We start from the raw sequence: 230,686 nt of genomic DNA, 5'->3' as shown, positions 1-230,686 counted from the left end.
CAACCCGAGCGGCCTCAACGCCCACTACACCCTGGACACGCTGGCTGCCGAATTCCGAACGCTGCGGGTGGAATCGGAGCGTGCGGTCGCGGCCGAGTAGCGTTCCCGTCCGCGGCGCTCAACCACCGGCGACCGACGGAATGATCATGACCTCGGTGCCGGCGCCGAGCGGTGTGTCCAAGCCTCGCAGTGTCCGGCATTCGTCGCCGTCGACATAGAAGTTCACGTAGCGGCGTAGTTCGCCGCTCTCGTCACGGAGCCGGCGCTCCAGCGCGGGCGACCGCTCACGCAGCGTGTCCAGCACGGTGCGCAGCGTCGCGCCGTCGACGGTGAGCTCCTTGTCGCCGCCGACGTAGGTCCGCAGTGCGGACGGCAGCCGCACCTGTGCCACCGCGTTATCCAACCACTCGGGCGCGTACGCACAGGACATCGGGCAGTTTGTCGGCCACCAGCTGCCAGTGCTCGCCCTCGTCGGGACTGCAGTAGACCTCGCCGTTGCGGGTGCCGAAATAGATTCCGGCCGGATCGGCGTCGTCGGCGCACATGGCATCGCGCATGACCGCGGCCCAGAACGGCTCCCGCGGGAGCCCGGTGGTCTGCGCCGACCAGGTCTCGCCGCCGTCGGCGCTGCGGTACACGGCGCATTCGGCGTTCGGCGGGAAACGGAACCGCTCCATATCGGCGACCAGGGGGAAGGTGTAGATCACCCCCGGTCGCCGCGGGTGCGCGACGATCGGGAAGCCGAAGTTCGAGGCCGGTAGGCCGCCGTCGATCGGCTGCCAGCTCGTGCCGTCATCGGTGGTGCGGAAGACCCCGCCGTGGTTCTGCAGATACATCGTGCTCGGTGTGCCGGCGTCCATGGCGACCTTGTGCACGCACTGCCCCCACTCCGGCAGCTCTCCGGGCATGAAATCGGCCGTGACCCCCTTGTTGGTGGGCTTCCAGGACCTACCGCCGTCGGCTGTCTGGTAGACTCCGCCGGTCGACATGGCGACCGTGACGCGCTCCGCGTCCACCGGATGTGGAATGATCGTGTGTAATGCCAGCCCGCCGCCACCCGGCATCCACTCGGAGCGGTGCGGATGTTCCCACAGGCCGCGGATCAGTTCGAACGTCCGACCGGCGTCGGACGAGCGGAACAGCGCCGACGGTTCGGCGCCGGCGTACACCACCTCCGGTTCGGCAGCGGTCGCGGGCGCGATCTGCCATACGCCCCGCAATGCCGCCCCGGTATCCGGCGGGAACGCCAACGGCGCGTCGTCCGGCTCGCTCCACGTCCGGCCGAGATCGTCGCTGGTCACCATGGTCGGCCCGAAATGGCTGTCCAGTACTCCGGCGAGCACTCGCGGCGTCGTTCGCCGGGTATCGATCGCCAGCGCTTTCACATCCGCCACTGGGAAACGGGGCGGGCTCACCTCCCAACTCGATCGGCCGTCGGTACTGCGCGCCAGGAACAAACCCTTGCGCGTCCCGATTCCGAGCAGAACTTCCATGGCCGACCTCCAGGTGTCACCGCCACGCCGACGCGTGCGAGCGTACCCCGCCGCTGTGACAGGACTCACCGGAATGCGGCAGGGCGAGTCGCGCGGATCCCGGCCGTTCAGTTCTGTTCCGGGCGCCGGTCGGCCGTTCGCAACGTAGCCGCCGGGGGCGGGAAGGGGTCCGCATTCGCCGAGGTGGGCAAGACGGAATCGGCGGCCAAGCCCTTCTCCGCGGCGGTCGTGCGGACCGCGTCGACGACGAGTAGCAGTGCGGCACGCCGGGCGGTGTTGGTGCGATAGGCCAGCGATACGGTCCGGGTGAGCACATCGCCCAGGGCGACGATGTCCACCCCCGGCGGGCGCAGAGCCAGGCCCAGATCCGACACGAGCGTCACACCCAGCCCGGCCGCCACCATCGCCATGGCCGTCGCCTGCTCCTCGACCTCGTGATCGATCCGTGGTTGGAGCCCAACGGATTGGAACGCCAGCCGGGCCGCATGCCCGAAATGCGACCGGGCGGGCGCGAGGATCCACGGATGGTCGACGAGCTCGGCCAGGGTCACACTGGCCGACGGCACGGCCCCGGGCGGAACGGCGGCGTAGATTCGCTCGACCGCGATAACGGCGCGTTCCAGACCGCTGTCCCAGGTCATCGGGTAATTGGAGTATTCGAGCACGAACGACAGGTCCAATGCCCCGTCGCGCACGGCGGCGGCGGTGGCCTCCGGAACGAGTTCGCGCGTCCGGACCGAGATACCGGGGTGGGTGCGCGCGAGTTCGGTCAGCGCGTCGGGCAGCAGGCCGGAGGCCACCGACGCCCACACCCCGGCGGTGAGTTTCGCCGTCACCGTCTCGCCCGCGTCCTCGAGCGCCTGGGTCGCCCGTTCGACCGACGCGAGGATCTCCTCGGCGTGCTCGGCCAGCAGCACCCCGAGATCGGTGAGTTGTAGCCGGCGCCCTCGCCGCTCGAACAGCCGGGTGCCGACATCGCGCTCCAACTGTGCGAGCTGCTGGGATACCGCCGACGCGGTGTAGTGCAGTGCGGTCGCGGCCGCCGTCACCGTGCCGCGTCGATGCAATTCACGCAACATTCGCAGACGGGCCAGCGACAGGTCCATGGTTTCGAGCCTAAACGTTGTGCAGCAACGCTGAACACCGCCGTGAACGAACCGTAAATAGACGAACGCGCAGCGGCGAATGCAGGCTGGTGACACCGGAATCGAGCCATCGGCCGGGGACGACGTGGTCCGGACAGGGGATTACGCACCCGGCGCTTCTCCGTGGGTGATGGTGTATCCGGCACGAACACGAAGAGGAGGTGGTTCGTCGTGACGACGATGCAGGACCCGGCGGGGGGCGCCGCGCAGATTACCGCGCAGACAGTTCCGGCCGTCTCGGCGGCAGTGGCCCTCACCCCCGCGGTCCGTCGTTCCGAGCCGTATATGCGCTTGCACTGGACGGATTCGCAGACGGGCGCGGTCGGTTACCTCGTGGTGCACACCCTGCGTGGTGGCCTGGCTACCGGCGGCACCCGGATGCGGGCCGGTTGTACGGTGAGCGAGGTCGAGGATCTGGCCCGCGGTATGGCCAACAAGACCGCGACATTCGATCTGCCCATCGGCGGGGCCAAGGGCGGGATCGATTTCGACCCCAAGGATCCGCGTGCCGTCGAAGTACTGGAACGGTTCTGCGAGGCCATGCGCCCGTGGATCGATGCGCACTGGGTGACCGCCGAGGATCTGGGCGTCCCGCAGCATCTGATCGACGAGGTCTTCGAAAGGCTCGGCCTGGGCCAGAGTTACCATGCCGCGATCCGTCGGGCCCCCGATCCCGCCGCGACCCTGGAACGGGTCCGCCGCGGCCTGAACGCGGCAGTCGAGGGCGGGTTCATGCTGGGCGATGTGATCGGTGGCTACGGTGTAGCGCACGCCTGCCTCGCCGCCGCGGTCTGGTGGGGTCAGGTGCCCGCCGAGACCACGGTCGCGATCCAGGGCGTGGGCACCATGGGCGGGGCAGCGGCCTACTACCTGTACGAGGCCGGGATGAAGGTCACCACCGTGGCCGATGCCGCCGGAACGCTGCACTGCGCCGACGGGTTGGACATCCCCGCGCTGCTGGCCCTGCGCAACGCGTACGGCGAGATCGACCGCTCCCGGTTGCCAGCGGGCGTCGAACAGCAGCCGCGGACCACGATCCTGGCCGCCGATGTCGACATCCTGGTGCCGGCGGCGATCTCCTACGCGATCACACCGGACAATTCCTTCGATGTCCGGGCCCGGATCGTCATCGAGGCCGCGAACGCGGCCACCACGCCGGAGGCGGAGACGATGCTCGCCGCCCGCGGTGTCCCGGTGCTGCCGGACTTCGTCGCGAATGCCGGAGCCGTGGCCTGGGCGTGGTGGCTGCTGCTCGGTCAGGTCGACGATACGCCGGAGAATTCGTTCGACCGGCTCCGCACGATCATGCACAGCAAGGTCGCCCTGCTGCTGGCGGCGTGGGCGGAGCAGAACGTGACCCCGCGCGAGACCGGTCACCGCTGGGCCGACGACCCGCCGCCACTGACCGAACCGGTTGTCGTCCCCTGAACCCGGAGCACGAATTCGCCGGCCGCCGCATCGTCGGCGGCCGGCGCCTACCGGGCGCCTGATCTCCACCGCGCGCCGGGCCGGCCAAGGGAAGTCGTCCCACAGCTCCGGTGCGTTGCGATCCGCACGGTACTTCTCCACGAGGGGTTGCAGCACATTCCAGCACGTCCGCAGGGATCACCCCAGCAGCCGGCCACGACATCGAGCGGTATGAACCCGCTCCGGCGCATGATGCCCACGCAGTCGTAGCTGTGGCACGCGCTTTCGGCGCCGGCCCGCGGTGCTCCGGTGCCGGGTCGTAGATCGTCCAACTACCCTCCGGCACAGTTGCTCTCGATCCCAGGTGATGTCGCCCGCTGCCCGGCACGGTATCGGGAGCGCACACGGTGGCGGCGCGGCGAACGGACCCGGTGCTCAGGTGTCGGTGTCGCGGTAGACGACGATCGGACGGTCGGCGCGGTGCAGCAGATTCTGGCTGGTGGAACCCATCAGGGCGCGGCGGAATCGCCCCCAGCCCTTACTGCCCACGATCGCCATTTGCGCCTCGTCGAGCGCGTGCAGCAGTTCGCGCGCTGCCGATCCGCGTCGGGACCGCTCCTCCACTTCCACATCGGGGAAGTCCTTCCGGTACGGCGCGATGATGGTCGACAGTGTCTCCGCCTCGGAACGCGCGATCTGGTCCCAGTCGATCACCATCGCCGTCGGGCCCAGAAGCTGCATCGCCGTGGGAACGGAGTCACCGACCGCAGTGCTGTCGGACCACACCCGTACCGCGGTGACCGGGACCGAGAACAGCCGCGCCCATTCGAAGGCCAGCCGGGTCGCCCCGGCCGACGGTGGGCTCCCGTCGGCGCCCACCACGATCGGGCGCTCGTCGGGGCCGATATGCGCGCTGTCGCCGCGCCATACGGCGACCGGGCAGCGCGCGCTGCCGACCACGCGCAGCGCCGTCGATCCCAGCAGCCAGCGCTCCACCATGCCGGCCCCGGTGGCGCCGAGCACGATCAACGCGGCGTCATCGGCGGCCCTGAGCAGGCCCGCGGCAGGGGGCTCGGTATCCGCGATCGAGGCCAGCTCGACACCGGGTGCCCACTCCCGCAGCGCGGATTCGGCCGTGGCCAGGAGTTCGGCGCGGTAGATCCGGTGGCGCTCGGCCAGTTCGACGGGGTCGAGCGCGACCTCCGGCATCGGGCCGGGGTCGGGGGACGAGTGCACCAGCCGCAGGGGCACGGTGAGCTTTTCGGCGAATCTCGTGGCCCATTTGGCGGCCGCCAGCGCGGTGTCGGATCCGTCGATACCCACCACGATGTAGCTCGCCGCGGACTTCGCGTGCATCGCATTCCGCCTTTCGTCCCGAGGTTGCCGATCTCCCGCCCGGCACTGCGCCCGCGACGTGCCCGATCCTCGTGGGCGCCGCGTCGAGCCCAGGATAGGAGTTCGCACCGGGGCCGCAGTGGGCCGACACGCGGCCCTGCGGTCGTCCGCCCGGGGCGGCGCATCGGCCGCTATCGCCGGGGTACCGTGGTGCTACCGCTATCGAGAGCCGTCGTGGCCTTCGCCGAGCCCCGCCCGACGGAATGCTCGCCGACTGTGCGCGAGCAGTTCACGGACCGCGGGGCGGCCGGTGTTCTTCCAGATCAGGGCGAGGAGCGCGGGTGTCTCGACGCCTTCGAGGGGGAGGGTGACCAGCCGGTCGCGATAGGCCGCGGCCATGGACTCGCCGAGGACGGCGACCGCGAGTCCGCGCGCGGCGAGATCGGCGATGGCATCGGCGGCGCCGGCCTGGAGCGCGACCACCGGGCGGAGGCTCCGGCTCGCGCAGGCGCGGTCGAACACGGCGCGTACACCGGTGCCCGGGGGCATGCACACGAGAGGGTGGGCGCACAGCTCGGCGAGGGTGACCCGCCGCCGCGCCGCCAGCGGATGTCCGGTGGGGACCGCCGCGACGAGCTGTTCCCGGATGAGGGCGAACGCTTCCAGCCCGTCGGGTTCGGGGGTCGCCGTACCGATGAGAGCCATATCCAGCGCACCGGCACGTACGGCCTCGGTGAGCCGGTCCGAGTTGTCCTCGAGCAGGGAGATCTCGACACCCGGGTGGGCGCGGTGGAAATCGGCGAGTGCGTCGAACAGCGGTGTGACGGTGCAGCCGACGACCATCCCCACGGTGAGTGTGCCCCGGATCAGATCGGTGACCTGACCGACCGACTGGGTGACGGCCTCGGCGGCGTCGAGGGCGGTGCGGGCGTGTTCGAGGGCGGCCTTTCCCGCGACGGTCAGGGTGGCGGCGCGTGCCGAGCGGTCGAACAGTTCGGCGCCGAGCTCTTTCTCTAGTGCACGGATCTGGGCGCTGACACCGGACTGGCTGATGTGCACCCGCTGCGCCGCCCGGGTGAAGTTCTGCTCCTCCGCGACCGCGACGAAGTACTCCAGCTGCCTCAGTTCCATAACTTCTGATTCTAGCTTTCAGAAGAACCATCTGTTGGACTTCTGAATAGCCTCCGGTCAGGCTGGAACACGTCGAATTCGGAAACCACAGGAGGAAATCGATGCCCGAGTACGAGAAGGCGATGCGGCCCGAAGACATCACACGTCTGTTCGTCGAACGCTCCAATGCCGGTGACGCGGCGGGAGTCGCCGAACTCTACGAAGAGGACGCCGTCCTGGCCTACCCGCCCGGTAGCCGGACCGCCGGACGGGCAGCGATCCGCGCGCTGTGGGAGAAGGTGCTGGCCGCCGGACCCCGCTTCGAGCCGGAAGAACCGCTGCCGACCCTGATCAGCGGCGACCTCGCCCTCACCTCGACGCCGCCGAAGGACGGCACCGGTGCCCGCGCGCAGGTCGTCCGGCGCCAGCCCGACGGCAGCTGGCTGCGCGTCCTCGACCAACCCGAGTTCATCGCCCCGACCGCCTGAGCCCGGACGCGTGTTCCCGCCTCGTCGCCGTCGTAGACCCGGATCACCGACGGCGACACAGGGATCGCCCGGCGCGGTCTGCTGCCGGGCGATCCCCTGTGCTCGCGAGCGCGAACTACCGCCGCCACCGCTCCATCAGCGGCTTCGCGGCAAGATCACCGAGATCACCGGGGAGCGGCGATGAGGTGGCCCGCGGGGCACCGGACCGGGGGAGTGGCGGGGACCGCCGGGACCGGGCCGACGCTACGTCCTGTCCCGGACAGGGGCCGACGCTAGGACGTCTCGATCACCTGGGTCCCGTCCGCCACCCGGTCATGCCAGCCCTGTTTGGTCGAGCTGGAACCGACCGTGACGGCGATACCGAGCGCGGCGAAGAACCAGAGCACGCCGCCGATGCAGGGCACCAGGTTGAGCAGCATATAGGAGTTACGCAGGGCGGATTCCTTGATACTGGGCTTCTCCGCGCCGCCGGAACCGTTGACGTGCAGGCCGAGCAGCTTCTTACCGGGGGTGGAACCGGAGGTCACCTCGAACCCGAGGAAGTACAGGAAGGCGAAGCCGGCGCCGGGCAGGATCGACACCCAGCCGGGCGTATGGGCGACTTTGTTCAGCAACCAGAAGAAGATGCCGCCGACGATCGCCGCGACGATCCAGTCGATGAATCGGGCCGCGGCGCGTTTGCCCAGGCCGCCCGGGGTGATCCCCGCGGCCGTGGCGAATCGGGGGTCGTATGCTCCGGTGGTCATCGTGTTCCTCCTCGATAGCGACCGCCCCCGGCGGTGTGGGAGCGGTGCCCACCCGGGGACGGGTTCCACGATCTCATATCCGGTCGTGGCGTTCGATACGGTCCGCCGCGGTGTGGTTGGGGCCGTGGGGATTCCGGGTTCCACCGCGCCGTTCGCCTCCCGTGTCGGCGGCGGCCGCGTGCGATCCGGGTGCGCGTTCCGTGTGCCGTGGCGGTGCGGTCAGTGGCGTTTCCGTGGCCGGCCGGGGCAACAGACGTTGCAGGACATCGGTGATGGTGATCAGGCCGACCGGGACCGCACCGTCGGCAGCGGTGACGACGGCCAGGTGACTGCGGGTTTCCCGCATGGTGTGCAGCGCCTCGTACACCTTCGTCGTCGTGGTCAGGGTCAGGGCCGGACGCATCAGCCGCCGCGCGGTGGTGCCCGGATCGGCCTGCAGGCTGTCGCGAACGTGCAGGACACCGTCGATCCGGGGGCCCTCGCGGACCAGCAGGCGCAGATGTCCCGACTCGCGCGAGATCGCCTGGATGGTCTCCGGTCCGGCGTCCGGGCCGACCGCACTGGGGTGCGCGTCGGGCCGGACGATATCGGCGACCGTGAGCTGTTCCAGCTCCAGCGCACTGATGAGATTGCCGTGGTAGCGCTCGTCGAGAGTGCCCACGGTCGCGGAATGTTCCACGAGGTGGCGCAGCGCGGCGGGATCCTGTCCGGCCTCGATTTCGTCCACCGGTGTCACCCCGGCGGCGCGCAAGCACCGGTTGGCGGTGCTGTTGAGCGCGGTGAGCAGCGGGCGGGTGAACCACATGAAGACGCGCATCGGGATGGCCAGGATCGTGGCCGATTTCTCCGGATGCGCGATCGCCCAGGATTTCGGCGCCATCTCACCGACCACCAGATGCAGGAATGTCACCACGATGAGCGCGAGGACGAAGCCGACGACATCGGCGACCCAGAGCGGCGCGCCGAGGTCTTCGAACAGCGGGGTCAGCCAATGGTGTACCGCGGGTTTGGTGATCGCGCCCAGCGCCAGGGTACATACGGTGATGCCGAGCTGCGACCCGGCCAGCAGCACCGACAGCTCCGCGGAACTGCGCAGCGCCGCCCGCGCGGCCGTGCTGCTCGCCGCGGCGTCCTCGAGGCGGTGCCGCCGGGCGGCGATGAGCGCGAACTCGACCGCGACGAAGAACGCGCTCGCCGCGATCAACCCCACCGTCACTGCCGCGACGATCCAGGGGTTACTCATCTGCGGTGTCCTCCGACTCGGGCCGCACGGTGACGAACACCGAGGCGGGCACATGCTTGTCGACGCGGCGCACCTCGGCGACCAGGATGCGGGCCGGACGTGGCGGGTCGCTGAGGTAGTCGGCCGGCTCAGCCGGCAAGGGGACGCGGACCCGATCCCCGACTTCGGGTAGGCCACCGAAGACGCTGATCAGCAGTCCGGCGAGGGTTTCGTGATCACCCTCGGGCAGGGTGGATTCGAGAAGACGTTCGACCTCGTCGAGGTGGATGTCACCGCGCAGGAGCCAGCCCTCGCCTTCGGCGACGATATCGGCGGCGGTGCCGGGGTCGTGTTCGTCGGCGATTTCGCCGACGAGTTCTTCGGCGATGTCCTCCACGGTGACGATGCCGGCGAAACCACCGTATTCGTCGACGACGAGCGCCATCTCCTCGCGCGCGGCACCGAGGCGGTCCACCAGTTCGGGCAGCGGCAGCGATGCCGGGACCAGGAGCGCGGGGCGCAACCGGGTCTGCGCCGTACCGCCGGGCGCGCTGTCGAGGAGGTCGTGCAGATGGATCACCCCGCGCAGGTCGTCGCTGGAGTCACCGACGACCGGGTAGCGCGTATGGCCCGTGCGCATCCGGGTGAGGACCTCGCGCACCGGGTCATCGATATGCACCGTGTCGACCCGCGCGCGGGGGATCATGGCGTGTTCGGCGGTGCTGGTCGGAAAATCGAGGATACGGTCGAGCAGCGTCGACAATTCGGCGGGCAGTTCTCCGGAATCGCGGGATGCCGCGACGATGTGCTCCAGGTCGCGCGGGGTGGCCGAATGCTCCACATCGTGCACCGGCTCGATGCGCAGCGCGCGCAACAGCAGGTTCGACGACTGGTCGAAAAGCCGGATCAACCATCCGAACACCTTCAGGTACAGCGTCGTCGAGGCCGCGAGCCGGCGGGCGACCGGCTCCGGCCGGGCGATGGCGAGGTTCTTCGGTACCAGCTCCCCGAACAGCATCTGCACCACGGTGGAGAACGCGATGGCCAGCACTGCCCCGATGCCGATCCCGACGGCGGCCGGTATCCCGGCACCGCCCAACAGCTCGCCGAGTCCCCGGCCGATCAGCGGTTCGGCGACGTAGCCGACCAGCAGCCCCGTCACCGTGATCCCGAGCTGGGCGCCCGAGAGCATGAACGATGTGCGCCGGGTGACCCGCAGCGCCCGGCCGGCGGCCCGGTCACCGGCCGCGGCGCCGGCTTTCAACCGGGACCGGTCCACGGCCATGAACGCGAATTCCTGGGCGACGAAATAGCCCGTCGCCGCCGTGATGAGCAGTACGACGACGATACCGAGGGCGATGTTCAGCGCGGTCGGCATTGTCGCGTCCCGGTTCGGTATCGGGGAGGCTCCTCGCCCCGGCGCGCGCCGGGGCGCCGATTCTTGCGCGATGCGCGTTTCATGAACTCTCTTTGCTCAGTGAACGGTTACGGGTGAACCGTGGAATCGGGGCCGGTGGAGGTCAGACGTTGACGCCGTAGTCGCGGGCGATCCCGGCGAGTCCGGAGGCGTAACCCTGTCCGATGGCGCGGAACTTCCACTCCGTGCCGTGGCGGTACAGCTCGCCGAACACCATCGCGGTTTCGGTGGAGGCGTCCTCGGACAGGTCGTAGCGCGCCAGCTCCGCCCCGTTGGCCCGGTCCACCACCCGGATGAACGCATTGCGCACCTGGCCGAACGACTGCTGCCGGGCGTCGGCGTCGTGGATGGACACGGGGAAGAAGATACTGGTGATCGTCGGCGGGGTGGCCGCCAGATCGACATTGATCACCTCGTCGTCGCCTTCACCCTCACCGGTGAGGTTGTCGCCGGTGTGCTCGATGGAGCCTTCGGGGGAACGCAGGTTGTTGTAGAACACGAAGTGCTGGTCGGACACTACTTTCTGCTCCGGGCCCGTCGCGATGGCACTGGCGTCCAGGTCGAAATCGGCGCCGGTGGTCGACCGCACATCCCAGCCGAGACCGACCGCCACCGCGGTCAGGTTCGGCGCCTGCTTCGACAGCGAGACATTTCCGCCCTTGGCGAGACTGACACTCATTCCGCTTCTCCTGATTCTCGAGATGTCATCGATTGTCCGGCGCCGCGGCCGTCGGGGCGGTCGTGGCGAGGCGTTGCGTATTGCCCGGTGTTCGCGGTTCGCGCGACCGGTCGCGCGGATACATGCGCGAAGGACGTCCGGCGTGGACAGCGCTCGCGCCTCAGCACGCGCGGGGTATCCGGCCCACCGGCCGTTCGGTGCCGGTGACGCTGCGTATTTGCCGAGCCCCTCGTGCGGACATATATCCGACACTAGCACGCACCACTGTATGGTTGTCCGTGGCAGAAGGAGGTGCCCGTGCCCGAGTCGCTGCTCAGAATCGGTGAGTTCGCTGCCCGCGCCGAGGTCAGCGCGCGCACCATCGACTACTACACCGGCCTGGGCCTACTGGCGCCGGCCGAACGCACGACCGGTAACTACCGGCTCTACGATGCCGCCGATATCGCCCGGGTCCACCTCATCCGCCGGCTCGAGGCGCAGGGGTTGCCCTTGGAGGAGATCGCCACCGCACTCGCCGCCGGCCCCGGCGATATCGGACATGTGCTGGACCGTATCGACGACGACCTGAAACTCCTGCACGCCGCCGCCGAAAGCGCTCCGGCCGAGATCCACGGCCTGCTGACGGTGATCAGTGCCCGCGTGCACTCCCTGATCACGGTGGCGCTGCAACTGCCGCCCGATATCCCGGTCCTGTGAACCGCATCCGAAAGGGTGCTGCGCCGGTGGGTCAGGCCCCGAGCCGCTCGAGCATGACACTGATCTCGATCGCCTGGCCCGAATCGAAGCTCGGGGTGAGTGTGCTGAACGCTTCCCAACCCTCGCCCCCGAGTTCGTTGAGGTCCTGCTCGATCCGGGCATAGTCGAAGCCCTTCATCCGGAGTTTGTGGGTAAGCACCTTGTACTCCCACTGCGCGGCCATGAACTGTCTCCATCCGCTCGTCTCGTCGCCGGCGCCCGGGCCGGCCTGCACGGGTCATTCGAAACCCTGCCGCTACGGCACGGTCAACCCGTCGGCGCCCGGGCCGGCTCGGCCGGATTCCTCCCTCAGGACCCGTTTCGCGGCCCGCGTGATGTACGCGTTCACGGCCACACTGTGCCTGGCCGCGACGTTCGCTCCGGGGCGCCGGTGGTACCGCCCCGGCCGGGCGCAGGTGCCCGGCCGCCTACCGGAGACCGGTTTCGTCCAGACGGGCCACCAGCGTCTTCGGGGCGACGGTGCGGTAGGCCTCGGTCACGATCTCGCCGATCTCCGCCCAGTCGAGGGGGACATCCAGGTAAACCCCGAGCCAGCCGCGGTGCCCTACATAGGGAGGCCGAAAGAATCGTTCGGGTTCGGCGCTCACCATGGCCTCCTGCGCGCCGGGCGGCGCGGCGCACCAGAAACCCGGCCGATCGCTGTGATGGTGATCGGCGTAGGTGACGAAGGTCTTCCTTCCCCGGATGAACCAGGTGGGTTCGCCATGACTGACCCGCTCGGAGGTCTCGGGGAGCGCAGTGCACAGTCCGCGCAACCTGGTCAGTGGCGTGTGGGCCATGGCGTCACCCTAGCAACGTGCACTGACGACTTCCGGAGAACGACGGCCCGGACGCAGACGGGCCTTCACCGAGCTCACCATCACGGCGCAGCGGGGTGGGCGCGGTGCGCCGGATCCGCGACCGCGACACCGCACCCGTGGGCTCAGACCTCCGGCACCGACGGGGCGCCGATCTCTACGGGATTGGACGGGTCCGCGCTCCACTGCGACCAGGAACCGGGAAACAGGCTCGCGTCCCGACCCGCCGCGGTGAGCGCCGCGACGGCGATCGCGGCCGTCACGCCCGAACCGCAGTAGACGGCCGGCGGCCGCGCCGGATCGACGGCCTGATACCGGGCGAGGATCTCCTCGTCCGGAAGAAACCGGCCGGATTCGTCGAGCAGGCCCGTCGCGGGAACATTGCGTGCGCCCGGGATATGGCCGGCCACGGGATCAACCGGTTCGTGCTCGCCCCGGTACCGCTCCGGGGCCCGGACATCGACGAGCGATCCCTGGGCGGCGAAATCGGCCAGTTCCGCCGCGGTCACGACGGCGCGCGTACCGGTGTAGAGATCCGGCCGGGTCACGGTGACGTCACCGGGTGCCGGGATCACCTGGCCGCTCTCGAGGGCGCCGCCGAACTCCCGCCATGCCGTCAGGCCGCCGTCGAGGATGCGGACATCGGTCAGCCCGGCGGCGGTGAGCACCCACCAGGCCCGCGCCGAACCGGCACGATTCCAGTCGTCGTAGACCACGACCGGGACCCCGTCGCGGACGCCCCGGGCCCGCAGACTCTGTTGCAGTGCCGCACCGTCGGGCAGTGGATGGCGACCGCGGCCGGTCACCGTGTGATCGGACAGTTCGTTGTCCAGGTCGACGTAGACGGCGCCGGGGACGTGCCCGGCCCGATAATCGGCGTGCCCGTCGGGCCGGTCCAGGCGCCACCGCACATCCAGCAGCGTCACCTCGGTTCCGGACGCGAGCGTCGCTGCCAGCTCGGCGGCGGTAGTGAACACCTCGGCACGCATAGTCATCGAAAAGTCTCCACCTCTGCCGTTGCCCTCACGGGCCGTCCCGTCGCGGGCGACCGTATCGGTCGGCGACGGCACAGCGGATGCTAGCAGCGGTCCGCGCGGGTCCCGGGCTGCCGCAATACCGGCGTCGTGGAGACCGCCCTGTCACGATTGGAATCCGCGCGAGGCGAAAGCGGCTACGCACCCCGCCACCGCCGATACCCAGCCGAACCGGACCACACACCGCATCCGACGGTCGGGTTCCGGATTGATAACAGCCGGGCCAAGTGATCAGGAATCGAGAAGCGCTGGTCACAGCGCTGTCATTAACGTCTTCCGCATCGAAATTCGTACGGCAGAGCGCCGGGCACGCGAGGAGGATGTTATGAACTGGACCGGACCGATCCGGCGGACGCACCGCGTCCTGGTACCCATTTTCACGGCGACCCTGGTGATCGCCGTGGTCGTCCTGGCATTGCAGGGTCCGGAGTGGGTGTCTTATCTACCGCTTCCCGCACTGGCCTTCCTGTTCTTCTCCGGCCTGTATCTGTTCGTGCGACCTCTCGTCGCAGCCCGGCGCGGTGGCGCGGCCGCGGACACCGCGCGGCGGGCGGACACGGGGGCACCGGGCCGGCCGGCCGCGTACCGCGTCCGGCGACTGCACCGGTGGTCCGCCGTCGTTTTCACTCTGACGGTGCTGGCGACCGTCGTCGCGCTATCGCTGCCGGAGCCTGTGGTCTGGGTCTCCTACCTGCCGCTGATCCCGCTCGCCCTGCTCTTCTTCTCCGGGCTCTACCAGTTCGCGCTGCCATACCTCGGCGCGCACCGGGGCGCTGCCGAGATGTCCGACCGCCGGACCACCGCGGCCTGACGCGCCGCGGCAGCGTGCCGGGAGCATGTAGTCGACGCCGGTTCGCTCGCCGCCGAAATCCGCCTGTCCGAGCCTTCGCGCGACGCCGCACGGACACCGGGCGATATCGGCGTCCGGCTCAGCGGTAGAGACCCACCAGCGCGCGTGCGGCCGCATCGACGATTTCGTCCGCGGATGCCTGCAGGGTGCCGTCGAGCCAGGCCGTAACGAGTTCGGCCATACCGCCGACGAAGAGCAGGCCGGCGGTTTCGTCGGCGTTCTCGCTGCGGTCGCGGGGGCCGAAGAATTCCCGCGCCTCCAGCGCCGACTGGTGGGCGAGGTGGCGCAGGAGTTCGGTGCGGCGGCGGCGTAGTTTCGGCACCGCGACCGACTCCACGATGGCGACCCGGCCTTTGCGCGGATCGTCGAGCAACTGCTGGACGAAGGCGCGGATCGAGGCCCGGGCGCGTGCGGCCGGGTCCGGACCGGCATGCTCGGCGGCTCGCCGGCTGGTCTCCTCGATCTCCGCCGCGATCCCGTCCATCACCGCTTCGAGTAGGGCGTCGAGCCCGGAGAAGCTCTCGTAGAAGTAGCGTTCGCTCAATCCCGCCGCGATGCAGACGGCGGTCATCGTCGTTCGAGTGTCCGGGTCCGCCCATACGGTCAGGCCCGCTTCGAGCAGCCGGGCGCGGCGTTCTGCGGCGCGCTCGGCCGCGCTGACGCCCCGGTAGATCCCCGATTGCACGGCCACATCCTCAGCATGCCACAGGAATCGCCGCACCAAGGTTGACAGGACGTCCTTCCTGAATCACGCTTGACGTGACCACCGCCACACCAGCATGAGGTGAGCAGATGAAGGCCGAAGCCTTGGAGCCACGCGAGGAAACCGCTACGACGGGGCCGGCGCTCACGCGGCCGATCCCGGTCCAGCACCGCGACGACCGCGGATTACCCCTGCTCGGGCAGGTGCTGGAGTACGCCAAGGATCCGGTCGCGCTGTGCCGCGGCCGCTGGGAGCGCTACGGCCCGGTCGCGCCGTTTCGCGCGCTCGGCAAGAACGCGGTGATGCTGCTCGGGCCCGACGCGTGCGGCGCGGCACTTCAGAACAAGGACAAAGCGTTCGCCAACGAACCGGCCTGGTCCGAACTCGTCGGCCCGTTCTTCCACCGCGGCCTCATGCTCATCGATTTCGAGGAGCACCTGGCGCACCGGCGGATCATGCAGGAGGCATTCACGAGATCCCGCCTCGAGGCGTACACCCAGCGCCTGCACCCGGCCATCGAACAGGGCGTGGCGGCCTGGGAAGCGGGCACCGAGTTCCCGTCGTACTGGAAACTCAAGCAGCTCACCCTCGATATCGCCGCGGATCTGTTCATGGGCGGTGTGCAGGACACCGGACAGGCCGAGATGGACCGGATCAACAAAGCGTTCATCGCCTGTGTGCAGGCCGCGGCCGGGATCGTCCGGCTCAACGCGCCCTTCACCCGGTGGGGCCGGGCCTATCGCGGCCGCAAGGTGCTCGAGGATTTCCTCCGCCACTACCTGCCCGCCAAACGCGCCCGGCAGACCGACGACATCTTCTCAGTGCTCTGTCATGTCGAGAACGAGGACGGTGAGCGGTTCAGCGACGACGACGTGGTCAACCACATGATCTTCCTGATGATGGCGGCTCATGACACCTCCACCATCACCACCTCCACCATCCTGCAGTACCTCGGACAGTATCCGGACTGGCAGCAGCGTTGCCGGGCCGAAGCCCTCGCCCTCGGGCCGGCGCCCTCGATGGCCGAACTGGACGGGCTGGTCTCGATCGATCTGGTGATGCGCGAGGCACTGCGCCTGCGGGCTCCGGTACCGGTGCTGGTCCGGTACGCGGTCAAGGACACCGTGGTCGAGGGAGTTCGTATCCCCGCCGGCACCGACGTCATCGTGGGTATCCAATTCACCCACCTCATGGAGGACTACTGGACCGATCCGCTGTCCTTCGACCCCGATCGGTTCGGCCCCGAACGCCGCGAGGACAAATCGCACCGCTTCGCGTGGGAACCGTTCGGCGGCGGTGTACACAAATGCATCGGAATGTATTTCGGGGGTCTGGAGGTGAAGGCGATAATGCACAGGCTGCTGCGCGAATACCACTGGACCGTCGATCCCGGCTATATGCCACCGATGGACTACCACTCGCTGCCGTTCCCCAAGGACGGTCTGCCGATCACCTTGATACGTCACTGAAACGCCGGATTCCGGCCGTCCGGCCTCGCTTCTGGCGGACGGCGCACCGCGACTCGCGCGCGGGGACGCGACCCCGCGCTTTCCGCGAATCCGGGTTTCCCGCGTGGCGCGCGGTGGTTCGGACGGGGGCGGTCGTGCGCGACCACTCGAGCGTGCGCCGGCGAAAGGGTCGCTATGCGGTCTCGCCGGTCGGCCGCTGTGTTCGTTTCTTGCCTTCTAAGCCTATCGACCATGCGGGTAACCAGGAATACGCTGGGTATCGTCCACCGTAATGTGGTCTGTCCCATTTCTGGGGTCTCTGGTCTCGGCCGCTCGCGTCGTGAGGTGTAGCGGTACCCGAGACGGCGAGGAGTGAGCATGAAAGGCGGAGCAAGAATCGCGTTGGGGGTGGGAATCGGATATTTCCTGGGTCGTACGCGCAAAATGCGCTGGGCGATGGGATTGGCGGGCGCGGCGATGTCCAAACGATCCACGGGGCTCGCCGGCGAGCTGCTCGAACGCGGCACATCGACGCTGGGTGGCTCCCAGGAACTGACCAAGATCACCGATACCGTGCGGGGTGAACTGCTGGGGGCGGTGCGGTCGGCGGCCGTGACCGCGGCGAGCAACCGCCTCGACGCGCTGAACGAGCGGCTGCTGCCACCCGTGCCGGCCGAGGCCGAGGACGGCGGTGGCCGTCGGCAGGCCGCCGCGACGGATGAGGACGCCGAACCGGAGCCGAGCGAGGCGGACGAGACGGCCGACGAAGAGCCCGACGAATCCCGGGATGAAGAAGAAGCCGAAGGACCCGCGCCCCGGCCGCGTGCCCGCCGGACGAGCGCGACCAAGACCTCCCGGTCCGGTACTCGCACGTCGACCCGGTCGTCCGGCTCCGGTGAGAGCGGGACGACGGAGCCCCGTCGACGGCGCGCCGGAGCCGATACCGACAAGGCGCCTGTGCGGCGGACGAGGCGGTGATCAGGTATGGCAAAAGTACTGCGTGATACCGTCTCGGGCGTCGGCAAGGCGGCCACCGGCACCGCCGGCCAGGCGACCGGGGCCGCGAAATCGGTCGGCTCGACGGCCAAGAAGACCGCGGAGCAGGGGAGCCCCGGCGATCTGCTCCGTCAGTCGGTGCAGAATCTCGCCGGAACCCTCGCCCAGCGTGCCGTATCCGGTCTGTCCGGCGGGGTGTCGAATGCGGCCGGTCGGCTGAACGAATATGCCGAAGGCCAGGGTGGCGGCAACCTGCTCGCGGCACTGACGGGAGTCGAGAAGCTCTCCGAGGGCGCTTCCCCGATGCGAGCGGCCATGAGCGCGGGAATGAGCAAAGTCGGGAAGTCGGTCAAAGATAAGGTGTCCTCGGCCAAGGACGCGCTCACCGGCGGGGGCGGTAAAGGCGGCAAGGGGAAGAAACTCAAACTGGCCAATATCGTCGAGCACATCGATATCGGTGCCGAGGTCGAGCTCGTCTACGACCAGTGGACACAGTTCGCGGAATTCCCCAAGTTCATGAAGAAATTGGAACAGGTCGAACAGGTCGCCGATGAGAAACTCTCCTGGACCGGGCGCGTATTCTGGTCGCGGCGGATCTGGGAGTCCACAATCCTCGAACAGGTGCCGTTCGAGCGGATCATCTGGCGGTCCAAAGGGGCCAAGGGCTATATCGACGGCGCGGTCACCTTCCACGAATTGGGCCCGCGCTTCACCCGGGTGCTGGTGGTTCTGGAATATCACCCGCAGGGCTTTTTCGAGAAGACCGCCAATATCTGGCGTGCGGCCGGGCGTCGATGCCGCCTGGAACTCAAGCATTTCGAGCGTTACGTCATGACCGAGGCGGTACTGAGCCCCGACGACATCGTGGGCTGGCACGGAGAGATCCGCGACGGCGAGGTCGTCGAGGACGACGAGAGCGCGCGACGCCGGGAGCAGGAGGAGGCCGAAGGCGAGGAGACGGAGGGAGAAGGCGAGGGCGCGGAGAACGAGGGCGCCGAAGATGAAGGCGCCGAGGGCGAGGAACCCACGGACGAGGACGAAGAGGAAGACGAAGAAGAAGCCGACGAAGACGAGGACGAGGACGAAGAGCGCGGAGACGAGGAAGGCGGCCCCGACGACGAGGAGGCCGAGGACAGCACGGAAGACGAGGACCGCGAGGCCCGGCCGTCGCGCCGCCCGCGTACCGCCCGCCGTGCCGCCGCCCCGCGCCGTTCCCGCGCACAGCGAGGAGCGAGATGACCATAGAACCCGCGGGTGGCGGCGGTAGTGGCGCAGTGGCCCGTCCCAATTCATCCGGCCTGGCCGAGGTCGTCGACACCATCCTCGACAAAGGATTGGTCGTCGACGCGTTCGTCCGGGTCTCCCTGGTCGGCATCGAACTGGTGACCATCGACGCCCGCGTGGTGGTCGCCAGCGTCGACACGTATCTGCGTTTCGCCGAGGCCGTCAACCGTCTGGAGATATCCAGTAACGAGCCCAAGGGGCTCACCGACCTCGTGGGCGATGTCACCGAGGGCGCGGCCGAACACAAGACGAAAGGTGCCATCGAAGCCGCGGGGAAAAAGGTGCAGGACTTTCTCGGGGACGTGCAGGACCAGCGCCAGACCTCCCGGGCCTCCAAACGAGGGGAGTGATGATGTCCACCGCGAGTACCGCAACCGAGAGCGATCGCGACCAGCGCACCGGGGTGTATGTCTACGGCATCGTGACCGCCGATGTGGAATCGGAACCGCACGCCCAGGGTATCGGTGACCCACCCGCCGACGTCACCGTCGTACGGCATGGCGATATCGCCGCCCTGGTCAGCGAGGTCACGCTCGACCGTCCCCTGGGCATGCCCGACGATCTCACCGCGCACGCGCGCCTGCTGGACGGCACGGCCGCGGTCGCTCCGGTGCTGCCGCTGCAATTCGGCGGTGTCGTGACCGATACCGAAGCGGTGGAGAAGGAGCTGCTCGCCCCCAACCACGACCAGTTCCGCAGCGCGCTCGATGACCTCGAAGGCCGCGCCCAGTACGTGATCCGGGGACGCTACACCGAGAACACGGTGCTCCAGGAGATCCTGGAGGAGAACACCGACGCCGCCCGACTGCGCACGGAGATCCGCGACAAACCCGAAGATGCCACCCGGAACGAGCGAATCCGGCTGGGTGAGATCGTGAACCGGGAGATCGAGGCCAAACGCGCCGCGGACACCCGCCGGGTGGCCGCCGCCCTGAGCGATCTCGATCCGACCGTGCGGGAGCGTCAGCCCACGCACGAAGAGGAGGCGGTCCATCTCGCCCTGCTGCTGGACCTGTCCCGAGAGGATGAACTGCTACAAGTGCTGAATGAACTCGGCGAGGAATGGGACGGACGGATCCGGCTGAACCTGCTCGGCCCGATGGCGCCCTACGATTTCGTCACCGCCGGCGAAGCCGCGGGGTGAGGATATGGGACTGCTGTCGTCGATCGTCCTGTTGCCGCTGGCCCCGGTCCGCGGGGTGATCTGGCTGGGTGAAGTGATCCAGGAGCAGGTCGATCAGCAGTGGCGCAGTCCGGCCGCTGTCCGGCGCGATATCGAGGAGATCGAGGAAGCCGCCGCGGCCGGCGAGATCTCCGAGGACGAGCGGGACCGGGCATTGCGGGAGGTCCTGTCCCGGATCAGGCGTCCTTCCGGAGGATTGCCGCCGTCGGATGAGAGGGGAGAGTCGCGATGAGCCGCAGGTCGACCACCGAGAACGCCGCGGAGGTGGATCCGGAGCCCGAGCTCCCGCTCACTGCCCGGGAGGCCGCGGCGGCGGCGATCGAACACCTGAGGGAACTGACGTCGAAATCGGTGGAAGGGGTGACCTCGATGGAGCCGCTCGACGACGGCCGGCTGGTGGAGATCGAGGTGCTCGAGGACCACCGCATCCCTTCGTCGGCGGATATGCTCGCGCTCTACGAAGTGGAGATCGATTTCGACGGAAATCTGCTGGCCTACCGTAGAACCGCGCGCTATGCGCGGGGTAGTACCGAGATCGGCGGAAGGGGCCGGCGATGACGGTGGTCGGCGGTGGTGGGTCCTACGAGCCGCAGCCTTACGGCGGCGGGCACCAATCGACCAACCTCGCCGATATTCTCGAACGGGTCCTGGACAAGGGGCTGGTCATCGCGGGCGATATTCAGGTGAACCTGCTCGATATCGAATTGCTGACCATCAAACTGCGACTGGTGGTCGCGTCTCTGGAAACCGCCAAGGCCGTGGGCATCGACTGGTGGGAGACCGACCCGTGGCTCAACAGCAAGGCCCGCACGCTCGAACGCCAGGATCGTGACCTCGAACTCGAGAACCGCGAACTACGCGACCGGATAGCGCGACTGGAGGCTGGACGGGATCGGCGCGAAGCCGTCGAAGAGCGGCGCGAATCGCGGGAGAGAGATCGGCCGTGACGGGTGGGAGCGGTGTCTGGCTGTACGCGGTGACGGCGGCCGCCGACGCTACCGCGGGATTCGACGGGCTCACCGGGGTGGCCGGCGAACCGGTCCGTGTCGTGCTGTCCGAGCCGCTCGCCGCGCTGGTCGGTTCGGTACCCCTCGACGTGTTCGGGGAGCAACCGCTGAGCCGGAATCTGGAGGATCTGGACTGGTTGGCCGCCACCGCCCGGGCACACGATGCGGTGGTGTCCGCGGCGGTGCGCCGGGCCCCGTCGGCACCGTTGCGGCTGGCCACCGTTTTCCGTGACGACGAGCGGGTGCGGGAACTGCTGCGGGACCGGCAGGCGGATCTGGAGGCGGCGCTGGTTCTGGTCAGCGGTCGCACCGAATGGGGCGTGAAAGTCTACGGGGATCGTGCCGCGCTCACCGCGGCCGTGGCCGAGGCCCGCGCCGAAGACACCGGGAGAGGCGCGGGCGCGGCCTATCTGGCGCGTCGCCGCGCGCAGCTGTCCGCTCAGGAGACCGTGGAACACGATGCGGCACAGCGTGCGGAGGTCATCCATACCCGGTTGAGCCGTCGCGCCGCGGCCGGTCGCCGGCAGCCGACCACCGATCCCGCGCTGAGTGGCCGCAGTGATTGGATGGTGCTCAACGGGACCTATCTGGTCGACGACGAACGCGCCGAGGATTTCGCCGCGGCCGTCGATGCGCTCGCCGCCGAATTCCCCGGTATCCGGCTCGAACTCACCGGCCCGTGGCCGCCGTACTCGTTCGCGGGCGTGGAACGCGAGCCGCAGTGAACAGCGTCGACAGCGAGCGCCGCATCGCACTGGTCGATCTGCTGGACCGGGTGCTGGCGGGTGGGGTCGTCGTCACCGGCGATATCAAGCTCGCCATCGCCGATGTCGATCTGGTCCAGATCTCGCTGCGGGCGCTGATCTCTTCTGTCAGCACCTTGTACGGCCCCGGACAGGAGGCACCCGGATGACCGAATTCGACGGTCTTTCACCGCGTATCGACTCCGATCCGGAGACGGTGGAACGTGGTCTGGTCACGCTGGTCCTCACCCTGGTGGAACTGTTGCGTCAGCTCATGGAACGGCAGGCCCTGCGGCGCGTCGACGCCGGCGATCTGCGCGAGGACCAGGTCGAGCGCATCGGCACCACCTTGATGCTGCTCGAGCAGCGGATGGACGAGCTGCGTGAGCATTTCGGTCTCACCCCCGAAGACCTCAATATCGATCTGGGCCCACTCGGCCCACTACTCCCGGAGAACCCTTCCGGCAGGTGACCGGAACGGCTCTCCCGGTGTCATCGCGCCCATCGCCGGCCGATTCCGGGCCACCGCACCCGCCGCTCGGACATAAAATTCGCACATGGTCCCCACTGCCAATCTGTTCGCCTTCGTGGCCGCCGCCACCCTCATCGTCGTGGTCCCCGGGCCCGGCGTGCTGTTCACCATCGGGCGCGCACTCACCCTCGGGCGGCGCGCGGCGTTGATCTCGGTTCTGGGGCATGCGCTGGGTGTACAGATCGCCCTGCTGTTCGTCGCGGTGGGCTTGGGCGCGGTGCTGGCGGCCTCGGCCACCGCCATGGCGATCGTCAAGGTGGCGGGTGCGCTCTACCTGATCCACCTCGGTGTCCAGGCGATTCGGGAGCGGAAGGCGCTGCGCGAGGTGCTGGGTGCGCCCGTGGCATCGGCGAGTGGGCGCCGGGTGCTGCGGCAGAGCGTGGTCGTCGGTGTCACCAATCCGAAGGCGATCGTGTTCTTCGCCGCGGTGCTACCCCATTTCGCCGATCAGGCCGCGGGGTCGCTGCCGCTCCAGCTGCTGGTGCTGGGCTCGGTATTCCTGGTGATCGCGCTGATCTGCGACAGCGCCTGGGCCCTGCTCGCCTCCGCGGCGCGCAACTGGTTCGCCCGGTCGCCGAAGCGGCTGGAGGCGGTCGGGGGTGCCGGCGGGGCGCTGATCGTCGGGCTCGGCGCCTCGGTCGCGGTGGAGCAGGGCGTTTCCGGTCGCTGAAACACCGCGTGGTCAGGGGCGGTGGGGCAGAGCGGCATTCATGACCCGGCTCGCGGTGACCTTCACCGAATCGGGCAGGACGTGCGCGACCGTGGCCATCGCACGGGTGCGCAGGGACCCACCCACGACCTTCTGTTTGTCCTGGAGTAGCGCGTCCACACCTTGTCGCGCCACCCGCGCCGGATCCTCCTTGGGCCCGCGACCCATCGGTGTCTCGAGCAGGCCGGCGCGGCGGAAGAAGTCCGTATCGGTCGGCCCCGGCATCAGTGCGGTCACGGTCACCCCGGTATCGTGCACTTCCTCGCGCAACGCCTCGGCGAACGACTGGATGAACGATTTCGACGCGTGGTACACCGCCTGACCGGCGCCGGGCATCATCGCCGCGACGGAGGAGGTGAACAGTAGTCCACCGGTGTCGCGTCGCACCATATCGCCCAATGTGAGCTTGGCCAGGTGCACGGTCGAGCGCACATTGAGTGCGATGAGATCGAGTTCGTCGTCGAGGTCTGTCTCGGCGAAGTTGCCGCTGCGACCGACCCCGGCGTTGAGCGCGACCGCGTCGAGCGGCCGTTCGTCCTGGGTCGCCGCCGAGTACACCTGTTCCACGCCCTCCGGCGTCCGCAGATCGGCCTGGACCGCCCACACTTCGATCCCGGGGCGACGGACGGTCTCGGCCGCGACCTCGATCTCCACGTCCTCTGCGGCCATGACCACGTCATAGCCGCGTTCGGCGAACACGGTGGCGAGTTCCAGACCGATACCGCTCGAGGCGCCGGTCACCAGAGCGAGGGGATGCGTCGTGGTCATCTGCGGCGGCTACCCAGGTTCCCGCGGATCATGCCGCCCAGCCCGCCGGCGCCCGTCAGCTGTCGCGGTTGTACCCGAGTTCTTCGGTGATCGGGTTCGGGGAAACCTCTATCTCCTGCTCCGCCAGGCCCGGATGGTGGTGGGTGCGCCGTTGGGCGGCCCGGTCCGCCGGCGACCGCCGCGGCTCGAGGTTCACCGACTGCAGGACCTCCTGCAGGTTGCCGTAGGTCTCCGGTGGAATCGCTTTGAGCGCGCGCACGGTGTCGGGGTCGGCGTGCGCTCGGGTCGCGCAGTGCACCAGTTCCGGTTTCTCGGCCGGAAAATCAGCGGCGGACAGTGCCGCCCGGACTCGATCCGCGTCGGTTGCGACCATCGTCGTCCTCCTTGTTTCGCCTCGACGGTCTGTGCTTGCGGTGGCGCGATACCCACCCGGTCCGCCACCAACCCGAACCCGAGTACGTCAGCAGGTGACGTGGATATCGGCCGTCGAGTCGAACGAGACGTGAACGTGGTCGTAGTGATTGGCGGTGGGGTCGCCGCGATCCTCCATGTACGACCAGCCGCTGCCGTCGTTGTATCGCTGCTGCCAGATCACATAGGTCACGCCGAAGCGCTCCTTGTTGGCCAGCACGAAGTCGGCGATCGCGGCGCCGCGGGCCGGATCGGGGGTCATGAAGTCGAGTGCCAGGCCCGCGCCGTGATCGCCGTCGTAGCGGCCGTTGGCGCCGCCGATATCGCCGACGCCGAATGTCTTGTCGATCAGGTTGCCCACCTGCGCAACCTTCGGTCGCGCACCGGCGAGTTCGGTCGAGCACGCGATGACAGGGGGCGGGGGCGGCGCATGCCGTTTCGCGTACCGGGCCGGCTCCGGGGGAGGCTCGACGGTGGCCGCGGGGCCCGGCGTATGGGGCGTGTTCGTCGGTATCTCCGGGACCCGGCCGATGCCGGCTACGGGTATCGGCGCGTCCGGTGCGTGTGTCGTCGGCGCCGCAGCTTTGTCGAGGCCGGCGGCGGGGACGGCGGCCGCGTCGACCGTGGCCGCGGCGGGTTGCGCCTCCGGGCCGGGGCGTGCCGTTACGGACAGTGCGATCACCGCCGTTGCCGCGATCGCGCTTCCGGCCAGCGGAGCGATCTTCCTGACTCGGGCCGGTTTGCGGTGTTGACCAGGCATAATGGTGACTACTCGTAACGCTCGACGACAAGATCACTGTTAGATTACGAAATGGTCGCGGAAATGTCACGGTCGCTGACGCACATGGGTCACAGCTCCGTCCCGTTCGTGCACGTCCGAACAACTCTGCCGGGTGGACGGCCGTTCCCGCGGAGCGATTCCGGTACGGACCTGGCGCCCACTGCCCGCCGCTCAACTGTTATGGTCGGATTCGTTCTGACACGGGGTGCTCCGCGCTTGCGGGGCTGAGAACATACCCGAGAACCTGTCCAGGTAATGCTGACGAAGGAATGTCTTGGCTTCACGCGCGTACACCACCGAATCCGGCAGATTCACCGAACACCTCTGGGATCGGACGAAAGATCTGCGCGGTGCCATCGACGATCTCGAATTCCTGCGCCGGCTCGGGGACGGCACCCTCCCGGTCGACGTGTTCCGTACCTACGTGGAGCAGGATTCGCTGTATCTCGCCGGTTATTCGAAGGTGCTGGCCTTGCTCTCGGCCAAATCTCCCGACGCGCAGGCCGCGCGCTTCTGGGCGGGTTCGGCGGCCACGGCGGTCGCCGTCGAGGCGGAACTGCACCACGACCTGCTCGGCGACAGCCGCCTCCCCGCGCGGGAGGGCGAGCCGGAACCGTCGACGGCCTGCCTGGGATACGTCTCCTACCTCATCGCCGCCGCCGCGACCGAGTCGTACGCGGTGGGCGCGGCGGCCGCGCTGCCGTGTTTCTGGATCTACGCCGAGGTCGGTCGTGACCTGGCCGTGAGTGCGGCCGCGGTCCTGGCAGCCGACCCCGGCCACCCGTACGCCCAATGGGTTTCCACCTACGGCGCCGCGGAGTTCCAGGAGTCCGCGGCCGCGGCCCGGGCATTCGTCGACGCGGCAGCCGAGGCGGCGAGCGAGCGGGAGCGCGCGGCGATGGTGACAGCGTTCACCGTGGCCACCCGGTACGAGCTGATGTTCTGGGATACCGCCCTGCATCCGCAGCCCTGGCCCGCCGCATGAGTGAGTCAGGCCCGGAGGCGGCAGCGCAGCGTGACCACGGAGGGCCCTCGCTCATGCTCGATCGACACCGCATGAGCGGCCGCCTGCGCCGCGTCCTCGCGCTCGTGGTCGCGACCGTGGCGGCGCTGTCCGCGCTCACCGCCTGCACCGCGGGGCCCGGCGACGGTGAAACCATCCGTTTCGCCCTGGACTGGACGCCGAACACCAACCACACGGGGCTGTTCGTCGCCCAACAGCGCGGCTACTTCGCCGACGCCGGTCTGGATGTGCAGATCCTGCCGTACAACAACACCTCGGTCGATACGGTCATCGATGCCGGCAATGCCGAATTCGGTATCAGCACCCATAATTCGTCGACCTTCGCACGGGCGTCGGGAGCGCATACGTTGTCCGTGCTCGCACCGCTGCAACACTGGGCGACCGGGATCGGAGTGAAGGCCGACCGCGCCGACATCACGCGGCCGAAAGATCTGGACGGCAAAACCTATGCCGGTTTCGGCGACCCCGGTGAGGTCGAAGCCCTCCAGCAGGTGATCCGCAACGACGGTGGCCGTGGGGAATTCACCACCGTCACCCTGGGCACTTCGGCCTATGAGGCCGTCTACTCGGGCCGAGCCGACTTCACCGTCTCCTACCTCGCCTGGGAGGGAATCGAGGCCGAGCACCACGGCACGCCGATGCGGTACTTCCGCTACACCGACTTCGGTTTCCCGGACGCATACGCCATAGTGATCGACGCCAACCAGGATTGGCTGGCCGCCGACCCCGACCGCGCGCGGAAGTTCGTGCAGGCCCTGCAGCGCGGTTACCAGTTCGCCGCGGACGACCCGGACGCCGCCGCGGCGGACCTGCTCGCCGCCAACCCCGGCGCCTTCAACGACGAGGGCCTGGTGGTCGAGAGTCAGCGGATGCTGGCCGAGCAGTTCATGAAGGGCCCCGACGGCCGGGTGGGCGGCCAGACCCGCGAGCGGTGGGCCGCGAATTCCGGTTTCCTGTACGAGAAGGGCTTGCTGACCGGTCCCGACGGCGCCCCGCTGACGAAGGAACCGGACTGGTCGGGCTACTTCACCAATGACTACCTCGCCGCTGCCTGACAACTCCGCACGAGAGGCCCCGCCGGATCCGGCCGCCCGGACCGCGCCGGGGCGATCGACCGGGTTCCGCTGGGCACTCCCGTCCATCGTGACGGTGGCGCTACTCGTCGTGCTCTGGCAGGTCTATGTCGAGGCCAGCGGTATCCGCCCGCAACTGTTGCCGTCGCCGGCGCGGGTTGTGACGCAGGGGTGGGCGCACCGCGACGAGATCGGGGTCCACGCCGCCGCCACCCTCCAGGTGACACTGGTCGGGTTCGCGGTATCGCTGAGCCTGGCCTGGCTGCTGGCCGTCGTGGTCGACTTCTCACCCTGGCTGCGGCGCGCGTTCGTGCCGCTTTTCGTCGCCTCTCAGACGCTGCCGATCATCGCGATAGCGCCGTTGATGATCATCTGGTTCGGTTTCGGGCTGCTCCCGAAAGTGCTCGTCGTCGCACTCGTCACCTTCTTCCCGATGGCGATCGGGCTGATCGAGGGATTCGCCGCGGCCGACCGCGAGGCAGGTGCACTGCTGCGCAGTATGGGGGCGTCCCGGGTCCAAGTGTTCCGTTATGTGCGGTTGCCGTCCGCGGTGCCGCGATTCTTCACCGCATTGCGGATCGGGATCACCTATGCGGTCGTGGGCGCGGTCTTCGCCGAATACGTGGGCGCCAGCGAGGGCCTGGGCATCTATATGAACCTGCAGAAGAACTCTTTCCGCACCGATCTGGTGCTGGCGGCGGTATTCGTGACCGCGTTGCTCAGTATCGCGCTGTATCTGCTGACCTTCGCGATCGAACGGCTCGTCGCACCGTGGTCCCGCGCGGAGAACAGGAGTCGGCATGACTGAGGCGCGCGGGCACCGGATCGTCGTCGATGGGCTCACCAAATCGTTTCCGCGGCCCGGCGCACGCCGCCCCGACCGGCAGGTCCTCGGCGGTGTGTCGTTCACCGCGCAGCCGGGCGAGTTCGTCTCCGTCATCGGCCCGAGCGGCTGCGGCAAGAGCACCGTCTTCACTATGCTGGCCGGTCTGGAGACCCCCGATTCGGGCAGTATCCGTTTCGGCACGAGCGACGGTGAGCCGACGGCACTGCATTGCGCCTATATGCCGCAGAAGGATCTGCTGTTCCCGTGGCGCACCGTCCTGGACAACACCGTCCTGGGATTACAGGTGCACGGCGTCCCGAAGCGGGAGGCCCGGCGCCGGGCCCGCGAACTGTTCCCGGTCTTCGGGTTGTCCGGATTCGAGGACGCCCGCCCGTCCCAGCTCTCCGGTGGTATGCGGCAGCGGGCGGCATTGTTGCGGACCGTGGTCCAGGAACGCGAGCTGCTGCTGCTGGATGAGCCCTTCGGCGCACTGGATTCGCTGACCCGCACCGAGATGCAGTCGTGGCTCCAGGAGGTCTGGCAGCGGTACCGGTGGATGGTGCTGATGATCACCCACGACATCCGGGAAGCAGTGTACCTGTCGGACCGGGTGATCGTGCTGTCGGCGCGCCCGGCCACCGTGCGCCGCGAGGTGCGTGTCGATCTGCCGCGGCCCCGGGAGCTGTCGATGATCACGACGCCCGAGTTCGTGGCCCTGGAACAGGAACTGCTCGACGTACTCCATGAGGAAGCACGTCACGCACTCGCGCAGCGCGACGGCTGATCCCCCTCGGGGGCGATCGCCACCATGCAGATGGACCGCCGTAAGAATTCCGGCCCGCTACGGCCGGTTCGGCGAGACAATCGTCGGACCGCCGGAAGGGCCGCAGAATCGCCTCCCGGCGCACGCAGGATCCGTAGGAGGACCATGTTCGTCCCGCTCAGTGTCTCCGATTTCCTCGATCGCGCCGAAACCGTGTACGGCGACCGGATCGGTATCGTCGACGAACCCGCCCAGCCCGCGCCCGGCCAGGGCTCGATGACCTATTCCCGGGTCGCCGACCTTGCCCGCAGACAGGCCGCCCGCCTCGACGAACTGGGTATCGAGGCCGGGGAGCGGGTCGCGCTGGTCGGCCATAATTCGAGTCGGCTGCTGACCTCTTTCTTCGGGGTGAGTGGCTGGGGGCGGGTGCTGGTCCCGATCAACTTCCGCCTGCGCCCGGACGAGGTGCGTTACATCGTCGAGAATTCCGGGGCTCGCGCCCTGTACGTGGACCCGGAACTCGCGGACTCGCTCGGCGAGGTCGACTGCGAGCACAAGTTCGTGCTGGGCACCGACACCGACCTCTACGCCGCCCCGGGGGCGGTACCGCGGGCGTGGCAACCCGACGAATCCGCCACCGCCACCATCAACTACACCTCCGGGACCACCGCCCGCCCCAAGGGAGTGCAGATCACCCATCGCAGTATCTGGGTCAATGCCGTCACCTTCGGCCTGCACGCCACGATCAGCGACCGTGACGTATATCTGCACACTCTGCCGATGTTCCACGCGAACGGCTGGGGCATGCCGTTCGCCATGACCGGCGTCGGTGCCCGCCACATCGTCCTGCGCAAGATAGACGGCGCCGAGATTCTGCGCCGCGTGCGCGATCACGGCGTCACTGTGCTGTGCGCGGCGCCCGCGGTCGCCGCCGCGGTGCTCGACGCCGCGCAGAGCTGGGAGGGCGAGATCCCCGGCCGCGACCGGGTACGGATCATCATGGCCGGCGCGCCGCCGCCGACGAAAACCGTCGCCCGCGTCGAAGCGGAACTCGGCTGGGAGTTCATCCAGATCTACGGCCTGACCGAGACCTCACCGCTGCTGACCGTCAACCGCTCCCGGGCCGAATGGGACGACCTCGATCCCGAGACCAGGGCCGCGAAGCTGACCCGCGCCGGAGTCCCAGCCCTGGGCGTCCGGTTGCGGTCCGAGGAACCCGAGGAGGGCTCGGGCGAAGTGCTGGCCCGGTCCAATGTGGTGATGGAGGGCTATTGGGACCGCCCCGAGGAGAGCGCGGCCGCGCTGGCGGGCGGATGGTTCCACACCGGCGACGGCGGCGTCCTCGGCGACGACGGCTACCTGACCATCGCCGACCGCAAAAAAGACGTGATCATCACCGGGGGCGAGAACGTGTCCTCGATCGAAGTGGAGGACTGCCTGTTCTCTCATCCCGCCGTCGCCGAGGTGGCGGTGATCGCGGTACCGAGCGAGAAGTGGGGCGAGACGATCAAAGCCCTGGTCGTGCTGACCCCCGACGCCGAAGCGAGCAATGCGACCGAAGCCGAACTGGTCGCCTGGTGCAAACAGCGCCTGGCCGGCTACAAGGCGCCGACCTCGGTCGAGTTCCGCAACGAGTTGGCCCGGACCGCGACCGGCAAACTACAGAAGTTCAAACTACGCGCACCGTACTGGAGCGGCCGCGGCCGTCAGGTCAGCTGATATCCGCCGCTGGGTGATCCGGAACCGTAGTCGCCCGCTACCTCGATACCGGGCGACTACGCGGGCCCGGCACCCACCCGGTCGGCCGAGTCGAGCGGTATCGGCTCGAACATCGGGGGCTCGTCCGCGGGGAACAGTGCCGTCGGACCGTAGATCCAGTCGGTGAACGAGTAGTCGCCGACCGCGCGCTCCCGCAGCAGCACATTGCGTTGCGCGCGCCGGATCCCGTCGAGATGCCAGAGTTCACCCCAGGCCCGGGCTGTCAGCACCACGCGCCGACAATGTTCCGGCCGGACGGCCTCGTACGCCGCGAGCGCCCCCGCCCAGTCGACGACCCCGTCGGCGTCCCGCAGACGCCGCACGTGTTCGGCGAGCACCCACCCGTCCTCGATCGCCATGATCGCGCCCTGCGCCATGTACTGCAGCGGCGGGTGGGCAGCGTCGCCGAGTAGCGCGATCCGTCCGTCGACCCAGGTGCCGATCGGGTCGCGGTCGTACATCCGCCACCATTTGTCCCGCCACATATGTGGCAGCCGGTCCTGGACGAAATCACAGGTCGTGGCGAAGGCGGTGTCGAGTTCGTCGGGAGTGCCCCAGTCGTCGAGACCGGCCACGGCCTTCGGGGATTCGAACACCGCCACCTGGTTGAGCAGATCGCCGCCGCGTAACCCGTAGTGGACGAAATGACAGTGCGGACCGACATAGACGACCACTTCGGAGAGGTCCACCGGCCGGTCCACCTCCGCGATCGGTACGGTACCGCGGTAGGCGACATAGGCGGAGGACACCGGCCGGTCGTCGGTGAACAGGGTGCGCGCGACGGAATGCAATCCGTCGGCCGCGATCACGATATTCGCCTCGTGGACCGCACCGGCCCGCGTTGTCGCACCGGCTTTCCCATCGCCCTGCGTATAGGAGACGACGCGCTGTTCGGTGCGCAGTTCGACACCCGCGTCCCGGCAGGCCGCCAGGAATAGCGCGTGCAGATCGCTGCGGTGGATGACCAGGTACGGGAAGCCGTACTCGCGCTCCAGATCGCGCAGGTCGAGTGAGGTCAGTTCGCTTCCGTCGACCGCGTCCCGCATCACCATCCGGTCGGGCACGACTCCGCGGGCCTTCACCTCGTCCAGCAGACCGTAGTCGTCGAGGATGCGCGTGCAGTTGGGCGCGAGCTGAATACCCGCGCCGACCTCACCGAACTGTTTCGCCTGCTCCAGGACCCGCACCCGCAGGCCGAGCCGGGACAGTGCGAAAGCGGTACTCAGCCCGCCGATACCGCCGCCGACGATGACGACGTCAGGGGTGCTCATGAGGAGCCTCCTCTACAACCAGGGGCCGAGGTCGGGGACGCCGGCGAGGGAATGGGAACGACCGGCGAGGTAGGCGGTGACCTCGGGGAGCGGGCCGTCGGGGATCTCGTCGAGTCCGCGCTTGCCCCGGATATCGGTGACGAGCGCGGACAGGAACGCGTCGGGCAGGTCGGCGAAGGTGGTGCCCGTGCCGAGATCGACGGCGTGGATACACACCTCGCGCGCCCGCAGCCACGGGATCTCCGTGGCCGGGACGGCCCGCCCTTGCGCGGTGACGACCTCGTTGTGCCAATCGTCCCCGGGCAGCGCCTCCATCGCGACGGATAGTTTGCGCACCGCCTCGTTCAACCAGGTGATCAGCTCGTCCGCGGCCAGCGCGGCGCCCGACTCGATATCGGCATTGCGCTGGTCGGGCGAGGAATACATCGGCGTGCGGTCGCCGGTGCGGGCCCAGTACACCAGATTCCCGAGCGCCTCGGCATTGGCCGCGACATGCGCCACCAGATGTTTACGCGTCCACCCGGGCAGGCTGCTCGGCGCCGACATCGACTCGTCGTCGAGCAGGGCGGCCTGCGTGACGAACAGGCCGGTCCCATGCTCGGCCCACTTCAGCGAGTCGGCGTGTGTCCGCCCGGTCACGAGGCCTTCACGACCTTGTTCGTGCAGGCCCCCAGCCCGGCGATCCGGGTCACCACGGTTTCCCCGCCGGCCAGGTAGACCTTCGGGTCCCGGGCGTGGCCGACCCCGGCCGGGGTGCCGGTGGCGATCAGATCGCCGGGGTTCAGCCGGATCACCGTCGATACGTACTGCACCAGGCGCACCGGGTCGAACAGCAACGTCCCGGTGTCGTCGTGCTGCATGACCTGCCCGTCGACCAGCGTCTCCACCTCGAGCGCCGGCCGCACCCCGCCGACCTCGTCCGGGGTGACGACATAGGGTCCGACCGGGGTGGAGGAATCCCAGATCTTGCCCTGCGTCCATTCGATCGTGCGGAACTGCCAGTCCCGCACCGACACGTCGTTCATCACGGTGAACCCCGCGATGGCGTCCGCGGCTTCGGCCTCGGTGGCCCGCCGCACCGGCTTGCCCACGACCACCACCAGCTCGACCTCCCAGTCCAGCGCGTCGGTCTCGGCCGGTTTCACGATCGGATCGTGGGGCCCGATGAGGCTGTCGGCGAACTTCGGGAAAAGCGTGGGGTAGCTGGGAAGTTCGCGCCCCATCTCCTTGATGTGGTTGGTGTAGTTGTGCCCGACGCAGATCACCTTCGACGGGTTCGGCACCACCGCCGCGAAATCCGCGCCGGCCACCGGCCAGGTCCGCCCGGTGGCCTCGGCCGCGATCGTGGCCCAGTCGTCCCGGGCGAACAGCGCGCCGAGGTCGTCGTAGCCCAGGTCGACGAGCGTGTCACCGTCGAGGCGCACCGCGCGGGTGCCGCCGTCGACGCGCAGGGTGGCGAGTTTCATCGGGTGATCTCCTGACGGTCGAGCCGGAGCGCCTCGAAAACGGGCGCGTCCGAGAAACGGAAAAGGTCCAGGGCGCCGGAATCGGAGTCGGTGCCACCGGCTTCCGATCTGGCGGAGAAGGGTTCCCACGAAGGGACGACGAACAGGTCACCGCGGGTAACCGACCAGCTCTTGTCTCCGACGGTCACCGTGCCGGACCCGTCGAACACTTGATAGACCGACGACCCTGTCTCCCGGACCGGCGCAGTCTCCGCGCCCCGGGTGATCCGGTGGAATTCCGCCCGTATGGTCGGCAGCACATCGGTGCCGTCGTGCGGATTCGAGAACCGCACGGCCGCGTGTCCGGGTTCGATGGTGCCGCCGTACCCTTCCTTTTCCAGCAGCAGCTGATCATGCAACGCGGCATCCGTGTGCTCCCACTTGTAGGCCAGCAGTGGCGATCCCGGCGCCACCGCACCCACCGACAGCGGCCGCAGCCCCGGATGCCCCCACAGCCGCTCCGACCGCGACCGCTCCGGCGTAATCCGCTCCGCGTCGCCGATCTCCGCGCGCCCGAATTCGAAGAATTGCGATTCCACGACGTACTGGAACGGAATGTCCAGTCCGTCGATCCAGGCCATCGGCTCCGAGGTCGCGTTGTGGTGCGCATGCCAGTTCCACCCGGCCTGGGGCAGGAAATCCCCGCGTCGCATCGGCACCGCGTCACCGTCGGCGGTGTTCCCGGTGCCACCCACCACGGTCCACACTCCCGACCCCTCCACCACGAACCGGAAGGCATTCTGGGTGTGCCGGTGCTCCGGGGCATCCTCGCCGGGCATCAGATACTGGATCGCGGCCCACAAGGTCGGCGTCGCGAACGGCCGCCCACCGAGCGCCGGATTCGCCAGTGCGATCGCCCGCCGCTCACCCCCGCGACCGACCGGCACGATATCGCCCGCCCGCGCCGCCAGCCGCAGCAGATTCTCCCACCGCCACAGATGCGGCACCGCCCGCGACCGCGGATGCGCCGGCATCAGATCGCCGATCTCGGTCCACAGCGGAACCAGCAGCTCCTGTTCGAAGCCGCGGTACAGCTCCTCGAGGGCGGGGGTGACGTCCGGCTGGTCCGGCGCCGCGACCGCCCGCAGCCGGACGGGGGTGTCAGTCGTGCTCATATCGCCTACAGTGGCCCGTGTCGATTCAGCAGAACAGATAATTCTGTAGAGCAGAACGGACAGATGGGCAACACGGAACCGAAGACACCACCGGCATACGTTGTGACCAGCGCGGAGCACGCGCTGCGGGCAGCGGTCATGCTGCAGCTGGAGGGCGGGTTGACCGTCAGCCAGGTCGCCGAACGGCTCGGGGTGGCGCGGTCTACCGCGCATCGGTTGCTGCAGACGTTGGTGTACCGGGATTTCGCGGTACAGGACGAGCAGCGGGTCTACCACCCGGGCCCGGTCCTCGAGCTGGCCACGCACTCGCAGTCCCGGACATCGCGGCTCCGGGCGGCTGCGCTATCTCATCTGCAACGACTGGTCGATCTGGTGGGGGAGTCGGCGAACCTGACGATCCGGGCCGGGGATACGGCGCGGTTCATAGCCAGTGTCGAGTGCCGGCAGGCGCTGCGGGTGGGGATGGTGTTCCCCACCCATCGCACGACCGCCGGTCTGGTACTGCTGGCGGAGCTCGGCGCAGCCGAATTGGACGAACTCTACGACGAGGCGCGCTAGCGGAACGTCCTGATGAACGGCCGAATCTGCCGAGTCTGCGCACCCAGCTCTCCACAGTGCGCCGGGCGGGGTTCGCGCTGAACGACGGGCTGTCGGAACGCGGAGTGGTCGCGGTCGGGGTTCCGGTGCGGGACGCGGACGGGACCGCGCTGGCGGGGCTGTCGGTGTCCATGCTTTCGCTCCGCTATCGCCCGAATCGGTTACCGACTCTGGTGGCCACCCTGCACCGCGCCGCCGGAGGAATCGAAGCGAGCCGCGGCGACTCATGAGAGCATCCCGAATTCGGAGGCAACGTGACACACGGGCATGTATTGCCCGGTGGTCGCCGCACAACGCGGATGGCCGGGTCGTCAACCGGGCGCGGACAGCGCGGTGCCCGAGTATCGGACAGGCGATGCGAACGGACCGTCAGCACCTGTCGATTCGGTCGCTGGAGTGGTCCGGCAGGAGTTGAGCCGCGAGTGATCGTGCCGTGGCCGTGAGTGTGGCCCTGTCCAGTCCGGTCCTGCCCATGAACACGATTCCCTGTTGCGCGGCCAGGAGGGCTCGCGCCAGGGCGATCGGATCCGCTCCGGCCGGCAGGTCCCCCTCGCGTTGGGCGCGGGCGACGCAGTCACCGATCAGCGCGGTGGAGGTCTCGTAGGTGCGGTGGGCGTGGACGAGGACCTCCGGATCGGCGTTGCCGAGTTCGCAGGTGCTGTTGGCCATCAGGCAGCCACGCCGCGTATCGGTGCCGGTCGGGTCGTCGATCGGTGCTTCGAGGAGCAGGCGTAGCGCCTCCACGGCCCGTGGGGCCTCGGCGAGGGCTTTCCGAAGGTGGCCATGGTTGTCGTCGGTGTAGCTCTGCAATGCCCGGAGGAAGAGCTGACGCTTGTCGCCGAATGCCGCATAGAGGCTGCCCTTGCCCAGTCCGCTGACCCGCATCAGGTCTTCCAGCGAGGTCGCGGCGTAACCGGCGTCCCAGAACTGCTCCCGGACGGCCTTCAGCACCTGCTTCTCGTCGAACGCTCGCGGACGTGCCATGCGAACCAGGATACGGGTTCTTGACTGCCTGGTCCATAAAGGGCATATTGTGGACCGTACAGTCAAGAACTTCGTCGCACGGCGCGCTCGAGGAAGTGGGAGCACATGAGAAAGCTGGACAACAAAGTGGCGATCGTGACCGGCGGATCGCGGGGAATGGGGGCGGCGTCGGCGCTGGCGCTGGCCGACGAAGGAGCCGATATCGCGATCAGCTACTCGTCCTCGGCGGATCAGGCCGAGGCCGTTGTCGCCGAGCTGGAGGCGAAGGGCGTCCGCGCGGAGGCTTTCCGTGCCGACCAGTCGGACGCGGCACAGGCGGCGGGCCTGATCCACAGTGTGGTTCAGCGGTTCGGGAAGCTGGACATTCTGGTCAACAACGCGGGCGTCACCGTCGGCGGCCCGATTGATGGCGAGTATGTCGACGAGTCCGCCTTGGATCGCCAACTCGCCATCAATTACACCAGTGTGGTGGCCGCGATCCGGGCGGCGTTCCCGCTGCTGCCCGAGGGCGGGCGGATCGTGAGTATCAGCTCGGGGGTGGGAACGCGGGTGGGCTTTCCCGGGATGACCGACTACGCGGGTACCAAGTCGGCCCTGGAGGGCTACAGCCGCGGCGCGGCCCGCGATCTGGCCCACCGGGGCATCACGGTCAACGTCATCCAGCCGGGGTTCATCGACACCGAGATGAACCCCGCCGACGGCCCGGCCGCACCCATGTTTCTTCCGACAACGGCGATGGGGCGGTACGGCAGGCCGGAGGAGATCGCCGCAGGCGTGGTCTTCCTCGCCAGCCCGCAGGCCTCCTATGTCACCGGTGCTGTGCTGAGGATCGACGGCGGATACGGCGCGTAGCGCGACCCCGCAGCCGGATCCGGATCGGTGCGGCTCCCTCGAGTGACACGGTTGTTCACGCAGCCCCCGGCAGCGCACTCGAGGACGAGACGGTTGCCGCGGGGCGCAGCCGGGCGAGGATGCCGTCGAGGTCGATGGTGAACATCTCCGGCCGGAAGACGTGACCGCCGGACGCCTCGTACCATTCGTGCGGGATCCCGGCGTCGCGCAGGCGGGCGCGGAACTCCCGCTGGCCGGCCAGTACCTGGGTCTCGTTGACGCTGTCGAACCAGTCGATCGGGTCCGGGCTGGTGCCGGCGACGAGGAAGATCCGCTTGTTCCGGTAGCTGTCGATCCGCTCGATGGGGTTGTCGGCGCTGACCCTGGCCTGGTTCCAGAACGGCGCGCCGTAGACCGTGCCGCCGCCCAGTTCCACAGCGGCCGAGGACAGGTTCGCCCAGTGGACGACCAGGCCGAAATCGCGACGCAGACTGGCCGGGCCGGAATGGCTGCTGACCGAGGCGAAGTGGCCGTAGTACTTGGCCGTGTATTTCAGCGCACCGAAGCCGCCCATCGAGAACCCGGCGACCGCGCGGCCGTCGTATTCGGCATAGGTCCGGAAATTCGCGTCGATCCAGGGGAGCAGTTGGGCGATGTGGAAGGTCTCCCAGTTGCGTGGGCCGACGAACGAGCCGACCGGGTTGGAGTACCAGCCCGCGCGCCCGCCGTCGGGCATCACGACGATGATCGGCTTACCGGCGGTCAGGTCGCGAATACCCAGGAAGTCGAACTGGCGGAAGTCCTCGCCGCCGCCATGGAAGAGGTAGAGAACAGGGTAGGTGCGTCCACTGGTCAGGTAGTCGTCGGGGAGCAGGACGTTGACCCCTGGGTTCCAGCCGATCGCACTGGTCTGGAACCGGTAGTACCACATACGAGGGTCGCTCTCGTTGCGGTCCACGATCGTGAGTCCGAATCCGTCGCTGCGCCCGGCGAATATCACCAGTACTTCTCCGGCGCCGATGGCGTCGGGGTCGGCGAGGTCGTTGACGGCGGTGATCAACGGGGCGAAGGAGGGGTCGCCGTAGAAGCGCAACGCCAAGTCCGGCACCGTGTCCCCCGCGCGAACCTTGTATCTCGTGATCTCGGGAATGATCAGTTCTTGCCCGACGTCGAGGGTGTCGGGGTCGGTGATCGCGCCGGCGGTGGTGATCAGTCGGTGTAGTCCCGCATCGCCGTAGAACCGGAATGCCAGGTCCGGCAATGTATCTCCGGCGACGGCCTCGTACCTGGTGAAAGCGGGGATGATCAACTGTTGCCCGATATCGAGGGTGTCGGGGTCGGTGATCGCGCCGGCGGTGGCGATCAGTGGGTGTAGACCCGCGTCACCATAGAAGCGCAATGCCAAGTCCGGCAACGTTTCCCCCGCGACGACCATATGTGTTCTTACCATCCGAATCACCCCTTCGATAGCATATTGCTCTAGTGTCCAACGCTGCGAATTCGTTGTCCAGTACTTCAGATAACTCTCTGTACAGCGGAAATGGTTGTCCGATGGCATGGTTCGGCGGCAAGCCGGGCGGCGATCCGATTGCCATCGAAGGTGACTGCAAGCGCTCCTGGAATCGGGATCGCGCACGTTGTCCTCACGACTCCGAAGGAAGGCCGTCATGGCAGCGATGCCGCCTCGGCGCTGTGACAGGTTTTGGCACCTGAACGGAGCCGGGCGTTCGTCTACGCGATGCCCCGCCGGTCTCGCGGGTTCTGCCACCGGCCGGGGGAACCCGCGGGGGGCTCCTACTTCCTCTGGGCGCCGATTGCACGCCGCGATGCGGAAGGCGTGTAGACCGTCCCGGAGTGGGTAGTTCTGCATGCGCAATACGTCCTACCAGCGTAAACAGCGCAATATGCGGTAACCGCGGAATCGCGGATCCGGCTACCGATATATCGAGGAGGACTCGTTGATGTACACGATCGGTCACCACAGCGGCGGGGTACGTCGTTTGTGGGCAGGCTCAGCCCTCGCGGCGATCATCGTCTGGGGTGGTTCCGCCGCGGCAACCGCGCAGCCGGCGCCCGAAGACCAGCAGTCGCTGGAAGCGGCACGGCAGGCACTGATGGGGGCGACGGTCGAGTCCGTCGAGGTCGACCTGTCCGGCGGTGCCCCCGAGTTGGAGGTCGACCTCCGGACCCGTGACGGCGCCGGCTACGAGGTGACGGTCGATATGAGCACGGCCACGGTGCTGTCGGTCGAACCGGACGACTGAGCCGGGGCCCGGCGTGGGGTGGTCGGCGGATGACTCCGGCGGTGCCGCCGAAACGCCGCGCCGGGCCGAACGGAAGGCGGAATCGACAACCGGGAAACGGGTCCGGTGCGAGTGCCCGGGCGATGCCGATGCGCATCGGTCGGGCGCCGAGCCGATCAGAAGGCCGGGGAAGTCGTCGGTCACCGAGTGCCCGCAACGCGGGCGACCTCAGGTGGAGAGGGCCTCCGGATCTTGGACATGATGCGGGCGACGAGTTCTTCGAGACGGTCCTGGTGAGTGCCCGCCCAGTACACACGTGCGCAGCCGGTGCATCGGCGGAAGGTGTCGTGCCCGCGGCGGGTGAGAGGAGGAAGCAGGTCGATCACGTCGGCCTTCGCCACGTCCGCCAGGTGTGCGCCGCAGCGTAGGCAGCGGGTGAGCGGGTCCAGCCGGTTGGACAGGTCGAGGCGGTCGATCACCTCCACTACCTGGTCGATCGGAAGGTCGGCACGCACGAAGAGGCCGTGGGTCACGATGCGGCGGGCGAGCAGGCCGCGGTCCCTGGTGAGCAGGATGCGACGGTCGTCCAGGGCGATCTCGGCGAGTTGCGCGTCCTGGGCGTCGAAGTCGCAGCGGACATCGAGGCCCATCAGTCGTAGCAGCCGAGCGGCGCCCCCGAGATTGACATCGACGAGCAGGCGCGGTTCACGCAGCGGGCGCGGGCGCACCCGGGTCAGCGCGCCGATGTCGAGGCTCTCGAACACCGGGTAGACGGCGAGCCGGTCGCCCGGGCCGGGGTGGTGTCCGAAATCGACGGATTCCCCGTTCACCAGCAGCAGGTCGATTTCGGTGTGTGGGATACCGGCCGCCTCGACGATGTCCTTCACGGTTTGATGGGGCCGTACGGGCCGCTGCAACACCGAGAACCGGGAACGCGGGGGTAGGAAATCGTTCAGCTCGGCGTAGACGCGGAGTTCGATATCGGCCGATTCGCCCGCGGTGTCGGCGGCATGGATGTGCATGATCGAACTCCATGGTCGTACCTACTGCACCAGACCCCTGCGTGACTCCGCAGTTTACCCGCGGCAACCATTGCGGATCCGTGCTGCACCCGCACCGTAACGGCCGCGTAGGCACTCGACGCGCCAGAGCGGGGAGCGGAATCCGTACCTGCTTTCGTCGGGCCGCCGGATGTCCTGGAGTTCGATGTCGGCAGCACCGGGAGAACGTAACCGGTTCAGTGGCCGAGTGGCTGCGCCGCCCGGTCCGGTCCGGGTGCGAAGTCGGCCCCCGGCCCGGACCCGCGGCCGTCCGCAGTGAAGATACGACCGGTTCCGGACGTCTGGTCGGCTACCGTCAATGGGCCCCGAGTACATCCAGGATCATCGGGCGGGCGGTGGCGAGTGCCCGGCCCCAGTAGGGCCAGGTGTGGGTGCCGTCGACGATGTCGATACGGGCCGGGATGCCCAGCGCCGCGACCCTGTCGCGGAAGATCTGCGTGCCCACCGCGGCTATCGCCTCCAGTCCCATGGCGTTCACCGTGTTGCCGACGCCGTACGGCACATCGGGAGCCCCGGGGCCGCCGTTGCCGGCCGAGACGTACATCGGCAGGCCGCGCAGGAGTTCGGCCTGCACGGTGGGATCGTTGCGGCTCCAGGCGGGGTCGCCGACCGGGCCCCACATATCGTCCACATTGAATCGGCCCTCGTCCCACATCGCGGCGCGGACCGCTTCGTTCCACATGGGGAAGGTCGGATTCAGGAATCCGGAGAACGATCCGGCGAACCGGAACTGGTCGCGGTGGTACGCGGCCAATGTCAGAGCGGCCCCGCCGCCCATGGAGGCGCCGACGATGGCCTTGTTCGTCCGCGACACCCCGTATCCGGCCAGGAAGTCGGGCAATTCACGGGTGAGGAAGGTTTCCCACTTGTAGGTTTCCGTCTGGCCGTTGGTCCCGCTGGGCCGGTACCAGTCGGTGTAGAAACTGGAACGGCCGCCGACCGGGAACACCACGGTGACATTGTCGCCCGCGAACTGCCGCAGGGCGTCGGTATCACTGGTCCACTGACTGTGATCGGCCGGCGCGCGGAGGCCGTCGAGCACGTAGAGCGCCGCACTACCACCGCGCGCCGCCCATTGCACCTGGACCTTGATCGGTCCCATACCGGACGGCACGAGAAGTTCTTGATAGCCGCCCGCCGGGGCCCGCAGCACCGGGGTGCCGATCGGGGCCGCGCTGACCACTGCCCCGCCCACGCAGGTGGTCAGGACCATCGACGCAACGACCGCAGCGACTCTGCGCAGCCGCTTCCGCACCACCCACCGACTCTGCGTTCGCACCCGCTACTCCTCATTGGTCTCGGATACCGGTCGGGTGAGGACGCTACCGAAGCGATCCGGATTCGCTCGCGCGCCGCACAGAGCATCTCCTAAATTTTTCCGTTCTCGCGAGAACAACGACCTTCCGGAGCCTTCGCTTCGCGGCGCCGCAGGTCACGGCATCCGGGCAGTGCCCCCCAACCCCACGTCGAGTACCGTTCCGGTCACATAGCGCCCGCTCTCGCCGACAAGATGGCCGACCGCGGCGGCGATCGCTTCCGGCGGGCACCACGGGATCCGCATGGGGCTCATCCGCGCGTAGCGCTCTTCGACGTCGTCGCGGGAGGGGTGGTCGAGATCGGGGGCGAACAGCGAGTACAGGGCCAGATTGTGGAGCATCGGGGTGTCCACATTGGTGGGGCATACGATATTCGCGGTGATCCCACGTTCCGCGTATTCGAGGGCGACAGATTTGACGAGCCCGATCACCCCCCATTTCGACGCCGAGTAGTGGGCGAGGTTCGGGGTGCCCTGCCGGCCGCTCATCGAGGAGATGGCGACGATCCGGCCCCAGCCGGTGGTCATATGGGGGAGTACCGCCCGGAGACAGTGGAAGGTGCCGGTCAGGTTGGTGGCGAGCATATCGGCCCACATGGTGTCGGAGAGTTCGGTGACCGGCGCGAAGCCGACGATGCCCGCGGAGGTGACGAGTATGTCGATACTGCCGGTCTGTGCGGCAACGGTCCGGGCGAACGCTGTGACGGCGGCGGAATCGCGGACGTCGAGCAGGCCGGTGTGGCAGACGCCGCCGTCCGCGTCGATCAGCCGCGCCGTTTCGGTCAGATCGTGCTCGGTGGCCAGCGGGTAGGGGGCGGTATCGCTCGGCGCGCAGAGGTCCGCGAGCCATACGGTGGCACCCCGCCGGGCCAGTGCCCGCGCGATCGCGCGGCCTTGTCCTCGCGCGGCGCCGGTGACGATCGCAGTGCGTCTGCCGAGATCACCGGCGGTTGGGTCGTCCGTCATAGTCGTCATCTCCTCCATTCGTCCCGACCAACTGCTCGACCTGTGCTTTGGCGATCTTGCCGCCGGGCGCCAACGGCATGCTCTCCAGCACGCGCAGCCGTTCCGGCAGGTACTCCCGAGTGATGCCCTGGGCGCGCAGCCAGGTGTTGAGGTCCGCGAGCGACAGCCGATCGGTCCCCGGAGTCAGTGTCACCGCCGCGCACAGCCGCTCCCCGAACAGCGGATCGGGGACGCCGACCGCGGCGACCATTTCCACCGCGGGATGTTCACGGATGAAATCCTCCACTTCCAGCGCGGAGATGTTCTTGCCGCCGCGGATGATCAGGTCCGCCAGCCGGCCCACCACGCGCAGCCGGTCGGAGTCGTCGACTTCGACGATATCGCCGAGCCGGATCCAGCCGTCGTCGGTGAAGAGTTCGGCGTTGGCGGCGTCGTCGTTCCAGTAACCGGGGGACATGAGGGGCCCGCGGACCGCCGGTTGCCCGCGCCGGACGCCCGGACCCGTGGTGCCGTCGTCGAGGATGCGGACGTTCATCGCCTCGATGAGCCGGCCACCGGTGCCGAGCCGGGTCTCGTCGTCGTCCTGGACGGTGGTCGCGCTCGCCGCGCCGGTTTCGTTGGAGCCGTAGAACTGGAGGACCAGCGCGCCGGTGGCTTCCTCGAAACGCCGGGCCTCGGCGTGGGGCACGGCCTCACCGCCGGTGAACATGACTCGCAGCGTCTCGGCCCGGGCCACCGCTCGGTCCGGGGTCTGCAGCATCATCCGGAACTGGGTGCTCACACAGGCCAGAATCGTGGCACGATACTCGGCCATCAGATCGATGGCGACCGCCGGGTCGAAGCGGTGCATCACCAACGCCGGGCGGCCCAGGAGAGCGGGCAGGAAATGTGAGGTCCACAGCCCGAAACCGAACGGCGCGGGTACGAACGCGGCTACGACCTCCCGGGCGTCCATCTCCGCGTTCCGGCAGGCGATCGCGGCGAACGCACTCCATCGTCGCTGGGTCTGCATGACGAGTTTCGGCCGGCCCGTGGTGCCGGACGTGCTGTTGAGCAGGCATACATCGTCCACCGAGAACTCCCGGACCGGTGCCGGGTGGCCCGCGCGCCCCACGGCGCTGTCGGTGATGACTCGCGGCCCGTCGACGATCACCAGGTGCGCCGGGGCCGCGTTGCGCGACCGCAGTTCTGCCACCAGGTCCGATACCGGGACACCCCGGTTCTCGCGGACGGTGACCAGCACGGTCGACCCCGAAGCCGACATCAGATGCGCGACTTCCGCCGGGCCGGACCGGGCGCCGACGGCGACCGCGCGAACACCCGCGCGGTAGGCGCCGACGAGCGTGCCGTGGAACTCCACGGTGTCGGGCAGATACACCGCGACCGCAGGAATCTCGCCGAGCGAGAGCAGCGCCGCGCAGACCCGATCGGCGAGGCGGTCGTAATCGGCCCAGGTGGTGGTTCCGGCAGGGCTGATGTAGGCGGGTTCATCCGCGCGGGTGCGGGCCCAATGGCGGACCAGGTCGCTCACCGAGTGGTCGGTGTATGCCTCCGGATCCGCTGTGAATCCGGGGAGATCGGCCAAGGACACGTGTTCCATCACAGAGCTTCCTCGAGCATTCCCAGGGCGGCTCGGTAGGCGGTGTCGAGTTCGTCGGTGTCGTCCTGTGGTGCGGAAAGGGAGCCCCGGATCATGACGTACCCGCGGTCGACGATCCCGGCCACCCGGTACAGCGCCGGTTCGGCCACGAGCACGGTGATTCCCGAATCCGCGAGGCCACGTACGTGTTCGAGCAGTTCTCCGGCGAGCTTGGGGGAGAGCCCGGTGGTCATCTCGTCGAGCAGCAGCGCGCGCGGCCGCACCAGCAGGGCCCGGGCGAGCAGCAGCATCTGTTGCTCCCCGCCGGAGAGGACACCGGCGAGCTGTTTCGACCGCGTCCGCAGAATCGGGAACCGTTCGAATGCCGTATCGAGTACGTCGTTGCGGGCGCCCAGCAGCCGCGCCCCGATCTCCAGGTTCTCCCGAACCGTCAGACGCGGGAACAGCTGCCGCCCCTGCGGGACGAACGCGATCCCGGCGCGCAGCCTCTTCTGAGCGGACGCGCCACTGAGGTCGTTGTCGTCGACTAGGACGGTTCCGGTCGCCGGTGTACTGCCGAACAGCGCGGACAGCAGGCTCGACTTACCGGCGCCGTTCGGCCCGACGACCGCCGTGACCTCCCCGGACCGCGCCTCGAGTGCCGTCTCCCGGACCGCGACGGCCTTTCCGTAGCGGACACCGACTCCGCGGGTGGTGATCATCGGGCCTCCTGAGTGGTACCGAAGTACACGGAACGCATCTCGGCGCTGCGCATACAGTCCTGCGGGCTGCCGGTGAACGCCACGGCACCGTCGGCCAGCAGTACCACCGAGTCGGCGAGTTCGGCGATCAGGTCGACATTGTGATCCACCAGCACCACCGAATGTCCCGAGTCACGCACCTGCCGGACAGCGCGGGAGATCGCCGCGATCCCGTCGGTATCGGATCCGGCGAATGGTTCGTCGAGCAGCAGCACCCTGGGTCGCGCGGCCATTGCGCGGGCGATTTCGACGAGCCGCTGGGAGCCCAGGCCGAGGCTGCCGGTGGGGACGCGGTCGGTGGTGACGGCGTATTCCGCGGCCACGGCGGCCGCGGTGTCGAGTACCGAGCGGGGCGTGCCCGCGAGCCCGCGCAGGAACGCCCGCACAGATGCTCCGTAGGAACCGAGGGACCGGCCGACGATACCGGGCACGATGTTCTCGATCGGGGTGAGTTCCAGGGCCAGCTGTGGATGCTGGAATGTCCGGGCGAGTCCGGCACGCGCACGTGCCGTGGGCCCGGCGGGCAGGACATAGCCATCCACGTGCACTGTTCCCGAGTCGGCGGATTGAGTGCCCACGATGCAGTCGACCAAAGTGGTCTTTCCGGCGCCGTTGGGGCCGACCAGGCCGAGTACCCGGCCGGCCGGCAGGTCGAAACCCACCTGGTCCACAGCGGTGACGCCACCGTAGTGCTTGGTCACACCTCGCACCGACAGCAGGGCCCCGGGGTCCGCGGATACCATCGCTGTCACCTCCTGTCCTGATTTCGGGGCGGTACGAGCCGTTCGAAGGCCCGCTGGATCCAGCCGATGACGCCGCCGGGTGCGAGCAGGAGGATGACCAGCACGACCACCGCCAGCAGCAGCTCACCCGACCCCTGGTAGCCGGGCATGTTCAGGCTGACACCGACGACGATCAGCGCCCCGAGCGGAGCGCCCCAGGCCGAACCGCGGCCACCGATGATCGGCATGAAGATGGCGAGGAAAACCAGGTCCAGGCCGAAGGTTTCGGGGGTCACCGCCTGCACCGACGCGGTGAACAGGGCGCCTCCGGTGGAGGCGATCGCCGCGCCGGAGGCCAGCGCCACCACGGTCAGGTGGGTGGGGGAGATCCCGGTGGACCGCACCGCGGGCGCGTTCTCGCGCGCGGCGGACAAGGCCAGACCCCAGGCCGAGCGGCGCAGGCGGTCGATGAACACCGCCACCACGCAGACGAACGCGATCGCGGCCACCACCTGGGCATAACGCGGGGGTTCCCAGCCGAACAGCGAGGGCACCGGAATACCGGAGATACCCGACGCCCCGCCGGTGATCGTGGTGGCGTCACCCAGCCAATGCTCGAATGCGATGGCGAAGAGCAAGGTCACGGCGGCGAGGTAGAACCCCGACAGCTTTCTGGTGGCGACCGCGAGTACTAGGGCGACCACGGCGGCGATCACCGTGCCCACGAGCCAGCCCCACCACGGCGACCACCCCTGTTTCACCGAGAGATAGGCCACCGCGTAGGCGCCGATGGCCGCATAGGCGCTGTATGCCATGGACAACGAGCCGGCCAGCACGAAGGGCAGATACATACCCAGCGCCACCAGCGCGTAGGTGGCGGCAAGGAAGACGAGGTCCTGCCGATACAGGCTCGGCCCCATCCACAGCAGTACCACGGCGAGGACGGCGAGACAGACGCCGAGCTCCCCGAGGACCGTCCGCGCTGCGGGTTTGGTGGTCGCGATCGCGGAAACGGCCATCACACACGCACCTTTCGTTGGAACAGGCCTTCGGGCCGGAACGCGAAGAACACGAGGGCGACGAGGAAGATGGCGATCGAACTGCCGGTGGCGCCGAAATAGAAACTGCCGAAAACTTGGATCCAGCCCAGCGCCAGCCCACCGACCAACGGTGCCCACGGTTTCCCGGTGCCGCCGACGACCAGTGCGAGGAAACCCGTGAGTGTCCAGGACAACCCACTGGTGAACTGTGCACCCGACTTCGCCGCGAAGACCACGCCCGCGATGCCGGCGATCGCGCCGGAGAGGCCGAACGCCCACAACCGGACCCGGGTGACGTTCACGCCGATCGTTCGGGCCGCTTCGTGATTGTCACCCACCGCGCGCAGCAACTGCCCGGTGGTCGTGCTGCGTAACCAGAGGACTGTGGCCGGCAGGACCATCACGGTGACCAGGATGATGGTCGCCGTCGTGCCCTGGACCGAGACCGTTCCCAGGTGGAAATCCGGCAGCGGCAACAGGTTCGGGACCGAAACCGGGGTCCGGCCGAAGAGCGTGCCCGCCAGTTGCTGAATGGCGAACAACGTCGCGGTCACCGCGACCAGAGCCGGAAGTTCGGCGCCGCCGGACCGGCGTTGCACCGGCCGGACCACTACGATCTCGGTCAGCAGCGATACCCCCACGGCCGCCACGACGCCCAGTACCGCGCCGGCGACGATCGGCACACCCCACTGGGCGGACGCGTATCCGGCCAGCAGGCCCGCGGCCATCGCGTACGGTCCCGCGGCGAAGTTGAAGAACGAGGCGCCCACCACGACCAGGTAGATCGACAACGCGACGAGCGCGAAGAAACAACCGATCTCGGCGCCGGCCAGCCACAATTGTGGATCGCTCATCGATCGGATCCCTTCGGTGTGCACTCCGGCTGGTACTCGGTCCAAGGACCGGCCGGGGTGTTGTCGGCACCGAATTCGATGAGCACCAGCCCGCAGGCCGAATCCGGAGCGATATGGTCGTCCGGCGCGAACGACAGGGTCAGCGGCGCCTGGCCGAAACTCGCCGGAACGTCACGGACCTGCTGCAGAGCCTGGTTGAGGCGCAGCCGATCGGTGTGGGTTCCGGCGAGTTCGATCGCCCGCGCGAGCAGCATCACCGAGTCGTAGGCCTGCGCGTCGTACGCGGTGAGCGAATAATTCGGCCCTTTGATCGTGCGCAGCCAGTTCTGTAGTTCGGTGGTCCGCGGATTGTCGTCGCTCAGGCTGCCCATATAGACCAGCCCGTCGAGGGAACCGGGCGCGGCGAGCTTCCACGACTGCGGCTGGTTTCCGATCGACGCCAGCGAGAACCGTTGCAGCCCGGGCGCCAGGCGGTGCACCGTGTTCTGCGCGAGTAGTTCGAAATTTCCGCCGACACTCGCGACGAGTACGACATCGGGATCGCCGTCGAGGAGCCGGCTCACCCCGGCGGTGAGATCGGCCGCGTCCACGGCCGCCTTCTGGGTGCCGACGATATCGATGCACCCGCGTAGCTTCGGGTAGAGCGTGGCGAGGATGCCCGCGATCGCCGGGCTCGAATCGGCGAGCACACCGAGCCGCTTCCTGCCCTGCGCGGCGAAGGCGCCGCAGTAGACATCGGCATACTGGGCCAGCGGATTCGGGACCATATAGGCGAAGTCATTACCGGGGGGACCGGCGACCGCGTCGGTCAGCGCGGTGGGCGCGATGGTGACGACCTCGGTGGATTGCGAGATCTGTTTGGCCTGGAGGGCCGATCCGCTCCCGGTCGCCAGGATGACGGCGGACGCGCCCTGGTCGACCAGTTTGCGAATGATGGACGGGGTATTGGTCGGACTGCTCTCGTCGTTCTCCACCACCAGCCGGACCTCTTTGCCGCCGATCCCGCCCTCGGCATTGAGCCGATCCACCGTCGCGCGGACGGTGTCACCGGCGATCGTCGAATAGGACGCGCCCGGCCCGGTCGAATCCTCGTCCATGCCGATGACGATGTAATCGTCCACCGGTTCACGGACCTGAGCACATCCCACCGGCAGCAGAGCCGCGGCCAGCACCCAGGAAAGAATCCGGGTACGTCTCATGAGACCACCACCAATCAAGCAAGCGCTTGGCCGTAGCCAAGCAATTGCTTGAGAGTGTGTCCTGCGCCACTGTTTCTGTCAACGGGGTGCCGCGAAAGAGGTCACGCGGACATGGGTTAAGACTCGTCGACCAGGTGTTTCGATAGGTTCTCCAGCCGGCGCTCGATGCGGTCGAGCCGATCGGTGATCGCCGCGGCGTCGCCTGCCGGGCCGTCGGACGCGCGAATCTCCGGGGCGGCGCCGCCGTCGACGAACGCGGCCACCACGGTATCGGTCACCTCGTCACGCCGCTGTGCCAGATGTTCCCGGTGGTAGCGGATCGACCACCACACACCCTCGCGCAGCATCCGCGCGAACTCGACCGGGTCGAGTCCGGCGCGCAGTTCCCCGCAGGTACTGGCCCGGGTCGCGGCGTCGATCCAGAACGTATGCGCCTCCCGGACCGCGTGCGCGATCTCCTCGGGCGCGCCCGGTCCGTGATACGCCTTCTCGTTCTGGTAGATCTCGGTCGCGTAGGGATGCGCCTCGGCGATCTCGATCGAGGAGTAGACCAGGGCGCGTAGCTCCTCCCGCATCCCGGTCACGTGCGGGAGTACCGATCGGTAGCGGGTGTTCAGATCGGTCAGGAAATCGTCCAGGATCGCGAACGCGATCGCATCCTTGGACGGAAAATGATGGTAGAGGCTCCCGGACAACATCCCGACACCCTCGGCGATATCCCGGACGCTGGTCCCCGCTACTCCGCGCTCGACGAAAAGCCCGGCAGCGACGCGTTTGATCTGGTCTCGGCGGCTCACCACCCGCCCATGCTTACCGTCGATCGCGACACCTGTCGAGCGGCCGTGCGTACGAGGCGATGTCGTGTCCGCGGGCACCTCGGACGACGACGCCGCCGAACCGGCGATCCCGGTACCTCCTGTGGCGGCGCATCGCGGCCGAACCGGCGGGGTCTTCCTGACCGAGCACAAACCGTACCGCCACGGTCGGGCAGATCGTGCGCGGACTCGAGGGCGGCCCGGGTGGTGGAGTGCGGTGGAGATACGCCGTGCCCCCCTGGCGTCCGCCTGCCGCCTGCGGCACATGCCGGGTACGGCGCAGGAGATGTTCTATCGCGAACTGGACAATTACACGGCGAGCGACCTGGTGGACAAGCGCACCGTGGAACTGCTGCACATCCCGGTCGTCCCGGCACGCCGGCCGCCGGCCGTGAATCCGGCCGGCGGTCGGCGGCGGGGCCGGAGCGGGTCGAAGCGGCTCGGCCCTCGGTGCCCGCGGCACCGCTCGTCCCTACTGCTCTGCACACCCAGGGGCCTGCGGGGTGCCGGCGAAGCGATCGGCGAGGAAGTTCATGCCGCCGAGTGCTTCACCCGCGGCTGCTCCGATATGCCCCGGGAACGGTGAGTGGGTCGCGGTGAGGGTGGCGCCGGCGGCGCAATAGGTATCGACGAGGGCGGTGTAGCCGGCGACGGGGATCTTCTCGTCGGAAACACTGTGGTACAGGTAGAGCGGGGCGTCGGGGACGGTGCCGCCGAGTTCGTTGGGGACGGCCGCGGCGCGGAAAGCGGGAGTAGTCAGCAGGTTCGGGACCGCAGCGAGGTCATCGATGTGGACATCCGGGTATTTCTGGGCCAGATCGGCGCCGCAGGCGGACGTGTCCGCCGTGCGCAGTGCACTGCGCCCCTGGTCGTTCAGCAGGTCGGCCAGCCGGGAGTCGGGTTCGTTCCGTGCCAGCCCGAGCAGGATCAGTATCGCCCCCGCCTCGCCGTCGGCATGCTCTGCCATGGCCGGGATATCGGTCGGCACGCCGCCGGCGCTGACGCCGACGAAGCCCACGTCGGGTGCGTATTCCTGGCGTAACTGTGCCGCCCACAGCGTGGCGAAGGCGCCACTCGAATAGCCGAAGGCTCCGATCGGGCTCGCGGTGTCGATCCCGGCCGGAGCGAAGGACCGGGCGGCCCGGATTCCGTCCAGGACGCCGCGCCCGGATGTCACCCCGTCGAAGAGCCGCGACTGCGGCCCTTCGTAATCGCTGACCACCACGGCCCATCCGCGCCGCAGGGCGTCCGCGATGAACGGCGCATCCTGTGCGACGGCCGCCATATCGGTGCCGTTGCGTCCGCCGCGCAGGGTGAACGACGGCGCGCACCGGGTATCGAGACTGTTCTCGGGTACCTGGTACGACAACACCGGCCGCGGCCCGTCCCAGGGTACCGGCGGCACCAGCACCGTCGTCACGTCCAGCTGCGGAGCAGCATCCGAATCGGTGGTCCGATAACGCAATTGGTACGCGTCCACCGGCAACGGCAGGCCGAGCAGGGGGATCGTCCGCGATCCGAGCACCGTGCCGTTCGGATGTGACGCGAGGTCGGCCGGCGCGGCATAGAAAGGATCCTCGCCGGGCGGCGGTACCGCGGCGCGCGCGGCCGGTATCGACAATGCCGCCGGCAGCGCGACCGCGGCGAGTGCGAGGAGCGCGAGCCAGAACCGTCCGATCCGCCGCGCTGGTACCGGTGGCCGGCATACACCGGGCACGCCGTGGAACGGCAGGACGAATCCGCTGGTAGCCGGACGCGCGGCCCGGCTCATGTTGTTCGGATAGGTCGACGGAGTCTGCTCGGATTTCATCATGCCTCCCGTGTCCGGGCGGCCAACCCGCAACCACTCCGGGCTCGCTGACCGGCCATGTCACATTTGGGCCAAGATCACGATAGCGTAACGACTGACTGCACGATAGCATAACGATCGCGTACTCCGGTTCGGGCGGCCGAGGAGAGGTCCTGGTCGTCAGGGCGGAGGTCGGTGACGACACGGTCACCGAACGCAATGGCGGCATCCCGACCGAACCCCATCGGCCGGCTCGACCGGAGGGTTGCCGGCAACCGGTACGGCCACCCGCGTGGAGGCGAGGCCCGGCCGAGCAGACCCGGTACCGGCGCGCAGACGTACCTCGACACGCCAGGTCATCGTCCGGCGAGGTCCGCTACCGCACGAGACTGCGATCCCGGCACCACGCCGGCGTCGCAAAAACAGATTTCAGGGCCCTGACCGCGGTGAGCGTGGTGCGTCATGGATGACGACCCCGAAAGCCCCGGCGTCGCCGGGGCCGGCTTCAGCAAGACGACACCGACGCCTGCGCCAGACCCGAAACTGTCCGAGCGTCGGAAACAGGATGCGGACACAGATATCGTGGACAGGAGATCCGATGCCGATTCGATGGATTCGATGGCTGGTGCTGGGGGTCATCACGGCGGCCACATTCGCCACAGTGCCCATGGGGTCGGCGCGCGCCGACTCGGCCGATGACATCCCGGCCGGGCTGGGGTCGTTCTATCGCCAGCAGTTGGCCTGGGGGTCGTGTGACGACGCGGCCCTCGACGGTGCGGGCGCGCAGTGCGCGGGCGTCGCCGTGCCCCTCGACTACAGCCGGCCGGACTCCCGCACGCTGACCGTGGCGATCTCGCGTATCCCGGCCACCGACCCGGACCGCCGGCGCGGGATCATGCTGTCCAACCCGGGCGGTCCCGGCGGTCCGGGCCTGAGCATGATGGCCGGCCTACAGGAACGGCTCACGCCGGACGTGCGTGCCCAGTACGACCTGATCGGCATGGACCCCCGCGGTATCGGCCGATCGGATCCGGTGAACTGTGCGCTGCCGCTGCCCACCATGTTGTTCTCCGCCGGTTTCGACGCCTTCGGCTTCGCACGTGATACCGCTCTGGCCGCCGCGCTCGCGGCCTCCTGTGTGGCACCCGATCCGGAGAAAGCCCGCCAGATCACCACCCGCAATACCGCCCGGGACATGGACATCATCCGCAGCGCATTCGGTGAAGGCAGGCTCAACTATTACGGCGGCTCCTACGGCACCTATCTCGGCGCGGTGTACGCGCAGATGTTCCCCCGGCGCACCGATCGGATGGTGCTCGACAGCGCCATGGACCCGGACCGCTACTGGATCGGCACGTACCAGGACATGGGTGCCGTCAACGAGGCCGGGCTCGACGACTGGGCGATCTGGGCGGCCGGCCGCGACGCCGACTACCACTTCGGCAGCAGCGGACCGCAGGTCCGCGCCTTCGTCGAGGATATGATCCGCGGCGCCGCCGCGCATCCGGTCATCGGCAACGGCTATCTCATCGATGAGCACACCGTGCCGATGATGCTGTTGGCGCTGTTGTCGAATCCGCACAAGAACGCCGACCTCGCCGCGGTCGTGCGGTTCGTGGCCGACGCGGTGTCCGGGCTCCCCGTCGACATGGAGCAGCTGAAAACGAAGATCAGCGGCGGCGTCCCGATGGACGCGTCGGGTATGGCCGCGGTCCTGTGCGGCGACCGGGCCGCACCCCGCGACCCGGCCTGGTATCAGCGCAATATCGAAAACGCCCGGGCGACCCAGCCGGTGTTCGGCGCATTCGCCAACAACATCACCGCGTGCGCGTTCTGGCCGGACCCGATCGAGGAACCCACCGCTGTGCACAATGCGGCGCCGGCCCTGATCGTGCAGGCGACCCGTGACACTCGCACTCCCTACCGGCAAGGCCTCGCTCTACACGAGGACCTGACCGCGTCGCGAATGGTCACGCTGGCGGATACCCGCGTGCACGGCGTCCTCCGCGCCGACCTGAGTCGCTGCGTGCACGACGTCGTCAACACCTACTTCGGTGACGGAACCCTTCCCGACGCCGACATCACCTGCCAGCCCGACCCCGGCTCTCTCCCTGATCACTAGGTATCACCACTTCTCGGTCCGGACCGGGTCACCGTCTTCCTCCCGCGGGGCCGCGGAACTGTCGTTATCGGAACGGATCGCGGCCGTCATCGGAATCGATATGGTGCCGCCGCGGTCCGCTGGACGGCGACCTGGTCATAGTCCACGCCTCGGATATCGCATCACGCCGACGATCGGTGCTGCCACGGCCTTCCGGCGTCGACTCCGCAACTGTCCGTCGATGGCGAAAATGCCCATCATCTGCGACCACCGAACCATGGACGTGGCGGCCACGAAAAGAAGGTGGTCACAGGCGAATCGGCGCCGTATCTGTCGGGTGGGGCTAGTGGGTGGCCAGCGCGGCGGATTGCCCGGAGCGTAGATCCGGACCCAGGACGAAATCGGGGTCGATCTGCGTGATCACATCCCGGCCCGCCCAGGCTTCGGCATTGCGGATATGGAATTGCACCGTGTGGTGGTGGTATGTCTTCCAGTCCCGGTCGACGGTGTCGAGCGCGGCCCGGATCTCGCCGAGAGCATTGCGGTTATCCGGTTCGAGGTCGGTGATCGGCCGAATATCGCCGCGTTCGGCGGCCCGGACGTGGGCGGAACGTCCTATCCAGCACAGCAGGTCGTTTCCGACCTGTTCGCGCAGGAACTCGAGGTCCTGCTCGTCGGAGATCTTGTTACCGATCACCGCGATGCGGATGCCGAAATCCTTGGCGTATTCCAGGTACTGGCGGTAGACGCCGACACTGCGCAGTGTCGGTTCGCACACCAGCGCGGTCAGGTCGAAACGCGTGAACAGACCCGATGCGAACGAGTCGGCGCCGGCGGTCATATCGACCACCACGTACTCGCCCGGAAGATCGACCATATGGTTGAGCAGCATCTCGGCGGCGCCGACCTTGGAGTGGTAGCAGGCCACTCCCAGCTCCTCTTCGGAGAAGCGGCCGGTCACCATCAGCCGCGCGCCCTGGATTTCCCGTACACAGGCGGAGTAGATCGGGTTGTCCTCCACCACGCCGAGCAGCCGTGACCCGTTTCCCGGCGGAGTGGTTTTGAGCATCGCCTCGCCGGAGGGGATTCGCGGGTTGTCGCCGCGCAGATGGTCTTTGATCAAGGGCAGATGGTCGGCGAGGGTCGGCAGCGCCGCCGATTCCTCCTCGGTGGCGCCCAGCGCGGTCGCCAGGTGCTGGTTGATGTCGGCGTCGATTGCCAGTACCGGCACGGCCTGCGCGGCCAGCTGGCGAATGAACAGTGAGGACAGGGTCGTCTTGCCGCTGCCGCCCTTCCCGACGAAGGCGATTTTCACCGCCACACTTCCTTCCCGTAGGTAACGAAATTCATGTTCGATAATGACGCCGGTAATGTATCGGACGCGTCGCGGGGTGCACACGGCGGCCGGTGCCCACTACGTTCGGAAGTGTGTTCGCAGTGTGGATTTCGCCGGCGACGTCGGTGGCCGGCCGAACACGGGGGAGCGCCGTCGAACGCACCCGTTGCCCAGATGAGCGTCGTCGTGAGTGTGCAGGCGTGCGGCATCCGGATTCCTTCGAGCGCAGCCGGAAACTCTGTGGCCCCGGCCGGGCGTTCGGAGCGGGACCGGCGATCTGCGCGTCGGCTCGACCGGGGCGTGGACCGCGACAGAGTGCCGGTCCGCCGCGGCGACCGAGCGCGCCCCTGGTGAACCTCTGTCGGCACAACGCACCGGCGCCCGGTCGCTTTGCCCGGTTGTAAAGAAGGCCGCCGGCCCGGAATTCTCCTAAGCCGCGTATTTTGGCGGAAATGTGACATTTAAAAGCTGCTAAACGGGTTTCGGCTTCGCGGAGCGAGGAGTAACTGCTCGAGGGGGTGGCCGGAAGGTATGGGATCGCCGGGATCGCGGGCGCGGATCACGGAACTGATTGCTGTCGAGCGAGATTGGGTCAACGACGCGGCGCATGGGCGCTGCCTGCGCCTTCGGGAGGCGCGGCGGTGCCGCCCGGCCTCTCCGGCCGGATGTCGGTGCGGCGGGGAGTGGCCGATCGCACCGGGCTCTCGCTTGCGGTGAATCTGTCGCACCAATACTGTTCCGACACAAGAGATGGCCTATAAGGGACAATCTCTTGGATCTGTCGCTGTTTATCTCAATTGGAGTTCCCGGCATTGACCAAATCTCTACCGTCGTCCGAAATCGTTACCGCCCAATGCCCTTACTCCGTTCCGGACCCGGCCGGTGCGCCGCCACGCGTTGCTCTGTACACCGAGGAGTACGCTGCCGATCCGCATCGTGTATTCGCCGAGATGCGCGATCGCTACGGCACTCTCGCGCCGGTGGAGCTGGCCCCCGGCATCCCGGCCACCTTGGTACTCGGCTACCACACCGCAATCGACATCTTCAACGACCCCGATCATTTTCCGGCCGACGCGCGGTCGTGGGAGAAGACGGTTCCTGCCGACCACCCGCTCATGCCGATGATGGCATGGCGTCCCAATGTGATGCGTAGCACCGGACGGGAACATGCCCGGTACCGGCAGGCGATCACCGCCGCTCTCGACGGGGTCGACCTGTTCTCCATGCATCAGAATGTCGAAGAGGTTGCCGCGCCACTGATCGACGGCTTCTGTATGGACGGTCGTGCCGAAGTGATCGGTCAGTACGCCTTCCCGCTGACCTTCCAGGTGCTCAATGCCATGCTCGGGTGCCCGGCGGATCTCGGGCAGCACATCGCCGCCGGGATGGCCGACATGTTCGAAGGCGGCGCCGCCGCCACCGACGCGGACGCCAGGATCAACGAAGCGCTTCTGGAGCTGGTCGCGCTCAAACGTGCCGAACCCGCCCGTGACATCACCTCTCGCCTGGTGGGTCATTCGGCCGGGCTCGGTGATGCGGAGATGGTGCACCAACTGGCCGTACTCTATGGGGCGGGGATAGAGCCGCTGACCAATCTGACGGTCAACACCCTGCTTCTCATGATCACCGACCCGCGGTTCACCGGCATATCGTCACCGGGCACGGCCCCGACGACCCGGGACGCGCTGAACGAGCTGCTGTACACCGATCCGCCGATGGCGAACTACTGCCCCAGCTACCCGAGGCAGCCGATGATGCGGGACGGAGTCTGGTTGCCCGCCGATCAGCCGGTCGTCATCAGCATGTCGGCGTGCAACAACGATCCGATGATCCACTCGGGCCAGTACACCGACAACAATGCGCATCTCGCATGGGGTGCCGGCCCGCATGCCTGCCCCGCCAAGTCGATCGCCTATATGGTGGCCCAGAACGCGATCGATCAGTTGCTCGATGCGCTTCCCGAAATGCGGCTCGCCTGCCCGATCGACGAACTGCGCTGGCGGCCGGGACCTTTCCATCGCGCACTCGCCGCCATGCCCGTGGAGTTTCCCCCCTCGCCCCCGCTCGGTCTGTGACATCACCGCGGTGCGGCCGGTCCCGGCTGCACCGCGGTGATCCACGGTGTGGTATTTCGCTGCCGATGCATTGAGAATCTCAACATCGAATACCGCTGCCGCCGTAATATATCCGGTCAGACCATAACGAATTACCAAGAGTGCCAGTGATAGCGTGGAACGATCACGCTGTATCAGGGTTTGTCCTAGAATCATTCGTAGCGCTAACGAGCCCAGAACCGTACGACCGCTCCGTATCCGCATTCTCGCCAACCATCTGCCGATCCACTGGACCATCAAGCGCACCGGGGGCGCATGTCGATTCTCGACATGCGTGGCTCGCCGGTGACATCCAGCAGCGTGCAAACCCATGCCGCATCGCCCCGAGGAGGATGTCGTGTCTCAGCCCGTTTTCCTGGACGTCAGGCCAAGCAAGGAACGCATTTTAACCAGAGCATTCGAGATCGCGCAAGAGGATCCGGCACTGGCGGAGCGCTTGCTGCGCGTGAACGAAGTAGCCCGAGGTATTCGAACGGTGGAGGTCTGGGTTACCGACGCCTGTAATCTGCGGTGCAAGGGCTGCTGGTTCTTCGAACACGATATGGACAAGCAGAGCGTCGAGATCCGCGATCTGGACACTATTCGCGCCTTCGCCGAAGACCTGCGCGATGCCAAGAAGATCACCAGTACGCTGCTGATCGGCGGTGAGCCGGCGTTGGTCCTGGATCGGGTCCGCGTGTTCGCGGAGACGATCCGCAATGTCACCGTGGTGACGAACGGGACGCGGCCGATACCCTATGACGGGCTGGAGGATCTCGCGATCGCGGTATCCCTCTGGGGCGGTGGACCGGTGGACGATGAGTTGCGTGGTCACGGGCCCAACGGCCGGCGGATGAGCGGGTTGTTCGGCAAGGCACTGCGCACCTATGCCGGCGACCCACGGGCCACCTGGGTCTACACGCTCAGCGAGGCCGGGATGCCGTACCTCGAACGAACCGTCGAGGCCATCGCCGCCAACGGCAATCAGATCAACTTCGGCTACTACAGCGACAACGGCACCGATCCCACTGCGCGACTACGCAATGAAGAACGGGCGATCGAGGAAATGACCCGTATGCGCGAGACCTATCCCGATACCGTCATCGGGGATCCTTACTACTTCCGCACCTTGGTCACCGGCCGCACGCACTGGGGTACTTTCGGCGCGGAGACCTGCCCCAGTATCAGCAACGATCACCCGGCGCATGCCCGGCGCCTGACCGAGGGGCACCCGATCGTGGGCCGTTTCAACGCCTACCGGACCGATCACAGTGTGCAGTACTGCGCCACCACGGGAGACTGCGACAACTGCCGGGACAGTCAGGCCGTGTGGAGCTGGCTGCTGGTCAATATGCATCGTTTCCTGGGTGATCGCGATCAGCTGAACACCTGGGTGACATTGGCCGAGAACTTCTACCGCCAGTACTACTGGTCTGATTACCATCCCGCCCGGCAGGCGCCGGCCGAATCGGCGGTCGGTGCCTAGGGAAGGTGAGATCCGACCATGGCGACAATGTCATTGGAGAAGGCGCGGCTCTTCTCGGATGTTCTTCGTGGTGACCCCGGCGCCCGAATCCTCTGGGCTCGGCCGGGCGTCGACCGGCATCGGCAATACGAGAAGATCCGGGCCCGAGGTGCGTTGGCCACCAGCCGGCGCGGCCTGCTGTTCACCGCCTCCCACGGCTCGAGCCAGCAGGTGCTCACCGGCGGCGACTTCGGCCCGGCGCCTATCGGGGCGTCGGCCCGCCGCCGCAACGCGGCGGGCGATGTCACACTGGTACATCCGGTCGACGACTCCTTCCTGAAGCTGGAACCGCCGCGGCACACGGAGCTGCGCTCCCTGGTCGCTCCCACGTTCCACCGGCGCGAACTGGCCGACCTCGGGCCCCGGATCGAAAAGATCGTCGGGCGTTGCCTGGACGAGCTGCCGCACGGCCGGGCCGCCGATCTGATCAGCAACTATGCCGAAGCCGTTCCCATGGCGATGATCTCGCATCTCCTCGGGCTGCCGGATACCGAGGCCCCGCGCTTCGCCGCCTGGGGGAACGTGCTCGCCTCATTGCTGGACGGCGCCAGAACAGCGGAGGAACGGCAGCGCTCCCGTGCCCTCGTCGGTGAGATGACAGCGTACTTCCGGGAGAGCCTGAGCCACGCCGACCCGGAGGGGCCGGGGCTCCTCGCCGGTTTGGCGCAGCACTGCCCGGCCCGGCTGAGCCTGCGTGAGGCCATCGCGACGTGCAGCATGCTGCTGGTCGGCGGCTTCGGCACCACCACGCATCTGCTCGGAAACACCCTGTACACGCTGCTGCGGCAGCCGCACCTGCGCCCGACCGACGGCGATTACGGGCCGGTGATCGAAGAGTCCCTCCGCTACGACACCCCCGTCCAGTACGTCGTCCGCGTCGCCAAGACCGATACCCGGCTCGCCGGTCGGTCCATCACCGCGGGAACGCCGATCGTGGTGCTGTTGGCCGCGGCGAATCGTGATCCGGAAATCTTCAGCGATCCACACGTATTCGATCCCCTACGCCGGGAACCCCATCGTCACCTCACCTTCGGTGCGGGAATCCACTTCTGTCTCGGCGCCGCGCTGGCCCGTGCGGAAGCGGCTGTCGCTGTCCAACGCTTCTTCGAACGGTATCCGAACGCGCACGTCGCAGGGAAGGTGGCGCCGCTGCGTTCCCGCGCGCTCCACGGGTTGCACCGGCTGCCGGTCACGCTCGAGGCGTGAGGCGCGGAGTCCTCTGCGCCGTGTCGGGCCGCCGGAGCGGGCGCCGTCGCGGCGTTCGCGGCCCCGCCTCGGCCGCTGGACTTCCGGCGCGACACCGGTATGAACAGCGAACGTGGCCGCGGCCGTCCGGTCGGTGGTACCGAGGGCACCGGCTGCCGCGCGGTGGTCCGGGGCCATATCGGTGACGGCCGGGGCGGTCCGACCGTCGGTCCCGTCCTGCCGTCACGGGGTTGTGCCCAGCGGCCTGATCGCCGGGAAGGCTCAATTGCCGGCCGGAATCGCCGCCGAGGCGAGTACGTGCTCGGCCGTGATCTCGGCGGCCGCGTAGCCGATCGGCCGCTGTGCAGGCGCGACAGCAGCACCGACAGCACGCCGGCCTCGTAGCCACCACGGCGCCAGCGCCCGCCACGACGACGCTAACCCACTGAGGCGGGGTACCGGACCAGCCGATCAGCACTGACCCCCCCTCGTCCAATGCAGTTCCTGATCAGCAGAGGGTCGGGAGATACCTGCCGCATCCTCGCGACGAATCCGGGCCCGGTGCGTGGCCGGCGCCGGAAGCTGGTGCGGGTCACCTGCCAGGATATGGGCAATCCACCTGGTGGGACGTCAGCGAAACGGGTTCGAGTGTACGGGCCGCACTCCCCGCGGACACGCCATTGCCGTGCCGGACGCCAAGTGCCGGCGACCGTGCTACACCAGGGAAAACACACACAAGGAGCGCGCAAATCATGATCCTGAGCGAGACGTACACACTGTCGAACGGAGTGCGCATCCCGAAGCTGGGCTTGGGCACCTGGTTCATCGATGACGACAAGGCCGCCGACGCGGTGACCGAGGCCGTCGCGATCGGCTATCGCTATATCGACACCGCGCAGGCCTACGGGAACGAGCGCGGGGTAGGTGAAGGAATCCGGGCGAGTGGGGTCCCGCGTGCTGAATTGTTCGTGTCCACCAAAGTGGCGGCCGAGATCAAGAACCACGGTGACGCGGCCACCGCGATCGACGGCTCGCTGGCCGCGCTGGGGCTGGACCACATCGATCTGATGCTGATCCACAGCCCGCAACCCTGGGCCGACTTCCGGGGCGGGGACTACGCCGAAGGCAACCGCGAGACCTGGCGTGCGCTGGAGCAGGCCTACGCGGCGGGCAAGCTCCGCTCGATCGGCGTCTCCAACTTCGAGCAGCGCGACCTCGACAACATCCTGTCGGCGTGTACTGTCGCACCGCAAGTGAACCAGCTGCTCGTCCATGCGGGCAACACCCCGGCCGAGCTCATTGCGTACTGCGAAAGCAAGGATGTTCTCGTGCAGGCGTATTCGCCCATCGCGCACGGCGCGATCCTGAAGAACCCGGAGGTCCGGGCGATGGCCGACCGGTACGGGGTCAGTGTTCCGCAGCTCTGTATCCGCTACACGCTGCAACTGGGGACGGTGTCGCTGCCGAAGACCGGCAACCCCGACCATATGCGCAGCAACGCCCAGGTCGATTTCGTGATCACCGACGACGATATGGACGTGCTGCGAAATATGCGAGCCCAGGACTACGGCGAGCACAGCGTATTCCCGGTGTACAGCGGCAGGTGATGCCGCCGTTCCCGAGGAACTCGTCGGGTCGGCCGGAGTCATTCCAGGGCTACGCGCAAGCGGTCCGAGCACTTATCGGGTGCGCGGTCGATGCCGAGTTCGGGCAGGCACCTGGTCACGACCGGCACGCCGGACGGGCGGACCCATTATGCGGAGACACGGCAAAGCTGGAGCGAAGAGCAGACCCGTATCCCACCGGAAGTTGCGCCTGCGGAGGCCGAATGGGTTCTGCCCGCGGAGCGGTTGCACACCGCCGGCATCACCACAGTTGTCCTGGCCGGGCTGGCGACAACCTCCGGGGTCGAGTCACCGCACGCAGCGCATACGACCTGGGCTTCGACGTAATAGTGGTTGCCGATGCGGTCGGACCCCGACCCCGCCGGACACGAAAGGTCGCTGACCCGGGTTTTCCCCGTACTCGGCAGAACCGCCACCATCGGGGAAGCTCTCGCCCTGATCACCTGACCGATCTCGCGGTTCGGCACCGCTCCGCCCGCGTATCCGGAGTCGTGGCGGCCGGTGCGGACCTCCTCGGCACCCGGGTGTCCTGGTCGGAGGTCGGCGGCCGATACGAGTCCAGCAGAATGCCCGGCGTATCTCCCTCATCGAGTTACGCCGGGCGTCCCGGTGGTTCGTCGTGGGCTCGGGTCGAGTCGGCGGCTCTCGTGCGGCGAGGCAGGCCATTGTGGACCGATAGTAGGCCGGGCCGCCGCTACCACCGATGTGCGAATCCGAGGGTCACGTGGTTTCGAGTATGTCGGTGCTGTCGCTGGTTCCCGCTTGTTTCGTCGGGGTGCGGGCGGCCACGACCCGGGCGAGTTGCATGATCGCCACGGCGGCGATCAGCGTGGGGATGATGGTGAGGACGAAGATGGTGACCGGCGCGAGTCCGGTTCCGATGAAGAGCCCGCCCAGGGTGGGTAAGGCCGTGCCAGAAAACCGATCCAGAAGGTGGCGAAGGACAGCAGTACGCCTAAAGAAGGCCGGTACTAGCCTCGAAAGGCTGACAGCGGACTCATGGTTCTGCGCGTCGTTTCGGATCATGAGTTTCAAGAGGACGGATGAGTGGCCTGGATCTGCCGGGTGCGAACAGCCCGGCGGGGATTGCTCTGGACGCTGCCGGTCGGGTTGCACGCGCGTTGACCACCGGTATCTCGGACGCGGTCGGCAAACAGCGAGGACTGATCAGCGAGACCCGGGCCTCGGCCGGCATGTTCCTTCGTGCGGAACGTGATGCTGCGATACCGATCGATACGTCCGCCCGAGCGTTGATCAGGAACGATCAGGTCTACGGCGGGCGCCGGGAAGACGCCTACACCGCATGGTTCGAGGAGCTCCGCGAGCGCGGTGTGGACACAGACCGGGCGATGTCGGACCTGGGAAAACTGTGGGATTATCTGCGCTACGACCCGAAATGGGGGATCGATCCAGCACGGAACTACGGCGGAATCATCTTCTTCGGCAGCAAAGACATCGGCGGCGCCTCGGTGATCGCGAACCTGGTCCGCGACCGCGGGTTCGGCGATGTCCCTGTCGTGTTCTCCGGAAGCAACGGCGAAGCAGCCAAATTCCGGCTGGCCGCAGAGAAGATGAAACTCGACCCCCGGCAGATCATCGAGGAACCCAAAGCCGCCAACACGGGTCAGAACGCTGCCTTCTCGGTCCAGATGCTCGCCGACCACGGCCGCGATATCTCCTCGCTCATCGGCGTGTGTACCCCGTTCCACGCACGCCGGGTATGGGCCACGATCATGCAACAGGGCATTGCCGACGTGAACGGCAAGCGTGTTTCGGTCGATCATGTCGCCATGTCCACCCCGGACGTCTCCCTGGAGAACTACATGAAGTACGGCAACCGGCCCGATGCCGATACAGCACCGCATCCGAAATCGATCGTCGCGGTCACCATGGGAGAGATCAAACGCCTCGACGAGTACCCCGCCGAAGGCCACATCGTCGGGCAAGACATCCCCGGCGAGGTCCGCGACGCCTACAACCGACTCAGTGAGACCTTCCGGCCCGCCGAACGCCGATACTGACCACCGCCTTGCGGCCAAGCGAACTGCTCCCTCCCTTGCCGCTTCCGGCTTGTGTTCATAAAAAGGCTATTCATACGGTTGAAGGACAGAAAGCATCGATGAACAGCGATGATTGCCCGTCCTAGTGTTTATGAATGCATCAATTTTTGAACAGCGAGGAAGTGTCCGCCGGCGGATGCCAACGCTTACCTCACCCCGCCCCGCCGGCGCCGGGTCTCTCGGCGCGGATCTCGACTGCCACACCGGCCGCGCGGAGCCGCCGGGCGAAGACTTCCATTTCGACCCTCGTCCCCCGGAGTCCGAACCGACCGAGTTCCCGCGCCTCCGACAGAGACAGCGGCCGTGTCGCGCGTAGGGCCTTCATCGTCACCGACGCCGGTGGGTTTTGACCTTCCCTGAGACCGAGCGCGGTCCAGCCGTTGCTGTCGAGCAGGGCCCGGCGCATCTCCACCGCCACCGGTGCAGCGCCACCCTCATGCCACATGCAGCCGCATACCCGGCAGCCGGCTTCGATGTCCCACCGGCGATCCGCGCCGACGAGCGCCTCGGTCACTGTCGCCGCGACCGGGGACCGGCAATCCAAGCAGGAGACAGGGCAGGGCGCTGATTCGGAAACGATGTCGGTCACTGCGGATACTCACATCGCGGCATCGAGAAAGGCACGGACATCTGCGGCCAAGGTGCGCATCGACTCCCCCGCGGCGTGGACGGTCGTGGTCTCGAACAGCCACATCCGGGCTGGTTCGAGACCGGGCAGACCGTGGCGGACCAGCCCCCACCGTAAGTGGACGTGGCCGCGATGCTCGGCCGACAGGGTGAGTCCGCGGTCGATGGCGCGCCAAGTGCGCGTACCGTCCCAGCCCGAGAACCCCTCGGCGAGATCGTCGAGGAACTCCACAAGGCCATCACCATCCAGGATGCGCACCGCAGCTTCGATGGGTACCGAATCACCGCAGGCCCTCACCAAGAATTCGGTTACATACTCGTCGCCGTAAGGCTCCCGGGGGCAACGAAGTTCGAGCCGGACCTCGTCAGCCTGCCGAAAATCCGTATCCGAGCGGACCATCAGTACGCACTCGCCGGACTCATCGAGGTCGATCACCCCGCGACCTTACCCATGACGGCCGCGATCCACCGACCGCCGATCCGGACACACAGCGCAGGCCAAGCCGGTGAGCACAGTCTGGTCCATCCCTATTCAGCTATGTCCATAGAAGGGTCAAACCTGAACAGTTCCGCACCGTAATCATCGCTGACCAGCGATGATTACTGGTCTCCGTGTCCAGGAATGCATCGATTTGTGGACACGGAGACGCGAAGGTGAAGTCGAGTCGCAGTTCGGTCGGATGTACAGGTGCTCGGTTATTCGATCCATCCGCGGAGCACGGTGCGCAGTTCGTCTTTCGCTGCGACACAGGACCTGCCGGGCGCGAGTTACGTCGGGCCGGACGGTCGCGGGGAGCTGCACGGGTACCCGACACTCGTGGGCCGCTCCGCGCAGGCCAGCGATGTGCACGCGGCGCAGCACCTCTCGGAGGTCCCCGAGAAACTCTCCGGCGTCCGGTTCGGTCCGGCCTGATCCACCCGGAATTCTCCCCGGCGCCCGGTGCGTTGCGGCCGGGCGGTGGCGCTCACCCGCGAAGTAATCGTGGCCTCGACGATCGCCGTGCCGATACCGGTATCGATCTCGAAACTGGTGAATTCGCCCGCACAGCGCTTCAGCTCTGCAATCGACTTCGACTCCGACCGGCGTCGGCCGGGCGCAGATCGGCGCTGGAAACGAGCAGTTCGAAAAGAACTTTCGTGGCGGGTGCTGCCCGGTCCGGTGCCAGCACTACTCCGGTGAATGCCTCGGACAGCGCCGCAGCCGGGTCCAGTTGCGATCCTCGAAAACTCCGGCCGGGGAGTTGATCGCGCCAGCGCCGGTAGCCGGTGACCGTTCGACGCAACGAATACCGCTCGTATGGGTCCACCCCGGAGAGGTACGCGGCGATCAGGGCACGCTGCGCATTCCTGCGCGCACGCAAGTCACCGGTTGAGTCCAGCAGTGCACCCAGTTCTCGCGCGATCAGCGAATACAACGGCCGCTCGGCGCATCCGGCAGCGAGTAGCCCGGCATGCTCCGCGGCGGTGATCGTCTGTCGAAGAGTCGCCGGCTCGGTCGCCGCTTGCAGGGACAGGGTGATTCGCGGGCAATCCGGATACCCGTCGAATTCGACCGGACCGGTGCCGGCCAGTTCGCCGAAACCTATGGCGGACAGTCTGATCACGGGGTACCGGGTCATCAATTCGTCGACCGCGGAAGCTACTTCGATCAGCACTTCGCCGGAAATACCCGGTGCGGCGAACCCGAACGCTCGCACGCCGTGGCGTTCAGCGAGTTCCATGGTCAAGCGGTCGGCCAGTGATTCGGCCGGTTCCTGGACGTCCGCTCGCGCAGGCCGGGCGGTTCGGCCCGGCCGCGGTGGCGTCGGTGGGGTGGGTAGCCGGGGTGGGGGCTCCGAGACGGCCGGGGCGCTGACCGGCATTCGCGTGCCGGTCGTAGTCGACCACGGCGACGATTTTCCCCGGCCGGCGGAAGCAGTTGTGGAGGTGCTGGAATCGGCAGGCACGATGGCGGTCCGGTGGCCACCTCTGGCGCCCGAGTCACCACGGCCGACGCCTGTGGCCTCCAGTTTCGGCCGAGTTGTTCGCCCGGTCCGCTGCGTCCGGTCCAGCGGCGCGGGCTGGGCCGGGGCACCGTGCGAATGATTCTCCGGATACCGGGCGCCGGCCGAAGCGGCGTCAACCGAACCGCCGGATGCACGACCCGCAGCCGAGCCGTCGAGCGCCGCACCGGCATCCGCGTGTCCGTGCAGCCGATCGGCCGACGATCCGGTGGGGGTGTGTTCCCCGACCCGATGCGCCGGTTGGGGAAGCGGATCGACCCCCGCCGGATATTCGGCCGGGTGTTGAGATCCGGTCACGGTCGACGGGCCGGTGACCAGTGCGGTCGGGTCCGACTTGCGGACGATGGCCGGTTGCCCGGTCTCGCGAATGTCCGGCACCGCACCGGTCCGCGCGATATCGCGTGCCGAGGCCAGGTCACCCCCTTCGAAAACAGCGGTCACCGCGCGCAGCTCGTCTCCGCGCCGATTCAGAGCGCGGACCAGGTCGTCCAGGTCCCTCAGTGCTTGCTGTTCGTCCGGACAGTATGTCTCGGCAAAAGCTCGACCTGTATCGTCGGTGCCCCACGGAACGCCTGTGAGGTGCACGGCTTCGCGGAGGCGTTGCATGATCTCCGAGGCCGCGGCACCGATCCGATCGTATTCCGGTGCGACGGCATGCAGCTTGTCCGGCTCGGCCCAGAATTGGTCGGCCATAGCGTCAATCCAGCAACTTCAGCAGCGAATCATTCATTGCTCCAAGGTATTTCGTCTCTGCACTGTTCCCATCGCTGAGGACCAGCAGTGCCGGTCCGACGGTTAACTGATACGCCAGCACATCGCAGGGCGACACGAACAGGAACCACGGTGGTTTACACAGCCGAGCTGTTGTCGGAAGTACCTGGCACGTTGATGGATCTGGTGATCGGGGAACTGCCGGAACTCAACGACGAGATGACACGTACTCGCGGCGACGCGGCGATCCGGGCGGGTGAGGAACTAGAGGTAATCGCCGCACAGTGCGATTCCTGCGCACAGCGCACGGCCGGCGCCATCACCGGCGAAACCGGCAAGGTCTTCGACGAGAGCGACCGCGGCATGGTCGAATGCGTGCGTGCGCAGGCCGCTGTCCTGAAAGACCTCGGCTACCAGTGCCACGCCGCCGCCGATGCCGCGGCGCAGACCCGCCACCTGATCATTGTCACGGCTATAGCCCTGGGCGCGCAGCTGGCGTGGGACGCCCTGCTCTTCTTCCAGGGGGGCGGATACAAGGCTCTGGCCGACCGGGCTGCCGCCGAGCAGACCATGCGCGCGGCGGTGGCGCAGCTGGTGCGGACGACGGCCGAGCAGGGCGCTGCGGCGGCGGCTCGGCGGGCGGCCTTCCGGGAAGCCGCGCAACAGGCCGGCAAAGCCGCTGGAATCGGCGGGCTCTTCGGCGGCGCCACCGGCGTGGCCGCGCAGATATGGGATATCGCGAGCGGGGTCCGGGAACAATTCGATACGCGAGCACTGGTGGAACTGACCGCCGCTAGTGCTCTCGGTGGGGTGGCCGGCGCCGCAGTGGGGCGCCGGTTGGCACCGGGGCTGTTGAAGCGGCTGAGTCGCGCTGCCGATGCCGGAGTCTTCTCCCGCCTCGCCGCTCATCTGGGCGGCACGTTGCTGCTCGGCAGCGCAGGAGGGCTGGCCGGCGGTGCGGCGAGCACGATTCCGTCACTGATCATTCATCGTGACGAATACAGCTCTTTGGGGGAGATGTTCGCTGTGGTGCGCGACAATGCCATCGGTGGCTTCGCCGGCGGATTCGTGGAGGCCGCCGGCGCCGCCGTCCGGGTACACAAGACCGGTCGCGACGCACTGCGCGGATTCGATACCGGGTCAGGTCCCGATAGCCCGATCCGCGTTCCCGATCTTTCGGAACGGCCGCCGATCCTCGGGCCCGAGCCGACTCCTCGGTTGCCGGAGAGCGCGCCCCGGTCTCGGACGGAACTGGAGGGTCCGGCCATCTCGGCCGACGCCGAGGCCCGGAGCAGGCCGCCGGTCCAGGAGGCGGACAGCACACACGACGATTCCGATACCACGACCCGACGCCCCTCTGATTCCGGCTTGCCGAGGGCCACCGGCGAATCCGGATCGATCCGAACCGCCGACGATTTCCAGACCCCGCAGAGTCGTTCCGATACTACCGTTCCCGGCGATGCTCCAGCGCGATCCGCCCCCGACACGGATTCGACCGATGCTCCGGTGATCAGCCATGATTCGGCGGAACCAACTACTCCGGATACTTCCGCACCCCGTCCCCCGGGGGGCCGCCCCGACACCGTATTCCGGCCTCCAAGTGCCGAGACGCCTACCCGGACGCCGTGGACCGGCGACCGTTATGTGTCCGCCGGGCCACGACCGGCCGATATCACCCCATCGCCGTGGAGCCGGCACGGCGACCCCGCTTCCACGAACCCGAATCCACCGAAGCAGCCCCCGGAAGGCGCCTCGGCCGTCTCGGCGACACCGGACACCGCTCCGCCGGCGCCCCGGGATGCCGGACTCCATCGGCCCGAGGCCGAGATCGGTCGCGCCGGTCATCGGATCGATACGTCCGGCGCACCGGAATCGGCCCGGTACGACGACCCCGGCCTCGATACCTCCGACAGACGAGCCGATCCTACCGACGAAGAACACGTCGATAAGCGCACCGGCAAGGAGCGCAGCGACGACGACCCTGCCGAGGATCCCGACATCGCAGTAGACGGCCTCGAGGACAGCGGACCGCAGGAGTGGCGCCCCTCGGCGGAGATCCGGCGAGAGATCGTCTCCCGTGTCCGCGCGCTCCAGAAAGAGGGAATGGAGGAGGTACTCGCCGATCCGGCGCGAGCGCGCGAAGTGATCGAACGCCTGGGACAGCGATTCGTCGATGAAGACATCGCGCTCATCAACCAGGCCCGCGTGGAAATGCCGCTGTCCCAGCTGTTTCCACCAGAGCAGATCGCCTATATGCGGTACTCGATCGAACGCTCGATCGCTTCCGGCTGCGTTCAGTTCAAGATCGGCGAATCGGCTCTGAGCCTGATGCTGCGTCATCCGGAGCAGGTCCGGGAGTCGCTTACGGCGTCGTACGAGACCGAGCCACCGGCTTATGCAGCCAGCTGGCTGGACGACAACTACGTCATGCATGCGCAGGACGGGTATCCACGATCGGGCGGACAGCACGCGTTCCTCCAGGCAGCGGTCCATTACCTGAACGCCGGCTGGGGAGCGCTCGATCCGGTGTGGCGCGATATCGCCGCCATCAAGGATGAACGATCAGCCGATCGTAACCCCCTCCTCGATGCCATCCCTCCGGAGCAGCGGGCGGAACTGGATCTGCCCGCCCACTTCGTCGATGACGGCGTGCCGGCCGCTGCCCCCATCGATAAATCGGTGCTGAGCGCGGCGACCAATATGACCAGCGTGCAGCAGGTGATGCGAGGCTTCCTGGACAGCCTCGGCGAGCATGCGGAACGGATCTCGGGAACTGCATGGGCCGATATTCAGCACGCCGTGATCCAGTCCCCACAGAAGCTCAGTGTTATGGCTGGTGTCACCTTCACCACGCTCGGCGAATTCACCGAGCCGCGCCGGCCACCGAGATTCGATATCAAGTTCGACGACGAGACGGGACACATCAACTCGATCACCGTCACGGGCGAGGCCAAGAATGCCCGGGCCAATAGCCGGCCTGGTTTCTGTCCTGGCTTCCAATCACTGAGACCGAGCGGGATCCAGGAGACGTCCACTGCCCGGCAGATGGAATCCGTGCAGGAGGTACTGGACGGTGCGCCGAATCGAAGTGTTTCCGGATCCAACACGTTGATGCAGTTCGGGTCCGTTCTGCTGCCGCTACTCGCTCGTGACTACCCGGAGTTGCGGCTCACCGGTCCCACGATCATCGATCGGTTGATCGAACAACGCGGGCAGAACCCGAGGGACACATAGCTGCGAGTACGACGAACCCGATAAGAACCGATTCCGCGCGACGGCCGAATGCGCTGCCCGGTTTTCCCGACCGGATCGCGCCGCGTGCGACCGGTACAGGCATCAGCGCACGGACCGGCCAGCAATGACAGACCGGGCCATCCCCGTGCCCTGCCCCGGCGCACGCACCGCTCTCCATCGCGACAAGCAGCGGTTGGCCTCGACTGGGACCTTTGGGCCGAGCAGGCCACACCACTCGGACTTGCATCCACCCTCCGTGTCGAAACGACCCGGCCGGTCAACTGCGCCGGCCTCGCCGAGCAGGTCGAGCGGGCAGCCGGCCCACCATGGTGACAACTAGCGGCGGAGGTAGTAACCCCGATCCTCGCCGAGCGTGCACTTCCGGCACGGCCTATTCGACAAGAGGTGGCGCGGGCCGATGTTGGTCCGCGCCACCTTCTTGTCGGTGGTCATCGCGTACTCGTCGTCGAGCTGACCGCGGCTCGGGTGCCGCACTGTCACGCCATCGAAAAAGGGCACTGAAAGCTCTTTCCACCAGCGTGAATTCAAATACGCGCGCCGCTGCGGAATATGTAGCGCGCGTCACCGTGAACTCGTCGAGCGCACTTTCCCGGACGAGGCCGGGCGGGCCGTTTTTCGGATTCGGCGTTCGCCGTGCCCGCATCCCGGCGATTGCGCCCCATCCGCTGAACCGGCACCGGGCGGGTAGGTCCGGACGGCCGGCTTGAGTGTGCCGTAGCGGCACAGTGTCAGATTGCTGTGACAGCCAACGAGTAGGAGCAGTCCATGACCGTGTCCGAACGCTCGACCGACCCGCGGCCGGCGCTGATCGATGTAGCGACCTTCTTCGCCGATCCCGACTTCGCACACCCGTCGATTTCGCCCGACGGCACCCGTATCGCCTACCTCGCCCCCCACCGCGGGCGGCTCAATATCTGGATTCGCGGTGTCGATCAGAGCCACGAGGACGCCGTCCCGGTCACCCACGATGCTCGCCGCGGCATCACCACGTACTACTGGACCGACAGCCCCCGGTGGCTGCTCTACCTCCAGGACACCGACGGCAACGAGGACTGGCACCTCCACCGCGTCGACCTCGAGGACCCGCGGTCACCGGCGGTCGACCTCACCCCGCTGGAGCCCGGGTCGCGGGTGGCGGGAGCGGAGCCGCTCGCGTCGGTACCGGGCAGCGTGCTGGTCACGATGAACCGCCGCCCGCTGTTCTTCGATATGTTCCGGATCGATGTCGCCACCGGGGAGACCGTCTTGCACCGGGAACAGGACGATCCGACGGCCGGGATCCTGTTCGACCGTCATGGCGAGCCGGTCTTCCGCACCGCGATCGCCGCGGACGGACTGCTCGAGATCTCCGCGATGGACCCGGGCGGGCAGACACGGCTGCTGCGTCGCCTCGGCGGTGCCGAGCATCCCATGGGCGTCCAACCCCAAGTGGTCACCGCCGACGGCAAGGGTCTGCTCGTCGGATCCTTCCAAGACGGCGACGACCTGCGGCTGGTCCGGATCGACCACGAAACCGGCGCGGAGACCGTCGTCGCCGCGGTCGACGGACACGACCTCGATATCAGCGGGATGATGCTGCCCGGGGTGCTACCGCCGCCGGTACATACCCACCGGGCCACGGGTGAGATCCTCGCGGCCCGCTTCGTCGGTGACCGCCCGCATATCGAGGTCCTCGCTCCCCACTTCGCCGAGGTCTACGCGGAGCTGCGGAAACTCTCCGACGGTGTGCTGGGCACCCTGTCCTCCGACGAGACCGGCACGCGCTGGATCGCCACGTTCGTCCACGACCGCGATCCCGGAGTCGCGTGGTTCTACGACCATGCCACCGGGGCGGCCCGGTTGCTGTTCCGGTCCTACCCGGACCGGGACCCGGCCGCCGCGGCGCCTATGGAACCTGTCGGGTTCCCCGCCCGCGACGGCCTGCCCCTGCACGCCTACCTCACCCTGCCGGTCGGCGTAGAGCCGCGGAATCTACCGCTGGTGCTGCTGGTGCACGGCGGGCCCTGGTACCACGACTCGTGGGGCTACAGCGACGAGGCGCAGTTCCTGGCCAATCGGGGCTACGCCGTGCTACAGGTCAACTTCCGTGGTTCGCTCGGTTACGGGCGCCGGCACGTGACGGCCGCGATCGGTGAGTTCGCGCGGGCGATGCACGACGACCTGCTCGACGCCGTCGACTGGGCCGTCACCGCGGGCTACGCCGACCCCGACCGCGTCGGCATCTACGGCGGCTCCTACGGCGGATACGCCGCACTCGTCGGAATCACCGTCACCCCGGACCGTTTCGCCGCCGCGGTCGACTATGTCGGCATCTCCGATCTCGCGAACTTCCTCCGCACTCTGCCGCCGTTCACTCGGGCCTACAACGTGAACAACTGGTACCGCTACGTCGGCGATCCCGAAATCCCCGAGCAGGAGGCCGATATGCGGACCCGGTCGCCGATCACCATGGCCGACCGGATCACCACCCCACTGCTCGTCGCCCAGGGCGCCAACGACGTCCGCGTCGTGCAGGCCGAATCCGACAATATCGTCGCCTCGCTGCGCGCACGCGGCGTCCCGGTCGAGTATCTCGTCGCCGACGACGAGGGACACGGCTTCGCCAACCCCGAGAACCGGATCCGGCTCTACCAGGCCATCGAAAGGCACTTCGCCGAGCACCTGGGCGGCCGCCGAGGCATCTCCCGGGCGTGATGGGTGCCCGGAACGACAGGCCTCGTAGGCCGGTACGCGGGTTCGTGGGCGTGCCGCCACGGAATGTGCGCTATCGGCCGTCGTTGTTCCGCATCGGCGTCATCGGGTGGGCGTCGGGCACCAGGATCGTCGTGTGCCATCGGGCGTCCTCCCACATCTGTTCCGGGAGAACCGAATCCGGTGGGTGGTCGAGCGGTGTGGCCAGGGCGATCACCAGCGTGGTTCGTTCGACCCGGCGGCGTCGGGCCCGGCTCATCGGCCCCGAGACCTCCAGTACTCCCGGGCCGGGACCCAGCGTGACGGGAATATCCACCCGCAGCGGCTCCGGTCTCCAGGTCGTGGGATCGGCGCCGCGCCGGGCGAGGTAGGTACGCGGAGCGTCCTCGGTGCCGAACGAGAGCCCGGACAGTGCGCGGTCGGCACGGGGGAGGCCGAAGAGTTCCCAGAACCCCGCGGACAGCCAGGACCGGATCGGCAGTGCGATCGTCCGGTCGTCCCGGACGATCGCCGGGGAATCGATATGGACAAGGGTTACCCCACTCGTGCGCACCTGCATCCTCGCACTCGATCGAACGGCCCTCATACTGGGTGAGAAGCGCTCACCACAGTGTGCCCGTAGGGGACGGCCTCGAGCAGGGTGACCCGGAATTCGGTGCCGTTGGGTACACGGTAGGTGCGCTGTTCGCCGCGCCGGGCTCCGGTGAGCGCGGCTCCGAGGGGGGAGTCGGGGGAGTAGACCTCCAGCTCGTCGTGATCGCCGGCGCGGCTGCCGAGCAGGAAGGTTTCGGTTTCGGCGGTATCGTCGTAGCGGACGGTGAGTACCATCCCGGGTTCGGCGATGCCGTCGTCCGGTGGGTCCTGCCCGAATACTGCGTTGTTCAGCAGGTCCCGGATATGCGCGATACGGGCCGAGCGCTGATGCCGAGCGGTGAGCCGGTCTTCCGGGTCGGCGTTCTCGGCCTGTCCGGCGGCATCGGCGGCGAGCAGGTCGGCCAGTTCGGACCGGAGTTGTTCGTGGGCGTGCGGTGTCAGCCATACAGGCGAGCTACTGGTCATATCCGTCCTACAGGATTTGATCGGGAAGGAGTTCTGCCGTCGGGGCCGGGGAGGAGAGGCCGCCCCGACGGCAGAACTCCGTGGAGCCGGGTACGCAGGACACCGGCTCCACGGATGGGGAGATAGCCGAGGATTCAGCCGGGTATCGAGTGCTGCACCCGATACCGTGCTGCTCGTTCGGGGTCGAGCCGACTCGTTGCGCGCGCCATGCTCACCTCCACGTCGAACGATGCGCTGTCACAGCCATCATGGCCCGCTCCGCGACGGGGCGCTTGTCGGCCTGGCACAGTTCGGCCCCCATCAGTTGTTCGTTTTCCACAACCGGGTGGTCAGTCGTCTTCGAAGGCCGCCAGATCGATGGTCATGGCCAATCGGGTTCGGGCGTCTTCCAGGTCGAGCGCGGCCACTTCGCGCATCTTCCGTATCCGGTTGCGGACGGTGTTCGGGTGGACGCCCAGGCCCGCGGCGGCGAGCACCGGATCGCCCTGCGCATCGAGCCACGCCCGCAGGGTCGCCACATAGTCTGTGGCGTGCGCGCTGTCGTACCGGCGCAACTCCGCGACCGGGCCGCGCGCCGGTATCCGGCCGGTCCGGGCCGCGGCCCGCAACCGCTGGAGCAGGATCTCGCCCCACGACTCATCGTAGGCCGGGTAGGCGATCTCCGCCGACCCCTGTTCGTGCAGTGCCAGGCATTCGTCCGCCTCCTGACGGGAGGCCGGCAGGTCGGCGGCCGTGCCCGGTCCGCCGATCCCGGCCGACAGGGTCACGCGGGCCGGAAGCGCCGTGCGCAGTGCGGTCACCCAGTCTCGTGCCGTCCGGACCCGGTCGCTGGGCAGGATCGTGTAGACGGTGTTGTCCGACAAAGTGCTGCGCCCCGGCCGCGACCAGCCGAAACCGAACGTGGCCTGCTCGAAGGCCAGCAGCAGCCCGGCATGCCGCTGCGCCGCGATCTGAGCGCGTACCGCGACGACACGTAAAGGGGCCGGCGCCAACCCGAGCCGGCCGACCACGGTGGTGGCATCCGGGCTGCCCTCCAGCAGCCGGATCACCAGCTCGGATTCGACCTGGCGTTCCAGGTCCGCGCTGGCCCGCGACCGCAGCAGATGCAGTGCCACCGTCCGGGCCCCGTCGGCCAGCGCGGCCCGTCGGGCGCCCGTCATCGGTGCGATGCAGACCACCCACACCGCACCCAGCAGTTCCCGGCCCACCCGCACCGCGACCACCATCCGTCCGTCGAGCCCGTGCCCGGGGTCCGGTTCGACGAATACGGGCTCGTCGGAGTTCGCGAGATGCGTATGGACGCTGCGTGATTCGAAAAGTTCGCGCAGGGGAGCGGGTTGCCGGCGTTGCAGTACCGTCTCCCGCAGGGCGCGGTCGGCCACCCGCCCCGCCGTGGAGTACGCCATCACCCGGGACAGCGGATCCTCGATCGTCACCGCACCGTCCACCGCGGTCGCCAAGCTGTCCGCCAGGGCGAAAAGATCTGTGGGACCGCGCCCGGAGGCCGTTTCCCGCCCCTCCAGCACCAGCCCGTAGACCACCCCGGCGAGCTGGCTCCACGACACCTCGGGATCGACCACCAGCACCGCGACCCCGTCCTCGGGTCCGATCGCGGACGCTTCCCGGTCGGCGTCGGTGCCCCCGCGGACCAGTACCGCGACCGCCCTCGCCGCCCGCGCTCCGGCGACCGCCGTCCGCACCGATCCGGCGCCTACGGCCAGGAGGATATCGCCGGTCGCTTCTTCCGCCCCGGTGGCGTCGAACATCGCGACACTGCGGATCACGGTCGCCCGCGACACCGGGCAGCAGCGCAATCGCACTCCGTATCCACCCAGTACGTTCACGAGATGGTCCAATCGCACCATGAACGACTCCTGTTCACCCTGGTCCCGTCACCGTAGCCGCGCCGGCTGCGGGAGCCGGATGCCGGCTTCGGGCCGACGGCAGGATCAGCCGCGGCCGAGGAAGCCGAACCAGCTGTCGGTGCGGACGTCGAGCATCTTCTCGTACCCGGTTCCCCACTGTCCCGCCGTCCAGTTCCGTGCGACGTGGTCCAGTTCGGTGCTCGCGAGGACACCGCGGAACCGGCGCGTCCCGGCCGCGAACCGCCCGGCCCGCTCGAGGCCGTCCTCTATATCGCCGATCGCCTCGTTCATCCATTCGTCGAACAGCCCGCGGAGCTCCGGATCGACCGCCGCCGCCTCGAAGGCCGTGGTGTTGTAGGGCCGGACGGTATCCGAACGCTGTGCGCTCGCGTCGAGCCAGGCGCGGATCCGCTCCCGGGATCCGTCTTCGACCACCGCGACCAGTTCCCGCTCCGTCGATCCGTGCGTGGTGGTGGGGACCCGGTCCAGTGCCGGCCTGGGCCGCTCGGTGATGTGGGCCTTGATCAGGTCGACCTTGGCGGTCGCGTAACCCTTCGATACGAATAGTTCGAGACCGGCCTCGAGCAGGGATTCGCGGGTCATCTCCTTCTGGGCCTCACGGAGCGTCGCCATGGACTCAGCGTAGAGCAGGGCGGCTGTGTTCCGTTCCGCGTGCTCGCTCTGGATGGATGTCGACCAATTACTTGGCACCGGGGACACGCTGCGGCTCCTGCGTCACGTGGATTCCGCCGAACCGTGGCGGGTCGCCGCTCTCAGGAACGGTGTGCCCGGAGACCATCGATGAGGATCGACAACAAGCGCGGCCCGCGCGTGTCGAGTTCGGCGTCGTCCAGCCGCGACAGCCAGCTGATGAGCACGATGACATCGCGGGCTTCGGCGTCGGCCCGGATGGTGCCTGCCGAACGGCCCGCGGACAGCAGTAGTTCCACCGCCTGACCGATCGGGCCGAAGCTGTGGGCGGCGAGGTCACGCCACGTCGCCGCTTCGACCGCGGCGAACACATCGCGTTTGACCCGCGCGTAGGCGGCAACGCGCTCGAGCCACGCCGCCAGCGCATCCAGTGGCGGGTGGGCCGCCAGCAGTGTCGCCGCCGCGCCGACCAACTCCTGCACTTCTCGGTGATACACCTCGGCAAGGAGGTCCTCGCGGGTGGGGAAGTGCCGGTACAGGGTGCCCTGCCCGATTCCGCAGGCTTTCGCGACCGCGTTGAGCTTCAGCTCTCCCTGCTCGCGCACGAGATCGCGGGCGGCAATCAGGATGCGTTCGCGGTTGCGCTGCGCGTCCGCGCGCCGCGTACTGCCGCGCCCAGCAGAAGCGGACAGTTGTCCGGTAGGGTGGTCTGAGTAAACGGACATGTGTCCATTATATGCGGAGGTTCCCTGTGGCCATTCATGGCAAAGTCGTCGCGATCACCGGTGCCAGTAGTGGAATCGGCGAGGCGACAGCGCGTCATCTAGCCGCCGAAGGTGCGGCCGTTGTCCCCGGTGCCCGCCGCATCGATCGGCTGTACCGGCTCGTCGCCGAGATCGAGACCGCGGGTGGCCGGGCCGCGGCGACTCGGGTGGACGTCATCGAGCCCGGTGACCTCCGGGCACTCGTCGACCTGGCCGTCGAGCGTTTCGGCCGGCTGGATGTGCTCGTGGGCAATGCCGGAATCAGCAGGATCGGTCCTGTTGCCGACCTGGACGTGGCGGGCTGGTCGGCGATGGTCGATGTGAACGTCAAGGGAATCCTGCACGGGATCGCGGCGGCAATGCCGATCTTCCGTGGCCAGGGCAGTGGTCACCTGGTCACCGTGGTGTCGACCGCGGGCCTGAAGATCGTCCCCACCCAGGCGGTGTACGCCGGGACCAAGAACGCGGTCCGCACCCTGCTGGAGGGTTTGCGTCAGGAGAGCACCGACGGTGTGCTGCGGACGACGTCGATCTCCCCGGGATATGTACGCACCGAGTTCATCGATCACGCTGTCGACGATCCGGCCGTGCGTGAGCAGGTCAGGCGGAACATGGCCGAACTCGGAATCGATCCCGTGGCGGTGGCCCGGGCGATCGCGTTCGCCATCGATCAACCGGAGGACGTCGAGATCGGCGACCTGACCATCCGTCCCACTCGTCAGGGCTGACGCCGGGGGGGCGAGGAAACGGCCGGCCGGGCGCCGGTCAGCCGCCCCACGAGACCGCTGAGCAGCTTCGCCGACGACGCCAATGCCACCTCCCGCACCGACCGTCGCGCACCGTACCCGAGCAAACGCTCGGATAATCCCAGCGGTGGCACGGTCGGCCGGAAGTGGGCCGCTCGATATCTCTCGGCACGGCGGGCCGGCGAAGTCCTTTCGACGGCGCTGATTATCGAGAGGCGGAACGGGTAGGCGCGGAAGAGGTGCAACGTGGCACCCGCCAGAAAATCGACACCGGAGGAACGATATTCGTATGACTTCGCGTGAAACCACCACTCTGCTGGCGCAGCTGCGTGCGATCCGTGAGTTGACCGATACCGAGATCCAGATCGCGGAAACCCGGATCGGACAGGCCCGGACCGAGGCAGTGCGCCGCGAACTGTCCGAGAACGCCGACAATGCGCGGGCGCGTGCCGAAACCGTCGGCGCCGCTATTCGTGAACTCGGCGGCGTACCCGAGGTGATCGGCCCCTTCCTCGGCCGGGCCACCGCCGTGGTGAAGGCGCTCCTCGACCAGGCGCAGCCGTTCGACGAGGCCCTGCTGGGCGATCTCACCCTGGAACACCAGCTCCTCGACCGCGCGCGGTACGTCAAGGCCCTGGCGACCAGCGCGGGACGCGGCGATATCGCGGCGCTGGCGCAGCGCCTGATCACCGCGCATTCCGCGACCGTGGACTGGCTGACCACTGTCCTGGCCGAGGAGGCACTCGGCGGCCCGGCCGCGTTGCGCCGCACGCCGCTACAGGCGGCGGCCGGTGCTGCCGTGAAACTGGTCAATCTGCCCGTCACGTGGTCCGCACGCGGTGTGGACCGGGCGCTGGACACCGTCCGGGCCACCCCGCCCGCGCTCGGTGAACTACTGTCCCGAGGCGCGCACGCCGGTGATATCGCCGCCCGGACGCTGACCGCCTCCCGCGACGCCGCGCTCGAAAGCGCCGAACAGGTCACCCGCCGGGAAGGCGCGGGTATCGCGGCCGCTTCGCTGCATTCGGTCCGCGCGGCCACAGGCGTGCTCGAGCCGGGGGAGTTGCCCATCGCCGACTACGACCGGCTCAATGTGAGCCGAGCGGTCGCCGCGGTCAAGGAATTGACCGATCCGGCCGATATCCGGGCAGTCGTCGCCTATGAAGAGGCACACAAGAAACGGCACGGGGTGGTCTCGGCGGCGCAGACCCGGCTCGCGGTCATCGCCAAGGAAGCGGCCGGCCTGAACTGACGCCGTGTTCGCCGCGGCGCTCAGCCGGCGATCGACTCCATCCACTCCAACACCGCCGCCTGATAGTCGGCGGTGTTGCGGGCCAGATTCACCGAGTGCCCGCTTCCGGGCAGCACGAAGGTACGCAATCGCGCGGCCGGGGAGAAATGCGGTGCCTCGGCCGCCTGCAGGGTCGCCGTATCGGCACAGACCCGGGAGCACAGCAGAAACAGTTCCGCGCAGGTCCGGTGCCGATCGCGCGCGGAGGTGACCGCGTTCCCGGACGAATTCGAGAACACCGGGCCCGGCGTAGTTCCCCTGCAGCAGTGGCTCGCCGACGATCTGCCGGAGACCAAGCTGGTGCTCTACGGGGCTATCGGTCGCAAGCACTGACGGCTCGCCGATCATGGCCAGACGAACGGGCCGGCCGGATCGCCGGTGCGCGCCGAATGCCCGTGGTGATGTTCGACGGCATCCGCCGATGCGCCCTGACGTGCGCCGATATCCGATGTCATCACAGACCTCCGAAGTTTCTGGTGTGCCGGTGTCTCCCGGCGGGAGTTGTCGGACCGGCCGATCGATGGGCTCGCTGGATCGCGCGGCCGACCGCGGTACCGGTGGGCAAGCGGCACCCGGGTGCGACTCGGTCGGGTTCGGGTTGTTCTCCGGGAGCCGGTGACTCGCGGGACAGGTGCCGCACCTGTTGGCGTCCGGTGTCCGGGCCCGGCACGAGGCGTTCCGGAACAAGGCTGTACACCGGGATTCAAGGCAGGAGGGGGATTGCCGGTACGGCAGAAGATCTCTCGGCCGGTCTCGCGGTATCTCCTGTTCGCGATCGGGAGTGAGCGGATCGGGTCGGCGCCGTAGTCGATTCTACGTGCGCGCCGCAGGGCACGTCCAGCCGCTGCGGGAGCCAATCATCTTGCGAGAGAATCGATATCGAGGGATTATCAGCTGCTCTGTGGTTGGTGGGTTGCCCGGCGGCGCGTCAGCTCGATGCCCGGCTGTTCGGCGATTCATCGTCGGCCGTCGGGCGAAACCGGTGCGGGCGGATGATGACTTTTGTCATCTCCGGACCGTGCGAAATGCACGAATATCCGGTGACTGCGCTTACTACAGATCCCGGTCCGGCGCGGTGATCGTAGAAGATATGAACAGCGCATATCCCGATCCACCGCAACTGCCCGGGCGGCCGGTACACGATATCGTCGTCGCGCGCGGTCTGCGCCGGACCTACGGCACCGGAAAGGCCGCCTTCGAAGCGGTCCGCGGTATCGATCTCCAGGTCGCCGAGGGCGAGGTGTTCGCCCTGCTGGGCACCAACGGCGCGGGCAAGACCTCGACGCTCGACATACTGGAGGGACTGGTCGAACCCTCTGCCGGTTCGGTCGAGATCTTCGGCCTCGACCCACACCGTCACCGAGGCCAGGTACGCGCGCAGGTCGGCATCATGCTGCAGTCCGGGGGCCTGCCCACCGAGCTCACCGTCCGTGAAACGCTCGAGATGTGGCGCGGGACCTGTAGTAACCCGGTGAGCAGCGCAACGGTTCTCGCGCAGGTCGATCTGGTCCATCGCGCCGGCGTCCGGGTCGGGTCCCTCTCCGGTGGTGAACAGCGCCGGGTCGATCTGGCCTGCGCCCTGCTCGGTCAACCGCGGTTGCTGTTTCTCGACGAACCGACCACCGGACTCGACCCGGAGAGCCGGCGCGGGACCTGGCGACTGCTGTCCGAGCTCAAGAACTCGGGAGTGGGCATGGTGCTGACCACGCACTATCTGGACGAAGCGGAAGCGCTGGCCGATCGGGTCGCGATCATGCACCGGGGCGAGATGGCGCGCACCGGGACCCTGCGCGAGATCGTCGACGGCCATCCGGCGCGGATCGCCTTCGACCATCCGGGGCTACCGCTGCCGAATCTGTCCACCGCCCGCATCGAGGCGGGAGCCCGGGTCACTGTCAGCACCCACGACCTGCAGGGCGATCTGTCGGTGCTGCTCGGCTGGGCGGACGAACAGGGCGTGCGGCTCGGTGGGCTGGAGGCCCGCGCCGCATCCCTGGAGACCGTTTTCCTCGATATCGCAGACGATTCGGCCGCCGCGACGGCGACCGGGGACGAACTGATCGGAGCCCGCTGATGACCACGACCGCCGCACCGGCCCCCGGATTCCGCCGCCGTCCGCTCGCTGCCCTCGCGAAGGCCGAGTACCTGCAGTTCCGGCGGAACAAAACGCTCGTCTACCTGGCGACGGTGTTCCCGATCGGCATACCGGCGGCCCTGTTCTTCATCGCCCGCCGTGGCGATACCTCCGCCGCGGATCTCGCGGTACTCACCTTCGAGATGCTGGCGCTGGTGACCCTGCTGTTCGTGCAGTACTACTCGGTGCTGTCGATGGTCACCACCCGCCGCGGCGAGGGCGTACTGAAACGACTTCGGACAGGTGAGGCCGCCGACTGGCAGATCCAGACCGCGCCCGCGATACCCGGTGCGCTGGTCACCCTCGGTTGCGCCGCCGTGGTCGCCGCGGTCGTCTACGGTGCGGGGGCGCCCGCGCCGGTCAACCCCGTCGCGCTCGCACTCGCTCTCGCGGGCGGAATCGGCCTGTTCTCCCTGCTGGCGCTGGCGACCAGCACGTTCACCAAGAACGCCGAGGCCGCGCAGATCACCTCGCTGCCGGTGATGACGATCGCCATGCTGGGGATGACATCGATCCGCGCGATGCTGCCGGATCGACTCGCGGATCTGGCCGGCTGGACTCCCTTCGCGGCCGTCTCCGATCTGGTGTCGCTGGGTGTCGCCGGGGTGCCGGCGCTCGCCGACGCCGGTGCCGCGGGTGATTTCGCCGGGACCTTCGCCGAGATGGGGCGCCCGTTTGCGACACTGACGATATGGACCGTCCTGGCGTTCGCGCTGATCCGCCGGAGTTTGCGCTGGGACGACCGCGGGTGAACCGCTGGACCGCCCGGTGGCGCGCACTGCCGGCGGGGGCGAAATTCCGGCTCTACACCGGGATCACATTCCAGGGCGCGCTGGTCGCGGTGGTGGTCGCCATGGCGGCCACCGCTCGCTCGCCGTGGGCGGCCGCCGGACTGGTGCTCGCCGGGATCGCGGCGGTCTTCGCGGTGGAGGCCCGCGCGGAATTCGCCGTATCGTCGCGGTGGTCGTCGCGTGGGTGGGTCCTGCCGATCGCCCTCGCGACGCTGACAGGGGTATGGGTCGCCGCTGCCGTGGTCGCCCGGACGGCGGACGACGAAGCCGCCGTTGTTCTCGCCCGGGTGACCGGCGTCTATGTGGCAGTGCTGGCCGTGTTCGCCCTCGTATCGTTTCTCCGGCACAGATGGTGGATTCTGCCGGTGTTGAGCGTGGCGACCGGATCGGTTTTCGGCTCGTCCCCGGCGACGGTGGTGAGTGGGATCGTGGTGACCTTCGTCGCCGGCGGATTCGTCATCGCGACGGTCTGGCTCACGATGTGGGGGCTGCGGGTTGTCGACGAAGTGGAACACGCGAAGGTCGTCGAGGCCGAACTGCGGCTGGCGCAGGAGCGTTTGCGATTCGCGCGGGACCTGCACGATGTGGTCGGCCGCGGATTCTCGGCGATCGCCGTGAAAAGCGAACTCGCCGGGGTGCTGTCGCGGTCCGGCGATACCGACCGGGCGGCGCAGGAGATGGACGAGGTCAAAACACTCGCTGTCGAATCCATGGGGCAGATGCGTGAACTGGTTCGGGGCTATCGCGGGATCGATCTGCTCGGGGAGGTGGCCGGGGCGGGTTCGCTGCTCGCGGCGGTGGGGTGTGAGCTCGGCGTCGAGGGCGATCCCGCAACGGTCCCCGCCCGATTCCACGAGGTCGCGGCCTGGGTGGTGCGTGAGGGTACGACCAATATCGTCGAACACTCCGCGGCCACATCGGCGACGCTCGCGTTCGGCGGTGCCGGTATGTCGGTGCGCAACAACCGTCCGCGCGGCACGCCGGGGCAGCATTCGGGGCTGCGTGGGCTCGCGGAACGGCTCGCGGCTGTCGGCGCGAGTCTCGCCGTGACCGCGACCGCCGATGAGTTCGTCCTGGAGATCCGCTGGGAGAAAATATGATTCCGGTCTTCCTCGCCGATGACGAAACCCTCATCCGCGCGGCGCTGGCGACAATGCTCGATCTCGAAGCCGATCTCGAGGTCGTCGACCATGTCGGCTCCGGGGAGGAGCTGCTGGCCGTGTGGCGGCGCCGCGCGGCGGACGAGCCGGCCGCGGTGGCCGTCATCGACCTGCAGATGCCCGGTATCGACGGTATCGAGACGGCCACGCAGCTGCTGCGGCTCGCACCGGGTGCCGCCACGCTGATCGTCACCAGCCACGGCCGGCCCGGGTACCTCAAGCGGGCACTGGCCGCGGGGGTTCGGGGTTTCCTGCCCAAGACGACCTCGGCGGCGACGCTGGCCGACGTGATCCGCACCGTGCACGCCGGCGGCCGGTATGTCGATCCGGAGCTGGCCGCGGAAGCCATCAGCGCCGGTGACACCGTGCTCACCGCACGGGAAGCCGATGTTCTCGAATACGCCCTCGACGGCTCGTCGGTCGAGGACATCGCCCGGCGAGCCCACCTGTCGCCGGGCACCACCCGCAACTACCTCTCCGCGGCAATGGCGAAGCTCGGGGTCTCCAACCGGTATGAGGCGGCCCTCAGGGCACGGGAGAAGGGCTGGATCTGACGAGCGTCAGTCGCTCTCCGGCCCGAGTGCCGTGCCGCTGTCCGCCGCGGTCCCGGCGCCGTGCGCCCACCGGCCCAACAGCCGATCGGCTCCGGTACACAATGCGGCGACGACCTCACCGGCCGGGAGACTGCGGGTGAGAGCGCCGACGCCCGCGCCGGCGTCGACGGGGGCGCGGCGGGGGTCTCCGGTGGCGGCGGCCGCCGCCACTTCGTCGCGGGCCGCGCCGTCCGCGGATAACGCGGCCTCCTGCTCCGCCCAGGTCCGGGTGGTCTCGTTGGCCAGTACGCGGGCGGGATAGCGGTCCGGCCAGGGTAGCCGCTGCCCCAGATCGAAGACCCGGGTGACCACCGTATCGGTGGCCCGGGCGCGGATCAGCGCGGCGCGAGCGGGTTCCGGGGTGAGCGCTTCCGGGCAGGCCGACAGACAGGTGCCGAGCCAGGCACCGGCCGCCCCCGCCGCGAGCACGGCCGCCAGACCCCGGGCGGTGGCGATACCACCGGCGGCGAGTACGGGCACCGTGACCGCGTCGAGTACCGCGTCCAGTACCGCCAGTGTGCCCAGCCGGGGATCGCCATGGCCGCCGCCCTCGCTGCCGCGGGCCACCAGGACATCCACTCCGGCCGCCGCGGCCCGGCATGCCTGATCCGCGTCGTAGACCTGGGTGAGCGCCGCCGCACCCGCCTCGTGGACCCGGTCGATCCAGGCCCACTCCTCGGTGAAACCGACCGAGACGAGCGCCGGCCGCGCGGTCAGGGCCGTCTCCAGCAGGGCGGGTTCGCGCTCGAGCACCCAGCCCACCATGCCGATACCGAACACCCCGGGTGCCGGATCGAGTTGCGTGAGTTCGTGTTCCAGGGCCGCGGCCGATCCGGTGCTGCCCATGCCGATCATTCCCAGACCGCCGGCCGCGGACACGGCGGACGCGAGGCGGCCCCCGGCCACTCCACCCATCGGTGCGTTCACGATCGGAACCGACAAACCCATCCGGCGCGACCACGGTGTTCCCGGCACCCACGGCCTCCTTCTCCTCCAGGCGCCCAGGTGGCCCCTTGTGGAGGCGACATTACGGGAGCCCGCATCCCGGCCGACCGTGCTGACGTCCGGAGGGCGGCGGCGTGGTTCAGGGGGTGGCTCGGCCGGTGAACGCGTCCACGACGGCCGCACCGATCCGGCGCTGTACCGGGTCTGCGGCCGGCCCGAACAGACGTTCGTCGACATCGGTGACCACCTGCTGGGCGGCGCGGAGCAGACGAGTCCCCTCGGCGGTGAGCTCGATCGCCGACGCCGAGCCGGCACGGGCCGTACGGTCGTGGACCAGTCCGGCGCCGACCATGGCCTTCACCGCCGTGTGCACGCTCTGCACGCTGATTCCCGACATCCGCGCCAGCTCCGAGAACGACGCACCCGGGACCCCGGAGATATGGCCGAGCAGACCCAGGCGGCCGACGGTCAGATCCAGTGTTGCCAGCGCGGCGTTGAGTTCGGTCTCCACTCGCCGCGCCAACGTCAGCACGATGATCGAGGCGCTGGCCGGCGGGGGTGTCGGGCCGTTGTCGGTACTCACCGATCCAGTGTCGCGCATGGACGCCGGTGTCCCGGCCGGCGGTATGTCCGTGGCGCCGGGTCAGCGGACCGCGTCGATGAGATGCCGGGTGGAGAATGCGACGAACGGGTGCCCGTCGCGCATCTCCCGGTCCAATTCCACGAGCGTGTCCCGGTAGCGGTCGACGGAGAAATCCGGCACCCACCACACGCATTTGCGCAGGATCCATATGATGGCGCCGATATCGGAGAACTCCATCCGGCAGCGTGCGGTGCGCAGGTCGGTCACGGTCAGTCCGGCGGCTTCGGCCGGGTGGACGGTGCTCGCGGGCACCGGGTTCTGCCTCCGGCCGCACCATGTGGATGTGGAGGTCATCGCCGATTGGGTGGTTGCGCAGTGAGCGCGCCGTGGGCCACCGCCGGGCGATCCGGCGGGCCCGTGGCGCGCCCCTCAGATAGCGAAACGCCCGGCGAACGCGCGCAGCGGGAGGTCGGCGCTGGTGATGATGCCCGGACGCGCGGCGACAACAGACCGCAGGGAGTTGAGGGCCGGTAATCCGGTGACGGTCATCCCGATCGAGGCGAAGTTCTCCGGCTGCGACAGGTCGAAGCCCCTCCGGGGGAAGATCATATGTTTGCTGTAGATGCTGGGATCGCCGGTGATCTGGGTGATGTAGCAGCCCTTGATATTCCACGCGGGGTCGGTGTGCGGGGTCATCTGCCATTCGAGATGGGTTTCCACCCGCGGCACGCCGTCGACCAGGCCCTGATACTTGATGTAGTTGGCGCCGAGTGAGCCCTTGGGCAGGAAATACCAGCCCAGATCGATGTCCTTCGTGCAGGCGCCGAGTTCGTAGTGGAAGGTGACCTCGTCCAGTTCGAGGTCGAAGGTGTCGGCCATCAGGTAGACCGAATCGGCGAAGACCGCGGTGTATTTGTGCAACGAGTCCGGGATGGTCGGATCGTCGATCGGGCGGCCGTAACCGACTGCTTTCCAGGTGTCGACGGAATGGTGGCAGGAGACGTCCACCGATTCGGTGACGGTGATGTTCTCGATCGCGGCGACGTCGGCGGTGTGCACGATTCCGAGGATCTGGGCGAGTCCGGGATTCATGCCCGTGCCGTAGAAGGTGGAATTGCCGCGCTCGCAGGCGGCCCGGATGATTTCACTGACCTTGCGGCCCGACGGGTGGGCGTGGTTGGTGTCGCGGTGGAAGCCGGTGATCCAGTCCGCTGTGGTCACCACATCGATGCCCGCCTCCAATACCTTCTCGTAGAGGTCCTCGTCGGGGAAGACGCCGTGGAAGGTGAGGACATCGGGGCGCGCCTCGATGATCTGCTCGACCGTACCGGTCGCCGTCACCCCGATCGGCCCGATGCCGACGATCTCGCCGGCGTCCCGGCCGATCTTTTCCGGGGTGTAGCAGTGCAGCCCGACGAGCTCGAGATCCGGATGGTCGCGGATGCGGCCGATCATCTCGGTGCCGAGGTTGCCGGTCGCAACCTGGAATACCCGGATCTTGCCGGAAGTGCTCATGGGTGGGCCTTTCTGTCTGCGGGTCGGCGAGGCTGCCTGTTCGAGTCCGCGGTCATACGCCGGCCGCGTCCACGTTCGGTGCGGAGTCGGCCGCGCCGGTGCCCGGGTAGAACTGCCGTGCCCATTCGCGCAGGGCCCGGAAGCCCGCGTATTCCTTGCGCGACAGCGCGGGCGGGTCGGAGTAGCGCTGATGCGCCCAGATGTGGATATCGGCTTCGAACTGCTCGATCACGAAACCGGCCATCGCTGTGCCGTAGGTGGTGATCTCCGGGCTCTCGTCACCGGGTCTGCGGCCGATCCACACGGTGAACCGGACATCGGAGGTGCGCTCGTCGACCGGCGTCACCGCGGGCATGGTGCGGTTGTCGATCATGCCCCAGCTCTTGGTGATCGAGCATCCGAGCCCGGCGTTTATCGATTCGACACCACTGTCGACCTGGTCTTCGGTCACGCCCTCGTCGAAGGCGATGGTGAAATCGACGTAGGAGACGGGCCCGGAGAAGTCGTGGCGGGTGAACTCCGGCACGAACGGGGTCTTGTGCACATACTTGAAATGCGCGAAATCGACACCGTTCTCCATGACGTACTGTGGGTGCAGTTCGAGCCCGGGCCGGTACAACGTGGCCGCGGGCACCGGCGGGTAGTAGTCCGCGGCGGTTTTGCCGTCGCCGAACGCGGCGAAGATATCGGGGACCTCGAAATGCGGTGGCCGGCCGTCGATGTCGTACCAGATCCAGACGCTCTCGTTGCGCTCCACCACCGGGTAGCTGCGGATGCGGCGGCCCTTGTTCGGGTGGCTCTCGTAGGGGATGCAGACATTGCGCCCCTCGCGGTTCCACTCCCAGCCGTGGAATGGACAGACCAGGTTCTCGCCCTCCACCCGGCCGCCGTAGCCGAGATGCGCGCCCAGATGCTCACAGTAGGCATCGAAGACAGTGACCTGCCCGGAGACCGATCGCCAGGCCACCATTTCGCGGCCGAAGTACTTCATCCGGTGTACCGCGCCGATGCCGATCTCACTGCACCAGGCCACCTGGAACCAGCCCGTCGGCTCCATCGGCAGTGGTGGTTTTGCCATCGCGATCCTCCGGGCATCGGGGGCGGTAGCGGGCGCGGCCACGGCCGTACTTCGGTATATGACGCCGGTCACGTGGCGCTCCCGAGCATAGAACCCTCTTTGAAAGATTACAAGAGCTCTATGTGAAACTGGATCACCCTGTTCAGGGCCGGTAAAGTCGCCATCGTGACGGAAGCGGCGGTGGGCGGGAGACGAGCGAACAGGCGGGGGATCCAGTCGCGGGAGAGCATGCTCGAGGCGGCCATCGCCTCACTGGCCACCGGCGACCCCGCGGCGGTCTCGGGTAATCGGATCGCCCGCGATATCGGCGCCACCTGGGGAGTGATCAAATACCAGTTCGGTGATATCGACGGACTGTGGGCGGCGGTCCTGCGGTACACCGCGGACAAGCGGGGAGACCTGCCCGCCGGGATCAAACCGGACGGCACCCTGCACGAGCGGGTGGCCGCCATGATCGACGCCATGGCCGGCGGGCTGCGCCGGCCGGAATCGCTGGCCATCGAAACGTTGCGTGCTGCCCTGCCGCGCGAGCACGCCGAACTGGAACGCGACTACCCCCGCACCGCCGCGGAACTGGCATCGTGGAAACCGAACTGGGACAAGGCCTGTCAGCGTGCTTTCGCCGATATGGAACTCGATCCGGACAAGGTGCGGCAGGTGGCCGCCCTCATCCCGGCGGCGATGCGCGGGATCACTTCCGAACGCACCCTGGGTACCTACGGTGATCTCGACGACGCGCTGAAGGCCCTGACCGGCGGCATAGTCGCCTACCTGGAGCGCCCGTGAACCTGCCCGGCGCGACACCCTCGAGGCGGCCGGTTCGGGCCGCAGCGACCGGTGATTTCGAGGTCGGCGAACTCGGCGAAATGGCGATGGTTTACCACCGCGCCCGGTGACGCCGGCCCCGCTTCCTCCGGTCGCGTTGTCGGCATCGCGATGCGAGCCGGTCGCCGGGGCGAGCGATGCGGCCGGAACCGGTGGAATTCCCTGCGGAGGTCAGTGGTGATTCCGGCTCGGGATCCGGCCGATGAGGTGGACGGCCTCTTCGAGCGTGCTCACCCGGTGTGCGCCCGCGGGAGTGGTGCGGGCGGTCCAGCCGGGGCCGGCGAGGAGCACCTGCGCCGGTGTCCGGCTTCCCGCGGGCAGCGGCCGTTGCGCCGCGGTCCGGAGCGTCTGGGACCAGAGCACCACCACTGGACGGTGGTGTGGGCCGGCCACGGCGCCGGCCAGCGCGTTGCCGGGCGTCGAGGCGCCGAGCAGTATCGACGGAATGCCGTTTTCGGCCAGTGCGGCGCGCAGGACTTCGAGCGGGAGGGTGTGGCATTCGCCGCCGGCGCAGGCCAGTAGGACCGGGGGGATGCGTCCGGTGGCCCGTGCCGGCGGCACCGCATGGTGCAGGGCGGTGGTGATCGCCCCGGACAGGGCGTGCTCCACCTCGATCAATCCCTGGCCACGGCGCTGCCGGTCGACGAGTTCGGCGAAAACCGGCCGGCACAGCCTGTTCCACGTCGCCGTTACGCCGAATTGCGCGATATGGGTGGTGAGGATGTCCAGCAGCCGGGTGGTATCCAGCCGGGCGGCCGCCGCCATCATCGGTTCCACATTCTCCGCCGCGGCGAGGGCGGGGGTCCGGGTCGCCGCGGCCGCGTTGCGTGGGCCGATGCCCGCACGGACCAGATCGACCATTCGCCTGAGCGTCGCCACATCACCCGGGGTGTAGAGGCGGTGCTGACCGGGCCGGTGTGGCCGGGAAGTCAACTCGTAACGCTGATTCCAGCTGCGCAGCGTCGCGACCGGTACGCCGAGGTTCCTGGCCACCGCGCCGACCGTCCATTCGGTGTCCGTTGCGGACCCGGTCATCGACTCACCTCCGTCGGCTACCGGCGGTCCGGCGGCGGTGCCGCCCGGCGCGCGTCGTCCGGTGCGGCGGCTACCGCGCCGCGGCCGGCGAGCACGCCGAGTGTGCGTGTGGCAGTGCGGTCGAGCATGACGGTCTCCCTTGTTTCGGTGACGTGCCCGGTGTCGCCGTTTTTCTGGTGCGGTCGGCCGAATCGAAATATCCGCCGTTAGGTCTTCACACTACGCGCAAAGCGATGCAGAATCGACGCACAAGGGATTGTGCGCGAATCGCACGACGAAACGGAGTGGCAGGCCGGACCGCGTCACCACAGCACCCGATCCACCGCGCGGCCGCGCGTCCGTCGCCCGGGAAGGGCACGATATGACCGCACGCAAGGACGGCTCGGCGCGGGCTACAGAGACCGGGCCCGACGCGGGCGCCGGCCGGGCCCCGGCCGTACCGGTGGGCATCGAATCCGTGACCGTGGCCGCGTCGAACAATCCGTTGCTGACCACCCTCGCCGCCGCGGTGTCCGGTGGGTTCAATCCGGAGGTCGACCTGGCCGAAGCCCTCGACCGCGCCGAGTACACCGTTTTCGCCCCGGTCGACAGCGCGTTCGCGGCGCTCGATCCCGCGACGCTCGAGGTGCTGCGCACGGATTCGGCGACACTGATGACAATTCTGACCTACCACGCGGTACCCGGCCGGATCGCGCCCGAAGCGATCGACGGCGTCCTGGGTACCGCGGAAGGCTCCGATGTGGCGGTGGCCCGATCCGGCGACCGGATCACCGTCAACAACGCGACGGTGATCGGTGGCGGCGTGGAAACCGCCAATGCCACGGTCTACCTCATCGACCGGGTGCTGATCCCGCCGACGGTCAACCGCGCCTGAGGCGGCCCGCCCGTACGGTCCGGGAGATCCGAACGCGCGGGTGTCGTTGCTGCTCACCCCTCGGACGAGACCCGGATCGTGGTGATTTCCGCGCCGGGCAGCAACGTGGACTGGGCCGCGGGCGTGTCCGCCGGGCCGTCTCCGACCAGCCTGCGCCAGCGATTCGAGAAATTGGAGATACCCCAGCCCTGCAGCCGGTCATAGGCCTCGGTCAGATCGGACCGGCCCAGCCGACCGGCTTCCCGGGCCGCGGCCACCGCTTCGATATACGCCGATTCGGCCGTTAGCAGCTCATCGACCACGCGGGCCTGCTCGTCGAGTAGATCTTCGATACGGCAGGCGATATCGTGCGGTGCCGTGCTCGTGTCCTGACCGGGAAATCGATGCATACGCCATCCTCGGAACTGTGGGGGTGGAACCTGCGGAAGAACCGGCCGGCCCGACGGTCCGTATCGAATCCCGAACCGCCCGAACGCCGTGAAGCTGTGGGTTCACTACTACCTTGTGGCGGATCAAGCCGCGCATCCGGTACCGGATGACCGCAGCGTCGCAAGGTGGTGCTACGGCGTCTTCGGGGCAGGTTCTGTGCGGATCCGCTGTGGCGGTGCCGTGTTCGAGTCCGGTTCGGGCGTCGCACACGGATTCGGTGACTCGTACCGGCCGAACAAGCGCCCTGCCGACGGCGAGCTCGCGAACCGGAGCCGAATTCGTCGAACGGGCGGCTCCGGTCGGCACGTGATCGTGTCGCGGTGCCGACCGCTCCCGGATCCCGCGCCGAGCGTCAGGCGGCCTGCGGCTTGTGCAGGGCCTTCGCGGTGGGGGAGTTGGGGATCTCGGCGGGATCGGGATAGGTGCCCAGCACCCGGTCCGCGGTTCCGGCGGTCGTGACGGCGAACCAGTAGTGCTCGTTCTTGAAATGGTGCAGACGGTGGTTGCGGCGCACCGCGCGCAGGATCGCGCTGTGCGGTCGGTAGTCGGTGTGCACGAGGAGATGGGTCCATTCGTAGATCAGTCCGAGGACACCGACGGTGGTGAGGAAGGTCAGGCCCAGGCCGGGGCGTCCGAACGCCAGTAACGCGATGACCACCAGGGCGGGTAGCAGCCACAGGAAGGTCTGCCACGGGATGAAGACCAGTTCCCGGATCCGGGGATCGGCGTGGTGCTCGCGGTGCTTACGTGCCAGCAGTGAATCGATCCGCCACCTGCCCAGGGTGCGCGGCCGCCAGTGCAGCACACAGACATGGATGACCCATTCCACGAACGGGAACGCGGCCACCATGAGCACCGGAACCAGGGCGTCGGTGATTTGCCAGTCGCCCACCAGAACGCGGGCCGTGGCGGCGACGACCAGCAGCGCGGCGATCACCCAGGGCGAGGGTGCGTGGCGGAAAGAGGTGAACACGTCCGCGAGCGACTCCGGTGCGCGGCGGGCGGCCTTCGCCTCGTCGGCGGCAAGTCGCCCTTCGGCGAGACGGTCGATCCCGGCGTTACGGCCGCGCCGGGCGGCGTGGGGGAGGTTCATGGCGTCTGCTCCAATCGGTGCAGGAGGTTGTCGAATTCCGTGGTGGCCAGGGACAACAGCGCGTCGGCGCGGGTGCGGGCCGAATCGGCCTCACCGGCGACCACGGCCTCGGCGAGCGCGCGGTAGCGCTCGGGCCGGCCCACCTCGGTGTCCATGACGCCGGTGAGCGCGGCCATGGCGGGTTCGTAGACGGTGCGCAGCTGGTTGAACAGCAGGCGGTAGACGATCGAATCGGCGGCATCGACCAGATGGTCCCAGAATACGAGCGCCGCGAGCTGGCGTGCCAGCGGATCGTCTCGATCGGCGAGTGTGTCCACCGCGGCCGTGAGCGTCGGGCCCATGGCCGGACCGTGGCGGCCGGCGGCCAGGCCGGCGACTTCGCGGCCCAGGGTCGCCCGGGTCTCCAGGATGCTGCGTACCACGGAATGGTCGAGCCGGCCGCCGCACAGGATCAATCGCGGCAACAGTTCCAGGCCACCGGAGCGGCGCGGATCGCGGACCGTGGTGCTGCCGCCCTGACGGATCTCCACCAGCCCCGCCCGCGCGAGCCGCTGGACCGCTTCACGGACGGTGGGCCGGGAGACACCCAGCGCTTCGGCCAGCTGACGTTCGGCGGGCAGGGCCGAGCCGGGCGCGAGCTCGCCGGTGAGGACGCCGTCGACGAGCTGCTCGTAGATCTCGTCCGGAACCGACCGGCGGGCGATCCGCTTCAGTGCCATACACCGGACGGTAGACCCACCATTGGTAAGAGGTCAAGTGGTCAGACCAGTTCGATCGACGGCTGCCAGCCCAGTTCTGGCGCGATGTACTCGACGGTGTCGTGCAGTATCTGCTCGTAGTCGGCGCGATGGAATTCGTACGGTAGTTCCAGCCGCAACTCCGTGGTCCCGGCGACGACCGGATCGGTGCGCAGCCGATCGAGGATCTCCTCGGCGGTGCCGACCAGATCCGGCGCGAACAGAATTCGCCGTTCGCCCTGTGGAGCCCGGGTTCGCTCGTATCGCCCGGCCGCGTAGCGGCGGTAGCGTTCACGGGTGGTGCGGTCGGCGCTGTCGAACGGGACGATCACCCGGCCCACCGCGACGCGAGCCGGGCGCACCGGGTCGATGTGGCGGCGGTATCCCGCGATCCGGCCCTGCTGCGCGGTGGTGAAATCGTCGCTGTGCTCACCGAAGACGATATTGCCGGTGAGCAGGTTCAACCCGCGCGCACCGGCCCAGCGGATCGACCGGGTGCTCCCTCCGCCGTACCAGAGCCGATCGACCAACCCCGGATCGTGCGGCTGCAGCCGTGGACGCTGAGTATTGCCGGGGGAGTGGATGAGCGTATCCGGCTCGCCCAGGTAGTCGCCGCGCAGATTGTCGATCAATCGTTCGATCCGCCCGTAGGAGAGGTCGTAGCCGCGCCAATCGCCGTCGAAGACGAGATCCCCGATCAGCTCCGCGTGCGGCGGCGTACCCGCGCTGAAGCCGGGTTGCAGCCGCCCGCCGGACAGCACATCGGCCATCGCCAGATCCTCGGCCAACCGGAACGGGCTCTCGTAGCCGATCGGGATCACCGCGGTGCCCAGCTGGATCCGGCGGGTGCGCTGACCGGCCGCGGCCAGGAAAACCGCCGCCGACCCGACACCGTGCTCGAGATGCCGCTGCCGGATCCAGGCGCCGTCGAAACCGAGGCGTTCACCGAACTCGAACAGGCGCAGGGTATCTTCGAGTCCCGCGGCAGGGTCTTCATCGGGGTAGTTGCCCGGGGTCAGGAACGACAGGTTCGCGAGGGGGGTGGGCGCATTCATCGGGTCAGCCGCGCTCGTAGGGGATCTGCTCGTCCGCCTCGATCGCGACCGGGAGCCGGTTCTCCGCCGGGGGCAATGGGCAGGTCGCTAGATCGGTGTAGGCGCAGGGCAGGTTGACGGCCCGGTTGAAGTCCAGGGTTACCGTCCCGTCGGCATCTGGCGGCGAGACCTGCAGCACGCGGTTGGCGGCGTAGGTGGTGACGCCGGAGGTCGCATCGGTGAAGAGCACCGTCAGCGCGCCCGGCGTCGAACCGGGAAAAGCGGTGAGCCCCAGTGTCTTTCCGTCCCACTCGAAGTGGATCCGGCCGGGGGCGTCGTAGACGTGTTCGAGACCTTCCACGGCCGCTCCCACCGTTGTGGCCCGCGGCTCGGCGAATGCGGTGTAGCGTCCGGCGACCACCCACTTCGGATCCGGTGCGTAGGCGGGTGTGCCACGGAACCCGGTGCGCAACGGGGTGTCCGGGTGTCGCGGGCGCACGATATCGTGCCCGCCGCGTCTGGCGACCTCGATCACGGCTTCGCCCCATACGGCCTCGACGCCCCCGCGTTCCGCGATGATCCCGAACCGGTGCGTGTCATGCCGGGTGGTTCATTACACGAGTTGCGGCGCCGCGACGGTGGCAGAGTGCTGCTGACGATGTGTATCGGCGGCGGCCAGGGAATGGCGGCCGCCCGTGACTTCGGCCTGAGCCGGCCCAGTGGTGGCGCGAATACGCCATCACCCGGGGGCGTACCGTTTCGCCGCCCCGATGCCGGGTATCTGCTGAACGTTCCGTTCGCTCGAGGAGGCGTGGCAGCGAACAGGGCGCGCGAGAAACGGTTCGGGTCGACGCCGATCCGGGCCCGGTCCGCGCGGGCCCTGTTCCGGTACTGCCCCGTCGCGCGCCTCCGGTACCAAGAGAGGCCAGATGATCCAGGTTTCCACATCCAGATCGGTTTCCGCGGCGCACCGCGTCACCGACAGTCGCGTGTTCGAACGCCTGGCCCGTGCGGGTTACGCGATGGCGGGGCTCGTGCACCTGCTGATCGGCTACCTCGCGGTACGCCTCGCCTTCGGTGGCGGCGGCAGCACCGACCAGTCCGGTGCCATGGCCGAACTGGCCGCCAAACCCGGCGGCATCCCCGCGCTGATCGTCGGTATCGCCGCCTTCGTGTTCATGGCGCTGTGGCGGCTCACCGAGGCGGTACTCGGTTCGCGCACCGGTGGTGACGAGGACCGGAAGTCCGATCTGTTCCACCGTGGCAAGGCATTCGCCGTGGCCCTCGTCTACTTCGGCTACGCGATCACCGCGTTCGGTTTCGTCCGGGGGAACGGGAGCTCGAGCGGCGGCAAGAACGCCGGGCTGTCCGCGCGCATGATGGAGAGCGCCGGCGGCAAGTTCTTTCTCGTCCTCGTCGGCATCGTGATCATCGCGGTGGGCGCGTACCACATCTACAAGGGCGCCACCCGGAAGTTCCTGAAGGAACTGCGCACCGACCGCGCGTTGCTGCGCAGGCTGGGCACCGTCGGGTACCTCAGTAAGGGCTCGGCCATCGCCGGGGCGGGTGTACTCGTGATCGTGGCGGTGTTCCAATCCGATCCCGGTAAGGCCAGCGGCCTGGACGCCGCGCTGAAAACACTGGGTGCGCAGCCGTTCGGCCCGGTTCTCCTGGTAGCCGCCGGACTCGGCATAGCCGCCTACGGACTCTACGATTTCGCCTGCGCCCGCTACGCCCGGATGTGACCGGCGCGGACGCCCGTCCCGTCTCGTACCCGTCGCGCCCCACCCTGCCCCCCGGCAGGGTGGGGCGCCTGGTCGCGGCGATCGCGTCTCGAGTCCCGGCGGGTGTCGCGCGGTGCCGAATCACAGCGGATCCGTATCTTCGGTGACGTGAACCCCACCGAGCTGCCCCGTCTCGGCTCGGCCGCCGGCCGCTGGATCGTGCTGGCCACCGTGCTCGGCTCCGCGGTGGCTTCCCTGGATGCCACCGTCGTCAATATCGCGCTGCCCCGGATCGGTGCCGCCCTCGATACCGATGTCGCCGGATTGCAGTGGACGCTCAACGGCTACACGCTCACCCTGGCCTCGTTCATTCTGCTCGGCGGCTCCTTCGGGGACCGCTTCGGCCGCCGCAAGGTCTTCGTCGCCGGCGCAGTGGGTTTCGCCGTCGCGTCGCTGCTGTGCGGCGCGGCCGTGAATATCGAGATGCTGGTGGCCGCCCGGGTGTTACAGGGCGTGGCCGGGGCCATGCTCACGCCGGGCAGCCTCGCCCTCATCTCCTCCTCCATCGACAACCGCGACCAGGGCGCGGCAATCGGGCTGTGGTCCGGGTTCAGCGGGGTGGCGGGGGCATTGGGGCCGTTCCTCGGCGGCTGGCTGATCGAGGTGGCGGGCTGGCGGTCGATCTTCTTCCTCAATGTGCCGCTGGTGGCGGTCGTCGTCCTGGTCTCGCTACGGCATGTGCCGGAGAGTCGCGATCCGAACGCGACCGCCCGGCTCGATCTCCCCGGCGCACTGGTGGTGGCCGCGGCGCTCGGCGCGCTGACACTGGGGTTGATCGACAGGCTACCGGTCCTGGTGGGGGCGGGCGGAGTACTGCTGGCGGTCTTCGTCCTCATCGAGATGCGCAGTGACCACCCGCTGGTACCGCCGGCACTGTTCGCTTCGCGGGTCTTCACCGTGGCAAATCTGGTCACCCTCGCGGTGTACGCCGCGCTCGGCGGAGTGTTCTTCCTACTGGTGCTGGAGTTGCAGGTCGTCGCGGGGTATTCGCCGCTGCTCGCGGGGGTGGCCACGCTACCGGTGACGCTGCTGATGCTGGCGCTCTCGGCGCCGTCCGGGCGGTGGGCCCAGCGGCACGGGCCCCGTCTGCCGATGACATTCGGGCCGGTACTCGCCGCGGGCGGGCTGATCCTGCTGCAGCGGGTAGGTCCCGGCGCCTCCTATCCGCTGGATGTCCTACCCGGGGTGCTGGTCTTCGGTCTCGGGCTGTCGGTGCTGGTCGCCCCGCTCACCGGCGCGGTCCTCGGTGCGGTATCGGCGAGCGGGGCCGGTATCGCCTCCGGGGTGAACAACGCGGTCGCGCGGACGGCGCAACTGCTCGCGGTGGCGGCCTTGCCGGGGCTGGCCGGGATCTCCGGCGCGCTGGACGACCCCGCGGCATTCGACTCCGGTTTCGGTGTCGCCATGCGGATCTGCGCGGGTCTGCTGCTCACCGGCGCCCTGCTGGCCGGGGTGCTGTTGCGGCCGCCCCGGCGGGCACCCGAGTTATCCCGGGTGGACTGCCTGCCGCAGTGCGGGGTCGGCGGCCCCGCGGTCGCACCGACGCGAGCGGCACGGTGAACGACATATCGCGGACCGAACAGCCGGTACGTTTCGCGTCGAGGTGCATGATCGGGAGGATCCGGGGTAGACGGCGCATATGCATTCGACACCCCTCGTCCGGGCAGCCGGCGTTTCCACCGGTACCGTCCCGTGGACCCGGAGCGTGCGCCGCGCGACGCCGCGGACGGTCTGCGGGGCGATCTGTGTGATTACGGCGTGCCGCGCAGATTGTCGTTGTCCAGGCGCAAGCGGTCGTTGTCGGCGTGCAGATCGGCATTGGCATCCTCGAGGTCGAGGATCCGGCCGATACCCGTGAGGTTCACTCCGGTGGCGGCGAGTTCGGTGATCCGGCGCAGGCGAGCGAGGTCGTTGCCGCTGTAGCGGCGGGTACCGCCGTCACTGCGCGCGGGGGTGAGCAGGCCGTGGCGTTCGTAGAGCCGCAGCGTTTGTACGCCGATGCCCGCGAGGCCCGCTGCGACCGAGATCCCGTATACCGCCTGATCGGGATCGGGCAGGTGTTGCCCTGGGTCGCGCTCGTGATCCATGTACTCCTCTTCCTCATTGTCGTACACGAGGTTTCCTACCTTATCAACTTGCACTAGATAATTGCCGGTGCTATAAGAAATCTGTGTTTTAAGACAAAGATTTTCTAATTTCCACCGATAGAGGCGGGCGTGCCGGCGGTTACCCGACGAGGAGCCGGGCGGACCGCGCCGGTCGCCGCCTCACTCCGTCCCGCCCGCGGCTGTGCCGTGCCGACGACGAGCATCCTCTGTCCCCCGATTCACCAGTTTGGAGATGTACCTGGCCATGGTTACCAACGAGATATCGACAGCATCGACACGAGAACGTACGCAATCCCGCTCGGAGGCCCGGGTGATCTGGCCGGAGCCCAGCCCGCTGAGTGAATGGTGGAACCGGGTCATGGGCACTTCGAATGCGGGTGTCCGGTGACGGCGCCGGCCTCTCCGCGACTGGGGAACGACCCCGATCCTTCGCTGGCCCGGACGGCGGCCGCGCCGACCTCGGCCCGGTCCGGCCGGGTGATCTGGTACGACGCTCAGAAGGGATTCGGCTATATCGATCCCGACGACGATATCGCCCCGGTCTTCGTGGAGTACCGGAGTATCGACGCCGACGGGTACCGGGTTCTTTTCGCCGATCAGCGCGTGGAGTTCTCCACGGTCGCCCGCGCGGGCGGGGCGGAGGCCGTAGCGGTGCGGCTCTGCGACTGAGCGGCCGGCGTGACGAACAGGACTCCGATATGACGAATGAATGGTTGTGACCGGCTCGGCTGGTCGAACGCACGGTGAATGCTTGACTCATTCAAGAAAAGAGACCAGACTTTCGGCTGTGCATGCGGCCATGGATTTCCAGCAGATGCTGCGGGGAGTTTCGCTGCGCGTGACAGCCCCGCGCGTGGCAGTGCTGAGCGCGGTGTACGACCATCCGCATGCCGACACCGATTCGATCATCCGCGCCGTGCGGTCGCGCCTGTCGGCGGTCTCGCACCAGGCGGTGTACGACTCGTTGCATACGCTCACCGCGGCCGGGCTTCTCCGTTGTATCCAGCCCTCCGGTTCGGTGGCCCGGTACGAGTCCCGCGTCGGTGACAATCACCATCACGTCGTATGCCGGACCTGCGGTTCGATCGCCGATGTCGATTGCGCAGTCGGCGCGGCCCCGTGTTTGACAGCCTCCGACGACCACGGCTACTCGATCGACGAAGCCGAGGTCATCTACTGGGGCCTGTGTCCTGACTGTGCGGCATCGCACCGCACCTGATCGCAGCTCCTGCCACTTATTCAGGAAGGAAAGTCGTGACCTCCGATAGTCGTCCACCCGCTCCTGACACCGAAACTCGCAGCGCCAGCGAGAGCGAGAACCCGGCGATCCCGTCGCCTACAGCCCATACCGACCGCCGCCCCCGGACCAATACGGACTGGTGGCCGGAGCAGATCGATGTCTCGATGCTGCACGCTCATACGTCCAAAGCCAATCCACTCGGCGAGGATTTCGACTACGCCGCGGAGTTCGCGAAGCTCGATGTCGAAGCGCTCAAAGCCGATGTCGCGGCGGTACTCACCGATTCGCAGGACTGGTGGCCGGCCGACTATGGAAACTATGGTGGCCTGTTCATCCGGATGAGCTGGCATGCGGCCGGTACCTACCGGATCGCCGACGGCCGCGGCGGCGGCGGTCAGGGCGCACAGCGATTCGCACCGCTCAACAGCTGGCCCGACAATGCCAGCCTGGACAAGGCCCGCCGCCTGCTGTGGCCGGTGAAGCAGAAGTACGGGAACAGCATCTCCTGGGCCGACCTGATCGTGTTCGCCGGCAATGTCGCGCTCGATTCGATGGGCTTCCAGACCTTCGGATTCGGCTTCGGGCGCCCCGATATCTGGGAGCCGGAAGAGGTTTTCTGGGGTCCGGAAGACACCTGGCTCGGCGACGAGCGCTACAGCGGTGACCGGGAACTGGCGAACCCGCTGGCCAACGTCCAGATGGGTTTGATCTACGTCAATCCCGAAGGCCCCAACGGCCGGCCCGATCCGGTAGCCGCCGCCCGCGATATAAGGGAGACCTTCGGCCGGATGGCCATGAACGACGAGGAGACCGCCGCCCTCATCGTCGGTGGGCACAGTTTCGGCAAGACCCACGGCGCGGGCGATGCCGACCTGGTCGGCGCCGAACCCGAAGCCGCCCCGATCGAACAGCAGGGCCTGGGCTGGAAGAGCAGCTACGGTACCGGTAAGGGCAAGGACGCCATCACCAGCGGTCTCGAGGTCGTCTGGACCTCCACCCCGACCCGGTGGGGGAACGGCTTCCTGCAGAACCTGTACGGCTACGAATGGGAGCTCACCAAGAGTCCCGCCGGGGCCTACCAATGGAAGCCGAAGGACGGTGCGGGCGAAGGCACCATTCCGGATCCCTTCGACGGCCCGGCGCGCACACCCACAATGCTGACCACGGACTTGGCGCTGCGGGAGGACCCCGTCTATCGGGAGATCACCAGCCGCTGGCTGGAACACCCCGAGGAGCTCTCCGAGGCGTTCGCCAAGGCGTGGTACAAGCTGCTCCATCGCGATATGGGTCCGATCAGCCGCTATCTCGGTCCGTGGGTTCCCGAACCGCAGCTGTGGCAGGACCCGGTCCCGGAAGTCGACCACGAGCTGATCGACGACGAGGATATCGCCGACCTCAAGGGCAAGGTCCTCGATTCCGGCCTGTCGGTGCCGCAACTGGTCAAAACCGCGTGGGCTTCGGCGGCGAGCTTCCGCAGTACCGATAAGCGCGGCGGTGCGAACGGCGCTCGGCTCCGGCTGGAACCGCAGAAGAACTGGGAAGTCAACGAACCGTCCGAACTCCGGAAGGTACTGCCCGTCCTCGAACGCATCCAGCAGGACTTCAACGAGTCGGCCTCCGGCGGAAAGAAGGTATCGCTGGCCGACCTCATCGTCCTCGCCGGTGCGGCGGCGGTCGAAAAGGCGGCCCGGGACGCGGGCTACGAGGTGACCGTGCCGTTCCGGCCCGGCCGCACCGACGCCACCCAGGAGAACACCGATGTGGAGTCGTTCGCGGTACTCGAACCGCGGGCCGACGGGTTCCGCAACTATGTGCGCACCGGCGAGAAGGCGCCACTGGAACGTCTGCTGGTGGATCGGGCCTACCTGCTCGATCTCACGGCCCCGGAGCTGACGGTGCTGGTCGGTGGCCTGCGCGCGCTCGGCGCGAACCACGGTGGCACCAAGCACGGTGTGTTCACCGACCGGCCCGGTGTGCTGACCAACGACTTCTTCGTCAACCTCCTGAACCAGGACACGGAGTGGAAGGCATCGGAGTCGGCGGAGAACGTCTACGAGGGCAGCGATCGCCGCACCGGTGAGACCAAGTGGACGGCCACCGCCAACGACCTGATCTTCGGGTCGCATTCGGTGCTGCGCGCCGTGGCCGAGGTCTACGCGCAACGTGATTCCGGCCGAAAGTTCGTCGACGATTTCGTCGCCGCGTGGGTGAAGGTCGCCGAGAACGATCGCTACGATCTGCGCTGATCCCTGCCGCGGGTTCCGGGCCGTCCCCTAAGGTGCGGCCCGGACTCGTCTCGGGTGGCGCGGCCGCGATTTCTGGCGCCCAGGTTGCGCCCCGGGCCGCATGCGCGTCGCGGATCTGATCGAGGACACCCGCGCCCTGTACGAGGTGCTGGGCGGCGACGAGAACGCGGTCATCATCGGCCACGACCGGGGCGGCTTCGCCACCGGTCACCTGTTCTTCCATGTCGTCTCGTCCCCGTGCCCGGAAGGTGCGGTGCGGGGACGAGACATGCCCCGGTTCGTCGGCCGTAATCGGAGGAAGGTCCGGCCGATGTGGCTCGAAAGACGGGTGAGACCGTCGGATCGGCCATGCGTGGCGCGATACTTGCGGCGCACCGGTTTCAATGCTTCGCGTTCTCCACGACCCAGGCCGCTATCTGAGCGCGTGAGGTGAACGCCAGCTTGGTCAAGATGTTCTCGACATGGCCCTGGGCAGTGCGTTGCGAGATCACCAGCTTGGTCGCGATCTGCCTGTTGCTGAGCCCCTGGGCGACCAGTTCGGCGACCTGACGTTCGCGTCGGGTGAGATTTACCGGGTGGTCCGCCGGGTGGGCGGCGCCGGTGGCCGGTTCGCCGAGCGCGTAGGCCACCGCGGCGTCCATGCCCATGGTCTGCCCCTGCTGGTGGGCCGCGTCGAAGCGCCGGTCACCGAGGGCTGTCCGGGCGTTGTGCTCGCATTCCTCATGGAAGGCGGCCATATTCTGGAAGACCGTCGTCACCCGGGCGCCCGCCGGCCGCAACCCTTGTGCGGCGCCCATCAGTACCGCGGCACGTTCGGCCTCGGCGGGGATATCGAGAACCCAGGCCAGCGCCTCGAGACAGAACATATTGATCACTGTGCTGTGCAGTCCGCTGTTGGCCCGTAACGCGTCCCGTATCAGGCGCTGTGCACGCTCGTGGTCGCCGTCCCGCCAGGCCGCGATCCCGATGCCGCGCAGGGCCGCCGCGCGGTGGATCAGCTCACCGCGCGGCACGGTGATCTCGAGCAATTGCCGATAGTACTCGCTTGCCCGGGCGGTCTCCCCGCTCAGTTCGTGCGCCCAGCCGAGCAGGGCGAGCGCACTCATCCGGAGCTGACCGGCCGGGTCCGCACCGGTGAGTTCCACGGTGCGTTCGAAATAGGCGGGCGCGGCATGGGGCTCGCCACGGGACATAGCGAAAAGGCCTTCGAAATAAGCGATCTGAGCGCGGAATATCGGCTCGGGCTCCTGTCCGGCGAGATCCTTCGCTTCCGCCAGCGCCTCCTCCGCCACCGGGAACTCACCCTGCAGCGTGGCCAACTTTCCTGCCGCGCACAATGCTCCGATCCGGTCGGGCACCGAGCGCCACCCGGGGCGGGCGAGTACCCGCTGCAGCCATGATCGTCCTTCCCCGTAGAGACCGCGGAAGTTCCAGAACTCGAAAAGCTCGGCAGCGATTCGCAGACCCGCATCCGCGGCGGCCGCGGAGTCCTCTGACAGGCAGTATTCGAGTGCTTCCCGCAGATTGGGTTGCTCGCGCATGAGCCGGGCGATCCAGCGGGGTTGTTCCGCGCTGATCCAGCCGCTCGCGGCCTGCGCGCACCACCGGTCGTACCACTCCCGGTGGCGCCGCCGCAGTTCTGCGGCCCGGCCGGATTCCCTCAGCTTTTCGCGACCGTAGACACGCAGGGTCTGCAGCATCCGGAAACGAACGGCGCCGTCGGTCTCCTCGCGAACAAGAACGGATTTGTCCACCAGCGACGACAGCACATCCAGCACCCGCTCCGGCCCGGGGTCGATATCGCAGACGCCCTCGGCGGCGTCCAGCTCGCAGCTTCCGGCGAACACCGAGAGTTGGCTCCACAATCGCTGCTCGGCCGGAGCGCACAGGTCGTAACTCGAGTCCACGGACAGTCGCAGGGTCTGCTGTCGGGTCGGTGCGGTGCGGCTGGCCCGGGTGAGCACCGGGTTGCGGATATCGATCCGCTCCAGGATCTGCTGCGGTGACATGGTACGTAACCGAGCGGCCGCCAATTCGATGGCCAGTGGTAATCCGTCCAGTCGGGCGCAGATCTGTGCCACGGCACCCTTGTTGCTCTCGTCGAGTTCGAACCCCGGCACCGCCGCGGCGGCCCGTTCGGCGAACAGGGTGATCGCGTCGAATCGGGGCAACCCCAGCAGGGTGGGCTCGCGACTCGGGTCGGGAACCGTGAGTGGCGCCACCCGCAGCACCGACTCGCCGGCAATGTTCAACGGTTCGCGGCTGGTAGCGAGGATCCGCAGTCCCGAACATCCCTTCAGCAGGACCTCGTCCAGTTCCGCGACCGCTTGCACCAACTGCTCACAGTTGTCCAGTACCAGCAGTGTTTCGCGCGGGCACAGGTGTTCGACCAGCACGTCGATCAGCGGCCGGCCCGGTTCGTCGCGTACCCCAACCGCGGCGGACACCACATCGACCAGGATCGTGCGGTCGGAGATATCGGTGAGGTCGACCAGCCACACCCCACCGGGGAAGTCTCGCCGCACCTGGGACGCGACCCGCAGCGCCAGCCTCGTTTTCCCGACGCCGCCGGTTCCGGACAAGGTCACCAGCCGGGAGTTCGCCAGCAGATTCTTCACTTCCGCCAGTTCGCTGCGCCGGTTCACAAGGCTGGTCAGCTCCAGCGGGATGTTCCCGCCGCGGTCGGAGCCGATCCGTTGATGTTGTGCCCGCACCCGGGGCTTGTCCACATGTTCTCGGCGGGCGGGCCGCTCCTGCACCGCCATCTCGTCCACCGGGTATCCGTGCCGCTCCTGCACCCGCCGGATAGCCTCGCCCAGGGCCGCCGCAGACGGACGTTTCCGGCTGTCCCGGTTCATCGCAGATTCCACCAGGTCGCTGATATCGGTGGCCACACCGCGCTCCCTCAGGTCCGGTAGCGGCTGGGTGGTGATCCGCAGAAACTGGGTCACCATCTTCTCGCCGCTGCGCCGCTCGAACGCGGCGTGCCCGGTGAGTGCGCAGAACATGGTGGCGCCCAGCCCGTACACATCGGCGCCGGGGGTGGGCGGTTCGCCCTCGAGGACCTCGGGCGCGGTGAATGCCGGGGACCCCGTCACGGTGCCGGCGGCGGTATGGAAACCACCCGCGATATGCGCGATACCGAAATCGGTCAGTGCGGGCTCGCCGTAATCGGTGAGCAGGATATTGCCCGGTTTCACATCCCGATGGACGACGCCGAGCCGGTGGGCGCTCGCCAGCGCACCGGCGATCTTCACGCCGATCTGCAGGACGTCCTCGGCGGCCGGCGGCCCGTGATCGCGAATCCAGGTGTCGAGGGAGCCCAGTGGATAGAACGGGGTCACCAGATAGGGCCGTCCGCGGGCGGTGACGCCCTCCTCCAGCACGGTCACGATATTGGGGTGCCCGGTCAACCGGCCCATCGCGCGCTGCTCCCGAGCGAATCGGGCCCGATTGTCCTCGTCGGCCTCCGTGGTCATCAGCTTCACTGCGACGGTCCGGTCGAGCGGCTCCTGCTTACACCGGTAGACCACGCCGAATCCGCCGCGACCGACTTCCGCGGCGTCCTCGAATCCGGCAGCATCCAGCTCCGTCGCTACGGTCATCGCCGACTCGCGGCGTGTGCGTACGGTGTCGCCGCCGTTCATGGGGTGGATACGATCCACCGAGTGTGGCTGTGGGCATCAGGTAACATATGCGTCCCTCTCGCCACCTCAACTGTATCGCCGGGGCACTCCGGCGGCGAGATGTCGCCCGGGAGGTGATGGCAGGACGCGGTGCGTGGCGACCATCCTGGTGACGCGGGTTACGGCGGGGGCGGTCACTCCGGGGCGAGGGCGGGCTGTCCGCTGCTGATCACGAACACCGGGAAGCGATCCCCGCGCGGCGGCGCCTGGAAGCGCACCCGGACCGGCCGGCGCCCGGCCCGCGGCAGTTCACCGTGGATCGTGGTGTAGACCCACGGCCCCTCGTCGAGTTCTACGATCGCTATGGCGGACTCCGCCGCCTCGGTGTGGGTGTTCGGCGCACTGGGGACCTTGCGCCAGCACACGATGGAACCGCTTCCGGTCGAGGGAACTCGTTCGTAATCGTCGCACCGGCACGCCGAGCACCGGATGACCGGCGGGGCGAACAGCCTGCTGCAGCTTCCGCACCGACGGATCATCAATGCGGCCTCGGTGCATTCCGCGTACATATCGCCGCAGCTCGGGACGTTGTCGGATTTCCACTCGTACATTGCTACCTTCGATGTGATGGTTGCCGATTCGTTCGGCTTCCAGGGTCTGGTATCGAGCGCGGATACGCGCCGGTCGAACGGCCCCGGGTATACCTGTTTTCGGAAAATGCCCGTTCAGGGCGGTGCCTGGCGGCCCGCAGGGGCCGTTCAGCGGGAGTGGCGGGAGTCATGCCCGGTACCTCACCGGGCGGTGCTGTGGCGACGGACCGGCCTGGCGGCCGCGTCTCGACGGAAACACGCACGCATGCGGACTTCGAAGGCGGGGCTTCGGAATTGTGTGCCGGCGATTCCATCGACGACGCGGCCGGCGTCCGGAAGGCCGGGACGGGCCGTAGCCGGGGTGCCGGGCGCTGATTGTTTCGGCGATCTCTGTATCGCCCGACAGGGCGGCGCTCTACACGGGTTCTCCGGCGTCGACCCGCGCACGATCGAGCCCGTTGTCCGGTAGTCGAAATAACTCTAGAGGTTCCGTATCGACAATCTTCGATAAAGGGTTCCCGCACTATTTCGATAGTGACGGCAGATATTACAGTGAAGGTATGTGTGAAACTCATACGAATTGTGTGCCGGAGTACGGCAATGGCCCGCCGGACGTGATCCGGCGGGCCGTTGTCACAGGTGCCCCTGCTCATGCGCAGCGCATACTTACTCGGCGGAGAAGCTCGACAGGGTTCCGATGCCCCCGAAGATGTCACTGAAGGCGCCGAAGAAGTCGCCGAGGGCGCTGAAATCCATTGAACCCATGATAATGCTCCTGTCGTATCCATTGCTTCGGCGATGCCGGGCGCGCCGCCGCACACCTTGGTACCGGTGTTATCCGAACGTTATAGGTATCGAGGGTGAAATCAAACTGAATTGTGATCTATGCGACACAATCGATCCCGATGCGCTCGGAACTACATTCATGGCAGTAAGTCGGTGCCGAATGGGATAACAAGATCGCATTGCTCTAATTATTGTGTGATTTTTTCATGTATTTCGATTACGACGCCGAACGATGCATTTCGCACAGGTAATTATGTGTTGTTCTGGCGCTCTTGTGTTTCCGTCGTCGCATTGCGGCCCGCCGGCCATGGCTGCCCTCCTGTGGATCGGCCCTGCGATCGTCTGTTCGGACGACGCGCACCCCCGCTGTGCGCCCGTAGCGTTGCGGCCGGTACTCCGGCCGTCGAAGGCATCAGATGCCCGACATGTCCTGGGTAATTCGGTCGCGATGATGTCTCGTCCTCCGGGGTCGATGGTGCCGGGGCAGGTCGGGCAGCGATCCTGGCCGGAGGTCTCGGCGGGGTGCGTCCGGCGGGTCAGGCCGCCAGGTAGCCCAGCGATGCCGAGATCCGGCCGGCGGCCCGGCGCACCACCGGCACCAGGCCCCGCATTCGCTCATCGGGCATGTACGGGGTGGTCGCCGAGACGCTGACCGCACCCACGATCGCGCGGGACGCGTCGCGTATCGGCGCCGCGACGCAGCGGATACCGGGTTCGTTGTCCTCGAGGTCCATGGCCGCTCCGGCGCGGGCGTAGGCCCGCATGCGGGTGCGGAACTCCTCGGCGTCGCCTGGCTTCGCCCCGGGCGGACGCCGCGCTTCATCGGCGGCGTACTGCTCGGCCCAGCGATCGGCCGCGTCGAGCAGTAGCGCCTTGCCGACTCCCGCCCGGGTCAGTGGCATGCGATACCCGATCCGCGAGCGCATCTCCGCACCCCGCGACCCGGGGAGTTTGTCCAGATAGAGCACCGATCCGCCGTCCTCGACGGCGAGGTGGACCGTATCGAGCACCGTGGCCGACAGCTCCTCGAGCACCGGTCGTGCCACCAGTGGTAGCGGGTTGCCGTGCAGTGCCTTGAAACCGAGTTCGATCAGGGCCGGGCCCAGGGTGTAGCCCCGGTTGTCGTGGCGCAGGAAGCCCTGGGTGACCAGTAGTTGGGCGAGCCGGTGGGTGCTGCTGCGACCCAGCCCGGTGTGTTCGACGATCTCCCGTAACCCATGCGCCCCGGCGCCGACCGCACGGATCACCGCGAGGCCACGGGCGAGGGTCTGAGTGCCGGGTGGGATGGTGTCAGGAGAAGCGGTCACCGACTCAGAGTCCCATAAATAGGGAACAGGTTGGAAATAGCGGGACGTACTGGTCATAGTGACCGTCATGACACCGGACCGACCAGGGCTCTCGACGCCGCGCCTCATCGGACTCGACTGGGGTACGACGTCGATGAGGTGCTGGTTGCTCGGTGACCACGGCCTGATCCTGGACACCCGGCGCCTCGCCGGTGGTCTGCTCGATATGGCCGCGGGGATCGATACCGCGGATCCGGCCGCGCGGGCCCGCGTGTACGAAGCGGCCTTCCTGGAAGTATGCGGGGAGTGGCTCCGGGCCGACCCGGGCCTTCCGGCGCTGGCCTGCGGCATGGTGGGCAGCGCGCAGGGCTGGTACGAGGCCGGGTATCTCGATGTGCCGGCGCGGCTCGACATCGGTGGTCCGGCGCTGGTCCGGGTACCGGTGGCCGCGGGCGAACTGCACCTGGTGCCCGGTCTACGCGTCCCTTCCGATCCCCACCGCGACAGCGCCGGTGATGTCCTACGCGGCGAGGAAACGCAGGTCATCGGGGTGCTCGAAGCGATCGAACGGCCGGATACCGAACATGTCCTGGTGCTGCCGGGAACCCACACCAAATGGATCCGGATCGCCGACCGCAAGGTACTGTCCTTCACCACGGCCATGACCGGCGAGTTGTACGGACTGGTCACCCGGCACGGCCTGCTGAGCCATACCGGGGCCGCACCACGCCGCGACGACGCGGCTTTCGCACGCGGCCTGACGGCCGGGTTCTCGTCCCGAGAGCGCGGGCTCGCCGCCACGCTGTTCGGCGCGCGGGCGCTGGTTCTCGACGACCTGCTCGAACCGGCCGCGCTGGCGGACTATCTCTCCGGCGTGGTCATCGCCGACGAAGTACGGCATCTGCTACCGCGGTACGGCGGCGGGGACGAGATCATCCTGTGTGGTACCGGCGATCTGTGCCGGAGGTACGCCACCGCGCTGCGGGCCCGGGAGGTGCGTACGCGGGTGGTCGACGAGGATGCTGCCGCGGCGGGGCTGTGGTCTATCGCGGTCGGGGCCGGGCTGGTGCCGGCGGATGCGGACGCGCGCGGAACGGCCGGCAGGAAATGAACACTATCGAGGAGTTATTCATGGTGGGCGCATCGGAGACCACCCGATCCGGGTTGATCGCCATTCTGCGGGGCATCACCCCGGGCGAAATCGTCGAGGTGGGCGCAGCCCTGGTGGAGGGGGGCTTCCACGCCATCGAAGTGCCGCTGAACTCACCGGACCCGTATCGGTCCATCGAATTGCTGGCGACGAGTTTCGGCGCGGTCTGCCCGATCGGTGCCGGAACCGTCCTGCGTCCGGAGGAAGTAGAGCGGGCCTGCTCCGCCGGCGCCGACATCATCGTGTCGCCCGATACCGATGTCGAGGTGATCGCGGCCACCCGCGCCCTCGGGATGCGCTCGTACCCGGGAGTCGCGACGCCCACCGAGGCGTTCGGTGCCGTGCGTGCCGGGGCACGCAATCTCAAACTGTTCCCGTCCGAGATGCTGGGAATCTCCGGTATGCGGGCGGTGAGCGCCGTCCTCCCGGCCGATGTGGAGCTGATCCCGGTCGGCGGGGTGGATGAAACCAACCTCGCGGACTGGCGCGCCGCCGGAGCCGGCGGGGCCGGTATCGGCACTGCGGTGTACCGGCCCGGCGACTCCGCCCGCGACGTAGGTGCCCGGGCCCGCCGGTTGTCGAAGATCTGGGCGTCGACCCCGTAAGTACCCGCTCGTCACCGGACGGCGCTGTCCGCTGTACAGGAGGAAATCAATGAAGATCGCGTCCATCGAGACGTTCACGGTGCCGCCGCGCTGGCTGTTCGTGCGTATCGAAACCGATGACGGCACCGTCGGCTGGGGCGAGCCCGTACTGGAGGGGCGTGCGGCCTCGGTCGCCGCGACGGTCGAGGAACTGTCGGACTATCTGATCGGCCAGGACGCGGGCCGGATCGAGGATCTGTGGACGGTGCTGTACCGGGGCGGATTCTATCGCGGCGGCGGTATCCATATGAGCGCACTGGCCGGTATCGATCAGGCCCTGTGGGATATCAAGGGCAAAGCGCTGGGTGTTCCCGTGCACGAACTGCTCGGCGGGCGGGTCCGCGACCGTATCAAGGTCTATTCCTGGATCGGCGGCGACCGGCCGGGCGAGACCGCGGAGGCGGCCCGGGACGCGGTCGACCGCGGTTTCGCCGCGGTGAAGATGAACGGCACCGAGGAAGTGCAGTATCTCGATAGCTGGGACAAGATCGACCGCTGCGTCGCGAATGTGGCAGCTGTCCGGGACGTGGTCGGGCCGAATATCGGGATCGGTGTCGATTTCCATGGCCGGGTGCACAAGCCGATGATGAAAGCGCTGCTGCGCGAACTGGAACCGCACCGGTTGATGTTCGTGGAGGAGCCGGTGCTGTCCGAACACGTCGACAGCGTGGTGGATGTGCTGCGGCAGTCGCCGATTCCGATCGCGCTGGGGGAGCGGTTGTTCTCTCGATGGGATTTCAAATCGGTCATCGCCTCGGGGGCGGTGGATATCATCCAGCCCGACCCGTCCCACTGCGGCGGTATCACCGAAGCCCGCAAGATCGCGCAGATGGCCGAGGCCTACGATGTGGCGCTGGCGCTGCACTGCCCGCTCGGCCCGATCGCGCTCGCATCCTGTCTGCAGATCGATGCGGGGTGCTACAACGCGACAATCCAGGAACAGAGCCTGGGTATTCACTACAACACCACCAACGAATTGCTCGACTATCTGGTCGATCCGGCGGTGTTCACCTACGCCGAAGGCCAGGTCCGGATTCCGTCGGGGCCCGGCCTCGGGATCGAGATCAATGAGGAATATGTGGCGGAGCGGGCGGCTGTCGGGCACCGGTGGCGTAACCCGATCTGGCGTCACAGTGACGGTTCGTTCGCGGAGTGGTGACCATGAAGACAATGCTCGATAAACGGTCCGTGGTATCCGGCGGTCTCGGCGCCAAGGCCAGTAAAGCGCGAATCCTGATCGCCGTCATGCTGTTCGTGACAGTGGTCATCAACTACATGGACCGGGCGAACCTGTCGATCGCGGTGCCCGCCATCGCCGACGAAATGGACCTCTCCTCGGCGCAACAGGGCCTGTTGCTGTCGGCGTTCGGCTGGACCTATGCGGCGCTGCAGATCCCGGGTGGCTGGTTCGTCGACCGGGTGCCGCCCCGCGTGCTGTATCCCGCCTGCCTGCTGTTGTGGTCACTGGCAACCGTGTTCATGGGCATCATCGGCGGGTTCGTCGCGCTCATCGCACTCCGGCTGCTGGTGGGAGTCTTCGAGGCACCGGCCTATCCCATCAACAACCGCGTGGCCACCGCCTGGTTCCCGGAGCGTGAACGCGCCTCCGTCATCGGGTTCTACACCTCGGGTCAGTTCATCGGCCTCGCATTGCTGACCCCGGTGCTGTCGTGGCTGCAGTCGGTGCTGAGCTGGCACTGGGTTTTCATCTTCACCGGCGGGGTCGGTGTGGTGTGGGCGCTGGTCTGGTATCTCGTCTATCGCGAACCGCGGGATTCCCGGGCCAACGAGGCCGAGATCGCGCATATCCGCGAGGGCGGCGGCCTGGTCGACCTGACCTCGGCGCGGCCGGAACGCACCCGGGTCACCTGGACCGATATCGCCACAGTGCTGGGGCGGCGGAAACTGTGGGGCGTCTACCTCGGGCAATTCTGCCTCACCTCCACTCTGTGGTTCTTCCTCACCTGGTTCCCGACCTATCTGGTGAAATACCGCGATATGGACTACATCAAGTCCGGGTTCCTGGCCTCGCTACCGTTCGTCGCCGCGGTGATCGGGGTGCTGTTCTCCGGGGTTTTCTCCGATTTTCTGCTGCGGCGGGGAGTTTCGCTCGGTATCGCGCGCAAGGGACCGATCATCGCGGGTCTGCTGCTGAGCACCACCCTGATCGGTGCGAACTTCACCGATTCCACCGCGCTGGTGATCGTGTTCCTGTCGGTCGCCTTCTTCGGCAACGGGTTGGCCTCCATCACCTGGTCACTGGTCTCGGCGCTGGCGCCGGAACGGCTCATCGGAATGACCGGAGGAATGTTCAATTTCATCGGCAACCTCTCCGGTATCGCCACCCCGATCGTGATCGGATTCCTGGTCACCGATGCCAGTTTCGCGCCCGCGTTCGTCTATATGACCGTGGTGACGTTGCTGGGTATCGTCTCCTACATCCTGCTGGTCGGGCGGGTCGAGCGGGTGCGGGAATCGGGTGCGGTGCCGGAATCGGTGTAGTGGCCGGGCTGCGCGCCGATGAGGGGTGCGCAGCCTCCCGGCCGGGAAAACTGGCCGCGTTGTGGCAGTACGGGGTATGGGTCCTGCTCGCGGCGGCCGCCGGGTGGGCGTGTGCCCTGCGCGGGCGGCCGGGGGCGACCGCCACCGCCGCGAAACTGTCGAGCCTGGGCCGGACGCTGGCCGTCCTGCTGTCGCGGGCGGTTTCCTGACCATCGGCGGTGACTGGTTCCGGATGTGGGCCAACGAGGATGTGAACGCTTCGTCGGCCGCGCCGCAGAATTTCCTGATCGCGGGGGTCGGGATGATTTTGGTGCACCTGGCGCGGTCCGCGGAGGCCGGCTGACCGCGACGGTCCGACACGACCGCCGCGCTGTCCGGAGGTGCCCGCGTGAGGTCGTAGTCTCAGCGGGTACACCCACCACGAGAGGGAGTCGCCATGCTCTCCGATCGAACGAAGACACCGCCGCGGTCGGTGGTTCGCGCGGTGGAGCGGGTCCGCGACGGATTGGCCGGGATGCACCGGCGGATGATTCCCCCGCATTTCGCCCTCCTGGAGATGGTTACCGCGGGCTGGCTGTCCCAGGCGATCCACGCGGCCGCCGCCCTGGACATAGCGGGTGCGCTCGTCTCCGGCCCGCGCTCGGGCACCGACCTCGCCCGGACGGTCGGCGCGGACCCCGATTCCTTGCGGCGGTTGCTGCGCCTGCTGACCGCGCACGGTATTTTCGCCCGGCGCCGCGACGGTCGTTACATGCTTACCCCCATGGCCCAGGCGTTGCGCACCGATGTGCCCGTCTCGCTGCGGGACGCGGTGCTGTTCTTCGGTAGCCCGACGCACCGCGGCCACTGGAATCGTCTGGTGGACGTGGTGCGCTCCGGCCGCCCGTCCGTCCCCGCCCGCGGCTTCTTCGATCTCGTCCGCGCCGATCGTGCGCTCGGCGATATGTTCGATCGCGCGATGTCCGATATGGATAGCCTCGGGCAGCGCGCGGTGCTGGCAGCGCACGACTTCACCCGATATCGCACGGTCGTCGATATCGGCGGTGGTCGCGGCGCCATGCTCTCGGAAATATTGCGCCGCGCGCCGGGTTGCACAGGCGTGCTGTTCGATCTGCCCGAGGTGGCGACCGAAACGGCGGAACTGCTGGCCCGGGCCGGGATCGCCGACCGGTGTACCACGGTCGGCGGCTCGTTCTTCGACGCCGTCCCCGAGGGGGGCGATGCCTATGTGCTCAAGCACATCCTGCACGATTGGCCCGCCGAACAGGCGGGGCAGATCCTGCGGACGGTGCGCGCGGCGATGGCGCCGACGGCCCGGCTGCTGGTGATCGAACTCCTGCTTCCGCAGCGGAATCACCCGCATCCGGGCAACTACATCGATCTCGAGATGCTGGTACACACCGGCGGGCGGGAACGCACCGAATCCGAATATCGTGCGCTGCTTGCCGGAGCCGGGTTCGCGTTGATCTCGTGCACACCCACGCTGTCGCCGGAGAACGTGCTCGAGGCCGTCCCAGTGCCGTGACATCCGGGCCGCGCACGGTATGTGCCGGCCCGGTGGGGTCATCCCACCCGGCGGGCGGACCTGGCCCGGTGCCTGGCCACATTGACCCGGTTGGCGCACCGTTCGGAGCAGAAGCGGCGCCGTCCGTTGCGGGAGACGTCGACGAACACCCGCGGGCAGTCCTCGCGCCGGCACTGCCCGATCCGGCCGGGTGCCGCGCAGTACAGTTCGGCCAGCCCCGCGGCGGTGTAGGCCTTCACGCGTTCCTCGATCGGCGCGTCCTCGGCGGCGTAGTGCAGATGCGGGGCACGTCCATCGTGCGTCGAGATATAGGGGCGGCTCGTGGTCTCGGCCAGCAGCGCGTTGATCGGGTCGACCCCGGGCGCGCGGAACACCTCGTCGAGCCGGTGGATCCAGCGGCGCAATTCGGCCGCCTGACGGGAACTCATCGTACCGATCGGTTTGTAGCCGGCCTCGGCCAGTAATGCGGCCAGATTCTGATCCGCCGGCGCGTTCACCAGCCGGGCAGCGAGGTCGGCCGCTGCTCCTCCGTAAGGGTTGAAATGCATAGAACCATTACAGCAGACTCGGGCCATGACCATCACCTGCTCCGCGTGCGCCTGGCCCGAACCCGCCCTGATCTCCGAGCACGGCGCGGTCCGCTACTGGCGCTGCGTATGCGGGCAGTGGCTGGTGAGCGAAGCGGATGCCGTCACCGCCTCACCCGGCGGCAGCGATCTGGCGGGTGTGCAGGGCTGACGGTTCGCGTCGTCCGATCGGTCGATTCCGCGAGAACCGTGTGACGGTGTCGTGCCACGCCCCTCGATGCGGGCACCGACGCAGGTGTGGGAGTGCCGGGCGCGGGTAGTCGCGCGGTGAGACGACGAGGAGGAGTGATGAGCCACCGAGACGTTGCGCGCGCCCTGCTCGACCGAGCGGGGACCACCTACGCCGCCGAAGCCGGGATCAAGCTGGACGACAAACCGGCCCCGCTTTTCCAGCTGCTCATGCTGACCGATCTGCTCAGTGCCCGCATCTCGGCCGATATCGCGATCTCCGCGACGGCGGAGCTGATGAACAGCGGCTACCGAACCGCCCGAAAGGTGGCGGACGCGGACTGGCAGGATCTGGTCGACGCGCTCGGGCGCGGACACTATCGCCGCTATGACGAGAGCACCGCCTCCCAGTTGGGTGCCGCCGCCACGACTGCCGTCGAGAAATACGACGGTGACCTGCGCAAGCTCGCGGACGAAGCCGATCACGACACCGGCCGGGCAGCGGAGCTGATCCGGCAGTTCAAGGGGATCGGCCCCACGGGCGGCGATATCTTCCTGCGCGAGGTGCAGGATGTGTGGACCTGGGCGCGCCCGTATTTCGACGAACGCGCCGTGCGCGGCGCCGCGAAGGTCGGGCTGCCCACCGATCGAGAAGAACTCGCTCGCCTGGCCCCGCGCGATCGGGCCGCCGAATTCGCCGCGGCGCTGGTACGGATCGGTATCGATGACGACGCGGCGGACGCCGTCCGTTCGGCGGGCTGACTTCCGGCACCCGTGCCGCGATCACCCCCGAACCGGTCGGTCCTCGCCCGGGTCGTGCGGCGCCAGCGGCGCGGTCGCCGGACCTTCCAGGACCTTGCCGTCGATATCGAAGCGCGACCCGTGGCACGGGCAGTCCCAACTGGTTTCGGCATCGTTGAACGCCACGAGACAACCCAGATGGGTGCACACCGCCGAGACGGAGTGCAGCCGCCCGGCGTGGTCGCGGTAGACGGCGCTCCGGCGGCCGGCCCTGCGCATCACCGCTCCGGTCCCCGGAGCGAGGTCCGCGGCGGAGTCGACGAAGGTCTGTGGGCGCAGCCGGTCGCCGACGAGATGGCGGCCCACCTCCAGCCCGGACTTCAGCAGGTTGCCGGCCTCGACCTTCGGGTGCAGGCGCCGCGGATCGTAGATCTTCGCCCAGGGCATCGGTTCGCCGGCGAGTTCGGCGGCCAGTAGCCGCCCGCCCATGATCCCGTGGGTCATTCCCCAGCCGCCGAAACCGGTGGATACGTACACATGCCGGGCACCGGGATGGAAGCGGCCGATATAGGGCACCCCGTCTGAGGTGGTGTTGTCCTGGGCGCCCCAGTGGTAGGCGAGGGAATCCACCGGGAAATGGTCGCGCGCCCACTGCGCCAGCAGATCGAACCGATCCGTGGTCGAGGTCGTGCCCGGCCGTAGGTGTTCTCCGGTGATGATGAGCAGCCGCCGGTTTGTGCCGTACGGGGCGGTCCGCACCGAGCGGGTGTTGTTCTCCGGCGTGATGTACATACCGTGCGGGTCGTGTTCGGCGGCGATCACGCCCGCGACGGCCAGCTCGCGCCGCGGCTGCAGCCGGGTGAACAGCAGCGCCCGATCGAACACCGGGTAGTGGGTGGCGACCACGACATCACGTGCGCGGACCACGGCGCCGGACTCGGTCGTCAACCGGCAGGGGCTGCCCTCGTCCAGCCCGACGACCCGTGTGCGTTCGAATATCCGACCGCCCCGCGCGATCAGGGCCTGGGCCAGGCCGAGCAGATAGCGGCGCGGATGGAACTGGATCTGGTCCGCCACGCGGACCGCCGCCGCCACCGGGAAAGGCAGACCGGTCTCGGTGACCAGGGTGGCCGGCAGTCCCGCATGTCGCGCGGCATCGACCTCGGCGCGGATCTGGTCGATCCGTTTCTCCTCGGTGACATAGGTGTAGGCGGGCGCCCGTTCCAATTCGCAGTCGATACCCAGTTCCGTGGCCGTGCGGTCGAGATGCTCGACCGCGTCCTGCTGCGAACGGGCGTACAGGCGGGCGGTCTCCTCGTCGAACGACGATCGCAGCATGCCGTAGACCAGCGTGTGCTGGGCGCTCACCTTCGCCGTGGTGTAACCGGTGGTTCCGCTGACTATTCGGTCGGCCTCGAGCACCACGACCGAGCGCCCGGTGACCGCGATCTCCCAGGCGGCGCAGATCCCCGCGACGCCCGCGCCGACCACCGCCACATCCGCCTCGATATCGCCGGTCGTCGGCGGATACGACGTCGGCTCGGTGGAAGTCATCCAGTACGACTCGGCTGTTCCGATGGGTGAGTTCACGGCGCGCGGATACCCCGGACCCGGACGGTCACACCCGCCGCAGCGCGCCGAGTTTCCGCCGGTCGGCGGCCTGGCCGGGACAGTGCGGTGTCCCCGGCTTCCGTACGGCGTAAAAGGCGGATACGGTGAGGCGGATATCCGGGAAGCGGAAGGAACGAAGATGTCGGTCGGCGCCACGGTGAATACACATATCCAGGAACTCGGCGGCGGTTTCATGTTCTCCCGGGAGGCCCGGGAGTACGCCGCCGAAACCGGTGTGGACGAATTCTTCGGTCCCTATACGCGCGGCCGCGGGGGCGTGCTCGGTGAGGTGGACGCCGACGTGGTGACCGCGGCGTTCGGATTCTTCCCGGCCCACTCGATTCGCGCCGCATGGGAGTCGGTTCCGATGCCCGCCGCGAAGGCCGCCCACCGGTACGCACTCGCCTGCCAGGATTTCGGCCGCCGGAAACTCGCTACCTTCGACGAGGCGCCGCGGCTGGCAGAACTACTGGAAGCCGTTGTCGCGGCGGCCGATCCGGCCGGGCTCGCATTGTTCGCCGGGTGGCGCGCCATACCTCTGCCCGACGACGCGCCGGGCCGCGTTATGCAGCTCGCCCACCTGCTGCGCGAACTGCGCGGCGGACTGCACCTTCTCGCGGTGCGGGCCGTCGGGATCACTCCGCTGCAGGCCGTGCTGATTTCCGGGTCGCCGCTCAACGACGGCCCCGGACAGGCGCGCTGGTACGGGTGGCCCGAGCCGTTCGAGGAGATCTCCGATGAGACCCGGGCCGCCTGGCGGCGAGCGGAATCGATCACCGACGACCTCATCGCCCCGGCGTTCGCGGTTCTCGACGACAACGCGGGAACCGATCTCGTCCGGCTGGTCGCCGCTGCCCACACCGCGACCTTCGCCCGCTGAGGCGGCCGGTCGCGGCACCGAGCCGCAGGCCACTGCGCCGAGGGCCGCGACACCGGATGCCGCGGCGCCGGGAAGCCTTCCGCGCGGCGGCCGGTGAAGTACGCGGCCGTAGCCGGTCCGTTCGGTCTCACCCGGCCGCGGACTCCCAAACGAAGCCATCGGGATCGGTGAACGAACCAGCGGTGCCGACGATGACGATGCGGTGCGAACCGCTCCCGGCGAAAGCACCACCGGGTGCCCCGCTGCGAAGGCGGGACACCCGGTGGTCGATGGGATGCCGTCCAGGACGACCGGCCGGAATCAGCCGGCCAGATGTGCCTCGATGGCCTCGATGATGCGCGGACGCAGTTCGGCGGCCCGGATGACGGCGTCGACCGAACCGACCTCTACCGCGCGGTGGATATCGTGCACGCGGTCGAACTCCGCGGCGACCTCACCGAGTTTCTCGGTGCGGACCGTGGACCGGAGCTCGTCGAGTTCCGCGGTGAGGGTGGCGCGGTCGGTTCCGGAGGCGTTCGCGGCGCGGGCCTCCAGATCCCGGACCCGCGGATCCGCCGCGGTGCGCTTGTCCACCTCGCCGGCGAAGACGACCGCGGCGGCGGGGGCGCCACCGAGGACCGAGGCGAACGAACCCTCCAGTGCGAGCACGGTCATATTCGGGTTCAGCGTCTTGGAGAACACGACGAACGCGCCACCGTGGTACCGCGAGATCACGGTGAACACGATGGGGCCCTGGAAGTTGACGATCGCGCGGCCGATCTCGGCGCCGTACTCGAGCTGCAGTTTGCGCATCGATTCCGGGGAACCGTCGAAACCGGACAGGTTCGCCAGCACCACCAGCGGCCGGTTGCCGCTGGCCGCGTTGATCGCCCGCGCGGCCTTCTTCGACGACCGTGGGAACAGGGTACCCGCGGTGTAGGTGTCGGGGCCGTCGGTGGCCGGGAAACCGCGCCGCGGGACGCCCCGCGACTCGATACCCAGCAGGCACACCGGGATACCGCCCAGATGCGCGTCCTGGACCACCGAGGTCTCGGCATCGGCCATACCCGCCCACCGTTCCAGGACCTCGTGGTCCTGGTCGGCCACCGCCCGCATGACCGTGCGGATATCGAACGGCTTCTTGCGGTCCGGGTTGGCCGTGGCCGAGAAGATCTCACCGACCGTGGTGAAACTGCTGTCCGCCATGACATGCGGGTAACCGGAGATGTCCCGATCCACCGGGTCGGTGGTCGGCACCCGCCGCGGCCCCTTCTCACCGGGGACGACATAGGTGTGATCGTAGTGCGACATCAGCACGGCCCGGGCGGCGTGCAGGTTCGGCGCCCAGTACTGGGCCTGCCCATTGGGGCCCATGACCCGGTCGTAGCCGCCGATACCGAAGTTGTCCTCGGCCGACACACCGCCGGAGAAGTCCAGGGCCTGCTTACCGGTGAGGACCATGGCCGAATCCGGGGTCATCACCAGAATGCCCTTGGTGTGCATGAGCATGGTGGCCTCGGCGTTCCAGTACGGCTGGGCGCCGACATTGATTCCCGCGACCACGATATTGATCTCGCCGCCGTCCTGGGTGAACTCGACGATGCGCTTGAGCGCCGCCGCCACCCAGTCCATGTTCTCGGTGCCCGAGGTCATCGAGATCCGGGCGCCGGAGGACAGCGCGTACCACTCCAGCGGGACCTGCAACTTCTCGGCCAGATCCAGCGCGGCGATCACCCGGCGGCATTCCGGCTCCGACAGCGCGCCCAGCGATTTGGTGGGATCGCCGAGCAGCACCACCCGGGTGACGCCCTCGGGGTGCCGCTCGGTCACGGTGGTCACCACACCCGCCACCATCGCCGCGGTATTGCGGCCCTTGGGCCGGTCGACCGGCACCAGCGCGTGGTCGGCGTCGAGGTCGTACTCGGTGAAGTCACCGAGCAGGCCGGTGAGCTCGTAGGGGTAGACCGTGTTGCGGCTGCTGGCCCGCAGCACCTTCTGCCGGTAGGCGTCCAGCGGCTCGACCGGATCGTCGGACCGCTCGCCGACGGTGAGTTCGGTGCCGCCGGTGGCGTCGAAGGAGATCCGCAGGGCCAGCTTCACCAGGTCACCGGTCCGGGCGTCGCGCTGACGAGCGATGAGCAGGATCTCCTCCAGGCCCGCGCCCGTGGTCGTGGGGCGCACCCGCTCGACGATCGCCTCCAGTTCGCCGCGGGTGATATCGATCGGCGGCCAGACGTACATCACGATGCGGTTGGTCTGCAGGCGTTTGGACGACGGCCGCCCCGCCTGCGCGCGGCGGATGGAGTCCAGGCAGGTGGCGATGGTGCTCTCCGCCGTCGGCAGGGTGACCAGCCGGCCGTCGTGGTCACGTAGCGCGGTCAGGTCCCGGACCTGGGCGAACGCGACGAGACGCTCATCGGCCGGATTCTCCTTGGCGACGCACCGGAACAGGTACACCTCCTCGTTGTCCGAGGACGGCAGCTGGGTCAGGTCGAACTTGTGCAGCCGCTTCATCTGCATCCGCTGCGCGATGTAGGGATGCAGGCCCCGGATGAGACGTTCCTCGTCGAGTCCGGTCGCCGACGGGCGGAACGTGAAGTGGTAGTGCATGACCGCGTTGTCACTACCCGCGACGGTGGCGGTGATCCGGTGCACCTGGTTGGACACCGGCTGCGTGTTGAGCACCTCCTGCAGCGCTGCCGCCATGGCATCGAAGTCCTCGGGCTGGTTCTCCCAGGACAGGTAGATATCGGCCTCGATGGAGGCGGAACCGGTCGACAGTTCGGCCAGTCCGGCCACCACCCGGGGGAGGGAATCGAAGCTGACCGCGGCCGATACCAGGCTTACACCCTTGCGTTCGGCGACGACGAAGGTGTAGTCGCCGGCGTCGCGGGTGCGGACGTCGGTGAGATCCTTGTTGCCGTAGTAGCGGCGGGTGAGCACCTCGAGCATGACCGTGTTGTCCGCGGAGCCGCGCGAGAGCCGCTGGCCCAGCAGCCGGACCAGCGGTTCGGTGGCGCTCACCATCTCGGCGATCCGCGTGGACCGGTCGGCCGCGTCCGGATGCGCGTCGAGGTAGCTGAGATGCTTGCGCGCGTCGGTGTAGACGCGGGCCCGGTTGCGGCGCAGCACCGGCTGCCCGTACCAGGCGAAGACCAGGCCGCGGGTGAGGTCCGCGATCACCGGGAACCGCACCTGGGTCGCGGCGACGAGTCGCTCCAGCGCCAGGCCGACGGGCTCACGCAACACCCGGTCCGGCATCGGCTCGTTCAGCCATTCGCGCAGCAGCGCCGAGACGACTTCGACCGTATCGGTGGGCCGCTGCTGGGCCAGGAAGATCCGGAACACCGCGGCCTCGAGGTCGGGCGTGCGGTCCAGCTCGGTGACACCGTAGTGCCCGAGTGCCTTGGCGAGCTTCGCGCGGTAGGACTCCGGGAGTCCGGCCCGCTCGACGTCCAGGCTCTGCAGGTAGGTGTGGAAGTACTCGCGGGCACTGTGGACATGGCCCGGGGTGGGATCGTCCTCCGAGGACCGATTGTGGCTCAGTTCGGCCAGGTCCGCGAAGACCTGCACCAGTTCGAGCTCCTCGGCCAGCGGCCGGCGATTGTCCGCCACGGCCGCCCGGCGGGCCGTGAGGTACGCGTCGAGCACCCGGCGGTCGTCGTGCGGGTCGACATCGAAGCCCAGCAGCAGGCTGCGCAGATCCTGCTGGCCGCGGCTGATCCGCTGGTACGGCTGCGGGTCGCCTTCGGCGGGCAGATCCAGTTCGACCGTGGTGGTCGCGGCGTCGGCCTCGGTCTCGTCGGCCGCGTCGGCGAGCGGCTCCAGCCGCAGTAGCGGCGCGCCCGTTTCCACCTGGGTGCCGACCGAGACATTGCATTCCTTGAGCCGAGCCCGGAACGGCGCCCGCAGCACCGTTTCCATCTTCATGCTCTCCAGTACCAGTACCGGTGCCCCGGCCTCGACCTCGGCGCCGACCTCCAGCGGGGTGGCCACGACCAGCGCGGGCGCGGGAGAGCGGACGACACCGCCCTCGTCCCGGCTCACCCGGTGGGTCACACCGTCGACGTCGACGAGGTGCACCGGCCCGTGGGTGCCGGTGATCAGGCGGTAGCGGACGCCGTTGACCACGAGCTGGCCGGTGTGCTGATCGAAACGTTCGAGATCGACGTCGGCGGTGCGGATATCGGTGCCCGCCTCGATGCCGACCCGGAACCGGTGCGCGCCGATGCGGGCGACCCGGACCCGGTAGCTCGCCCCGCGCAGTTTCAGGTCGAGCGGACGTCCGCTGTCGTGCTGCACCTGGGGGCGGCCGCCGGAGGCGGTGGACAGGAGCCGGTGCTGTTCGACCCGCTCCTCCTCCTCGTAGGCGTCGATGGCGGCGGCGGCCAAGGCGATGGCGGAGTGCTGGTGGGAGACGAGCCGGCCCTCACCGCGTACCCGGTCGATCCAGCCGGTGTCCGCGCTGCCGTCGATGACCTCCGGCTGATCCAGCAGGTCGAGCACGAAACTCTTGTTGGTCGCGCCGCCCTCGATGATCACGCGGGTCTCGATGACAGCCCGGCGCAATCGGCCCAGTGCCTCGTCGCGATCACGGCCGTAGGCGATGATCTTGGCGATCATGGAATCGAAATCGGCGGGGATGGTGTCGCCTTCGCTGACACCGGTATCCACGCGGATACCCGGGCCGGCCGGCAGGTCCAGATGCGCGATCCGGCCGGGGGACGGGGCGAAGTCGCGGTCGGGATCCTCGGCATTGAGCCGGGCCTCGATGGCATGCCCGCGTTCGGCGGGCGGTTCGCCCTCGAGCCGGCCACCGGAGGCCACGTGCAGCTGGGCGCGGACCAGGTCGAAACCGGTGGTGATCTCGGTGATCGGGTGCTCGACCTGCAAACGGGTGTTGACCTCGAGGAAGGCGAACAGCTCGTCGCCCGGGTGGTAGAGGAATTCGACGGTCGCCGCGCCGCGGTAACCGACCGCGACCGCCAGCCGCTCGGCGGACGCCTTGAGTTCGGCCGCCTGCTCGGGCCGCAGCACCGGCGAGGCCGATTCCTCGATGACCTTCTGGTTGCGCCGCTGCACCGAGCAGTCGCGCACCCCGAGCGCCCAGGCGGTGCCCTGGCCGTCCGCGATCACCTGGACCTCGACGTGCCGGGCGCCGGTGACCAGCCGCTCCAGGAATACGATGCCGCTGCCGAAGGCGCGGGCCGCCTCCTGACTGGTGCGCTCGTAGGCGTCGATGAGCTCCGACTCGTTGTTGATCACCCGGATACCGCGGCCGCCGCCACCCGCGGTCGCCTTCAGCATCAGCGGGTAGCCGATCTGGGTCGCGGCCGCCGCGGCGGCTTCCACCGTCTCGACCGCGCCGCGGCTCCACGGTGCCACCGGCACGCCGACCTCTTCGGCGATCAGCTTCGCGCCGATCTTGTCGCCGAGTTTGCGCATGGCGTCGGGGCTCGGGCCGATGAAGGTGACGCCGATCTGCTCACACAGTTCGGCGAACGCCGGATCTTCCGCGACGAACCCCCAGCCGACCCAGGCGGCGTCGGCGCCGGTCGCCACCAGCGCGCGCTCGAGGGCCTTGAGGTCGAGGTAGGGGCGGGCCGAGGCGGGACCGAGGTCGTAGGCGATATCGGCTTCCCGGACGAAGGTCGCGTTCCGGTCGACATCGGTGTGCAGCGCGATGGTCTGGATCGGCTGCCCGGTTTCGGCCGCCAGATCCCGGACGGCGTGGACAAGGCGCATCGCCGCCTCTCCCCGGTTCACGATGGCGATACGACTGAACACTATCCCTGGCTCCTTCGTCTGTTGGGCACGGTCACGGCTGTGCCGTTTTCGGCTCGGTTCTGCGTAGTGTGCACCCGCGGGACCACTATGTGCACAGCGTGCGGGTGCTACTCGCCCGTATTTTCGGCGGGCGGGTCGATCGGCCGGGTCGCGTACGACCGAGTGATCCGGAGAACACTTACCCGAAAGGCATGTCGCATGCCACCGACACGGCGCTACAGTCGCCGATCGTTGGATTGGGCAGGCGGTGGCCGCGCGCGATCTAGATGGCGACTTCGCCCAGGTGACGCGGTATCTGCGGCCCTTCGGCCGGTGACCTGGGCGGCGGTGTCCCGATCCGGCCACCGGCCGGTGCCGAGGGGGCCGGAGTGCATGGGTGAGCGAATCCCGGCCCCCGGCGTGGACCGTTCGTGAACCCCGAACGCGGGTCGGCGAAATTCCGGCCCGGCGCCGGGTTCAGTGCAGCAGGGTGCCGAGGTGCCGGGCCGCTTCGCGGAGCGCGATCGCGAGTGCCGGCTCGTCGTCGACCTCGAAGACGGAGATGCCGATGGTGGCTTCCGGTTCGCCACGGCGCCGGGGTACCAGCGCCGAGATAAGGCTTCACCGCCGACGGGTTCGCCCTCTTCCCGCATCTCGGTGGGCAGCCGTTCGAAGTCGGCTGAGATGCGTTCGCGCTCCTCCTGCGGGAGGTTTTGGAAGTCGGCCAGGTAGTCGCCGGTGGGGTGACCCCAGGGCTGCGGGATTGGAATGGATAAGGACCACGTATTTCATCACCGACTCCTTCTGCGAGCGTGGATGGACCCCACGACCATCCTCACCGAGAACGTCGGAGCCGGATCGTTGATGTCTACATCGATCCGGCTTAGCATCCAGTTATCCCCTCGACGAGTCGAGATGATGATGCACGAACTCGCGATTGCGCAGAGTGTTGTCGACGCCGTGTGCGACCACGCGGCGGGGCGTGCGGTGTATCGCGTGACCGTCGATGTGGGTGTGCTGACCGCCGTGGTCCCCGATGCGCTCCGATTCGCTTTCGATATCGCTGCCGAAGGCACCGTCGCGGATGGCGCGAGCTTGGATATCCGGTGCGTACCGGGTGCGGCGCACTGCCGTGACTGCGGTGCGGACTTCATCGTCACCGAACTGCTCCTGCTGTGCCCGTGCGGAAGCGCGGACGTGATGCTGGGAGCGGGCCGGGAACTGCGAATCCGCTCGATGGAAGTGAGTCGGGAATGTGCGCAACCTGCGGATGTGGAAACGACACGGTAGGCGTGATCACGATCGGACGCGACGCGCCGGCCGATCCGGGACGCGAACACGGCCGGGACGGGCCGCCGCATGCGCGCGGTCCCGGCCACGAGCACGCCGGCGACGGCCATGAGCACGCACACGACGGTGGGCCTCCGCATACCCACCCGCCGGCAACCGAGACGGTATCGCTCGAGGAAAAAGTGCTCGCGCGCAACGACCATCTCGCCGAGCACAACCGCGAGTGGCTGCGCGGACGCGGCATCGTGGCCCTCAATATGACCAGTTCCCCGGGCGCGGGAAAGACCATGCTGCTGGAGCGGACGATCCGTGCGCTGCCCGATACCCCGATCGCGGTGATCGAGGGGGATCAGGAGACGGTACGCGATGCCGAGCGGATCGCCGCGACCGGAGCCCGAGCGGTGCAGATCAACACGGGGGCCGGCTGTCATCTGGATGCCGAGATGACACGCCGGGCACTGCACGCGCTGGATCCGGGGCCCGGCACGCTGCTGTTCATCGAGAACGTCGGCAACCTCGTGTGCCCGGCTCTGTTCGACCTCGGTGAGTCGCGGAAGGTCGTGCTGATCTCGGTGACCGAGGGAACGGACAAACCGCTCAAGTATCCGCATATGTTCGCGGCGGCCGGTCTGGTGCTCGTGAACAAGATCGACCTGTTGCCGTATGTCGACTTCGATCTCGCCGCCTGCACCGACTACGCGCGTGCGGTCAATCCCGGCCTGGAATTCCTCCCGGTCTCGGCGACCACCGGCGCAGGGCTCGACCGCTGGTACGAGTGGCTGGCGGAGCAGCGCCGGGCGGCCGCGACGAGCCTTGAGGGTGCAGGTCACCCCGTCTAGACTGTTGTGATCAGAGTCACAATCCGTGGTCTATGAGCCGGAACGGCCAGTCCCCGCTTCGACTCCGGAAGGTGGCAGCGTATGCCAACTCAGGAAGCGGTCCGAGCCGAAGAGACCTTGATCCATGTGCTCTGGATCAATGCCGGTCTCAGTTGTGACGGCGACTCGGTGGCGTTGACCGCCGCCACCCAGCCCAGTGTCGAGGAAATCGCCCTCGGCGCCCTCCCCGGTCTGCCGAAAGTCGCGGTGCACTGGCCGCTCATCGACTTCGAGTGCGGTCCCAATGGTGGTGCCGACGATTTCCTCGAATGGTTCTTCCGGGCAGACCGTGGCGAGATCGAACCGTTCGTGCTGGTCGTGGAGGGGTCGATACCGAACGAACAATTGCACGAGGAGGGGTACTGGTGCGGGTTCGGCAACGATCCCGCCACCGGCCAGCCCCTGACGACCAGTGAATGGCTGGACCGTCTCGCCCCGAAGGCCACAGCCATCGTGGCGGCCGGCACCTGCGCGACCTACGGCGGTATCCACGCCATGGCCGGTAACCCGACCGGTGCCATGGGCGTGCCCGATTATCTCGGCTGGGACTGGAAGAGCAAGGCCGGAATCCCGATCGTCTGTGTCCCCGGCTGCCCCATCCACCCGGACAATCTGTCGGAGACGCTCACCTACCTCCTCTACACGGCCACCGGTCAGGCCCCGATGATCCCGCTCGACGAGGCGCTACGCCCCACGTGGCTGTTCGGCGCGACCGTGCATGAGGGTTGCGACCGCGCGGGCTACTACGAGGAGGGCGATTTCGCCACCGAATACGGCTCCCCGAAATGCATCGTGAAACTGGGGTGCTGGGGTCCGGTGGTCAAGTGCAATGTGCCGAAACGCGGGTGGATCAACGGTGTGGGCGGCTGCCCGAACGTGGGCGGTATCTGCATCGGATGCACCATGCCGGGCTTCCCCGACAAATTCATGCCGTTCATGGACGAACCGCCCGGCGGGAAGTTCTCCTCCGCCGCCTCGGGCCTCTATGGATCGGTAGTCCGCAGCCTCCGCAACATCACCGGTCGTACCGTCGACAAAGAGCCACGCTGGCGGCACAGGGGCGAAAAGCTCGAGACCGGCGCGACCCGAACCTGGTAGGAGGGTCCTGGCGATGACACAGATCATCCCCGAGCCGTCGCATCGCACGATCGAACCGGACAGCCTCGTCGAGATGGCGTGGGATCCGATCACCCGCATAGTCGGCAGTCTCGGTATCTACACCAAGATCGATTTCGACAACAGCGAGGTCGTGGAGTGCCACAGCACCTCATCGATCTTCCGCGGCTACTCGGTGTTCATGCGCGGTAAGGACCCCCGCGACGCCCATTTCATCACCAGCCGAATCTGCGGCATCTGCGGCGACAACCACGCGACCTGTTCCTGCTACTGCCAGAACATGGCCTACGGCGTGCAACCGCCCCACCTGGGCGAGTGGATCGTCAACCTCGGCGAGGCGGCCGAGTACATGTTCGACCACAACATCTTCCAGGAGAACCTGGTCGGGGTGGACTTCTGCGAGAAGATGGTCGCCGAGACCAATCCCGGCGTGCTCGCGGTGGCCGAGCGGACCGATGCCCCGCACGCGCAGGCACACGGCTACCGCACGATCGCCGACATCATGCGCGCGCTGAACCCGTTCACCGGTGAGTTCTACCGGGAAGCCCTGCAGGTGAGCCGGTACACCCGCGAGATGTTCTGCCTGATGGAGGGCCGGCACGTGCATCCGTCGACGCTGTACCCGGGCGGCCCGGGAACCGTGGCGACGGTCCAGCTGATGACCGACTACATGACCAGGCTGATGCGCTACGTCGAGTTCATGAAAAAGGTCGTGCCGATGCACGACGATCTGTTCGACTTCTTCTACGACGCGATACCCGGCTACGACCAGGTGGGCCTGCGGCGCACGCTGCTGGGCTGCTGGGGTTCGTTCCAGGATCCCGAGTTCTGCAACTTCTCCTATGCGGACATGGAGGACTGGGGTCGCAAGATGTTCGTCACCCCCGGTGTGGTCGTCGACGGCAAGCTGGTCACGACCTCCCTGCTCGATATCAATCTGGGCCTGCGGATCCTGCTGGGCAGTTCCTACTACGAGGACTGGACCGACCAGGAGACGTTCGTGGCCACCGATCCGCTGGGCAACCCGGTGGACCGGCGGCACCCCTGGAACCAGCACACCAATCCCCGGCCGCAAAAACGCGACCTGGAGGACAAGTACAGCTGGGTCATGTCGCCGCGCTGGTTCGACGGCAGCGACCACCTGGCCCTGGACACCGGCGGCGGGCCGCTGGCGCGGCTGTGGTCGACGGCGCTGGCCGGGCTGGTCGATATCGGGTATGTGCAGTCCACCGGCCACAGCGTGCAGATCAACCTGCCCAAGACCGCGCTCGCGGGCCCGGTCACGCTGGAATGGAAGATTCCCGTGCACGGCAGCAACACCATCGAACGCGACCGCGCCCGGACCTACTTCCAGGCGTATTCCGCGGCCTGCGCGCTGCATTTCGCGGAGAAGGCGCTCGCGGAGATACGGGCCGGGCACACCAAGACCTGGGAGAAGTTCGAGGTGCCCGAGGAAGGTATTGGTTGCGGTTTCACCGAGGCGGTGCGCGGTGTGCTCTCGCACCACATGGTGATCCGGGACGGGAAGATCGCGAACTACCACCCGTATCCGCCCACCCCGTGGAACGCCAGTCCGCGCGACAGCTACGGCACGCCGGGTCCGTACGAGGACGCGGTACAGGGCCAGCCGATCTTCGAGGAGAACGACCGCGAGCATTTCAAGGGTATCGACATCATGCGCACCGTCCGCAGTTTCGATCCCTGCCTGCCATGTGGTGTGCACATGTACCTCGGTAAGGGGCAGAGCCTGCAGAAACTGCATTCGCCGACGCAAACGGCCACACCGGAGTGAATCCGGCACCGGCGACGGGAGAGTGAGGTGAACGCATCCCCGCACGAACCGGACGACACAGCACCCGACGGGCAGCGCTGGCGCACGGCGGGTGACCGGATCGAGACACTGCTGGAGGCCAGTTCGGCGGGTGGCGCCGTCGCTCGTGAGCGGGCCGAGGAGCTGGTGCGTGAGGTCGCCGGGTTGTACGGCGCGGGACTGGCCCGCGTGGTCGAGCTGCTGGACCCGGGGACGGTCGAACTCCTGGCCCGCGATGATCTGGTCGCGAGCCTGCTGCTCGTGCACGGGCTGCACCCGCACGGTGTGGAGGCCCGGGTGCGGACCGCACTCGACAGTGTGCGGCCGTATCTCGGCTCGCACGGCGGCGATGTCACTCTGGTCGGCGTCGTCGACGGGGTGGTTCGCCTGGAATTGACCGGAAGCTGCCGCAGCTGCCCGTCCTCGTCGGTGACCTTGGAACTGGCGGTGGAGGACGCGGTACGCACCGCCGCCCCGGAGATCGAGGCCATCGAAGTCGTGGCCGCCCACCCGGAACCGGCGGGGCTGATCGCCACCGACTCGCTGTTCTCCCGGGTGCGCGCCGACGACCGGACGGCGGGCAGCTGGGTGGTGGTCCCCGAACTCGCCCAACTCGTTCCCGGCGAAGTGGGCGGCTTCGCGGTCGCCGGCCATACGGTGCTGGCCTGCCGGGTGGGTGAGCAACTGTTCGCCTACCGGGACCACTGCTCGGCCTGTGGGCATTCGCTCGCGGGAGCCGCGCTGCACCGGCGGGCCGGCTACCCGGTCGGTGACGCGGTCCTGCGCTGTCCGACCTGTCGCGCGCATTTCGATGTCGTACGGGCCGGTGCGCGGCTCGACGGCGACGGTCACCTCGAACCGCTTCCGGTGCTCGTACGGTCCGGTGAACTGTCGGTGGCCGTACCGGTGGGGGTGCCGGGGTGAATACACCGTCGCGAGTACTCCGGCGGATCACTGCCGAATCCCCGCCCGCGGCGCGGGCGGGGGAGCGGTGTGAGATGTGTGCCGAGCCGATCGCCGCCGAACACCGGCATGTCGTGGATATCGAAGGCCGGCAGCTGATGTGCGTCTGCCGTGGCTGCTATCTGCTGTTCGTGGACCAGCAGGCGGTCCTGCGGTATCGGGCGGTGCCCGACCGCTATCTCGCCTTCCCCGGATTCACGATCGGCCCGGCGGAATGGGACGCGCTGGATATACCGGTGGGTCTGGCCTTCTTCTTCCACAACTCCGCGGAGGACCGGACCGTGGCCTTCTATCCCGGCCCCGCGGGCGCGACCGAATCGGAGCTGCCGCTGGACCGATGGCAGACGATCCGGCGGCGGCATCCGGAACTGGATGTGCTCGCCGCCGATGTCGAGGCCCTGCTCATCCGGGTTCCCGACAACGACAGCGGTCGGGCGAGCTGTCTGCTCCTGCCGATCGACGCGTGCTACGAATTCGTCGGCCGGATGCGCCTGCTCTGGCGCGGTTTCGACGGTGGCCAGGAGGTGCGTGACTATCTGGAGGAGTTCTTCGCAGCCACTTCGGCCCGGGCCCGGGACGCGCGATGAGCCCCGTGCACTCGACCACGTTCGCGGTGCTGGAGATCGCGCCCCAGCCCTATTCCGTCGCGCCGATCCTATCCGCCCGGGTCGGTATCGCCTCGCTCGCGGACGAACCGGTCCACGCGATCGCCCTACGCGCGCAGGTGCGGATCCAGCCGGCGCGCCGCCGGTACTCCGACGAAGAGGGCGCCGGGCTGACCGACCTGTTCGGCGCGCGCGATCGCTGGCGGGACACGCAGCGATCCTTCCTCTGGATGCACTGCACCACCATGGTTCCCGGCTTCTCCGGCGGCGCCGAAGTGGATATGCCGATGCCGTGTACCTACGACTTCGAAGTGACCGGATCGAAATACCTGCACGCCCTGCGCGACGGCTCGGTGCCGCTGCTCTTCCTGTTCAGCGGCACGGTGTTCCTCCAGGGCAGCGGCGGCTTCGCGATCCAGCAGATTCCGTGGGACCGTGAGGACACCTTCGATATGCCGCTGTCGGTGTGGCATGAGCTCATGGCCGCGCACTACCCCAATACCGGTTGGGTCCGCCTGCACCGGGACACCCTCGACGCGCTGGCAGCCTACAAATCCGGCCACGGCCTGCTCGGGCTCGACGATGCGGTGACCCGGCTGCTGGCGCGCGCGGAGGAGCTGCCGTGACCGCCGACCCGCTGGCCCGCGCCCGCGCCGTCGCCGACGCGGTGCTCTACGAGGGCTATCTGCTCTATCCCTACCGGGCGACCACGCGCAAGAACATGGCGCGCTGGCAGTTCGGGGTGCTGGGACCGCCGGGAGCGGCCGCGGCGGGGTTCGGTGAGGAGCCGGCGCTGTCGGCCGGGTTCCTGCTGGACCCGGCTGTGGACCCGGTACTGACGTGGACTGTCCGATTCCTCCAGCTGCAGCGGCGGCAGGTGGTCGACGGTGACGGCCGGCCGCGCGCCGAACTGTCCGTCGGCGCGCGCTCGTGGCTCTCCTGGGACGAGGCCGTCACCCAGGAGATCGTCGTCGGCCCGGTGGCCGCGGAATCCCTCGTCCGTCCGCTGACCGTCCCCGCGGGCGTCGATACCGAGGAAATCGCCGACGCCGCGGGCCGGGCGGCCGGGACCTTGGTGCGCACCCGGCAACCGCTCGCCGGTGAATTCGCGCTCGCCGTCGAGCACACCGGCGGGTTCCTACGGCTCGCAGTGGAGGTCAGCAATGTGGGGCCCCCCGCGACCGGCACCCAGGACGCCCTCGCCCGTTCGCTGATCGGCGCGCACGTCCTCGGGCAGGTCGGCGGCGGACAGTTCGTTTCGTCCCTGGATCCGCCGGCGGCGGCCGCACCGGCGGTCGGACACTGCGCGTCGCGCCGGTGCTTCCCGGTGCTCGCCGGCCCGCCCGGTGATCACAGCCTGCTGCTGATCTCGCCGATCATCCTCTACGACCACCCCGAGATCGCCGCGCAGAGCCCGGGAGAGCTGTTCGATTCCACCGAGATCGACGAGATCCTCACCCTGCGGGTGATGACGATGACCGACGAGGAGAAGGCACAGGCCCGGGCGACCGACCCGCGCGCAGCCGAGATCATCGACCGCTGCGAGGCCGTCTCGCCGGAAGCGATGCGGCAGCTGCACGGTGTGTTGCGCGAACCCGGCCCCGATCGGCCCCACCCGGTACCCGAGGTCCCGGAGGGGATCGATTGGTGGGACCCGGTCGCCGACCGCGCCGTCCGTCCCGAGAGCGACGCGGTGCCGGTGGCGGGTGTGCTGGTGCGCCGGGGTAGCCGGGTCCGGCTGCACCCGTCCCGGCGGGCCGACGCCCAGGATCTGTTCGTCGACGGTGCGCCTGCCCGGGTCGTCTCCGTGCACCAGGACGTGGACGGGGAGTCACACGTCGGGGTCGTACTGGACGACGACCCCGCGGCCGAACTGCACGAATGGTTCGGCCGGTACCTCTATTTCGCGCCCGACGAACTGGAGCCGCTCGACGAGCCCGAGAAGTGAAAGGAAGTACGTGATGCAGACGGTGGGAGTTGTCTCGACAGCGGTGGTGGCGGTGCTGGCGGCAGCGGCTGTCTACCTCGGTGTGCGCTCGGTACCGGACCTCCGGAGATATCTGAAGATCCGGCATATGTAGCGGCGGATCGGAAGGAGTCACGATGCAGGACCCGAGAGAAGAACCACAGCAGGAACGCGGTGAGCCGGGCTCGCGCGATACCGGTGCGGACACCGTGGCCGGTGGACCCGCCGAACGCGAACCGGGCGATATCGGTCACGAGGAGGTGGCCTCCGCGCACGGCGAGGACGCCGAGCGGGAGTCCGAGTTCACCTCGGAGCCGCCCGCCGGTAGCGAACCGGCCGTTCCGCCCTACCAGGAGCGCAAACCGACGGCGAACGAACCGGAGGAGACGGCGACCGGGACGGTCGACGACCAGGATGTCGGCGGGGCGACGACGCCGACCGACGGAAAGGGCTGAGCCGACGGATACCGTACTGATCGCCGGGATCGGCAATGTCTTCCTGGGCGACGACGGTTTCGGACCCGAGGTGGTGCGGCGTATGCCGGAGCGCCCGGCAGCCGGTGCGCGGGTGATGGACTACGGCATCCGCGGTATGCACCTGGCCTACGACCTGCTCGACCCCTGGGATGCGCTGGTGCTGGTCGACGCCCTGCCGGATCGCGGCACGCCGGGCCGGATCGAGGTGCTGCGGGCCGAACCCGGATGCGCCGAGACCGCGGCGCTGGACGCCCACGCGATGGATCCGGCGGCGGTGTTCGCCGGTGTCCGGGCGCTGGGCGGCACCGTGCCCCCGACCGTGGTCGTCGGATGCCAGGTCGAATCGGTGGACGAGCGGCTCGGACTGTCCACCCCGGTCGGTAACGCGGTGGACGCGGCCGTGGCGGCCGTGGACCGTGTCGTCGCCGAACTGCTCCGCCCATATCAGGAGGTGTGACCATGTGTCTCGGTATTCCCGGCCGGGTCGTCACGGTACCCGACGGCTACCACCGCCAGATCGCTGTGGTGGACGTCTCCGGTGAACAGCGGCGGGTGAACATCGGCCTGCTCGAGGACGATCCCGCGCGGCCCGGCGACTGGGTGGTCATCCATATGGGCTTCGCGGTCGAGAAGACCGACGCGGCCGGCGCGGCCGAGGCGATGGCGGGGTTACGCCTACTCGGCCGGGGTGAGCAGCCGTGACGGCCGACCGGGCGCGGCGCCGGTTCGTGGTGCGCGGTGTGGTGCAGGGCGTCGGGTTCCGGCCGTTCGTCTACACCACCGCGGCGGAGCTCTCACTGAGCGGCCGGGTATCCAACGACAGCAGCGGGGTGTTCATCGAAACCGAGGGGACCCTTGCGGACCTCGCGGAGTTCGAGCGGCGCCTGCGAACCGCCCCGCCGCCGCTGGCCGTGGTGGACTCGATCGAATGCCGGGAGCTGCCGCTGCGTGGCGGTACCGGATTCCGGATCACCGACACCACCGCGGGCGGCGGGCGTACGCTCGCTTCACCCGATATCGCGATCTGCGCGGACTGCGCCGCGGAACTGCGCGATCCCGCCGACCGGCGCTTCCGGCACCCCTTCGTCAACTGCACCAACTGCGGTCCGCGATTCACCATCATCGCCTCCCTGCCCTACGACCGGGCGCGGACATCCATGGCCGATTTCCCGATGTGCGAGCGTTGCGCCCGGGAATACCGCGATCCCGCCGATCGCCGGTTCCACGCCCAGCCCATCGCCTGCCCGGAGTGCGGTCCCCGCCTGTACTACGCCGGGCCGGGCGGCGGTGAACCGCTCGCCGCCGCGCGTGCGCTGCTGCGCGCGGGCGGCATCCTCGCCGTGAAGGGCGTCGGCGGTTATCACCTGGCCTGCGACGCCACCGACGAGACGGCGGTGGCCGAGCTGCGCCGCCGGAAACGCCGCGGCGGCAAGCCTTTCGCCGTGATGGCGCCGGATCTCGCGGTCGCCGGGGGGATAGCCGGGATCGACGGCGTCGCCGCGGCGCTGCTGACCGGCCCACAGCGCCCCATCGTGCTGCTCCCGCGCGGTGCCCGGCAGGTCGCCGGATCCGTCGCGCCGGGCAACCCGGATCTCGGCGTGCTGCTGGCCTATACCCCGCTGCACATCCTGCTCTTCGGGCTCCCCGGCGACCCTCCCGGTCCCGATGTGCTGGTGATGACATCCGGCAACCGCAGCAGCGAACCGATCTGCCATGACGACGCGGACGCCCGGGAACGCCTCGCCGGGCTGGCCGACGGATGGCTGTGGCACGACCGCCGGATCTTGGTGCCCTGCGACGATTCGGTGGTGCGCGTCGTCGACGGCGCCGAAACACCGGTGCGCCGGTCGCGTGGATACGCGCCGCTGCCACTGGCATTGCCCGTGCCGGTGGCACCGACGTTCGCGGTGGGGGCCGATCTGAAGAACGTCTGCGCGGTGGCCGACGGCCGATACGCCTGGTTGAGCCAGCACGTCGGCGATATGGACGATCTGGCGACGCTGCGGGCCTTCGACGCCACCGAACAGCACCTCCGTGAACTGACCGGTGTGCGCCCCACCCAGCTTGCCGCCGATACCCACCCGGGCTACCGCTCCACGGAGTGGGCGCGCCGCGCGGCCGGCGACCGCCCGGTGCGCACCGTGCAACACCATCACGCGCATATCGCGGCCGTGATGGGGGAGCACGGCCTCGGGCCGTCCGACACCGTGCTGGGAGTCGCGTTCGACGGCACCGGGTTCGGCCCCGACGGTGCGGTCTGGGGCGGGGAGTTCCTGGCCGCCGGGTACAAGGGCTGCCGTCGGCTGGCGCATCTGAAATATGTGCCGCTGGCAGGTGGCGATACGAGCGTGCACCGGCCGTACCGGATGGCGCTGGCGCATCTGTGGGCAGCGGGTATGGAATGGCGGCCCGCGATCGCCTCGGTGCGCGCCTGCCCGGCGGCCGAACGCCCGGTGCTCGCCCACCAGTTCGAAACCGGGCTGGGCTGTGTGCCGACCTCCAGTATGGGCCGGCTGTTCGACGCGGTGGCCTCGCTGGCCGGGATCCGCCACACCGTGGATTACGAGGCGCAGGCCGCTATCGAACTCGAAGGTGTGTCCCGGCACGGCGATACGGACGGCGTCGACTACCGGTTCGCGTTCGATACCGGCCGCGACCCGATACCGATCGATCCCGCCCCGGTGCTCGCGGCGGTGGTCGCTGATACCGCGCACGAGGTACCGGCGGCGGTGATCGGCGCCCGTTTCCACGCCGCGCTCGCGCGGCTGGTGCTCGAGATTGCTCTGGCCCATACGGGACCGGCCACGACCGTCGCCCTGTCGGGCGGGGTGTTCCAGAACGCGCTGCTGCTGTCGGCCACCCGGCGGCTGCTGCGGGCGCACGGTTTCACCGTGCTCACCCACCACCGGCTGCCGCCCAACGACGGCGGTCTCGCGTTCGGTCAGGTGCTCGCGGTGGCCGCGGGCTGAGTGGAGAAGGAGGACGATCATGTGCCTGGCAGTTCCCGGAAAGGTACTCAGCCTCGAGGAGCGCGACGGCACGCTCATGTCGGTCGTCGATTTCGGCGGCGTGCACAAGGACGTATGCCTGCAATACATCCCTGATGTCGCGATCGGCGACTACGTCGTCGTGCATGTGGGGTTCGCCATCAACCGGCTGGACGAGGAATCGGCGCTGCGGACCCTGGCCGAATTCGAACACCTCGGTGTGCTGAACGAGGAGTTCGCCGACGGTTTCGCCGTCGCGGCCGCGCAGGCGGGAGTGGAAAACCCGGAAGCGCCGCGGCAGCGCGACCCCGAGGAGGAGCCGTGAAGTATCTCGACGAATTCAGTGATCCGCACTTGGCGAAGAAACTTCTCGACCGGATCCGCGCCACCACCGACCGCCGATGGGCGATCATGGAAGTATGTGGTGGGCAGACACATTCGATCATCCGGCACGGAATCGACCAATTGCTGCCGGACCGGATCGAGATGATCCACGGCCCGGGCTGCCCGGTATGCGTCACCCCGCTGGAGGTCATCGACAAGGCCCTCGAGATCGCCGCCCGGCCCGGGGTGATCTTCTGCTCCTTCGGCGATATGTTGCGGGTCCCGGGCAGCGAGAAGGATCTCTTCCACGTCAAGAGCGAAGGCGGGGACGTCCGGGTGGTCTACTCGCCGCTGGACGCCCTGGAGCTGGCCAAAGCGAACCCGGACCGGCAGGTGGTCTTCTTCGGAATCGGTTTCGAGACCACCGCCCCGGCCAACGCGATGACCGTCTACCAGGCCCGGCGCCTCGGTATCGAGAACTTCTCGCTGCTGGTATCGCATGTGCTGGTGCCGCCGGCGATCGCCGCCATCATGGAATCGCCGCAGTGCCGGGTCCAGGCGTTCCTGCTGGCCGGGCACGTGTGCACGGTGATGGGTACCGAGGAGTATCCGCCGCTGGCCCAGCGGTACCGGGCTCCCATGGTGGTCACCGGGTTCGAACCGCTGGATATCCTCGAGGGCATCCGCCGCACGGTGGCGCAACTCGAGGCGGGCCGGCACGAAGTGGAGAACGCTTATCCGCGCGCGGTCTCGGCGGCGGGGAATCCGGCGGCCAAGGCCATGCTCGACGATGTCTTCGAGGTCACCGACCGGGCCTGGCGGGGGATCGGCGTGATTCCGGACAGCGGGTGGCGGCTGTCGGCGCGCTACCGCGATTACGACGCCGAATACCGGTTCGCGGTGGGCGAACTGCATGCGGCCGAATCGGCGATCTGTCGATCCGGCGAGGTCCTGCAGGGTCTGATCAAACCCAACGAATGCGCCGCGTTCGGCACCCAGTGCACACCGCGCAACCCGCTGGGCGCCACCATGGTCTCCTCCGAGGGCGCGTGCGCCGCCTACTACCTGTACCGCCGACTGGACCAGCCCGCGGAGGTGGCCCATGCGTGAGGATCCGATGACCCCGACGGTGACGATCGATGCCGACGCGTGGGTCTGCCCGATGCCGCTGCGCGACGCACCGAATATTGTGATGGGCCACGGCGGGGGCGGGGCCATGTCGGGGGAGCTGATCGAGCACCTGTTCCTTCCGGCCTTCGGGGCCGCCGCCGACACCGGTCTGGGAGATTCCGCGGTCGTCACGGTCGACGGCACCCGCCTGGCCTTCTCCACCGATTCCTTCGTCGTGAAACCGCTGGTGTTCCCGGGCGGTTCGATCGGCGAGCTCGCGGTGAACGGCACCGTCAACGATCTGGCCATGGCCGGTGCGCGGCCCCTGGCCCTGTCCACCGCGTTCATTCTCGAAGAGGGCACCGCGCTGTCCGAGATCGCCCAGGTGGCCGAGGCGCTCGGCACCGCGGCATCGGCGGCCGGTGTCTCGCTGGTGACCGGCGATACCAAGGTCGTGGACACCGGGCACGGTGACGGCATCTTCATCAACACCGCCGGTATCGGTGTGCTCGCCGACGGCGTCGATATCCGGCCCGAGCGCGCGGCCCCCGGCGATATCGTCGTGGTCAGCGGTGAGATCGGGGTGCATGGTATCGCGGTGATGAGTTGCCGCGAGGGCCTGGAGTTCGGGACGGCGGTGCTCAGCGATACCGCGCCGCTGGGCGGCCTGGTGGCAGCCATGCTGGAAACGGGTGCCGACCTGCACGTACTGCGCGACCCGACCCGCGGCGGGGTGGCCGCCACGCTGAACGAGATCGCCCGTGCCGCCGGCACGGGTATCGCGCTGGACGAGACCGCGCTGCCGGTACCGGCAGCGGTCCGGGACGCGTGCGGGCTGCTCGGCCTGGACCCGATGTATGTCGCCAACGAGGGCAAACTGGTCGCCTTCGTACCGCCCGCCGACGCGGAGCGGGTGCTGGCGGCGATGCGCGCCCATCCGCTCGGGGCCCACGCGGCGGTGATCGGCCGCTGTGTCGAGGAGCATCCGGGCATGATGGTGGCGCGCACCGCGCTCGGCGGTACGCGGGTGGTCGATCTGCCCGCCGGTGAGCAGTTGCCGCGGATCTGTTGATGCGGCGCGTCCGCTGGGGCCGCCGCCCGGAAGGAACGAGGTACACCGACGGTGCGGAAATCGGTGGCGGCCCTGCGAGCGGGCTGGTCGGATCTGGATCCCGCGCAGCGCCGCAGCGTGGCCGGGATGACCCTCACGATCGTCGCGCTACACCTCATCGGCTTCGCGACACTGCTGTTCCTGGTGGTTCCGGGCGGCTATCTCGTGGACGGCGCCGTCTTCGGTGCCGGGCTCGGGATCACCGCCTACACACTGGGGATGCGGCACGCGTTCGACGCCGACCATATCGCTGCGATCGACAATACGACTCGCAAACTGGTGGCCGAGAACCAGAAACCGCTGTCGGTCGGTTTCTGGTTCTCCCTCGGGCATTCCACCATCGTGTTCGTGCTGGTCGCCCTGTTGGCGGCGGGGGTGAAGGCGCTCGCGGTCGATCTGCAGGACGACAATTCGCGGTTGCAGCGGTGGACCGGCGTCTTCGGCACCGGTGTCTCGGGTACCTTCCTCATCCTGATCGGGTTGCTGAACCTGATATCGCTGATCGGAATCTGGCGGGTGTTCCGCGGTATGCGGAGCGGGGTGTACGACGAAGCCGAACTCGAACGCCGGCTCGATGACCGCGGCGCGCTGAACCGCGTATTCGGTCCGCTGATGCGCGCGGTCCGCCGGCCCTGGCAGATGTATCCGGTCGGCTTGCTGTTCGGACTCGGATTCGACACCGTCACCGAGGTGGGTCTGCTCGTGATCGCCGGTGGCGCGGCGGCCACCGATCTGCCCTGGTACGCGATTCTCGTACTGCCCGTGTTGTTCTCGGCGGGTATGTCGCTGTTCGACGCCATGGATGGCACGTTCATGAACTTCGCCTACGGCTGGGCATTCGCGGGCCCGGTCCGCAAGATCTACTACAACTTCGTGGTCACCGGTCTGTCGGTCGCGGTGGCCCTGTTGATCGGGGCGCAGGAGATCATTTCCATCCTGACCGAGAAGCTCGACCTCACCACCGGCCCACTCGCCTGGATCGGTGCGCTCGATCTCGGCGCGATGGGGTTCATCATCGTCGGTCTCTTCGTCCTGACCTGGGCCGCCGCCGCGGCCGTCTGGCGATTCGGTGACGTCGAGCGGCGGTGGCGGCGCGAAGTACCGGTGGACCCGTGAACTCGCCCGCCGATACCCGCACCGCCCGGGGAACCGAGATGTTCGCCCGCTACGCCTACGCGCCCAACCTGCTCGGCTACTGCGGCCCGACCGAGACCTCGGCCCTGCGCGGCGGCACCCCGGAGCGGGTGCGGGCCGCCGCGCGTCATTTCACCGGGGCCTGGCCCTACCTGCGGGTGATGTCGCGGATGACGGGTATCGCCGATCCGCTGGACCACCGGCTAGTCGAGTCGTACTGGATCGGCGGCGGCGTCGGCGCGGGGCTGGATCCGGACGCCTTCGTCACCGAACTGCTCGCCGTGATCGGCCCGGCCGCGGGGCACTATTGGCAGTACCTCGCCGCGGAGTCGCTGGCCGGTGAGGCGGCGGCCAATCACTGCTTCCACGTGTTCGGTATCTACCCCTGGACCCGGCTGCTCGGTCGCGGCGGGGGACAACCGATCCGGGTATTGGACTGCTGCCGGATCAGCTGGGCCACCGTGACGGCCAGACACGGGGAGGAACTGACGGTGCGGCGTCGCCGGTTGCGCTTCGAGGCGGGCCGGTTGCGGTTGGGCGCGCCCACGGCGCTGACGGTACCCGTATGGGAGGACGGGTACTCCGCCGTGCCCGACGCCTCGCCGGGGCAGCTGGTCGCCCTGCACTGGGACCGGCTGTGCGGCCCGCTGACTCCGGTACAGGTGCGCACGCTGGCCGTGACGACCGCTCGGCAGCTGCGGGTCACCAACCGGCGATTGGCATATCAGCCGACCGGTGTGGGCCACCGCCGGTGATCGTCGTCGATGACGAAGGTGTGGATGTGCCGGTAGCTGTTCGCGCCCACCGGTACCGCGTCGTGGATATGCCCGGGATCGGTCCGGCCGTCGTGGACGTGGCCGAGCGCGGCGGGATCGTGCCGGGGCCAGCACCGCAGCGCCGCGACCAGACCGGCTCCGGCGACGAGGGCCAGCACGATCCAGGTGGTGGCGAACCCCGTCGAGGTGGCGAGCAAGCCTGCCAGCGGGTAGGTGATCAGCCAGCACAGATGCGAGAGCGAGAACTGGGCCGCGAAGAGGGGTGGGCGGTCCAACGGATGCGCCGAGCGCCGGAGTACCCGCCCGGCGGGAGTGATCGCCAGTCCGGTTCCGGCGCCGATGAGTGCCCACACCGCGAGGGCGGCGGGCCGGCTTTCGGATCCGGACAGCGCCATCGTGATCGCCATTACGATGCCGAGAACGAGGGTCCCCGCCCCGGCGAGCACGATCGAGCGTTCTCCGACCCGGTCCAGCACCCGGGGCAGTACCAGGGCCGCGAGCATCGTGCCGAACCCGTTGGCCGCCAGCAGTACCGCGACCTCGGCGGGCGAACCACCCAGAACATCGCGGACGTAGTTGACGGTATTGACCATCACGACCGATCCCACCGCCGCCACCACGAGGTTCACCCCGAGCAGTCCGCGCAGCCGGGGGGTGGCGGCGAAGATCCGCATACCGGCGGCGGTCCGGTGCCATATCCCGGTCGCCGCGCGGCGGACGGGATCCGGGATCGCCGTACCCGCGACCAGTATCGCGGAGACGAGAAAGCCCAGGGCGGTGCCGGCGAACAGCCGGTGGAAATCCAGCACGGTGAGCAACAGCGCCGCCAGCAACGGGCTGAGCAGGCTCTCCATCGTCGCGGCGAGTTGTGATGCGGACAATGCCCGGGTGTAGTCGTGTTCGTCGGGCAGGATATCGGGCAGTGTGGCCTGGAAGGCCGGGGTGAACACGGCCGACGCGGTCTGCAGCACCGCGATCGACAGATAGACCTGCCACACCTCGTGCACGAAGGGCAGACTCAGCGCCGCCGCGACGCGCACCAGGTCCAGCGTCACCAACAGGCCTCGGCGCGGCAGTCGATCGGCGTAGGCCGCCGCGACGGGCGCGACGGTGACATACACGGCCATCTTGATCGTCAGGGCGGTGCCGAGGACCAGGCCCGCGTCCTTTCCGGCGAGCTGATAGGCGAGTAGCCCCAGCGCCACGGTGGCCAGACCGGTACCACACAGGGCCGACACCTGCGCCGCGAACAGGCGCCGGTAGGCGCGATGGGCGAACAGTGACAACCCTCGACTCCTCGATCCGTGCCGAGCAGGCAGAATACGTGCTCGTGTACGCACACGATTCTAGTAGTCATTGGTCCGAGCTCCCGTCCCCGGATCTCGTGGACGCGGCAACCACGGCGCTGCGGATGCTGTCCGACCCCACCCGGCTGCGGCTGCTGTGGCTACTGAGTGGCGACGACGAACTGGATGTCGGTTCGCTGGCCGCCCGGGTTTCACTGGCCCGGCCGGCGGTCTCGCAGCATCTGGCCAAGCTCGAATTGGCCGGATTGGTGGTGCGGCGGCGGGACGGCCGACGCATGCTCTATCGCACCCGAGGTGGTCACGTGCGCCGTCTCCTGGTCGAAACGCTGAACGCCGCCGCACACCGGGTGCGCGGAATACCGGACCACGATTGAGGTCCCACGCTCACCGCCGGTGCCGGGCCGCCCCGTTCCGGCCGGGCTCAGCCTGCCGCTTCGGGGCGGTCGGCGAGGCCCAGGCGGAGGTGTTCGCTGTGGTAGATCGCCTCGTCGAGCAGTTGGGCGACATGACTGTCGTACAGGCTGTAGACGATGCTGCGCCCGCTGCGCGCGCCGGTGACCAGGCCGAGGTTGCGCAGTAGTCGCAGTTGGTGCGATACCGCCGACTGCTCCATTCCGACCGCCGTCGCCAGCTCGGTCACCGGTAGGGGGCCCTGGCGTAGTTCGCTGAGGATGAGCAACCGGCTCGGCGTGGCCAATGCCTGCAGAGTGGTCGCGACGCGGGCCGCCGCGTCCCCGTTCAATCGCGCGATCGGGCGGTCCCGGCCTTCGACCCCGTGTCCCATAAGCAGACAGCATATCAACCAGCATGAATGAAGACGTCTTCATGTGTTCTGTTATGGTCGGTGAATCGTTCGTTCCCGCCGTGGAGGTGACCTGTGGCCGTTCCGACGCGTACGCCCATCGATTCGACGCGCGTGCCCGCCGCCGTGGCCGTGCGCCGGACGAAAATGTTCGAACTGCCCGAGACCCGTTGGGCGGCAACAGCGGTGGTGCTCTTCGCGGCCGGAGTCGCGACGCAGCTGGCCGACGGCCCGGCCTGGTCGTGGTGGGCGCTGTACCTGGCCTGCTACGCCGCGGGCGGGTGGGGATCCGCCACGGCCGGACTGCGCGCGCTGTGGAAGCGGACGCTGGACGTGGATCTGCTGATGGTGGCCGCCGCGCTGGGTGCCGCGGCGATCGGCCAGGTCGGGGACGGTGCGCTGCTGATCGTCATCTTCGCCACCTCGGGCGCATTGGAGGCCTTCGCGAGCGCGCGGACCGAGGATTCGGTGCGCGGTCTGCTGGACCTGGCGCCGGATACCGCGACCCGGGTCACCGCGAACGACGAGGAGGAGACGGTCCCGGTCGCCGCACTCGAGATCGGCGATACGGTCGTGGTCCGCCCCGGTGAACGGATCGCCGCCGACGCCACCGTGGTGGCCGGCAGCAGCGAAGTCGATCAGGCCACCATCACCGGAGAGCCGCTTCCGGTGGACAGATCCGTCGGCGACGAGGTCTTCGCCGGCACCCTCAACGGCACCGGCGCCCTGTGGATCCGGGTCGACCGCCGCGCACAGGATTCGGTCGTCGCCCGGATCGCCACCCTGGTCGAGCAGGCGAGCCACACCAAGGCCCGCACCCAGCTGTTCATCGAGAAGATCGAGCAGCGCTACTCGGTGGCCATGGTGGCCGCCACCCTGGCCATCTTCGTGGTGCCGCTGCTGTTCGGTGAGTCGCTGCAGCCGGCGCTGCTGCGCGCCATGACCTTCATGATCGTGGCCTCCCCGTGCGCGGTGGTGCTGGCGACCATGCCCCCGCTGCTGGCCGCCGTCGCGACCGCCGGGCGGCACGGAGTTCTCGTCAAATCCGCCGTCGTGATGGAACGACTCGGTACCACCGACCTGCTCGCGTTCGACAAGACCGGAACATTGACCCGCGGCGTTCCGGAGCTGGTCGAGATACGGTCCACGACCGATTCGTTCGACGCCGACGCGGTGCTGCGGCTCGCGGCAGCCGTGGAACGGCCCAGCGAACACCCGCTCGCCGCGTCCATCGTCCGGGCCGCTCGTGCGCGCGGGCTCGAGGTACCCGCGGTCGGCGATTTCGCCGCCGAACCGGGCCGGGGCGTCAGCGCGCGCGTCGGCGATCACCACGTCGAGGTCGGCTCGCCGGCGGCGCTGGTGGTGGCTGCTCCCGGCGCGGATACCGCCGCGGCCGCGGCCGCGGCCCTGCAGTCGCGTGGTTGCACCGTGGTCGTGGTGACCTACGACCACCGGCCGATCGGCGTCCTCGCCCTGGCCGACGAAATGCGCCCGGAGGCCGCCGCCGCGGTCACGGCGTCGCGGCAGCTGACCGGGGCGAACCCGGTGCTGCTGACCGGTGACAACCGGGTGGCCGCCGAGCGGCTGGCCACCCGGGTCGGGATCACCGATATCCGGGCCGAGTTGCTGCCCGCGGACAAGGTCACCGCGGTCCGGCAGTTGCGGGCCACCGGCGCCGCGGTGACCGTGGTGGGTGACGGGGTCAACGACGCGCCCGCTCTCGCGGCCGCGCACGCCGGTATCGCCATGGGCGGCGCGGGTTCGGATCTGACCCTGCGGACCGCCGATGCCGTGGTGGTCCGCGACGATCTCATCGCCGTCCCCGCGGTGCTGGCACTGGCCCGGCGGGCCCGCCGTATCGTGATCGCCAATCTGGTGATCGCCGCATCCTTCATCGCGGTGCTGGTGGTGTGGGATCTGGTGGGCACCCTGCCACTACCGCTCGGCGTGGCGGGACACGAGGGCTCCACGATCATCGTGGGTCTCAACGGCCTGCGCCTGCTGCGCGGCGCCGCGTGGCGGCGAGCCTTGGGAGCCGGCCCGGCGGCTTGACGGGTGGCCCCGGACCCGGCGGATCGCCGCCCCTGGGCGCTGCGGCGTTCCGGGCACATCCTCGGGCCCGGTTCCCGACGGCGGGCCCCGGCCTGACTCAGCCCGGAAGCGGCGCGCGGAAATGGCTGGGTTCGGCGTCGGCCGGTAGATCGGCGGCGGTGGCGAACGGTTCGGCCTCGGCGCGCAGGTCCACGAGATGACGGGCATGGGCCGCCAGGGACCGGTCCTCGTCGGAAACCGGTGTCCACTGCTGGATGGGCCGCGCTTTGCCGGCGGCATCCACCGCCACGACCACGGCCAGGCCGTGCGCGGCGAGGGCCGGTTCGTCGGAATGCGGATCGGTCGCGGTCACGTGCACGCTGATGTGCATACTGCGCGGGCCGGTATGGATCAGTCGGGCGGTGACCTCCACGATATGGCCGATGACGATGGGCCGGTAGAAGCGGATCCCGCCGAAATAGGAGGTGATCACATGCTGACCGGCCCAATCGGCGCCGCAGACATACGCGGCTTCGTCGATCCACCCCATCGTGCGGCCGCCGTGCACCTTACCGCCCCAGTTGATATCCGACGGCGCCGCCAGGAAACGCAGGGTCGCGCTCGGCGCGGTGCCGGCGGCGGTGTAGCGCTGCGCGGCCATGGCCTCCTCGATCCGCTTCCGGACCGATATCCGGGCCCGGGCCTGCCGATGGCGCCGCAGTTCGAGGATCGTGGCCGGTTCCCACTGGGGCACCGCGACCGTGCGCCGCGCCTCGTCGACGGCGACGAAGATCGTGAGGCACTGCGCCGTCTGGACCGGTTTCTGCCGAGTGGGGTCGGTCGAGTAGACGCTGACCAGAATGTGCATGCTCGTCCGGCCGGTGTGGACGAGGTTGGCGTGCAACTCGACGAGTTCTCCGACCGCGATCGGCCGGTCGAGGTGGATATTGCCCACATAGGCGGTGACGCAGTAGCGGCCGCTCCACTGGGCCGCCGCGGCATAGGCGACCTTGTCGATCCATTCGAGGAGCTTGCCGCCGTCCACCGCGCCCGCGATACCCGCATCGGCGGGTTTGACGAGGAAGCGGTGGATCGCCTCGGACCGTCTACCGGACGCGGCCGGGGTCGGGAGGGGGTCGATGGTTGTGGCGTTCACGGGCCTGCCGATCTGCTCGGTGGTGGAGTTACGGGTCCCGACTCCGTTGTCGTCGGAGCAGAATAGGCAGGTGCGGCGCTACGGGCGAGTAGGACGCCGCCCGCGGCCGGGAACCCGGCGATTCGCGCGGTGTACGCAGATCCCGGTCGGGTCGCGGATGCGCCGCGGTGGTCCGGCAGCGGCACGAAGTGGGGTGTTTGAGGGGGCGCGCGGTGGTTATTCGCCCGACGATCGGTCGGACCGCCGGCCGGTGACATCCGACAAGAGGGGATAGGCGATGGGTGCGAAGGACAAGTTCGACAACAAAGCCGAAGAACTCGCTGGTCAGGCCAAGGAAAAGCTCGGGAAGGCCACCGGCGACGAGAAGACGGAGAACGAAGGCAAGGCCGACCAGACCAAATCCAATCTGAAGGACGCGGGCGAGAAGGTGAAGGACGCCTTCCGCGACTGATCGAGCCGGCGAACGGGCGACACCGGTATACCGGTGTCGCCCGTTCGGTGTCCGGATCGGCCCGAAGACGCGGATCCGGCGCGCGGACCGGTGGCGGGCCGCCCGGGGTCAAGGGCCGGAGGGGGCCGGCCCGTTCTCGCCGCCGACGGGCCCGGGGACCACGTCCGCGGCCTGCGTTCGCCGGGTCGCGGGGGCGTCGAATCCGGGTAGCCGGCCGGCGACGAGCGGGATCATCAGCTGGATCAGCGGTCCGATGGCGACCGCGTAGAGCACGGTGCCGAAACCGACGCTGCCGCCCAGTAGCCAGCCGCTGGTCAGGACTGTCACCTCGAGGACCGTCCGGACCCGGCGGATGGGCCATCCGGTCCGGCGGGCCAGCCCCGTCATCAGACCGTCGCGCGGGCCGGGTCCCAGACCCGCGCCGATGTACAGCACACTGGCCGATGCGTTGAGCACGACCGCGAAGACCATCGCCCCCAGCCGGACCGGCATCGACTCCCAGTGCGGCAGCAGCCAGAGTCCCGTATCGACCGAAATGCCGACGAGCACCACATTGCTCACCGTGCCCACACCGGGCCACTGGCGCAGCGGAATCCAGGCCAGTAGTACCACCGCGCCGGTCAGCACGGTCACCGTGCCGAAGCTCATCGGCAGCTGCCGGGTGACGCCCTGGTGGAAGACGTCCCACGGGTCCAAACCGACTGCGGCGCGGATCATCACGGCCATCGAGAAGCCGTACAGCCAGAGCCCGGCGAACAGGGCGGTGAGACGTCCGGTCACGGCACGAGCTTCCCCGGATCTGGCCTCGTGGTACAGAGCCACCTGCGCACAACTGGATGCTCGCCCGGCCGGGTGAACGGCCGGTGGCCATCTATTTCTGGGGGAGATCCGGCGCGGGCGGCTCGCGCGCCGGATCTTCGACCCCGTCGCGGAGGGCCATCGCCGAATCTGTCTCCCGGCGAACTGGAGTCGAACCGCGGCGCGCGGATGCCCAGCCGATGCCCGTGGATCGGGATCGCGGGTGGTCGGCGCGTCAACGGGCAAAACGCCGGAGCCGGTTGCATAGCGCGCGGACGTGTGCATAGATTGTCCGTCGCACGATCTGATAGCTGTTTGCTCTTAAAAGGTGTTCGCGTGGCAGGGGCGTGAACACCGCTTCGTCACGACGAAGTCGTACCCAGGCTTCGAGCGCAGCAGGGGGCGTTTTCTGCCGCGCTCCGGTGCCTCCGAGTCTGAGCGGAAGGTCGGAAGATGAATTCGAGATCGGCCACGGCTGTCGACCACGAACCGGATCTCATCCCGTTGTCCCGGGCGCAGTACAGCATGTGGCTGGCCGACAATCTTCCGGGCAGGCCGAACGTCAATATCGCGCATTACGTCGATATCGAGGGTGATATCGATATCGACCTGTTCACCGAGGCGGTCAATATCGCTGGGCGGGAAACCGAATCGCTCGTCGTGCGGGTGGTCGAATACGACGGTCGTCCCTACCAATTCGTGGATCGCACTATCACCTATGCCGATGCCCTGCTGGATCTGTCCCACGCCGACGACCCATACGCCGCGGCCATGGAGTGGATGCGCCGCGACTACGGCACCAAAGCCGTCGATCTCGGCCGGGACCGGCTGGCCGTCGGCAAACTCATCAGAATCGGCGAGCAGCGGTACCTGTGGTACGCGCGCGCACACCATCTGATCATCGACGGATACGGCGCGTTCAATGTCATGGGTCGGGTCAGCGAGCACTACAACGCGATCATCGAGGGGAGACAGCCCCCGCCGCTGGTAGCGGCGGACCTGCGGGAGATCGCCGAGGCCGATCGCGCGTACCACGCGAGTCCGCGCTTCGAATCCGATCGGGCGTACTGGCGCGAGAAGACCTCCGGTCTCCCGGCAGCGGTGAGTCTTTCGGGGCGCGCCGCGCGCTGGAGCGATAACGATGAGGTCGCCGGCCGGCAGCTGCCGGACCGGCTGTCCGACCTGCTGGAGCGGTTCGCCGAGCACCAGCGCGCCTCGCCCGCACAGGTGGTCGTCGCGGCGTTCGCCGCGTTCCTGGCCAGGATGACCGGTTCCGACGATGTGGTGCTGTCGATGCCGGTGAGCGGCCGGGTGACCCGCCGCCTGCGGCACGCCGCCGCCATGCTGGCGAATATGGTGCCGATCCGGTTCGCGCTGACCCCGCGGACCACGGTCGCGGAGGTGGTCGGTGCGGCGGTATCCGAGCTCGTTTCCGCGATCCGGCATCAGCTCTACCGTTTCGAAGATATGCGCCGCGATACGAATATCGCCGATACGGCGGCGAATTCGTTCGGTCCGGTCGTCAATATCTTGTTCTTCGACAGCGAGATCCGCCTCGGATCCGCCGTCGGGCGTTATCGCGCTCTCACTTCCGGCGCGCTCGACGATCTGCAACTGAACCTCTACCGTCCCGGTGCCGACGGGCCCCTCCTGCTCGAACTGCACGGTAATCCGAATCTGTACAGCCGGGACGAACTCGAACTGCACACCTCGCGGTTCGTCGAATTCCTGCAACGATTGCTGGAATCGCCCCTGGACACCCCCGTCCTGGATATTCCGCTCGTCGATTCGGCTGAAGAGCAGCGTGTTGTCGGCGACCTGGCGGGCCGTGACGGCGCGGTCGCGGAAACGACATTGGTCGGCCTGCTGACCGCCCGGGCCGCGGTAACCCCCGCCGCGGTCGCCGTGACCTGCGGTTCGATCGCCCTGACCTATCGAGAGCTGGACGAACGGTCCAATCGGTTCGCCCGCACCCTCATCGCGCGCGGCGCGGGGCCGGAAACCCTGGTTGCCGTCGCGATGCCGCGGGACGTGGATCTGATCGTCGCCACCCTGGCCGTGCTGAAATCGGGGGCCGGGTATCTGCCCCTGGATATCGCCCACCCCGCCGACCGGCTCGAGTACGTGCTCGCCGATGCCGGGCCGGTACTGGTTGTCACGAAGCCCGAACTGCGCGAGAGTGTTCCGGGCGATCCCCACCGGATCATCGTGTTCGGCGACCGTACCGGATTCGACGGCGACAGTTCGCCGGTCACCGATGCCGAACGGTCCGGCCCGCTGCGGCCGGACAATATCGCCTACGTCATCTACACCTCCGGCTCGACCGGTCGCCCGAAAGGCGTGCCGATCGGCCACCGCGCGGTGGCGTCCTACCTGATCAACGCCTGCGCCGAGATCGGGGTCCGGCCGGGCGATGTGTGGACGCTGTTCCACTCCTTCGCGTTCGACTATTCGGTGTGGGAGATCTTCGGACCGCTGGTCTCCGGGGGCCGTCTTGTCGTGGTGGACACTGCGACCACCCGGGCGCCCGACGAGGTCGTACGCCTGGTGGCGCGTGAGCAGGTGACCGTTTTCAACCAAACCCCTTCGGCCTTCCAGCAGTTCGCGGCCGCACGGGAGCGGTACGCGGCCGGTGGGGAAGCCGAGGGGCCGTTGGTGTTGCGGTCGGTGATCCTGTCCGGGGAACGTCTGGATCCGGCGGGGCTGGCCGCCTGGTACGAGCACGATCCGCGGGTGCCGGTCGTGGCCAACAGCTACGGGATCACCGAGACCACCGTGTTCGTGACCTACCTGCCGCTGACCCCGGATATCGCGGTGCCTGGTGCCGCGAGCGCGATCGGCACGGCCCTGCCGGGCTTGCGCACCTACGTACTGGACGAGCGGTTGCGCCCGGCACCGCTGGGGGCCTGGGGTGAGATCTATGTTGCGGGGGCGCAGCTCGCGCGCGGATATCTCGGCCGGCCCGCGCTGAGCGCGGCCCGTTTCGTGGCCGACCCGTTCGGCGCACCGGGGGCGCGACTCTATCGCAGTGGGGATGTCGCCCGCTGGAACCATCGGGGCGAATTGGAGTATCGCGGCCGGGCCGATCAGCAGGTCCAATTGCGCGGGTTCCGGATCGAACTCGACGAGATACGAAATGTGCTGCTGGCCGACAGCACGGTGGCGACAGCGGTCGCGGTCGTCCATCGGCCCGGTACGGAGGCGGCGCGGCTGGTGGCCTATGTGGTGCCGGTGGGCGATCCGGGCGCCGGTATCGGCGATGCCCTGCGCGAGCGGGTGGCCGGTGTCCTGCCGGAGTACATGGTGCCGGCGAGTGTCGTGGTGCTGCCCGAACTGCCGTTGACCGCGAACGGCAAGATCGATCACCGGGCCCTGCCCGAGCCGGTATTCGATTCGGCCGCGGCCTATGTCGCGCCGGGCACGGTGATCGAGGAAACCATCGCCGACGTGTTCGCCGATGTCCTCGGCATCGAACGCGTCGGCGTCCTGGACGATTTCTTCGCGCTGGGTGGTAATTCGCTCACCGCGACCGGCGCCGCCGTCCGGATCGGCGAACTGACCCGCTGCGAGGTCTCGGTGCGTGACCTGTTCGGTGCACCGACCGTCGCCGGACTCGCGGCGCGTATCGCGGCCGCACACCGTCCGGCCCGGCCCGCCCTGCGCGCCCTGCCGCGGGTGGACCCGCTTCCGCTGTCCCCCGCCCAGAACCGGATGTGGCTGCTCAACCAGGTCGACCCGGATTCGGCGGCGTACAACATCCCGCTGGTGGTGCAGCTGACCGGCCACCTCGATGTGGCGGCGCTGCGGACCGCGCTCACCGATGTCCTGGAGCGGCACGAGGCACTGCGCACCGTGTACCCGGCCGTCGAGGGTGCGGGGTCCCAGGTCGTCCGGCCGGCCGAGGAGGTGATCGCCGGACTGGACCTGCGTCCCGAGACCGCGGACGAGAAGGTGCTCGCGCACCGGATCCGGGAACTCGCGGCGCGGGGTTTCGATGTGAGCGTACGGCCGCCGCTGCGCAGCGCCCTGTTCGCTTCCGCCGACCGGCGCCGGCACGTCCTGGCCGTCGTCCTGCATCACATCTGCTGTGACGGGTCATCGCTGCGGCCGCTGTCGGCCGATCTCGCGACCGCCTACGAGGCCAGGGTGCAGGGCAAGACGCCGGACTGGCAGCCGTTGCGGGTGCAGTACGCCGATTACAGCCTCTGGCATCGCGAACTGCTCGGGGACGAGGCGGATCCGGAGTCGCCGGCAGCCCGCCGGCTGAACTATTGGACAGCGCAATTGGCCGGTAAGCCGCCGGTACTGGAGCTGCCCGCCGACCGGCCCCGGCCGGCCCAGCGGTCGCTGCGCGGCGACCGCACCGAGACGGTGATCCCGGCCGAGGTATTCCGCGGGATCGAGGGGCTGGCCCGGTCGGCGAACGTCACCGCCTTCATGGTCGTGCACGCCGCGCTCGCCGTACTGCTCGCCCGGCTGTCGGGCTCCGGCGACATCACCGTCGGCACCGCCGTGGCCGGCCGCGGCGAGCCCACGCTGGAGCCGCTCATCGGGATGTTCGTCAATACCGTGCCGTTGCGTACCGAGGTCCGTCCGGGCGAATCGTTCGCCGACTTCCTGGCGCGGGTGCGGGCTGTCGATGTGGACGGTTTCGCCAACAGCGATCTGCCCTACGAGCGGATCGTGGAGGAGGTCGACCCCCGATGGTCGGCCGCGTACGCCCCGCTGTGCCAGGTGTATCTGGCCTTCGAGAACATGGACCGGCCTGCTCTGGAACTGCCCGGTCTCACCGTGGAGGTCCTGGACCCGGGGGCGGCGACGGCGAAGGTGGACCTCGTGGTCACCGTGGCGGAAAACGCCTCCGCCGGTGGCGATGTCGCCTTGCGCGTCGACTACGCGACCGATCTGTTCGACCGGCGCACGGTCGCGGAATTCGCGGCCCGGCTGAACCGGGTACTCGACGCGGTCGTGGCGGATCCGGGCATCCGGGTCGGGGCGGTGGATGTGCTCTCCGCCGCCGAACGGGACGGGCTGGTCCCGGCCGTGGGCGCGCCGGCGACGGCGCCGCGACTCCTGGCCGAGATACTGGCGGTAGCGGACAGCGACGCGGTGGCGGTGATCGCGGACGACCGGACGGTGACCTACGGCGAACTGGACGCGTGGTCGAACCGGGTGGCCCGTGAGCTCATCGCGCGTGGTGTGGGTCCCGGTGACCACGTCGCGCTCGTGCTGGGACGTTCGGTGGAATTCGTGGCAGGTATCCGGGCGGTGGCAGCGACCGGCGCGGCGTTCGTCCCGATGGACCCGCGGAATCCGGTCGAACGGATCGCGGTGATGCTCGGCGACGCCGCGGTCCGGATGGCGGTGACGGTCGAATCCACCCGGGCACTGTTGCCCGAGTCCATTGGACAGCTGGTACTCGACGATCCGGACACCGCGGCCGCGCTCGACGCCCGATCGACGGCACCGGTGACCGACCGGGAACGGATTCGGCGCGGCCGGGTGCTCGATACGGCGTACGTGCTGTACACCTCGGGATCGACCGGTACGCCCAAGGGCGTCGCGGTGACGCACGAGGGTCTGGCGAACTTCGCCGCCGAACAGCGCGAGCGCTACCGGGTGGACCCGTCCGCGCGGATCTTGCAGCTGTCGGCGCCCGGGTTCGACGCGGTCGTGCTGGAACTGCTGATGGCGCATGCCAACGGTGCCGCGCTCGTCGTCGCACCGTCGGATGTCTTCGCCGGCGCGGAACTGGCGGAACTCATCCGTGCCCGGCAGGTCTCGCACGCGTTCGTGACACCGAGTGTGCTGGCGACGATGTCACCGGCGGGTCTGGACTCCCTGCGGGTGCTGGTGGCCGGTGGTGAGGCGGTCCCGGCCGAGACGGTGGCGACGTGGGCGCCCGGTCGCGAATTGTTCAACGGATACGGTCCGACCGAGACCACCATCATGGTCGCGATCAGCGATCCCTTGTCGGTGGGCGACCGGGTGACGATCGGCGGACCGATCCGCGGGATCGACGCCGTGGTCCTCGATGCGGGATTACGGCCGGTTCCGGTCGGCGTGACGGGGCAGCTGTTCGTCTCCGGTGTCCAACTGGCCCGCGGATACCTGCGGCGGCCCGCGGCCACGGCCGCCGCGTTCGTGGCCGCGCCCTTCGGGCCGTCCGGTACTCGGATGTACCGCACCGGTGACCTGGTGCGCTGGACCACCGAGGGGACGCTGGAATACGCCGGCCGCACCGACTTCCAGGTCAAGATCCGCGGCCAGCGCATCGAACTGGGCGAGATCGAGGCCGCCCTCGCGGCGCACCCGGCGATATCGGTCGCGCATGTGGTGGGTGTCGGCGGCGAACACGGTGCCCGGCTGGCCGCCTACGTGGTACCCGCGGGCGATGGGGTGGATACCGCCGAACTGCTGGCGTACACCGCGCAGCGACTGCCGGCGCATATGGTCCCGGAATCCGTACTGGTACTCGACCGACTGCCGCTCTCACCGGTCGGCAAGATCGATCGCGCCGCGCTGCCCGAGCCGGTGTTCGGTGTGGCGACCACGGAATTCGTCGCGCCGCGGGACAGCGTGGAACAGACCGTGGCGCGGGTGTGCGCGGAGGTACTCGGTATCGAGCGTGTGGGCGCGTTCGACAGCTTCTTCGACCTGGGCGGTAACTCGCTGTCGGCCACCCGGGTCGCCGGCCGGTTGAGCGCCGAATTCGGTGTGGATATCGCACTGCGCACGGTGTTCGACGCACCGACCGTCGCGGCCCTGGCCGACCGGTTGCGTACGAGCGCCCCCGCCGGCCGGCCACCACTGGTCCCGCAGCACCGTCCGGAGCGGATCCCGCTGTCGCCGGCTCAGACCCGGATGTGGTTCCTCAATCGTTTCGACACGGCGTCGCCGCTGTACAACATTCCGCTGGTGCTGCGCCTGTCAGGCGACCTCGAGGTGGCGACCGTACAGAAGGCGGTCGCCGATGTGCTCGCCCGGCACGAAGCGCTGCGCACCCGCTACCCGGACAGCGACAGCGGACCCCACCAGGTGATCGTGCCGGTGGCGGACGCCTGCCCGCCGCTGGAACCGGTACCGGTGGCGGCCGACATGGTCGAGGCGCGGATCGCCGCGGCGACCGCGGTCGGCTTCGACGTCACCCGAGAGGTCCCCTTCCGGATCACGCTGCTGCGCAGTGCGGCCGACGACCACACCCTGGTCCTGGTCGTCCACCACATCAGCTTCGACGGCTCGTCGCTCGCCCCGCTCGCCGCGGATCTGATGACCGCCTACCGGGCCCGGCGCAGTGGTCACGAGCCGCAGTGGGCACCGTTGCCCGTGCAGTACGCCGATTACACGCTGTGGCAACGGGAACTGCTCGGCACCGAGGACGATCCGCACAGCCCCACGGTCGCGCAGACCGAGTACTGGCGCTCGGCCCTCGCCGAACTGCCCGAGGTGCTCGACCTGCCCACCGACCGGCCGCGCCCGGCCCGGCAGAGCTTCCGCGGCGCCACGTACTCCACCACGCTGTCCGCGGATCTCCATCGCGAGGTGGTCGCGCTGGCCCGCCGCCACGACACGACCGTGTTCATGGTGATGCACGCCGCCTACGCTGTCCTGCTGGCCCGGCTGTCCGGGACCGGTGATATCGCCGTCGGGACACCGATCGCCGGACGCGGTGAACCCGGCCTCGACGGCCTGGTCGGTATGTTCGTCAATACGCTGGTGCTGCGGACCCGGGTCGCGCCCGGTGCCTCGTTCGCCGCGGTTCTCGACCGGGTCCGTGCCGCGGATCTGGCCGCGTTCGAGAATGCCGATATCCCGTTCGAACGGCTGGTCGAGGTGCTCAATCCACCGCGATCGACGGCACATGCGCCGTTGACCCAGGTGGGGTTCTCGTTCCAGAACATCGAGATTCCGGCCGTGCGGATCGACGGGCTCACGGTCACGACCCGGATGATCGATCCGGCCGTGGCCAAATACGATCTGCACCTGAACCTGGTCGACACTTTGTCCACCGGCGGTGGCACCGCCGGAATGGCGGTCGAATTCGGGTATGCCACCGACCTGTTCGACGAGTCGTCGATCCGGTCGATATTCGACCGCTACCAGTCGCTGTTGCGCGCGGTCCTCGCCGATCCCGCCGCGCCCGTCGGCGATATAGACCTGCTGACCGCGACCGAACGGCAGGCGCTGGCCGAGCGGTCGGCCGGCCCGCGCACCGTCACCGGCCCGGCGACGGTAGCGGAGCTGTTCACGGCCCAGGTCACCGCCACCCCGCGGCATCCGGCTGTCATCGACGCCGCGACCGGCGAACGACTGGACTACGCAGACTTCGGACAGCGGGTGAACCGGCTGGCCCGCGCTCTCATCGGCCGTGGCGTGGGGCCGGGTACGGTGGTGGCGGTCGCCATGCACCGCTGCGTCGACCTGCTCACCGGCCTGTACGCGATCCACGCCGCCGGGGCTGCGTATCTGCCCCTGGATCCGGAACACCCGGTCGACCGGCTCCGCTCGGTCTGCGCGACCGCCCGGCCGATCGCCGTACTCACCCGGGACGACGACGTGGACCTGCCGCCGGAGGTGCCGCGGTGGCCGATCTCGGAATCGCTCTCGGCCACCCTCGATCCGGCACCGATCACCGACGCGGACCGCACCCGGCCACTGCATCCCGACGATCTGGCCTACGTCGTCTACACCTCCGGCTCGACCGGTGTGCCCAAGGGCGTCGCCATCCCGCACCGCGCGGTGGTGAACCAGCTGTGCTGGCTGCGCGACCACTACGGCCTCGACGATTCCGATGTACTGATCTGGCGTACGCCGGTGACCTTCGACCTGTCGGTGTGGGAACTGTTCGCCGCGGCCGCATGTGGTGCCGCGCTGGTGGTCGCGGACGCCGACGCGCACCGTGACCCCAGGGTGCTGGGCCGGTTGCTGGCCGAACACCGGGTCACGACGGTCGATTTCGTACCGTCGCTGCTCGCCGCGTTCCTGGCCACCGCGCAGGGCCGCGAACTCCCGGACCTGCGGCGCATCCTGTGCATCGGTGAGGCGCTGCCGGCCGAGACCGTCCGGCGCTGCACCGAGTTCGGTACCGCGCGGATCGACAATCTGTACGGGCCGACCGAGGCCGCGGTCAGCGTCACCTCCCACCGTGTCGAAGAGGTCTCCGGCGCCGCCGTGCCGATCGGCGTACCCGAGGCGAATGTGGTGGTCCGGGTGCTGGACACCCGGCTGCGTCCGGTCCCGGACGGTGTCACGGGCGAGCTGTACCTGGGTGGGGTGCAGCTGGCCCGCGGGTATCACGAACGGCCGGCCCTGACCTCGGCCACCTTCGTCGCCGACCCCTCGGGCACCGGCGCCAGGTTGTATCGCACCGGTGACCTGGTGCGCTGGGATACCACCGGCAGCCTGTGCTACGTGGGCCGAGCCGATACCCAGGTGAAGCTGCGCGGTCTGCGGATCGAACCGGGCGAGATCGAGGCCGCGCTGGTGGCCCACGCCGCGGTGGATGCCGCGGTGGTACAGGTACGTATCGAGCACGGCGAACAGCGCCTGGTCGCCCATGTGGTCGCGCCACCGTCCTGTGACACCCAGGAGATCCGCGCGTCGCTGCGGGAACGGCTGCCCGCCTATATGGTTCCGGCCACCGTGATCCGGATCGATTCGATCCCGCTCACCGCGAACGGCAAGGTCGACCATCGGGCGCTGCCGGCCCCGGACCCGGCCCTGCGCGCGGCCGAGTTCCGGGAGCCGCGCGGCCTGGTCGAGCGGACGGTGGCGGATGTCTTCGGCGAGTTGCTCGCTCTGCCGGAGATCGGCGCCCTGGACGATTTCTTCGAACTGGGCGGTAATTCGCTGCTCGCGACGCGGGCGCTGAGCCGGATCGGCGATATCCTCGAGGTCACCGTCGCGGTCCGGGTGATCTTCGAGGCGCCCACCGTTGCCGACCTCGCCGCGCGCATCACCCGGTTGCGCGAGGTACCCGGCCTCCCGGCGCCCGCGCCCCGTCCGCGCCCGGAGCGGGTACCGCTCTCGCCGGCGCAGACCCGGATGTGGTTCCTCAACCAATTCGATCCGGCGGCCGCCGGATATATCGTCCCGCTGGCGATCCGGCTCGACGGGGTCCTCGATGTCGGGGCGCTCACGGCGGCCGTCGGCGATGTGGTCGAGCGGCACGAGAGTCTGCGGACCGTCTACCCGGCCGTGGATGGTGTTCCGGCCCAGGTGGTGCTCCCGGTCGAGGAGGCCGCCGCGCCGGGGGATCTCGTCCCGGAACCGATCGCCGCATGCGAACTGCCGCGGCGGCTGGCGGAGTTCTTCGGCCGTACCTTCGATGTGGCCGCGGCTGTGCCCCTGCGGGTCGCGCTCTTCCAGCTCTCCGAATCGGTATGGGTGCTCGCGCTGTCCGCGCATCACATCAGCTGTGACGGTTTCTCGGTGGCCCCGCTGGCCGCCGATCTGATGACCGCCTACCGGGCGCGTTCCCTGGGCGGCCGGCCGGAGTGGGCGCCGCTGCCGGTCCAGTTCGCCGATTTCGCGCTCTGGCAGCGTGAGGTGCTCGGAGCGCCGGACGATCCACGGTCGCGCGGTGCACGTGAGATCGCCTACTGGCGCACCCGGCTCGCCGGAATCCCCGATGTCCTGGATCTGCCGACCGATCGGCCGCGGCCGCCGCGCCGAACCCAGCGCGGCGCGTTCGTGCAGGTCACGATCCCCGGTGACCTGCACCGGCGGGTGCAGACGCTGGCGCGCCGCAGCGGCGCCACGACGTTCATGGTGGCGCATACGGCGCTGGCGGTCCTGCTGGCCCGGCTCTCCGGTGGCGACGACATCACCCTCGGAGTGCCGCACGCGGGCCGCGGTCACCGCGCGCTCGACGGTCTGGTGGGTATGTTCGTCAACACCCTGGTGATGCGGACCCGGGTCACGCCGGACCGGAGCTTCCGGGAGCTCCTGGAAGAGGTTCGGCGGGCCGATATCGAGGCCTACGACCACGCTACCGTGCCGTTCGAGCAGCTGGTGGAAGCGTTGAATCCGGTGCGTTCGGACGCGCATACGCCGCTGTTCCAGGTGATGCTCGCCTATCAGAACATGGACCGGGCCCATGTCGAACTGCCGGATCTCACCGTGGACGATCTCGATCCCGGCGACGAGGCCGCGATCTACGATCTGCTGCTGATGATGTCGGAGGGCCACGGCCCCCACCACGAGCCGGTCGGTATGACGCTGCGCCTCACCTACGCCACCGACCTGTTCGACGCGGACACCGCCGCGCGGTTCGCCGCCCAGTTCGTCCGCGTGCTCGAAGCAGCGGCGGCCGATCCGCTCCTGGCGGTCGGCGATATCGACCTGCTCGACGAGGCCGATCGGACCGTGCTGCTGCACCGGTGGAACGCCACCGGCGGGCCCGTCGTCGCCGGCCGGACCCTGGTCGATCTCTTCGACGACCAGGTGGCCCGCACCCCGGCCGCGCCGGCGCTGCGCGATCCGGCCGGTGCCGTATCGACCTACCGGGATTTCGACCGCCGGGTGAACCGGCTCGCCCGCCGGCTGACCGACCGCGGCGCCGCCCCGGAAGCCGTTGTGGCCGTAGCGGTCCGCCGGTCGGTCGACCTCGTCACCGCGCTCTACGCGGTGCTCAAGACCGGGGCCGCGTTCCTCCCGATCGACCCGGACCATCCGGCCGCGCGGATCGGCCGTGTGCTCGCCGCGGCCCGGCCCGTCCTGGTGGTGACCACCTCCGCGGACGCAGCGGAGCTGCCGGCGGAGTACGCCACCGAGGTGATCGACCGGACCGACCTGTCCGGCTACGGCGACACCCCGCTCACCGACGCGGACCGCCGGGCGCCGCTGCGCCCGGACAACGCGGCCTATGTGCTGTTCACCTCCGGTTCCACCGGCCTCCCGAAGGGGGTCGCCCTGACCCACGCCGCGACCGTGGCGCAGCTGGCCTGGGCGCAGCGGCAGTGGCCGCACGACGGATCCGATGTGGTCCTGTACAAGACACCGATCACCTTCGATATCGCGGTGTGGGAACTGTTCTGGCCGTTGCAGACCGGCGCGCAGCTCGTGATCGCCGCTCCGGACGGCCACCGCGACCCGGCCTACCTGGCGAAGATCATCGCCGAATACGGGATCAGCACAGCGCATTTCGTTCCGTCGATGCTCGATGTCCTGCTCGACACCACCGCGGCGCCCTTGCCGTCGGTCCGCCGGGTGTTCGTCGCCGGTGAAGCACTGGCCCAGCGCACCGTCGACGAGTCTGCGCGCGTATTCGGCAATGCCGAGGTCGTGAACTGGTACGGGCCGGCCGAGGCCGAGGTCGTCACCAGCCATCCGTGCGTGCCCGGGGATAGCCCCCGCGCGACCGTCCCGATCGGGCGGCCGGTCGCCGGTATGCGCGGGTACGTCCTGGATTCCCGGCTGCGACCTGTTCCATTCGGCGTGACCGGCGAACTCTACGTCTCGGGTGTGCAGACGGCCCGCGGGTACCACGGCCGCCCCGGCCTCACCTGCGCCGCGTTCGTCGCGCACCCATTCGGCGCCTCGGGGGAGCGGCTGTACCGCACCGGCGACCTGGTCCGCTGGACGAGGTCCGGTGATCTGGAGTTCGCGGGGCGCGGCGATTTCCAGGTGAAGGTGCGCGGGCAGCGGGTGGAACCCGGCGAGATCGAGGCCGCGCTGTGCGCGCTGCCGGAAGTCGCCCGGGCGGTCGTCGTCGCCACGACGGACCGGATCGCCGGCTACGTGACGCTCGTCCCCGGCGCCGAGCCCACGGGCCGCGAGCTGCGCGACCGGCTCGCGCGGACGCTGCCGGCCTACCTGGTGCCGGCCGCCGTACAGATCCTGGCGGCGATCCCGCTCACCGCCAACGGCAAGGTGGACCGGGCGGCGCTGCCCCGGCCGGTATTCGAGGACCGGGCCGAATACGTGGCCCCGCGTACCGAGCGGGAAACCGCGCTGGCGCGTATCGTCGCCGGCCTGACCGGAACCGAGCAGGTGAGCGTGACAGCGGATCTGTTCGAGATCGGTGTCGACTCACTGTCGGCCGCGCGGATCGCCGCCCGTGCCGAAGCGGCACTGGGTGTCGAGGTCGGTATCCGCGATATCTTCGACGAGCCGACGATCGCCGGCCTGGCGCAACGGCTCACCACCCGCACCCGCGGCACCGCCCTCCCGCTCACGGCGCGCGAGCGCCCGGACGCCGTCCCGCTGGCGGCGGCGCAGCGCCGGATGTGGTTCCTCAACCAGTACGACACCGGGTCCGCCGCGTACAACATCTGTTTCGCGGCCCGGCTCGGCGGTACGCTCGATCTCGCCGCGCTGCGGGCCGCTTTCCGGGACGTGACCCTGCGACACGAGCCGTTGCGGACGATCTACCCCCTGGTGGACGGCGAACCGTGCCAGGTCGTCCTGGATACCCCGGCCGCCGGGTCCGCGCTGCTGCCGGAGGCCGAATCGGTCGCCGACGACAGCGAACTGGCCGACCGGATCCGGCGGATCGCCGAAACCGGCTTCGATGTCGCGGTTTCGGTGCCCGTCCGGGCCGGGTTGTACCGCACCGCGGCCGGGGAATACGCACTGGTCCTGGTCGCGCACCATATCGCCGCCGACGGTGCCTCGATGCCGGTGCTGGCCCGGGACGTGTTCACCGCTTATACGGCCCGGACGCGCCGGCAGCCGCCGCAGTGGGAACCGATAGCGGTCCAGTACGGCGACTACGCGCTGTGGCAGCGCGAGCGCCTGGGCGCCGAGAACGACCCCGATTCACTGATCTCCCGGCAGATCGCCTACTGGACGGGCGTGCTCGGCGACAGCCCGGAACTGCTGAATCTGCCGACCGACCGCCCGCGCCCGGCCACGATCACCACGGCCGGTGGCAGCGTGCGCTTCGGTATCCCGCCGCGGCTGCACGACGCCATCGTGCGATTGGCGCGGGCGGAGGGCGTGACGACCTTCGTGGTACTGCACGCGGCGCTGGCGATCCTGCTCGCCCGGACGGCGCACACCGACGATATCTCGGTCGGTACGCCGGTCGCGGGCCGGGGCCACGAGGCGCTCGACGACCTGGTCGGCATGTTCGTCAACACCGTGGTGCTGCGCACCCGGATCGACGAGGACCGGTCGTTCCGCGCACTGCTCGCGGAGGTGCGCGATATCGACGCGGCCGCCCTCGCGCATGCCGATATCGCCTATGAACGGCTCGTCGATGTGCTCGATCGTCCCCGGTCCACCGCGTACACACCGCTGTACCAGGTGATGTTCGGACTGCAGAACACCGGGCCGGCGCGGTTCGAGCTGCCGGATGTGGACGTCACACTGCTCGACCCCGGGATCGCGCAGGCCAAAACCGATCTCACCGTACTGCTGGACGAGCGGGTCGACGGCGATCGGCCCGAGGGTATCGACGGGGAGATCGTCTACGCCACCGATCTTTTCGCGGACCGCACCGCGCAGGCGCTCGCCGACCGGTTCGTGCGGATCCTCGAATCGGTCACCGGCGACCCGGCCCGGGCGGTCGGTGATATCGATCTGCTCACCGCGACGGAAGCCGAAGAGCTGGTACCGGCGGTGGGCCCCGCGACCGAAATCCCGTGCCTGCTGCCGGATCTGCTGGCCGCGGCGGTCGCCGCGCACCCTGCGCAGGTCGCGCTGATCGGCGAGAGCGAAACCCTGACCTACGCCGAACTCTACCGGCGCGCCGACCTGCTGGCCGGCCATCTGGTGGCGCGCGGCGCGGGTCCCGGCGTCCATATCGCGCTGGCGGTACCTCGTTCGGTGGACTATCAGATCGCCATGTGGGCGATCTCCCGGACCGGCGCCGCCTTCGTTCCGGTGGATCTGCGGTACCCGCGGGAGCGGATGGCCCAGCTGATCGCCGACGCCGGTATCGCCTTCGGACTCACGGTCGCGGCCGCGGTCGGTGCGCTGCCGGACGGGGTCGAGTGGTCGGTACTCGACGATCCGGCCACAGCCGCCGAAATCGCTGGTCGGCAGGGTCTTTCCGCGAGTTCGGTCGTGCCGCGGCGGGCCCGGATCGGGGATACGGCGTATCTGATCTACACCTCCGGTTCCACCGGCACGCCGAAGGGGGTGGTGGTCACCCATGAGGGGCTCGCGAACTTCGCCACCGCTCAGCGGATGCGTTACCGGGTGGACCGGACCGCACGGGTGCTGCACGTCGCGGCACCGGCATTCGACGCGGTACTGCTCGAGGCACTGATGGCCTGTGCGGCGGGCGCCGCGCTGGTGATCTCGCCGCCGGATGTCTTCGGTGGCGCGGAACTGGGCCGGCTCATCCGCGACCACCGGGTATCGCATGCATTCCTGACGCCGAGTGTGCTGGCGACGGTATCGCCCGCCGATCTGGAGTCGGTGCGGGTGCTGGCGGTCGGCGGTGAGCGGGTGCCGGCGGAGCTGGTCGCGACCTGGGCGCCGGGGCGCCGGCTGCACAATATCTACGGTCCGACCGAGGCGACGATCGTCATCACCACGAGCGCGCCGGTGCGTGCCGGTGGCCCGATCGATATCGGTGGCCCGATCCACGGCGCGCAGGCCGTCGTTCTGGACGCCCGGTTGCGGCCGGTGCCGGTCGGGGTGGCGGGTGAGTTGTATGTGGCGGGCCCGGGGCTGGCGCGGGGATATCTGAATCGACCGACGCCGACCGCGCACGCGTTCGTGGCGAATCCATACGGCGGCCCGGGAACGCGCATGTATCGGACCGGCGATATCGTGCGCTGGACTGCGGACCATACGCTGGAATATGTCGGCCGCAGCGATTTCCAGATCAAGATCCGCGGCCAGCGCATCGAACTCGGCGAGATCGATGCCGCGTTGCTCGCGCAGCCCGGTGTCGCTTCGGCCGTCACGGTCGCCCGGCCGGGCCCGGAAGGCCGGTCGCTGCTCGCTGCCTATCTCGTGGGTGAGCCCGGCGCGGAACTCGCTGCGACCGCGGTGCTGGACCGGCTCGCGGGTGTGCTGCCGGCCCATATGCTGCCCGCGACGATCACCGTCCTGGACCGGATGCCGCTCGCCCCGACCGGCAAGGTGGACCGTAAGGCGCTGCCCGAACCCGTACTCGAGGTGCGTGAGGCGGACACGGTCGCACCGGCCACCGATATGGAACGCACTGTCGCGGCGGCGTTCGCGGAGGTGCTCGGGGTGCCGTCGGTGGGGGCGACCACGTCGTTCTTCGCGTTGGGCGGCGATTCCATCATGTCGATCCAGCTGGCCGCGCGGCTGCAGGCCGCGGGGGTGGTCCTCCGGGCCCGGGATATCTTCGAACGCCGAACCGTCCGGGCCCTCGCGCAGGCCGCCGCGACCACGAGCCGGGCGACGCTCGCCGAACTGCCCGGCGGCGGCGTAGGAGATATCCCGAGTACGCCGATCGTGGCCTGGTTCGGTGCACGCCTCGGCGCGGCCCGGGGATTCGCCCAGTCGATGCTGGTGCGGCTGCCCGGCGACGCCGGCATCGCCGAGGTCACCGCGACGGTGCAGGCGCTGCTGGACCGGCACGATATGCTCCGCTGCCGACTGCGCGACGGCTGTCTGCGGGTGCTGCCGGCCGGTTCGATCGAGGCCGCGGAAACCGTTCTCGTGCAGACTTTCCGGGCCGAGGAGGCGCCGGGTGGTGCCGGTTTCACCGCGGTGGCCGAGGCCGCGCTGGCCGCGGCCACCGCACGTCTCGATCCGGACGCCGGACGGGTCGTGCAGGTGGTCTGCCTGGTGCCCGCGGCGGGAGTCGAAGCGGAGGGCCGGGCCCTTGTCGTCATCCACCACCTGGCCGTGGACGGCGTCTCGTGGCGCATCCTGCTCCCCGATTTCGCGACCGCCTGGCAGCAGATCGTCGCGGGCCGGGCGGTGGACCTGCCCGCCCCGGGCACCTCCATGCGCCGCTGGGCACACGCCCTGACCGAAGCGGCGGCGGATCGGACCGGCGAATTCGACCTGTGGCAGCGGATGAGCGCGGCCCCCGACCCGCTACTGGGCCGGGCGGCGCTCGATCCGGCCGTGGACACCCAGGCGACGGTCCGGCAGCTGGAGGTATCCCTGCCGGCCGAGATCACCAGAGTGCTGCTCGAGGTAGTGCCCGGAGCCGCCCGCGCCACGGTGGACGACGCACTGCTCGCGGGACTGACGGTCGCCCTGGCTCGCTGGCGCGCACGCCGCGGCAGCACCCACCGCGGTGCGAAAATCCTGCTCGAGGGCCACGGCCGCGAGGAGCAGCTGGTCCCCGGTGCCGACCTGTCCCGTACCGTGGGCTGGTTCACCAGCGCCTACCCGGTCGCGCTGGATCCGGTCGACGCCGGTGATCTGCGTACCGCGGTGAAAGCGGTCAAGCAACAGTTGCGGGCTATCCCGGACAAGGGGATCGGCTACGGCCTGCTGCGCTACCTCGACCCGGTCGCCGGGGAGCGGCTGGCAGGCGCACCGGAGCCGCAGATCGCCTTCAACAATCTCGGCCGGGCCGGTGTCGATCTCGCCGCCCTGTCGGGACTGCCCTGGGTGCCGACAGGGGAGGAGTTCGACCGGCGCGGCGCGTTCGATCCGGATATGCCCGCGGCGGCGGTGATCACGATCGATGTGCACACGGCCGAGACCGCGGCGGGCCCCGTGCTGTCGGCGCAGATCGGCTACGCCGCGCGGTTGCTGGACCGCGCGGAGGTCGCCGAACTGGCCGAGGACTGGTTGGATGCCGTCCGCGAGATCGCCGCCGCGGCACGTAGCGACGACGACTGGGGCCTGTGCCCCGCCGATGTTCCGCTCGTCGCGGTCGGGCGGACCGATCTGGACGTCTTCGCCGACCGCTACGGCCCGCTCACCGATGTGTGGTCGCTGGCGCCGCTCCAGGCGGGCCTGCTCTTCCACGCCGAATTCGCCGCCGGTGAACTGGACGTCTACACCGCCCAATCGGTGCTGACCCTGGCGGGCACGGTCGACCAGGACCGGCTCGAACGGGCCGCGCGAGCGCTGCTCGACCGGCATCCGAACCTGCGCGCGGCCTTCACCCGAACGGCCGAGGGCGTGGCAGCACAGGTCGTTCCCGCCGCCGTGGCGCTGCGCTGGCACCGCGCCGAGACCGGCGGGGACACCGCCGAACTCGACCGGTTGATCGAAGCCGAACGGGCCGTGGTGTTCGACCCCGCGGATCCGCCGCTGCTGCGTTTTCTCGCGGTCACGGTGGGCCCGGGGGATGTCCGGCTGGTGCTGACGGCGCACCACCTGCTGCTCGACGGCTGGTCGCTGCCGCTGCTGTGCCGGGAGCTGATCGGTCTCTACGCGGTGGACGACCGGACCGATCTGCTGCCGGCCGCAGCGTCCTACCGCGACTATCTGGTGTGGCTGGCGGAACGCGATCACGAGGCCGGTATTCAGGTGTGGCGTGCGGCTCTCGGTGAGTCGGTCGAACCCACCCTGATCACCGACCCGCATACCGCGACCGTCGCCGATGTACCGGTCGATCTGCCGGTCGTTCTCGAACACGCCACCACCGCGCGGCTGACCGAGTTCGTCCGGGAGCACGCGGTCACGATGGCCACTATCGTCCAGTTCTCCTGGGCGGTGGTGTTGGGCAACCTGCTGGGCACCGAACGCGTGGTCTTCGGCAGCACCGTCTCCGGCCGTCCCGCCGACCTGCCCGGTGTGGAGTCGATGATCGGGCTGTTCATCAATACGATCCCGGTATCGGTGGACGTGACCCGCACGCGGACCGTCGCCGAGCTGCTGGCCCGCCTGCAGGCCGACAACACCCGGCTGCTCGACCACCACTATCTCGAACTGTCCGCGATCACCGCCGCCGCGAACAGTCCGCATCTGTTCGACACCCTGGTGGTCTTCGAGTCCTATCCGGTCGACAGCAGGGGTCTGGGCGATACCGATATCGACGGGATGCGGGTGCTCTCGGCCGAGGGCCGCGACGCCGCGCACTATCCGCTGCTGGTCCAGGCACACCAGACCGACGAACTGCATGTCCGGGTCCGCTATCAGCGCGCCCGGGTCGACGCTCGGACGGCGGCCGATATCGCGGCCCGGCTGGCCCGCGTGCTGCACGCGATCGCCGGTGCTGCGGACAGACCGCTCGGGGCGATCGATCTGCTGTCGGCCGGCGAACGGGCGGATCTGGTGCCGGCCTCGGGCGGCAGCGCCGAGGCACCGCGTTCGCTGTCGGAACTGCTCGCGGCGGGGGCGGCCCGCGACCCCGCGGCGGCGGCGCTGATCTCGGACGGGCAGACGGTCTCCTACGCCGAACTGGCGGACCGGTCCGACCGCTTGGCACGGAAGTTGATCGACCGGGGCGTCGGCCCGGGCGACCGGGTGGCGCTGGCGCTGCCCCGGTCGGTGGAGTTCGTGGTCGGCCTGTGGGCGGTGACGAAAACGGGTGCCGCGCTCGTACCGGTCGATACCCGCAACCCTGCGGAACGGATAGCGCTCATGGTCGAACACGCGAATATCCGGATCGCGCTGACGAGCGGATCCGCGCGCGGGTCGCTGCCGGATTCGGTGTGGCCGATGGTCCTCGACGACCCGGAGACCTGGGCTTACCTCGCGGAATACCCGTCCGGTCGGATACTCGACGCGGACCTCGTGCGCACACCGCATCTCCGGGATACGGCGTATGTGATCTACACATCGGGCTCCACCGGCGTGCCCAAGGGCGTGGCGGTGACGCACGAGGGCCTGGCGAATTTCGCTGCCGAGCAGCGGAAACGACTCGCCGCCGACAGCGGGTCGCGGGTGTTGCAGGGTTCCGCGCCCGGGTTCGACGCCCTGATCCTCGAAATATTGCTGGCGCACAGCAACGGCGCGGTGCTGGTGCTGCCGCCGCCGGAGGTGTACGCGGGCGCCGAACTGGCCGAACTGATCCGTACACAGCGAATATCGCACGCCTTCCTGACCCCGAGTGTGCTGGCGACACTGTCCCCGGAAGGCCTGGATTCCCTGCGGGTGCTGCTGGCGGGTGGTGAGGTGGTGCCGCCGGAGACGGTGGCCGTCTGGGCGCCGGGCAGACGCCTGCTGAACGTGTACGGACCCACCGAGACCACGATTCTGGCCTGTATGAGCGGACCGCTGCGCCCCGGCGCCGCGGTGACGATCGGCGAGCCGCTGCGCGGGGTGGACGCGGTCGTGCTGGATGCCTGGTTGCGACCGGTACCACCCGGTGTGACAGGAGAGCTGTATCTCGCGGGCGTACAACTGGCGCGCGGATATCCGAGCCGGCCGGTAACCACGGCCGGAGCGTTCGTGGCGAACCCGTTCGGGGCGCCGGGAACACGTATGTACCGCACCGGTGACCTCGTGCGCTGGACCCACGACCGCACGCTGGAGTACCTCGGCCGCCGGGATTTCCAGGTCAAGATCCGTGGCCAGCGCATCGAACTCGGCGAGATCGAAAGTGTCCTCGCCGGCTGTCCCGGTGTCGACCGGGCCGTCGTCGTCCTGCGGCCTGACGAGCGGGGGCGTGAGCGCCTCGCCGGATATCTCGCCGGTGCCGCCTCGGTGGACCTCGCGGCGGTGCGGGCGGCCGTGCGCGACCGGTTGCCGGCGCATATGGTGCCCGAGGCGCTGACCCTGCTGCCCGCGCTGCCGCTCACCACGAGCGGCAAACTCGACCGCCTCGCTCTCCCGGCACCCGAATTCGGCGCCCGCCGCGCGTGGGTCGCTCCGGGTACCGACGCCGAGCGGGCGGTGGCGGACGTCTTCGCCCGCGTCCTGGACCTCGACGAGGTGGGGGCCGCGGACAGCTTCTTCGAGCTGGGCGGTAACTCGCTGTCGGCGACCCGGGCAGCGGCCCAGTTGAGCGCCGCCACCGGGGCGCGGGTCGGTGTCCGCGAGCTGTTCGAGGCGCCGACGGTAGCCGAGCTGGCCGCGCAGCTGACCGGTCTCGACCGCGCGCACCGGGCACCGCTGGTGGCGCGGGCCCGGCCCGCGCGGGTACCGCTGTCCCCGGCCCAGCAGCGGATGTGGTTCCTCAACCAATTCGACACCTCGGTGGGCGCCTACAACATCCCCCTGGTGATCAGGCTGACCGGGGAGCTCGATATCGACGCGCTGCGCCGGGCCTGCGCCCTGGTCGTCGAACGCCACGAAGCACTGCGCACCGCGTTCCCCATGGCCGAGGGTGTCCCGTATCAACTGGTGGTCCCGGCCGCCGAGGCCGTGCCGGAGCTGCGGCCGGTACCGGTGGCCGAGGATCAGCTGATGCGGCGGGCCGTCGCCGCGTTCACCACCGGTTTCGACGTGACCCAGGCACCGCCGCTGCGGATCGAGCTGTTCGAACTGGGCGAGCGCGACCACGTGCTGATGATCACCGTCCACCACATCTGCGCGGACGGGCAGTCCATGCTGCCGCTCGCCCGTGACGTGGCGGTGGCGTACGAGGCGAGCAGGCAGGGCAGTGCACCGCACTGGCCGCCGCTGCCGGTCCAGTACGCCGACTACGCGCTGTGGCAGCACGAGATCCTCGGTGCCGAGCACGATCCGGACTCGCTGGTATCGCGGCAACTGCGATTCTGGAAGCAGACCCTCGGCGGAATGCCCGAACTGCTCGAGTTGCCCACCGATCTGCCCCGGCCACCGGTGGCGTCGCTGCGCGGGCGCGCCGTCGAGTTCGAGATCTCCGCGGAGTTGCACGCCCGGATCGTCGCGGCGGCCCGCGCCGGTAACGCGACAGTTTTCATGGTGTTGCACGCCGCGCTGTCGATCCTGCTGGCGCGGCTGTCCGGAGTCGGCGATATCGCGATCGGAACCCCGGTGGCCGGTCGTGGGGTGCGGGAACTCGACGACCTGATCGGCATGTTCGTCAATACGCTGGTGCTGCGGTCGCGAGTCGCGTCGCGGCAGACGTTCGCCGAACTGCTCGCCGATATCCGGGAAACCGATCTCGCCGCGCTGGCACATGCGGACGTACCGTTCGAACAGGTCGTGGAGGCGCTGAACCCCCCGCGGTCTACCGCGCATCTCCCGCTCTACCAGGTGACACTTGATGTCCAGAACCTGAGCCGGGCCGCGGTCCGGCTGCCCGGTCTCACCGTCGAACCGGTCGAGGACGGTTTCGAACAGGCACAGGCGGATCTGAACGTGAAGCTCGCGGAACGGTTCGACGAGGCGGGCCGTCCGGGCGGTCTCGTGGGCCGGCTCACCTTCGCGACGGACCTGTTCGTCGCGGCGACGATGCACCGGTTCGCGCGGGCCTATATGCGGATCCTCGCGGAGGTGACGGCGGATCCGAAGGTCGTCGTCGGTGATATCGACCTCCTCGACACCGCGCAGCGGCGCGCGCTGCTGGACGCGGCCGGACCCACCGGTACGGCGGTCCCCGAGACGACTCTGGCGCACCTGTTCGCGGCGCGGGTCACGGAGCGGCCCGATTCCGTCGCGGTGACCGACGGCCGCTCGGCGCTGACCTACGCGGAGCTGGATCGGCGCGCCGGTCTGATCGCCGCCCGATTGGCCGAATGCGGGGCGGGTCCGGAAACGCTGGTGGCCGTGGCTCTGTCCCGTTCGGTGGATCTGGTCGCCGCCCTGCTGGCCGTGGTGCGCACCGGTGCCGGATATCTGCCGCTGGATGTGGCCTATCCGGAGCAACGGTTGCGGTTCGTGCTCGACGATGCCCGCCCGGTGGCGGTGCTCGCCTCGGCGCGGACGGTATCGGCGGTGCCCGAGGTCCCGGCTCCGGTGCTGCTCGTGGAGGACTGCGCGACAGCCGCCGCGGTGCCGGCTCCGGTGTTGTCGGTCGCCCGGCCGGACAACACGGCGTACGTGATCTACACGTCGGGCTCCACGGGCCGCCCCAAAGGCGTGACGGTGAGCCACCGCGAAGCCGTCACCCTGTTCACCGAAGTGCCCGGCCGTTTCGATTTCGGTCCCGGCGATGTGTGGACCCTGTTCCATTCCTACGCTTTCGATTTCGCGGTCTGGGAGATGTGGGGCGCGCTGCTGACCGGTGGCCGGCTGGTCGTGGTCGACTACGAGGTGTCCCGTTCGCCGGAGGCCTTCGCCGACCTGGTCGCCCGAGAAGGGGTGACGGTCCTGAGCCAGACACCGTCGGCGTTCTACGGATTCGCCGAGGCGGACCGGGAGCGCCGTGCCGCCGGTCGTGGCGGGCCCGAACTCGCGCTGCGGTATGTGGTGTTCGGCGGTGAGGCGTTGGACGCGGCGCGGCTGGCCGGCTGGTTCGCGGCCCACGCGCCCGGATCGCCCCGGCTGATCAATATGTACGGGATCACCGAGACCACCGTGCATGTGACATTCGGTGAGGTCACCGGACCCGAAAGCGCGGGGATCGGTACGCCGCTGCCGGGTATGCGGGTCTATGTACTCGACGAGCGCCTGCGCCCGGTGCCCGTCGGCGTGCCCGGTGAGATCTATGTGGCCGGAGGACAGCTCGCGCGCGGCTACCTGGGCGCTCCCGCGACGACGGCGGGCCGGTTCGTGGCGAACCCGTACGGGCCGGCCGGGGCCCGGCTCTACCGGTCCGGCGATATCGGCCGGTGGCAGGACGGCGAGCACGGACTCGCACTGCGCTATCTCGGCCGCGTCGACGCCCAGATCCAGCTGCGCGGCTACCGCATCGAATTGGGCGAGGTCGAAACGGCGCTGCTCCGGCATCCCGGTGTCGTGCGCGCCGCGGCCGCCGTGCACCGGCCCGGGCACGGGATAGACCAGCTGATCGGTTACGTGGTGGCCGCCGAGGACGCGCAGCTCGATCCGGCCGCGATCCGGGCGACGGCCGCCGAGGTGCTGACCGGCTATATGGTGCCCGCGGCCATCACGGTGCTGCCCGATCTGCCGTTGACGGTCAACGGCAAACTCGACCGCACGGCTCTGCCCGCACCGGATCCCGGCAATGCCGCGAGCGAATTCGTCGCCCCCCGGACGGGCACGGAGAAGGCGATCAGCGAGGTGTACGCCGAGGTACTGGGCGTCGGGCCCGTCGGAGTCTCGGACGGGTTCTTCGATCTGGGCGGCAACTCGCTGCTGGCCACCATGGTGGTGCGCGAACTGAAGGCGCGCGGGGTGACGATCGCGCTGCCGTGGATGTTCGACGACGCCACACCGGAGGCCTTGGCCCGCCGGGCCGACGAGGCCGAGGGCGGATCGGGTCTGCAGGTGCTGCTGCCGCTGCGGGCGAGCGGTTCCGAGCCGCCGCTGTTCTGTGTGCATCCGGCGGGTGGGCTGGCCTGGTTCTACGGCGGTCTCGTCGAGCACGTGCACGCGGAGCGTCCGGTCTACGGTCTGCAGGATCCGCATGTGGTGGCCGGTGAGCCGCCGGCGGAATCGGTGGACGAGCTGGCCGGCCGCTATGTGAGCGAAATCCGCCGGGTTCAGCCGGACGGGCCGTACCACCTGCTCGGCTGGTCGCTCGGCGGGCAGATCGCGCATGCCGTGGCGGTCCGGCTCCGGCGCGCGGGCGCGGAAGTCGGGCTGCTGGCGCTGCTGGACAGCGCCGTGGAGCTGTCCGGTGATGCCGCGGCGCCGGAGGCGGCCGGCGATGGGCCACCGGGACGGTTGATGGCGGATCTGCTCGGCGGCTGGCGTGAGCTGTTCGATCTCGGCGACGACGTCCGTGCCGACACCCACGAGCAGGCCTGGGCGGTCGTCCGAGAGCAAGTACTCGGCACCGCGATGTTCACCGCCGAACAGGTGGACCGCGTCATGACGAGTTTCGAGACCGCCGCGGGGATCGCCGACCGGTACCGGCCGGGGGTCTTCGACGGCGACCTGTACTTCTTCACCGCCGGAAAGGACCACTCCGATCACGACGCGCTGGCCCGCTCGTGGCGACGCTATGTGACCGGGGAGATCCACAACCGGGTGGTCGATGTCCGGCACCTCGAGCTGAGCCATCCCGAGGCACTGACCGTTGTCGGTGCGGTAATAGAAAGGGCCGTAGCGCAATGCTGAACACGCAACAGACGCTGAAACTCGACGACGGCAGAGTGGTCGACTGCCCGAGCCCGGCGGAGGCGCGATTCCTCTGGGGTGAGATCACCTCGGCGACCGGTTTCTACCGGCAGGCCGCCGCCCGGCTACGACCGGGGGACCTCGTCCTCGATATCGGCGCGAACATCGGTCTGGCCGCGATGCTGTTCGCCGATATCTGTCCCGGCGCCCGGGTGCTCGCGGCCGAACCCGTACCGGCGACGTTCCGCTGCTTGCAGAGCAATCTGAATGCCCATGTCCCGCACGCCGTAGCCGTGCGGACCGCGGTCGGCGCCGCGCCCGGTATCCTTCCACTCACCTGGTATCCGCAGGCTCCGGCCAACTCGGGCCTGTATGCCGATCGCGCCGAGGACGACGAGGCCACCCGGGTATTCCTGCGCAACAGCGGTCTCGACGACGAGGCGATCGAACTCATCACCGCCGGACTGCATCAGGGCGAACAGATCGAGGTCGAAGTGACGACGGTATCGGCGATCCTGGACGAACACGGGCCGGATGCCGAGATCGGGGTGCTGAAGGTCGATGTGGAACGAGCGGAACTCGATGTGCTGCGGGGCGTCGCCGCGCGGGACTGGCCGCGGATACGCACGGTGGTGGCGGAGGTGCACGACGCCGCCGGGCGCCTGACAGAGTTCCGCGAGCTGCTGAGTATTCACGGGCTGACCACCTGGATCCGGCAGGATCCGAGCCTGCGCGGCACCGATCTGTACGAGGTCTACGCGAGCCGAGCCGCGTGATCCCCACGTGGGGTGCCGGCAGGACAACAACGACGATCCGGGAGAAATGAATATGAGCGCGAACCCGTTCGACGACGTGGACGGCCGCTTCTTCGTATTGGTCAACGACGAGAACCAGCATTCCCTGTGGCCGGCTTTCGCCGAGGTGCCGCACGGGTGGCGGATCGCCTTCGGCGACGCCGGCCGGTCGGCCTGTATCGACTACGTCGAGCGGAACTGGACCGATATGCGGCCCAGCAGTTTGCGCGAGGCGACCACCGCCGATCAGGGACCGGCCGCCGTTCAGTGAATCTGCCCGGTCCGGCGTACCGCGTGGCACCGAACCCCGGTCGTAGAGCCGGCGGCGCGACGCGCCCGCGAATCCCCGCCGGTCGATCGTCAGGGACGCGGTTTCCGGCCGCCACCCGAGGGGCGGGTCGGCCGGAAACCGGGTCCGGTGAACGAGTCCCGGAACATCGGGCCGGGGCGGAGCCGTATTCAGCAGTTCGACGGTGCCGGGTCGCCGCGGAAACGGCCTCGAGCCATGTCATGACGGCCGGTATGCCGAGGACCGCCGCGGACAGATGTTCCGGCGAGACGGTGAGTTCGGCTTGCGGTGGTACACCGGCCGCGCAGTAACGCTGGTTCGTTCAAAGCGTTTTCTTCCGATAACCAGGGGAGCGTCACCGGGATACCGGCGGCCGGCGCCGGGCCCGCGCGTTGGGCGCGGCGACTCCGGTCACCAGGTGACGTTGATGGGGCCGGGGCTCCACAACCCGGAATGTTCTCGCCGGGTCACGCTCGGCGCGGCCGGACGGGCCGAGGCGTCCACAGGCGTGAGCCGCTGTAACTGCCCCCAATCGTGACTCCAGTCGTCTTTCAGATAGGTGGCCAGGGTCTGTGAGCGCAGCAACTGGCGACTCCAGCCCAGCGGTCCGCCACCGTCGTGGCGCTGCCAGAGGTTGGTGGTGTTCGCGGCGGGACGGTCGGGCAGGATGCGCCAGCCGGGAGCCTGGGCGATACCGTCCTTGTGATCGAACGGACGCTGGCACGGAAACTGCAATCCCACCGCCCAGTCGAGCAGCACCGGCTGGTCGGAGCCGATCAGCTCGTCGAGCGTGCGTGTCTGCGGAATCCGCGGCGGGGTCAACGCGATCCACTGGTCGGGATCGAGTGTCCGGTCCTGGGCGACGATCCGGACCACATCCGCCCGGTCCGGGATCTCGTCCAGCGGAACGCGCAGATTACGCCACGAGGGAGTCGGTCCGATATCGATGGGCATCACCTGTCCGAGCGAACGCGCTCCGGACACCGGATCGGTGACACCGTACTCGATATCGACGGGTTGTCCCGGCATGACCTCGCCGTCCTGGGTGATCGCCCGGAAGCGGCCCGCCGCGGTGATCGCCATGATCCCGGCGCGGTCGGCCGGGTCGGGCAAACGGTACCAGCCGGTGGTCAGTTCGGCCGATGCCCGCTGTCCGGCGGTACCGAGTACGGGGGTGGTGTTCGCCAGGCCGAACGGCAGTGGTGCGCCGCCGGTCTGGGTGACCGAGGTGCCGTCGGAGGTATCGTTCAGGGCAGCGGCGAGGCTGTTGTCGTCCGCGGGTTGATCGTCGTCGGACGTGGCATCGGCGACCCCGCCGGGAACGAAGCCCTCGGCGTCCGCCGCGAACGTCGTGGCGGCGTCACCGGTCAGTGGCGGGAGCATCGAGGTGTTCGGGTCGGATTCGACCAAGACATCGTCGGCCAGTCCGCACGGCTTCCCCAGTACGGCATCGACATTCGAGCGGGCCAGCGAGAACGCCGGATACTGGGTGGCCGCGGCGGTGGCGAATGAACCCACCTGGAAGATCACGATCACGGCCGCCGCCACCGTCAGCGGCGGGATCTTCACCAGCCGCCAGGCCCGCGGCGAAACCCGGTGCGGAGTACCCGGTTCCGGGGCCCGCAGATGCCACCACCCGGCGAGTGCCAGGCACAGCACGGCGACGATCAGGAATATCTCGCTCATCCCGACGCCGCCGATCGCCGGAGCCGTATCCCACCACGGAATACCGTGCCCGGAGGCGTAGAACCATTTGTTGACGCCGGTGAAGATCTGCGCGAGCGTTACCGCCACGATGGCGGCGAAGAGAGCACGATACCGCGGCGCCCGCATCACTCTCGGGCCCACCGCCACCGCGGTGACCACCGCGACGGCGCCGGCGAGACCGGCGAACACGCCGTTGTGGTGGGTGAACTTCGTGGGTACGGTCGCCATCAGCAGCATCGCGCCGAAGGTGATGCCGAGCAGGCGTTTCGCCGGCCCTGAGGTGATGAAGGGGATACGCCCGCCCTTGCGCAGCAGCACGAAGGCGCACACCAGCAGGCCGAGCCACATCGCGACGACCCCGAAACGGCGCCCGATCGAGCCGTCGGCGGTGGCGGTGAACAGCCGCTGATAGGCCTGGTAGTCGTCGAACCAGGGCACCGACGGGCCGACCGCGTTGTGCACCCGGGTCATCTCGAACATCGCCGACAGCGGTTGGACGCCGAAGGCGAAGACGAGTACCAGGGTGCCGGCCGCGGCCAGCGGGGCCAGTAGCGCACCGTAGGCCGAAATGCGCGCGGGCCAACCGATATCCCGGCCGCGACGTGCGGTGGTCACCGCCAGTGCGCGGGCCCGCCGGATCCCGAATCGCACCATCGAGCGCGCACCGGCCGCCAGCGGTGCGAAACAGATCACCCCCGATGGCGCGGCGGTGAGACTGAACGCCGCGATCATGATCGCGATCGCATACGGGAGCAGGCGTCTGCTCGCGATGGCGTGTTCGACGAAAACCCAGGTGAGTAGGACGGCGACCGCGATCACCGGTTCCGGTCGCAGCCCGTTGTTGTAGGGCAGCCAGATGGCGAGGAAGCCCAGCGCGCCGGTGCCGACCACAATGCGGTCGCGGCGCAGCCCGGCACCGAGCCGGGGAATCACCTCACGGCTCAGGGTGAGCCACGCGAGGATCCCGGCCAGCAGGGTGGGCAGGCGCACCCACGGACTGGCGATACTGATCTCGGTCAGCTGCGCGATCACGTCGTAAGGCGGCGTACCGACCGGATTCTCCGGCACGCCGAAGAACCGGAAATAGTTGGCCATATAGCCGGAGACCAGCGAGGTGCGGGCCATGCCGAATTGGTAGCCGTCGTCGGAAGTGGTGGAGCCGATGAAATGCCACAGCACCAGCGTCGTGAGGACACCCGCGTCGATACCGGTGAAGGTGCGCCAGCGCTGCGGCACGAGTCGGCGGATCCGGCGTCCGTCGGACCGGTCGAGCCTCAGCAGCGCGACCAGGGCGACCGCCGCCAGCACCACCGCCAGCACGGTCGCGGCGCGTTTGGTGAATGTCGGGGTGACCGAGAACCGGCTGTCGACCTCCACCTCGACCACGGCACCGGCCGGGGTGGCCAGATCACTGAACACGCCGACCACCTGCGGCCGGAAGTCCCCGGCCAGGAGGAGCGGTTCGGTATCGGTGCCGGTGAGCTCGGCGGTTGTCGCGACGCTGTCGGATCGGACCGTGAGCGTGGCGTCGCGGAGTCGGTCGAGCGGCGCGCTGAACATGGACTGACTGCGCAGTACCACCTCGAGGTGGGCCGGCTCGCCGTCCCGTGCCGGTTGTACCCGGGCGACGAATCCGTACTTCTCGAGGTCGGGCGCCCCCGCGGGCATGGTCGCCGCGACCAGCCCGCCGGTATCGGCCAGCTGGTCCAGTGCCGCGCCGGGCACGGTGACATCGAAGGTGACCGGAGCGTAGGACACCAGGGGCGCGGTGATACTGCGGGCCGACCCCTGCTGCGGCCAGCCGATGGTCGTCTTGTTCACGTGTACCGGCAGCAGCGGTACCGCCACCGCGAGCACTGTCGCGAACAGGCCGGCGATCACGGCGATCCACTTGGCCCGTCTACCGTGTGCCGGCCGCGGTGGTGGTGGTTGCTCGCCCGTGGGCGCCTCGTCCGCCCGCACCATGGTGTCCGTCACGGGGCGCGATCGTATCGTGACGCATTCGTAACCGGAGGAATCGGGCGCGGGATTCTCAGCCCGTGCTCAGGTGGAGAAATTCTCGCGATCGTGTGAACAGCGAGGACGGCGATTCCGGGCTGCGTCGGGCCGAGCGTGGGCGGCAGAATGCGGGGATGCCGATATCGCGACTCGACCGGTTCAACCGGCGTCATCCGTGGAGCCACAACGACCATTACGGCCGCTGGGTCGTCGACCGGGTGGTCGCGTCGAAAGCCCGTACGGTGCTCGATATCGGCTGCGGTACCGGCAATCTCGCCGCCCGGTTGCGGGATCGGGGTCTCACGGTCACCGCGCTCGAACCCGATACCGCGACAGCCGAAATCGCGGCGCGCCGGTTCGCCGGCGACCCGGCGGTGCGGGTGGTCCGAGCCGGTTTCGCCGAGCGTGAACCGGGTCGCCGCTGGGACGCGATCACCCTGGTGGCTGTGCTGCACCACCTTCCGCTGGCCTCCACCCTGCGGGAGGTGCGGGAGAGCCTCGCCCCGGGCGGGCGGTTGGTCGTCGTCGGCTGTTTCCGCGCGGCGGGTCTCGTCGACGGATTCGCCGCCCTGCCTGCCGTGGCGGCCAATCCCGTGGTGGGCATGATGCGGCACCCGGCGCCCGCCACGGCGCCGCCCCCGCATATGTCGGCACCTGTCGCCGATCCACGGGAGACCCTGACCGAGATCCGTGCCGCCGTCGCCGCCGAACTGCCCGGGGCGCGGATCAGGCGCCGCCTGTTCTGGCGCTACAGTCTGGTCTACGACGCCCCCGCCCGCGAATGAGCGGCGCGGCGGCTATTCGGGCCAGGGGCCGGTTTCGATGACGTCCACGAAATCGGTGCGGGTGAAGCCCGGCTGGAAACGGGCGAGAACATCGGCATTGACGGTGCCGAAGGTGGTGTCGGGTCGATCGGCGAAGCCATGGGCGAAGGCGGCCAGGATCTGCTTCTTGAAATCGGGCCGTGGATGAGCCGCGACCACCGCGCGGATCTCGTCGGGGTCCAGGTCGTGGTAGCCGATACCGAGGACATCGGTGGCGACACCGGCGCTCACCAGCGCGATCTCGGGTTCCATATGTTCGGGGATACCGGGGGTGGTGTGCAGGGCGATGGCCGTCCACACCCGCTGAGCCGCCGCGGTGTCCAGGCCGTGGGCGGTGAGGAAACGGCGCGCTTCGTCCGCGCCGTCGACTTCGAAGCGCTGATGGGTGGTGCGATAGGCGTCGGTCAATCCCAGATCGTGGAAGAGGGCGCCTACGTAGAGCAGTTCGGGATCGGGATCGAGGCGGCGCCGGCGGCCCCACAGCATCCCGAACAGATACACGCGCCGGGAGTGGTGGAACAGTAGCGGCGGGGCGCTGTCGCGCACCAGTTCGGTGGCCTCGGCCACCATCCGGCTGTCGGGTATCACAACTCCCGCGATGGACTCGGTCATTCCGATCCTTCCTGTACACGAGGTGATCGCTGTCGTTGCCCGGAACGCGTCGAGAAGGCCGGCGCTACCGGCGGTCCCTCGGTCCACCGGGGGTTCCGCGCGGCGGGTGCGTACTGCCCGGCTCTCGGAGAAGAGGCAGGTCGCTGGGCGGACTGAGCATAGATCGCGAGCGGGGCGGGGCAGTTGTGACCGATCGGCGTGGCCGGAAGTTCGCGAGAACTATATTTCAAATCCGGGGTCGAGATACCGCCGGGCACCGTCCCGGCCGGGACCGGTGTCCCGGCGTCGGTGAGCCCGTGCAGCGCCGCCGGCAGCGGCTGCCGGTGCAGGACACCGAGCCGTTGGGTGGCCCGGGTGAGGGCCACATACAGTTCGGCCGCGCCCCGCGGTCCGGCGGCGAGGATCCGTTCCGGCTCCACGACCAGGACGGCGTCGAACGCGAGGCCTTTGGTTTTCGACGCCGCGACCGCACCCGGCACATCCGGCGGGCCGATCACCACGCTGGTGCCTTCACGGCCCGCTTCGGCTGCGGTGAACTCGGCCGCGGCGTCCGGCAACTCCTCCTCGGTCACCTGCCTGGACCACGGCCGGACACCACAGGCGCGCACCGACTCCGGTGGCTCGGTCCAGCTGTGCGATATCGTCACCTACGGTGGCCGACGTCATCGGTGATTTCCACGGTGCGGCCCCGAAGCGCCGGCCGCGCGGCGAATATCGAATCCGCCGCATCGGGAACGTACCGGCGATATCGCACGCCTCGCCGTTCCGCGGGGGTCGGCTTCCGGTTGCCCGAGTGCGCTCGCCCCGCGGTCTACTGCCCGGCGGCCTGCGGTGGCACCAGGCGCAGCGTTCGATCGGCGACGGGGACGCGGGCCACGAGCCAGACCACCACGCTCTGCTCCTGGCCACTCTCCAGTGTCTCGAATGGTGCGTCGACCGCACCCAGTTGCGGGTGGTCGAAGCGCAGGGTCGACGTCACCGGATGCCCCGGTCCTTGCGGACGCCAGCGGGCCGCGAACTCGGGAATTGTGTGCAGGATGTCGATCGTCTCCCGCAGGCCGGCGTCGCCGGGCCAGCGCAGGCTCGCGCGGCGCAGCGTCTCGGCGAAGGTATCGGCGGCCTCGGCCCAGTTGCGCAGTGTTCTTCGTGCCATCGGATGCTCGTAGACGTAACGGGCGAGGTTTACCGCGTCCCGGTCGTCCAGCAGGCCCAGCGGAGTCTGGTAGCCGGACCTCGGTCCGGCGATGGTCGATGGTATGACCACACCACCGGAAACCACCACGCTGCGTCCCGGCGCCTGGGCGCTCGACACCGCGCACTCCTCGGTCGCCTTCACCGTGCGGCATCTCGGTATCGCCAAGGTGCGCGGAGGCTTCACCCGCTTCGAGACCGAGTTCGTCGTGGACGACTCCGGCGCCGCGACCCTCGGCGCGACGGTGCACCTCGACTCGTTCGATACCGGCAACCCCGACCGGGACGCCCATGTGCGCGCCGCCGATTTCCTCGATGTCGCCAACCGTCCGACCCTGACCTTCCGAGCCGTCGAACCGGTCCGTATCGCCGAATCGTTCACTGTGGTGGGCGAGGTCACTCTGGGGGATGTCACCCGGCCGGTCACCCTGGACGTCGAGTGGGGCAGGATCGGCGATTTCGGTCCCGGCGGCGAACGCCACGCCGGTTTCTCCGCGACCGGCACCATCAAGCGCACCGAGTCCGGTGTCGGGCAACCGGCGCCCGGACTGCTGAGCGATGCGGTCGAGATCGAGCTCGAGATCCAGCTCATCGAGCCGAACTAGGCCGGACACCGCCGCGGTATCGATTCGCTGCCGGCGGGGCCGGACGTAGCGGGCGTCCGGCCCTGTCACGACTCCCGCACCGCCGGTGCCCGTATTCCTTCCACTATGGGACGCTCGACACCGGACCGGGTCGACGAGGTCCGCGGGCAGCGGTGGCGAGAGGGAGGAAGATATCTGTGCCGAATGATGTCGAGCAGCAGCGCTGGCTGCGCGAACTGAAGCCGGGCCGCACCGGATATTCCGCGCTGGTCTGTTTCCCGCCGGGCGGTGGTTCGGCCACGAGCTACCGTGACCTCGCGGCGAGCTTCGGACCCGGCCCATCGGTCTACGCGGCGCAGTATCCGGGGCGTCAGAACCGGATCGGTGAGGGGTTCGTTTCCTCGATCAGCGATCTGGCCGATCATCTCGCCGCGGCCACCGAGTCCCTCGTGCCCGGGGGCCCGGTGCTGTTCGGACACAGTATGGGTGCCACTGTCGCGTTCGAAACGGCCCGGCGACTGGAGGCGCGCGGGCGGCCGGTTGCCGCGCTGTTCGTCTCCGGGCGCCCGGACCCGGCGTTCGTCGACCAGGGCACCCTGCATCGCGGGACCGATACCGAACTTATCGCCGAGCTCGAGCGCCTCGCGAACGACCCGGCCACGGTCACCATCCTGCGCGACGAGCCCGCGCTCGCCGAAATGGTGCTGCCTGCGGTGCGCAACGACTATCGAGCGGTCGAAACGTACCGGTATCGGGAAGGTGAGCGGCTGCGCTGCGATATCGTCGCCCTGCTCGGGCGCTCCGATCCGACGACGACCCCGGAGCAACTGGCGCGGTGGCGCGAGCACACGAGCGGTGATTTCGCGGTCCGGCTGTTCCCGGGCGGCCATTTCTATCTCGACGAGCACGCACGCGAGATAGCGGACCTGATCACCCCGGTCCTCGTGTCCGGCGGCTCACCGACGAGCTGAGGACCGGCGTCACCCGAGTACTGTCCGCTCCCGGCGCAGCACGGCCCGGGCCAGTTCGGCGGGGGTCCCCGCGGTGGTATCCACCACCGTGTCGTAGGGGTGGCCGTGCTGATGGACGGTCGGCAGGTGGCCCCGCGCCAATCCGGCCGGGTGGCCGCGCGCCAGCTCCCGCCGGTCGGCGACAGCCGGCGGACAGGTGACCCGGACCAGCTGGACATCCAAGCCGGACAGGGCATCCAGCCATATCGACAGCAGATCCGGGGTCAGCAACATCTCGTCGACGACGAGATGGTCACCGCCGTGGGCGAACGCGGCGGCCGCGGCACACGCCGAGCGCAACATCCGGCGTCCGACGTCGCCGTAGCGGATGACCACCGCCGGCCGGTCCTGCGCGTCGTGTCCCGTGCGGTCGTACCAGAATCCGTCGCGGCTGCGCGGGCCGTCCCGCCCACCACCCCAGTTCGGCGGCACCAACCCGAACAGGGTGTCGATTCCCCAGTAGACGAACGGAATATGGCTCTCGTCCTGGATGGCCCGGGCCAGCGTCGTCTTACCGGAGCTCGATGTTCCGTTGAGGAAGATGACCCGGCAGGGGAGTTCGGGACTGTGCACCGGACAACGGTAACCGTGCGGCCGCGGGGCTTCCGAAAGAGTTCGCGGCCCGGTCTCCGGGCCGAAAGCGATACTTCCGCGATATCACCGAGCGGACGGCCATTGCGCAGAGCCTGGTCTCGCGGATCGTCGCCCGGTTCCGTGAGCAGCGCCTACTGAGCACGGCGCCGGGCCCCCGCGACGGTCGGCGCGTGCTGGTCACCGTCGAGCCGGGGGCGTGGAAGAAGATTTCCGGGCCCGGGGGCGGGCGCCGATCGATCACGCGCTGGACAGCGAACTACCCCACCTGTCGCCGGATGGTCGAGTTGCTCGACGAGTTCGCGGACCTGATCAACGTGCCCGGGACGACTGCCGCCACCGGCGCGGAATGAGGACGGTCGGGCGCCGCCACGCCGTCCGCGCGGGGAAGACGGACCGTCGCCGGGCGTGGTCCGGCGGTGTTGCGGGGGTGGAGGAGGATGATGGCCCCGTGGCTTCCGAACCGAATACTCCCGAAATGAAACCGCGCAGCCGCGATGTCACCGACGGGCTGGAGAAGACCGCGGCCCGCGGCATGCTGCGCGCGGTCGGTATGGGCGACGACGACTGGGGCAAAGCCCAGATCGGCGTGGCCTCCTCGTGGAACGAGATCACGCCCTGCAATCTGTCGCTCGACCGGCTCGCCGGTGGATGTAAGGACGGCGTATTCGCCGCGGGTGGTTTCCCGATGCAGTTCGGCACCATCTCGGTCTCCGACGGTATCTCCATGGGGCACGAGGGAATGCATTTCTCCCTGGTCTCGCGAGAGGTGATCGCCGACAGCGTGGAGACCGTGATGCAGGCCGAACGGCTCGACGGGTCGGTGCTGCTCGCCGGCTGCGACAAATCGCTGCCCGGCATGCTCATGGCCGCGGCCCGGCTGAACCTGGCGAGCGTATTCCTCTATGCCGGTTCCATCCTGCCCGGTGTCGCGAAACTGTCCGACGGCAGCGAACGCGAGGTGACCATCATCGACGCCTTCGAGGCGGTGGGCGCCTGTTCACGCGGTCTCATGAGCCGGGCCGATGTGGACGCGATCGAGCGGGCCATCTGCCCCGGTGAGGGCGCCTGCGGGGGAATGTACACCGCGAATACGATGGCCAGCGCGGCGGAAGCGCTGGGGATGTCGCTGCCCGGCAGCGCGGCGCCGCCGGCCACCGACCGCCGGCGTGACGGCTACGCCCGGCGCAGCGGGCAGGCCGTGATCGAACTGATCCGGCGCGGCATCACCACCTCCGATATCCTGACCCAGGAGGCGTTCGAGAACGCCATCGCGGTGGTGATGGCCTTCGGTGGATCCACCAATGCCGTACTGCATCTGCTGGCGATCGCGCATGAGGCCGGCGTGGCACTGAGCCTCGACGATTTCGCCCGGGTCGGCCGCCGCGTCCCGCATCTGGCCGATGTGAAACCGTTCGGCCGGCATGTGATGACCGATATCGACCGGGTGGGCGGCGTGCCCGTGCTCATGAAAGCCCTACTGGATGCCGGACTCCTGCACGGTGACTGTCTCACCGTCACGGGCCGGACGGTGGCCGAGAACCTGGCCGATATCGCGCCGCCCGATCCGGACGGCAAGGTGGTGCGCGCGCTGTCGGCGCCCATCCATCCGACCGGCGGTATCACGATCCTGCGGGGTTCGCTCGCGCCCGGCGGTGCCGTGGTCAAATCGGCGGGATTCGAATCCGATGTCTTCGAGGGCACCGCACGGGTTTTCGACCGGGAACGGGCCGCGATGGACGCCCTGGAAGACGGGACCATCTCGGCCGGCGATGTGGTGGTCATCCGCTACGAGGGGCCCAAGGGCGGCCCCGGGATGCGGGAGATGCTGGCCATCACGGCGGCGATCAAAGGTGCCGGACTCGGCAAGGATGTCCTGCTGCTGACCGACGGACGGTTCTCCGGCGGTACCACCGGTCTGTGTGTCGGCCATGTCGCCCCGGAGGCGGTCGACGGCGGCCCGATCGCGTTCGTCCGGGACGGTGACCGGATCCGGCTCGACGTCGGGGCGGGAACCCTGGACCTGCTCGTGGATCCGGCGACGCTCACCGGCCGCGGTGAAGGCTGGGCGCCACTGCCACCCCGTTACACCCGGGGGGTGCTCGCCAAGTATGCGCGACTGGTGGGCTCGGCCTCGAACGGTGCCGTATGCGATTGATTCCGTGGGGGATTCGGCCGTGGACGGGGTGTGGGGAGCACGTTCGGGAGTAGGCTCGTCGTGGACGCTCCGAGACACCACGAACCGGGGGTGACCATGACGACGAAGATCGCGAACACAGTAGGCGAACTGATATCCGCGCTCACCGCACCGGCCGGACAGGCCGACCCGTATCCGCTGTACCGGAAGCTGCGCGAACTCGGTCCCGCCGCCCACACTCCGGACGGGACACTCGTGGTCAGCGGTTACCGGCTCGCCACCACCCTGGCGCGCGATCATCGGCTGCTGAAGCGGCCGGAACACGGACTCGCCGCCGCCGGGTTCGCCGACTGGCGCGAACACCCGGGCCTGCGACTGATGTTCACCAGCATGCTGGTCCGCAATCCGCCCGATCACACCCGGCTGCGCAGATTGGTCTCCGGCGCTTTCACCGCGCGGCGAGTGGCCGGGCTGCGCCGGGCGATCGCCCGTACCGTCGACCGGTTGCTCGGCGATCTGGCCGGGCCCGGCGCGGTGGATTTCGTGGACGCTTTCGCGTTCCCGTTGCCGGTCACGGTGATCGGTGAGCTGCTCGGGGTGCCCGAAGCCGACCGGCTCCGCTTCCAGCCGCTGGTGCGGGACTGGACGGGGGTGCTCGATGTACTGGACGGCCCGGGCGTTGCCAGAGCCGACGACGCGGCCGCCGAAATCAGTGACTATCTGCGCGATCTGGCAGCGCGGCGGCGCCGGGAGCCACGCGACGATCTACTGTCGGCCCTGGCCGTACCGGCTGCCGACGGTGCGCGCCTGGACGACGACGAACTGAGCACCATGGCGGCCCTGCTGTTCGCCGCGGGGTTCGAGACCACCACCGGGTTGCTCGCCAACGGCCTGGTCGCGCTGCTCGAACACCCGGACCAGGCGGCATTGCTGCGGGAGAACCCCGAGCTGGCCGGTCCGGCGACCGAGGAGTTGTTGCGCTACGACTCGCCGGTGCAGCTGCTCACCTCCCGCACCGCGCCGGAGGAACTGCACAGCGGTGGTCTCACACTGCCCGCCGGACAGCGGGTCGTCCTGCTGCTGGGCGCGGCCAATCGGGATCCCGAGGTCTTCGCCGAACCGGACGTACTGCGCCTGGACCGGGCGGGCGAACCGCCGCTGTCGTTCGGCGGCGGTGTGCACTACTGCCTGGGGGCGCCGCTGGCCCGGCTGGAAGCCCAGCTCGCTTTCCCCGCGCTGCTGCGCGCGTTTCCGGCGCTGACCCAGGCGGGGCCGGCGGTGGCGCGGAAGGGACTCGCCCTACACGGCCTGACCGCCCTGCCTGTCACCGCCGGACCACGGTCTCGCTGAAGATCGCCACGAGCCGGAAGCGGCCGCGTGTGGGAGATCCGGCTATCCGGACCGCTCGGGTCCGGCCGCCCGGCCGACGGTGTGCAAATGCCCGAGAGCCCGGGCATAGGAATCGAACAGACCCGTCTCGCAGTAGGGCACGCCGATATCCGCGCAGTATTTCGCGACGATCGGCTGGGCACGCCGCAGGTTCGGCCGCGGCATCGAGGGAAACAGATGGTGTTCGATCTGGTAGTTGAGACCACCGAAGGCGGTATCGATCACGACCCCGCCGCGGACGTTACGAGAGGTGAGAACCTGGCGCCGCAGGTAGTCGGTGGTATCGCCGACCGGGAGTACCGCCATACCCTTGTGGTTGGGTGCGAACGTGGTGCCCATGTAGAGCCCGAACAGGCCCTGCTGTACGGCGATGAAACCGAGTGCGTGCAGTGGCGGCAGCACCAGGAAGACGACGGTCAGGTACCCCACGGCGTGCGCGGCCAGAAGCGCGGCCTCCAGGCCGCGCCGGGGGATATCGCGCCGTACGATCGCCCGGACACTCGAGAAGTGCAGGCTGAGCCCTTCCAGGAGCAGCATCGGGAAGAAGAGCCACCCCTGGTAGCGGAAGATCAGCCGGCGCAGGCCGCGCCCGGTGCGCGCCCGGACGGTCGAATGGGCCAGCACACCCATGATGTCGGGATCGGCGTCCTCGGTATTGGGATGCGCGTGGTGCCGGTTGTGATTGCTCGTCCACCAGCCGATGCTCACGCCGATGGCGAGATTGCCGAAAAGCGCGCCGAGCAGGTAGTCGGCGCGGCGGCTGCCGGCGATCTGCCGATGCCCCGCATCGTGGCCGAGGAAGGCGAACTGAGCGAAGAGCGCGGCGAGGAAGGCGGCCGTGGCCAGCTGCCACCACGAATCACCGACCAGGACGAACGCGGTCCACCCGCCGGCCAGTGCCAGCAGTGCGGCCCCGCCCTTCCAGAGGTAGTAGTGAGGGCGCCGGTCCAGCAGGCCCGCGTCGCGCACCTGCCGCAGCAGTACCGCGTAATCGCTGTGGCGTGCGGGGCGGGGCGGCGCCTCGGGAGGTGCGGAGACCTCGATCCGGTCGACAGGAACAACATGTGTGGCGGCATTTGCCGTCATGTACTCACCGATCTGTGCACGGGTGTCGCTTCACCGGTCGACGGACCGGCACCGCGCGCCCGCCGTCCTTGCCGACTGTCGCGTTCACCCTACCTGCGTCCCGGGCGTCCGGTTGCCCGGCGGGCATAATCGGGTGGTGATGTCCGCGGCCCGGGCGGAGGGGGGTATCTCCGGGGCGGCCCGGTGACCGGCGGACGGGCCGATGTGCTGGTCACCGGCGGCTCGCCCGGAAGTCGCCACGGAATTCCGGGTCACCGGAGACGTTCACCGAGAGCTGTTGCGGGGTAGCCTCTTCTGAGGTGGATCGACCACTCGGGGAGGTTCTGTGCTGTTCTTATCGGCTGCCGCGGCGGTTCTCGTGGGCCTCGTACTGACCGACCTCTTCGGATTCGGGGTCGGCGGTTGGTTCATCGTCGTCGGTGTGGTGCTCACCATCGCGTCCGCGGTGCGCAGGTTCCGGCGGAGCCGGGCTCCGCTACGTTCCTCCCGCCGACGTGGTGTCACCGGCACGGCCGCGGCCGGTGGGTGGTACCTCGGAAGTGGTGGTGGTGACGGCGGCAGCGGCGGAGACAGCGGCTGCGGTGGGGGCGGCGGTGGCGGCTGCGGCGGTGGCGGAGGTGGCGGTTGTGGTGGCGGTGGGGGCTGACCCGGGCCGGCTTCGGCGCCGGCTCGGGAAAAACTAGAACCTGTTCTTGCTAAGCGGGCTCGGTTGCCCGATGCTGGGGCGATGGATATCGGGATCGCACTACCCACCATGTGTCGCGGGTACGACCGGGCGGCCACCGTCGATTGGTGCCGGCTCGCCGAGCAAGGCCCCGTCGCCAGTATCTCGTGCGGCGAGCGGATGACCTTTCACAATCAGGAGATGTGGACGACTCTCGCCGCGGCCGCCGCGGTCACCGAACGGGTGCGGATCTTCGCCAACCTGTCGGTTCTGCCGGCTCATCCGGTGGCATTGGTCGCCAAACAGGCGGCGACGATCGATGTGCTCTCCGCGGGACGCTTCGCCCTGGGCGTGGGAGTCGGGGGCCGCGGCGACGACTATCGCAGCCTCGGCTCGGGTTTCGAACGCCGTCACGATCGGCTGGATCGCGCGGTCGCGGAGTTGCGCGCGCTGTGGGCCGGGGAACCGGCCGTCGCCGGAGGCGATCGGCTCGGGCCGCCGTGCGTGCAAACCGGCGGACCGCCCGTGCTCGCCGGCGCCCTCGGCCCGAAATCGCTCGCGCGCGCCGCCCGGTGGGCCGACGGAGTCGTGGCGTTCAGCGTGGGCGGAGTGCCCGCCGAGGTCCGCTGGTCCGCCGAGGCCGCGCGCCGCGCCTGGGCCGAGGCGGGCCGGGACGCGCCGCGTCTGGTGAGTGGATGCTTCTACGCGCTCGGTGTGCCCGAACCCGAGGAGGTGCTCCGCGATTTCACCGCGGAATACCTGGGCTTCCTGGGTGGCGAGGCGGCCGCGGGAGCAGCGTCCTCGATGAAGACCTACGACGCCGCGGCACTGCACCGCACGCTGGACGCCGCCGAGGAAGCCGGGTTGGACGAGTTCATCCTGGTTCCGAGCGCGGTTCCGCTCTCCGTTCTGGAGGAGACGCTGGACCTGATCTCCTCCCGCTGACGCGGCGCATCAGCCTTCGGGCTGGAAAAACGAGCAGCGCACAACCCGTCACGGTCTGCGATATGTGCCAGGACCCGGCCGGTGCGTGGATGAACGATCCGGCCGGGTGGTCACGGACTCCGTCGTTGACGTTGCCGGACACCACGAACACTTCTTCCGGCCGGGCCGGTGCACGTCGACGCACTCCCACCGGCGGCCGGGTGCCATCTCGAGAACATGGGCCGAGGCACCGTCGCGGCCGGACCGCAGTGAGCGCAGGCGGATACCGGGAACAGCTCCCGGACGGGTGCGTCGGCCAGGGTGGACCAGGCGTACCTGCGGCGCCGCTTCCACACGCTACTCGGCACCACGCCCGCGGCCTACCGGCGCGCGTTCCGCGGCTGACGCGCCAGGTGCCGGGCCGACCGGCCGCTCCCACGGGCGGGAGGGCGGATCGGGGCGGCGGCTGGGCTAGGCTCGAGCGCGCGCCCGGCAGGGCGGCTCACCCGAAACACCGCTGTTCCGGATCCACCGCAGATTGCCGGATTTCACGGCCCGATCGTCCGTCGAACGAAAGCGAAGCAGCTATGCCCAGCCAGCGTCGGGTGCGGTCGAGATACCTCGTCCTCGCTACGGTGTTCCTGGTGGAGGTGGCCGTGCTGGCCGGTGGAGGGCCTGCCACGGCATCCGAGCTCGATACCGCCTGTGGTACCGCGCTGTCGGCCGCGGAACTCACCGAGATCGTCGAACTGTCCGATACCTCCACGGATTACGGCGAGAGCTCCGGTTCGTCGCTGGACCGGCTGGAACGGGCGGTCGAGCGGCACCGGCGGATCACCGAGATCCTGGTGGCGCACCGGGATCGGCGGGGCCTGCTGGCCCTCGGGCTCGACGCGGTCGAACAGGCCGCGGTGATGCCGCTGCAACGTGATCCGGCCGCGTTCGACGACCCGGAGTGGGCGCATCGCATCAGTCTCGATCTGCTGCTGCGATTCCTGCGCAATGTGCACGCGGAATTCACCGGAGCACCCACCGAACCCCAGTGGAACCACTATTTCCGGCTCGCCCACCGCTGCGAGCTGTCGCCGGCCCGGGTCGCGATGGCGGGCTACAACGCCCACCTCACCGTCGACCTGTCCCATGCCGTCGCCGCCACCGGTGCGACCCCCACCGACGCGCCCGATTACTTCCGGATCGTCGACGCGATCGCGAGCCACGGGTCGCTCATCGTCGATCTCACCCGAGAGCTATATGGCGGCGATCTGGGTCCGCTGTGGCGGTTCTACTTCCTGGGGGAGGGGCTCGACGCCGTACTGGGCGCGGGCGTGGCCACCGGCCCGCTGTTGCGGCTGGCCGATCTGGGCGCCAATGTGGTGATCTTCGGCAACGGTCTGGCGCTGCAGGATCCGGCGGCCGCACCCGCGGTACGCGCGGAGATGGACGTGTTGTGGCGCAGCGCCGACGCCGCGTTCGAGGTGCTCGCCGCGAACGGCGCCTTGTGACGCCCGTGCCGCGCACATCATCGGTACGCGGCACGGCCGGGAGCGGGTAGCGGTCAGGCGCCGACTTCGTCGAGCCGTCCGGTGCCGACACCGAAGACGAAACCACGCAGTGACGAGGTCCTGGTGATGAACGGACCGGTCTCGATTCGCCGGAGCGACTGCCGCACATCCTCGTTCAGATCGGAGAAGGCCTCGGCCGGCCAGGCGGGTTTGATACCGGTCTCATCCTGGATGCCGCGTGTGAATCGTCATCGGTGAAGGTGAGCATGCCGCAATCGGTGTGGTGGATCAGGATGATTTCATTGGTGCCCAGCAGCCGCTGACTGATCGCCGGCGAGCGTATCTCGTCATCGGTCACCACCCCGCCCACATGACATGCGCCTCGCCCTCCTGGAGGCCGAGAATCCGGTAGACGTCCAGCCGGGCATCCATGCAGGCGACCACCGCGACGTGCTTACTGGGCGGCGGGGGCGAACCGCTGAACTGTTCCGCGTAACGCGCGTTGTTGGCCAGGTAGTCATCGGTCACCGTCAGTACGTGGCCACCGGTGCCCGGCCCGCTCACCGCGCCGCATGCCCGCTCGGCCGGGTGCGCTGAACGCGCTCGGGCGGCGGTCTGCCCGGCGGCTACAGCGCCACACCCGACCTCCTGGCGCGGCGCCGATCATCGGATCCGAACTCGTGCCGCGCGCCCGGCATACAACGACGTGGCCGCGCCCGGATCGGCGGTGGTGGTGTGCGCGGCGGCGACCGCCGGTGTCACCAGTGGGTCGCGGCTGTCGTAAACGAGCCGATCGGTGGCTCCGAGTGCGGCGAACCCGGGCGCATCCACCCTGCGCGGCCCAGGTCCCGATTGCCCCGGGTCACCCCGGGTATCGCCGAGGGCAGGCCGATGCCGATTCGCCCCGCGGTCTCCTTCGAAGCTTCGCATGCCCGTAAAAGACTGTCGTGCAAGCAATCTCGGGTATCTCTTGGGGTACCCACGCCTCCATGCGGAGGACGCCGTATCCGGGGTCCGTGGCCGCGGACCCTGGACCCCGGCCGGGCCCGGTGACACCGGCCGGACGGGCGGCGTCGGACACCGCCCGTTTACCGGGGTGGACGGCAATCCGTTACGATCGTGACTGCCTCTCGGTCCAGCAACCGGCCGCTGAGTCTGCGAGCGTGCGCTGTGTCGCCGTCGTTTCCTGTGTGATCGGAGGCTGGGTGTCGATGCCTGCTGGCGAGTTCGGCGGTGACCTTGCGCGGTGATATTGCCGGAGCGGATCTCGGTCCGGCCGACAATGCGGGCTGGTTCGAGCGAGAACCCCTCGTGCTGCTGGTGGAAGACGACCCCGGGGACGCCCTGCTGGTCGAGGAGTTGGTGGCCGACGCCGAACGCGGGATGCGCCTGGAATGGGTGCGCACCCTGTCCGAGGCGGCCGCGCGGCTCAGCGTCGAGGTGCCCGACTGTGTCCTGCTCGATCTGCGGCTGCCCGACGCCCAGGGGCTGGAAGCGGTGGCCCGGATCCGCGCGCACAACGACCGCGTCGCTGTGGTGGTGATGACCGGGCTCGACGAGGAGAGTACGGGACTGGCGGCCCTGGCCTCGGGAGCGCAGGACTATCTGGTCAAGGGCCGGGTCGAGCCGGAATTGTTCGCTCGCGCGGTGCGCTATGCCATTCAACGTAAACAGGCCGAACGCACCAGCGCGGCTCTGCAGGCCAGCCAGATGCGGGCCCAGGAGAACGCCCGCCTCGAACGAGGGCTGCTGCCGACGCCGCTGCTCGGTGCCGACCGCGCGGTGGACGTGGTGGCGCGGTACCGCCCGGGCCGGGACCATTCGCTGCTCGGCGGCGATTTCTACGATGTCGTCCAGGATCCCGGCGGGATTGTGCACGTCATCATCGGCGATGTCTCCGGCCATGGACCCGACGCCGCCGCGACCGGTGTCGCGCTGCGGCTGGCCTGGCGGACCCTGGTCCTGTCCGGTGTGACCGGTTCGCGGCAGTTGCGGCTACTGGAGCAGGTACTGCTGGCCGAACGGACGGACCGCCAGACCTTCGCCACCGCGACCGGTCTCACGCTCGATCCGTCGACGAAACGGGTCCTGGTGCGGCGCGCCGGGCATCCGGGCATGCTGCATCACCGCGAGGGGGGCCTGTGCTGGCTCGAGGTTCCCGGCGGCGCTGCGCTGGGCTTCATGCCCGGCCGGGCCGAATGGCCGGCTACGGAGATCGAGTTGGCTGTCGGCGCCGGACTCATGCTGTTCACCGACGGTCTGTTCGAGGGCCGGGTCGGCCTCGACGGCGCCCGGCTCGGGGAAGCCGGTCTGCTGGAGGTCGCGCGGACCGTCCCGGTGGGCCGTCCCGAGTTGTTCGTCGACGAGCTGATCGGGCGGGTCGAGGAACTGGCCGGGCCGGCGGGCGGTCTGGACGACGACCTGGCCATCATTCATGTGTGCTGGAACGATGGGCGAAAGGGTGGACTCCGGTGACGAACGCCGACTCCCGGGTGGTGGGCCGGCTGACCGCGCAGGCGTGGTTTCAGCTGGTCTTCGCATTGATGATCCTGGTGGTCCTGATCGGTGCGGTGGCGGGTGCCCAGGTCATCTCCAACACCAACGATGCCACCGACCGGCTGGCCCGGCAGACCCTGCCCGCGTCCGCGGAGGCGTACCGGTTGCAGAGTGCGCTGATCAACCAGGAAACCGGTCTGCGTGGTTATGCGATCTCCGCCGACCCCCAGTTCCTGGAGCCCTATGTCGAGGGCGCCCGGGAGCAGGACCGGGCGGCCGCGCGGCTGCGTGAACTGCTGGCCGACCGGCCCGACCTGACCGCCGATCTCGACGTGATCGAACGCGGAGCGCAGCAGTGGCGCGGCGAGTACGCCGGCCCGCTCGCGGCCAGTACGTCGCCGGAGAAGGCCAGGGCGCTGGCCGCGAAGACGGCCGTACGCGCCAAAGGAGTCTTCGATCGGTTGCGTGTCGCGTTCTCGGTGCAGAACGACGGACTGGCCGCCGCCGTCGCCGCGGACACCCGGGCGCTGGAACACGCCCGAACCATTCGCGACGTGGTACTGATCGGCATGGTGACCGTCCTCCTGCTGACCGGGATCGTGATGACCGCGCTGCTGCGCCGACTCGTGGTACGCCCGCTGGCCGCCCTCACCGAATCGTCGCTGCGGGTGGCCGACGGCGAGTTCGACCGTCACATCGACAGCCGCGGTCCGGCCGATATCGTGCAGGTCGCCGCGGCCGTGGAGGATATGCGCACCCGGATCGTGGCCGAACTGGGTTCTTCGCAGTCACAGAGCACCCTGCTGCGCCGGCAAAAGGCGGAACTGGATCTGCAGGCCGACGAACTACGCCGGTCCAATGCCGAACTGGAGCAGTTCGCCTATGTGGCCTCCCATGATCTGCAGGAGCCGCTGCGCAAGGTCGCCTCGTTCTGCCAGCTGCTGGAGAAACGTTACGGTTCCCAGCTCGATGAGCGCGGTAAGCAGTACATCGACTTCGCCGTCGACGGTGCCAAACGGATGCAGGTGCTCATAAACGACCTGCTCACCTTCTCCCGGGTGGGCCGGGTCAGCGAGGGTGCGCAGCCGGTGCGGTTCGGTGAACCGCTGGACAAGGCACTCGCCAATCTGTCGGGCGCCCTCGAGGAGACCGACGCCGTGGTCGAGCGGCCGGACGAGCTTCCCGAGATCATGGGCGAGCCGACCCTGCTGACCATGCTGTGGCAGAACCTCATCAGCAATGCGGTCAAGTTCCGGCGGCCCGACCACGCACCGGTGGTGCGCATCGAGACCGGGAATTACGCCGACGATCCGGCGCTGCGGCTGTTCTCGGTCACCGACAACGGTATCGGCGTCGCACCCGAATTCGCGGAGAAGGTGTTCGTCATCTTCCAGCGGTTGCACGCCCGCGATGAATACAGCGGTACCGGCATCGGTCTGGCGGTCTGCAAGAAGATCGTCGAATACCACGGCGGCACCATCTGGCTCGACACCGAGAACACGGCGGGGACCCGCATCTGCTTCACCCTCCGTACCGTCGAGACCGAGCCGGCCGCCGAAGCCCCAGCAGTGCCCGCCGCCGCGACGGAACCCGTACCCGAAGGAGAAACCGTATGACCGTACCCGGCCAGCCGATCGATATCCTCCTCGTCGAGGACGACCCGGGTGACGAGCTGATGACAAGGGAAGCATTCGAGGACAACAAGATCGGGAATACGCTGCACGTTGCCCACGACGGGCAGGAGGCGCTGGACTTCCTGTATCGCGCCGGCCCCTACACCGACGCTCCCCGCCCCGATCTGATCCTGCTCGACCTGAACCTGCCCAAATACGACGGCCGGCAGGTGCTGGAGAAGATCAAGGCCGATCCCGACCTGTCGCATATCCCGGTGGTCGTCCTGACGACCTCCGCCGCCGAAGAGGACATCCTGCGCAGCTACAAGCTGCACGCCAACGCCTATGTCACCAAACCGGTCGATCTCGACCAGTTCGTGGCGGCGATCAAGCAGATCGACGACTTCTTCGTCCAGGTGGTCCGGCTGCCCCGCGCCCGTTAGTCGCGGGGCAGCCGGCCGCGGTTCAGGACGCCGCGGGATTTGTGCCCGCGGCGAGCGCGTCCGCCAGCGAGTCGTGCACCGACAGTAATTTGTCGAGACCGGTGAGTTCGACGGGACGGCGGACGGCGTCGGAGACGACCACGCGCAGGCCGGCACCGGGGTCGGCCGCCTCGGAGATCACCAGCAGTACGCTCAACCCGGCCGATCCGAGGAAACCGACCTCCGACATATCCACGACCAGTGGGTCCCCGCCGCGCTGGGCGTCTTCGAGAGCGGCCTGCAGCTGGGGCGCCGACGCCATATCGACCTCACCCTGCACCGTGACGACCGCGGTTCCGGCCTCCGCCCGCACCGCTACATCGAGCAGGCGGGGCGCGCTGTCGCCGCTCATCGCCGCTCCTCCGGCTCGCACTTCGTCACTTTTCCACCTCTGCAGTATCGAGGCCCCGCCGCGCGGAACGCGACCGGGGCCGGCACAGACTTCGTAACGAAATCTACCCGATCGCGAAATAGTAGTCACCGGCGCCGGCCGGACCGTCGACTGCGTAATCCATACCACGTTTGAGTCGAGCGGAGGGGCGACCACCGGGCGTGATCCACAACGCACCGGGCTGCCGCGTCGGGCTCGGGAACCCTCCGCGGGACCGGTCGAATGCTCCGGGGACGAATGGGTATGGCTAGCAGTGAGCACAGAGTCCCGACAGGACAGCAAGCCGAACGCCACGGACCCGGTACCGCCTACGCCGTCCGTCCGGCGAGACCTACAGGAGGCGATCAGGTGACGACGACCCGCCCGTCCGGGCTGGACAGTCCGCCGACCCGATGGGAATTGCAGTTTCCGGCGAAAGCCGACAGGTTGGCCGAGGTCAGGCACCGGACACAGGAGTGGCTGGCGCACTGTCCGCTCGGCGAAGATCAGACCTATGATGTGCTGCTCGCTGTGGGGGAGGCCTGCGCGAACGCGGTCGAGCACGGCCACCGCGGTGATGGCGGCACCATCCGGTTGCGTTTCGAGCTGGAGGCCGGCAGCCTGCACATCACGGTGGCCGATCACGGCTGCTGGAAGAGTCCCGATCCCGGCCCGGACCAGGTCCGGGGCCGGGGGATGGCGATCATCCGCGCCCTGGTTCCGGAGGTGGAGGTCATCATCTCCGCCAGCGGCACGACCGTCGAGATGCGGATTCCCTTACCCCGGTGAACCCGGCCACCTCGGTCGAGACGGCCGCTCTGCGATCGTGGTCTCCACTCGCCTGCCGTCTATCCGATCACCGGTATCCAGGCCGCGGGTGGGTCCACGGGCACCCAGGCGCTCGCCGAACGGCTACCGCGCTCGGCGCACGTCCGCGGTGACGCTTTCCGTCGGTTCGTGGTGAACGGCCGCGCCGAGATGGCCGCCGATCCCCACATCGGAGACCATGGACCAGTTGCGGCTACGTCATCGTCCGGCGGCGGCCGCCTCCGATGAATACACCCGTGCCGGGTTCGCCGCGCGCCTCCAGGATGTCGTACTCGGCGAATTCCTGCCGTGGACGATCTGGCGGATCCGGACCGATCCGCTCTATGTCGTCGTGCCGGCACCGCGGGCCGAGGCGGTGGCCGCGCGGGAAGCGGGCCCGGCCGAGAACTCCTATGGAGCGTTCACCGTTTCCGCGCTCGACACCGTGCTGTGCGAGACGACGCCGCGAGTGGGCACCTGGCTCGATACATCGGATCTCACCGTCGCGGAGACCGTCCCGGCCGGTGCGCAGCCGGTACGTCTCGAGTGCGGACGTGCGCGCACCGGGGCGTCGAAGCCGGTCAGCGGCGCAGGACCTTGCGGGCGGTCCAGTTGCCGAGGAACTGGATGCCCTGCACCCCGGCGATGATGATCAGGGTCGCCACCAACGTGACCTCCCAGTCGAACCGCTGGTATCCATACACCAGGGCGAAATCGCCGAGCCCGCCGCCACCGACCGTGCCCGCCATGGCGGACATGTCCACTATGGCGATGATGACGAAGGTGTAGCCGAGGATCAGCGGGCCCAATGCTTCGGGAATGAGCAGCGTAAGGATGATCCGCAGTGGTCCCGCGCCCATCGCGCGGGCCGCCTCGATCACGCCGGGATCCACCGTGACCAGGTTCTGTTCCACGATCCGGGCGATCCCGAAGGAGGCGGCCACGATCATCACGAAGGCCGCCGCCTCGGTGCCGATGGTGGTACCCACCACTTCGAGCGTGACCGGGCCCAGTGCGGCCAGCAGGATGATGAACGGAATCGGGCGCACGATATTGACCAGCACATTGAGGACCCAGTTGATCGGGCTGTTGGCCAGCAGCCCGCCCTTGCGGGTGGTATAGAGCGCGGTGCCCAGGAAGAGCCCGAGGAAGCCGCCCACCACGAAGGTGAGCAGCACCAGGTAGAGGGTGGTGCCCACGGCCTCGGTGAGGATCGGCCGCAGTTTGTCCCAATCGGTGTCCATATCGGTCCTCGCTACCGCTGGTCGAGTTGGGCGATCACCTTGTCGACGGCTTCGTCCGGGCCGTCGAGTGCGAGGGTGATACTGCCGAAGGTCTTGTCCTGAAGAGTGCTCACGCCGCCGTACACCACCTCGAAGCCCACGCCCGCCTGCGCGGCGGTGGTGAGGGCGGGGCCGATACCCCGCGCATCGTCGATATCGACGGTCACCAGCCGGCCCCGGTGCAGTTCGTCGAGGCGGCGGAGTTCGTCGGGGCCGGGGCGATTGTGCGACACCGTGTCGACGAACGATCGGGTCGGCGCGGACTGCGGGGTGGCGAACACGTCGAAGGTATTCGCCAGCTCCACGATCCTGCCTTCGGCCAGCACCGCGACCCGATCGGCGACCGCGCGGATCACATCCATCTCGTGTGTGATCACCACGATGGTCACCCCCAGTTCGGTGTTGATCTTGCGCAGCAGGCGCAGCACCTCACCGGTGGTTTCCGGGTCCAGCGCCGAGGTGGCCTCGTCCGCCAGCAACAGCGACGGCGAGGTGGCCAGCGCCCGTGCGATACCCACCCGCTGCTTCTGTCCACCCGAGAGTTGGTCGGGGTAGCTGCGGGCCTTGTCGGACAATCCGACGAAGTCGAGCAGCTCGGCGAGTCGCTCCTTGCGTTTCGCGCGCGACCAGCCCGCCACCTTCAGTGGGTATTCGATGTTCCCGGCCGCCGTCCGGGAGCGGAAGAGATTGAACTGCTGGAAGACCATGCCGATATCGCGGCGGAGCTGCCGCACCCGCGCCTCCGGCACCCCGGTGATCGGGGCGCCGGAGATCTCGATGGTGCCGCTGGTGGGCTTCTCCAGGGCGTTGATGAGCCGAACGAGAGTGCTTTTACCGGCCCCCGAGTAGCCGATCACGCCGAAGATCTCGCCCTTCTCGATCCGGAGATCGATATCGGACAGTGCCGTATCCGCGCGCTTGCCGGTGCGGAAGACCTTGGTCACCGACCGGAATTCGACCGCCGGTGCCGCGGACTCCGGACCGGCCGCCTCGCTCACTTCCCGTCGCGGATCGTCTGCTGGACCCGCTGCAGAATGGGCTCGAGCTCGGGGCCGCTGCGCCGGACCTCCACCGAGGTGCTCTTGGAGGATTCGGAAACCGCCTGCTGGACCTCGGGATCGTGCCAGATCTCGACCAGCCGCTGGTATGTCGGGTCGGACTTGTCCTCGGCCCGCGTGACGAATGCGTTGATGTACGGTTCGGCCCCGGGACTTGTCGGATCGTCCTTGTACAGGGCCGAGAGCGGATCGACACCGGAGCGTTCGAGATAGGTGTTGTTGATGATGGAGCCGTCCACCGAGGCCAGTGACAGCGCGGTCTGCGCCGCGTCGACGGGGGTCACCTTCACCTTGGACGCACCCCGGTCGATATCGGCGGGGGAGGGCGCCCGGGTGTCGGAGGACAGTTTCACCAGACCTGCGGCCTCCAGGACGAACAGTGCGCGCGCCTGGTTGGAGGGGTCGTTGGGAATGGCGATCTGGCCGCCGGCGGGGATATCGGCGACCGACTGGTGTTTCTTCGAATACAGGCCCAGCGGGACGATCTGAGTGGCCCCGATCGGGGTCAGGTCCGCATTGTTGGCGACATTGTATTCGCCGAGGAACTGCAGGTGCTGGAAGAGATTGACGTCGATCTGCCCCTGTGTGAGGGCAATATTGGGCTGGGAGTAGTCGGAGTAGTTGGTGATCTGCAGGGTGATGCCCGCATCCCGGGCCTTCTGTTCGAACACGTCCCATTCCGGAGTGCTCTCGGTGGTACCGATCCGCACCACATCCGCGGAGCCGGCGTCACCCCCACCACAGCCGGTGAGGGCGAGTGCCGCAGCGATGGTCAACGCCGGTATCGCCAGTACTCGTGGGAATTTCAACGCCTGCTCCCGAATGCTCGTGGCCGTATGGACTCGACCATCCAAGCGGCGGGTACCCGGGCCCGGCAACGGTTGGGATTGTGCTGAACGAAATCCTGGCCGGAGCCGGCGGTGACCGCCTGGTCTGCATAGGATGCGAGGTCGGTGACGTCGAATCTTCGAGTACGACGATTCGGCCGTACTGCGGGCCACCCCCGTCGAACTGGAAGCCACGTTTCGGGACGGCCCGGACCGCGGTGAGTTCTTCGGCCCACCCACCGGCGGCCCGCCGCGGGTGGCCACCGGAAGTCGATTCGGTAGGGGCGAGTTTCGAGAATCCGGCCGCCACCGATTTCTGGGTCACGCCGGGCTCCATGGCACAGTTCCCGACCGGGCCGCTGGTGCCCGCCGGCCTGGCCGGACAGGTCGCGGCGGTACCCGGAGTTGCCTCGGTGAATCCGGCTCAGCCGGCGTTCGCCGGTGTGGACGCGGGCCGGGTCCTGCTCCAGGGCTTCTCGGCCGCGGCCGACAACACCCGGCTCCGCGCGGAGATCACCCCGGAGGTGGATTGGGAGCTGGTCACCGGCGGGGGTGGGTGATCATAGCAAGTTTGATTGCCACTTCCGAGCCCCACGCCACCGTGCCCTATGGACAGATGGCTGGACAGGTGTAACCATCGGTGTACAGCCGGGAGGGCGCGGCTGTATCGACCGACGAGAGGATCCTGCGCATGAGCAACCGGGAACAGGTGGGCGGAAACGGCGGTGGCCGGCGATGAGCACCCTGCATCCGTGTGAGCGCGTCGGTCTGGAATTCATCGACAACGCTCCCTTGCGGTTCAGCAACAGTGTGGATCTCGCGATCACACCGGTTCAACTGTTCGAAGTGCTGGCCGACGCCGAATCCTGGCCGCACTGGGCGAGCGTGATCACCAAGGTCACCTGGACCACTCCCGAACCCCGGGGCGTCGGTACCACCCGGGTGGTCGATATGCGTGGCGGGATCGTCGGCGACGAGGAGTTCCTGGTCTGGGAGCCGAACACCCGGATGGCATTCCGTTTCAACAGCAGCTCCACCGGTGCGCTGGCGGCGTTCGCCGAGGATTACCGCATCGTGGAGACCCCCGAGGGTTGCCGGCTCACCTGGACGCTGGCCCAGAGACTGGCCGGTCCCGCCCGGTTCACCGCGTTCCTGGCCACCCCGGTGATGAATCTGGCGTTCCGGCGTTTCCTGGCGAACCTGCGCCGCTATACCGATCAGCGCTTCGCGACCGCGCCATCGTGAGCGGTCGAGCCGCGGGCATCGCTTTCCGGTGCCCGCGGCTCGTCGCCCGCTCAGCCCATCAACAGTGAACCCGCCAGCCAGGCGGCGAGTACCAGGACCAACCCGAGCAGTGCGCCGGGGTACAGTGCCCGGCCGCTACGCGCGGCATTGACAGTGGTGGCCGCGCCGATCAGGAAGCCGAAGCAGCCGCCGAGGACGATGATCCAGTTACCCGTGCTCGGATCGGCGCTGCAGTCCGCACGCCCTTCGCACACCCCAGTGGCGAGCAGGAACCAGGGGGAGATCACCACCGAGACGATCGCCAGCGTCGCGAGCAGGAACCACAGCAGTGCCGTGATCACCAGATCGGGCTCCCGGGGCGCGGGAATGGGCGCCCCACGGCCGTAGACGTCGTCGGGGATGGGGGAGACGGGGTAATGGGTGGAGATCTGGTCAGGGAACATATGCCTCGCGATCGCTCGAGCCGACTGGGGGGCCGCCGGATAATACTCAGGACTTTCCCCTGTGCCGCAACTGATCCGGCACCGCGCGCGACACTACACGGCGCACGGTTTCGGGGCATTCGCTGCCGCGGTATCGACAGCCCTGCGTGATACGAGCAGTGGAGACGGCGATGCGTGCGCTGTACACGGCCGAGGCGCCCGGAAATCCAGGACGGCCGCGCCGGTCGTACCCGGACCGCCGACGGCCACATCGATCCGGAGCCGAGGACCGACCGGCGCCGGACCCGCGTCAACTCTTGGCGGGCCCGGGATCTGCGGCAGTGCTCGGATCGGGCCCGATGTCCGGGGCCGCACTCGAGACCGGAGGGGACGCAGTGGCGGGTTCCGCCGCCGGAGCGGCCAGGGGAGTCGCCGCGGGCTCGGCCGTATAATTCGACGCCGTCTCGCGGGATACGGTGACCCGCCAGGGCATCCGCGGCCCGGTGGCGGTACGCGGCATGGTCGCGACGGCGATCACCGCCGATCCCACCGCGATGATCACCGCCGCGATGGCGGCGGTGGTGATGGTACCGCTGGCGACGTACTCCACTTCGTTCAGACCGGCGACCGGTTTCGACCCGTCGTTGACAGCCCAGTTGATCCAGGAACCCACCTGACCACCGAGGTCCCAGCGGCGGATCGTCATAGTCTTGAGCTGTTTCTGCCGGGCGGTCAGATAGAGCATGTTCGCGATCACCAGCAGCGCGGTGAGCACCGCCCCGCCGGTGGCGATACGGGCGAAACGTTCGGAGTTGGTCGCGATATGGATGGCGATCGCGGCGATGGTCAGCGCGATCATGCTGCTCGAGGCGACCGCCCACGAACCGGTGAGATCCGCGGCGGGTGGTGTGCCCTGCGCGGACCAGACCGTCAGATACCGAGTGGTCGAGTCGACTTGGCCGAACGGCGTCGCCGCGGCCATACCGTCCGGTCCGTGCGCGACCATCCAGTGCTTGAACATGAGGATGAAGACGATGACGCCGCCCAGAGCGGTGATCACATATCCCCATTTGCCGCTCATCGCCGGCGCGGTGCGGATATCCTCGGCGTGTTCGGCCACGCGCCGCAGTCCGGACCGGGCGAGGGTCCGGCGTCGTTCCCAGACCTCCGATCGGGCACCGGCGGATGCAGACGGGCCCGGCTCCGCTGTCGCGGTGCGAACCGTATTCGACGCGGTGTCGCCGTCACCTCCGCTCGCTCCCCACGGGCTCGGTTTGACCATCAACCCAGTGTAATTCTGCGTCCACCACTGGGAACATGCCGCGAATCGGCGGTGGCCGGTGCGATTTCTGGTCAGGCGGCGTCCGACTGCCGGCCGTTCGCCACCAGATCGACCACGACATCGCGGACCACGGTCTGGATCAGCTGGGCGTGCTCATGGAGCGCCACCGGGTCCGGCCCGCCGTCGGCTGCCGGGGCTGCGGTGATCTCGACGAGATCGTTGACGATATGACAGAGCGCGATCAGGCGTCGCACCATGTCCCGCCGCTCGGCCGGCGGTAGTACTTCGGGGTTCACGTCTCTGTCATCGTCGGTGGTCCCGGAGTTGTTTCGTCCCCGATCCGAGCGCCCGGCCGTTGTCCGCGGCGCACGAACCCGCAGGGCTCCGCCGAGCGCGGGCCGGCCGGTCCGCGATGCTCGCCCGGCCTCGGGCCGGCCACCGGGATGATCGGCTACGGTGAGGCCCGATCGGGTCGGGACCACAGCCGGGAGAACGAAGGTGACGATGCGCCGGGCGCTTGTGTCGATGGCGAGTGCACTGTGCCTGCTCGTGGCCGCGTGCGGCGCGCGTGACGACGCCGACCGGCCCGAGCGCGGCCGCGTCGTCTCGGTGGCGCCCGTCTTCGAGATGACCGCCGCCGAGACCGATGACTATCTCGCCGAGTGGGAATACCCGGTGGCCGGGGCGAACGGTGTCCGTGCCCACCGGGTCGTGTACGAAACAGTCGCGGCCGACGGGACGCCCATCACCGCCAGCGGACTGGTGGTGGTCCCGGATACCGGCGTGCGGCGGTTGCGTGTGGTTTCCTACGCGCACGGAACCACGGTGCGCCGCGACGAAGCACCGTCGGCGGACGGCGAGACCGAACGGGCCCGCACCGTCCAGTTCGCCGCCGCCGGCTACGCGGCGGTCGCCCCGGACTATCTGGGTCTCGGGGAGGGCCCCGGTTTCCATCCCTACGCTCACGCCCCCACCGAGGCCTCCGCCTCGGCGGATCTGCTCTCGGCGACCCGTTCGCTACTCGCCGACCAGGGCCGCGATCTGGACCCGGGCGTGCTGGTAACCGGGTTCTCCCAGGGCGCCCAAGCTGCCCTGGCGCTCGCCCGGGAGCTGAACGACGGAGCGGTCGAGGGTTTCGCCCCGGCCGCGGTCGCCGCGGTGAGCGGCGCCTACGCCGTACAGGAGGTCCAGGCCCCGGCCGCGCTGGACGGCCGGGTGGAGGGCCGGCGGGCGGTGCTGTACCTGGGTTACTGGATCACCGCGATGAACCGGATCTACCACCTCTACGACGATCCGGCCGAGGTGTTCCAGCAGCCCTACGCGCAGCGGATCGACGGACTCTTCGACGGCCGTCATGATCTGCTGGCCGTGTCCTCCGGGCTTCCGGACACCCCGCAGAAATTGCTGACCCCGCAATACCTGGAACTGGCACGTAACCCCACCGGCGCCGCCCTGCGGGCCATGGCCGACAGCGATACCGTGTGCGATTGGACCGCGAAGGTACCGGTCCGGTTGTTCGCCGCCCCCGGGGACCGCAGTGTCCCCTTCGAGAACTCACTGCGCTGTACCAAAGCCGAACTGGGTGCCTCCGCCGAACTGATCGACCTCGGCGATATCGACCACGGCGCCACCATCCGGGAGGCCCTCCCGCGGATTCTCGACTGGTTCCGGAAAACGCAACCGCCCGCCTGAACCGGGTGGTTCGGGGCGGGCGGTGCGGGTCCGGAGCACCGGGAGATCAGTGCATGAGCACCGGGGCCGGTGTATCGGAATCGGACTTCGCCACCGCGCTCGCCTTGCGCGGAAGGAGGACGGAGAAGCCGAGGGTGACCAGGCACAGCGCGAACGCCACCCAGAAGCTGCCGGCGTAGGCGTCCGACATCTCCCCGAGCATGACCGTTTCGAACTTGTCGCCGAGGCTCGCGATGTACTGCAGCACCGACGGATCGGGCTGTTCACCGGTGCGCTGGGCCTCCATCATCGCCTGCCCGGCCGATACTGCCTCGGAGTTCTGCATCCGGTTGGTCAGTACCACCGAGATCACCGCGACACCCACCGAACTGGCGATCTGCTGAATGATGTTCAGCAGCGTGGAGCCGCGTGCTACCTGCGCCTCGTTCAGCGTGCGCAACGCGGCCGTCATCAGCGGCATCATGGTCAGTCCCATGCCGAGACCCATGACGAACAGCACGCCGAGCACATAGAAGTAGGAGCTGTCGGCCTCGATCTGGGTGAGCCCGAACATGGTCGCGGTGAGAATCGCCAGACCCACCGGAACCACCCGGCCGACGGGCATCTTGTCCACCAGCATGCCGGCGATCGGCATGGTGAGCAGCGACCCGATGCCCTGCGGCGCGACCAGCAGTCCGGCCAGCAGCGCGCTTTCGCCCCGCACCTGCTGGAAGTAGGTGGGGATCAGCAGCAGCCCGCCGAAGAAGGAGGCGGCGAACAAGAACATCGTGACCGTGGCGACGGTCAGGTCGCGATTCTGGAACAGCCGCAGATCCAGCAGCGGATTCTTGGGCTTGAACGAGTAGAACACGAACGCGACCACCAGCGCCCCGCCGACCAGCATGGTCGCCCACACCTTCGGCGTGGCGACGGTCCCCTCTTCCGGGATGGAGGAGATGCCGTACAGGAACAGCGCGAGACCCGGCGACAGCATCAGCATGCCCACGAAATCGAAGGACTCCCCGGCGCGCGGCTCGTCCTTGGGGAGGATGAACCAGGCGTAGACGAGCGCGATCACGCCGAGCGGCAGGTTGATCAGGAAGATCCAATGCCAGGAGGCGTCCTCGATGAGCCAGCCGCCGAGGATCGGGCCCAGGATCGGGCCGAGCAGCATGGGTACACCCAGGATGGCCATCAACCGGCCCATCCGCTCCGGCCCCGCGGCTTTGGTCATGATGGTCATACCCAGCGGCATGAGCATGCCGCCGCCCAGGCCCTGGATCACCCGGAACCCGATGAGCGCGCCGATGTTCCAGGACAGCGCGCACAGCACCGAACCCAGGGTGAACAGCACCAGGGCGGTCATATAGAGCCGTTTGGTACCGAAACGGTCGGCGGCCCAGCCGGTCAGCGGGATCACGGTGGCGAGCGCGAGCGTGTAGGCCGTGACCGTCCAGGCCACCGTCGAGTAGTTGGCGACGTCGAATTCGGTTTGGAACGTCGGCATCGCGACGTTCACCACCGTGATGTCCAGGATGGACATGATGGCGCCGAGAACCACGACACCGGCCAGTTTCAGGACCGATGCGTCGATTCTGTCCGAAGCCCCCGCGTTGGTCGCGGGGGCTGGGCTTGCGTTCACGAATTGTCTCCTGACGATGCGGGGGGGCACGCCACGACGTTGTGTATGGCCCCGGACTCGAGCACGGCGTTGAGGACCCGTCCCAGGTCCTCCCGTAAAGCCTCGGGCAAGCGGTGGACGACCGTATCGATCGTCGCGCGGTGGACGGCGATCTGATCCCAGGTGAGCCGTTGCCCGTGTTCGGTGGGACCGACGAGCTTGACCCGGCGGTCGGTCGGGCTTTCCTGCCTGGTGAGCAGCCCGAGGCGTACCAGCCGGTCGACATTGCGGCCGGCCGCGGTCATCGACAGGCCGAGTTCGCCCGCGATGGTGTGGATCGGTTGTGGCTCGTGGCGACGGACAACAGTGAACAGCACCCGGGCCTGCGAGAGGGTCAGGTCGAGTTCGGCGAGCCGATCGACGCCTTGCCACCGTCCGGGGTCGCAGACGGCGAGCACGAAGTGCTCGATGAGAGTGCTCGTCTCCGACTCATTTGCCACCGCGCGATCATATGGGCGTCCGTAATAGTTGCGGAAGCGGGAATATCTCGTATGTGACCGGAACCATAGCGGAGCGAGCGGCGGAATCGCACCGGAGTGGGCGCTCCGGTAGGCCCCGCAGCGAATAATCACATTCGGGCCCCGGAGATCAAATCAGACCCCGCGCGCCGTGCCGTCCGCGAAGAAGGCCAGCAGCAGCTCCGCCACTCGTGCGGGCTGTTCCAGATGCAGGAAATGCCCGGCTCCGGGTACGGTCACGGCGCTTCCGCCCGTCGGTGCCAGAACCTGGGCCACCCCGGCGGTGAATGCCGGGTGCACAGTGGTGTCGGCGTCACCGTGCAGATACTTCATGGGAACGCGCGGCGCGCCGTCCCAGTGCCGGTGGAGGCCGGCGTAGCGGTCGGCCGGCTTCCCGGCGACCCGGACGAACGCGCGATAGTAGGACAGGGCCGCGGTCCGGTGGGCGGCGGTCGGGAGCGCGGCCAGGGTATGGGCGATATCCGTTTCGGCCTCGTACCCCGGTGACCAGTCGTGCCACAACCGAGGTATCAGCCGATCGAGCGAGCGCTCGGAGAGGCCCGGTAGCTGGTTGAACAGGATGTACCAGCTGAACCGTAGCTGCCGCAGGTACGCGCCCACGCCGGCGTCCCGGCGTGGGCGCAGGGCCGGAACCGGCGGGACCGCGAGCGACGCTACCCGGTGGAACGGGCAATCCGATTGGGCCGCAATGGTGTTCGTGGTGAGTGCGCCCCAGTCGTGACCGATCAGCACGGCGTCCGCGGGGGCGCCGAGTGCGCGATACAGCGCGAGCGCGTCGTAGGCGAGCGCTCCCAGATGATAGTCGCCGTCCTCCGGCACCGCGGTCGGCGCGTAACCCCGGGTGAACGGTGCCACCACCCGGAATCCGCGGTCGGCGAAAGTGGGGCCGAGATGACGCCAGGTCCAGGCGCTGTCGGGAAAACCGTGCAGACACAGGGCGAGTCGGCCCCCCGGATCGCCCCAGGCGAGTGCGGTCATCGACAGGTGCGGTAACCGGAATTCGACGGTCTCGGGCAGATCGGCCTGACGCGCGCCCATGGTTCGTCCTCTCGTTCGGCCCCGTCACGGTAACCCGGGTGGATCGATCGCGCCCCGGCATCGCCAGCCGCGACCGGAGCGGTATGCTCACATCCCCCGGACGAGGTCGCTGTGCCGGCGCTGCGGGCAAGCGCGGTCATTCGCACAGCCGCGGGGTAGCTGATGTCATATCTGGCAAGGTAATCGGTGATCGGAGGAGCAAGCCCATGGCGCGCAAGGTCGTCATCAGTTTGATCGATGACCTCGACGGCGAATCACCCGCGGCCGAAACTGTGGTGTTCGCGTTCGAGGGCGTGACGTACGAAATCGATCTGACCGAAGCCAACGCGGGGGAAATGCGCGCAAGCTTCGGTAAGTGGACCCCGTTCGCCCGCAAGGTGGGTCGGGCCGCGCGGACCAAACGGGAGCGACCGGTCCGGTCGGCCTCGGCGAAGGTGATCCGGGAGTGGGCGGTGCGCAACGGACACGAGGTGTCGACGCGTGGCCGGATACCGGCCGGAATCCTGGCCGCCTTCCGCCGCGTCAACGGGTAGCGGTTACCCGGGTCGATTCCGGTGGTCGGTGCTGCCGCCGGCCGGCTTGTAGGCGACACCACCGACCATGACATGCTCCTCGGGGTACCGGGGCCGCAGCGGCGGACCGGCGGGCCACCAGTCGTCGAGCTGGACCAGGCCCGGCTCGATGAGTTCGAGGCCGCAGAAGTATTCGAGGATCTGCTCGGTGGTGCGATACCAGCCCGAGCCCAGACCTTTTTCGGTGAAACGACGTTCGAGCTCTTTGGCGAGCGCGTGCCGCTGCGGATCCGCCGGGCCCGGATCGTGGAAATGGCTGATCGCGAGATAGGACCCCGGGGGCAGCAGGTCCACGTATCTGTGCATGATCCCGACCGGGTCGAGTTCGTCGTCGACATGGTGGAGCAGCCCGCACAGGATGAGCCCGATCGGCCGCTCCATATCCAGGTAGCGCGTCACGTCGGTGTTGCGCAGCAGGGTTTTGTCCTCGAGGAGGTCGGCGGGCACGAAATGAGTGTTGTCGTTCTGTTCCAACAGCACCCGGCCGTGCGCGTTGCACACCGGATCGTTGTCGACATAGACGACCAGGGCGTCCGGGTTCTGCTGCTGGGCGATCTCGTGCGTATTGGCGACAGTGGGTAATCCGGCGCCGATATCGAGGAATTGGTCGATACCGGCGGTGCCTGCCAGATGCCGGGTGACCCGGTGCAACCAGCGCCGGTTCATGATGGATACATCGCCCTGCCGGGGCGCGACCTCGAGGATCGCCGCGTAGGCGACACGGTCGACGTCGTAGTTGTCCTTGCCGCCGAGGCTGTAGTCGTAGACGCGGGCGATACTGGCCCGGCTGGTGTCTACGCCGACCGGTTTGCGAACGCCGGTCCGATGCGCCGGTTCGGCCATCTCGACCCTCTCTGGACGAAGGAAAAACTGGCTGGAAATATGATTCGGGTCACCAAAGCGTAGAACGCGGTGCCGGAGCGAGCAATCGGCGCCGATCGAACTGCGCGAGAAAATGGTTCACGTCGTCGGAGTGGGCCGAGCCTAACCCGGATGGACGCGCTCGGCACGATATCGGGCCGTGCTGTCCTGTTTGTGAAAACAATTGCGCCTCAAGCGGGTTCGATGTTTGCCCGGCTGTTCCGGGGCGCCGGGTGGAAGCCCGGCGCCGGACAGCACCGGACAACAGGGCGATTCGTCAGCCGGTTCCGTTCACACTGCGCAATCGGACTTTCTCCACGGGGCGTTTGTATCCGACCCCACCGATGATCACCTTCTCCTCCGGAAGTCGCGGCCGGGTCGCCGGTCCGGCCGGCCACCAGTCCTCGAGTTCCACTAGCCCGGGCGCGATGATCTCCAGGCCGTCGAAGTACTCGAGCTGCTCGGCGCGGGTGCGGTACCACCCCGAACCCAGCCCCATTTCGGTGAACGCCCGCTCCAGGCGCACGGCCAGATCGTGCAGTTCCGGATTCTCGTCGTCCGGGTCCCAGAAATTGGTGATCGCGACATACGAGCCGGCCGGTAGCCGGGCGATGTATTCGCGCATGACCCGCGCCGGTTCGAGTTCGTCGTCGACGTGGTGCAGCAGCCCGCACAGGATCACCGCGATCGGCCGGTCCATATCCAGGTACTGCAGCACGTTCTTGTTCTCCAGCAGAGTGTTTTCCTCGAGGAGATCGCCGGAGACGAAATGGGTGTTCTCGTTCTGTTCCAGCAACACCCGGCCGTGCGCATTGCACACCGGATCGTTGTCGACATAGACGACCGTGGCCTCGGGGTTCTCCTGCTGCGCGATCTGATGGGTATTACCCACCGTCGGCAAACCGGCGCCGATATCGAGGAATTGATCGATGGCGGCCGGTCCGGCCAGATAGCGCACCACGCGGTGGAGCCAGCGCCGGTTCATCCGGGAGACGTCGCCCTGCCGTGGCGCGATCCGCTGGATCTGCTCGAAGGCGGCGCGGTCGACATCGTAATTGTCCTTGCCGCCGAGACTGTAGTCGTAGACCCGGGCGATGCTGGGCCGGGTGGTGTCCACCCCGACCGGGACACGAACCCCGGTCCGAGGAGCCGGTTCGGCCATGAATACCTCTCTCTACGTTGCGAATCGAACAGGGCGATGTTAAGCCGTCGATCCGGCGGCGTCTCCTCAGGCGTCCGTATCGCGCTCGAGGACCTTGCCCGGCAGCCAGCCGCCACCCAGATGCGTGACCCGCCACCAGTCGATATCTATCACCAGCGCGGTGACAGGCGTGGCGAAGAACGGTTCGATCTGGGGTTCCTTGCGCAGCAGTGCCCGGAAGGTCTCGTCCTGGCCGGCTCCCTCGCGCAGGGTGGCCGTGCCCAGGCCCTGGGCGAAGGGATCCGCGATCCCGCCCGGCACGACCTTCACCCCCACATTGGGGTTGGCCTTGAGCTGGTCCAGGGTCCGGCCGCCGTTCTCGAGGATGAGAGTGAGGCGGAAGAGGTCGTCGTCGAGGTTGGCGAAGAAGGCGCTCGTCGCCCAGTTGACTCCCTTCTTGGACGTGGCAAGGTCGATACTGGAGTGGCCGAGGACTTCGGTGAGTTTCGCGCGGATCTCGGTGGTGGGGACTGTGTCGGACATTCGGGACCTCCAACTGCATGGTGCGGTGACGGGAAAGCGGCCGGACACGACCGCATCGGCCGGGCCGAGAGGTGACCCGGTGGTGCGGCGATATGCGCGGCGGTCGGTGGCGGATGCGCGCGGCCGGGTCCTGTCCGTCGGGACGTACGGTGGATGCGGACTGCCTCGACGGGGACGGCCGGTTCCGGTCGACCACGGACCACCCTATCGGGCCGTGCCCGATCCGTCCGGATGAGCAGCACTCCCGCCGTTGAGTGCGAGAAGCGTTGCGGACCAGGTGAATACGCGCGGCTACGAGCAGATCGTGGGAGTTGGCCGGCGCCGGACGGCACGGCCGGTTCGTCTTCGCGGGCCGGCGGGACCCGCGCTATGCTGGGAACAACTCCTGGGGTACTCGCTCCTGCTGCCGATGCCCTCATCGGTGTCGTCTCCCGGGTCGTCGCGGTACAGATGAAGCCGGACGTCGTGTCGTGAGGGAGTTTACGCAACGAAACCTGATACCGCGTGCAAACAGGAAGATGATACGGGTATGCGGCACTGTAGGATTCGATCGGCACGTTCGCGGCAGCCGGTTGCCGCGCAACTGCCGGCCTCGTCCGGAGCGGGCGCGTTACCGAAATATGCGTGTACCGGATAGTAGGCTTGCCTGCCGACCGGTGCGGTTCGGCGGTGGCGGGCGCCGTACGATGCAACACAGCACGAACTGGCCAGAGGCGACCATGACACACGAGCGAGACGATTCCGAAACCCCGGATCAGGCGGAAGCCGATCGCGGGCCCACCGTGCTACGTATCTCGCTCGGCAGCAGGTTGCGCCGTTTGCGGGAGGCGTGCGGGATCAGCCGCGAGGACGCGGGTGATCACATCCGCGGTTCCCATGCCAAGATCAGCCGGCTCGAGCTGGGCCGGACCCGGTTCCGGGAGCGCGATCTGCTCGACCTGTTGAAGCTCTACGGGGTCGACGATCCGGAGAAGCTGGCCGTCTACCTCGATCTGATGAAGAAGGCGAATGATCCGGGGTGGTGGCAGCCCTACAACGATGTGCTGCCGAACTGGTTCGAGAACTATATCGGTCTGGAGCAGGCCGCGACGACGATCCGCACCTATGAGGCACAGTTCGTGCCCGGCCTGTTGCAGACGGAATCCTACGCCCGGTCGGTGATCACGCTCGGTAACGACGACGAGACCGAACGCCGGGTCGGTATACGGATGCGCCGCCAGGACATCCTGAGCCGTGCCGCGGCGCCGACTCTGTGGGCGGTCGTGGACGAGAACGCGCTGCGTCGCCCGATCGACGGCTATCCCGAGTTGCGGGATCAGATCGAACATCTCATCGCCGCCTCCGACCGGCCGAATGTGAAGATCCAGGTGCTGCCCTATTCGGTGGGCGGCCATCCGGCGGCCGGTGGTTCGTTCAGTATTCTCCGGTTTCCGGAACCCGAACTGCCGGACATGGTCTATATGGAGCAGCTCACCACCTCGCAGTACCTGGAGAAGAAGCAGGATGTCGAGGTGTATATGACGGTGATGAACAAGTTGAGCGTTATCGCGCTCACCCCGGGGGAGAGCCGGGACTATCTGCGTAAAGTGCTCTCCGAACTGCCCGCCGAGTAGGCCCGGGCCAGCGGGGGAGGTTTACCGGCATCCGGTGCCGGCCGGGGGAGCGGCGTATCGACCGACCGGACCCCGCCGCGGGTTTCGAGGTCCCGCGGTTCCCATACGGCGCGTCCTGTCGCATCGACTCCGGCATCGAGCATCGACCGTTTAGAATGGCCATACGTAGATATGCGCATCTAATCATGAATCGCCCGACATCGGTTGCACCGAAAGGAAGCAAGGACACCCGGGATGGTAGGAAGGGGCTGTGGCCGCTACAGGTGAAAATTCGGGTTCTGCTCGTTCTCGTGCCGTGGCAGAGGTGGTGGAGCTGGTCAGCACGCTGATCCGGTTCGATACCTCCAATACCGGCGATCTCGCGACCACCAAGGGCGAACGAGAGTGTGCCGAATGGGTGGCGCGGCAACTGGAAGACGCCGGATACACCACCGAATATGTGGAGTCCGGGGCACCGGGCCGCGGCAATGTCTTCGCGCGGCTGCCGGGTGCCGACCCGAGTCGCGGCGCACTGCTGCTGCACGGACACCTCGATGTAGTGCCGGCGCAGGCGGCGGACTGGAGTGTGCACCCGTTCTCGGGCGCGGTACAGGACGGTTACGTCTGGGGTCGCGGCGCGATCGATATGAAGGACATGGTGGGGATGATGCTGGCGGTGGCCCGCCAGTTCAAGATCGAGGGGACGGTGCCGCCCCGGGACCTGGTCTTCGCCTTCCTGGCCGACGAGGAGAACGGCGGGAAATGGGGATCGCAGTGGCTGGTGGAGCACCGGTCCGACCTTTTCGAAGGCGTCACCGAGGCCGTGGGTGAGGTCGGCGGTTTCTCGCTGACTGTCCCGCGCCCGGACGGCGGCGAGCGGCGCTTCTATCTGGTTGAGACGGCGGAGAAGGGGCTGGGCTGGATGCGGCTGCGCGCGAAGGCGCGCGCGGGGCACGGTTCGTTCCTGCACGAGGACAACGCCGTCACCATCCTGGCGGCCGCGGTGGCGCGTCTGGGCACTCATACGTTCCCGCTCGTACTCTCCGATTCGGTCGCCGAGTTCCTGGCCGCGGTCTCGGAGGAGTCCGGGCTGGAGTTCGATCCGGGCAGCCCCGATATCGAGGGCACGCTTGCCAAACTGGGGTCCATTTCCCGGATCATCGGCGCGACCCTGCGCGATACCGCCAATCCGACCATGCTGAACGCCGGGTACAAGGCGAATGTCATTCCGCAGACCGCGGAGGCGGTGGTGGACTGCCGGGTGATCCCGGGCCGGCAGGCCGCGTTCGAACGGGAAGTGGACGAACTCATCGGTCCGGATGTGGAGCGGGAGTGGATCACCAAACTCGACTCCTACGAGACGACCTTCGACGGTCATCTGGTGGACGCGATGAACGACGCGATACTGGCCCACGACCCGCAGGGCCGGACCGTCCCGTACATGCTCTCCGGAGGCACGGACGCGAAAGCCTTCGCGGATCTGGGTATCCGGTGTTTCGGGTTCGCGCCACTCCGGTTGCCGCCGGAGCTGGATTTCGCGGCCCTGTTCCACGGTGTGGACGAACGTGTACCGGTCGACGCGCTCGAGTTCGGCACCGAGGTGCTGGAACACTTCCTGTTGCACAGCTGATCCGATTCGAAAGAGGAGAACATGGCCGACAACCCCTACGACGCCCTGCCTTCGGTTCCATCGTTCACCCTGACCTCCACCGATGTGTCCGACGGTGCGCCGTTGGGCAACGCTCAGGTCAGCGGTGTCTTCGGTGCCGGCGGTGCGGATGTGTCGCCGCAGCTAAGCTGGTCGGGATTCCCGGCGGAGACGAAGAGCTTCGCGGTGACGGTCTACGACCCCGACGCGCCGACGGCTTCCGGTTTCTGGCACTGGGCGGTGGCGGATATTCCCGTATCGGTGACGGAGCTACCCGCCGGGGCCGGTAGCGAGGGCGGCGAACTGCCGTCCGGCGCGGTGACGCTCCGTAACGACGGCGGGTTCGCGGGCTATGTCGGGGCGGCCCCGCCGGCCGGACACGGTCCGCACCGCTACTTCATCGTGGTGCACGCGGTGGATGTGGACTCGCTGGGCGTGCCGCCGGAGGCTTCCCCGGCATTCCTCGGGTTCAACCTCTTCTCGCACACTCTGGCGCGGGCGATTCTGGTCGGCACCTACGAGCAGAAGTAATTTCGCGCGGTGTGGCGGCCCCGGCGATTCCCGCCGGGGCCGCTGCCGTTCACCGGGGCCGCTGCCGTTCGCCGGGGCCGCTGCCGTTCACCGGGGCCGTACCTCGATCACGGTCTCCGGTGGTGCGTCGGCGCGGAGCGCTTCTATCTGTGCCGCGTACTTCGTGGCGATCGGCGCGCGTTTGAGTGACATCTTCGGGGTGAGTTCGTCACCGCCGGGTTCCCAGACCGTATCGACGATGGTGAATCGTTTGATCTGCTCCACCCGCGAGAGTTTCGTGTTCCCCGCCGCGACCGCCGCCCGCACGTCCTCGATGATCTCGGGTCGTTGTGCGAGCTGCGCGATATCGGCTGCCGCGGCGTCGATCTCCTTGGCCCGTACGGCCGCCATATCCGCGTCGAGCACGATGAGCGCGGTGATATACGGCTGGGCTTCGCCGAGTGCGACAACCTGACCCACCAACGAGGAGGCCGCTTTCACGGCGTTCTCGATATTGCTCGGGGCGATGTTCTTACCGCTCGCGTTGATGATCATCTCTTTTTTGCGGTCGATGATCCGGAGATAGCCGTCGGGATCGAGGGCACCGATATCGCCGGTGTGCAGCCACCCCTGCGCGTCGAGCGCCTCCACGGTCTTCTCGGGCATACCGCGGTAGCCGTGGGTGACGATCTCGCCGCGCACGAGGACTTCGCCGTCGTCGGCGAGGCGCAGTTCGACACCGTCGACCGGGCGGCCCACCGAGCCGGGGCGGGGCTTGTCGAGTTCGGTGTAGGTGGCGACACCGCTGGTCTCCGACATTCCCCAGACCTCGGAGACGCAGAACCCGAGGCCCAGGAAGAATTCGAGGGTTTCCGGTGGAATGGGTGCGGCACCCGAGGATGCGACGCGGAGGTCCGCCAGACCGAGGGCGGCGCGCACCTTGGCGAGGAGCAGTTTCTCGGCCGCGCGGTGCTGCAGATCGAGCAGCGGGCCGCGGCCGGTGCCGGCGAGATCGGCTCGGGCGGCGGCGATTCCGGTGGACACCGCCCACTGCGCGATGGCCTTCTTGGCGCCGGTTTCGGCGGCCAGCTTCGCTTCCACGCCGCCTTTGATCTTCTGCCAGACCCGCGGCACGCCGAAGAACACCGTGGGCCGGGCGTCCGGGAGCGCGGCGGCGATCTCCCGGGGGTCGGGGACGGTGGTGATCTGGATCCCGGTGACGAGGTTGATGGCGTGTCCGGAGATGCGGTCGGCGACATGCGCGGCGGGCAGATAGGACAGGGCGCGGTCGTCGAGCCCGACATCCATGGGACCGCTGTTCAGCGCGATGATCTGAGCGAGCACATTGCGGTGGGTGAGCTCGACTCCCTTGGACGGGCCGGTGGTGCCGGAGGTGTAGATGACGGTGACCAGATCGCCGGGTTCGACGGCCCGCCACGCGGCCTCGAAGTCGAAATCCGGGTCGGGCGCGGCTTCCAGGTCCGTCAGGGCGGTGGTGCCTTCCGCGGGCCCGTCGACAACGACGATGTGGTCGAGCGGCACCCCCGCGGCGCGAACGGTGTCGAGGAACTGCTGTTCGGTGACGACGATCTTGTTCTGGGCGTTGGTGAAGGCATGCGCGACCTGCTCGGGGGAGCAGGTGTTGTAAACGGAGAACGGGGTGGCGCCGACGTGCAGGGCGGCGGTGTCGACGAGGTTGAATTCGGGCCGGTTGGTGAGCATCACGCCGAGGGTGTCGCCGCGGGCGAGGCCGAGTGCGGACAGTCCGGCGGCGAGCGCCCGGACCCGGTCGCCGTACTCGCGCCAGGTGATCTGCCGAGTGCCGCCGAGGGTGCGCAGTGCGACCGCGTCAGGGCGCAGGGTGATGGTCTGCTGGAAGGCGGCGGGCACGGTGCCGACGAGGGCGCCCGTGCGGTGCCGGTAGACGATATCTGTGGTCATGGTCCGATCCCGGTGCTGGATGCCGCGGACCCGGGTATCACCGGTACCGCCGAGACGGTTACCGCGGCAGTGATGTGGATCACTATGTTACCGAGCATTCGGTGTCCGGGGTGCGAAATCGCCTGCGTGCGCAGCGGAAGAAGAGGCCGAGTGAGATGTGCTGTGGGGTTCGGCCCTGAGGTCGATAGCAATCTCCCAGGGCCACACGCCCGTACGCCACTCTCAGTGGCTCTCGGATGTCAGGCGAATGATCCGATCCACCTCGTCGACGGTCGGCATCGTGCCGGGTATATCCCCGGCGAACGCCTGTGTCGCGACCATGGCGGCGGTTGCCCAGGCAAAGTCGTGTTCCTCCGCGAAACGGCGCTCTGTGCCCAACCCTCCTTCGTCCCCGGCCGCCGACAACAGGCGATAGAGGAGGGCGCCGACGAAGGCGGATCGTGAGCCTGGGATGTCTGTGAGTGCCGCAGCCTGCATTCGGGGGATATCGAGTGTGAGGCGGTCGGAGCGTACGGTGCATCCGAAATCTTCGACTACGCATACAGCCCTGGCGCCGAGCATTCGCAGCTGCTCCGCGATATGGGGACCCGAGCGAGCGGGGACTTCGGGAACGAGGTAGTCGAGTTCCCGGAGCGAACCGATCAGATAGTCCACATAGGGCAAATACCGATAGAGGACCTGTGGAGAGTCGATCTTCGCGGAGGTGACGAGTACCGGTGGGCGATCGGCCAAGGCTTGGACGGTGCTCAGGGCCTGTTCTATTACCGGAAGCGGAGGCTCCAGGGTGATGAGAACAGCATCGGAATCCGCGAGGGCGGACCTGACGAGCGGAGCAGTGAGCTCGGTATCGGTCAGCCGGATTCGGTCATCGGTGCATGCGATGGTGCCGGTGACGCCAGTACGGCTCACGATCAGGGCGGTGATCGGGGTGGCCGCCTTCGGGACGACCTTCACCAGCGAAGTGTCGATGTTTTCGGATCGTAGGTAATCAATAATGCGTCGGCCGCCCTCATCATCGCCGACGGAAGCAATGAACCTGACGTTGATGCCCAGGCGTGCCGCGGCGATGACACAATTGAGTCCCTTGCCGCCCGGGTTCGCTGTGAAACGCCCTCGGACGAAACCGCGAGCGTCTGGGATGGTATCCACCTGGTAGACGTGGTCGATCACTGCATCGCCGATGACCGTGAGGGTCCCGGTACTCGCTCGTGCAGGGACACGGCCGTACATGTCGTCGCTGTGAACTGCGCCGGTGACAAGTAGCGCGGCGAGAGCGGTGAAGGCGCGGCGTTCGGGGGTCGCGCGGAGAGAACGCACAGTGGGAGCCGGCGGTATGGGGTCGGCTGCCGCGAGTTCGTGTAACCGACGCCAGTGCGCCGAGAGGTATTCACGGCGTGCACCGAGGTCCTGGGAGTAGAGCGCCGCGCGATCGATATCGTGCCCTTCTCCCTCCAGGAGCCCGAGGGACAATTCGGCGTCCGTGATCACACGGTGAGTGGGCGGCAACCGGCGGGCGTGTTCGCGTACGACCGGGAGGACGGCTTGGGGCCGGGTGGTGTCGTGGTCTTCCGCGTATCGCCTGACCGCAGGGAGGTCGAGGAGGGGGCGTATATCGATTTCGGTTGTTCGCAGCCGCTCCAAGCTGAGGCCGGAGCGTTTGCAGAGCCGGGTGAGGATATTGCGGATCGCGACGATTGCCGTGTCGTCGTGAGGAACCATGTGGCACGCCTTTCAGCTGGTCCGTCGCCGCTCGGGGTTTCAGCACCCTCGCTAATGGCAATAACCATAGTGCAAAGGGCGTTTGACATCTGCATTGACCGGTAGACCGTCAAATGACAGACTTGGAAGACAGTTTTCCCTCGATCCAGAGGACGGGAGGGCCTGGTGATCGCAGTGAGGAAATCCCTGGTCAGAGGACGTCGTTACGAGGCGCGGCGAGGTATGGATCGAGCTGGCGCGGACCCCGAGCCATCTTCTGTGTAGATGCGCCGAGCGTGTCCTGATCCACATTCCCGACGGCGGCGATGCCGTGCCGGCCGTTTCACCGGCCCGGTCTCGGTGCCGAGCCCCCTGAGGAGGCAGCTGTGACCATCCACATCACCGACTGGCTGATGACCAGCGGTATCTCCCCCGAATTCGCCGAACGCGTGCAGACCCGGCACGGTTCGTGGTGGCGGCTGAGCTGGCTGCCTGACCGCGACCTGTCGTTCGAACAGGCCTATGCCGGTATGTCCGTGGACGAGACCCTGTCCGATCCCGGGTTGGTATCCGACGAGACAGCGCTGACCCGCGCCGCCGAATCGGTGGAGCAGCTCGGGCTGGTATGGGAGCAGGTGGTCGTGTTGCTGGCCAACCGGGTGGAGGCCCGGATACTGGAGGCGCGGTTCCTGCACGATCGGCTACCGGCGGGCGCGGTCTCGCACCGGGGCGGCCCCGGCGCCCTCCGCAGCGGTTCCGCCGCGTGAGTGTCCGGTCCGCTCAGCGGTGCGCGGCGTGGCCGGCGCCCACGGCGTCGGCCAGGCTGCGATAGCCGCCGGCCCGCAGCCGCGCCGCGATTCCCCGGTGGATGTTCCGGGTCCACAGCGGACCGCCGTAGATGAAGCCGGTGTAGCCCTGCAGGAGCGAAGCCCCGGCGAGAATTCGTTCCCATGCCTGATCAGGGGTTTCGATCCCGCCCACCGAGACCAGCACCAGCCGGTCGCCGACCCGGGCGTACAGCCGTCGCAGCACTTCCAGCGAGCGGTCGGCGACCGGGGGGCCGGACAGTCCACCGGCCCCGATCGCGGCGACCTCGGCGGGGTCGCTGGCGAGGCCGGTGCGGCCGATGGTGGTGTTGGTGGCGACGATGCCGGCCACGCCGAGTTCCACCGCCAGATCGGCGGCCGCGTCGATGTCCTCGTCGGACAGGTCGGGGGCGATCTTCACCAGTACCGGCACCCGCACGCTGTCGAGCACGGCGGCGAGGACCGGGCGCAGTGATTCCACGGCCTGGAGATCCCGCAGCCCCGGGGTGTTGGGCGAACTGACATTGACGACCACGAAATCGGCGAGCGGGCCCAGCAGCCGGGCGCTGGTGGCGTAGTCCTCGGCGGCCTGGGCGGCGTCGACCACCTTGGTCTTGCCGATATTCGCGCCGATCGGCACGGTGGTCTTCCGTCCGTGCAGCCGGGCGGCCGCGGCCGCGGCACCGTGATTGTTGAAGCCCATCCGGTTGATCAGGGCCCGGTCGTCGGGCAGCCGGAACAGGCGGGGTTGCGGGTTACCGGGCTGGGCGGCGGCGGTGACGGTCCCGATCTCGGCGAAGCCGAAGCCGAGTGCGCCCCAGGCGTCGACTCCGGTCGCGTCTTTGTCGAATCCGGCGGCCATACCGAGCGGGGCGGCGAATTCCACCCCGAACACCGTGGTCCGCAGGATGGGATCGTCCACACCGAACAACCGGTGCAGCAGTGCCCGGGTGGGGGCGAGCGCGGTGGCCGCGCGGATCACCCCGAACACGAGGCGGTGGATGCGTTCCGGCGGGACCAGGAACATGACTCGCAGCAGTAACCGATACAGCACGCTCATAGCTCCACAGAGTGCCCCGCGGGGCTCGTCGTCGCGGTTTTGCGGCGGCGCAGCAGGACGCGGCGGCTGCCGTCGGTGTAGGCGCGGACCCGGGAGAGTTCCCAGCCGCCGTATTCGGCCTGGATCGCCAGCCGCATCGAGGCGGTGACCCGGGTGACATCCGGCGGCAGGCGCAGCGGCACGTACTCGTAGTCGTCGCTGGTGGTCTCCCAGGTGGCCGGGAGCGTGGTGCGCGAGGTCGCTGCACGTCGAGTGGATGCCATCACTGCCCTCTCTTGCGCTGGTCCGCGGGGATGCGCTGCAGACCCGGTTCGGTCGCTGAGCCGATGTAGAGATCGCCGGTCGTCTCGTCGGCGGTCACCGCGTTCGGCTGCCGGATCGTCGGATACCGGCCCACCTCCCGCGGTGTCCCCGTCGACAGGTCGTAGCCGACGATCTCGTTGCTCTGCGTGCACGTCACCCATACGGTGTCGGAATGCCGGTCGTAGGCGAGTGCGTAAGGCGACGATCCTACCGGGTAGCGCTGACGCAGCACGAGTGGATCGGTGGTGAACACCAGGAGCTGGCCGCTGTCGGGATCGGTGACCACGACCCGGTCGTAGGTCGCTTCCACGAGGTTCGCGGCCCCGGCTCCGGCCCGGAGCGCGAGCCCGAGTCGTTCGTCACCGGCTGCGATCTCGGTGAGGAGGGTCTGTCGGCGGTCCAGGACGGTGAGGGTGTCGCCGGTGAGGGCGATGGCGTCGGCGGACACCAGACCGGACACGGTCCGCTGGACGCGGCCCTCCCGGTCGAGGAAGAGCACCCGCCCGTCGCCGGTGCCGGCGATCAGGGTGCCGTCCGGACGGGAGCGCACACTGTGCAGCTCGCCGTCGACGGGGATGCGGGTGACGGCGCGGGTCGCGGTATCGACGCGCAGGATCGCACCGTCGGCGGCCGCGAGGATCTCCCCGGTGGTGCCGGCGGCGATCGCGGTGGCCGGGGCGGGTAGTCGCACCTCATGGGTGGTGGGCGGTTCGGTGGCCGGGGTGAACACAGTGAGTGTGGTCCCGGTGGGATCGAGACCGGCGAGGTTGCCGCGGCCCGGGTCGCCGACGAGGGCGGTGAGCGCGGTCGGGGCCGGATGGACCTGCCCGGCGGGAGCGGTGGTGACCGGTGGGGAAACCGCCGGTGTCGCCGGTTCACGGGTGGGTACGTCGCCGGCACCGGGCTCGCCGCCGCCCGAACAGCCGGTCAGCGCGACGGCGGCGGTGAGCAGTATCGCGGCGACGGTACCGCGTGGTCTCCGGCGCCGGACCCGGTGCTCTGTGTCCGGAAACGACCGATGCTGCATTCGAATATCTGATCACGACGGGGTTGGCGACGGTGCCATCGGGGTATGTGGGGTGTCGGCAGCCGGGCTCCGGTGGGGGCCGGGTTAACGTACGGATCAGAGGGTGCGGAGGTCAGGAGTTGACGATGCACGAGGTGCCGGGTTTTTCCGCCGACGAGGTGACCACGGGCCCTTTCGCGCACGGATTCGGTCGGACCGGTGACGGGCGGTCGTTCGCGTTCCGCACGGTGCGGGCGACGCTGCGCCTGGAGGTCTATCGGCCCGACCTCCCTCCCGAGGCGGTGCCCGGACCCGAGGATGTGGTGGCCGTCGCGGAAACCCATGTGACCGACACCGACCTCGACGACAGCCGCAGTGTGGTGGCACTGGTCCGTGATCTGCTCCCTGCCGCCGAGCCGCCGCCGCGAGGACGTAATGTTCCGACCGTGCGGGCGTTGCTGGCCAGGATCGGGTCGGTGATCGAAGGTATGCAGTGAATGATGGTATTCATTATGTGATGCGGTACACATCTGTTTTCCGGCTGGTGCACGGCGCGCGCATCGGATTTATGTCACTTGTTATTCTGCTCACGGCGGCCGTTTCGGTGACCGCTTGTGGTTCCGGGGTCGACGAGGAGGCGGTGGCGGCGGCGCGATCCTCGGCGAAGGCCGCGTTGTCCTCGTCCGCGGCGGCGACCTCACGGGAACTCGCGTCCCGCTCGCTCCCGACGGCCGCCGAACTGGACGGGCAGATAAAACGGGCCCTGGATCCGGCTCTGCCGGATTCGGAGCGGACCGCGCTGATCGAGGACGGGAAAGCGTTCGCGCAGGCGATCCCCGATATGTACAAGGCGCTGCAGGACAATCCGCGGGCCGTGTACGGGGTGACCGATCCGGTGTTCGACAACCACGACGGTACGGTGACCGCGACGCTACGACTGGACAAGGACGGCTCCGGTACCGCTGTCCGCACCACCGTGGTGCACTTCATCTATCTCGACGGCGCCTGGAAGCTGTCGCGGACCGATCTGTGCGGGATCCTGCGTTCGGCCGATTACCGAACCGCGGCGTGCGGTTAGGCGGCGATGCGCGCGGTGGGACCCCAGCGGTGGGGCCGGTTCGTGTACCGGCACCGGATCGCGGTGCTCATGGTCTTCCTGGCCCTGGTGGCGGTATCGGGCCTGTACGGCCGGGATCTCGCGGACCGGTTGACCCAGGAGGGGTGGTTCGACGAGTCGAGTGAATCGGTCGCCGCCTCGAAACTGGCCGACGCGACCTTCGGCCGGGACACCGACAGCGATGTGATCGCCCTGTACACCGCGCCGCCGGGGCGCACCGTGGACGATCCGGAGGTCCGGGCGGCGGTGACCGCCCAGCTGGCCGGGCTGCTGCGTGACCATCCGGACCGGGTGCTGCGGATCGACAGCTACTGGGACAGCGCCCTGTCGGGGCAGTTCGCCGATGATTCCCGCACCCACGCGTTCGCCAGCATCGGTCTGCGGGGCGAAGGTTCGGCGACCGTCGACAACTACCAGGCGATCATCGGCGAATTGGCGGCCGGCGGCCCCGGTACCGGGCCTGCCGGTACGACGGTGGAGGCGGCCGGCCTGCAGCCGGTGGTGGAGGGCATCAACACCGGGATGCAGGACGATATCCGGCGGGCCGAGATGATCGCCCTGCCACTGGTGGCGATCCTGCTGTACTTCGTATTCGGCGGAGTCGTGGCCGCCGTACTTCCGGTATTGATCGGCGGCATGACGATCCTGGGCACCCAGGGCATCATGCGCCTGCTCACCGGCTATATCGAAGTGAATGTCTTCGCCAGTGCCGTGGTGACGCTGGTGAGTCTGGGCCTGGCGATCGACTACGGCCTGTTCACGGTCACCCGGTTCCGGGAGGAACTGGCCGCCGGCCGCGGTGTGGAGGAGGCGGTGGCGCGGACGGTTGCCACCGCGGGTCGCACGGTGCTGTTCTCGGCGGCGATCATCGCGGTGAGCCTGGGCGCGCTGCTGATCTTCCCGAACGGTGTACTGCGGTCGGTGCCCTACGGCGGAATCAGTTCGGTGCTGCTGGCGGCAGTGCTGTCGGTGACCGCACTGCCGGCGCTGCTGGCGATCGCGGGCCCGCGGATCGATCTGTGGCAGTGGCGGCGGTTCGCGCGGGCCAGCAGCGAGGCCGAGATCGATCGCGGAATGTTCTCCCGGCTGGCGGGGTGGTCGATGGCCCGGCCGTGGGCGGTGATCGTTACGGTGGTGCTGGGACTGCTGCTGCTGATGGTGCCGTTCCGGCATATCGAGTTCGGGGGTCTGAGCGAGAAGTATCTGGCGCAGGACAACCCGGCGCGGATGGCGCAGGAGAAGTTCGACGCGCTGTTCCCGGGTTTCCGCACCGAACCGCTGCGCCTGGTCGTGACCGGCGCCGATGCATCCCAGCTGAGCGATATCCGCCTGCAGGCCAATGCCACCCCCGGGCTGACGGGTCCGTTCGAGCCCGCCGCACCCACCCGCGACGGGATCAATGTGCTGCAGGCGGGGCTGGTCGACGATCGGGCCGCCGATACCGCGATCGCGGTGCTGCGCGGTATCGAGGAACCCGACGGTGTGCGGGTGCTGGTGGCGGGGGTGCCGGCGCTGGAACGCGACAGTATCCACGGCCTGCTCGACGGGTTGCCGTTGCTGGCGGCCGTGCTGGTGGCGGCGGCGTTGGCGCTGATGTACGCGGCGTTCCGGTCACTGATCCTGGCGGTGAAAGCGGTGGCGATGTCGGCGTTGAGCCTGGGCGCCACGCTCGGCATCCTGACCTGGATCTTCGTCGAGGGGCACGGGGCGCGGCTGTTCGACTTCACGCCCGGGCCGTTGATGTTCGCGGTGCTGGTGCTGATCGTGACGGTGGTGTTCGGGCTGTCGACCGACTACGAGGTGTTCCTGCTGTCGCGGGTGGTGGAGGCGCGGGCTGCGGGAGCCGACCCACCGGAGGCCATCCGGTACGGGATCGCGCACACCGGTGGGGTGATCACCTCGGCGGCGGCGATCCTCATCGTGGTGACCGGCGCATTCGGTTTCTCGGAGCTGGTGATGATGAAGTACATCGCCTACGGCATGATCGCGGCCCTGGTGTTGGACGCCACGGTCATCCGGATGCTGCTCACCCCGGCCGTGCTGAAACTCGTCTGGCGGCCGCGATCACGCGCCCTTCGGCCGCAATGAACCTCAGCCGCGTGCCGGGCGGGCGGGCAGCACCAGCTGCGCACCGGTACCCGGGTGGTCGAGGACTTCGACCGGGTATCGGTAGATGCGGCTGAGCAACTCGCCGGTGAGGACCTCGCGCGGTGGCCCGGCGGCCGCGAGACGGCCGTCGTCCAGTACCGCGACACGATCGGCGTAGGCGGCGGCGGATGCCAGGTCGTGCAGGACGACCACCACCGCGGCGCCGGCCGCGGCGCGGTCCGCGGCGAGGGCGAGCACGGCTTCCTGATGCCCCAGGTCCAGTGCGGCGGTGGGTTCGTCCAGCAGCAGGGTCGCGGTGTCCTGGGCCAGGACCCGGGCCAGTGCGACGCGGGCCCGTTCCCCACCGGACAGGCTCGGGAATGCCCGGCCGGCGAGGTGGGTACTGTCGGTGGCGGCCATCGCGGCCGCGACGATCTCGTCGTCGCGGCCGGCGTGCGGGGTGCGCTGCCAGGGCGCGCGCCCCATGGCGACCACTTCCGCGGCGCTGAACGGGAACCCGACCGTATGCGACTGCGGCAGCACCGCGCGGCGGCGGGCCATATCGATGGGGGTCCACCGGTCGAGCGGGCGACCGTCGAGTTCGACGCTGCCCCGCCCGGGATCCAGTTCTCCGGCGAGTACCGCGAGCAGGGTGGATTTCCCGGCGCCGTTGGGCCCCACCAGGGCCACGACCTCACCGGCGGCGACCTCGAAATCGACGCCGTCGAGTACCCGCCGTGTTCCGCCGCCGCCCCCGTGCCGGTCCAGGGTGACTCCCCGGGCGCGCAGGGTGACGCAGCCCGTTTCCGGGGCGCCGGGCAGGGCATGACCGCGCCGCAGCAGCCCGCTGAGCCCGTAGCGCAGGGTCGTGGTCTCCGCCGCGGTCATGCCCAGCCTCCCGCCCGGGCGCGGGTGCGGCGCAGCAGCCAGAAGAAGAACGGGGCGCCGATGAGCGAGGTGAGCATGCCCAGTGGCAGGTCGGCATTGTCGACGAGTGAGCGGGCGGCGACATCGGCACCCAGGAGCACCACCGCGCCGGTGACCGCGCTGACCGGGACCAGGGCCCGGTGGCCGGGGCCGACGACCATCCGCACCACATGCGGCACGATCAGGCCGACGAACAGGATGATGCCGGTGAAGGCCACCCCCGCGGTGGTCAGCACGGCGACGATCACGATCACTGTGCGCCGCAGCCGCTCCACGTCGACACCGAGATGGCGGGCCGCGGATTCACCGAGCGCGAGCAGGTCCAGCCGTGGCGCGACGAGTACCGCGGCGGCGATCCCCGCGGCGGTCAGGATAGCGACGACCGTCACCGCGTCCCAGGTGGCGCCGTTGAGGCTGCCGAGCTGCCAGAACACGATCTGGTCGCGTGCCGCGGGCGAGGCGACGAACAGTAGAAAGGCGATGAGCCCACCGGCGAACGCGTTGATCGCGACACCGGTGAGTACCAGCGTCACGACTTCGGTGCGGCCGTTCGCCCGTGACAGCATGTACACCAGCGCGGTGGTGATCAGTCCGGCGGTGAACGCGGCCGCCGCGACCGACCAGGCGGCCACGAAGGCCCCGCCGAACACGATCACCGTCCCGGCGCCCACCGCCGCACCCGAGGAGACCCCGATGACGCCCGGTTCGGCCAGTGGATTGGCGAACACGCCCTGGAGCAGCGCTCCGGCGGTGGCCAGTGCCGCGCCCACCAGGATCGCCAGGACCACACGCGGGAACCGGACCTCCCACAGCGTGACCTCCCCGGCCGGGTGGGCTGGCAGTGAGCCCCAGCCCAGGCCGATCCGGTGCGCGACGCTCCCGGCGACCTCGGCGGGCGTGGTGGGGACCTGCCCGATGGCGGCGGAGGCCAGGGCCAGCACCACCAGTGCCACGGCCGCGACGGTGAAGGCGAGGACCGCGCGCCGGCGTGGGTGACCGGTGCGCGGGGGCGCGGCCGGTTTCTCCAGGTCGACGGTCATGCGGCAGCCAACGGCACGGTCCAGGGCCCGCCGTGGTTACGTCGGGCGGCCGCCCCCCGGCCCGACTCACTCATGCCCGGGGCCGGCCGTACACCGCGTCGGACAGCGCGGAGATGACTCGGCCGGTGTTGGGCCCGAACGACAGCAGCACCGCGTCGGACATATCGACGATCCGCTTGTCGCGGCCCGCCGGTGTCTGCGCGATCCCGGGGATCCGGACGATTCCGTCGACTCCGCCGAGCGATTTCATCCCGTCGGTCATGACCAGCAGTACATCCGGGGCGGCCGCGATCATGGCTTCGCTGGTGATGGCGGTGAACGGTTCGGTCAGCCCGGCCTGCTGACCGGCGTCCTCGGCGCCGAGCGCGGCAATGAGCGCGTCGGCGCCGGAGCCGGGCCCGGCGAGCATGGTGATGGCGCTGGAGCGCAGGTACAGGAACGCGATCCGCAGCCGCGGATCCGGGGAAGGTACCGCGGCGGCGGCCGCGATCTCGTCGCTGGTGCGGCGACCGAGCTCCTGACCGCGCTGTGGCACACCGAGGGCGGCGGCGACCGCCTCGATCTGCGGGACCACCCCCTCCATAGTGCGTTCCGGGTCGAAGTAGACGACGGTGATCCCGGTGGCGCGTAACTGTTCCCGGACCGCCGGGGACGCGCTGGTGGTGTCGGTGAGGAAAACACTGGGCCGCAACGCCAGAATCGACTCCACGTTCAGCGCGCCGTTGCCGCCGGTGACATTCGGCAGTTGCGCGACAGCGGGGAACGACGCCGCGGTGCTGCGACCGACCATGTTCCCGCCCAGGCCCAGCGCCCAGATGATCTGGGCGAGGGTGCCGTACCGGTCGGCGGCGACGATCCGGCTCGCATCGGTGACCGTGACATCGGTGCCGTCGAAGGAGCGGACGGTGGCCGGCAGGACCGGAGTGGGCGGCGGAGTGATCGGTACCGGGTCCAGGTCGCCGAGGACCGCGGTGGCCGGGCCCTGCCGGGTGGTGGCGCCGGCGGGTTCGGGGCTGTCGCAGGCGGCGGTGAGGACGAGCAGGGCCGCCGCGAGTCCTGCCAGCAGTGCGCGCGCCCGTCCGGAGCGGACCCGGTGATACCTCATGAAGGCAAGGCTAATCCGTGCGGGTGTGTCCGGTGCGCGCCCGCCCCCGCACTACGGGGTGGAGCTCACATCGTCGAGGGCGGCGGCGATCGCCCGCGGCAGTTCCAGCGTTTCGGCGGCCAGCACCCCGGTGAGCTGACCCATATCGCGGGCCCCGACGAGCATGCTCGCGACCCCGGGACGGTCCCGCACCCAGGCCAGCGCGACCGCCAGCGGGGAAGTTGCCAGCCCGTCGGCGGCGGTGACCAGCGCGTCGACCACGGCGGTGGCGCGGTCGTCGTCGAGGCGGCCACGGATTTCGGCGGCGGTGGCCTCGTCGGCGGCCCGGGAGTCCGCCGGAACGCCGTTCCGGTACTTCCCGGTGAGAATGCCGCCCGCCAGCGGGGCGGTGGCCACCAGGCCCGCGCCGTGGTGTGCGGCGGCCGGTGCCGTATCGTCCTCCGCGCCCCGGGTGAGCAGCGAGTACGGGGTCTGTACGGCGGTGACCGGGCTGACCGCGGCCAGACTGGCCAGCTGCCAGGCGGTGAAGCCGCGGACCCCGGCGTAGCGGGTACGCCCCGAGGTGATGGCGTATTCCAGGGTCGCGGCGATCTCGTCGAGCGGGGTGCTCGCGTCCCAAGCGGTGATCTGCCAGAGGTCCAGATGGTCGGTGCCCAGTTCCAGCAGCGTGCGGTCCAGCTGCCGCAGCAGGCTGCGGCGCGAGCAGTCGACGGTGACCCGGGCCTGCCCGGGCGGCGGCGGTTCGCTGCCCGCGGGCAGCGACGGGAAATGCGGTACCAGACCCGCGCCGGCGCACAGGACGAGCTCGTCGCGCGACACCAGGTCGCCGAGCAGGTCGGCGAGGATCCGTTGCGCGGCCCCGCCGGCATAGGCGGGGGAGGTGTCGACGAGGGTGCCGCCACATTCGGCGAACGCGATCAGTTGCGCGGCGGCGGTATCGGGGTCGGTATGGCTGCCCCAGGTATGGGTGGCCAGTCCGATCCGGGAAACCCGCAGCCCACTGCGGCCGATGGTGCGCTGTTCCATCACCGAGTCTCCGTGTCCGGTATGAGCGGGTCGGGCCCGGAGGCGGTAGCGAAGCGTGACCACGGACGGCCCTCGCTCATGCCCGGCAGCCACTGCACGGTTCGACAAATCCTCACGGTGCCCAGCCTAGAGCGTGTTCGCGTGGTGGCGGTCCGGGACGAACGGTCCGCTCGGCGTGTCCGCCCCAGCGGCGGCCGCCGCGCGGGCCCTGGGGCGGGCACTGTAGGGTCGCTGCCGGTCGTCGCCGTGCCCGGTGCGGCCGGGGTGCCGTAAGACCGGAGGCGGAGCGGGTTTTCGGCGTTGTACAGGAGGATGTGTGGTTGGCGAGTCGATGACCTGGGTGCAGGCGTTGGTGCTCGGGTTGGTGCAGGGCCTGACGGAGTTCCTGCCGGTGTCGTCGTCGGGGCATCTACGAATCGTGTCCTCGTTGTTCTTCGGTGAGGATGCGGGCGCGTCGTTCACCGCGGTGACCCAGCTCGGTACCGAGGCCGCGGTGTTGTTGTTCTTCGCCAAGGACATCTGGCGCATCGTGCGGGTGTGGTGCACCACGGTGTTCGAGAAGCTCACTGCGCGGTCCCGGGAGAACGTACCGGTCAGCGAGATGGTCACCACGAAACTTCCGGTGGTCACCGGGAGCGGCCCGGCCGGATACGACCCGGGTGCCGAAGCGCAGCGCGAACTCGATTACCGGATGGGCTGGTATGTGATCATCGCCACCATCCCGATCGGCGTGCTGGGGCTGGTCTTCAAGGACCAGATCCGCACCGGCGCCCGGAATCTGTGGCTCGTGGCGATCATGCTGATCGTTTTCGCGCTGGTCATCGCCGCGGCCGAACATTTCGGCCCGAAACAGCGGCCGCTGGAACAACTCACCACCCGCGACGGACTGGTGATGGGCTTCGCGCAGTGCCTGGCGTTGATCCCCGGGGTGTCCCGGTCGGGCGCGACCTCCAGTGCGGGACTGTTCCTCGGGTTGGAACGGGAGGCGGCGGTGCGGTTCTCGTTCCTGCTGGCGATCCCGGCGGTCACCGCGTCCGGACTGTTCAGTCTCCCCGACGCTTTCGAGCCCGCGGGGGAGGGGCTCAACGCCTCGGGTGCCCAGTTGCTGGTGGCGACCCTGGTGTCGTTCGCGGTGGGTTACGCGTCGGTGGCGTGGCTGCTGCGGTTCGTGGCGAAGCATTCGCTCTACTGGTTCGTCGGCTACCGGATCGTGCTCGGCGTCGTGATCATCGGTCTGCTCGCGGGCGGGGTCGTTTCGGCCACATGACCGGCACAGACGACGCTGCCGCCGAGTTCCTACCGACCGCGCCCATTAGGCTGGCCGCATGACGGTGATCCTGCTGCGACACGGTGTGTCGACCTCCAATACCGGCGGCACTCTCGCCGGCCGCAGTTCCGGTGTGGAACTCACCGACCGTGGCGGCGAGCAGGCCCGGACCGTCGCAGACCGGCTCGCGGGCCTGCCGATTTCGCGGATCGTGACCTCGCCGCTGCTGCGCTGCCAGCGCACCGTGTCGCCGCTGGCCGCCGAACTCGGTCTGGAACCGGTGGTCGACGACCGCCTCGCCGAGGTCGATTACGGCGAATGGACCGGACGCCGGATCCAGGATCTGCTGCAGGAGCCGCTGTGGCAGGTGGTGCAGCGGCATGCCTCGGCGGCGGTGTTCCCCGGCGGCGAGGGGCTGGCACAGGTACAGGCACGGGCGGTGTCGGCGATCCGCGAACACGATCGCGCCCTGGCCGAACTGCACGACGGGGACCAGTTGTGGGTGGCGTGCACCCATGGTGATGTGATCAAGGCGGTGCTCGCGGACGCGCTCGGCATCCATCTCGACGGATTCCAGCGCATCATGGTCGAGCCCGCCTCGCTCAGCGTTGTCCGCTACACCCGCACCGCGCCGTTCGTCACCCGGATGAACGACACCGGTGCGGACCTGTCCGGTCTGGCGCCCGCGCCGAAGGCCGCGTCCGGCACATCCGGACCCGTGCCCGGTGGGGAGATCGGGGCAGGAAGGAAAGACGGATAATGGGTATGCCCGATACCGGCGAACGCGCCACCTCTCGGCGGCATCGGGCGAATCGGCGTCCGCGCCGGGATACGGCGCAGCGGGGTACCGCAGCCGAACAGGGTCACGTATCAGGAGGTGCATGTGTCACGAGCAATCCATGTTTTCCGCACCCCCGAACGTTTCGTCGCCGGAACTGTCGGTGAGCCGGGCGATCGCGCGTTCTACCTGCAGGCGGTGGAGGAACCCCGGGTGGTGAGTGTGCTGCTGGAGAAGCAGCAGGTGAAGGTACTCGCCGACCGGATGGGTCTGCTGCTCGACGAGGTGGCGCGGCGATTCGGTGCCGAGGTGCCGCCGCAGGCCGAGCAGGTCAACGACAACGCGCCGCTGGTCACGCCGATCGACGCGGAGTTCCGGGTCGGCACCATGGGGCTGGGCTGGGACGCCGACGCGGGTGCGGTGGTCGTCGAACTGCTGGCGATCACCGAGACCGAGGTCGACGAATCGGTGGTCCTCGACGACACCGACGAGGGCCCGGACGCGGTCCGGGTGTTCCTCACCCCCGATCAGGCCCGGGAATTCGCACTCCGGTCCACCCGGGTGATAGCGGCCGGGCGGCCGCCGTGCCCGCTGTGCGGGGAACCGCTGTCGGCGCGCGGGCACATGTGTGTGCGCACCAACGGGTACAAGCGCGGTGAACTGTTCGGCGCGAACGATCTGGAGGAATGACCGTGCCCGGCACCGTGGACGCGCTGCGCGCGGGTGAACTGACGGTGCTGGGCCGGGTGGGGGTCGCCAGCAATGTGACCCTGGTCTGCGATCTCACCACCGGCGACGGCGATCTGCGCGTGGTGTACAAACCCGTCCGCGGTGAGCAGCCGCTGTGGGATTTCCCGGACGGGACCCTGGCCGGGCGCGAGGTGGCCTCGTATCTGATCTGCCGCGCGCTGGGCTGGACGGTGATTCCGGAAACGGTGCTGCGGGACGGGCCCTACGGGCCGGGGATGGTCCAGCGCTGGATCACCATCCGGGAACCGCGGCAACCGAACAGTGCCCGGCTGGATCTGATCGATCTGTGTCCGCCGGAGCGGGTGCCGGACGGTTTCCGGGAGGTGCTGCGCGCCTACGACGGCGCCGGGGACGAGGTGTCGCTGGTGCATGCCGACCATCCGCGGTTGCGGCGGATGGCGGTGCTGGATGTGCTGTTGAACAATGCCGACCGCAAGGGTGGGCATGCCCTGGAATCGGCCGACGGCGAGGTGTACGGCGTGGACCACGGGATCTGCCTGCACCAGGAGAACAAACTCCGCACGGTGTTGTGGGGGTGGGCCGGGGAACCGATACCGGCGGACCTGCTCGCCGATATCGCCGCGTTCACCGAAACCCTGCCCGGCGAGCTCGCCGACCGTCTGGCGGACCATCTCACCGACCCGGAGATCGATGCCCTGCTGCGCCGGGCGAAGCGCCTGCTCGACGAACCGGTGCTGCCTTTCCCGGAGACGTCGCGTCCCATCCCGTGGCCCGCTTTCTGACCGGGTGACCGGCACCGGATTCGCTCTGTCCGAAGCCAATGGTTGCGTTCTTCCGCCGGCCGCGTTCGCGCAGGTCCACGGGCCTTCGGTGATCATGGTCGCGGCACGCGTGGCGGGGTGGGCGGGGCGTGGCGTGTCGCGACCTCTACTCTCGAAGGTATGCAGTCCTGGTCCGACACCCCGATCCCCGCGGTCCCCGGAACAGGGCCACCGTTGCGGTTGCACGACACCGCCGATTCCTGTATTCGCCCGGTGACCCCGGGTAGTACGGCCACGATGTACGTGTGCGGGATCACCCCCTACGACGCCACGCATCTCGGGCACGCCGCCACCTATCTGACCTTCGATCTGGTGAACCGGGTGCTGCGCGACGCCGGCCGCGAGGTGCACTACGTACAGAACGTCACCGATGTCGACGATCCGCTGTTCGAGCGGGCGAATCGGGACGGGGTGGACTGGCGCGACCTGGGCACCGGCGAGATCGAACTGTTCCGCGAGGATATGGCGGCGCTGCGGGTGCTGCCGCCGCGCGATTACGTGGGTGCGATCGAATCGGTGGAGGAGGTCGTCGAACTGGTCGGCAAACTGCTGGCCTCCGGTGCCGCCTACACCGTCGAGGACGAGCAGTACCCCGATGTCTATTTCCGTACCGATGCCACCGAGCAGTTCGGGTACGAATCCGGCTACGACCGCGCCACCATGGAGCGCTTGTTCGCCGAGCGCGGTGGTGACCCGGACCGGCCGGGTAAGCGTGATCCGCTGGACGCCCTGCTGTGGCGGGCCGAACGTCCGGGGGAGCCATCGTGGCCGTCGCCGTTCGGGCCGGGCCGGCCCGGCTGGCATATCGAATGCGCGGCGATCGCCGTGAACCGGCTGGGTACCGAGTTCGATATCCAGGGCGGTGGCAGCGATCTCATCTACCCGCATCACGAATACTCCGCCGCCCACGGTGAGGCGTTGGCCGCGGGCCGGCGCTTCGCCCGCCATTACGTGCACACCGGCATGATCGGGCTGGACGGGGAGAAGATGTCCAAGTCCAAGGGCAATCTGGTGCTGGTGTCGAAACTACGGGCTCAGGGCGTGGATCCGGGGGCGATCAGGCTGGGCCTGTTCGCCGGTCACTATCGCGCGGACCGGATGTGGACCGACAGCGTGCTCACCGAGGCCGATACGCGGCTGCGGCGCTGGCGGCAGGCCGTCGCGGTGACCGCCGCGCCGGCGGCCGCCGATACCGTCGCCCGGCTGCGCACCCATCTCGCCGACGATCTGGACACACCGGCGGCGCTGGCGGCCCTGGACGCCTGGGCGTACAACGCGCTCGAATACGGTGGCGCCGATCCGGCCGCGGGCGC

The 230,686-nt window shown here is 68.7% G+C and carries 203 protein-coding genes and 4 pseudogenes (2 of these 207 only partly in view); 112 read left to right on the top strand and 95 right to left on the bottom strand.

The window, feature by feature from the left end; genetic code table 11:
* On the top strand, positions 1–100 hold the 3' portion of the coding sequence (gene mug, locus NGR01S_RS03815) for a G/U mismatch-specific DNA glycosylase (protein WP_063034971.1). The gene continues 476 nt to the left of window position 1, outside the view; the window shows 100 of its 576 coding nt (coding positions 477–576); its start codon lies off the left edge, out of view; its stop codon occupies positions 98–100.
* 18 nt (positions 101–118) lie between these two features.
* On the opposite strand, the gene NGR01S_RS03810 is transcribed toward mug, so the two are convergent.
* From NGR01S_RS03810 to NGR01S_RS03800, 3 genes are all read right to left on the bottom strand, one after another.
* Positions 119–391 carry a ubiquitin-like small modifier protein 1 gene (locus tag NGR01S_RS03810; RefSeq protein WP_245664420.1) on the bottom strand — a complete coding sequence of 91 codons (273 nt, stop codon included), beginning with the start codon at positions 389–391 and terminating at the stop codon, positions 119–121.
* Between the two features lie 4 nt (positions 392–395).
* Positions 396–1,493: a WD40/YVTN/BNR-like repeat-containing protein gene (locus NGR01S_RS03805; protein WP_063034737.1), complete on the bottom strand. Its 1,098-nt coding sequence runs from the start codon at positions 1,491–1,493 to the stop codon at positions 396–398.
* A gap of 107 nt (positions 1,494–1,600) precedes the next feature.
* Complete coding sequence (locus NGR01S_RS03800) at positions 1,601–2,599, bottom strand: LysR family transcriptional regulator (protein ID WP_063034736.1); 999 nt, start codon at positions 2,597–2,599, stop codon at positions 1,601–1,603.
* A 219-nt stretch (positions 2,600–2,818) separates the two neighbouring features.
* On the opposite strand from NGR01S_RS03800, the gene NGR01S_RS03795 reads away from it, so the two are divergent.
* Positions 2,819–4,066, top strand: coding sequence for a Glu/Leu/Phe/Val dehydrogenase dimerization domain-containing protein (locus tag NGR01S_RS03795; RefSeq protein ID WP_084480332.1), 1,248 nt, complete (start codon positions 2,819–2,821; stop codon positions 4,064–4,066).
* Between the two features lie 414 nt (positions 4,067–4,480).
* Here the strand turns inward: NGR01S_RS03795 and NGR01S_RS03790 are convergent, their stop codons facing one another.
* Complete coding sequence (locus NGR01S_RS03790; RefSeq protein WP_063034735.1) at positions 4,481–5,401, bottom strand: universal stress protein; 921 nt, start codon at positions 5,399–5,401, stop codon at positions 4,481–4,483.
* A gap of 198 nt (positions 5,402–5,599) precedes the next feature.
* Positions 5,600–6,511 carry a LysR family transcriptional regulator gene (locus tag NGR01S_RS03785; protein ID WP_063034734.1) on the bottom strand — a complete coding sequence of 304 codons (912 nt, stop codon included), beginning with the start codon at positions 6,509–6,511 and terminating at the stop codon, positions 5,600–5,602.
* Between the two features lie 101 nt (positions 6,512–6,612).
* Between NGR01S_RS03785 and NGR01S_RS03780 the strand changes: the two genes are divergently transcribed.
* A complete protein-coding gene (locus tag NGR01S_RS03780; RefSeq protein WP_063034733.1) occupies positions 6,613–6,978 on the top strand; it encodes a YybH family protein in 366 nt (121 codons plus the stop codon).
* 272 nt (positions 6,979–7,250) lie between these two features.
* Here NGR01S_RS03780 and NGR01S_RS03775 read toward each other — a convergent pair whose 3' ends face one another.
* From NGR01S_RS03775 to NGR01S_RS03760, 4 genes are all read right to left on the bottom strand, one after another.
* Entirely contained in the window at positions 7,251–7,724 is a 474-nt protein-coding gene (locus NGR01S_RS03775; protein WP_063034732.1) for an RDD family protein, read from the bottom strand.
* A gap of 73 nt (positions 7,725–7,797) precedes the next feature.
* Positions 7,798–8,967: a hemolysin family protein gene (locus NGR01S_RS03770; protein WP_084480331.1), complete on the bottom strand. Its 1,170-nt coding sequence runs from the start codon at positions 8,965–8,967 to the stop codon at positions 7,798–7,800.
* Positions 8,960–10,324, bottom strand: coding sequence for a hemolysin family protein (locus NGR01S_RS03765; RefSeq protein ID WP_063034731.1), 1,365 nt, complete (start codon positions 10,322–10,324; stop codon positions 8,960–8,962). Before NGR01S_RS03765 ends, NGR01S_RS03770 begins: the two co-directional genes overlap by 8 nt.
* Before the next feature lie 142 nt (positions 10,325–10,466).
* Positions 10,467–11,042 carry a TerD family protein gene (locus NGR01S_RS03760; RefSeq protein ID WP_063034730.1) on the bottom strand — a complete coding sequence of 192 codons (576 nt, stop codon included), beginning with the start codon at positions 11,040–11,042 and terminating at the stop codon, positions 10,467–10,469.
* Between the two features lie 297 nt (positions 11,043–11,339).
* Between NGR01S_RS03760 and NGR01S_RS03755 the strand changes: the two genes are divergently transcribed.
* A complete protein-coding gene (locus NGR01S_RS03755; protein ID WP_063034729.1) occupies positions 11,340–11,738 on the top strand; it encodes a MerR family transcriptional regulator in 399 nt (132 codons plus the stop codon).
* Positions 11,739–11,769: 31 nt separating this feature from the next.
* On the opposite strand, the gene NGR01S_RS03750 is transcribed toward NGR01S_RS03755, so the two are convergent.
* The 3 genes from NGR01S_RS03750 to NGR01S_RS03740 all read right to left on the bottom strand — a co-directional run bounded on the left by NGR01S_RS03750 (position 11,770) and on the right by NGR01S_RS03740 (position 13,590).
* A complete protein-coding gene (locus NGR01S_RS03750) occupies positions 11,770–11,961 on the bottom strand; it encodes a DUF4177 domain-containing protein (protein ID WP_063034969.1) in 192 nt (63 codons plus the stop codon).
* Positions 11,962–12,205: 244 nt separating this feature from the next.
* Entirely contained in the window at positions 12,206–12,577 is a 372-nt protein-coding gene (locus NGR01S_RS03745) for an MmcQ/YjbR family DNA-binding protein (RefSeq protein WP_063034728.1), read from the bottom strand.
* 143 nt (positions 12,578–12,720) lie between these two features.
* On the bottom strand, positions 12,721–13,590 hold the full coding sequence (locus NGR01S_RS03740) for a sulfurtransferase (RefSeq protein ID WP_063034727.1): 870 nt from the start codon (positions 13,588–13,590) through the stop codon (positions 12,721–12,723).
* Positions 13,591–13,954: 364 nt separating this feature from the next.
* On the opposite strand from NGR01S_RS03740, the gene NGR01S_RS31740 reads away from it, so the two are divergent.
* Complete coding sequence (locus NGR01S_RS31740; protein WP_174551652.1) at positions 13,955–14,440, top strand: hypothetical protein; 486 nt, start codon at positions 13,955–13,957, stop codon at positions 14,438–14,440.
* Between the two features lie 118 nt (positions 14,441–14,558).
* Here NGR01S_RS31740 and NGR01S_RS03725 read toward each other — a convergent pair whose 3' ends face one another.
* Positions 14,559–15,170 (bottom strand): TetR/AcrR family transcriptional regulator, encoded by a 612-nt coding sequence (locus NGR01S_RS03725; protein WP_063034726.1) that lies wholly within the window; start codon positions 15,168–15,170, stop codon positions 14,559–14,561.
* Positions 15,171–15,271: 101 nt separating this feature from the next.
* On the opposite strand from NGR01S_RS03725, the gene NGR01S_RS03720 reads away from it, so the two are divergent.
* The 12 genes from NGR01S_RS03720 (at position 15,272) to NGR01S_RS03665 (ending at position 23,045) form a co-directional block, all read left to right on the top strand.
* Positions 15,272–16,651: a cytochrome P450 gene (locus NGR01S_RS03720; protein WP_084480330.1), complete on the top strand. Its 1,380-nt coding sequence runs from the start codon at positions 15,272–15,274 to the stop codon at positions 16,649–16,651.
* Between the two features lie 357 nt (positions 16,652–17,008).
* Positions 17,009–17,608, top strand: a complete 600-nt coding sequence (locus tag NGR01S_RS03715) for a hypothetical protein (protein WP_084480329.1) — start codon at positions 17,009–17,011, stop codon at positions 17,606–17,608.
* Positions 17,609–17,614: 6 nt separating this feature from the next.
* Positions 17,615–18,865, top strand: coding sequence for an SRPBCC family protein (locus NGR01S_RS03710; RefSeq protein WP_063034724.1), 1,251 nt, complete (start codon positions 17,615–17,617; stop codon positions 18,863–18,865).
* On the top strand, positions 18,862–19,260 hold the full coding sequence (gvpJ, locus tag NGR01S_RS03705) for a gas vesicle protein GvpJ (RefSeq protein ID WP_063034723.1): 399 nt from the start codon (positions 18,862–18,864) through the stop codon (positions 19,258–19,260). Before NGR01S_RS03710 ends, gvpJ (NGR01S_RS03705) begins: the two co-directional genes overlap by 4 nt.
* Before the next feature lie 2 nt (positions 19,261–19,262).
* A complete protein-coding gene (locus tag NGR01S_RS03700) occupies positions 19,263–20,054 on the top strand; it encodes a GvpL/GvpF family gas vesicle protein (protein ID WP_063034722.1) in 792 nt (263 codons plus the stop codon).
* A gap of 4 nt (positions 20,055–20,058) precedes the next feature.
* The gene (locus NGR01S_RS03695; protein WP_063034721.1) at positions 20,059–20,325 is read left to right on the top strand and encodes a gas vesicle protein GvpG; all 267 of its coding nucleotides are present in this window, start codon (positions 20,059–20,061) and stop codon (positions 20,323–20,325) included.
* Positions 20,322–20,651 (top strand): gas vesicle protein GvpO, encoded by a 330-nt coding sequence (gene gvpO / locus NGR01S_RS03690; protein WP_063034720.1) that lies wholly within the window; start codon positions 20,322–20,324, stop codon positions 20,649–20,651. The genes NGR01S_RS03695 and gvpO overlap by 4 nt, the downstream gene beginning before the upstream one ends.
* Complete coding sequence (gvpJ, locus tag NGR01S_RS03685) at positions 20,648–21,040, top strand: gas vesicle protein GvpJ (RefSeq protein WP_063034719.1); 393 nt, start codon at positions 20,648–20,650, stop codon at positions 21,038–21,040. The genes gvpO and gvpJ (NGR01S_RS03685) overlap by 4 nt, the downstream gene beginning before the upstream one ends.
* Positions 21,037–21,825 (top strand): GvpL/GvpF family gas vesicle protein, encoded by a 789-nt coding sequence (locus NGR01S_RS03680; RefSeq protein ID WP_063034718.1) that lies wholly within the window; start codon positions 21,037–21,039, stop codon positions 21,823–21,825. Before gvpJ (NGR01S_RS03685) ends, NGR01S_RS03680 begins: the two co-directional genes overlap by 4 nt.
* Positions 21,822–22,013 carry a gas vesicle protein gene (locus tag NGR01S_RS03675; protein WP_084480328.1) on the top strand — a complete coding sequence of 64 codons (192 nt, stop codon included), beginning with the start codon at positions 21,822–21,824 and terminating at the stop codon, positions 22,011–22,013. The genes NGR01S_RS03680 and NGR01S_RS03675 overlap by 4 nt, the downstream gene beginning before the upstream one ends.
* Positions 22,010–22,315 (top strand): gas vesicle protein K, encoded by a 306-nt coding sequence (locus NGR01S_RS03670; protein WP_063034716.1) that lies wholly within the window; start codon positions 22,010–22,012, stop codon positions 22,313–22,315. The genes NGR01S_RS03675 and NGR01S_RS03670 overlap by 4 nt, the downstream gene beginning before the upstream one ends.
* Positions 22,316–22,400: 85 nt before the next feature.
* The gene (locus tag NGR01S_RS03665) at positions 22,401–23,045 is read left to right on the top strand and encodes a LysE family translocator (RefSeq protein ID WP_063034715.1); all 645 of its coding nucleotides are present in this window, start codon (positions 22,401–22,403) and stop codon (positions 23,043–23,045) included.
* Positions 23,046–23,057: 12 nt separating this feature from the next.
* On the opposite strand, the gene NGR01S_RS03660 is transcribed toward NGR01S_RS03665, so the two are convergent.
* The 3 genes from NGR01S_RS03660 to NGR01S_RS32985 all read right to left on the bottom strand — a co-directional run bounded on the left by NGR01S_RS03660 (position 23,058) and on the right by NGR01S_RS32985 (position 25,023).
* Positions 23,058–23,852, bottom strand: a complete 795-nt coding sequence (locus NGR01S_RS03660) for an SDR family NAD(P)-dependent oxidoreductase (protein WP_063034714.1) — start codon at positions 23,850–23,852, stop codon at positions 23,058–23,060.
* Positions 23,853–23,907: 55 nt separating this feature from the next.
* Positions 23,908–24,225: a DUF2795 domain-containing protein gene (locus NGR01S_RS03655; RefSeq protein ID WP_063034713.1), complete on the bottom strand. Its 318-nt coding sequence runs from the start codon at positions 24,223–24,225 to the stop codon at positions 23,908–23,910.
* An 87-nt stretch (positions 24,226–24,312) separates the two neighbouring features.
* The gene (locus NGR01S_RS32985; RefSeq protein ID WP_063034712.1) at positions 24,313–25,023 is read right to left on the bottom strand and encodes a VldE C-terminal domain-containing protein; all 711 of its coding nucleotides are present in this window, start codon (positions 25,021–25,023) and stop codon (positions 24,313–24,315) included.
* A 295-nt stretch (positions 25,024–25,318) separates the two neighbouring features.
* Between NGR01S_RS32985 and NGR01S_RS03645 the strand changes: the two genes are divergently transcribed.
* The 5 genes from NGR01S_RS03645 to NGR01S_RS03625 all read left to right on the top strand — a co-directional run bounded on the left by NGR01S_RS03645 (position 25,319) and on the right by NGR01S_RS03625 (position 30,449).
* On the top strand, positions 25,319–26,029 hold the full coding sequence (locus NGR01S_RS03645) for a TenA family protein (protein ID WP_063034711.1): 711 nt from the start codon (positions 25,319–25,321) through the stop codon (positions 26,027–26,029).
* Positions 26,030–26,100: 71 nt separating this feature from the next.
* A complete protein-coding gene (locus NGR01S_RS03640; protein WP_063034710.1) occupies positions 26,101–27,123 on the top strand; it encodes an ABC transporter substrate-binding protein in 1,023 nt (340 codons plus the stop codon).
* The gene (locus tag NGR01S_RS03635) at positions 27,101–27,949 is read left to right on the top strand and encodes an ABC transporter permease (RefSeq protein WP_084480327.1); all 849 of its coding nucleotides are present in this window, start codon (positions 27,101–27,103) and stop codon (positions 27,947–27,949) included. The genes NGR01S_RS03640 and NGR01S_RS03635 overlap by 23 nt, the downstream gene beginning before the upstream one ends.
* Complete coding sequence (locus NGR01S_RS03630) at positions 27,942–28,751, top strand: ABC transporter ATP-binding protein (RefSeq protein WP_063034709.1); 810 nt, start codon at positions 27,942–27,944, stop codon at positions 28,749–28,751. Before NGR01S_RS03635 ends, NGR01S_RS03630 begins: the two co-directional genes overlap by 8 nt.
* Before the next feature lie 144 nt (positions 28,752–28,895).
* Positions 28,896–30,449 (top strand): AMP-binding protein, encoded by a 1,554-nt coding sequence (locus NGR01S_RS03625; protein ID WP_063034708.1) that lies wholly within the window; start codon positions 28,896–28,898, stop codon positions 30,447–30,449.
* A gap of 56 nt (positions 30,450–30,505) precedes the next feature.
* Here NGR01S_RS03625 and NGR01S_RS03620 read toward each other — a convergent pair whose 3' ends face one another.
* Genes NGR01S_RS03620 through NGR01S_RS03605 form a run of 4 tightly spaced genes read right to left on the bottom strand, consistent with a single transcriptional unit; the run spans position 30,506 to position 34,379 of the window.
* Positions 30,506–31,759: an FAD-dependent oxidoreductase gene (locus NGR01S_RS03620; protein WP_063034707.1), complete on the bottom strand. Its 1,254-nt coding sequence runs from the start codon at positions 31,757–31,759 to the stop codon at positions 30,506–30,508.
* A 12-nt stretch (positions 31,760–31,771) separates the two neighbouring features.
* A complete protein-coding gene (locus tag NGR01S_RS31895; RefSeq protein WP_063034706.1) occupies positions 31,772–32,398 on the bottom strand; it encodes a maleylpyruvate isomerase family mycothiol-dependent enzyme in 627 nt (208 codons plus the stop codon).
* Positions 32,395–33,225, bottom strand: coding sequence for a fumarylacetoacetate hydrolase family protein (locus NGR01S_RS31890; protein ID WP_063034705.1), 831 nt, complete (start codon positions 33,223–33,225; stop codon positions 32,395–32,397). Before NGR01S_RS31890 ends, NGR01S_RS31895 begins: the two co-directional genes overlap by 4 nt.
* Positions 33,222–34,379 carry a cupin domain-containing protein gene (locus tag NGR01S_RS03605; RefSeq protein WP_063034704.1) on the bottom strand — a complete coding sequence of 386 codons (1,158 nt, stop codon included), beginning with the start codon at positions 34,377–34,379 and terminating at the stop codon, positions 33,222–33,224. Before NGR01S_RS03605 ends, NGR01S_RS31890 begins: the two co-directional genes overlap by 4 nt.
* Positions 34,380–34,442: 63 nt before the next feature.
* On the opposite strand from NGR01S_RS03605, the gene NGR01S_RS31885 reads away from it, so the two are divergent.
* Together NGR01S_RS31885 and NGR01S_RS31880 are read left to right on the top strand one after the other, a co-directional pair.
* Positions 34,443–34,937, top strand: coding sequence for an IclR family transcriptional regulator (locus tag NGR01S_RS31885; protein ID WP_218020709.1), 495 nt, complete (start codon positions 34,443–34,445; stop codon positions 34,935–34,937).
* Between the two features lie 56 nt (positions 34,938–34,993).
* The gene (locus NGR01S_RS31880; RefSeq protein WP_218020708.1) at positions 34,994–35,206 is read left to right on the top strand and encodes an IclR family transcriptional regulator domain-containing protein; all 213 of its coding nucleotides are present in this window, start codon (positions 34,994–34,996) and stop codon (positions 35,204–35,206) included.
* Positions 35,207–35,345: 139 nt separating this feature from the next.
* On the opposite strand, the gene NGR01S_RS03595 is transcribed toward NGR01S_RS31880, so the two are convergent.
* Positions 35,346–35,960, bottom strand: a complete 615-nt coding sequence (locus NGR01S_RS03595) for a TetR/AcrR family transcriptional regulator (protein WP_063034703.1) — start codon at positions 35,958–35,960, stop codon at positions 35,346–35,348.
* A 105-nt stretch (positions 35,961–36,065) separates the two neighbouring features.
* Between NGR01S_RS03595 and NGR01S_RS03590 the strand changes: the two genes are divergently transcribed.
* Positions 36,066–36,812 carry an SDR family NAD(P)-dependent oxidoreductase gene (locus tag NGR01S_RS03590; protein WP_063034702.1) on the top strand — a complete coding sequence of 249 codons (747 nt, stop codon included), beginning with the start codon at positions 36,066–36,068 and terminating at the stop codon, positions 36,810–36,812.
* A gap of 55 nt (positions 36,813–36,867) precedes the next feature.
* Here NGR01S_RS03590 and NGR01S_RS03585 read toward each other — a convergent pair whose 3' ends face one another.
* Positions 36,868–38,241, bottom strand: coding sequence for an alpha/beta hydrolase-fold protein (locus NGR01S_RS03585; protein ID WP_063034701.1), 1,374 nt, complete (start codon positions 38,239–38,241; stop codon positions 36,868–36,870).
* A 508-nt stretch (positions 38,242–38,749) separates the two neighbouring features.
* Between NGR01S_RS03585 and NGR01S_RS03580 the strand changes: the two genes are divergently transcribed.
* Positions 38,750–39,055, top strand: coding sequence for a PepSY domain-containing protein (locus tag NGR01S_RS03580; RefSeq protein ID WP_157107098.1), 306 nt, complete (start codon positions 38,750–38,752; stop codon positions 39,053–39,055).
* A 179-nt stretch (positions 39,056–39,234) separates the two neighbouring features.
* Here the strand turns inward: NGR01S_RS03580 and NGR01S_RS03575 are convergent, their stop codons facing one another.
* The 11 genes from NGR01S_RS03575 to NGR01S_RS03525 all read right to left on the bottom strand — a co-directional run bounded on the left by NGR01S_RS03575 (position 39,235) and on the right by NGR01S_RS03525 (position 51,156).
* The gene (locus NGR01S_RS03575; protein ID WP_063034699.1) at positions 39,235–40,056 is read right to left on the bottom strand and encodes a Mut7-C RNAse domain-containing protein; all 822 of its coding nucleotides are present in this window, start codon (positions 40,054–40,056) and stop codon (positions 39,235–39,237) included.
* Between the two features lie 334 nt (positions 40,057–40,390).
* Positions 40,391–41,308, bottom strand: coding sequence for an alpha/beta hydrolase (locus tag NGR01S_RS03570; RefSeq protein ID WP_084480325.1), 918 nt, complete (start codon positions 41,306–41,308; stop codon positions 40,391–40,393).
* 219 nt (positions 41,309–41,527) lie between these two features.
* Positions 41,528–42,376 (bottom strand): SDR family NAD(P)-dependent oxidoreductase, encoded by an 849-nt coding sequence (locus tag NGR01S_RS03565; protein ID WP_063034697.1) that lies wholly within the window; start codon positions 42,374–42,376, stop codon positions 41,528–41,530.
* Positions 42,351–43,976 (bottom strand): class I adenylate-forming enzyme family protein, encoded by a 1,626-nt coding sequence (locus NGR01S_RS03560; RefSeq protein WP_084480324.1) that lies wholly within the window; start codon positions 43,974–43,976, stop codon positions 42,351–42,353. Before NGR01S_RS03560 ends, NGR01S_RS03565 begins: the two co-directional genes overlap by 26 nt.
* Positions 43,976–44,677 carry an ABC transporter ATP-binding protein gene (locus NGR01S_RS03555; RefSeq protein WP_063034695.1) on the bottom strand — a complete coding sequence of 234 codons (702 nt, stop codon included), beginning with the start codon at positions 44,675–44,677 and terminating at the stop codon, positions 43,976–43,978. The genes NGR01S_RS03560 and NGR01S_RS03555 overlap by 1 nt, the downstream gene beginning before the upstream one ends.
* Positions 44,674–45,459, bottom strand: coding sequence for an ABC transporter ATP-binding protein (locus NGR01S_RS03550; RefSeq protein ID WP_063034965.1), 786 nt, complete (start codon positions 45,457–45,459; stop codon positions 44,674–44,676). Before NGR01S_RS03550 ends, NGR01S_RS03555 begins: the two co-directional genes overlap by 4 nt.
* A gap of 5 nt (positions 45,460–45,464) precedes the next feature.
* A complete protein-coding gene (locus NGR01S_RS03545; protein ID WP_063034694.1) occupies positions 45,465–46,457 on the bottom strand; it encodes a branched-chain amino acid ABC transporter permease in 993 nt (330 codons plus the stop codon).
* Positions 46,457–47,332 (bottom strand): branched-chain amino acid ABC transporter permease, encoded by an 876-nt coding sequence (locus NGR01S_RS03540; protein WP_063034693.1) that lies wholly within the window; start codon positions 47,330–47,332, stop codon positions 46,457–46,459. The genes NGR01S_RS03545 and NGR01S_RS03540 overlap by 1 nt, the downstream gene beginning before the upstream one ends.
* On the bottom strand, positions 47,329–48,531 hold the full coding sequence (locus NGR01S_RS03535; protein ID WP_063034692.1) for an ABC transporter substrate-binding protein: 1,203 nt from the start codon (positions 48,529–48,531) through the stop codon (positions 47,329–47,331). Before NGR01S_RS03535 ends, NGR01S_RS03540 begins: the two co-directional genes overlap by 4 nt.
* 116 nt (positions 48,532–48,647) lie before the next feature.
* Positions 48,648–49,331 (bottom strand): TetR/AcrR family transcriptional regulator, encoded by a 684-nt coding sequence (locus NGR01S_RS03530; RefSeq protein WP_063034691.1) that lies wholly within the window; start codon positions 49,329–49,331, stop codon positions 48,648–48,650.
* A gap of 487 nt (positions 49,332–49,818) precedes the next feature.
* Positions 49,819–51,156, bottom strand: coding sequence for a lipase family protein (locus tag NGR01S_RS03525; protein WP_169811857.1), 1,338 nt, complete (start codon positions 51,154–51,156; stop codon positions 49,819–49,821).
* Positions 51,157–51,733: 577 nt separating this feature from the next.
* Here NGR01S_RS03525 and NGR01S_RS03520 point away from each other — a divergent pair.
* Complete coding sequence (locus NGR01S_RS03520; protein ID WP_084480322.1) at positions 51,734–53,257, top strand: alpha/beta fold hydrolase; 1,524 nt, start codon at positions 51,734–51,736, stop codon at positions 53,255–53,257.
* A 322-nt stretch (positions 53,258–53,579) separates the two neighbouring features.
* Here the strand turns inward: NGR01S_RS03520 and NGR01S_RS03515 are convergent, their stop codons facing one another.
* Positions 53,580–54,557, bottom strand: a complete 978-nt coding sequence (locus NGR01S_RS03515) for an ATP-binding protein (protein ID WP_245664419.1) — start codon at positions 54,555–54,557, stop codon at positions 53,580–53,582.
* Positions 54,558–55,522: 965 nt separating this feature from the next.
* Between NGR01S_RS03515 and NGR01S_RS03510 the strand changes: the two genes are divergently transcribed.
* The 4 genes from NGR01S_RS03510 to NGR01S_RS03495 all read left to right on the top strand — a co-directional run bounded on the left by NGR01S_RS03510 (position 55,523) and on the right by NGR01S_RS03495 (position 60,982).
* The gene (locus tag NGR01S_RS03510) at positions 55,523–56,647 is read left to right on the top strand and encodes a cytochrome P450 family protein (protein ID WP_307718757.1); all 1,125 of its coding nucleotides are present in this window, start codon (positions 55,523–55,525) and stop codon (positions 56,645–56,647) included.
* A 514-nt stretch (positions 56,648–57,161) separates the two neighbouring features.
* Positions 57,162–58,151, top strand: a complete 990-nt coding sequence (locus tag NGR01S_RS03505) for a radical SAM family protein (protein ID WP_063034689.1) — start codon at positions 57,162–57,164, stop codon at positions 58,149–58,151.
* 18 nt (positions 58,152–58,169) lie between these two features.
* Positions 58,170–59,396 (top strand): cytochrome P450, encoded by a 1,227-nt coding sequence (locus tag NGR01S_RS03500; RefSeq protein WP_084480321.1) that lies wholly within the window; start codon positions 58,170–58,172, stop codon positions 59,394–59,396.
* Between the two features lie 728 nt (positions 59,397–60,124).
* Entirely contained in the window at positions 60,125–60,982 is an 858-nt protein-coding gene (locus NGR01S_RS03495) for an aldo/keto reductase (protein WP_063034961.1), read from the top strand.
* Between the two features lie 738 nt (positions 60,983–61,720).
* On the opposite strand, the gene NGR01S_RS03490 is transcribed toward NGR01S_RS03495, so the two are convergent.
* Positions 61,721–62,026 carry a hypothetical protein gene (locus NGR01S_RS03490; protein WP_157107095.1) on the bottom strand — a complete coding sequence of 102 codons (306 nt, stop codon included), beginning with the start codon at positions 62,024–62,026 and terminating at the stop codon, positions 61,721–61,723.
* A gap of 17 nt (positions 62,027–62,043) precedes the next feature.
* Here NGR01S_RS03490 and NGR01S_RS03485 point away from each other — a divergent pair, with 17 nt between their 5' ends.
* Positions 62,044–63,021 carry a YdcF family protein gene (locus tag NGR01S_RS03485; protein WP_063034686.1) on the top strand — a complete coding sequence of 326 codons (978 nt, stop codon included), beginning with the start codon at positions 62,044–62,046 and terminating at the stop codon, positions 63,019–63,021.
* Positions 63,022–63,658: 637 nt separating this feature from the next.
* On the opposite strand, the gene NGR01S_RS03475 is transcribed toward NGR01S_RS03485, so the two are convergent.
* On the bottom strand, positions 63,659–64,123 hold the full coding sequence (locus tag NGR01S_RS03475) for a DUF6228 family protein (protein ID WP_218020707.1): 465 nt from the start codon (positions 64,121–64,123) through the stop codon (positions 63,659–63,661).
* A gap of 285 nt (positions 64,124–64,408) precedes the next feature.
* Between NGR01S_RS03475 and NGR01S_RS03470 the strand changes: the two genes are divergently transcribed.
* Entirely contained in the window at positions 64,409–64,600 is a 192-nt protein-coding gene (locus NGR01S_RS03470; RefSeq protein WP_157107094.1) for a hypothetical protein, read from the top strand.
* Positions 64,601–64,739: 139 nt separating this feature from the next.
* Here NGR01S_RS03470 and NGR01S_RS03465 read toward each other — a convergent pair whose 3' ends face one another.
* Positions 64,740–66,383, bottom strand: coding sequence for a hypothetical protein (locus NGR01S_RS03465; protein ID WP_063034683.1), 1,644 nt, complete (start codon positions 66,381–66,383; stop codon positions 64,740–64,742).
* Between the two features lie 150 nt (positions 66,384–66,533).
* On the opposite strand from NGR01S_RS03465, the gene NGR01S_RS03460 reads away from it, so the two are divergent.
* Complete coding sequence (locus tag NGR01S_RS03460; RefSeq protein ID WP_157107093.1) at positions 66,534–69,635, top strand: hypothetical protein; 3,102 nt, start codon at positions 66,534–66,536, stop codon at positions 69,633–69,635.
* A 786-nt stretch (positions 69,636–70,421) separates the two neighbouring features.
* Entirely contained in the window at positions 70,422–72,350 is a 1,929-nt protein-coding gene (locus NGR01S_RS03455; RefSeq protein ID WP_063034681.1) for a S9 family peptidase, read from the top strand.
* A 70-nt stretch (positions 72,351–72,420) separates the two neighbouring features.
* Here NGR01S_RS03455 and NGR01S_RS03450 read toward each other — a convergent pair whose 3' ends face one another.
* The 5 genes from NGR01S_RS03450 to NGR01S_RS03430 all read right to left on the bottom strand — a co-directional run bounded on the left by NGR01S_RS03450 (position 72,421) and on the right by NGR01S_RS03430 (position 76,647).
* Complete coding sequence (locus NGR01S_RS03450; RefSeq protein ID WP_063034680.1) at positions 72,421–72,906, bottom strand: hypothetical protein; 486 nt, start codon at positions 72,904–72,906, stop codon at positions 72,421–72,423.
* Between the two features lie 23 nt (positions 72,907–72,929).
* A complete protein-coding gene (locus NGR01S_RS03445) occupies positions 72,930–73,406 on the bottom strand; it encodes a GreA/GreB family elongation factor (RefSeq protein WP_063034679.1) in 477 nt (158 codons plus the stop codon).
* A gap of 329 nt (positions 73,407–73,735) precedes the next feature.
* Complete coding sequence (locus tag NGR01S_RS03440; RefSeq protein WP_063034678.1) at positions 73,736–75,271, bottom strand: PucR family transcriptional regulator; 1,536 nt, start codon at positions 75,269–75,271, stop codon at positions 73,736–73,738.
* Positions 75,272–75,355: 84 nt separating this feature from the next.
* A complete protein-coding gene (locus NGR01S_RS03435; protein WP_084480320.1) occupies positions 75,356–75,904 on the bottom strand; it encodes a TetR/AcrR family transcriptional regulator in 549 nt (182 codons plus the stop codon).
* Positions 75,905–76,044: 140 nt separating this feature from the next.
* Complete coding sequence (locus NGR01S_RS03430; RefSeq protein ID WP_084480319.1) at positions 76,045–76,647, bottom strand: TetR/AcrR family transcriptional regulator; 603 nt, start codon at positions 76,645–76,647, stop codon at positions 76,045–76,047.
* A gap of 26 nt (positions 76,648–76,673) precedes the next feature.
* Between NGR01S_RS03430 and NGR01S_RS03425 the strand changes: the two genes are divergently transcribed.
* On the top strand, positions 76,674–77,414 hold the full coding sequence (locus NGR01S_RS03425; RefSeq protein WP_084480318.1) for an SDR family oxidoreductase: 741 nt from the start codon (positions 76,674–76,676) through the stop codon (positions 77,412–77,414).
* Positions 77,415–77,721: 307 nt separating this feature from the next.
* The gene (locus NGR01S_RS03420) at positions 77,722–78,684 is read left to right on the top strand and encodes a hypothetical protein (protein WP_063034677.1); all 963 of its coding nucleotides are present in this window, start codon (positions 77,722–77,724) and stop codon (positions 78,682–78,684) included.
* Positions 78,685–78,704: 20 nt separating this feature from the next.
* On the opposite strand, the gene NGR01S_RS32265 is transcribed toward NGR01S_RS03420, so the two are convergent.
* Positions 78,705–78,962 (bottom strand): hypothetical protein, encoded by a 258-nt coding sequence (locus NGR01S_RS32265; protein ID WP_063034676.1) that lies wholly within the window; start codon positions 78,960–78,962, stop codon positions 78,705–78,707.
* A gap of 851 nt (positions 78,963–79,813) precedes the next feature.
* Here NGR01S_RS32265 and NGR01S_RS03410 point away from each other — a divergent pair.
* Genes NGR01S_RS03410 through NGR01S_RS03395 form a run of 4 tightly spaced genes read left to right on the top strand, consistent with a single transcriptional unit; the run spans position 79,814 to position 83,362 of the window.
* Positions 79,814–80,797 carry an ABC transporter ATP-binding protein gene (locus NGR01S_RS03410; protein ID WP_063034956.1) on the top strand — a complete coding sequence of 328 codons (984 nt, stop codon included), beginning with the start codon at positions 79,814–79,816 and terminating at the stop codon, positions 80,795–80,797.
* Positions 80,797–81,609: an ABC transporter permease gene (locus NGR01S_RS03405; protein WP_063034675.1), complete on the top strand. Its 813-nt coding sequence runs from the start codon at positions 80,797–80,799 to the stop codon at positions 81,607–81,609. Before NGR01S_RS03410 ends, NGR01S_RS03405 begins: the two co-directional genes overlap by 1 nt.
* The gene (locus tag NGR01S_RS03400; protein WP_245664417.1) at positions 81,606–82,748 is read left to right on the top strand and encodes a sensor histidine kinase; all 1,143 of its coding nucleotides are present in this window, start codon (positions 81,606–81,608) and stop codon (positions 82,746–82,748) included. Before NGR01S_RS03405 ends, NGR01S_RS03400 begins: the two co-directional genes overlap by 4 nt.
* On the top strand, positions 82,745–83,362 hold the full coding sequence (locus NGR01S_RS03395; protein ID WP_063034674.1) for a response regulator transcription factor: 618 nt from the start codon (positions 82,745–82,747) through the stop codon (positions 83,360–83,362). Before NGR01S_RS03400 ends, NGR01S_RS03395 begins: the two co-directional genes overlap by 4 nt.
* Positions 83,363–83,368: 6 nt before the next feature.
* On the opposite strand, the gene NGR01S_RS03390 is transcribed toward NGR01S_RS03395, so the two are convergent.
* From NGR01S_RS03390 to NGR01S_RS03370, 5 genes are all read right to left on the bottom strand, one after another.
* Positions 83,369–84,376, bottom strand: coding sequence for an NAD(P)H-dependent flavin oxidoreductase (locus NGR01S_RS03390; RefSeq protein ID WP_157107091.1), 1,008 nt, complete (start codon positions 84,374–84,376; stop codon positions 83,369–83,371).
* 109 nt (positions 84,377–84,485) lie between these two features.
* Positions 84,486–84,929, bottom strand: a complete 444-nt coding sequence (locus NGR01S_RS03385; protein WP_063034954.1) for a MarR family winged helix-turn-helix transcriptional regulator — start codon at positions 84,927–84,929, stop codon at positions 84,486–84,488.
* Positions 84,930–84,989: 60 nt separating this feature from the next.
* Positions 84,990–85,241, bottom strand: a complete 252-nt coding sequence (locus tag NGR01S_RS03380; RefSeq protein WP_218020705.1) for a hypothetical protein — start codon at positions 85,239–85,241, stop codon at positions 84,990–84,992.
* Positions 85,242–85,358: 117 nt separating this feature from the next.
* Positions 85,359–86,444, bottom strand: coding sequence for an NAD(P)H-dependent amine dehydrogenase family protein (locus NGR01S_RS03375; protein ID WP_063034672.1), 1,086 nt, complete (start codon positions 86,442–86,444; stop codon positions 85,359–85,361).
* A 52-nt stretch (positions 86,445–86,496) separates the two neighbouring features.
* Positions 86,497–87,522, bottom strand: coding sequence for a Rieske 2Fe-2S domain-containing protein (locus tag NGR01S_RS03370; protein WP_063034671.1), 1,026 nt, complete (start codon positions 87,520–87,522; stop codon positions 86,497–86,499).
* Between the two features lie 165 nt (positions 87,523–87,687).
* Here NGR01S_RS03370 and NGR01S_RS03365 point away from each other — a divergent pair, with 165 nt between their 5' ends.
* A complete protein-coding gene (locus tag NGR01S_RS03365; RefSeq protein ID WP_063034670.1) occupies positions 87,688–88,308 on the top strand; it encodes a TetR/AcrR family transcriptional regulator in 621 nt (206 codons plus the stop codon).
* A 210-nt stretch (positions 88,309–88,518) separates the two neighbouring features.
* Here NGR01S_RS03365 and NGR01S_RS03360 read toward each other — a convergent pair whose 3' ends face one another.
* On the bottom strand, positions 88,519–89,382 hold the full coding sequence (locus NGR01S_RS03360; protein ID WP_063034669.1) for a MerR family transcriptional regulator: 864 nt from the start codon (positions 89,380–89,382) through the stop codon (positions 88,519–88,521).
* A 361-nt stretch (positions 89,383–89,743) separates the two neighbouring features.
* Here NGR01S_RS03360 and NGR01S_RS03355 point away from each other — a divergent pair, with 361 nt between their 5' ends.
* Complete coding sequence (locus NGR01S_RS03355; RefSeq protein ID WP_063034668.1) at positions 89,744–90,256, top strand: fasciclin domain-containing protein; 513 nt, start codon at positions 89,744–89,746, stop codon at positions 90,254–90,256.
* Positions 90,257–90,309: 53 nt separating this feature from the next.
* Here NGR01S_RS03355 and NGR01S_RS03350 read toward each other — a convergent pair whose 3' ends face one another.
* The 5 genes from NGR01S_RS03350 to NGR01S_RS03330 all read right to left on the bottom strand — a co-directional run bounded on the left by NGR01S_RS03350 (position 90,310) and on the right by NGR01S_RS03330 (position 94,084).
* A complete protein-coding gene (locus NGR01S_RS03350) occupies positions 90,310–90,645 on the bottom strand; it encodes a hypothetical protein (RefSeq protein WP_063034667.1) in 336 nt (111 codons plus the stop codon).
* Positions 90,646–91,037: 392 nt separating this feature from the next.
* Entirely contained in the window at positions 91,038–91,778 is a 741-nt protein-coding gene (locus NGR01S_RS03345; protein WP_084480316.1) for a sterol desaturase family protein, read from the bottom strand.
* On the bottom strand, positions 91,775–92,497 hold the full coding sequence (locus NGR01S_RS03340; RefSeq protein WP_063034666.1) for a FadR/GntR family transcriptional regulator: 723 nt from the start codon (positions 92,495–92,497) through the stop codon (positions 91,775–91,777). Before NGR01S_RS03340 ends, NGR01S_RS03345 begins: the two co-directional genes overlap by 4 nt.
* Before the next feature lie 41 nt (positions 92,498–92,538).
* Entirely contained in the window at positions 92,539–93,570 is a 1,032-nt protein-coding gene (locus tag NGR01S_RS03335; RefSeq protein ID WP_063034665.1) for an LLM class flavin-dependent oxidoreductase, read from the bottom strand.
* 4 nt (positions 93,571–93,574) lie between these two features.
* On the bottom strand, positions 93,575–94,084 hold the full coding sequence (locus NGR01S_RS03330) for a DUF1684 domain-containing protein (RefSeq protein ID WP_245664416.1): 510 nt from the start codon (positions 94,082–94,084) through the stop codon (positions 93,575–93,577).
* A 394-nt stretch (positions 94,085–94,478) separates the two neighbouring features.
* On the opposite strand from NGR01S_RS03330, the gene NGR01S_RS03325 reads away from it, so the two are divergent.
* Both NGR01S_RS03325 and NGR01S_RS03320 read left to right on the top strand, forming a co-directional pair.
* Positions 94,479–95,294, top strand: coding sequence for a DUF1206 domain-containing protein (locus NGR01S_RS03325; protein ID WP_063034664.1), 816 nt, complete (start codon positions 94,479–94,481; stop codon positions 95,292–95,294).
* 147 nt (positions 95,295–95,441) lie between these two features.
* The gene (locus NGR01S_RS03320; protein WP_063034952.1) at positions 95,442–96,893 is read left to right on the top strand and encodes an MFS transporter; all 1,452 of its coding nucleotides are present in this window, start codon (positions 95,442–95,444) and stop codon (positions 96,891–96,893) included.
* Between the two features lie 191 nt (positions 96,894–97,084).
* Here the strand turns inward: NGR01S_RS03320 and NGR01S_RS03315 are convergent, their stop codons facing one another.
* Positions 97,085–97,420 (bottom strand): MerR family transcriptional regulator, encoded by a 336-nt coding sequence (locus NGR01S_RS03315; RefSeq protein WP_063034951.1) that lies wholly within the window; start codon positions 97,418–97,420, stop codon positions 97,085–97,087.
* 405 nt (positions 97,421–97,825) lie between these two features.
* Here NGR01S_RS03315 and NGR01S_RS03310 point away from each other — a divergent pair, with 405 nt between their 5' ends.
* The 3 genes from NGR01S_RS03310 to katG all read left to right on the top strand — a co-directional run bounded on the left by NGR01S_RS03310 (position 97,826) and on the right by katG (position 100,927).
* On the top strand, positions 97,826–98,110 hold the full coding sequence (locus NGR01S_RS03310; protein WP_281179696.1) for a cold-shock protein: 285 nt from the start codon (positions 97,826–97,828) through the stop codon (positions 98,108–98,110).
* Between the two features lie 145 nt (positions 98,111–98,255).
* Positions 98,256–98,660, top strand: coding sequence for a Fur family transcriptional regulator (locus tag NGR01S_RS03305; protein ID WP_036512825.1), 405 nt, complete (start codon positions 98,256–98,258; stop codon positions 98,658–98,660).
* 35 nt (positions 98,661–98,695) lie between these two features.
* On the top strand, positions 98,696–100,927 hold the full coding sequence (katG, locus tag NGR01S_RS03300; RefSeq protein WP_063034663.1) for a catalase/peroxidase HPI: 2,232 nt from the start codon (positions 98,696–98,698) through the stop codon (positions 100,925–100,927).
* A 380-nt stretch (positions 100,928–101,307) separates the two neighbouring features.
* Here katG and NGR01S_RS03295 read toward each other — a convergent pair whose 3' ends face one another.
* The 3 genes from NGR01S_RS03295 to NGR01S_RS03285 all read right to left on the bottom strand — a co-directional run bounded on the left by NGR01S_RS03295 (position 101,308) and on the right by NGR01S_RS03285 (position 107,236).
* Positions 101,308–104,532, bottom strand: a complete 3,225-nt coding sequence (locus NGR01S_RS03295; RefSeq protein WP_307718756.1) for a protein kinase domain-containing protein — start codon at positions 104,530–104,532, stop codon at positions 101,308–101,310.
* A 215-nt stretch (positions 104,533–104,747) separates the two neighbouring features.
* The gene (locus NGR01S_RS32255) at positions 104,748–104,978 is read right to left on the bottom strand and encodes a PhlB family protein (protein WP_245664415.1); all 231 of its coding nucleotides are present in this window, start codon (positions 104,976–104,978) and stop codon (positions 104,748–104,750) included.
* A 1,487-nt stretch (positions 104,979–106,465) separates the two neighbouring features.
* Positions 106,466–107,236 (bottom strand): IclR family transcriptional regulator, encoded by a 771-nt coding sequence (locus tag NGR01S_RS03285; protein WP_063034949.1) that lies wholly within the window; start codon positions 107,234–107,236, stop codon positions 106,466–106,468.
* A 67-nt stretch (positions 107,237–107,303) separates the two neighbouring features.
* On the opposite strand from NGR01S_RS03285, the gene NGR01S_RS03280 reads away from it, so the two are divergent.
* The 7 genes from NGR01S_RS03280 to NGR01S_RS03255 all read left to right on the top strand — a co-directional run bounded on the left by NGR01S_RS03280 (position 107,304) and on the right by NGR01S_RS03255 (position 113,036).
* Positions 107,304–108,326 carry a 2-dehydro-3-deoxygalactonokinase gene (locus NGR01S_RS03280; RefSeq protein ID WP_063034948.1) on the top strand — a complete coding sequence of 341 codons (1,023 nt, stop codon included), beginning with the start codon at positions 107,304–107,306 and terminating at the stop codon, positions 108,324–108,326.
* 20 nt (positions 108,327–108,346) lie between these two features.
* A complete protein-coding gene (locus tag NGR01S_RS03275; protein WP_063034947.1) occupies positions 108,347–108,970 on the top strand; it encodes a 2-dehydro-3-deoxy-6-phosphogalactonate aldolase in 624 nt (207 codons plus the stop codon).
* A 49-nt stretch (positions 108,971–109,019) separates the two neighbouring features.
* Positions 109,020–110,168, top strand: coding sequence for a galactonate dehydratase (dgoD, locus tag NGR01S_RS03270; protein WP_063034660.1), 1,149 nt, complete (start codon positions 109,020–109,022; stop codon positions 110,166–110,168).
* A gap of 2 nt (positions 110,169–110,170) precedes the next feature.
* A complete protein-coding gene (locus NGR01S_RS03265; RefSeq protein ID WP_245664436.1) occupies positions 110,171–111,511 on the top strand; it encodes an MFS transporter in 1,341 nt (446 codons plus the stop codon).
* A complete protein-coding gene (locus NGR01S_RS32250; RefSeq protein WP_063034659.1) occupies positions 111,511–111,720 on the top strand; it encodes a hypothetical protein in 210 nt (69 codons plus the stop codon). Before NGR01S_RS03265 ends, NGR01S_RS32250 begins: the two co-directional genes overlap by 1 nt.
* Before the next feature lie 23 nt (positions 111,721–111,743).
* Complete coding sequence (locus tag NGR01S_RS33100; protein ID WP_373861381.1) at positions 111,744–111,854, top strand: hypothetical protein; 111 nt, start codon at positions 111,744–111,746, stop codon at positions 111,852–111,854.
* A 93-nt stretch (positions 111,855–111,947) separates the two neighbouring features.
* On the top strand, positions 111,948–113,036 hold the full coding sequence (locus NGR01S_RS03255) for a methyltransferase (RefSeq protein ID WP_063034658.1): 1,089 nt from the start codon (positions 111,948–111,950) through the stop codon (positions 113,034–113,036).
* 38 nt (positions 113,037–113,074) lie between these two features.
* Here NGR01S_RS03255 and NGR01S_RS03250 read toward each other — a convergent pair whose 3' ends face one another.
* Complete coding sequence (locus tag NGR01S_RS03250) at positions 113,075–113,584, bottom strand: CGNR zinc finger domain-containing protein (RefSeq protein ID WP_063034657.1); 510 nt, start codon at positions 113,582–113,584, stop codon at positions 113,075–113,077.
* A 25-nt stretch (positions 113,585–113,609) separates the two neighbouring features.
* Between NGR01S_RS03250 and NGR01S_RS31420 the strand changes: the two genes are divergently transcribed.
* Positions 113,610–113,774, top strand: coding sequence for a hypothetical protein (locus NGR01S_RS31420; RefSeq protein ID WP_169811855.1), 165 nt, complete (start codon positions 113,610–113,612; stop codon positions 113,772–113,774).
* A 137-nt stretch (positions 113,775–113,911) separates the two neighbouring features.
* On the top strand, positions 113,912–114,553 hold the full coding sequence (locus NGR01S_RS03240) for an HhH-GDP family DNA glycosylase (protein ID WP_063034655.1): 642 nt from the start codon (positions 113,912–113,914) through the stop codon (positions 114,551–114,553).
* A gap of 21 nt (positions 114,554–114,574) precedes the next feature.
* Here NGR01S_RS03240 and NGR01S_RS03235 read toward each other — a convergent pair whose 3' ends face one another.
* On the bottom strand, positions 114,575–116,122 hold the full coding sequence (locus NGR01S_RS03235; protein ID WP_245664414.1) for an FAD-dependent oxidoreductase: 1,548 nt from the start codon (positions 116,120–116,122) through the stop codon (positions 114,575–114,577).
* Positions 116,123–116,282: 160 nt separating this feature from the next.
* Between NGR01S_RS03235 and NGR01S_RS03230 the strand changes: the two genes are divergently transcribed.
* Positions 116,283–117,023, top strand: coding sequence for an SCO6745 family protein (locus NGR01S_RS03230; RefSeq protein ID WP_063034945.1), 741 nt, complete (start codon positions 116,283–116,285; stop codon positions 117,021–117,023).
* Positions 117,024–117,323: 300 nt separating this feature from the next.
* Here NGR01S_RS03230 and NGR01S_RS03225 read toward each other — a convergent pair whose 3' ends face one another.
* Positions 117,324–122,789, bottom strand: coding sequence for an ATP-binding protein (locus NGR01S_RS03225; RefSeq protein ID WP_063034653.1), 5,466 nt, complete (start codon positions 122,787–122,789; stop codon positions 117,324–117,326).
* A 900-nt stretch (positions 122,790–123,689) separates the two neighbouring features.
* On the opposite strand from NGR01S_RS03225, the gene NGR01S_RS03220 reads away from it, so the two are divergent.
* The 18 genes from NGR01S_RS03220 (at position 123,690) to NGR01S_RS03140 (ending at position 139,293) form a co-directional block, all read left to right on the top strand.
* Positions 123,690–124,058 carry a hydrogenase maturation nickel metallochaperone HypA/HybF gene (locus NGR01S_RS03220; RefSeq protein WP_063034944.1) on the top strand — a complete coding sequence of 123 codons (369 nt, stop codon included), beginning with the start codon at positions 123,690–123,692 and terminating at the stop codon, positions 124,056–124,058.
* On the top strand, positions 124,022–124,897 hold the full coding sequence (hypB, locus tag NGR01S_RS03215) for a hydrogenase nickel incorporation protein HypB (protein WP_063034652.1): 876 nt from the start codon (positions 124,022–124,024) through the stop codon (positions 124,895–124,897). Before NGR01S_RS03220 ends, hypB begins: the two co-directional genes overlap by 37 nt.
* 81 nt (positions 124,898–124,978) lie before the next feature.
* Positions 124,979–126,034 (top strand): NADH-quinone oxidoreductase subunit B family protein, encoded by a 1,056-nt coding sequence (locus NGR01S_RS03210; protein ID WP_063034651.1) that lies wholly within the window; start codon positions 124,979–124,981, stop codon positions 126,032–126,034.
* 13 nt (positions 126,035–126,047) lie between these two features.
* Positions 126,048–127,844, top strand: coding sequence for a nickel-dependent hydrogenase large subunit (locus NGR01S_RS03205; protein WP_063034650.1), 1,797 nt, complete (start codon positions 126,048–126,050; stop codon positions 127,842–127,844).
* Positions 127,845–127,871: 27 nt separating this feature from the next.
* Complete coding sequence (locus NGR01S_RS03200; RefSeq protein WP_063034649.1) at positions 127,872–128,786, top strand: NifU family protein; 915 nt, start codon at positions 127,872–127,874, stop codon at positions 128,784–128,786.
* A gap of 74 nt (positions 128,787–128,860) precedes the next feature.
* Positions 128,861–129,412 carry a DUF5947 family protein gene (locus NGR01S_RS03195; RefSeq protein WP_373861380.1) on the top strand — a complete coding sequence of 184 codons (552 nt, stop codon included), beginning with the start codon at positions 128,861–128,863 and terminating at the stop codon, positions 129,410–129,412.
* A complete protein-coding gene (locus NGR01S_RS03190; protein ID WP_063034647.1) occupies positions 129,409–130,056 on the top strand; it encodes a DUF6084 family protein in 648 nt (215 codons plus the stop codon). Before NGR01S_RS03195 ends, NGR01S_RS03190 begins: the two co-directional genes overlap by 4 nt.
* Entirely contained in the window at positions 130,053–131,378 is a 1,326-nt protein-coding gene (locus NGR01S_RS03185) for a hypothetical protein (RefSeq protein ID WP_063034646.1), read from the top strand. Before NGR01S_RS03190 ends, NGR01S_RS03185 begins: the two co-directional genes overlap by 4 nt.
* A gap of 13 nt (positions 131,379–131,391) precedes the next feature.
* A complete protein-coding gene (locus tag NGR01S_RS33095) occupies positions 131,392–131,511 on the top strand; it encodes a DUF6893 family small protein (RefSeq protein WP_373861379.1) in 120 nt (39 codons plus the stop codon).
* 22 nt (positions 131,512–131,533) lie between these two features.
* The gene (locus NGR01S_RS03180) at positions 131,534–131,851 is read left to right on the top strand and encodes a hypothetical protein (RefSeq protein ID WP_063034645.1); all 318 of its coding nucleotides are present in this window, start codon (positions 131,534–131,536) and stop codon (positions 131,849–131,851) included.
* Positions 131,811–132,329 carry a hydrogenase maturation protease gene (locus tag NGR01S_RS03175; protein ID WP_063034644.1) on the top strand — a complete coding sequence of 173 codons (519 nt, stop codon included), beginning with the start codon at positions 131,811–131,813 and terminating at the stop codon, positions 132,327–132,329. Before NGR01S_RS03180 ends, NGR01S_RS03175 begins: the two co-directional genes overlap by 41 nt.
* Positions 132,330–132,331: 2 nt before the next feature.
* Positions 132,332–132,574, top strand: coding sequence for a HypC/HybG/HupF family hydrogenase formation chaperone (locus NGR01S_RS03170; protein ID WP_063034643.1), 243 nt, complete (start codon positions 132,332–132,334; stop codon positions 132,572–132,574).
* Positions 132,571–134,841, top strand: coding sequence for a carbamoyltransferase HypF (gene hypF, locus NGR01S_RS03165; RefSeq protein ID WP_063034642.1), 2,271 nt, complete (start codon positions 132,571–132,573; stop codon positions 134,839–134,841). The genes NGR01S_RS03170 and hypF overlap by 4 nt, the downstream gene beginning before the upstream one ends.
* Positions 134,842–134,860: 19 nt before the next feature.
* Positions 134,861–135,184 (top strand): HypC/HybG/HupF family hydrogenase formation chaperone, encoded by a 324-nt coding sequence (locus NGR01S_RS03160; RefSeq protein WP_063034641.1) that lies wholly within the window; start codon positions 134,861–134,863, stop codon positions 135,182–135,184.
* A complete protein-coding gene (hypD, locus tag NGR01S_RS03155; RefSeq protein WP_063034640.1) occupies positions 135,181–136,293 on the top strand; it encodes a hydrogenase formation protein HypD in 1,113 nt (370 codons plus the stop codon). The genes NGR01S_RS03160 and hypD overlap by 4 nt, the downstream gene beginning before the upstream one ends.
* Positions 136,286–137,365: a hydrogenase expression/formation protein HypE gene (gene hypE / locus NGR01S_RS03150; RefSeq protein WP_063034639.1), complete on the top strand. Its 1,080-nt coding sequence runs from the start codon at positions 136,286–136,288 to the stop codon at positions 137,363–137,365. Before hypD ends, hypE begins: the two co-directional genes overlap by 8 nt.
* A gap of 93 nt (positions 137,366–137,458) precedes the next feature.
* On the top strand, positions 137,459–138,520 hold the full coding sequence (gene nicT / locus NGR01S_RS03145; protein ID WP_218020724.1) for a Nickel transporter NicT: 1,062 nt from the start codon (positions 137,459–137,461) through the stop codon (positions 138,518–138,520).
* Positions 138,517–139,293 carry a DUF6390 family protein gene (locus tag NGR01S_RS03140; RefSeq protein WP_281179694.1) on the top strand — a complete coding sequence of 259 codons (777 nt, stop codon included), beginning with the start codon at positions 138,517–138,519 and terminating at the stop codon, positions 139,291–139,293. Before nicT ends, NGR01S_RS03140 begins: the two co-directional genes overlap by 4 nt.
* Here the strand turns inward: NGR01S_RS03140 and NGR01S_RS03135 are convergent.
* Positions 139,263–140,600, bottom strand: coding sequence for an MFS transporter (locus NGR01S_RS03135; protein WP_063034638.1), 1,338 nt, complete (start codon positions 140,598–140,600; stop codon positions 139,263–139,265). The two genes, NGR01S_RS03140 and NGR01S_RS03135, sit on opposite strands and share 31 nt — an antisense overlap.
* Between NGR01S_RS03135 and NGR01S_RS03130 the strand changes: the two genes are divergently transcribed.
* Positions 140,594–140,995, top strand: a complete 402-nt coding sequence (locus tag NGR01S_RS03130; RefSeq protein WP_245664413.1) for an ArsR/SmtB family transcription factor — start codon at positions 140,594–140,596, stop codon at positions 140,993–140,995. The two genes, NGR01S_RS03135 and NGR01S_RS03130, sit on opposite strands and share 7 nt — an antisense overlap.
* A 47-nt stretch (positions 140,996–141,042) precedes the next feature.
* On the opposite strand, the gene NGR01S_RS03125 is transcribed toward NGR01S_RS03130, so the two are convergent.
* On the bottom strand, positions 141,043–141,405 hold the full coding sequence (locus NGR01S_RS03125) for an ArsR/SmtB family transcription factor (RefSeq protein ID WP_063034637.1): 363 nt from the start codon (positions 141,403–141,405) through the stop codon (positions 141,043–141,045).
* 93 nt (positions 141,406–141,498) lie between these two features.
* Between NGR01S_RS03125 and NGR01S_RS03120 the strand changes: the two genes are divergently transcribed.
* On the top strand, positions 141,499–143,475 hold the full coding sequence (locus tag NGR01S_RS03120; RefSeq protein WP_063034636.1) for a heavy metal translocating P-type ATPase: 1,977 nt from the start codon (positions 141,499–141,501) through the stop codon (positions 143,473–143,475).
* Positions 143,476–143,572: 97 nt separating this feature from the next.
* On the opposite strand, the gene NGR01S_RS03115 is transcribed toward NGR01S_RS03120, so the two are convergent.
* Positions 143,573–144,610 (bottom strand): acyl-CoA thioesterase, encoded by a 1,038-nt coding sequence (locus NGR01S_RS03115; RefSeq protein ID WP_245664412.1) that lies wholly within the window; start codon positions 144,608–144,610, stop codon positions 143,573–143,575.
* Between the two features lie 277 nt (positions 144,611–144,887).
* Between NGR01S_RS03115 and NGR01S_RS03110 the strand changes: the two genes are divergently transcribed.
* Positions 144,888–145,061, top strand: a complete 174-nt coding sequence (locus NGR01S_RS03110; protein ID WP_063034635.1) for a CsbD family protein — start codon at positions 144,888–144,890, stop codon at positions 145,059–145,061.
* A gap of 108 nt (positions 145,062–145,169) precedes the next feature.
* Here the strand turns inward: NGR01S_RS03110 and yczE are convergent, their stop codons facing one another.
* Positions 145,170–145,787: a membrane protein YczE gene (gene yczE / locus NGR01S_RS03105; protein ID WP_218020722.1), complete on the bottom strand. Its 618-nt coding sequence runs from the start codon at positions 145,785–145,787 to the stop codon at positions 145,170–145,172.
* Positions 145,788–146,312: 525 nt separating this feature from the next.
* Here yczE and NGR01S_RS03100 point away from each other — a divergent pair.
* From NGR01S_RS03100 to NGR01S_RS03090, 3 genes are read left to right on the top strand one after another with little or no spacing between them, the layout of a single operon-like run.
* Positions 146,313–170,756 carry a non-ribosomal peptide synthetase gene (locus NGR01S_RS03100; RefSeq protein WP_063034634.1) on the top strand — a complete coding sequence of 8,148 codons (24,444 nt, stop codon included), beginning with the start codon at positions 146,313–146,315 and terminating at the stop codon, positions 170,754–170,756.
* The gene (locus tag NGR01S_RS03095; RefSeq protein WP_063034633.1) at positions 170,750–171,532 is read left to right on the top strand and encodes an FkbM family methyltransferase; all 783 of its coding nucleotides are present in this window, start codon (positions 170,750–170,752) and stop codon (positions 171,530–171,532) included. Before NGR01S_RS03100 ends, NGR01S_RS03095 begins: the two co-directional genes overlap by 7 nt.
* 52 nt (positions 171,533–171,584) lie before the next feature.
* A complete protein-coding gene (locus NGR01S_RS03090) occupies positions 171,585–171,821 on the top strand; it encodes an MbtH family protein (RefSeq protein WP_063034938.1) in 237 nt (78 codons plus the stop codon).
* A gap of 429 nt (positions 171,822–172,250) precedes the next feature.
* Here the strand turns inward: NGR01S_RS03090 and NGR01S_RS03085 are convergent, their stop codons facing one another.
* Positions 172,251–175,511, bottom strand: a complete 3,261-nt coding sequence (locus tag NGR01S_RS03085) for an arabinosyltransferase domain-containing protein (RefSeq protein WP_063034937.1) — start codon at positions 175,509–175,511, stop codon at positions 172,251–172,253.
* Between the two features lie 167 nt (positions 175,512–175,678).
* On the opposite strand from NGR01S_RS03085, the gene NGR01S_RS03080 reads away from it, so the two are divergent.
* Positions 175,679–176,329 (top strand): class I SAM-dependent methyltransferase, encoded by a 651-nt coding sequence (locus NGR01S_RS03080; RefSeq protein WP_063034632.1) that lies wholly within the window; start codon positions 175,679–175,681, stop codon positions 176,327–176,329.
* A gap of 12 nt (positions 176,330–176,341) precedes the next feature.
* On the opposite strand, the gene NGR01S_RS03075 is transcribed toward NGR01S_RS03080, so the two are convergent.
* From NGR01S_RS03075 to NGR01S_RS03065, 3 genes and pseudogenes are all read right to left on the bottom strand, one after another.
* A complete protein-coding gene (locus NGR01S_RS03075; protein WP_063034631.1) occupies positions 176,342–176,980 on the bottom strand; it encodes an HD domain-containing protein in 639 nt (212 codons plus the stop codon).
* Positions 176,981–177,264: 284 nt separating this feature from the next.
* A pseudogene (locus NGR01S_RS29920) lies at positions 177,265–177,600 on the bottom strand (helicase); the annotation flags it as partial.
* A gap of 191 nt (positions 177,601–177,791) precedes the next feature.
* Positions 177,792–178,244: an MmyB family transcriptional regulator gene (locus tag NGR01S_RS03065; protein ID WP_157107090.1), complete on the bottom strand. Its 453-nt coding sequence runs from the start codon at positions 178,242–178,244 to the stop codon at positions 177,792–177,794.
* Here NGR01S_RS03065 and NGR01S_RS03060 point away from each other — a divergent pair.
* Together NGR01S_RS03060 and NGR01S_RS03055 are read left to right on the top strand one after the other, a co-directional pair.
* Positions 178,237–178,776, top strand: coding sequence for a YceI family protein (locus tag NGR01S_RS03060; RefSeq protein ID WP_063034628.1), 540 nt, complete (start codon positions 178,237–178,239; stop codon positions 178,774–178,776). The genes NGR01S_RS03065 and NGR01S_RS03060 overlap by 8 nt on opposite strands.
* 176 nt (positions 178,777–178,952) lie before the next feature.
* A complete protein-coding gene (locus NGR01S_RS03055; RefSeq protein ID WP_084480312.1) occupies positions 178,953–179,726 on the top strand; it encodes a thioesterase II family protein in 774 nt (257 codons plus the stop codon).
* Between the two features lie 9 nt (positions 179,727–179,735).
* On the opposite strand, the gene NGR01S_RS03050 is transcribed toward NGR01S_RS03055, so the two are convergent.
* Entirely contained in the window at positions 179,736–180,338 is a 603-nt protein-coding gene (locus tag NGR01S_RS03050; RefSeq protein WP_063034627.1) for a chloramphenicol phosphotransferase CPT family protein, read from the bottom strand.
* Positions 180,339–180,397: 59 nt separating this feature from the next.
* On the opposite strand from NGR01S_RS03050, the pseudogene NGR01S_RS33090 reads away from it, so the two are divergent.
* The 4 genes and pseudogenes from NGR01S_RS33090 to NGR01S_RS03035 form a co-directional block, all read left to right on the top strand.
* Positions 180,398–180,517 (top strand): annotated as a pseudogene (locus NGR01S_RS33090) (hypothetical protein); the annotation flags it as partial.
* 12 nt (positions 180,518–180,529) lie between these two features.
* Positions 180,530–180,709, top strand: coding sequence for a hypothetical protein (locus tag NGR01S_RS32240; protein WP_063034626.1), 180 nt, complete (start codon positions 180,530–180,532; stop codon positions 180,707–180,709).
* Between the two features lie 125 nt (positions 180,710–180,834).
* Positions 180,835–182,514 carry a dihydroxy-acid dehydratase gene (ilvD, locus tag NGR01S_RS03040; protein WP_063034625.1) on the top strand — a complete coding sequence of 560 codons (1,680 nt, stop codon included), beginning with the start codon at positions 180,835–180,837 and terminating at the stop codon, positions 182,512–182,514.
* A 96-nt stretch (positions 182,515–182,610) separates the two neighbouring features.
* A complete protein-coding gene (locus tag NGR01S_RS03035; RefSeq protein WP_063034624.1) occupies positions 182,611–183,843 on the top strand; it encodes a cytochrome P450 in 1,233 nt (410 codons plus the stop codon).
* A 42-nt stretch (positions 183,844–183,885) separates the two neighbouring features.
* On the opposite strand, the gene NGR01S_RS03030 is transcribed toward NGR01S_RS03035, so the two are convergent.
* Positions 183,886–184,968, bottom strand: coding sequence for a fatty acid desaturase family protein (locus NGR01S_RS03030; RefSeq protein WP_063034623.1), 1,083 nt, complete (start codon positions 184,966–184,968; stop codon positions 183,886–183,888).
* Positions 184,969–185,293: 325 nt separating this feature from the next.
* Here NGR01S_RS03030 and NGR01S_RS31830 point away from each other — a divergent pair, with 325 nt between their 5' ends.
* Entirely contained in the window at positions 185,294–185,614 is a 321-nt protein-coding gene (locus NGR01S_RS31830) for a hypothetical protein (RefSeq protein WP_084480311.1), read from the top strand.
* A gap of 81 nt (positions 185,615–185,695) precedes the next feature.
* The gene (locus NGR01S_RS03020; RefSeq protein WP_063034622.1) at positions 185,696–186,577 is read left to right on the top strand and encodes an LLM class flavin-dependent oxidoreductase; all 882 of its coding nucleotides are present in this window, start codon (positions 185,696–185,698) and stop codon (positions 186,575–186,577) included.
* Between the two features lie 25 nt (positions 186,578–186,602).
* Here the strand turns inward: NGR01S_RS03020 and NGR01S_RS33085 are convergent.
* A pseudogene (locus NGR01S_RS33085) lies at positions 186,603–186,927 on the bottom strand (cupin domain-containing protein); the annotation flags it as partial.
* A gap of 216 nt (positions 186,928–187,143) precedes the next feature.
* Here NGR01S_RS33085 and NGR01S_RS03015 point away from each other — a divergent pair.
* The gene (locus NGR01S_RS03015; RefSeq protein WP_063034621.1) at positions 187,144–188,058 is read left to right on the top strand and encodes a DUF5995 family protein; all 915 of its coding nucleotides are present in this window, start codon (positions 187,144–187,146) and stop codon (positions 188,056–188,058) included.
* Between the two features lie 53 nt (positions 188,059–188,111).
* Here NGR01S_RS03015 and NGR01S_RS03010 read toward each other — a convergent pair.
* Positions 188,112–188,592, bottom strand: a pseudogene (locus NGR01S_RS03010) (beta-class carbonic anhydrase).
* A 699-nt stretch (positions 188,593–189,291) separates the two neighbouring features.
* On the opposite strand from NGR01S_RS03010, the gene NGR01S_RS03005 reads away from it, so the two are divergent.
* From NGR01S_RS03005 to NGR01S_RS02995, 3 genes are all read left to right on the top strand, one after another.
* A complete protein-coding gene (locus NGR01S_RS03005; protein WP_084480309.1) occupies positions 189,292–190,533 on the top strand; it encodes a PP2C family protein-serine/threonine phosphatase in 1,242 nt (413 codons plus the stop codon).
* Between the two features lie 68 nt (positions 190,534–190,601).
* Positions 190,602–192,170: a sensor histidine kinase gene (locus tag NGR01S_RS03000; RefSeq protein ID WP_084480377.1), complete on the top strand. Its 1,569-nt coding sequence runs from the start codon at positions 190,602–190,604 to the stop codon at positions 192,168–192,170.
* Positions 192,167–192,610: a response regulator gene (locus tag NGR01S_RS02995; protein ID WP_063034619.1), complete on the top strand. Its 444-nt coding sequence runs from the start codon at positions 192,167–192,169 to the stop codon at positions 192,608–192,610. Before NGR01S_RS03000 ends, NGR01S_RS02995 begins: the two co-directional genes overlap by 4 nt.
* A gap of 22 nt (positions 192,611–192,632) precedes the next feature.
* Here NGR01S_RS02995 and NGR01S_RS02990 read toward each other — a convergent pair whose 3' ends face one another.
* Positions 192,633–193,001, bottom strand: coding sequence for an STAS domain-containing protein (locus NGR01S_RS02990; RefSeq protein WP_063034618.1), 369 nt, complete (start codon positions 192,999–193,001; stop codon positions 192,633–192,635).
* Between the two features lie 387 nt (positions 193,002–193,388).
* On the opposite strand from NGR01S_RS02990, the gene NGR01S_RS02985 reads away from it, so the two are divergent.
* A complete protein-coding gene (locus tag NGR01S_RS02985; RefSeq protein ID WP_063034617.1) occupies positions 193,389–193,808 on the top strand; it encodes an ATP-binding protein in 420 nt (139 codons plus the stop codon).
* Between the two features lie 599 nt (positions 193,809–194,407).
* Here the strand turns inward: NGR01S_RS02985 and NGR01S_RS02975 are convergent.
* The 3 genes from NGR01S_RS02975 to NGR01S_RS02965 are packed head-to-tail and all read right to left on the bottom strand — an operon-like array spanning position 194,408 to position 196,976.
* The gene (locus tag NGR01S_RS02975) at positions 194,408–195,070 is read right to left on the bottom strand and encodes a methionine ABC transporter permease (protein ID WP_063034616.1); all 663 of its coding nucleotides are present in this window, start codon (positions 195,068–195,070) and stop codon (positions 194,408–194,410) included.
* A gap of 11 nt (positions 195,071–195,081) precedes the next feature.
* On the bottom strand, positions 195,082–196,107 hold the full coding sequence (locus NGR01S_RS02970) for a methionine ABC transporter ATP-binding protein (protein WP_063034615.1): 1,026 nt from the start codon (positions 196,105–196,107) through the stop codon (positions 195,082–195,084).
* Entirely contained in the window at positions 196,104–196,976 is an 873-nt protein-coding gene (locus NGR01S_RS02965; RefSeq protein ID WP_063034614.1) for a MetQ/NlpA family ABC transporter substrate-binding protein, read from the bottom strand. The genes NGR01S_RS02970 and NGR01S_RS02965 overlap by 4 nt, the downstream gene beginning before the upstream one ends.
* Before the next feature lie 80 nt (positions 196,977–197,056).
* Here NGR01S_RS02965 and NGR01S_RS02960 point away from each other — a divergent pair, with 80 nt between their 5' ends.
* A complete protein-coding gene (locus NGR01S_RS02960) occupies positions 197,057–197,554 on the top strand; it encodes a hypothetical protein (protein ID WP_063034613.1) in 498 nt (165 codons plus the stop codon).
* Positions 197,555–197,738: 184 nt separating this feature from the next.
* Complete coding sequence (locus NGR01S_RS02955; protein WP_174551659.1) at positions 197,739–198,239, top strand: SRPBCC family protein; 501 nt, start codon at positions 197,739–197,741, stop codon at positions 198,237–198,239.
* A 50-nt stretch (positions 198,240–198,289) separates the two neighbouring features.
* Here the strand turns inward: NGR01S_RS02955 and NGR01S_RS02950 are convergent, their stop codons facing one another.
* The 3 genes from NGR01S_RS02950 to NGR01S_RS02940 form a co-directional block, all read right to left on the bottom strand.
* Positions 198,290–198,682: a hypothetical protein gene (locus NGR01S_RS02950; RefSeq protein WP_063034611.1), complete on the bottom strand. Its 393-nt coding sequence runs from the start codon at positions 198,680–198,682 to the stop codon at positions 198,290–198,292.
* Positions 198,683–198,971: 289 nt separating this feature from the next.
* On the bottom strand, positions 198,972–199,943 hold the full coding sequence (locus NGR01S_RS02945) for a hypothetical protein (RefSeq protein WP_157107089.1): 972 nt from the start codon (positions 199,941–199,943) through the stop codon (positions 198,972–198,974).
* 71 nt (positions 199,944–200,014) lie between these two features.
* Positions 200,015–200,239 (bottom strand): hypothetical protein, encoded by a 225-nt coding sequence (locus NGR01S_RS02940; RefSeq protein ID WP_063034609.1) that lies wholly within the window; start codon positions 200,237–200,239, stop codon positions 200,015–200,017.
* Between the two features lie 208 nt (positions 200,240–200,447).
* Between NGR01S_RS02940 and NGR01S_RS02935 the strand changes: the two genes are divergently transcribed.
* On the top strand, positions 200,448–201,635 hold the full coding sequence (locus NGR01S_RS02935) for an alpha/beta hydrolase (RefSeq protein ID WP_157107088.1): 1,188 nt from the start codon (positions 200,448–200,450) through the stop codon (positions 201,633–201,635).
* 46 nt (positions 201,636–201,681) lie between these two features.
* On the opposite strand, the gene NGR01S_RS02930 is transcribed toward NGR01S_RS02935, so the two are convergent.
* The 3 genes from NGR01S_RS02930 to NGR01S_RS02920 form a co-directional block, all read right to left on the bottom strand.
* Positions 201,682–203,256 (bottom strand): DHA2 family efflux MFS transporter permease subunit, encoded by a 1,575-nt coding sequence (locus NGR01S_RS02930; RefSeq protein WP_245664409.1) that lies wholly within the window; start codon positions 203,254–203,256, stop codon positions 201,682–201,684.
* A complete protein-coding gene (locus NGR01S_RS02925; RefSeq protein ID WP_063034607.1) occupies positions 203,253–203,735 on the bottom strand; it encodes a MarR family winged helix-turn-helix transcriptional regulator in 483 nt (160 codons plus the stop codon). Before NGR01S_RS02925 ends, NGR01S_RS02930 begins: the two co-directional genes overlap by 4 nt.
* 153 nt (positions 203,736–203,888) lie before the next feature.
* Positions 203,889–204,812: an alpha/beta fold hydrolase gene (locus tag NGR01S_RS02920; RefSeq protein ID WP_063034606.1), complete on the bottom strand. Its 924-nt coding sequence runs from the start codon at positions 204,810–204,812 to the stop codon at positions 203,889–203,891.
* A 206-nt stretch (positions 204,813–205,018) separates the two neighbouring features.
* Here NGR01S_RS02920 and NGR01S_RS02915 point away from each other — a divergent pair, with 206 nt between their 5' ends.
* Positions 205,019–205,345, top strand: coding sequence for a histone-like nucleoid-structuring protein Lsr2 (locus tag NGR01S_RS02915; RefSeq protein WP_063034605.1), 327 nt, complete (start codon positions 205,019–205,021; stop codon positions 205,343–205,345).
* Positions 205,346–205,348: 3 nt separating this feature from the next.
* Here NGR01S_RS02915 and NGR01S_RS02910 read toward each other — a convergent pair whose 3' ends face one another.
* The 3 genes from NGR01S_RS02910 to NGR01S_RS02900 form a co-directional block, all read right to left on the bottom strand.
* The gene (locus tag NGR01S_RS02910) at positions 205,349–206,227 is read right to left on the bottom strand and encodes an SAM-dependent methyltransferase (RefSeq protein ID WP_063034604.1); all 879 of its coding nucleotides are present in this window, start codon (positions 206,225–206,227) and stop codon (positions 205,349–205,351) included.
* A 295-nt stretch (positions 206,228–206,522) separates the two neighbouring features.
* A complete protein-coding gene (locus NGR01S_RS02905; RefSeq protein ID WP_063034603.1) occupies positions 206,523–207,407 on the bottom strand; it encodes an SAM-dependent methyltransferase in 885 nt (294 codons plus the stop codon).
* Between the two features lie 66 nt (positions 207,408–207,473).
* Positions 207,474–207,929, bottom strand: coding sequence for a hypothetical protein (locus NGR01S_RS02900; RefSeq protein WP_063034602.1), 456 nt, complete (start codon positions 207,927–207,929; stop codon positions 207,474–207,476).
* 719 nt (positions 207,930–208,648) lie between these two features.
* Here NGR01S_RS02900 and NGR01S_RS02895 point away from each other — a divergent pair.
* From NGR01S_RS02895 to NGR01S_RS02885, 3 genes are all read left to right on the top strand, one after another.
* Positions 208,649–209,542, top strand: coding sequence for a Sco1979 family transcriptional regulator (locus NGR01S_RS02895; RefSeq protein WP_063034601.1), 894 nt, complete (start codon positions 208,649–208,651; stop codon positions 209,540–209,542).
* 250 nt (positions 209,543–209,792) lie between these two features.
* Positions 209,793–211,151 (top strand): M20/M25/M40 family metallo-hydrolase, encoded by a 1,359-nt coding sequence (locus tag NGR01S_RS02890; RefSeq protein WP_084480306.1) that lies wholly within the window; start codon positions 209,793–209,795, stop codon positions 211,149–211,151.
* A 21-nt stretch (positions 211,152–211,172) separates the two neighbouring features.
* On the top strand, positions 211,173–211,700 hold the full coding sequence (locus tag NGR01S_RS02885; RefSeq protein ID WP_030520006.1) for a YbhB/YbcL family Raf kinase inhibitor-like protein: 528 nt from the start codon (positions 211,173–211,175) through the stop codon (positions 211,698–211,700).
* Positions 211,701–211,787: 87 nt separating this feature from the next.
* Here the strand turns inward: NGR01S_RS02885 and NGR01S_RS02880 are convergent, their stop codons facing one another.
* Together NGR01S_RS02880 and NGR01S_RS32230 are read right to left on the bottom strand one after the other, a co-directional pair.
* Positions 211,788–213,620 carry an AMP-dependent synthetase/ligase gene (locus NGR01S_RS02880; protein WP_063034599.1) on the bottom strand — a complete coding sequence of 611 codons (1,833 nt, stop codon included), beginning with the start codon at positions 213,618–213,620 and terminating at the stop codon, positions 211,788–211,790.
* 222 nt (positions 213,621–213,842) lie between these two features.
* Positions 213,843–214,850 (bottom strand): carbohydrate kinase family protein, encoded by a 1,008-nt coding sequence (locus tag NGR01S_RS32230; RefSeq protein WP_281179693.1) that lies wholly within the window; start codon positions 214,848–214,850, stop codon positions 213,843–213,845.
* A gap of 854 nt (positions 214,851–215,704) precedes the next feature.
* Here NGR01S_RS32230 and NGR01S_RS02870 point away from each other — a divergent pair.
* Complete coding sequence (locus tag NGR01S_RS02870) at positions 215,705–216,085, top strand: hypothetical protein (protein WP_174551651.1); 381 nt, start codon at positions 215,705–215,707, stop codon at positions 216,083–216,085.
* A 13-nt stretch (positions 216,086–216,098) separates the two neighbouring features.
* Here the strand turns inward: NGR01S_RS02870 and NGR01S_RS02865 are convergent, their stop codons facing one another.
* The 3 genes from NGR01S_RS02865 to NGR01S_RS02855 are packed head-to-tail and all read right to left on the bottom strand — an operon-like array spanning position 216,099 to position 218,514.
* Positions 216,099–217,175 (bottom strand): quinone-dependent dihydroorotate dehydrogenase, encoded by a 1,077-nt coding sequence (locus NGR01S_RS02865; protein ID WP_063034932.1) that lies wholly within the window; start codon positions 217,173–217,175, stop codon positions 216,099–216,101.
* Between the two features lie 5 nt (positions 217,176–217,180).
* Complete coding sequence (locus tag NGR01S_RS02860; RefSeq protein ID WP_063034597.1) at positions 217,181–217,447, bottom strand: DUF5703 family protein; 267 nt, start codon at positions 217,445–217,447, stop codon at positions 217,181–217,183.
* On the bottom strand, positions 217,447–218,514 hold the full coding sequence (locus NGR01S_RS02855; RefSeq protein ID WP_218020704.1) for a hypothetical protein: 1,068 nt from the start codon (positions 218,512–218,514) through the stop codon (positions 217,447–217,449). The genes NGR01S_RS02860 and NGR01S_RS02855 overlap by 1 nt, the downstream gene beginning before the upstream one ends.
* Positions 218,515–218,639: 125 nt before the next feature.
* On the opposite strand from NGR01S_RS02855, the gene NGR01S_RS02850 reads away from it, so the two are divergent.
* The 3 genes from NGR01S_RS02850 to NGR01S_RS02840 all read left to right on the top strand — a co-directional run bounded on the left by NGR01S_RS02850 (position 218,640) and on the right by NGR01S_RS02840 (position 221,698).
* On the top strand, positions 218,640–218,990 hold the full coding sequence (locus NGR01S_RS02850) for a hypothetical protein (RefSeq protein WP_063034596.1): 351 nt from the start codon (positions 218,640–218,642) through the stop codon (positions 218,988–218,990).
* A gap of 71 nt (positions 218,991–219,061) precedes the next feature.
* Positions 219,062–219,571, top strand: coding sequence for a WKL family lipoprotein (locus tag NGR01S_RS02845; RefSeq protein WP_063034930.1), 510 nt, complete (start codon positions 219,062–219,064; stop codon positions 219,569–219,571).
* A gap of 6 nt (positions 219,572–219,577) precedes the next feature.
* Positions 219,578–221,698 carry an MMPL family transporter gene (locus NGR01S_RS02840; RefSeq protein WP_063034595.1) on the top strand — a complete coding sequence of 707 codons (2,121 nt, stop codon included), beginning with the start codon at positions 219,578–219,580 and terminating at the stop codon, positions 221,696–221,698.
* A gap of 3 nt (positions 221,699–221,701) precedes the next feature.
* On the opposite strand, the gene NGR01S_RS02835 is transcribed toward NGR01S_RS02840, so the two are convergent.
* From NGR01S_RS02835 to NGR01S_RS02820, 4 genes are all read right to left on the bottom strand, one after another.
* Positions 221,702–222,586 carry a heme ABC transporter ATP-binding protein gene (locus NGR01S_RS02835; RefSeq protein ID WP_084480305.1) on the bottom strand — a complete coding sequence of 295 codons (885 nt, stop codon included), beginning with the start codon at positions 222,584–222,586 and terminating at the stop codon, positions 221,702–221,704.
* Positions 222,583–223,665 carry a FecCD family ABC transporter permease gene (locus NGR01S_RS02830; protein WP_063034594.1) on the bottom strand — a complete coding sequence of 361 codons (1,083 nt, stop codon included), beginning with the start codon at positions 223,663–223,665 and terminating at the stop codon, positions 222,583–222,585. The genes NGR01S_RS02835 and NGR01S_RS02830 overlap by 4 nt, the downstream gene beginning before the upstream one ends.
* Before the next feature lie 70 nt (positions 223,666–223,735).
* Positions 223,736–224,770 (bottom strand): heme/hemin ABC transporter substrate-binding protein, encoded by a 1,035-nt coding sequence (locus NGR01S_RS02825; RefSeq protein ID WP_063034593.1) that lies wholly within the window; start codon positions 224,768–224,770, stop codon positions 223,736–223,738.
* A gap of 51 nt (positions 224,771–224,821) precedes the next feature.
* Entirely contained in the window at positions 224,822–225,796 is a 975-nt protein-coding gene (locus NGR01S_RS02820; RefSeq protein ID WP_063034592.1) for an aldo/keto reductase, read from the bottom strand.
* Between the two features lie 316 nt (positions 225,797–226,112).
* On the opposite strand from NGR01S_RS02820, the gene NGR01S_RS02815 reads away from it, so the two are divergent.
* The 5 genes from NGR01S_RS02815 to mshC form a co-directional block, all read left to right on the top strand.
* Entirely contained in the window at positions 226,113–227,063 is a 951-nt protein-coding gene (locus tag NGR01S_RS02815) for an undecaprenyl-diphosphate phosphatase (RefSeq protein ID WP_245664407.1), read from the top strand.
* Between the two features lie 58 nt (positions 227,064–227,121).
* Positions 227,122–227,823 (top strand): histidine phosphatase family protein, encoded by a 702-nt coding sequence (locus tag NGR01S_RS02810; RefSeq protein ID WP_063034590.1) that lies wholly within the window; start codon positions 227,122–227,124, stop codon positions 227,821–227,823.
* A 123-nt stretch (positions 227,824–227,946) separates the two neighbouring features.
* Complete coding sequence (locus NGR01S_RS02805) at positions 227,947–228,531, top strand: DUF3090 domain-containing protein (RefSeq protein WP_063034928.1); 585 nt, start codon at positions 227,947–227,949, stop codon at positions 228,529–228,531.
* Positions 228,528–229,334 carry an SCO1664 family protein gene (locus NGR01S_RS02800; protein WP_063034589.1) on the top strand — a complete coding sequence of 269 codons (807 nt, stop codon included), beginning with the start codon at positions 228,528–228,530 and terminating at the stop codon, positions 229,332–229,334. Before NGR01S_RS02805 ends, NGR01S_RS02800 begins: the two co-directional genes overlap by 4 nt.
* A gap of 159 nt (positions 229,335–229,493) precedes the next feature.
* Positions 229,494–230,686: the 5' portion of a cysteine--1-D-myo-inosityl 2-amino-2-deoxy-alpha-D-glucopyranoside ligase gene (mshC, locus tag NGR01S_RS02795; protein WP_063034588.1), read on the top strand. Its footprint extends 49 nt past the window's final position; 1,193 of the gene's 1,242 nt are visible here — the first part of the coding sequence; its start codon is at positions 229,494–229,496; the stop codon falls past the right edge of the window.

It is taken from the genome of Nocardia grenadensis NBRC 108939, from assembly GCF_001613445.1.
In the GTDB taxonomy this organism is placed as follows: Bacteria; Actinomycetota; Actinomycetes; order Mycobacteriales; family Mycobacteriaceae; genus Nocardia; species Nocardia grenadensis.
Note: the sequence above shows the minus strand (reverse complement) of the source record. Positions and strands in the feature narration are given on the sequence as shown.

Coding starts and splice junctions, on each gene's coding strand:
- NGR01S_RS03805 (WP_063034737.1), bottom strand. CDS start 1,493: ATGGAAGTTCTGCTCGGAATCGGGACGCGCAAGGGTTTGTTCCTGGCG.
- NGR01S_RS03800 (WP_063034736.1), bottom strand. CDS start 2,599: ATGGACCTGTCGCTGGCCCGTCTGCGAATGTTGCGTGAATTGCATCGA.
- NGR01S_RS03795 (WP_084480332.1), top strand. CDS start 2,819: ATGCAGGACCCGGCGGGGGGCGCCGCGCAGATTACCGCGCAGACAGTT.
- NGR01S_RS03790 (WP_063034735.1), bottom strand. CDS start 5,401: ATGCACGCGAAGTCCGCGGCGAGCTACATCGTGGTGGGTATCGACGGA.
- NGR01S_RS03785 (WP_063034734.1), bottom strand. CDS start 6,511: ATGGAACTGAGGCAGCTGGAGTACTTCGTCGCGGTCGCGGAGGAGCAG.
- NGR01S_RS03780 (WP_063034733.1), top strand. CDS start 6,613: ATGCCCGAGTACGAGAAGGCGATGCGGCCCGAAGACATCACACGTCTG.
- NGR01S_RS03775 (WP_063034732.1), bottom strand. CDS start 7,724: ATGACCACCGGAGCATACGACCCCCGATTCGCCACGGCCGCGGGGATC.
- NGR01S_RS03770 (WP_084480331.1), bottom strand. CDS start 8,967: ATGAGTAACCCCTGGATCGTCGCGGCAGTGACGGTGGGGTTGATCGCG.
- NGR01S_RS03765 (WP_063034731.1), bottom strand. CDS start 10,324: ATGCCGACCGCGCTGAACATCGCCCTCGGTATCGTCGTCGTACTGCTC.
- NGR01S_RS03760 (WP_063034730.1), bottom strand. CDS start 11,042: ATGAGTGTCAGTCTCGCCAAGGGCGGAAATGTCTCGCTGTCGAAGCAG.
- NGR01S_RS03750 (WP_063034969.1), bottom strand. CDS start 11,961: ATGGCCGCGCAGTGGGAGTACAAGGTGCTTACCCACAAACTCCGGATG.
- NGR01S_RS03745 (WP_063034728.1), bottom strand. CDS start 12,577: ATGGCCCACACGCCACTGACCAGGTTGCGCGGACTGTGCACTGCGCTC.
- NGR01S_RS03740 (WP_063034727.1), bottom strand. CDS start 13,590: ATGACTATGCGTGCCGAGGTGTTCACTACCGCCGCCGAGCTGGCAGCG.
- NGR01S_RS31740 (WP_174551652.1), top strand. CDS start 13,955: ATGAACTGGACCGGACCGATCCGGCGGACGCACCGCGTCCTGGTACCC.
- NGR01S_RS03720 (WP_084480330.1), top strand. CDS start 15,272: ATGAAGGCCGAAGCCTTGGAGCCACGCGAGGAAACCGCTACGACGGGG.
- NGR01S_RS03715 (WP_084480329.1), top strand. CDS start 17,009: ATGAAAGGCGGAGCAAGAATCGCGTTGGGGGTGGGAATCGGATATTTC.
- NGR01S_RS03710 (WP_063034724.1), top strand. CDS start 17,615: ATGGCAAAAGTACTGCGTGATACCGTCTCGGGCGTCGGCAAGGCGGCC.
- gvpJ (WP_063034723.1), top strand. CDS start 18,862: ATGACCATAGAACCCGCGGGTGGCGGCGGTAGTGGCGCAGTGGCCCGT.
- NGR01S_RS03700 (WP_063034722.1), top strand. CDS start 19,263: ATGTCCACCGCGAGTACCGCAACCGAGAGCGATCGCGACCAGCGCACC.
- NGR01S_RS03695 (WP_063034721.1), top strand. CDS start 20,059: ATGGGACTGCTGTCGTCGATCGTCCTGTTGCCGCTGGCCCCGGTCCGC.
- gvpO (WP_063034720.1), top strand. CDS start 20,322: ATGAGCCGCAGGTCGACCACCGAGAACGCCGCGGAGGTGGATCCGGAG.
- gvpJ (WP_063034719.1), top strand. CDS start 20,648: ATGACGGTGGTCGGCGGTGGTGGGTCCTACGAGCCGCAGCCTTACGGC.
- NGR01S_RS03670 (WP_063034716.1), top strand. CDS start 22,010: ATGACCGAATTCGACGGTCTTTCACCGCGTATCGACTCCGATCCGGAG.
- NGR01S_RS03665 (WP_063034715.1), top strand. CDS start 22,401: ATGGTCCCCACTGCCAATCTGTTCGCCTTCGTGGCCGCCGCCACCCTC.
- NGR01S_RS03660 (WP_063034714.1), bottom strand. CDS start 23,852: ATGACCACGACGCATCCCCTCGCTCTGGTGACCGGCGCCTCGAGCGGT.
- NGR01S_RS03655 (WP_063034713.1), bottom strand. CDS start 24,225: ATGGTCGCAACCGACGCGGATCGAGTCCGGGCGGCACTGTCCGCCGCT.
- NGR01S_RS32985 (WP_063034712.1), bottom strand. CDS start 25,023: ATGCCTGGTCAACACCGCAAACCGGCCCGAGTCAGGAAGATCGCTCCG.
- NGR01S_RS03640 (WP_063034710.1), top strand. CDS start 26,101: ATGAGCGGCCGCCTGCGCCGCGTCCTCGCGCTCGTGGTCGCGACCGTG.
- NGR01S_RS03635 (WP_084480327.1), top strand. CDS start 27,101: ATGACTACCTCGCCGCTGCCTGACAACTCCGCACGAGAGGCCCCGCCG.
- NGR01S_RS03630 (WP_063034709.1), top strand. CDS start 27,942: ATGACTGAGGCGCGCGGGCACCGGATCGTCGTCGATGGGCTCACCAAA.
- NGR01S_RS03625 (WP_063034708.1), top strand. CDS start 28,896: ATGTTCGTCCCGCTCAGTGTCTCCGATTTCCTCGATCGCGCCGAAACC.
- NGR01S_RS03620 (WP_063034707.1), bottom strand. CDS start 31,759: ATGAGCACCCCTGACGTCGTCATCGTCGGCGGCGGTATCGGCGGGCTG.
- NGR01S_RS31890 (WP_063034705.1), bottom strand. CDS start 33,225: ATGAAACTCGCCACCCTGCGCGTCGACGGCGGCACCCGCGCGGTGCGC.
- NGR01S_RS03605 (WP_063034704.1), bottom strand. CDS start 34,379: ATGAGCACGACTGACACCCCCGTCCGGCTGCGGGCGGTCGCGGCGCCG.
- NGR01S_RS31885 (WP_218020709.1), top strand. CDS start 34,443: ATGGGCAACACGGAACCGAAGACACCACCGGCATACGTTGTGACCAGC.
- NGR01S_RS03595 (WP_063034703.1), bottom strand. CDS start 35,960: ATGGCACGTCCGCGAGCGTTCGACGAGAAGCAGGTGCTGAAGGCCGTC.
- NGR01S_RS03590 (WP_063034702.1), top strand. CDS start 36,066: ATGAGAAAGCTGGACAACAAAGTGGCGATCGTGACCGGCGGATCGCGG.
- NGR01S_RS03585 (WP_063034701.1), bottom strand. CDS start 38,241: ATGGTAAGAACACATATGGTCGTCGCGGGGGAAACGTTGCCGGACTTG.
- NGR01S_RS03575 (WP_063034699.1), bottom strand. CDS start 40,056: ATGCACATCCATGCCGCCGACACCGCGGGCGAATCGGCCGATATCGAA.
- NGR01S_RS03570 (WP_084480325.1), bottom strand. CDS start 41,308: ATGGTCCTGACCACCTGCGTGGGCGGGGCAGTGGTCAGCGCGGCCCCG.
- NGR01S_RS03565 (WP_063034697.1), bottom strand. CDS start 42,376: ATGACGGACGACCCAACCGCCGGTGATCTCGGCAGACGCACTGCGATC.
- NGR01S_RS03560 (WP_084480324.1), bottom strand. CDS start 43,976: ATGGAACACGTGTCCTTGGCCGATCTCCCCGGATTCACAGCGGATCCG.
- NGR01S_RS03555 (WP_063034695.1), bottom strand. CDS start 44,677: ATGATCACCACCCGCGGAGTCGGTGTCCGCTACGGAAAGGCCGTCGCG.
- NGR01S_RS03550 (WP_063034965.1), bottom strand. CDS start 45,459: ATGGTATCCGCGGACCCCGGGGCCCTGCTGTCGGTGCGAGGTGTGACC.
- NGR01S_RS03545 (WP_063034694.1), bottom strand. CDS start 46,457: ATGGCCGTTTCCGCGATCGCGACCACCAAACCCGCAGCGCGGACGGTC.
- NGR01S_RS03540 (WP_063034693.1), bottom strand. CDS start 47,332: ATGAGCGATCCACAATTGTGGCTGGCCGGCGCCGAGATCGGTTGTTTC.
- NGR01S_RS03535 (WP_063034692.1), bottom strand. CDS start 48,531: ATGAGACGTACCCGGATTCTTTCCTGGGTGCTGGCCGCGGCTCTGCTG.
- NGR01S_RS03525 (WP_169811857.1), bottom strand. CDS start 51,156: ATGAAATCCGAGCAGACTCCGTCGACCTATCCGAACAACATGAGCCGG.
- NGR01S_RS03520 (WP_084480322.1), top strand. CDS start 51,734: ATGCCGATTCGATGGATTCGATGGCTGGTGCTGGGGGTCATCACGGCG.
- NGR01S_RS03510 (WP_307718757.1), top strand. CDS start 55,523: ATGCGCGATCGCTACGGCACTCTCGCGCCGGTGGAGCTGGCCCCCGGC.
- NGR01S_RS03500 (WP_084480321.1), top strand. CDS start 58,170: ATGGCGACAATGTCATTGGAGAAGGCGCGGCTCTTCTCGGATGTTCTT.
- NGR01S_RS03490 (WP_157107095.1), bottom strand. CDS start 62,026: ATGATCCGAAACGACGCGCAGAACCATGAGTCCGCTGTCAGCCTTTCG.
- NGR01S_RS03485 (WP_063034686.1), top strand. CDS start 62,044: ATGAGTGGCCTGGATCTGCCGGGTGCGAACAGCCCGGCGGGGATTGCT.
- NGR01S_RS03465 (WP_063034683.1), bottom strand. CDS start 66,383: ATGGCCGACCAATTCTGGGCCGAGCCGGACAAGCTGCATGCCGTCGCA.
- NGR01S_RS03455 (WP_063034681.1), top strand. CDS start 70,422: ATGACCGTGTCCGAACGCTCGACCGACCCGCGGCCGGCGCTGATCGAT.
- NGR01S_RS03450 (WP_063034680.1), bottom strand. CDS start 72,906: ATGCAGGTGCGCACGAGTGGGGTAACCCTTGTCCATATCGATTCCCCG.
- NGR01S_RS03445 (WP_063034679.1), bottom strand. CDS start 73,406: ATGACCAGTAGCTCGCCTGTATGGCTGACACCGCACGCCCACGAACAA.
- NGR01S_RS03440 (WP_063034678.1), bottom strand. CDS start 75,271: ATGGTGCGATTGGACCATCTCGTGAACGTACTGGGTGGATACGGAGTG.
- NGR01S_RS03435 (WP_084480320.1), bottom strand. CDS start 75,904: ATGGCGACGCTCCGTGAGGCCCAGAAGGAGATGACCCGCGAATCCCTG.
- NGR01S_RS03430 (WP_084480319.1), bottom strand. CDS start 76,647: ATGTCCGTTTACTCAGACCACCCTACCGGACAACTGTCCGCTTCTGCT.
- NGR01S_RS03420 (WP_063034677.1), top strand. CDS start 77,722: ATGACTTCGCGTGAAACCACCACTCTGCTGGCGCAGCTGCGTGCGATC.
- NGR01S_RS03410 (WP_063034956.1), top strand. CDS start 79,814: ATGAACAGCGCATATCCCGATCCACCGCAACTGCCCGGGCGGCCGGTA.
- NGR01S_RS03405 (WP_063034675.1), top strand. CDS start 80,797: ATGACCACGACCGCCGCACCGGCCCCCGGATTCCGCCGCCGTCCGCTC.
- NGR01S_RS03395 (WP_063034674.1), top strand. CDS start 82,745: ATGATTCCGGTCTTCCTCGCCGATGACGAAACCCTCATCCGCGCGGCG.
- NGR01S_RS03375 (WP_063034672.1), bottom strand. CDS start 86,444: ATGAGCACTTCCGGCAAGATCCGGGTATTCCAGGTTGCGACCGGCAAC.
- NGR01S_RS03370 (WP_063034671.1), bottom strand. CDS start 87,522: ATGGCAAAACCACCACTGCCGATGGAGCCGACGGGCTGGTTCCAGGTG.
- NGR01S_RS03360 (WP_063034669.1), bottom strand. CDS start 89,382: ATGACCGGGTCCGCAACGGACACCGAATGGACGGTCGGCGCGGTGGCC.
- NGR01S_RS03355 (WP_063034668.1), top strand. CDS start 89,744: ATGACCGCACGCAAGGACGGCTCGGCGCGGGCTACAGAGACCGGGCCC.
- NGR01S_RS03350 (WP_063034667.1), bottom strand. CDS start 90,645: ATGCATCGATTTCCCGGTCAGGACACGAGCACGGCACCGCACGATATC.
- NGR01S_RS03345 (WP_084480316.1), bottom strand. CDS start 91,778: ATGAACCTCCCCCACGCCGCCCGGCGCGGCCGTAACGCCGGGATCGAC.
- NGR01S_RS03340 (WP_063034666.1), bottom strand. CDS start 92,497: ATGGCACTGAAGCGGATCGCCCGCCGGTCGGTTCCGGACGAGATCTAC.
- NGR01S_RS03335 (WP_063034665.1), bottom strand. CDS start 93,570: ATGAATGCGCCCACCCCCCTCGCGAACCTGTCGTTCCTGACCCCGGGC.
- NGR01S_RS03325 (WP_063034664.1), top strand. CDS start 94,479: ATGATCCAGGTTTCCACATCCAGATCGGTTTCCGCGGCGCACCGCGTC.
- NGR01S_RS03315 (WP_063034951.1), bottom strand. CDS start 97,420: ATGGATCACGAGCGCGACCCAGGGCAACACCTGCCCGATCCCGATCAG.
- NGR01S_RS03305 (WP_036512825.1), top strand. CDS start 98,256: ATGCTGCGGGGAGTTTCGCTGCGCGTGACAGCCCCGCGCGTGGCAGTG.
- NGR01S_RS03295 (WP_307718756.1), bottom strand. CDS start 104,532: ATGACCGTAGCGACGGAGCTGGATGCTGCCGGATTCGAGGACGCCGCG.
- NGR01S_RS03280 (WP_063034948.1), top strand. CDS start 107,304: ATGACACCGGACCGACCAGGGCTCTCGACGCCGCGCCTCATCGGACTC.
- NGR01S_RS03275 (WP_063034947.1), top strand. CDS start 108,347: ATGGTGGGCGCATCGGAGACCACCCGATCCGGGTTGATCGCCATTCTG.
- dgoD (WP_063034660.1), top strand. CDS start 109,020: ATGAAGATCGCGTCCATCGAGACGTTCACGGTGCCGCCGCGCTGGCTG.
- NGR01S_RS03265 (WP_245664436.1), top strand. CDS start 110,171: ATGAAGACAATGCTCGATAAACGGTCCGTGGTATCCGGCGGTCTCGGC.
- NGR01S_RS33100 (WP_373861381.1), top strand. CDS start 111,744: ATGTGGGCCAACGAGGATGTGAACGCTTCGTCGGCCGCGCCGCAGAAT.
- NGR01S_RS03255 (WP_063034658.1), top strand. CDS start 111,948: ATGCTCTCCGATCGAACGAAGACACCGCCGCGGTCGGTGGTTCGCGCG.
- NGR01S_RS03250 (WP_063034657.1), bottom strand. CDS start 113,584: ATGCATTTCAACCCTTACGGAGGAGCAGCGGCCGACCTCGCTGCCCGG.
- NGR01S_RS31420 (WP_169811855.1), top strand. CDS start 113,610: ATGACCATCACCTGCTCCGCGTGCGCCTGGCCCGAACCCGCCCTGATC.
- NGR01S_RS03240 (WP_063034655.1), top strand. CDS start 113,912: ATGAGCCACCGAGACGTTGCGCGCGCCCTGCTCGACCGAGCGGGGACC.
- NGR01S_RS03230 (WP_063034945.1), top strand. CDS start 116,283: ATGTCGGTCGGCGCCACGGTGAATACACATATCCAGGAACTCGGCGGC.
- NGR01S_RS03220 (WP_063034944.1), top strand. CDS start 123,690: ATGCACGAACTCGCGATTGCGCAGAGTGTTGTCGACGCCGTGTGCGAC.
- hypB (WP_063034652.1), top strand. CDS start 124,022: ATGTGCGCAACCTGCGGATGTGGAAACGACACGGTAGGCGTGATCACG.
- NGR01S_RS03210 (WP_063034651.1), top strand. CDS start 124,979: ATGCCAACTCAGGAAGCGGTCCGAGCCGAAGAGACCTTGATCCATGTG.
- NGR01S_RS03205 (WP_063034650.1), top strand. CDS start 126,048: ATGACACAGATCATCCCCGAGCCGTCGCATCGCACGATCGAACCGGAC.
- NGR01S_RS03195 (WP_373861380.1), top strand. CDS start 128,861: ATGTGTGCCGAGCCGATCGCCGCCGAACACCGGCATGTCGTGGATATC.
- NGR01S_RS03190 (WP_063034647.1), top strand. CDS start 129,409: ATGAGCCCCGTGCACTCGACCACGTTCGCGGTGCTGGAGATCGCGCCC.
- NGR01S_RS33095 (WP_373861379.1), top strand. CDS start 131,392: ATGCAGACGGTGGGAGTTGTCTCGACAGCGGTGGTGGCGGTGCTGGCG.
- NGR01S_RS03180 (WP_063034645.1), top strand. CDS start 131,534: ATGCAGGACCCGAGAGAAGAACCACAGCAGGAACGCGGTGAGCCGGGC.
- NGR01S_RS03175 (WP_063034644.1), top strand. CDS start 131,811: ATGTCGGCGGGGCGACGACGCCGACCGACGGAAAGGGCTGAGCCGACG.
- NGR01S_RS03170 (WP_063034643.1), top strand. CDS start 132,332: ATGTGTCTCGGTATTCCCGGCCGGGTCGTCACGGTACCCGACGGCTAC.
- NGR01S_RS03160 (WP_063034641.1), top strand. CDS start 134,861: ATGTGCCTGGCAGTTCCCGGAAAGGTACTCAGCCTCGAGGAGCGCGAC.
- hypE (WP_063034639.1), top strand. CDS start 136,286: ATGCGTGAGGATCCGATGACCCCGACGGTGACGATCGATGCCGACGCG.
- NGR01S_RS03125 (WP_063034637.1), bottom strand. CDS start 141,405: ATGGGACACGGGGTCGAAGGCCGGGACCGCCCGATCGCGCGATTGAAC.
- NGR01S_RS03110 (WP_063034635.1), top strand. CDS start 144,888: ATGGGTGCGAAGGACAAGTTCGACAACAAAGCCGAAGAACTCGCTGGT.
- yczE (WP_218020722.1), bottom strand. CDS start 145,787: ATGGCCGTGATGATCCGCGCCGCAGTCGGTTTGGACCCGTGGGACGTC.
- NGR01S_RS03100 (WP_063034634.1), top strand. CDS start 146,313: ATGAATTCGAGATCGGCCACGGCTGTCGACCACGAACCGGATCTCATC.
- NGR01S_RS03095 (WP_063034633.1), top strand. CDS start 170,750: ATGCTGAACACGCAACAGACGCTGAAACTCGACGACGGCAGAGTGGTC.
- NGR01S_RS03090 (WP_063034938.1), top strand. CDS start 171,585: ATGAGCGCGAACCCGTTCGACGACGTGGACGGCCGCTTCTTCGTATTG.
- NGR01S_RS03085 (WP_063034937.1), bottom strand. CDS start 175,511: ATGGTGCGGGCGGACGAGGCGCCCACGGGCGAGCAACCACCACCACCG.
- NGR01S_RS03080 (WP_063034632.1), top strand. CDS start 175,679: ATGCCGATATCGCGACTCGACCGGTTCAACCGGCGTCATCCGTGGAGC.
- NGR01S_RS03075 (WP_063034631.1), bottom strand. CDS start 176,980: ATGACCGAGTCCATCGCGGGAGTTGTGATACCCGACAGCCGGATGGTG.
- NGR01S_RS03060 (WP_063034628.1), top strand. CDS start 178,237: ATGACCACACCACCGGAAACCACCACGCTGCGTCCCGGCGCCTGGGCG.
- ilvD (WP_063034625.1), top strand. CDS start 180,835: ATGAAACCGCGCAGCCGCGATGTCACCGACGGGCTGGAGAAGACCGCG.
- NGR01S_RS03035 (WP_063034624.1), top strand. CDS start 182,611: ATGACGACGAAGATCGCGAACACAGTAGGCGAACTGATATCCGCGCTC.
- NGR01S_RS03030 (WP_063034623.1), bottom strand. CDS start 184,968: ATGACGGCAAATGCCGCCACACATGTTGTTCCTGTCGACCGGATCGAG.
- NGR01S_RS03020 (WP_063034622.1), top strand. CDS start 185,696: ATGGATATCGGGATCGCACTACCCACCATGTGTCGCGGGTACGACCGG.
- NGR01S_RS03015 (WP_063034621.1), top strand. CDS start 187,144: ATGCCCAGCCAGCGTCGGGTGCGGTCGAGATACCTCGTCCTCGCTACG.
- NGR01S_RS03000 (WP_084480377.1), top strand. CDS start 190,602: ATGATCCTGGTGGTCCTGATCGGTGCGGTGGCGGGTGCCCAGGTCATC.
- NGR01S_RS02995 (WP_063034619.1), top strand. CDS start 192,167: ATGACCGTACCCGGCCAGCCGATCGATATCCTCCTCGTCGAGGACGAC.
- NGR01S_RS02990 (WP_063034618.1), bottom strand. CDS start 193,001: ATGAGCGGCGACAGCGCGCCCCGCCTGCTCGATGTAGCGGTGCGGGCG.
- NGR01S_RS02975 (WP_063034616.1), bottom strand. CDS start 195,070: ATGGACACCGATTGGGACAAACTGCGGCCGATCCTCACCGAGGCCGTG.
- NGR01S_RS02950 (WP_063034611.1), bottom strand. CDS start 198,682: ATGTTCCCTGACCAGATCTCCACCCATTACCCCGTCTCCCCCATCCCC.
- NGR01S_RS02945 (WP_157107089.1), bottom strand. CDS start 199,943: ATGGTCAAACCGAGCCCGTGGGGAGCGAGCGGAGGTGACGGCGACACC.
- NGR01S_RS02935 (WP_157107088.1), top strand. CDS start 200,448: ATGCGCCGGGCGCTTGTGTCGATGGCGAGTGCACTGTGCCTGCTCGTG.
- NGR01S_RS02920 (WP_063034606.1), bottom strand. CDS start 204,812: ATGGGCGCGCGTCAGGCCGATCTGCCCGAGACCGTCGAATTCCGGTTA.
- NGR01S_RS02915 (WP_063034605.1), top strand. CDS start 205,019: ATGGCGCGCAAGGTCGTCATCAGTTTGATCGATGACCTCGACGGCGAA.
- NGR01S_RS02910 (WP_063034604.1), bottom strand. CDS start 206,227: ATGGCCGAACCGGCGCATCGGACCGGCGTTCGCAAACCGGTCGGCGTA.
- NGR01S_RS02905 (WP_063034603.1), bottom strand. CDS start 207,407: ATGGCCGAACCGGCTCCTCGGACCGGGGTTCGTGTCCCGGTCGGGGTG.
- NGR01S_RS02900 (WP_063034602.1), bottom strand. CDS start 207,929: ATGTCCGACACAGTCCCCACCACCGAGATCCGCGCGAAACTCACCGAA.
- NGR01S_RS02895 (WP_063034601.1), top strand. CDS start 208,649: ATGACACACGAGCGAGACGATTCCGAAACCCCGGATCAGGCGGAAGCC.
- NGR01S_RS02885 (WP_030520006.1), top strand. CDS start 211,173: ATGGCCGACAACCCCTACGACGCCCTGCCTTCGGTTCCATCGTTCACC.
- NGR01S_RS02880 (WP_063034599.1), bottom strand. CDS start 213,620: ATGACCACAGATATCGTCTACCGGCACCGCACGGGCGCCCTCGTCGGC.
- NGR01S_RS32230 (WP_281179693.1), bottom strand. CDS start 214,850: ATGTACGGCCGTGTCCCTGCACGAGCGAGTACCGGGACCCTCACGGTC.
- NGR01S_RS02860 (WP_063034597.1), bottom strand. CDS start 217,447: ATGGCATCCACTCGACGTGCAGCGACCTCGCGCACCACGCTCCCGGCC.
- NGR01S_RS02855 (WP_218020704.1), bottom strand. CDS start 218,514: ATGCAGCATCGGTCGTTTCCGGACACAGAGCACCGGGTCCGGCGCCGG.
- NGR01S_RS02850 (WP_063034596.1), top strand. CDS start 218,640: ATGCACGAGGTGCCGGGTTTTTCCGCCGACGAGGTGACCACGGGCCCT.
- NGR01S_RS02845 (WP_063034930.1), top strand. CDS start 219,062: ATGTCACTTGTTATTCTGCTCACGGCGGCCGTTTCGGTGACCGCTTGT.
- NGR01S_RS02840 (WP_063034595.1), top strand. CDS start 219,578: ATGCGCGCGGTGGGACCCCAGCGGTGGGGCCGGTTCGTGTACCGGCAC.
- NGR01S_RS02835 (WP_084480305.1), bottom strand. CDS start 222,586: ATGACCGCGGCGGAGACCACGACCCTGCGCTACGGGCTCAGCGGGCTG.
- NGR01S_RS02830 (WP_063034594.1), bottom strand. CDS start 223,665: ATGACCGTCGACCTGGAGAAACCGGCCGCGCCCCCGCGCACCGGTCAC.
- NGR01S_RS02825 (WP_063034593.1), bottom strand. CDS start 224,770: ATGAGGTATCACCGGGTCCGCTCCGGACGGGCGCGCGCACTGCTGGCA.
- NGR01S_RS02820 (WP_063034592.1), bottom strand. CDS start 225,796: ATGGAACAGCGCACCATCGGCCGCAGTGGGCTGCGGGTTTCCCGGATC.
- NGR01S_RS02810 (WP_063034590.1), top strand. CDS start 227,122: ATGACGGTGATCCTGCTGCGACACGGTGTGTCGACCTCCAATACCGGC.
- NGR01S_RS02800 (WP_063034589.1), top strand. CDS start 228,528: ATGACCGTGCCCGGCACCGTGGACGCGCTGCGCGCGGGTGAACTGACG.